The sequence below is a fragment of the Acinetobacter sp. BSP-28 genome, assembly GCF_044130285.1.
Classification (GTDB): domain Bacteria; phylum Pseudomonadota; class Gammaproteobacteria; order Pseudomonadales; family Moraxellaceae; genus Acinetobacter.
Genome location: NZ_JBIQOB010000002.1, coordinates 57,672 through 237,309 on the forward strand (window position 1 = coordinate 57,672; position 179,638 = coordinate 237,309).

General features: G+C 41.6%; 160 protein-coding genes, 10 tRNA genes, 1 other RNA gene and 2 pseudogenes (1 of these 173 running past the window's edge). 109 read left to right on the plus strand and 64 right to left on the minus strand.

Annotated elements, in window-relative coordinates; all coding sequences use genetic code 11:
- The 11 genes from nuoG to ACE01R_RS01685 form a co-directional block, all read left to right on the plus strand.
- Positions 1–1,844 carry the 3' portion of an NADH-quinone oxidoreductase subunit NuoG gene (gene nuoG / locus ACE01R_RS01635; RefSeq protein WP_395544503.1) on the plus strand. 835 nt of this gene lie to the left of the window's left edge, so 1,844 of the gene's 2,679 nt are visible here — the last part of the coding sequence; its start codon lies beyond the left edge, outside the window; its stop codon occupies positions 1,842–1,844.
- A 3-nt stretch (positions 1,845–1,847) separates the two neighbouring features.
- Positions 1,848–2,864 carry an NADH-quinone oxidoreductase subunit NuoH gene (nuoH, locus tag ACE01R_RS01640; RefSeq protein ID WP_395544504.1) on the plus strand — a complete coding sequence of 339 codons (1,017 nt, stop codon included), beginning with the start codon at positions 1,848–1,850 and terminating at the stop codon, positions 2,862–2,864.
- Positions 2,865–2,882: 18 nt separating this feature from the next.
- Positions 2,883–3,425: an NADH-quinone oxidoreductase subunit NuoI gene (gene nuoI, locus ACE01R_RS01645; RefSeq protein ID WP_086196032.1), complete on the plus strand. Its 543-nt coding sequence runs from the start codon at positions 2,883–2,885 to the stop codon at positions 3,423–3,425.
- Positions 3,425–3,943 (plus strand): NADH-quinone oxidoreductase subunit J, encoded by a 519-nt coding sequence (nuoJ, locus tag ACE01R_RS01650; RefSeq protein WP_171521992.1) that lies wholly within the window; start codon positions 3,425–3,427, stop codon positions 3,941–3,943. Before nuoI ends, nuoJ begins: the two co-directional genes overlap by 1 nt.
- Complete coding sequence (nuoK, locus tag ACE01R_RS01655; protein WP_004651041.1) at positions 3,943–4,251, plus strand: NADH-quinone oxidoreductase subunit NuoK; 309 nt, start codon at positions 3,943–3,945, stop codon at positions 4,249–4,251. The genes nuoJ and nuoK overlap by 1 nt, the downstream gene beginning before the upstream one ends.
- Positions 4,248–6,143 (plus strand): NADH-quinone oxidoreductase subunit L, encoded by a 1,896-nt coding sequence (gene nuoL, locus ACE01R_RS01660; protein WP_395544505.1) that lies wholly within the window; start codon positions 4,248–4,250, stop codon positions 6,141–6,143. The genes nuoK and nuoL overlap by 4 nt, the downstream gene beginning before the upstream one ends.
- A gap of 7 nt (positions 6,144–6,150) precedes the next feature.
- On the plus strand, positions 6,151–7,755 hold the full coding sequence (gene nuoM, locus ACE01R_RS01665; RefSeq protein WP_395545206.1) for an NADH-quinone oxidoreductase subunit M: 1,605 nt from the start codon (positions 6,151–6,153) through the stop codon (positions 7,753–7,755).
- A gap of 3 nt (positions 7,756–7,758) precedes the next feature.
- The gene (nuoN, locus tag ACE01R_RS01670; protein ID WP_395544509.1) at positions 7,759–9,252 is read left to right on the plus strand and encodes an NADH-quinone oxidoreductase subunit NuoN; all 1,494 of its coding nucleotides are present in this window, start codon (positions 7,759–7,761) and stop codon (positions 9,250–9,252) included.
- A gap of 122 nt (positions 9,253–9,374) precedes the next feature.
- Entirely contained in the window at positions 9,375–10,010 is a 636-nt protein-coding gene (gene upp / locus ACE01R_RS01675; RefSeq protein ID WP_092818846.1) for a uracil phosphoribosyltransferase, read from the plus strand.
- Positions 10,011–10,093: 83 nt separating this feature from the next.
- Positions 10,094–10,387 (plus strand): cold-shock protein, encoded by a 294-nt coding sequence (locus ACE01R_RS01680; RefSeq protein ID WP_395544510.1) that lies wholly within the window; start codon positions 10,094–10,096, stop codon positions 10,385–10,387.
- 123 nt (positions 10,388–10,510) lie between these two features.
- Entirely contained in the window at positions 10,511–11,245 is a 735-nt protein-coding gene (locus tag ACE01R_RS01685) for a cold shock domain-containing protein (protein ID WP_395544514.1), read from the plus strand.
- Between the two features lie 38 nt (positions 11,246–11,283).
- Here ACE01R_RS01685 and gigC read toward each other — a convergent pair whose 3' ends face one another.
- A complete protein-coding gene (gigC, locus tag ACE01R_RS01690) occupies positions 11,284–12,168 on the minus strand; it encodes a LysR family transcriptional regulator GigC (protein ID WP_395544527.1) in 885 nt (294 codons plus the stop codon).
- Between the two features lie 85 nt (positions 12,169–12,253).
- Between gigC and ACE01R_RS01695 the strand changes: the two genes are divergently transcribed.
- Positions 12,254–13,015 carry a ferredoxin--NADP reductase gene (locus tag ACE01R_RS01695; protein ID WP_395544540.1) on the plus strand — a complete coding sequence of 254 codons (762 nt, stop codon included), beginning with the start codon at positions 12,254–12,256 and terminating at the stop codon, positions 13,013–13,015.
- A 160-nt stretch (positions 13,016–13,175) separates the two neighbouring features.
- Here ACE01R_RS01695 and ACE01R_RS01700 read toward each other — a convergent pair whose 3' ends face one another.
- Positions 13,176–13,598: a hypothetical protein gene (locus ACE01R_RS01700; RefSeq protein WP_395544541.1), complete on the minus strand. Its 423-nt coding sequence runs from the start codon at positions 13,596–13,598 to the stop codon at positions 13,176–13,178.
- A 217-nt stretch (positions 13,599–13,815) separates the two neighbouring features.
- On the opposite strand from ACE01R_RS01700, the gene eat reads away from it, so the two are divergent.
- The 7 genes from eat (at position 13,816) to ACE01R_RS01735 (ending at position 20,785) form a co-directional block, all read left to right on the plus strand.
- A complete protein-coding gene (eat, locus tag ACE01R_RS01705) occupies positions 13,816–15,258 on the plus strand; it encodes an ethanolamine permease (RefSeq protein ID WP_395544543.1) in 1,443 nt (480 codons plus the stop codon).
- A gap of 27 nt (positions 15,259–15,285) precedes the next feature.
- Positions 15,286–16,671 (plus strand): ethanolamine ammonia-lyase subunit EutB, encoded by a 1,386-nt coding sequence (locus ACE01R_RS01710; protein ID WP_395544545.1) that lies wholly within the window; start codon positions 15,286–15,288, stop codon positions 16,669–16,671.
- 16 nt (positions 16,672–16,687) lie between these two features.
- On the plus strand, positions 16,688–17,506 hold the full coding sequence (eutC, locus tag ACE01R_RS01715) for an ethanolamine ammonia-lyase subunit EutC (RefSeq protein WP_395544546.1): 819 nt from the start codon (positions 16,688–16,690) through the stop codon (positions 17,504–17,506).
- 240 nt (positions 17,507–17,746) lie between these two features.
- Positions 17,747–18,094 (plus strand): hypothetical protein, encoded by a 348-nt coding sequence (locus ACE01R_RS01720; protein ID WP_395544547.1) that lies wholly within the window; start codon positions 17,747–17,749, stop codon positions 18,092–18,094.
- 220 nt (positions 18,095–18,314) lie between these two features.
- Positions 18,315–20,120, plus strand: a complete 1,806-nt coding sequence (locus ACE01R_RS01725; RefSeq protein WP_395544550.1) for a mechanosensitive ion channel — start codon at positions 18,315–18,317, stop codon at positions 20,118–20,120.
- 214 nt (positions 20,121–20,334) lie between these two features.
- Positions 20,335–20,493, plus strand: a complete 159-nt coding sequence (locus ACE01R_RS01730; protein WP_395545235.1) for a hypothetical protein — start codon at positions 20,335–20,337, stop codon at positions 20,491–20,493.
- 139 nt (positions 20,494–20,632) lie between these two features.
- Complete coding sequence (locus ACE01R_RS01735) at positions 20,633–20,785, plus strand: hypothetical protein (protein ID WP_165493294.1); 153 nt, start codon at positions 20,633–20,635, stop codon at positions 20,783–20,785.
- Between the two features lie 15 nt (positions 20,786–20,800).
- Here the strand turns inward: ACE01R_RS01735 and ACE01R_RS01740 are convergent, their stop codons facing one another.
- Complete coding sequence (locus ACE01R_RS01740) at positions 20,801–22,000, minus strand: NAD(P)/FAD-dependent oxidoreductase (protein WP_395544552.1); 1,200 nt, start codon at positions 21,998–22,000, stop codon at positions 20,801–20,803.
- 54 nt (positions 22,001–22,054) lie between these two features.
- A complete protein-coding gene (locus ACE01R_RS01745) occupies positions 22,055–22,936 on the minus strand; it encodes a 1-aminocyclopropane-1-carboxylate deaminase/D-cysteine desulfhydrase (RefSeq protein ID WP_395544554.1) in 882 nt (293 codons plus the stop codon).
- 271 nt (positions 22,937–23,207) lie between these two features.
- On the opposite strand from ACE01R_RS01745, the gene ACE01R_RS01750 reads away from it, so the two are divergent.
- From ACE01R_RS01750 to ACE01R_RS01770, 5 genes are all read left to right on the plus strand, one after another.
- The gene (locus ACE01R_RS01750) at positions 23,208–23,399 is read left to right on the plus strand and encodes an NF038215 family lipoprotein (RefSeq protein WP_395544557.1); all 192 of its coding nucleotides are present in this window, start codon (positions 23,208–23,210) and stop codon (positions 23,397–23,399) included.
- Between the two features lie 417 nt (positions 23,400–23,816).
- Positions 23,817–24,440, plus strand: a complete 624-nt coding sequence (locus ACE01R_RS01755) for a LysE family translocator (protein WP_395544579.1) — start codon at positions 23,817–23,819, stop codon at positions 24,438–24,440.
- A 170-nt stretch (positions 24,441–24,610) separates the two neighbouring features.
- The gene (locus ACE01R_RS01760; RefSeq protein WP_265733360.1) at positions 24,611–24,742 is read left to right on the plus strand and encodes a hypothetical protein; all 132 of its coding nucleotides are present in this window, start codon (positions 24,611–24,613) and stop codon (positions 24,740–24,742) included.
- A 117-nt stretch (positions 24,743–24,859) separates the two neighbouring features.
- Positions 24,860–25,306, plus strand: a complete 447-nt coding sequence (locus ACE01R_RS01765; protein ID WP_395545260.1) for an ABZJ_00895 family protein — start codon at positions 24,860–24,862, stop codon at positions 25,304–25,306.
- A gap of 72 nt (positions 25,307–25,378) precedes the next feature.
- Positions 25,379–26,287, plus strand: coding sequence for a TIGR01777 family oxidoreductase (locus ACE01R_RS01770; protein ID WP_395544583.1), 909 nt, complete (start codon positions 25,379–25,381; stop codon positions 26,285–26,287).
- On the opposite strand, the gene thiO is transcribed toward ACE01R_RS01770, so the two are convergent.
- Together thiO and hemB are read right to left on the minus strand one after the other, a co-directional pair.
- On the minus strand, positions 26,273–27,397 hold the full coding sequence (thiO, locus tag ACE01R_RS01775; RefSeq protein ID WP_395544584.1) for a glycine oxidase ThiO: 1,125 nt from the start codon (positions 27,395–27,397) through the stop codon (positions 26,273–26,275). The genes ACE01R_RS01770 and thiO overlap by 15 nt on opposite strands.
- An 18-nt stretch (positions 27,398–27,415) precedes the next feature.
- Positions 27,416–28,429, minus strand: coding sequence for a porphobilinogen synthase (hemB, locus tag ACE01R_RS01780; RefSeq protein ID WP_395544585.1), 1,014 nt, complete (start codon positions 28,427–28,429; stop codon positions 27,416–27,418).
- Positions 28,430–28,537: 108 nt separating this feature from the next.
- Here hemB and ACE01R_RS01785 point away from each other — a divergent pair, with 108 nt between their 5' ends.
- The 3 genes from ACE01R_RS01785 to ACE01R_RS01795 all read left to right on the plus strand — a co-directional run bounded on the left by ACE01R_RS01785 (position 28,538) and on the right by ACE01R_RS01795 (position 31,995).
- Entirely contained in the window at positions 28,538–29,035 is a 498-nt protein-coding gene (locus ACE01R_RS01785) for a thioesterase family protein (protein ID WP_395544586.1), read from the plus strand.
- 272 nt (positions 29,036–29,307) lie between these two features.
- Entirely contained in the window at positions 29,308–30,459 is a 1,152-nt protein-coding gene (locus ACE01R_RS01790; RefSeq protein ID WP_395544587.1) for an HlyD family efflux transporter periplasmic adaptor subunit, read from the plus strand.
- Between the two features lie 6 nt (positions 30,460–30,465).
- The gene (locus ACE01R_RS01795) at positions 30,466–31,995 is read left to right on the plus strand and encodes a DHA2 family efflux MFS transporter permease subunit (protein WP_395544588.1); all 1,530 of its coding nucleotides are present in this window, start codon (positions 30,466–30,468) and stop codon (positions 31,993–31,995) included.
- A gap of 55 nt (positions 31,996–32,050) precedes the next feature.
- Here ACE01R_RS01795 and glpK read toward each other — a convergent pair whose 3' ends face one another.
- Positions 32,051–33,535: a glycerol kinase GlpK gene (glpK, locus tag ACE01R_RS01800; RefSeq protein ID WP_395544589.1), complete on the minus strand. Its 1,485-nt coding sequence runs from the start codon at positions 33,533–33,535 to the stop codon at positions 32,051–32,053.
- Between the two features lie 130 nt (positions 33,536–33,665).
- Here glpK and ssrA point away from each other — a divergent pair.
- Positions 33,666–34,025, plus strand: a transfer-messenger RNA (tmRNA) gene (ssrA, locus tag ACE01R_RS01805).
- A 97-nt stretch (positions 34,026–34,122) separates the two neighbouring features.
- Here ssrA and ACE01R_RS01810 read toward each other — a convergent pair.
- Positions 34,123–34,844 (minus strand): annotated as a pseudogene (locus tag ACE01R_RS01810) (tyrosine-type recombinase/integrase); the annotation flags it as partial.
- Between the two features lie 192 nt (positions 34,845–35,036).
- On the opposite strand from ACE01R_RS01810, the gene ACE01R_RS01815 reads away from it, so the two are divergent.
- The gene (locus ACE01R_RS01815) at positions 35,037–35,519 is read left to right on the plus strand and encodes a VOC family protein (RefSeq protein ID WP_395545263.1); all 483 of its coding nucleotides are present in this window, start codon (positions 35,037–35,039) and stop codon (positions 35,517–35,519) included.
- Positions 35,520–35,998: 479 nt separating this feature from the next.
- Complete coding sequence (locus ACE01R_RS01820; RefSeq protein ID WP_395544590.1) at positions 35,999–36,445, plus strand: hypothetical protein; 447 nt, start codon at positions 35,999–36,001, stop codon at positions 36,443–36,445.
- Between the two features lie 352 nt (positions 36,446–36,797).
- On the opposite strand, the gene ACE01R_RS01825 is transcribed toward ACE01R_RS01820, so the two are convergent.
- On the minus strand, positions 36,798–37,085 hold the full coding sequence (locus ACE01R_RS01825) for a hypothetical protein (protein WP_395544591.1): 288 nt from the start codon (positions 37,083–37,085) through the stop codon (positions 36,798–36,800).
- A 371-nt stretch (positions 37,086–37,456) separates the two neighbouring features.
- Here ACE01R_RS01825 and apbC point away from each other — a divergent pair, with 371 nt between their 5' ends.
- Positions 37,457–38,734: an iron-sulfur cluster carrier protein ApbC gene (gene apbC, locus ACE01R_RS01830; RefSeq protein ID WP_395544592.1), complete on the plus strand. Its 1,278-nt coding sequence runs from the start codon at positions 37,457–37,459 to the stop codon at positions 38,732–38,734.
- Positions 38,735–38,928: 194 nt separating this feature from the next.
- Here apbC and ACE01R_RS01835 read toward each other — a convergent pair whose 3' ends face one another.
- A complete protein-coding gene (locus ACE01R_RS01835) occupies positions 38,929–39,468 on the minus strand; it encodes a DUF2062 domain-containing protein (RefSeq protein ID WP_395544593.1) in 540 nt (179 codons plus the stop codon).
- A 277-nt stretch (positions 39,469–39,745) separates the two neighbouring features.
- On the opposite strand from ACE01R_RS01835, the gene ACE01R_RS01840 reads away from it, so the two are divergent.
- The 6 genes from ACE01R_RS01840 (at position 39,746) to ACE01R_RS01865 (ending at position 47,810) form a co-directional block, all read left to right on the plus strand.
- The gene (locus ACE01R_RS01840) at positions 39,746–40,339 is read left to right on the plus strand and encodes a LysE family translocator (protein WP_395544594.1); all 594 of its coding nucleotides are present in this window, start codon (positions 39,746–39,748) and stop codon (positions 40,337–40,339) included.
- A 125-nt stretch (positions 40,340–40,464) separates the two neighbouring features.
- Positions 40,465–41,034: a dCTP deaminase gene (gene dcd, locus ACE01R_RS01845; RefSeq protein ID WP_395544595.1), complete on the plus strand. Its 570-nt coding sequence runs from the start codon at positions 40,465–40,467 to the stop codon at positions 41,032–41,034.
- 245 nt (positions 41,035–41,279) lie between these two features.
- Entirely contained in the window at positions 41,280–43,388 is a 2,109-nt protein-coding gene (locus tag ACE01R_RS01850) for a hypothetical protein (RefSeq protein WP_395544596.1), read from the plus strand.
- Positions 43,389–43,399: 11 nt separating this feature from the next.
- Complete coding sequence (locus ACE01R_RS01855) at positions 43,400–44,119, plus strand: hypothetical protein (protein ID WP_395544597.1); 720 nt, start codon at positions 43,400–43,402, stop codon at positions 44,117–44,119.
- Between the two features lie 28 nt (positions 44,120–44,147).
- Positions 44,148–46,478, plus strand: a complete 2,331-nt coding sequence (locus ACE01R_RS01860) for a DUF6160 family protein (RefSeq protein WP_395544598.1) — start codon at positions 44,148–44,150, stop codon at positions 46,476–46,478.
- Between the two features lie 39 nt (positions 46,479–46,517).
- Positions 46,518–47,810, plus strand: a complete 1,293-nt coding sequence (locus tag ACE01R_RS01865; RefSeq protein ID WP_395544599.1) for a hypothetical protein — start codon at positions 46,518–46,520, stop codon at positions 47,808–47,810.
- Between the two features lie 56 nt (positions 47,811–47,866).
- On the opposite strand, the gene ACE01R_RS01870 is transcribed toward ACE01R_RS01865, so the two are convergent.
- From ACE01R_RS01870 to ACE01R_RS01885, 4 genes are all read right to left on the minus strand, one after another.
- On the minus strand, positions 47,867–49,582 hold the full coding sequence (locus tag ACE01R_RS01870) for a proline--tRNA ligase (protein WP_395544600.1): 1,716 nt from the start codon (positions 49,580–49,582) through the stop codon (positions 47,867–47,869).
- Positions 49,583–49,678: 96 nt separating this feature from the next.
- Positions 49,679–52,783, minus strand: coding sequence for an efflux RND transporter permease subunit (locus tag ACE01R_RS01875; RefSeq protein ID WP_395544601.1), 3,105 nt, complete (start codon positions 52,781–52,783; stop codon positions 49,679–49,681).
- Between the two features lie 26 nt (positions 52,784–52,809).
- A complete protein-coding gene (locus tag ACE01R_RS01880; protein ID WP_395544602.1) occupies positions 52,810–53,934 on the minus strand; it encodes an efflux RND transporter periplasmic adaptor subunit in 1,125 nt (374 codons plus the stop codon).
- 61 nt (positions 53,935–53,995) lie between these two features.
- Positions 53,996–54,640 (minus strand): hypothetical protein, encoded by a 645-nt coding sequence (locus ACE01R_RS01885; protein WP_395544603.1) that lies wholly within the window; start codon positions 54,638–54,640, stop codon positions 53,996–53,998.
- Positions 54,641–54,920: 280 nt separating this feature from the next.
- Between ACE01R_RS01885 and pilG the strand changes: the two genes are divergently transcribed.
- The 6 genes from pilG (at position 54,921) to ACE01R_RS01915 (ending at position 63,477) form a co-directional block, all read left to right on the plus strand.
- Positions 54,921–55,304, plus strand: a complete 384-nt coding sequence (gene pilG, locus ACE01R_RS01890; protein WP_086195987.1) for a twitching motility response regulator PilG — start codon at positions 54,921–54,923, stop codon at positions 55,302–55,304.
- 23 nt (positions 55,305–55,327) lie between these two features.
- Entirely contained in the window at positions 55,328–55,696 is a 369-nt protein-coding gene (locus ACE01R_RS01895; RefSeq protein WP_174559780.1) for a response regulator, read from the plus strand.
- Between the two features lie 5 nt (positions 55,697–55,701).
- Positions 55,702–56,238 carry a chemotaxis protein CheW gene (locus ACE01R_RS01900; protein ID WP_395544604.1) on the plus strand — a complete coding sequence of 179 codons (537 nt, stop codon included), beginning with the start codon at positions 55,702–55,704 and terminating at the stop codon, positions 56,236–56,238.
- 45 nt (positions 56,239–56,283) lie between these two features.
- Positions 56,284–58,356: a methyl-accepting chemotaxis protein gene (locus tag ACE01R_RS01905; RefSeq protein ID WP_395544605.1), complete on the plus strand. Its 2,073-nt coding sequence runs from the start codon at positions 56,284–56,286 to the stop codon at positions 58,354–58,356.
- 173 nt (positions 58,357–58,529) lie between these two features.
- Entirely contained in the window at positions 58,530–63,014 is a 4,485-nt protein-coding gene (locus ACE01R_RS01910) for an Hpt domain-containing protein (protein ID WP_395544606.1), read from the plus strand.
- Between the two features lie 4 nt (positions 63,015–63,018).
- On the plus strand, positions 63,019–63,477 hold the full coding sequence (locus ACE01R_RS01915; protein WP_395544607.1) for a hypothetical protein: 459 nt from the start codon (positions 63,019–63,021) through the stop codon (positions 63,475–63,477).
- A 75-nt stretch (positions 63,478–63,552) separates the two neighbouring features.
- Here the strand turns inward: ACE01R_RS01915 and dapE are convergent, their stop codons facing one another.
- The 3 genes from dapE to ACE01R_RS01930 all read right to left on the minus strand — a co-directional run bounded on the left by dapE (position 63,553) and on the right by ACE01R_RS01930 (position 65,966).
- A complete protein-coding gene (gene dapE / locus ACE01R_RS01920; protein ID WP_395544608.1) occupies positions 63,553–64,689 on the minus strand; it encodes a succinyl-diaminopimelate desuccinylase in 1,137 nt (378 codons plus the stop codon).
- Positions 64,690–64,820: 131 nt separating this feature from the next.
- Positions 64,821–64,970, minus strand: coding sequence for an entericidin A/B family lipoprotein (locus ACE01R_RS01925; RefSeq protein WP_086199094.1), 150 nt, complete (start codon positions 64,968–64,970; stop codon positions 64,821–64,823).
- A 126-nt stretch (positions 64,971–65,096) separates the two neighbouring features.
- On the minus strand, positions 65,097–65,966 hold the full coding sequence (locus tag ACE01R_RS01930) for a DUF1853 family protein (protein ID WP_395544609.1): 870 nt from the start codon (positions 65,964–65,966) through the stop codon (positions 65,097–65,099).
- Between the two features lie 96 nt (positions 65,967–66,062).
- On the opposite strand from ACE01R_RS01930, the gene ACE01R_RS01935 reads away from it, so the two are divergent.
- From ACE01R_RS01935 to ACE01R_RS01985, 11 genes are all read left to right on the plus strand, one after another.
- Entirely contained in the window at positions 66,063–66,446 is a 384-nt protein-coding gene (locus ACE01R_RS01935; RefSeq protein ID WP_395544610.1) for a YbaN family protein, read from the plus strand.
- Positions 66,447–66,454: 8 nt separating this feature from the next.
- Entirely contained in the window at positions 66,455–66,991 is a 537-nt protein-coding gene (gene elsL / locus ACE01R_RS01940) for a cell wall-recycling L,D-carboxypeptidase ElsL (protein ID WP_395544611.1), read from the plus strand.
- Positions 66,992–67,281: 290 nt separating this feature from the next.
- Positions 67,282–67,357: transfer RNA gene (locus tag ACE01R_RS01945), tRNA-Val, on the plus strand.
- Positions 67,358–67,384: 27 nt separating this feature from the next.
- Positions 67,385–67,461: transfer RNA gene (locus ACE01R_RS01950), tRNA-Asp, on the plus strand.
- A 47-nt stretch (positions 67,462–67,508) separates the two neighbouring features.
- Positions 67,509–67,585 (plus strand) — tRNA-Asp (locus ACE01R_RS01955).
- A gap of 21 nt (positions 67,586–67,606) precedes the next feature.
- Positions 67,607–67,682: transfer RNA gene (locus ACE01R_RS01960), tRNA-Val, on the plus strand.
- A gap of 13 nt (positions 67,683–67,695) precedes the next feature.
- A tRNA-Asp gene (locus tag ACE01R_RS01965) sits at positions 67,696–67,772 on the plus strand.
- A gap of 31 nt (positions 67,773–67,803) precedes the next feature.
- Positions 67,804–67,879, plus strand: a tRNA-Val gene (locus ACE01R_RS01970).
- A gap of 58 nt (positions 67,880–67,937) precedes the next feature.
- Positions 67,938–68,014: transfer RNA gene (locus ACE01R_RS01975), tRNA-Asp, on the plus strand.
- A 119-nt stretch (positions 68,015–68,133) separates the two neighbouring features.
- Positions 68,134–68,209 (plus strand) — tRNA-Val (locus ACE01R_RS01980).
- A 74-nt stretch (positions 68,210–68,283) separates the two neighbouring features.
- On the plus strand, positions 68,284–68,745 hold the full coding sequence (locus ACE01R_RS01985; protein WP_395544612.1) for a DUF2750 domain-containing protein: 462 nt from the start codon (positions 68,284–68,286) through the stop codon (positions 68,743–68,745).
- A 2-nt stretch (positions 68,746–68,747) separates the two neighbouring features.
- Here the strand turns inward: ACE01R_RS01985 and ACE01R_RS01990 are convergent, their stop codons facing one another.
- The 4 genes from ACE01R_RS01990 to yccS form a co-directional block, all read right to left on the minus strand.
- Positions 68,748–69,530, minus strand: a complete 783-nt coding sequence (locus ACE01R_RS01990; RefSeq protein ID WP_395544613.1) for a YdcF family protein — start codon at positions 69,528–69,530, stop codon at positions 68,748–68,750.
- A 103-nt stretch (positions 69,531–69,633) separates the two neighbouring features.
- The gene (locus ACE01R_RS01995; RefSeq protein WP_395544614.1) at positions 69,634–72,294 is read right to left on the minus strand and encodes a PepSY domain-containing protein; all 2,661 of its coding nucleotides are present in this window, start codon (positions 72,292–72,294) and stop codon (positions 69,634–69,636) included.
- 166 nt (positions 72,295–72,460) lie between these two features.
- A complete protein-coding gene (locus ACE01R_RS02000; protein ID WP_395544615.1) occupies positions 72,461–73,021 on the minus strand; it encodes a hypothetical protein in 561 nt (186 codons plus the stop codon).
- 85 nt (positions 73,022–73,106) lie between these two features.
- On the minus strand, positions 73,107–75,281 hold the full coding sequence (gene yccS / locus ACE01R_RS02005) for a YccS family putative transporter (RefSeq protein ID WP_395544616.1): 2,175 nt from the start codon (positions 75,279–75,281) through the stop codon (positions 73,107–73,109).
- 136 nt (positions 75,282–75,417) lie between these two features.
- On the opposite strand from yccS, the gene ACE01R_RS02010 reads away from it, so the two are divergent.
- On the plus strand, positions 75,418–76,635 hold the full coding sequence (locus ACE01R_RS02010; RefSeq protein WP_395544617.1) for a multidrug effflux MFS transporter: 1,218 nt from the start codon (positions 75,418–75,420) through the stop codon (positions 76,633–76,635).
- A gap of 69 nt (positions 76,636–76,704) precedes the next feature.
- Here the strand turns inward: ACE01R_RS02010 and ACE01R_RS02015 are convergent, their stop codons facing one another.
- Complete coding sequence (locus tag ACE01R_RS02015) at positions 76,705–77,412, minus strand: nitroreductase (RefSeq protein ID WP_395544618.1); 708 nt, start codon at positions 77,410–77,412, stop codon at positions 76,705–76,707.
- Positions 77,413–77,809: 397 nt separating this feature from the next.
- Here ACE01R_RS02015 and ACE01R_RS02020 point away from each other — a divergent pair, with 397 nt between their 5' ends.
- The 9 genes from ACE01R_RS02020 (at position 77,810) to ACE01R_RS02060 (ending at position 85,924) form a co-directional block, all read left to right on the plus strand.
- A complete protein-coding gene (locus ACE01R_RS02020; RefSeq protein ID WP_395544619.1) occupies positions 77,810–79,093 on the plus strand; it encodes a DcaP family trimeric outer membrane transporter in 1,284 nt (427 codons plus the stop codon).
- 325 nt (positions 79,094–79,418) lie between these two features.
- Positions 79,419–80,411, plus strand: a complete 993-nt coding sequence (locus ACE01R_RS02025) for a patatin-like phospholipase family protein (protein WP_395544620.1) — start codon at positions 79,419–79,421, stop codon at positions 80,409–80,411.
- Positions 80,412–80,730: 319 nt separating this feature from the next.
- Positions 80,731–80,928 carry a hypothetical protein gene (locus tag ACE01R_RS02030; protein WP_395544621.1) on the plus strand — a complete coding sequence of 66 codons (198 nt, stop codon included), beginning with the start codon at positions 80,731–80,733 and terminating at the stop codon, positions 80,926–80,928.
- A gap of 367 nt (positions 80,929–81,295) precedes the next feature.
- Positions 81,296–81,817 carry an acyl-CoA thioesterase gene (locus ACE01R_RS02035; protein WP_395544622.1) on the plus strand — a complete coding sequence of 174 codons (522 nt, stop codon included), beginning with the start codon at positions 81,296–81,298 and terminating at the stop codon, positions 81,815–81,817.
- Between the two features lie 130 nt (positions 81,818–81,947).
- On the plus strand, positions 81,948–82,511 hold the full coding sequence (locus ACE01R_RS02040; protein WP_395544623.1) for a TetR/AcrR family transcriptional regulator: 564 nt from the start codon (positions 81,948–81,950) through the stop codon (positions 82,509–82,511).
- 26 nt (positions 82,512–82,537) lie between these two features.
- Complete coding sequence (locus tag ACE01R_RS02045) at positions 82,538–83,731, plus strand: MFS transporter (RefSeq protein ID WP_395544624.1); 1,194 nt, start codon at positions 82,538–82,540, stop codon at positions 83,729–83,731.
- A 13-nt stretch (positions 83,732–83,744) separates the two neighbouring features.
- Positions 83,745–84,638 carry a DNA-binding transcriptional regulator HcaR gene (gene hcaR / locus ACE01R_RS02050; RefSeq protein ID WP_395544625.1) on the plus strand — a complete coding sequence of 298 codons (894 nt, stop codon included), beginning with the start codon at positions 83,745–83,747 and terminating at the stop codon, positions 84,636–84,638.
- 227 nt (positions 84,639–84,865) lie between these two features.
- Entirely contained in the window at positions 84,866–85,480 is a 615-nt protein-coding gene (locus ACE01R_RS02055) for a glutathione S-transferase family protein (RefSeq protein ID WP_395545265.1), read from the plus strand.
- Between the two features lie 165 nt (positions 85,481–85,645).
- Positions 85,646–85,924, plus strand: coding sequence for a hypothetical protein (locus ACE01R_RS02060; RefSeq protein WP_395544626.1), 279 nt, complete (start codon positions 85,646–85,648; stop codon positions 85,922–85,924).
- Between the two features lie 286 nt (positions 85,925–86,210).
- Here the strand turns inward: ACE01R_RS02060 and ACE01R_RS02065 are convergent, their stop codons facing one another.
- Complete coding sequence (locus tag ACE01R_RS02065; protein WP_395544627.1) at positions 86,211–87,818, minus strand: bifunctional 3-(3-hydroxy-phenyl)propionate/3-hydroxycinnamic acid hydroxylase; 1,608 nt, start codon at positions 87,816–87,818, stop codon at positions 86,211–86,213.
- Between the two features lie 471 nt (positions 87,819–88,289).
- Between ACE01R_RS02065 and ACE01R_RS02070 the strand changes: the two genes are divergently transcribed.
- The 7 genes from ACE01R_RS02070 to pgaD all read left to right on the plus strand — a co-directional run bounded on the left by ACE01R_RS02070 (position 88,290) and on the right by pgaD (position 96,540).
- Positions 88,290–89,294 (plus strand): CobW family GTP-binding protein, encoded by a 1,005-nt coding sequence (locus tag ACE01R_RS02070; RefSeq protein ID WP_395544628.1) that lies wholly within the window; start codon positions 88,290–88,292, stop codon positions 89,292–89,294.
- A 63-nt stretch (positions 89,295–89,357) separates the two neighbouring features.
- The gene (locus ACE01R_RS02075) at positions 89,358–89,888 is read left to right on the plus strand and encodes a YaeQ family protein (protein WP_395544629.1); all 531 of its coding nucleotides are present in this window, start codon (positions 89,358–89,360) and stop codon (positions 89,886–89,888) included.
- Between the two features lie 336 nt (positions 89,889–90,224).
- Positions 90,225–90,563: an FKBP-type peptidyl-prolyl cis-trans isomerase gene (locus ACE01R_RS02080; protein ID WP_092818761.1), complete on the plus strand. Its 339-nt coding sequence runs from the start codon at positions 90,225–90,227 to the stop codon at positions 90,561–90,563.
- Positions 90,564–90,701: 138 nt separating this feature from the next.
- Positions 90,702–92,564 (plus strand): diguanylate cyclase domain-containing protein, encoded by a 1,863-nt coding sequence (locus ACE01R_RS02085; protein WP_395544630.1) that lies wholly within the window; start codon positions 90,702–90,704, stop codon positions 92,562–92,564.
- 334 nt (positions 92,565–92,898) lie between these two features.
- Positions 92,899–94,833, plus strand: a complete 1,935-nt coding sequence (gene pgaB, locus ACE01R_RS02090; RefSeq protein WP_395545269.1) for a poly-beta-1,6-N-acetyl-D-glucosamine N-deacetylase PgaB — start codon at positions 92,899–92,901, stop codon at positions 94,831–94,833.
- Between the two features lie 11 nt (positions 94,834–94,844).
- On the plus strand, positions 94,845–96,137 hold the full coding sequence (pgaC, locus tag ACE01R_RS02095; RefSeq protein ID WP_395544631.1) for a poly-beta-1,6-N-acetyl-D-glucosamine synthase: 1,293 nt from the start codon (positions 94,845–94,847) through the stop codon (positions 96,135–96,137).
- A complete protein-coding gene (pgaD, locus tag ACE01R_RS02100) occupies positions 96,127–96,540 on the plus strand; it encodes a poly-beta-1,6-N-acetyl-D-glucosamine biosynthesis protein PgaD (protein WP_395544632.1) in 414 nt (137 codons plus the stop codon). Before pgaC ends, pgaD begins: the two co-directional genes overlap by 11 nt.
- A gap of 78 nt (positions 96,541–96,618) precedes the next feature.
- On the opposite strand, the gene ACE01R_RS02105 is transcribed toward pgaD, so the two are convergent.
- On the minus strand, positions 96,619–97,569 hold the full coding sequence (locus ACE01R_RS02105; RefSeq protein WP_395544633.1) for a DMT family transporter: 951 nt from the start codon (positions 97,567–97,569) through the stop codon (positions 96,619–96,621).
- 340 nt (positions 97,570–97,909) lie between these two features.
- Here ACE01R_RS02105 and ACE01R_RS02110 point away from each other — a divergent pair, with 340 nt between their 5' ends.
- Positions 97,910–98,392: a hypothetical protein gene (locus tag ACE01R_RS02110; protein WP_395544634.1), complete on the plus strand. Its 483-nt coding sequence runs from the start codon at positions 97,910–97,912 to the stop codon at positions 98,390–98,392.
- Positions 98,393–98,451: 59 nt separating this feature from the next.
- Here the strand turns inward: ACE01R_RS02110 and ACE01R_RS02115 are convergent, their stop codons facing one another.
- From ACE01R_RS02115 to ACE01R_RS02125, 3 genes are read right to left on the minus strand one after another with little or no spacing between them, the layout of a single operon-like run.
- Entirely contained in the window at positions 98,452–99,009 is a 558-nt protein-coding gene (locus ACE01R_RS02115; protein ID WP_395544635.1) for a TetR/AcrR family transcriptional regulator, read from the minus strand.
- Positions 99,010–99,022: 13 nt separating this feature from the next.
- Positions 99,023–99,925 carry an alpha/beta fold hydrolase gene (locus tag ACE01R_RS02120; protein WP_395544636.1) on the minus strand — a complete coding sequence of 301 codons (903 nt, stop codon included), beginning with the start codon at positions 99,923–99,925 and terminating at the stop codon, positions 99,023–99,025.
- Between the two features lie 44 nt (positions 99,926–99,969).
- Complete coding sequence (locus ACE01R_RS02125) at positions 99,970–100,755, minus strand: crotonase/enoyl-CoA hydratase family protein (RefSeq protein ID WP_395544637.1); 786 nt, start codon at positions 100,753–100,755, stop codon at positions 99,970–99,972.
- A gap of 222 nt (positions 100,756–100,977) precedes the next feature.
- Here ACE01R_RS02125 and pnuC point away from each other — a divergent pair, with 222 nt between their 5' ends.
- The 3 genes from pnuC (at position 100,978) to ACE01R_RS02140 (ending at position 102,491) form a co-directional block, all read left to right on the plus strand.
- Positions 100,978–101,562, plus strand: a complete 585-nt coding sequence (pnuC, locus tag ACE01R_RS02130; protein ID WP_395544638.1) for a nicotinamide riboside transporter PnuC — start codon at positions 100,978–100,980, stop codon at positions 101,560–101,562.
- Between the two features lie 18 nt (positions 101,563–101,580).
- Positions 101,581–101,856 (plus strand): hypothetical protein, encoded by a 276-nt coding sequence (locus tag ACE01R_RS02135; protein WP_395544639.1) that lies wholly within the window; start codon positions 101,581–101,583, stop codon positions 101,854–101,856.
- Between the two features lie 137 nt (positions 101,857–101,993).
- Positions 101,994–102,491, plus strand: a complete 498-nt coding sequence (locus tag ACE01R_RS02140) for a DUF2505 family protein (RefSeq protein WP_395544640.1) — start codon at positions 101,994–101,996, stop codon at positions 102,489–102,491.
- A gap of 222 nt (positions 102,492–102,713) precedes the next feature.
- Here the strand turns inward: ACE01R_RS02140 and ACE01R_RS02145 are convergent, their stop codons facing one another.
- On the minus strand, positions 102,714–102,917 hold the full coding sequence (locus ACE01R_RS02145) for an amino acid transport protein (protein WP_395544641.1): 204 nt from the start codon (positions 102,915–102,917) through the stop codon (positions 102,714–102,716).
- A 218-nt stretch (positions 102,918–103,135) separates the two neighbouring features.
- Between ACE01R_RS02145 and def the strand changes: the two genes are divergently transcribed.
- The 3 genes from def to ACE01R_RS02160 all read left to right on the plus strand — a co-directional run bounded on the left by def (position 103,136) and on the right by ACE01R_RS02160 (position 105,484).
- Entirely contained in the window at positions 103,136–103,615 is a 480-nt protein-coding gene (def, locus tag ACE01R_RS02150) for a peptide deformylase (protein ID WP_395544642.1), read from the plus strand.
- Positions 103,616–103,818: 203 nt separating this feature from the next.
- Positions 103,819–104,910 (plus strand): GGDEF domain-containing protein, encoded by a 1,092-nt coding sequence (locus ACE01R_RS02155; RefSeq protein WP_395544643.1) that lies wholly within the window; start codon positions 103,819–103,821, stop codon positions 104,908–104,910.
- Between the two features lie 211 nt (positions 104,911–105,121).
- Positions 105,122–105,484, plus strand: coding sequence for an endonuclease domain-containing protein (locus ACE01R_RS02160; RefSeq protein ID WP_395544644.1), 363 nt, complete (start codon positions 105,122–105,124; stop codon positions 105,482–105,484).
- Positions 105,485–105,576: 92 nt separating this feature from the next.
- On the opposite strand, the gene ACE01R_RS02165 is transcribed toward ACE01R_RS02160, so the two are convergent.
- Both ACE01R_RS02165 and metH read right to left on the minus strand, forming a co-directional pair.
- Entirely contained in the window at positions 105,577–105,972 is a 396-nt protein-coding gene (locus ACE01R_RS02165) for a hypothetical protein (RefSeq protein ID WP_395544645.1), read from the minus strand.
- 479 nt (positions 105,973–106,451) lie between these two features.
- Positions 106,452–110,141 (minus strand): methionine synthase, encoded by a 3,690-nt coding sequence (gene metH / locus ACE01R_RS02170; RefSeq protein WP_395544646.1) that lies wholly within the window; start codon positions 110,139–110,141, stop codon positions 106,452–106,454.
- A 468-nt stretch (positions 110,142–110,609) separates the two neighbouring features.
- Between metH and ACE01R_RS02175 the strand changes: the two genes are divergently transcribed.
- Complete coding sequence (locus ACE01R_RS02175; RefSeq protein WP_395544647.1) at positions 110,610–112,229, plus strand: inorganic phosphate transporter; 1,620 nt, start codon at positions 110,610–110,612, stop codon at positions 112,227–112,229.
- A 176-nt stretch (positions 112,230–112,405) separates the two neighbouring features.
- Here ACE01R_RS02175 and ACE01R_RS02180 read toward each other — a convergent pair whose 3' ends face one another.
- Both ACE01R_RS02180 and ACE01R_RS02185 read right to left on the minus strand, forming a co-directional pair.
- On the minus strand, positions 112,406–113,956 hold the full coding sequence (locus tag ACE01R_RS02180) for a hypothetical protein (RefSeq protein WP_395544648.1): 1,551 nt from the start codon (positions 113,954–113,956) through the stop codon (positions 112,406–112,408).
- Between the two features lie 239 nt (positions 113,957–114,195).
- The gene (locus ACE01R_RS02185) at positions 114,196–114,813 is read right to left on the minus strand and encodes a rhomboid family intramembrane serine protease (protein ID WP_395544649.1); all 618 of its coding nucleotides are present in this window, start codon (positions 114,811–114,813) and stop codon (positions 114,196–114,198) included.
- Between the two features lie 158 nt (positions 114,814–114,971).
- Here ACE01R_RS02185 and nfuA point away from each other — a divergent pair, with 158 nt between their 5' ends.
- Positions 114,972–115,610 carry a Fe-S biogenesis protein NfuA gene (gene nfuA, locus ACE01R_RS02190; RefSeq protein WP_395544655.1) on the plus strand — a complete coding sequence of 213 codons (639 nt, stop codon included), beginning with the start codon at positions 114,972–114,974 and terminating at the stop codon, positions 115,608–115,610.
- 169 nt (positions 115,611–115,779) lie between these two features.
- Positions 115,780–117,834 (plus strand): TonB-dependent receptor domain-containing protein, encoded by a 2,055-nt coding sequence (locus ACE01R_RS02195; RefSeq protein WP_395544684.1) that lies wholly within the window; start codon positions 115,780–115,782, stop codon positions 117,832–117,834.
- 50 nt (positions 117,835–117,884) lie between these two features.
- On the opposite strand, the gene ACE01R_RS02200 is transcribed toward ACE01R_RS02195, so the two are convergent.
- Together ACE01R_RS02200 and ACE01R_RS02205 are read right to left on the minus strand one after the other, a co-directional pair.
- Positions 117,885–118,892: a hypothetical protein gene (locus tag ACE01R_RS02200; protein WP_395544687.1), complete on the minus strand. Its 1,008-nt coding sequence runs from the start codon at positions 118,890–118,892 to the stop codon at positions 117,885–117,887.
- A gap of 15 nt (positions 118,893–118,907) precedes the next feature.
- Entirely contained in the window at positions 118,908–119,861 is a 954-nt protein-coding gene (locus ACE01R_RS02205) for an alpha/beta fold hydrolase (RefSeq protein ID WP_395545296.1), read from the minus strand.
- A 384-nt stretch (positions 119,862–120,245) separates the two neighbouring features.
- On the opposite strand from ACE01R_RS02205, the gene ACE01R_RS02210 reads away from it, so the two are divergent.
- On the plus strand, positions 120,246–120,860 hold the full coding sequence (locus ACE01R_RS02210) for a carbonic anhydrase (RefSeq protein WP_395544689.1): 615 nt from the start codon (positions 120,246–120,248) through the stop codon (positions 120,858–120,860).
- 36 nt (positions 120,861–120,896) lie between these two features.
- Here the strand turns inward: ACE01R_RS02210 and ACE01R_RS02215 are convergent, their stop codons facing one another.
- Positions 120,897–121,481, minus strand: a complete 585-nt coding sequence (locus ACE01R_RS02215) for an arylesterase (RefSeq protein ID WP_395545316.1) — start codon at positions 121,479–121,481, stop codon at positions 120,897–120,899.
- 56 nt (positions 121,482–121,537) lie between these two features.
- Here ACE01R_RS02215 and ACE01R_RS02220 point away from each other — a divergent pair, with 56 nt between their 5' ends.
- Together ACE01R_RS02220 and ACE01R_RS02225 are read left to right on the plus strand one after the other, a co-directional pair.
- Entirely contained in the window at positions 121,538–122,266 is a 729-nt protein-coding gene (locus ACE01R_RS02220; RefSeq protein WP_395544691.1) for an ABC transporter ATP-binding protein, read from the plus strand.
- Between the two features lies 1 nt (position 122,267).
- A complete protein-coding gene (locus ACE01R_RS02225) occupies positions 122,268–124,748 on the plus strand; it encodes an ABC transporter permease (RefSeq protein WP_395544693.1) in 2,481 nt (826 codons plus the stop codon).
- Positions 124,749–125,084: 336 nt separating this feature from the next.
- Here the strand turns inward: ACE01R_RS02225 and ACE01R_RS02230 are convergent, their stop codons facing one another.
- Complete coding sequence (locus ACE01R_RS02230; protein ID WP_395544718.1) at positions 125,085–125,897, minus strand: rhomboid family intramembrane serine protease; 813 nt, start codon at positions 125,895–125,897, stop codon at positions 125,085–125,087.
- A 79-nt stretch (positions 125,898–125,976) separates the two neighbouring features.
- Between ACE01R_RS02230 and mtgA the strand changes: the two genes are divergently transcribed.
- A complete protein-coding gene (gene mtgA, locus ACE01R_RS02235; RefSeq protein WP_395544722.1) occupies positions 125,977–126,651 on the plus strand; it encodes a monofunctional biosynthetic peptidoglycan transglycosylase in 675 nt (224 codons plus the stop codon).
- Positions 126,652–126,768: 117 nt separating this feature from the next.
- Positions 126,769–128,850 (plus strand): polyphosphate kinase 1, encoded by a 2,082-nt coding sequence (gene ppk1 / locus ACE01R_RS02240; protein ID WP_395544748.1) that lies wholly within the window; start codon positions 126,769–126,771, stop codon positions 128,848–128,850.
- 89 nt (positions 128,851–128,939) lie between these two features.
- Here the strand turns inward: ppk1 and ACE01R_RS02245 are convergent, their stop codons facing one another.
- The 5 genes from ACE01R_RS02245 to rubA all read right to left on the minus strand — a co-directional run bounded on the left by ACE01R_RS02245 (position 128,940) and on the right by rubA (position 133,594).
- The gene (locus tag ACE01R_RS02245; RefSeq protein WP_395545318.1) at positions 128,940–129,542 is read right to left on the minus strand and encodes a response regulator; all 603 of its coding nucleotides are present in this window, start codon (positions 129,540–129,542) and stop codon (positions 128,940–128,942) included.
- 726 nt (positions 129,543–130,268) lie between these two features.
- Positions 130,269–131,174: a LysR family transcriptional regulator OxyR gene (gene oxyR / locus ACE01R_RS02250; protein WP_395544773.1), complete on the minus strand. Its 906-nt coding sequence runs from the start codon at positions 131,172–131,174 to the stop codon at positions 130,269–130,271.
- A 6-nt stretch (positions 131,175–131,180) separates the two neighbouring features.
- Entirely contained in the window at positions 131,181–132,125 is a 945-nt protein-coding gene (gene estB, locus ACE01R_RS02255; RefSeq protein ID WP_395544787.1) for an esterase EstB, read from the minus strand.
- A gap of 56 nt (positions 132,126–132,181) precedes the next feature.
- Entirely contained in the window at positions 132,182–133,360 is a 1,179-nt protein-coding gene (locus ACE01R_RS02260) for an NAD(P)/FAD-dependent oxidoreductase (RefSeq protein ID WP_395544801.1), read from the minus strand.
- Positions 133,361–133,429: 69 nt separating this feature from the next.
- A complete protein-coding gene (gene rubA, locus ACE01R_RS02265) occupies positions 133,430–133,594 on the minus strand; it encodes a rubredoxin RubA (protein WP_086195931.1) in 165 nt (54 codons plus the stop codon).
- Positions 133,595–134,119: 525 nt separating this feature from the next.
- Here rubA and ACE01R_RS02270 point away from each other — a divergent pair.
- Positions 134,120–134,662, plus strand: coding sequence for an adenine phosphoribosyltransferase (locus ACE01R_RS02270; RefSeq protein WP_395544813.1), 543 nt, complete (start codon positions 134,120–134,122; stop codon positions 134,660–134,662).
- A 42-nt stretch (positions 134,663–134,704) separates the two neighbouring features.
- Here ACE01R_RS02270 and ACE01R_RS02275 read toward each other — a convergent pair whose 3' ends face one another.
- A complete protein-coding gene (locus ACE01R_RS02275) occupies positions 134,705–135,211 on the minus strand; it encodes a YqiA/YcfP family alpha/beta fold hydrolase (protein ID WP_395544829.1) in 507 nt (168 codons plus the stop codon).
- A gap of 296 nt (positions 135,212–135,507) precedes the next feature.
- Here ACE01R_RS02275 and ACE01R_RS02280 point away from each other — a divergent pair, with 296 nt between their 5' ends.
- Positions 135,508–135,945 carry an SRPBCC domain-containing protein gene (locus ACE01R_RS02280; RefSeq protein ID WP_395544854.1) on the plus strand — a complete coding sequence of 146 codons (438 nt, stop codon included), beginning with the start codon at positions 135,508–135,510 and terminating at the stop codon, positions 135,943–135,945.
- Between the two features lie 126 nt (positions 135,946–136,071).
- The gene (lysS, locus tag ACE01R_RS02285; protein WP_395544856.1) at positions 136,072–137,601 is read left to right on the plus strand and encodes a lysine--tRNA ligase; all 1,530 of its coding nucleotides are present in this window, start codon (positions 136,072–136,074) and stop codon (positions 137,599–137,601) included.
- A 346-nt stretch (positions 137,602–137,947) separates the two neighbouring features.
- Here the strand turns inward: lysS and trpS are convergent, their stop codons facing one another.
- Entirely contained in the window at positions 137,948–138,961 is a 1,014-nt protein-coding gene (gene trpS / locus ACE01R_RS02290; protein ID WP_395544858.1) for a tryptophan--tRNA ligase, read from the minus strand.
- A gap of 196 nt (positions 138,962–139,157) precedes the next feature.
- On the opposite strand from trpS, the gene ACE01R_RS02295 reads away from it, so the two are divergent.
- Positions 139,158–140,084, plus strand: coding sequence for a DUF808 domain-containing protein (locus ACE01R_RS02295; protein ID WP_395544860.1), 927 nt, complete (start codon positions 139,158–139,160; stop codon positions 140,082–140,084).
- A gap of 52 nt (positions 140,085–140,136) precedes the next feature.
- On the plus strand, positions 140,137–141,042 hold the full coding sequence (locus ACE01R_RS02300; RefSeq protein WP_395544862.1) for a neutral zinc metallopeptidase: 906 nt from the start codon (positions 140,137–140,139) through the stop codon (positions 141,040–141,042).
- A 56-nt stretch (positions 141,043–141,098) separates the two neighbouring features.
- On the opposite strand, the gene ACE01R_RS02305 is transcribed toward ACE01R_RS02300, so the two are convergent.
- The gene (locus ACE01R_RS02305; protein ID WP_395544868.1) at positions 141,099–141,656 is read right to left on the minus strand and encodes a hypothetical protein; all 558 of its coding nucleotides are present in this window, start codon (positions 141,654–141,656) and stop codon (positions 141,099–141,101) included.
- 235 nt (positions 141,657–141,891) lie between these two features.
- Between ACE01R_RS02305 and ACE01R_RS02310 the strand changes: the two genes are divergently transcribed.
- Positions 141,892–143,391: a cation:proton antiporter gene (locus ACE01R_RS02310; RefSeq protein WP_395544872.1), complete on the plus strand. Its 1,500-nt coding sequence runs from the start codon at positions 141,892–141,894 to the stop codon at positions 143,389–143,391.
- A 73-nt stretch (positions 143,392–143,464) separates the two neighbouring features.
- On the plus strand, positions 143,465–143,800 hold the full coding sequence (locus ACE01R_RS02315) for an MGMT family protein (RefSeq protein WP_395544874.1): 336 nt from the start codon (positions 143,465–143,467) through the stop codon (positions 143,798–143,800).
- 68 nt (positions 143,801–143,868) lie between these two features.
- Here the strand turns inward: ACE01R_RS02315 and ACE01R_RS02320 are convergent, their stop codons facing one another.
- Positions 143,869–144,309, minus strand: a complete 441-nt coding sequence (locus tag ACE01R_RS02320; RefSeq protein WP_395544876.1) for a universal stress protein — start codon at positions 144,307–144,309, stop codon at positions 143,869–143,871.
- 322 nt (positions 144,310–144,631) lie between these two features.
- On the opposite strand from ACE01R_RS02320, the gene ACE01R_RS02325 reads away from it, so the two are divergent.
- Complete coding sequence (locus ACE01R_RS02325) at positions 144,632–146,041, plus strand: P-loop NTPase fold protein (protein ID WP_395544878.1); 1,410 nt, start codon at positions 144,632–144,634, stop codon at positions 146,039–146,041.
- Here the strand turns inward: ACE01R_RS02325 and ACE01R_RS02330 are convergent.
- Positions 146,024–146,641 carry a CatB-related O-acetyltransferase gene (locus ACE01R_RS02330; protein ID WP_395544880.1) on the minus strand — a complete coding sequence of 206 codons (618 nt, stop codon included), beginning with the start codon at positions 146,639–146,641 and terminating at the stop codon, positions 146,024–146,026. The genes ACE01R_RS02325 and ACE01R_RS02330 overlap by 18 nt on opposite strands.
- 111 nt (positions 146,642–146,752) lie before the next feature.
- Positions 146,753–147,148 (minus strand): RidA family protein, encoded by a 396-nt coding sequence (locus tag ACE01R_RS02335; protein WP_395544904.1) that lies wholly within the window; start codon positions 147,146–147,148, stop codon positions 146,753–146,755.
- Positions 147,149–147,284: 136 nt separating this feature from the next.
- On the opposite strand from ACE01R_RS02335, the gene ACE01R_RS02340 reads away from it, so the two are divergent.
- Positions 147,285–147,878 (plus strand): TetR/AcrR family transcriptional regulator, encoded by a 594-nt coding sequence (locus tag ACE01R_RS02340; RefSeq protein ID WP_395545320.1) that lies wholly within the window; start codon positions 147,285–147,287, stop codon positions 147,876–147,878.
- Here the strand turns inward: ACE01R_RS02340 and ACE01R_RS02345 are convergent.
- Positions 147,867–148,007, minus strand: a pseudogene (locus ACE01R_RS02345) (hypothetical protein); the annotation flags it as partial. The gene ACE01R_RS02340 and the pseudogene ACE01R_RS02345 sit on opposite strands and share 12 nt — an antisense overlap.
- A gap of 55 nt (positions 148,008–148,062) precedes the next feature.
- Here ACE01R_RS02345 and ACE01R_RS02350 point away from each other — a divergent pair.
- Positions 148,063–148,686, plus strand: a complete 624-nt coding sequence (locus ACE01R_RS02350) for an FMN-binding negative transcriptional regulator (protein WP_395544905.1) — start codon at positions 148,063–148,065, stop codon at positions 148,684–148,686.
- A 48-nt stretch (positions 148,687–148,734) separates the two neighbouring features.
- Here the strand turns inward: ACE01R_RS02350 and greA are convergent, their stop codons facing one another.
- The 3 genes from greA to carA all read right to left on the minus strand — a co-directional run bounded on the left by greA (position 148,735) and on the right by carA (position 153,696).
- On the minus strand, positions 148,735–149,214 hold the full coding sequence (gene greA / locus ACE01R_RS02355) for a transcription elongation factor GreA (protein ID WP_395544925.1): 480 nt from the start codon (positions 149,212–149,214) through the stop codon (positions 148,735–148,737).
- Between the two features lie 95 nt (positions 149,215–149,309).
- Positions 149,310–152,540 (minus strand): carbamoyl-phosphate synthase large subunit, encoded by a 3,231-nt coding sequence (gene carB, locus ACE01R_RS02360; RefSeq protein ID WP_395544944.1) that lies wholly within the window; start codon positions 152,538–152,540, stop codon positions 149,310–149,312.
- A gap of 13 nt (positions 152,541–152,553) precedes the next feature.
- Entirely contained in the window at positions 152,554–153,696 is a 1,143-nt protein-coding gene (gene carA / locus ACE01R_RS02365) for a glutamine-hydrolyzing carbamoyl-phosphate synthase small subunit (RefSeq protein ID WP_395544957.1), read from the minus strand.
- 311 nt (positions 153,697–154,007) lie between these two features.
- Here carA and ACE01R_RS02370 point away from each other — a divergent pair, with 311 nt between their 5' ends.
- A complete protein-coding gene (locus ACE01R_RS02370; protein ID WP_395544976.1) occupies positions 154,008–154,481 on the plus strand; it encodes a hypothetical protein in 474 nt (157 codons plus the stop codon).
- A 136-nt stretch (positions 154,482–154,617) separates the two neighbouring features.
- On the opposite strand, the gene ACE01R_RS02375 is transcribed toward ACE01R_RS02370, so the two are convergent.
- The gene (locus ACE01R_RS02375) at positions 154,618–155,157 is read right to left on the minus strand and encodes a DOMON-like domain-containing protein (RefSeq protein ID WP_395544978.1); all 540 of its coding nucleotides are present in this window, start codon (positions 155,155–155,157) and stop codon (positions 154,618–154,620) included.
- Positions 155,158–155,166: 9 nt separating this feature from the next.
- Positions 155,167–155,490 (minus strand): ribosome assembly RNA-binding protein YhbY, encoded by a 324-nt coding sequence (yhbY, locus tag ACE01R_RS02380; RefSeq protein WP_086199214.1) that lies wholly within the window; start codon positions 155,488–155,490, stop codon positions 155,167–155,169.
- A 195-nt stretch (positions 155,491–155,685) separates the two neighbouring features.
- Between yhbY and rlmE the strand changes: the two genes are divergently transcribed.
- From rlmE to folP, 3 genes are all read left to right on the plus strand, one after another.
- Entirely contained in the window at positions 155,686–156,336 is a 651-nt protein-coding gene (gene rlmE / locus ACE01R_RS02385) for a 23S rRNA (uridine(2552)-2'-O)-methyltransferase RlmE (RefSeq protein WP_086199213.1), read from the plus strand.
- Positions 156,337–156,468: 132 nt separating this feature from the next.
- A complete protein-coding gene (ftsH, locus tag ACE01R_RS02390) occupies positions 156,469–158,358 on the plus strand; it encodes an ATP-dependent zinc metalloprotease FtsH (protein WP_395544981.1) in 1,890 nt (629 codons plus the stop codon).
- A 459-nt stretch (positions 158,359–158,817) separates the two neighbouring features.
- Positions 158,818–159,675, plus strand: a complete 858-nt coding sequence (gene folP / locus ACE01R_RS02395) for a dihydropteroate synthase (RefSeq protein WP_395545322.1) — start codon at positions 158,818–158,820, stop codon at positions 159,673–159,675.
- A 49-nt stretch (positions 159,676–159,724) separates the two neighbouring features.
- Here folP and ACE01R_RS02400 read toward each other — a convergent pair whose 3' ends face one another.
- Positions 159,725–160,279 (minus strand): hypothetical protein, encoded by a 555-nt coding sequence (locus tag ACE01R_RS02400; protein ID WP_395544983.1) that lies wholly within the window; start codon positions 160,277–160,279, stop codon positions 159,725–159,727.
- Positions 160,280–160,718: 439 nt separating this feature from the next.
- On the opposite strand from ACE01R_RS02400, the gene ACE01R_RS02405 reads away from it, so the two are divergent.
- Positions 160,719–161,033 (plus strand): DUF5713 family protein, encoded by a 315-nt coding sequence (locus ACE01R_RS02405; RefSeq protein ID WP_395544985.1) that lies wholly within the window; start codon positions 160,719–160,721, stop codon positions 161,031–161,033.
- 28 nt (positions 161,034–161,061) lie between these two features.
- On the opposite strand, the gene ACE01R_RS02410 is transcribed toward ACE01R_RS02405, so the two are convergent.
- The 3 genes from ACE01R_RS02410 to ACE01R_RS02420 all read right to left on the minus strand — a co-directional run bounded on the left by ACE01R_RS02410 (position 161,062) and on the right by ACE01R_RS02420 (position 162,540).
- Positions 161,062–161,454 (minus strand): hypothetical protein, encoded by a 393-nt coding sequence (locus ACE01R_RS02410; protein WP_395544987.1) that lies wholly within the window; start codon positions 161,452–161,454, stop codon positions 161,062–161,064.
- 106 nt (positions 161,455–161,560) lie between these two features.
- A tRNA-Leu gene (locus tag ACE01R_RS02415) sits at positions 161,561–161,646 on the minus strand.
- Positions 161,647–161,808: 162 nt separating this feature from the next.
- The gene (locus ACE01R_RS02420; RefSeq protein ID WP_395544989.1) at positions 161,809–162,540 is read right to left on the minus strand and encodes a hypothetical protein; all 732 of its coding nucleotides are present in this window, start codon (positions 162,538–162,540) and stop codon (positions 161,809–161,811) included.
- Positions 162,541–162,900: 360 nt separating this feature from the next.
- On the opposite strand from ACE01R_RS02420, the gene ACE01R_RS02425 reads away from it, so the two are divergent.
- On the plus strand, positions 162,901–163,401 hold the full coding sequence (locus tag ACE01R_RS02425) for a hypothetical protein (protein WP_395545010.1): 501 nt from the start codon (positions 162,901–162,903) through the stop codon (positions 163,399–163,401).
- Positions 163,402–163,465: 64 nt separating this feature from the next.
- On the opposite strand, the gene ACE01R_RS02430 is transcribed toward ACE01R_RS02425, so the two are convergent.
- The 3 genes from ACE01R_RS02430 to ACE01R_RS02440 form a co-directional block, all read right to left on the minus strand.
- The gene (locus tag ACE01R_RS02430; protein WP_395545324.1) at positions 163,466–163,741 is read right to left on the minus strand and encodes a hypothetical protein; all 276 of its coding nucleotides are present in this window, start codon (positions 163,739–163,741) and stop codon (positions 163,466–163,468) included.
- A 56-nt stretch (positions 163,742–163,797) separates the two neighbouring features.
- Positions 163,798–165,126, minus strand: coding sequence for a hemolysin family protein (locus tag ACE01R_RS02435; protein WP_395545018.1), 1,329 nt, complete (start codon positions 165,124–165,126; stop codon positions 163,798–163,800).
- 127 nt (positions 165,127–165,253) lie between these two features.
- Positions 165,254–166,243 (minus strand): LysR family transcriptional regulator, encoded by a 990-nt coding sequence (locus tag ACE01R_RS02440; RefSeq protein ID WP_395545021.1) that lies wholly within the window; start codon positions 166,241–166,243, stop codon positions 165,254–165,256.
- Between the two features lie 645 nt (positions 166,244–166,888).
- Here ACE01R_RS02440 and ACE01R_RS02445 point away from each other — a divergent pair.
- On the plus strand, positions 166,889–168,493 hold the full coding sequence (locus ACE01R_RS02445; protein WP_395545059.1) for an isocitrate lyase: 1,605 nt from the start codon (positions 166,889–166,891) through the stop codon (positions 168,491–168,493).
- 128 nt (positions 168,494–168,621) lie between these two features.
- Here ACE01R_RS02445 and ACE01R_RS02450 read toward each other — a convergent pair whose 3' ends face one another.
- A complete protein-coding gene (locus ACE01R_RS02450; protein ID WP_395545362.1) occupies positions 168,622–168,996 on the minus strand; it encodes a diacylglycerol kinase in 375 nt (124 codons plus the stop codon).
- A 312-nt stretch (positions 168,997–169,308) separates the two neighbouring features.
- On the opposite strand from ACE01R_RS02450, the gene ACE01R_RS02455 reads away from it, so the two are divergent.
- Both ACE01R_RS02455 and ACE01R_RS02460 read left to right on the plus strand, forming a co-directional pair.
- Positions 169,309–172,404: a multidrug efflux RND transporter permease subunit gene (locus ACE01R_RS02455; RefSeq protein ID WP_395545085.1), complete on the plus strand. Its 3,096-nt coding sequence runs from the start codon at positions 169,309–169,311 to the stop codon at positions 172,402–172,404.
- Between the two features lie 292 nt (positions 172,405–172,696).
- Positions 172,697–173,281, plus strand: a complete 585-nt coding sequence (locus tag ACE01R_RS02460; RefSeq protein ID WP_395545100.1) for a DUF4112 domain-containing protein — start codon at positions 172,697–172,699, stop codon at positions 173,279–173,281.
- Between the two features lie 168 nt (positions 173,282–173,449).
- Here ACE01R_RS02460 and htpX read toward each other — a convergent pair whose 3' ends face one another.
- The gene (gene htpX / locus ACE01R_RS02465; protein WP_395545104.1) at positions 173,450–174,355 is read right to left on the minus strand and encodes a protease HtpX; all 906 of its coding nucleotides are present in this window, start codon (positions 174,353–174,355) and stop codon (positions 173,450–173,452) included.
- A gap of 135 nt (positions 174,356–174,490) precedes the next feature.
- A complete protein-coding gene (locus ACE01R_RS02470) occupies positions 174,491–175,357 on the minus strand; it encodes a lytic transglycosylase domain-containing protein (protein ID WP_395545117.1) in 867 nt (288 codons plus the stop codon).
- A 498-nt stretch (positions 175,358–175,855) separates the two neighbouring features.
- Here ACE01R_RS02470 and ttcA point away from each other — a divergent pair, with 498 nt between their 5' ends.
- Complete coding sequence (gene ttcA, locus ACE01R_RS02475) at positions 175,856–176,779, plus strand: tRNA 2-thiocytidine(32) synthetase TtcA (RefSeq protein ID WP_086199318.1); 924 nt, start codon at positions 175,856–175,858, stop codon at positions 176,777–176,779.
- 225 nt (positions 176,780–177,004) lie between these two features.
- Positions 177,005–177,388, plus strand: a complete 384-nt coding sequence (locus tag ACE01R_RS02480; RefSeq protein ID WP_086176171.1) for an SCP2 sterol-binding domain-containing protein — start codon at positions 177,005–177,007, stop codon at positions 177,386–177,388.
- Between the two features lie 74 nt (positions 177,389–177,462).
- Here the strand turns inward: ACE01R_RS02480 and ACE01R_RS02485 are convergent, their stop codons facing one another.
- A complete protein-coding gene (locus ACE01R_RS02485) occupies positions 177,463–178,572 on the minus strand; it encodes a transglycosylase SLT domain-containing protein (protein ID WP_395545188.1) in 1,110 nt (369 codons plus the stop codon).
- 363 nt (positions 178,573–178,935) lie between these two features.
- On the opposite strand from ACE01R_RS02485, the gene greB reads away from it, so the two are divergent.
- Both greB and ACE01R_RS02495 read left to right on the plus strand, forming a co-directional pair.
- Positions 178,936–179,430, plus strand: coding sequence for a transcription elongation factor GreB (greB, locus tag ACE01R_RS02490; RefSeq protein WP_395545195.1), 495 nt, complete (start codon positions 178,936–178,938; stop codon positions 179,428–179,430).
- Positions 179,431–179,520: 90 nt separating this feature from the next.
- Positions 179,521–179,610 (plus strand) — tRNA-Ser (locus ACE01R_RS02495).
- The last annotated feature ends 28 nt before the right edge of the window (positions 179,611–179,638 follow it).

A 179,638-nucleotide genomic window follows, 5' to 3' on the forward strand; every position in this document is an offset into this window, starting at 1 on the left:
CACGTCAGCCACAATTCCGTGATGGTGCGAATGTAACGACTGTTTCAGTTGATACAGCACTTGATACTGTGATTGAAAAAATCCAAGGCAAAAAAGTTCTCGGTATTGGTTCACCACGTGCATCGCTTGAAACCAACTTCGCGCTTCGTGAGCTTGTGGGTCAAGACAACTACTCAACCGGTATGGCACAAAAAGAGCAAAGCCTGGTTGAATTGGCTGCATCGATCATGCAAACCGAGGGTGTTTATAACCCGACCATGCGTGAAATCGAAAGCTATGATGCAGTGTTGATCTTAGGTGAAGACTTAACGCAAACTGCACCACGTATGGCATTGTCTGTTCGCCAGGCTGCGAAAAACAAAGCCAAAGAAATGGCGGCAGAACGCCGTACCCAAGAATGGTTGGCTGAACCGGTACAACGTATTGGTCAGGATGCAAAATCTCCAATCTTCATTCTTGCTGCGACTCAAACGCGTTTAGCGGACGTTGCTACAGGTGAAGTGGTTGCTTCTCCAAATGATATTGCTCGTTTAGGCTTTGCGGTTGCTGCGGCAGTTGCAGGTGAGGCGGTTACTGGTCTTGATGACGATGCAAAAGCATTTGCTCAAACCATTGCTGATACCTTAAAAGCGGCGAAAAAACCATTGATCATCTCTGGTACAAGCTTGCAAGACGCTGCCATCATGGAAGCTGCTGCACAAGTGGCACAGAACCTGGGTAATGCTGGCTTAACATTGACTGTTCCTGAAGTGAACTCGATGGGCTTGGCAATCTTCGGTGGTAACAGCCTTGAGCAAGCATTTGCGCAAGATTACGACACTGTAGTGATTGTGGAAAATGACCTTTACCGTCGTTTACCAGCTGCACAAGTCAATGCTGCACTTTCAGGCAAAGACGTGATTGTTTTGGATCACTCTGAAACTGAAACTGTGAAGAAAGCGGATATCGTGCTTTCTGCTGCAAGCTTCGCGGAAGGTGATGGTACTGTGGTATCGCAAGAAGGCCGTGCACAACGTTTCTACCAGGTGTATGACCCTAGCTACTACAAACCTGAACTTGCGATCAAAGAATCTTGGCGCTGGTTACATGCCATTGAAACTGGTGTGAAAGGCAAAGCGATTTCCTGGACCTTGCTTGATGATGTGATCGAATCGGTTGCGAAAAATGTTCCAGCACTTGAAGCAATTCAGGATGTTGCACCAGATGCGGGTTACCGTATCCATGGCTTGAAGATTGCACGTGAACCACGTCGTTATTCAGGTCGTACCTCTATGCGTGCACCATTGTCTGTTCATGAGCCTAAACAGCCAATCGATGTCGATTCTGCATTAACGTTCTCTATGGAAGGTTATGTGGGTAATGAAACCCCATCTTCACTGGTTCCATTTGCATGGTCTGCAGGCTGGAACTCTCCACAAGCCTGGAACAAATTCCAGGATAACGTGGGTGGCCACCTCAAAGGCGGTGATTCAGGTATTCGTTTATTTGATCGTTTGGCTAAACGTCCTGTACGTACTTTCGTTGCTCCGGCACCGGTACTTGCAAATGCTGAAAGCTTCCGTTTAGTGCCAATGCATCATATCTTCGCTTCTGGTGAATTTACTGTGAAAACTCCGGCCATGGAATCACGTATTCCTGCTGCCATGTTTGCAGTTGGTGAACAAGATGCTGCACGTCTAAACGTTCAAGATGGTCAAAAAATTACTGTGAAAGCAGGTGAGGCAACTATTAGCCTTCCAGTTCAAGTGATTGAATATTTACCTACGGGTTATATCGGTTATCCAATTGGTCTTGCACCAACGGTTTCACTTGCAGAGCCTGTATCCGTCGCGGTAGGAGTGTAATTCATGAATCAAGAAATTATACGTCAAACACCGCTATGGGCTGAGAACTGGCCAATCGCTTATTCTGTGATTCAAGCGATTGTGATCTTGCTTGTAGTGGTGCTTGTCGCTGCGTTGATGTCATTCATCGAACGTCGTTTACTTGCATTATGGCAAGACCGTTACGGTCCAAACCGTGTTGGTCCCGGGGGGATGTTCCAGATCGTTGCCGACATGCTGAAAATCATGTTCAAGGAAGACTGGACGCCTAAGTTTGCTGACAAATTGACTTTCCGTTTAGCACCTGCAGTTGCCATGGCAACTGCGGTACTTTCGTTCATGGTGATTCCTGTAAGTCCAACAATGGGCGTAGCAGACATGAGCATCGGCCTGTTGTTCTTTATGGCAATGGCTGGTATCGCGGTATATGCAGTGTTATTCGGTGGCTGGTCTTCAAATAACAAATATGCGTTATTGGGTGGTCTACGTTCTGCAGCTCAAACCATTTCTTATGAAGTGTTCCTGGGTATCTCGCTGATGGGTGTGGTGGCAATTGCCGGCTCATTCAACATGCGTGAAATTGTTGAAGCACAACGTGATGTATGGTTTGTGATTCCACAATTCTTAGGTTTCCTGATCTTTATCGTTGCAGGTGTTGCAGTAACTCACCGTCATCCATTTGACCAACCGGAAGCTGAGCAAGAATTGGCCGAAGGTTATCACGTCGAATACGGCGGTATGAAATGGGGTATGTTCTTCGTTGCGGAATACGTCAACGTGGTTCTTATTTCAGCATTGATCGTTACTTTATTCTTCGGTGGCTGGTTAGCGCCATTCAACTTAGAAATTCCATTTATTCCACCAGTATTCTGGTTCATTATCAAAACAGCATTCTTTGTGATGATGTTTGTCTTGGCTCGTGGTTCGTTAATGCGTCCACGTTACGATCAGGTGATGAACTTTGGTTGGAAAATTTGTTTGCCATTGGCGTTGGTCAACTTGTTGGTGACTGGTGCTGTGATTCTGATGAATCAGGCCTAGGACAGCAGGGAGTACAAAATGTATAAAATTCTAGCTGGATTCGGGTCAATCGTACGTTCATTGTGGATGGTATTCAGCCACGTGACACGTAAACGTGACACTATTCTTTATCCAGAAGTGCCAGCTGAACAAATTGTTCCGCCGCGTTTCCGTGGTCGTATTGTATTGACACGTGACCCAGATGGTGAAGAGCGCTGCGTGGCATGTAACCTGTGTGCGGTTGCCTGTCCGGTTGGCTGTATTTCTTTACAGAAAGCAGAAAAAGAAGATGGTCGCTGGTATCCGGAGTTTTTCCGTATCAACTTCTCGCGTTGTATTTTCTGCGGTATGTGTGAAGAAGCTTGTCCAACGACAGCGATTCAAATGACACCAGATTTCGAGTTAAGTGAATACGTTCGTCAAGACTTGGTCTACGAAAAAGAGAACCTGCTCATTTCAGGTCCTGGTAAATATCCTGACTATAACTTCTACCGTGTAACCGGTATGGCAGTGGCAGGTAAAGATAAAGGTCAGGCACAACGTGAAAGTGCACCAGTTGACGTACGGAGCTTATTACCATGATGTGGCCATTTTATTTGATGGCACTCGTGGCCATTGTTTCTACGGTTCGTGTGGTGACTAACGCGAATCCTGTGCATGCTTTATTAAGCCTGATCGTGTCCCTCCTTGCTGTGGCAGGAATGTTCATGATCGTTGGTGCGCCATTCGCTGGCGCACTAGAAATTATTGTTTATGCTGGCGCGATCATGGTGTTGTTCGTGTTTGTGGTGATGATGCTAAATCTTGGTCAACATACGGTTGAACAGGAACGTAAATGGCTGACTTCATCTGCATGGGCATATCCAGCATTGATGAGTTTCCTGATGGGTTTGGTGCTTGTCTGGATGCTTGGTTCGGATTACACAACAGCAGGTCCGGTGATGGGCACTAAAGTTGTGGGACCTAAAGCTGTAGGTACAGCGCTCTTTACTCACTACTTACTATTGGTAGAAGTTGCCGCAATGTTATTGCTTGCAGCCCTCGTTGCAGCATTCCACTTAGGTAAACGTGAACCAAGTGCAAAAGAGGAAAAAGAATAATGGGCAACATTCCTTTAGAACACGGTTTAATCGTTGCAACCATTCTTTTTGCACTGGGTTTTTACGGTGTAATGGTGCGACGCAACCTACTATTTATGTTGATGAGCCTTGAAATCATGATGAACGCAGCGGCGCTTGCGTTCGTTCTTGCAGGTAGTGCATGGTTACAGCCAGATGGACAAATCATGTTCATCCTGATCTTGACCCTTGCAGCTGCAGAGGCTTGTATTGGTCTTGCGATCGTCCTTCAGTTCTACCATCGCTTCCATCATTTGGATGTGGATGCTGCTAGTGAGATGCGCGGATGAGTTATTTATATTTAACAATTTTATTTCCGCTCATTGGTTTTGTCCTCTTGGCGGCGGGGCGCAATAAGCTTCCTGAAAATGTGGCAGCCATTATTGGTGTGGGTTCAGTCGGTTTATCTGCTTTATTTGCACTGATTGCTGGCATGGGCTTTGTAGACAATGGTTCAGTAGCTCAGGTTCAACATCTTTGGACCTGGTTCAATGTCGGTGGTTTTGCACCAGGCATGAGCTTGCACCTGGACGGTCTGTCATTACTTATGACTGGCATGATCACAGGTGTGGGCTTCCTGATCCACATCTTTGCATCATGGTACATGCGCGGTGAAGAAGACTTCGCACGTTTCTTCTCTTACTTCAACCTGTTCGTAGCAAGCATGCTGTTACTGGTATTGGGCGATAATCTGGCGTTATTGTTCTTAGGTTGGGAAGGCGTAGGTCTTTGCTCTTACTTGCTGATTGGTTATTACTATCAAAACCCGGAAAATGGTTTTGCAGCAATCAAGGCATTTACCGTAACTCGTATCGGTGACGTATTCTTGCTGATTGCATTGTTCCTGATTTTCCAACAATTCGGTACTTTGCATATTGGTACAATCGTTGCCAATGCACCTCAAGTATTAGCGGGTGACCATTCACTTGCGATCTGGACATCGTTAATGTTGTTCTTGGGTGCTGCCGGTAAATCTGCGCAAATTCCATTACAAACATGGTTGGCAGACGCAATGGCAGGTCCTACACCTGTTTCTGCGTTGATCCATGCTGCAACAATGGTAACTGCAGGTATTTACCTGTGCTGCCGTATGTTCTCCGTGTTTGAAATGACACCAGAAGTGATGATGTTCATCTCGATCACTGGTGCAGTAACACTGATTGTTGCTGGTTTTGCTGCCTTGGTTCAAACCGACATCAAACGTATCTTGGCTTACTCAACCATGAGTCAGCTTGGTTATATGTTTATGGCAGTAGGTGCTGAAGCATACCAGGCGGGTCTGTTCCACATGCTTTCACACGCATTCTTCAAGGCATTATTATTCTTGTCTTCTGGTGCAGTGATTCTAGCTTACCACCACGAACAAAACATTTTCAAAATGGGTGGTTTGTTCAAACATAACAAATTCCTGTTTGCCTGCTTTGCGATTGGTGGCGGTGCGTTGGCTGCCATTCCATTCTTGACCATCGGCTTCTTCTCTAAAGATGCCATCCTTGGTGCAGTTTGGGCACAAAGCCACATTGCAAATCTTCCTGTATATAACTGCTTATACTGGACAGGTGTTGCGGGTGCATTCTTAACCTCAATCTATACATTCCGTTTAATCTGGGTTGTATTTTTTGGTAAAGAAAACACGCCTTATCACGAAATCAAAGGTGCAACTTATTGGGCGCCATTGGGTATCTTGGCGGTACTTTCAACTGGCTTGGCTTACTTCTTGAAAGCACCAGTAGAAGCTGCATTAACCAAAGCCAATATTCCAGCTTTTGTTATTCCTGAAGCGCTTGAAGCAGGTGTACATGGTGCTGAATATACAGCTGTGGGTATTGCATTGGCTGGTCTTGTGGTAGGTATCGTATTATTTGCCTTTGCTTATAATGCAGTGAAAGGTTTTGCCCGTACTTCACTTGGTGCTGGTCTTGCCAATATCTGCCGTAATGCACTTGGTTTTGATGCGTTGTATAACATCGTATTTGTAAAACCATATTTGCTTATCGCGAAAATTTTAGGTCGTGATCCAATTGATGGTTTGTGGTTAGTGCTTCCTGCCATTGTTAAAGGTGGTCATAGCTTCACCAGCTCACGTCAAACAGGTTCATTGCGTGAATACGCATCAAGTATGTCACTCGGTGTAGTGGTATTGCTGATGATCCTGATCGTGATTCAGGTAGTGGGGAAATAAGATGGAAATCACAAACAACTGGATTTTACCCGCGCTGATCCTCGTACCGTTCATTGCAGGTTTTATTTGCTGGATCGTCGACAAGCTCGACGACAAACTACCGCGTTACATTGCGTTATTCGGTATGCTCATTACTTTGGGCTTAACTGTTGCGCTTTGGAATTCCGGTACTTATCACTATGAACTCGGCGCAAAAGTTCCAACTTGGTCTGCCGAATTCATGCTGCCTTGGATTTCAACCCTCGGCATTAACATTCACCTTGCGGTGGATGGTCTTTCACTGCTTATGGTCGGCTTGACTGCATTACTGGGTGTACTTGCAGTGGGCTGTTCATGGGGTGAGATTCAAAAGAACGTTGGTTTCTTCCACTTAAACCTTTTATGGTCTTTGGGTGGTGTGATCGGTGTATTCCTTGCGATTGACTTGTTCCTGTTCTTCTTCTTCTGGGAGATGATGCTGGTACCAATCTACTTCCTGATTGCCTTATGGGGTCATAAGGGAGCAGATGGTAAGTCACGTGTTTATGCTGCGACCAAGTTCTTCATCTATACTCAGGTAGCAGGTTTGATCATGCTCATCGGTATCCTAGGCCTTGTGGTTTACGGTTACATGATGACTGGCATGATCGGCTTCGATTACAATTACTTGTTAGGTGTAGCGAATACGCTTGATGCACAGTTGCCATCAGTGGCTTATGCCTTGATGATCTGTATGTTCATTGGTTTCGCTGTAAAACTTCCAGTGTTCCCATTGCACGGCTGGTTACCAGATGCCCATGCTCAAGCACCGACAGCTGGTTCTGTCGACTTGGCAGGTATCCTGATTAAGACTGCTGCATACGGACTACTTCGTTTTGTTATGCCATTCTTCCCGGCGGCTTCTGCACAGTTTGCAGATATCGCGATCATTTTCGGTTTAATCGGCGTGTTCTACGGTGCCTGGTGTGCTTTCCAGCAAACTGATATGAAACGTTTGTTGGCGTATACTTCAATTTCACACATGGGCTTTGTATTACTTGCACTTTACGCAGGTAATATCCTGACTTTCCAAGGCCTAATGATCATGATGCTGGCACATGGTTTGTCATCTGCTGCCTTGTTCATTATGTGTGGTCAAGTGTACGAGCGTGTTCATACGCGCGACTTGCGTTTAATGGGGGGGATGCGCGGTCAATTCCCGTACCTTGCTTTCTTCCTGATGTTCTTTGTTGCTGCACTTGTCGGTATTCCAGGTTTAGGTAACTTTATTGGTGAATTCCTGATTTTGATGGGTTCGTTCAACAAATTCCCAACCTTCACCATTGTGGCAGCGACCAGCTTGGTATTGGCAGGTCTTTATGGCTTGATCCTGATTCACAAAGCATTGTTTGGTACGCCAAATGAAGAGCAAAAACAAAATTATACAAGCCCATTGAAAGACTTGAATGCGCGTGAGATTGTTATTTTGTTAGTGTGTGCTTTTGGTCTACTATGGCTCGGTATCTACCCACAAAACTTCCTTGATATTTCAAATTCAAGCATGGCGTGGTTAGCAAACAGCTATATCCCAGTTCAAGAAGTTGTAGATGCGACTCAACAGGTCGTATCTCAACAAAATGTGGAGATCCAATAAGCCATGAACTTCACAATGTCATTTTCTGAGCTTATGCCATTAGCTCCTGTGATGATCGTGGCTTTAACTGCGATCGTAGTGATGCTTCTTATTGCAATTAAACGTAACCATAATTTAATTGCAACTGCCTCTGTAGTTGGTTTGAACCTTGCTGCAGCATATGTCCTGATTGCAATGTTCGGTGGTGCTTTTGCACCGTCGAACGTGATGGGCATGTTTATGCTTGACCCATTTACCTTGCTTTACCAATTGGTCATCCTGATTGCTGCACTGGCTTGCTGTACCTTGTCACATGCTTATATTGAAAGCTATCAAGATAACCGTGAAGAGCTGTATATCTTGATGCTGTGCTCGGTAGCGGGTGCAATGCTGATGGTTGCAAGCTCGCACTATGCATCTTTCTTCATTAGCCTTGAGTTGATGTCGATTCCTGTATACGGTCTTTTGGCTTATACGCACCAGCGTTCACAATCTTTAGAAGCGGGTATTAAATACCTGGTTCTTTCAGCAACTGCTTCTGCAATGTTGTTGATGGGTATGGCATATATTTATGCTTATACTGGTTCATTGTCTTTCTATGACAATGTTCAGGCGTTGATGCAAGCCATCAAACAGCCAATGGTGATTTTAGGCCTAGGCTTAATTATCTTTGCTGTTGCATTCAAATTGTCTCTTGCACCATTCCACAAATGGACACCAGACGTTTATGCAGGTGCGCCAGCACCAATCGCAACATTCCTTGCTACTGTGGCTAAAGTGGCAACCATTGGTTTGTTTGTACGTTATTTACTGGCTTCAGGTGCAATCCTGATAGATTCAATCGTAACCATCATCACGATTATTGCGGTGCTTTCTATCTTGGTAGGTAACTTCCTTGCAGTACGTCAAGTCAACTTGAAACGTATCCTGGGTTACTCTTCAATTGCACACTTTGGTTATTTGCTGATTGGTTTAATCAGCATGACTTATGCAAGCCTGGGTAACGTATCTGTTTATGTGATCACTTATGTGTTGACGACGATCGGTGCATTCGGTGCTGTCGCGTTGATGTCTAGTCCGTATAACAATGCAGATGAAGCACAAAGCTTGGCAGACTACCGTGGTTTGTTCTGGCGCCGTCCAGTATTGACTGCAACCTTGACTGTGATGATGTTATCTCTTGCGGGTATTCCATTGACTGCGGGCTTCATTGGTAAGTTCCTGGTAGTGATGGCTGCGGTAACAACTCAGCACTGGTTCCTTGCTGCAATGATCGTGGTTGGTTCAGGTATCGGTCTATACTATTACCTGCGTGTGATGGTGGTGATGTACATGACTCCGCCAGATACACCACGTATTGATGCCGACAAACATTGGGGTCAAAAAGTGGGTGGTATTATGGTGCTTGCTGCTGCATTGGCTGTATTGGTGATTGGTGTTTATCCTGATCCAATCATCAAATTGGCGCTTCAAGCAGAGATTTTATCTCCATTGCATTTCATGCTATCTCAACAGTAATCTAAAAAAACTATAAGTTTTTTCGAAAAAGCCTCCTTTCATAGGGGGCTTTTTGGTTTATAAGAGATATAAAAAACATTTATAATAGCTGAAATTTTATCTCATCTTTTAGGTGCTCTCCCGTGGCTATTCATGAAATCCGTCATCCGCTCATTCGACATAAACTTGGTTTGCTACGTCGTGCAGACATTAGTACAAAAAATTTCCGCGAACTAGCGCAAGAAGTGACCATGCTTCTGACTTATGAAGCCACCAAAGACTTACCAATGTGTGAGCATGAAATTGATGGCTGGAATGGCAAAGTTACTGTAGATCGCATTGCGGGTAAAAAAATTACCGTTGTGCCAATTCTACGTGCCGGTATTGGCATGTTAGATGGTTTCCTGAACCTGATTCCAAGCGCAAAAGTATCTGTACTGGGTCTTGAGCGTGATGAAGAAACTTTGCAAGCACGTACTTACTATAAAAAATTGGTACCCGATGTACAAAACCGTTTGGCGATGATTATCGACCCGATGCTGGCAACCGGTTCTTCATTGGTTGCAGCCATTGATGTATTGAAGGCGAGCGGCTGTAAAGATATCCGTGTCATGGTTTTGGTTGCAGCCCCTGAAGGCATTAAAAAAGTAGAAGAAAAACACCCAGACGTGACCATTTTCACGGCATCTATTGATGACGGTCTCAATGAAAATGGTTATATCGTTCCGGGTCTTGGTGATGCGGGTGATAAGATCTTTGGTTCAGTGCAAAAAGACTGATCCTTGAAGACAAATTAAAAGAGGCTTCAGGCCTCTTTTTTTATATACTGTAGACATGGCATTTTTGAGCATAGGGCAGCAGCATGAAAGATGAATTACATCAGGGTAAAATCAAAAAGTATGACCCTGAAAAAGGCTTTGGTTTTATTGGTTCGGCTGAAGGGGATATTTTCTTTCATATTTCAGATTTCCCTGCGGCAGAAGGCGAACCGAAACGTAATGAACGGGTAAAATTTGTAGCTGTTAAGAATGGTGACAAGTACAAGGCCGTTCGTATAGAACGTGTTGAAGATCATTCAGCAAAAGCGAAAAAATCAAAAGTATCTACGCATAATAAGTCGATTACATCTGCCTTGTTGTCAAATTTTAGAGGCTGATTACTCTGGTTTTTATTACAGCATGATGATGTTTAGAATTACTTTTGCAGATGATCGGAAAAGAGGCTTTTTAGCCTCTTTTTTATTATAATAAGAAAAAATATAAATGAAAAAGAGTGTTTTATGTTGATTCAGGGGAAAGTCAAAACCTATAACGCAGAGCGTGGTTTTGGATTTATTGCAGTAGAGGAAGGCGAAGTGAAAGATATTTTCTTTCACATTAAAGATGTTCCCAACAGCAGTATCGAACCTAAAGTAGGGGAGAACTTAAAATTTATCATTGTGGAGGATGACGGTAAGTTCAAAGCAGATCGTATTGTGCGACTGGACATACAGTCTGCTTCAGCGGATAGCATCGCTGCCCCTCCAGCAGGTGCAAAAAAGAAGACGGCTTCACCACGTTACAAGAAAGCTGGACATAAAAGTCAAATCTTGTCAGGCATTGCAGTGATCATTCTGGCAGTGCTTGTTGTGACAGGTTATAGCAAATATCAGGATTATCGCACTGCTGAGCAGCTGAAAGCGCAACAGCTAATCATGGAACAACAACGTATTGTGTCAGAGCAGCGAGAAGCCCTGGGTGATTTACCAGAAGAAGTTCTGTCGGAGCAGGGGCAGCGCAATCTAGCGGGTGAAACTTACAATACCAATAAACCGCGCTCGGAAAAAATTAGTGCCAGTATTGATCAGCAAAATGGGGTGAGATTAGCAACAACACAATTTAAATGTGATGAACGGCAACATTGCAGTCAAATGAGTTCAAGAGCAGAAGCCGTTTGGTATGTGCAAAATTGTCCCAATCATAAAATGGATGGTGATGGTGACGGCATACCCTGTGAAAATGATTCACGTTGGTAATAAAAAAGCGCCATTTAGGCGCTTTTTTAAATCGATTTTTATTTTTCACAGAATTTCATAAAGGCTTTTAAACCTGGCCCCTGATATTTTTGACGATGTACTAACATGAATAAAGGACGAGTCAGTTGCCAGAAAGGCGTCTCTAAAATAACCAGCTGACCTTTTTCACGTAAAGGTTCAATCGCGAGTTTAGAAATACAGGACATGCCTAAACCGCCAGCTACAATCTTCAGAATCGCTTCATTATGACCCAGGGTTAAACGGATATTGGCATCTGGCAGGTCTTTTAAAATGGCATTATCAAAAACTTCACGGGTACCAGAACCTTCTTCACGTAAAATCCACTCTACACCTACCGCTTCAAAGTCAGCAGGGGTTAATGGGCGCTCAAGTTGCGCAAGTGGATGCTCTGGTGAACAGCACACAGCGAGTTCATCATCACGCCAGTGTATACACTGCAACTGTGGAAGATGACAAGAACCTTCAATTAAGGCTAAATCCAGCTGGAACTGGTTCACTGCTTCAATCATCTGGCGGGTATTACCCACTTGCAACTGCAAATGCGCTTGAGGCTGAATTTGCAGGAAATCCGCCATCAGGTCCGGCATCAGGTAATCACTAATGGTTAAGGTTGCCCCCAAGCGCAGGTCAATACTTTGTAATTCACCTTTGGCTGCCTGTTCAAAAGCTTCGCAGCGACCTAAAATCTCCAAGGCTTGCGGGAGTAGAAATCGGCCTAAATCATTGAGTTGTAGACGTTTACCAAGGCGGTCAAACAGGGGAGCACCCAAGCCATCTTCCAAATCTGCTAAAGCCATACTTGCAGCACTTTGCGTGAGCTTAACGGCATCGCTGGCTTTGGTTACTGTGCCTTCTTGTGCGACTGCTACAAAAACAGCCAACTGGCGTAAGGTCATGCGCATGAATAGAGCCTTAACATTTAAAAAATATTAATAAATTATGTGGTCATGCTACCATGAGCACAGTCTTTCATGCCACGTTGAAATCATGTCAATTGAAAAATTTAGCTTAGAAAAAGTTTTATCTGTACACCGTTGGACCAATAACTTATTCAGTTTTACCATGACACGACCTGCGCATTTTAAATTTACCGCAGGACAGTTTGCACGTATTGGCCTAAAAGTAGGCGATGAACTGGTGGTTCGGGCTTATTCCGTGGTGTCATCACCCTTTGATGAAACCCTGGAATTCTTTTCAATTGTGGTGCCAGAGGGGGCATTCACATCTAATCTGCAACATTTACAAGTTGGTGATGAACTGTACCTGGAAAAAATCCCTTATGGTTTTTTAACCTTGGCGCGTTATCAACTACCGTTACCGCAGGATTTATGGTTATTGGGCACGGGTACAGGACTAGCGCCATTTTTATCCATGCTACAAGACTTCGAGACTTGGTCGAAATATAAAAAGATCAATCTGGTCTATAGTGTGCGTACTGAAGCAGAATTGGCTTATGTAGAGCGTATTCAGGAAATTGCTGAAACCTTTGGTGAAGGGCATACTGGCTTTAAATTTGTCCCGATTATCACCCGAGACCCCAATGCAGCATTACATGACCGTTTACCGGTATTGATTGAAAATGGTGAACTGGAAAAAGCGGTAGGCTTGCAATTGAATGTTGAAACTAGTCATGTGATGCTTTGTGGTAACCCGCAAATGGTGGAAGATACTAAAGAAGCATTAAAAGCGCGTGGTTTGAAGATGAACCGTCGTGGTGAAGGTAATATTGCGGTAGAAAATTATTGGTAAAATTCTTTAAGTTCCCTCTCCTTTAGGGAGAGGGCTAGGGTGAGGGGTATTTAATTTAAATAATTATATTTACCTCTCCCTGACCCTCTCCTAAAAGGAGAGGGAATACAAGGTACAAAAAATCCTCCATACAGGAGGATTTTTGATTTCAATCTTTTAATTAATGCACAAACATATCAATGAATTCACGAATTTCCTGAATAGCTGTTTCTACATCGCTGGTCAGCCAGGTCGGTTCAAACATTCCGGCATAATATTCCAGACGGTCTTGTGGAACCACCAGACGGATCGGACATTCTTCTTCCAGTAAGCGCCAAGGAATAATCGGCACCTCATTGTCTAAAAACGGTGCGATATTACGAATGTCGATCACCATGGCATTGATGCATTCCGGAAAAGGCATCACAGAAAACTCTTCGGTACGACGACGGAAATATTCCAGGTCACCCCATTTAAGTATGTAACTTGGTTTATTAAATTCAATAATACCAATGAGATGTTCATCACGTGTGTAATGCAGGCAACATTGATGAGTGACATCAGTATCCAAATCAAGTGTTACAGATTGCTGACGATACGCCATAAAGTTAAGCAGCACGAAAAACGAGGTGCGTAATTATAGCTTATTTTGAGGCTTTCAGCACCTTTAGCCAGACTCATCTTTATTTAGGATTAAATATAAAAATATGCTGTATGTGTTTTGCTGCACAGTCACTTAATCCGATTTTTTACCAAATTTTCAAAATTGGTATGGCTTATGCATAAATCTTGCTATTGCAAAAATAGAATAAGAGGTGCGTATGTCCGAAATTAAAACAGCAATAGAAAACGCCCCGATAGTGGGAAATGCGACAGAAGATTATTTTGCTCAACGTCAGTTAAAAAAAGGTGCAGTCGGTTGGCTGCTTTTGGTTGGTCTGGGTGTGGCTTATGTGATATCTGGTGATTTTGCCGGTTGGAATTTCGGGCTGGCACAGGGGGGCTGGGGCGGCATGTTTATTGCCACCATCATTGTGTCATTCATGTACCTGTGCATGTGTTTGGCCATGTCAGAAATGTCGACCATGTTACCCACAGCGGGTGGCGGTTATAGTTTTGCCCGGATTGCTTTTGGTCCCTTGGGCGGTTACTTGACCGGAACCGCGATTCTGATTGAGTATGCCATTGCTCCTGCTGCGATTGCAGTGTTTATTGGTGCCTATTGCGAATCTTTATTTGGCATGGGCGGCTGGATCATTTATCTGGTCTGTTATCTGGTGTTTATGGGCATGCATCTCAAAGGTGCAGGCGAAGCCTTAAAAATCATCTTTATGATTACCGCTGTAGCTGCTGTCGCCTTATTGGTCTTTATTTTCTCTATCGCTCCCCATTTCAACAGTGCAAACCTGTTTAATATTGCGGTAAATACAGAAGCTGCGGGTGCCAGTGCATTTCTGCCTTTGGGATATTTAGGCATTTGGGCCGCTGTCCCTTACGCCATCTGGTTCTTCCTGGCTGTAGAAGGTGTGCCTTTAGCTGCGGAAGAAGCCAAGGAACCACATAAGTCTTTGCCACGGGGCTTGATAGGCTCGATGATCATTCTGGCTGTTTTTGCTTTAAGTATCCTGATTTTGGGTGCAGGTGCAGCCGGTGCAGACAGTTTAAAAAATTCAGGTGCACCTTTGGTCGATGCTTTAAAAGCTGTCTATGGTGAAAATACCTGGCTGGCGGGGTTTGTCAATTTTGTCGGTTTGGCCGGTCTGGTGGCCAGTTTCTTCTCAATTATCTATGCTTATTCACGCCAGGTCTTTGCCTTATCACGTGCAGGCTATTTACCGAAAAAGCTTTCCTTAACAAATAACAACCATGCTCCTCATTTGGCGATCATTATCCCGGGTATTATTGGTTTTATACTGTCTTTAACTGGAGAGGGTGATCTGCTCATTTTAATGGCTGTTTTTGGTGCAACCATTTCTTATGTGCTAATGATGATGGCTTATATCAAACTGAAAATTTCAAAACCGGAAATGCCACGTCCTTATCAGGCTCCGGGCGGAATCATTACTGCATCGATTGCGCTGGTTCTTGCGGCCATTGCAGTGGTCGCCGGCTTTCTAGTGGATCCGAAAGTCTGGTTAATGGCAGCCGCCATTTATGTGGTTTTTATCGTGTATTTCCTGGTGTATAGCCGAAATCAACTGGTGGCAGGAACCCCTGAAGAAGAGTTTGCCAATATTGAAGCAGCCGAACAGGAACTGAAATAATTATTATAAATCAAGGAGCCATGCATCATGTTGTATCAAATCAATGTGGCCAATCATCATTATGTCTTTGCAGATTTGAAAACACTGATGGCCAAGGCAACACCAGAACGATCGGGTGATCAACTGGCAGGTATTGCGGCACACGATGCAACAGAGCGGGTTGCAGCACAGATGTGTCTGGCAGATGTACCGCTCAAGCAGTTTTTGAATGAAACACTGATTAATTACGAACTAGATGAAGTGACCCGTTTAATCATTGATGAACATGATGCTCAGGCTTTTTATCCCATTGCCCATTTTACCGTAGGAGACTTTCGTAACTGGCTACTCAGTGACGATGCCAGCATCGAAAAATTACAGGCTTTACAAGCTGGTCTGACACCTGAAATGGTGGCTGCGGTCAGCAAAATTATGCGCAATCAGGATTTAATTCTGGTGGCAAAAAAATGCAGAATTGTCACTCAATTTCGGAACACCATTGGCTTGGAAGGGCGGCTTTCGACCCGATTGCAACCGAACCATCCAACGGATGATTTACTCGGAATTTCTGCCAGTATTCTGGATGGTTTGATGTATGGCAATGGCGACGCCGTAATAGGCATCAATCCGGCCACGGACAATCTGCAAAATCTTTCAGAGTTACTGAAACTGCTGGATCATATTATTCATGAATATGAGATACCAACTCAGTCCTGTGTCCTGACCCATGTCAGTTCAGGTATAGAACTGGTGAATAAAAATATTCCAGTTGATTTAATGTTCCAGTCGATTGCCGGTTCAGAGGCTGCCAACAGCGCATTTGGGATTGATCTGGCTCTGTTGCAGGAGGGCTATGAAGCTGCTCTCAGCCTGAAAAGAGGTACAGTGGGTCAGAATGTCATGTATTTTGAAACCGGACAGGGCAGTACTTTATCCAGTAATGCCCATCATGGGGTCGATCAGCAAACGCTGGAAGCCCGTGCCTATGCAGTGGCTCGAAAATATCAGCCTTTTTTGGTTAATACGGTGGTCGGTTTTATCGGCCCCGAATATCTGTATAACGGCAAGCAGATTATCCGCGCAGGGCTTGAAGACCATTTTTGTGGCAAATTATTGGGTGTGCCGATGGGCTGTGACATCTGTTATACCAACCATGCCGATGCCGATCAGGATGATATGGATGTGCTGCTCACCTTACTGGCCAACGCCGGCATCAATTTCATCATGGGCATTCCCGGTTCTGATGATGTGATGCTGAATTATCAAACTACTTCTTTCCATGATGCCTTATATATCCGTCAGCTATTGGGCTTGCAACCAGCTCCCGAATTTGCGGCCTGGCTGGAACAGCAAGGTATTTTGAAACAGCAGGCATCACAGCTGCAATGGCCCAGTCAACTGCCTGAAAAGTTTTCCCGCTTAATCATGTCTTGAGCTGAAGGATGGAATCATGAAAATACCATACGATATTCAATTCAAAGCTGAACTGAAAACCAATGCCTGGGAGCAACTGAAACAGCTTACCGATGCCCGAATTGCCTTGGGACGCGTAGGTGGTAGTCAACCCACCAAACCTTCGCTGGAATTTCAATTGGCTCATGCACAGGCCAAAGATGCGGTTTTAAAAATGCTGGATGTTCAGTTACTCACCGAAAAACTGGCACAGCTAGACAGTGAAGTTTTACATATACACAGTTGTGCGGAAGACAAGGACTGCTATTTAAAGCGCCCGGATTTGGGCCGACAACTGTCGGAACACTCCAGAGCATTGTTACAGCAATATCAACAACAACATCCACATGGTTATGATGTGCTGATTGTGGCCGGTGATGGCTTATCGGCCCGTGCCATTGAAGATAATGCCCCCGCATTTATTGCACAATTACAGCAAGCCTGTATCAATGAAGGCTGGTCACTCGCACCGCTACTGATTGCGACAGGTAGCCGTGTAGCTTTGGGCGATGAAGCAGCGCAGATTCTGAAAGCCAAAATGCTGGTCATGCTGATTGGTGAGCGTCCGGGTTTAAGTTCACCTGACAGTATGGGGATTTATTACACCTGGAATGCTTATACAGGCTGTCACGATGCCATGCGTAACTGTATTTCGAATGTCCGTCCAGCCGGACTATCCAGCCAGATTGCCATTCAGCGTTTAACGGCACTGATGAGAAAGTCACGACAGTTGCAGCTGTCAGGTGTGCAACTGAAAGATGAACATGAAATGACGGTTGAATCTCAGGGAACCAGCCATCTGGAACGGCTTTTTTAATGTGATGAGGCTAGGATTTTGAAGATGAATGATCTGAATTTAACAAGGTGAATAGGATGAGCAAAAAAAGTGCAAGGGATGTATTCAGTTAAAAAAATCTTTCAATAACAAATTTTTCCTATACCTTGTTTTAAATAAAAAATTACATGTATTCACCATGTCACTATGCTTTTATACATAACCTCGCTCTCAGTATTGTTAAGATAAAAATACGGAACGAGATAAAAGAGGGGAAAAAGCATGACACATGATTTTAATAAACCGCCTCATGTTACTAGTGAAGAAGAAAGATCTCAGAAAAAACGTTTGCCAGTTTATATTTTAGTTCTTGTGGGTGTGTTCTTCATTGCGGTACTGGTTTACATGTTTGCATATAACAAACCGGAGTCACAAGATGCCCCTCCAGGACATCCTGATCCTACTGTTCAACCTGCAACACCAAATAATAGCGCAACTACCGGTACTGCAACAGCAACGGATGAAGCAATCGCTACAGATGCCGATACGGTAACAGAACCCGGTGAAAACAGTGCAATAGGTGAGGCTGCCGATAATGTCGGTACAGGTACGAGCAACAAAAATCAGTAATAATTTAGGCGTTATTTTAAAGCTCTAATCTGAAGGGATTAGAGCTTTTTTGCAATCTAATGTGCGCTTTTGTTGTATTTATGATGGTTCGTATTGAATAAAAAATAATCGAATTCTAATGTGTTATTAACTTCATACTTTTAGGTTTGGTTAACCCTACATAACCCAGTATTCATCTGTTATAGAAATTCAATAAGTAATAACAAGAGGACATGACAATATGAATGAGTATTTTTCTGGAGGCCCTAGAGGGGGTGAATTTGATGCAATGTATTATTGGAATCAGTTTCATCCTATTCTCGCTGCCATCGCTATTTTAATCATAGGTTGGATTGTTGCACTCATTATTGCTGCAGGAATTAAAAAAGTTTTACAAAAGCTTGGAACAAATCAAAGACTTTCCACTGCGACAGGACATCGCTCAAATATTGAAAGTATTGTTTCGCGTATCGTTTTCTGGATTGTGATGATCATTGCCGTTATAGGCGCATTGAATGTGCTTAATCTCACCAGTGTGAGCGGGCCATTTAGCAATATGATTCAGCAATTCCTGTTATTCATTCCTCAACTTCTAGCGGCTATTGCGGTTGGTTTTATTGGCTGGATTGTGGCGAATCTGGTCAAAATGGGCCTGCAAAAACTGCTGGATCGAACTCAGTTGGATGAAAAGCTAAGTGCTGACGTGGGTGTCAGTCCGATCAGTCAGAACATTAGCGACATTGTTTACTGGCTGATTTTGTTATTATTCTTGCCAATTGTACTGTCCATTTTGGGCTTAACCGGATTGCTTGTTCCAGTACAAAATATGGTGAATGAAGTTGTTTCATTCTTGCCAAATATCTTTATTGCTGCTGTGATTGTCTTTGTCGGTTATATCCTGGCAAAAATTGTACGCGGCATTGTCGAAGGTCTGGTGGGCAGTTTTAATCTGCAACAGCATGCACAAAAAATTGGAATGTTTAAAAATTCCAATCTGCCCCAGGTACTGGGCTCATTTGTCTTTGCGATCATTATTATTACCGCACTGATTATTGCTTTTGAAGCTTTAGGCATTGAAGCAATTTCACAACCTGCCACGGCTATGCTGTATGAAATCATGAATGCGATTCCGCATATTATCGCAGCTGCCCTGATTCTTATTCTGGCTTATGTGGTGTCGCGCTTTGTGGCTAAACTGGTCGTGGACATTGTCTCTGGAACGGGCGTGGATGAAATTCCGGCCAAAATGGATGCGCAACGCTTTTTAGGCAGTACCAAAGTATCTTCGATTATTGGTTACCTGATTGTGTTCTTTACCATGCTGTTTGCGGTATCTGAAGCAGCAAACCGGCTTGGCTTTGAGCAGATCAGTGCACTGATTTCGATGTTTATCCAATTTGGTGCCAATATCTTGCTTGGTGCAGTGATCCTGATGATTGGCTTCTGGCTTGCCAATCTGGTCGCCAAAGTGATTGGCCGAGGTGAATATGTCAGTTCACGCTGGCTTGCCAATCTGGTTCGTATATTGATTATGGGCTTGGTCATTGCCATGGGCTTGCGTGCAATGGGTATTGCTGACTCCATCGTCAATCTGGCCTTCGGTCTAACCTTGGGTGCTGTAGCAGTTGCTTTCGCATTGGCCTTTGGTTTAGGTGGCCGTGATCCGGCACAACGTGTATTGACTGACTTGATTGATAAATGCAAAAAAGAGGCAAAGCAGCCTAATCCACATCAGGAAAGTTCTGACCGAATCAGTTCAGAGCAGGATTCAAATTCAGTCTCCGCCCAGGCTGCGCGTGAATTTACTGAACATGAAAATGCTTTGACTCCTGATTTATCCAATCCAACTCCTGCCTCATTAACCACGGCACCACAAGAGGCACAAAAATCTGATCCAGATCAGAGTGTTCCGGATTCTATCCGCGTTGATCCTGCACACCCGCCAGTAAATAATCCTTTTGGATCCACTGGTGAGAAAGAGTCTGATGTCGATATCAATAGTGACAAAAGTCAAAATAATCCTGGCTCCAGCGAGGATAAAAAATAATCGCTAGAATCAGAAAAATCCACTACATGAGCACAAACGAAGCGCTGCTTTGTTTGTGCATAAGGGATGGGTATGTTTTTTGCTGCTCTATTGTTATGAAGCGGTCAGTAAAATGACTGAATTTTCTATTGCAAGCCTGAGATCCGTTAAAATATGCATTGTCAAAATTATGGACGGATCGTCAACAGACCCTAATCCTGAACAGGAGAGCAAAATGAGTAAAAGAGAACCGAATAAGTTTCTTGCACCAATTGTGATCGCTGGTATAACAGTTGGGTTTCTTATGAGTGCATATAAATTTATATTTGCCAAACTTAAAGTTGAACATCAACAGAAAAGCCCAGAATATCCAGAAAATTTAGATAAAAAATAATCAATAAATGCTCGATTGTTGGCATATATTATGCTAAATATAATTGTAATGTTTAAAGAATATAAAGACTTAGTTTTAATATTCTTGAAATATTCATAATTCTATACTAGGACGTATAAATAATTATTGAGGGGAAATTATGATGTTAGTTAAGAAACTTTTAGGTTTAGTCGGGCAAGCATTTCAACAAGACTGCCAACATACACAAGCAGTTGCAAAGATGGATCAAGCAATTGTGCGTATGCAGCAGAAGCAGAATATTGAAATTTTACGTACGGATTATTTAGAATAATTCAGTTGCAATGGATTAAACATATTGCGATGCGGCATGTGCAGAGGCCCATGCCCATTGAAAATTAAACCCGCCTAAATGACCAGACACATCCAGAACTTCACCTACAAAGTACAAGCCTTTCTGTTTCTTGCTTTCCATGGTCTTGGACGATACTTCCGTGGTATCTACACCGCCTAAGGTCACTTCCGCAGTCCGGTAGCCCTCAGTTCCTGATGGTTTCACTTCAAAATGATGCAGACGCTTGGCAATCTGTTCCAGTTTATCGTCACTCAAATTACCTATCGCCGTATCGGCAAGTTCTGCCCAAATTAGATTTTGCAGTTCCAGCACCACACTTTTTGGCAGATGCTCAGTTAACAAGGTACGTAGCAACACTTTAGGTTGGCTGGATTTTTTGGTTTTGAAGAAATCTAGCAGATCGAGGTAAGGCAGGAAGTTGATATGAAAACTTTGACCGACATTCCAGTAATTAGAAAGCTGTAATGAACTTGGACCACTTAACCCCCGATGGGTAAACAGCAAGGCTTCAGTAAAACTGTTTAAATCATTGGATAGGGTGGCATCGACGGCATTACCGCTTAAACGGGTGGTCACTTCCTTGAACTGGTCGGAAAAAGTAAAGGGCACCAAGCCTGCACGGGTTGCATGGACATGATGGCCAAACTGTTTGGCAATTTCATAACCAATGCCTGAGCCGCCGAGTGTAGGTACAGATAAACCGCCTGTTGCCACAACGACAGATTTAGCCTGGAAATAACCTAAAGTAGTCGCGACTTGAAAACCTTGCTCATCCACAGCTGTTACCGCTTTGACTTCACAACTGGTTTTAATGTCGACCAGGCCAGTTTTGTCACATTCGGCCAGCAGCATGGCCAAAATTTCTTTAGCGCCGTTTAAGGTAAATAACTGACCGTGCTTGCGTTCTTCGTATTCAATACCATGTTCACACACCAGTCCAATAAAGTCCCAGTTGGTATAACGAGTTAAGGCCGAGATCACGAAGTGGGGATTATGTGAAATGTAGTTTTCAGGCTCCACATAGAGGTTGGTAAAATTACATTTACCACCACCAGACATCAGGATTTTTTTACCCACCTTATTGGCTTTTTCCAGCACCAAAACTTTACGGCCGCGCTGTGCCGCCATATATGCCAACATCAGACCTGATGCACCTGCACCTAAAACAATGACATCATACTGATTTGTAGACATGAGCAACCCGTGGGAGATAAAAGCAGGGCATTATAGACAATTTTGCGCTCAATTTCAGGATAGATCTGCATCTGGATGCCGACCTTGCAGACCGCCTGTATGAATTACCAGAATGCGGCTGCCTGCCGGGAAATGGTTTTGGGCAACTAAATCCATCAGTCCGTACATCATCTTCGCAGTATAAACCTGCTCTAAAGGAATGTGGTGCTCGGCTTCAAAGCACTGCATAAACTGTAATAGCTCAGAACTGATCTTGGCATAACCGCCACAGCAATAGGCATCGGTGATTTGCCAGTTTTTCTTTGTCGTCGATTGTTCGATATTCGACTTTAAAAAATCGCCTTTTAAGGCCGAAAAACCCAGCACAGTTTGATGAGCAGCACTGGCTTCAATTAATCCTGTAATTGTTCCGCCTGTTCCAACGGCACAGCAGATCACATCATAATTCTGTCGGTCTTCAGCAGTTAAAATTTCCTTGCAGCCCTGAATGGCAAGAGAATTGGTTCCACCTTCGGGAATGATGTAATGCTCTGGATAGCTTTGTTGTAATTGTTCGAGAAATTCAGAACTGGTTTTTTCACGATATTGCTGGCGGGAGACAAAATGCAGTTGCATGCCAGATTGCTGCGCTGTGGCAAGGGTAGGATTGAGCGCTTTATCTTTGAGTTCTTCACCGCGAATAATGCCTACACTGGCAAAGCCAAACAGATGTGCTGCATAAGCGGTGGCAGCAATATGATTGGAGTAGGCACCGCCAAAAGTCAGGACTTTTTTAAAGCCTTGCTGCTCTGCTTCCAGAAAATTGTATTTCAGTTTAAAAAACTTGTTGCCGGAAATCTGGGGATGAATCTGATCCAAACGTTTCACGGTAACAGTAACTGGAGCATCAAGGCTAAGTTTTTGGTAAGTCACTGACTGTGCAATACGATCAAACATTTCATCATGCTCCATGAATATTCAATCGTATTGTACGAAAAATATGATGATCTATGGCGTGCAGTTTTATCAGGGAAATCTGAGTCAGACTTTAATAGAGGAAATTAGGTAAAACAATTCTCAAAATACTTTTGCCGTTTAGCTCATATTTTTATGGGCTTATTTGTAAATATATCTTAAATAATTGAATTAAAATAATAAAAAAAAGATCGAAAAATACACAATGATGCTAAGCTAGAAAATATAACAATGATGAAAAAGAGGATATGTGATGAAGAAGCTATCCGTAGGTTTATGCGCTTGCTTGTTATTATTGCTGACAGCTTGCGATGCAAAAGATGATTATAACAAGCCAAAAACCGAAGTCCGTACCATGATTATTGGCGGTGTGCCTGTGCATGATCAGGATTATCGGCTTTCACAACTTAACGTACGTGAAATCAAGCCTATGACTCAAGAGTAAACTGCGCTGAGGCTTACCCCAAATTTTAAACCAGCTTCAGCTGCCAGTTGCAGGCCTGAATCTGGAGATTTTTATACAGGAATAGCCTGCTGGTTTTATCTGTCTGTTATTCCAGTCTCACCCTGAAATGGTTGTAATTTAGCTAATTTCACTCGGACTTTCACGATCATTTCACAATGTGAACTCTCTATTACTTGCTGTAAATGTCGATTGCTATATAGCAATGTGGCGTAACTGATTTTATCTATAGATAAATAAATGAGGGATTAAATTTGTTCAACTAGTGATTCAGTAGGTGATGAAGTTGATTCCTAGTGAATTATTCGGTGGAATTGTGAAAAAGAGCTGAAATATAGGGAGATATTCAGCTTTTTAAAATGTAAAATTACCGCGGAATTAATTTCAGTAGGTGGACTTGTGGAATCATTTTGGATTTTGGGCTCAATTGCATTTGCCTTAATGTTAGGTGCAATGAGCCCTGGACCTACTTCGATTTATGTCGCTAAAAATTCAATTGCGATTTCACGTCGGCATGGTTTGTTTACTGCTTTAGGTACAGGTACGGGAGCTGCCATTTTTGGCTTGCTGGCTGTGCTTGGATTACAGGCATTTTTATTGGCGGTGCCATCTGCCTATTTGGCTTTAAAAATCTGTGGTGGTTTATATCTACTGTGGTTAGCTTTTAAAATTATTAAACATGCCAAAGAGCCGATTGAATCTGACTATAATTCACCAGCTCAGATGTCATTACGCCGTGCATTCACCACGGGCTTGATTACTCAGCTTTCCAATCCGAAAATTGCGATTGTACTGGCCAGTATTTTTACTGCCTTATTACCTAAAGAAATCCCGACCTATTATTATTTTGTATTACCGCTACTGTGTTTCTTTATTGATGCAGGCTGGTGCTCACTGGTGGCCGTTGCCTTGTCGGCAGAAAAGCCGCGCCGTGTTTATTTGAAATTTAAAGCAGGTTTTGACCGTGCTGCAGGCGGCATCATGACTTTACTGGGCTTGAAGTTAATCTTTGGGATGAAATAAATTATTGAATTGACGGTTCAATTTTAAATTGCTGCTGGTTTTGTATTTTATGATTGATCGATAGATTTAATTGAGGCCTAAGCTGGTATCTTGCAGATGGCCAGTATGGCTCAGATCGATCAGTAAGATTAAAATAGAGTTTAGAAAATAAAAGACCGACGATTCGAGTGATGATGAAATCGTCGGTCAAAAAATCTGTTGCAAGTTTTAGTTTGGGCTGCTGTTCCGCACTAAAACCTGAAACCAAGTTTATTGCTTTAGAAAAGTTCACCGAAAATATTGTGGATGCCGGTACAAATTAACGGTTTATGAACTTCATACTCTATATAACGCAGCGGTTTACAGATTGGTTGACAATAAAATGAAAAAAAACTCATTTTTTTTTATACTGATCATCTAAAAGTTGTTTATGCAGGTACATTGTGTCATTAACCCGATATTTTTTATGGTTTTTTATCTTTTGTTTTATTTTAACCTGTATCTGCGGTGTATTGGCTGCTTTACTGCCAACCGGCATGGGCGGAATTCTGACTATCGTACCTTATTTAACCGCCATGATTTTAGTGCTGTATAAATTTTTAAAACAACAACGACGTGCACCAACCGCTCAAGAACAAAAAAAAATTACCTTGGGGTTTACCCTGATTTTCTGGGGCTATAACCTGGCCTTTTTATTGCTCGGCATTGTCCTTTTTGCTAAGGGTGATCCCGAAGTTTGGCAGAATTTTCTTTTATATCTCAAGAATCCGCAATTTATGAGTATTGTGCTGATCATGTTCTTGCTCGTTGCCATTCCACTTTATCTTTTGACCTATTGGTTTTATGGCAAACAGGCCCAGCGCATGGCACAAAAAATGTTTGGCTAAACGACACTGATGTAGGCTTGAGTTTTAGACAGTCTTGATCTATAGATAAGAAAAAACAGGTGAGACGCTAAAATGCAAAAAGCATGTGTATTGATTACCGGCGGCAGTGGTTTTATCGGCTCGCATTTGCTGCCTTATTTGCTGGCACGTGATTATGCTGTGGTGGGGCTGACCCGTCAGAAAAATAAACGTTCCAATCATCCTGATCTCAGCTGGATTCAGCATTTAGATGACCTGAAAACCGATCGGATTGATTATGTAATCAATCTGGCGGGGGAAAGCATTGGGCAGGGGCGCTGGACGGCCAAAAGAAAGAAGTTATTGATTAACAGTCGGGTCGAAACCACCCATCAGCTCTATCGCTACTTAGAAAAAAGACAGATTTTTCCAAAACGGATTATCTCTGGCTCTGCGGTTGGCTATTACGGGATCGACTCGACTGAACAATGGTCAACCCCCTGTACTGAACAGTCTGCACCACAAGGCATTTTTATGTCGGAATTGTGCCAGTTATGGGAGCAGGCCGCCCTAAGTTTTACTCAGCAAAAAACCAGAATTATTCGTCTTGGTATTGTGTTTGGAAAAAATGGCGGGATTCTACCGCGTATGTTGCTGCCAATTAAGCTGAATCTGGCGGGACGAATTGGACACGGGCGGCAACCGGTAGTGTGGGTGCATGTGCAAGATGTGCTGCGTGCGATCGAATTTTTAATGCTTAATGAAACAGAAGCACAAATATTTAATGTGGTATCTCCTGAAAGAGGATCACAAGCGCAATTTGCCCAAACAGCTGCCCAGGTTTTAAAACGTAAACCTTTGTTCTCTTTACCGGCTTTTGTTTTGCGATGGATGCTCGGCGAACAGTCACAACTGGTGTTGAATGGTCAATATGTCATATCCAAAGCTCTGCATGAGGCCGGTTTTGAGTTTAGCCATCCGACCTTAAAAAGTGCTTTAGAAGAGATATTAGTGAGCCATTAAACCTGCTTCAGATTTGAGACGCACAGGGCTATAAGCTGCCGGGTTCACCAGAGGAGTTTGATCCAGCATCAGCTGTCTGAGCAATTGTGCAGATGCAGGCCCCATACATAAGCCGTTACGGAAATGTCCAAAGTTGGCCCACAAATTATCGATCTCCGGCATTTTCCCAATATAGGGTACACCGGTTGGCGAACCTGGTCTTAAGCCAGCCCATTGTTTTTCGATCGGAAACTCTGCCAGTTCGGGAACCATCTCGAAACAGGCCGCTAAAATTTTATCTTTGGTTGCTGCGGTTGGGGTGGTGTCAAAACCACAATCTGCCATGCTCGAACCACAGACCACATGACCATCCAGACGTGGAATTAAATACATCACATCATTCATGCACATGGTCGGTAACCAGTTTGCCGGGGTTTTAAACAGCACCATCTGTCCCTGAACCGGATGTACGGGTATTTCTACCTCCAGTTGTTCAGACCACTGCTGCGACCAGGCGCCGGTGGTGATCACAAACTGATCTGCATCATAAGTTTTGCCATTTTTAGCAGTTACAGACTGCACTTGGCCATTTACGATATTGAACTGCTCAATCGAGCAGTGTTCAATAAATTCGACTTGTGGATGTTGTTTTAAATAGGCAACCATAGATTGCAGTAAGCGCGGGTTTCTGACATTGGCAATATGGGGAAAATAAATGGCGTGTTGAAATTTGGCGTCAATAAAAGGATTCAGCTGTTCGATCTGTTCCTGTTGTAAATATTCACATTGCTGCATTGGTTCCTGAAACTGTTCAGCATAATTCAGCCCGCTTTCAAAATCAGCTTCATCAAAAATCAGCATACCGCTTTCATGAATTTCAAAGTCAATGCCTGACACAGGCTTTAACTTTTTGTTCCAGTCTAAATACAATGATTTGCCATATTGCGCCAGCTGATTCACGGCTTGCGGATAGCGCCATGGATACATCGGGGAGAGAATTCCGCCACCCGCCCAGGAGGCAGCTTTTCCTGCCTGCTGCTGATCGAAAATTATCACGGAACATCCCTGTTCCACCAGCTCTAGAGCAGACAGCAGACCGCTAATGCCTGCTCCAATAATGGCAATTTTCATCGCTTAGACCACAAATCCTTATTTCATGTCTTTCAGTTTAAGAGCCGCTTCTTCAGCAAAATAGGTCCAGATGCCATCAGCACCGGCACGGCGGCAACTCATCAGTGATTCAATGATCACGCTGTCAGATAACCAGCCATTTTGAATGGCACCGGCCAGCATCGCGTATTCACCACTGACCTGATACACGAAAGTCGGAACACCAAAAGTATCTTTGACTTCACGGACGATATCCAGATAAGGCATACCCGGTTTGACAATCACCATGTCTGCACCTTCCTGAATATCCAGTGCAATTTCGTGCAGGGCTTCGGCGCGGTTACCGATGTCCATCTGGTAATTGTACTTGTTGCCACCTTTTAGATTCGTAGATGAACCAACTGCATCACGAAAAGGACCGTAAAAACTGGACGCATATTTCGCTGAATAAGCCATGATGTTGGTATAGATATGGCCATTGGCTTCCAAAGCCTGACGAATCGCACCGATACGGCCATCCATCATGTCACTTGGAGCCACGACATCTGCACCGGCTTCGGCATGGCTGAGTGCCTGCTTGATCAGGCATTCAACGGTTTCATCATTCAGTACATAGCCTGTGTCATCAATGATGCCGTCCTGACCATGCGTGGTATACGGGTCTAAGGCACCATCTGTAATCAGCACCATTTCTGGCAATTCTTTTTTCAGTAAACGGACAGTACTCTGAACCAGGCCATCTTCACGCCAGGCGGCTTCAGCGGACAAACTTTTATCTTCTTGTGGAGTAACAGGGAAAAGCGCTAATTTAGAAACACCCAATTCCAGTAAACGTTCTGATTTTTTTAACAGTAGATCGGCAGACAGACGCTGAACATTCGGCATGCTTGGAATATCTTGGGTCTGGTTCTGTCCCGGAAGGATGAATACTGGGTAAATGAGATGATCGGTCGTCAGCTGAGTTTCTCGTACCATGGCACGTAATTTATCATTTTTACGAATTCGGCGCATGCGAGTGGCAGGGAATGCTGGACGATTGAACGTATAAGTCATAACAATCTCAATGATCAGTATTAAACTAGCCGCTATTGTAGACTCATAATCTGAGTTTAGGGCGACTGTATTTATTTTTTTATTTAATCAAGGTAATTCGAGCAGACTATGACGCAAGCAGAAAAACATTGGACGGGTAACATTCACTTAGGCTCGAAAGTTGATATTGATGTACTGCTGAACCAGTTATGCAAGGCTTTTAATAAATCTCCTTTTTTTCAGCACAATGGCATGAACATGCAGGTCGTGGATGGGCAGATTGAAGCCCATATCGAAATGCAGCCTTTTATGATTGGCAATGTGGCATTTCAGATTTTGCATGGCGGTGTTGCTGCGACTATTCTCGATAGTATTGGCGGTATTGTTGCTATGGGCGAGCTGTATAAAAAAGCCACGTCTGATGATTTGCCCGAGACCATTAAAAAAGTATCCCGTCTGGCTACAGTCGATATGCGGGTCGATTATCTTGCACCAGGTCGTGGCAAGTCCTTTACTGCACGTGCCGAAACCTTACGTTTAGGCCGTAAAGGCTGCACCATGCGTATGACCTTGGTGAATGATGAAGGCAAGGCGATTGCAACCGCCATTGCTTCTTATGCTTATTAAGTTTGGATTAAGCCAGCTAAGCTAAACAAAAGTCAGATAAATATTCGGCATTGAATGAAAATTCTGTGCCGAATTTGTTTATAAAACTGATGAGTTACATTTTTATTCTCATATCATGAATTTTTCACATTAAAATCGCGCCATAAAATTGAAAAATGACTTTCTCATCCATATCATCTCAAGACAACTATATGTTTCTATGTGTGTAGAGCAGACACTACAATGCATTGAGGATGGCTGGTGACCAAGTCTGTTGGATTTAGGACATATTGATGACAGATGCTCAAAACACCCTGCCAGAAACAAAACAAGATCAACCCATTTCAGAGACGACCTTAAAAGCGAAACGCAAAAAAGCATTGGGTTTTGTCGCACTGATTTTAATCATTGCAGCAATTCTGTATGCCATCTGGAAATTATTGCTGAGCCATTCTGTTGATACCGATAATGCCTATGTCGGTGCAGAGACGGCTTCCATCACCTCCATGGTGACTGGACAAGTTGAGCAGGTACTGGTGAGTGATACTCAAACAGTAAAAAAAGGCGATCTGCTGGTACGTGTTGATCAGCGTGATGCAGAAATTGCCCTGGCTGCAGCCAAAGCGGAACTGGTCAAGGCACAACGTCAATATAAACAGACGCAAGCCAATAGCAGCTCACTGAATTCACAAATTTTTGTTAGTGATGATGCCATTCACAGTGCCGAAGCCAAGGTTGCCCAAGCCAAAGCTGAAATGGATAAGGCACAGGATGACTTAAGTCGTCGTGAAAAACTCAGTGCTTCTGGCGCCATTTCTAAGGAAGAATTAAGTACTGCACAAAGTGCGCTGAATACCGCAAAAGCTGGATATGATTCTGCACAAGCCGGTCTGGCACAAGCCAGATCCACTCAAAAAGCGGCACAAAGCAACTTGGCGGCCAATGAAGCACTGATTCGTGGAGCCAATGAAAATAGCACGCCGGATGTATTGGTTGCACAAGCCAAATTAAAGCAGGCCTTGTTAGATTTGGAACGTACTGAAATCAACGCTCCTTTTGATGGCGTCGTGACACGCCGTAATATTCAGGTTGGTCAGCGTGTGGCGCCGGGCACTGTCCTGATGATGGTGGTGCCAACCTCACAACTGTATGTTGATGCCAACTTTAAAGAAAGCCAGCTGGAAAAAGTCCGTCCCGGTCAAAAAGCAGTTTTAACTTCTGACTTATATGGCGATTCAGTGGAGTATCACGGCATCGTACAAGGCTTCTCTGGCGGAACCGGTTCCGCCTTTGCACTTATTCCAGCACAAAATGCGACGGGTAACTGGATTAAGGTGGTTCAGCGCTTGCCGGTTCGCATCAAGCTTGATCCTAAAGAACTGTCTGAACATCCTTTACGGGTCGGCTTGTCCATGGAAGCGAAGATCGATTTGTCTTCGAAGTAGTCATTTATGAAGAACTACGCTCCTATACCGAACCTGACTGGCGGCCGCTTACTGCTGGCGGCATTTGTACTGGCCTTTGCCAACTTTATGGTCGTGCTGGACATGACCATTGCTAATGTTTCGGTTCCACATATTACCGGCAGTCTTGCGGTTTCTGCATCGCAAGGGACCTGGGTGATTACCTCCTATGCCGTTGCCGAAGCCATTTGTGTGCCTTTAACCGGTTGGCTGGCTGGACGCTTTGGCACGGTCCGGATTTTTGTCATCAGCCTGTTCGGCTTTACCCTGTTTTCTGTGTTATGCGGTTTATCCACCAGTCTGGAAATGCTGGTATTTTGCCGAATTGGACAAGGCCTGTTTGGCGGGCCGATTATGCCACTCAGCCAAACCTTGCTGATGCGTATTTTCCCACCGGAGAAACAGTCGCAGGCGATGGGCATGTGGGCCATGACCACGGTGGTGGGACCCATCTTGGGGCCGATTCTAGGGGGCACCATTAGTGATAACTGGTCTTGGCACTGGATTTTCTTTATCAATATTCCAGTCGGGATTGGTTGTGCACTCGCCGCCATGCGTTTGCTGAAACCTGCTGAAACGCAAACCAACAAACTCAAAATTGATATGGGCGGATTGATGCTGCTGATCTTATGGATTGGGGCATTACAGTTGATGCTGGATTTAGGCCATGAACATGACTGGTTTAATCATCCCTTTATTGTTATTTTGACCATTGTTGCCTTGGTTGGGCTAATCATCTTTACCATTTGGGAACTCACCGAACGCCATCCGGTAGTGAATATCCAGATCTTTAAATATCGTGGATTTACCATTTCCGTCTTGGCTTTGGCTTTTGGTTTTGGTGCTTTCTTTGGCAGTATTGTCATGATTCCACAATGGTTACAGATCAATCTGGGTTATACCGCCACTTGGGCCGGTTATCTGACCGCCACCATGGGGTTCGGCAGTTTGTTGATGTCACCGATTGTGGCCAAACTGGCGACCAAATATGATCAGCGGGCTTTGGCCAGTTTTGGTTTATGTCTGCTGGGTGGAGTGACCCTGATGCGGGCCTTCTGGACCACTGAAGCTGACTTTATGGCCTTGGCATTGCCGCAAATCTTGCAAGGTTTTGCCGTACCGTTTTTCTTTATTCCTTTGTCGAATATGGCGCTGGCTTCAGTATTGCCGCAAGAAATGGCTTCTGCTGCAGGTTTGATGAACTTCCTGAGAACCATGGCAGGGGCCATTGGCGCATCGATTGCCGTCACCATTTGGGATGATCATGGCAAAGTGGCACGCAGTGAGATGGCAGGTACTTTACATGTCGATGAAGTTCAAAATACTTTACTGCAAAGAGGAATGAGTCCGGAAAGCAGCTTGGGTTATATTTCCAGTCTGGTTGATAAAGAAGCGTCGACATTATCTGCTAACCACGTGTTTTTGATTTTGGCGATGGTGTTTATTTTTGCCGGACTCATCATCTGGTTATGTCCACGGCCGAAAGTCGGTGTTACCGGTGGTGGTCATGCACATTAATAAAAAACCGCTTTTCGAAGCGGTTTTGTATCATTTCTCACTACATTTGGAAATATTAGATATCTGATTTGGCGCGTTTTAAGGCAGTTTGCCATTTGTGCAGATGAAACTGACGTTGATCTTCATTCATGTTTGGCTCAAAAGCCCGCTCCAGTTGCCACGATGCAGAAATATCCGACATGCTGGAAAATACGCCGGATTTTAATCCGGCCATGGCTGCCGCACCCCAAGCGGTAGATTCCAGCATTTTAGGACGCAGGACGGGTACATTTAAGATATCCGCCTGAAACTGCATCAGCATGTCATTGCTACTCGCACCGCCATCGACGCGCAGTTCTTTTAAGGGATGGGTAATATCGGATTGCATGGCCATGAGGACATCGGATACCTGAAAGGCTATCGATTCCAAAGCTGCACGGGCAATATGGGCTTTGTTGGTTCCACGGGACATGCCGCAGAGCAGGGCACGGGCATCACTGTCCCAATGCGGAGCACCGAGTCCGGTAAAAGCAGGAACTAAAACCACGCCGTCGGTATCTTTTACCTGACAAGCCAGCTGTTCGACTTCACGACTGTTTTGAATAATTCCTAAACCATCACGTAGCCATTGCACAATGGCACCCGCCATAAATACACTGCCTTCCAATGCATAAGTGGTTTTTTCATGACATTGCCAAGCTAAGGTGCTCAAGAGCTTGTTGTGGCTAAATTGCACCTCATGACCCGTATTGAACAGCATGAAGCAACCCGTGCCATAGGTATTTTTTGCACTGCCCACTTCAAAGCAGGACTGGCCAAACAGGGCCGATTGCTGATCACCCAAAATTCCCATAATTGGGATATTTGCGCCCAATAAACCTGTAGCCGTGTCTGCCATATAGCTGTCTGAGCTGATGATCTTAGGTAAAACTGAATGGGGAATATGAAACAGCTCCAGCAGTTCTTCATCCCAGGCCTGAGTTTGCAGATTCATCAGCATGGTACGCGAGGCATTACTGGCCTCTATGACATGTTCTGCACCTTGAGTCAGATTCCACATGAGCCAGCTATCTACGGTGCCAAAAGCCACATGACCTTGTTTAGCCAGCTCACGCAGGCCTTCGATATTTTCCAGCAACCAGACCAGTTTTCCGGCACTGAAATAAGGGTCAATCAATAAACCGGTTTTCTGCTGGATTTTATTCTGTAAATTTTGTTGTAGGAGTTGGTTGCACCATTCAGTTGCACGGCGGTCTTGCCAGACAATTGCAGGGGCAAGCGGTTTACCATTTCGTTTATCCCAAACCACGGTGGTTTCACGCTGATTGGTTAGTCCAATGGCTTTGATATCTTTGGCCAGAATACGGGCCGAAGCAAGGGCCTGCTGCACAACTGCAATTTGCGTGGTCCAGATTTCCTGTGCATCCTGTTCTACCCAGCCTGAATGGGGTGTAGATATGTGTATTTCACGCTGAGCTGTTGCCTGAACTTTTCCCTGTTCATTAAAAATGATCGCACGGCTAGAGGTGGTTCCCTGATCGAGTGCAAGTAAATAGCTCATAATTTTTTCTTTTATATGACTTGAAAAATAAAATATTAGCGCAATTATTGAATTAATCGCATCTGTTTGTGTAAATGTTTAAAAAACGCACTGCGAATTTGAACATTTATGCTATGATTGTGATTACTTTGGGGGTGTTTCTGGCTTCGACGCTGGTGATGAAACTCATAGATGCATGTCGAGAGCGCATTTTCTCTCGTAAATCAAATTTGCATTTTAATAGTCGCAAACGACGAATCATACGCTCTAGCTGCCTAAGGGCAGCTTGTCCGCCTCTCCGAATACTTGTGGTTAGAGAGTCCGACTGAAGCGCACGCACACAAGTCCGTATGAAATCAAGCCTTGGGGTTTCGTACTAAATCAAAAGGATCGCGATTTGTACCCTGTTCGTCGGGTCACAAAGAGTTAAAAAAATAGACGATATCTAAGCATGTAGTATTCTCGAGCGTAGTGCTGGCGGACGCGGGTTCAACTCCCGCCACCTCCACCAAAATTCTTGTTATAAATCAGTCACTTATATAAGTGGCTTTTTTATTTGCCACAGATTTGCCACATTTTTATGCCAAGAGGTAGGAATATTGATGATCTTATGCTGTGCGTGCCACGCTTAATTTTGCAATTTCTTTCTTGTTCTGATCTCCATGCAGCCATTTTGTGTAGCGCTTGATCAGCATTAGTAAACTATGCCCAAGTTGGTTAGCGACTAACATTGGATTCACACCATCCATCAATAACATCGTTGCATATGTATGTCTTGCGTTATAGGCAGGTCTATGGCGGATTGAACATGCCTTCATAGCTTCAACTAGACGTATGCGAGGAGGTTTTTCGTTGAAAAAAGGTTCATTAGTTTCTGGACAAAGCATTACGTAATCAGATTCGTAGCTATGATCTTTCTTAAATTGAATAAGTGATTTTAAAGCTAAAAAAGATCTTTCATTTAAATAGACATCTCTAGAGGTATGTGTTTTGGTTACTTTTTCTCCAACCCACGAACCCGGCTTTTGTTTATGTTAAAAGTACGCTTACTCCAGTCAATATCACTTTCCCTTAGAGCAATCATCTCTGAGGGCCTAAAACCTGTCCAGAATGCAAGTTCGAAATACCAGCGATAAAATCTGTCTTTATCATTCAAGTTTTGATCAAGCCATGAAAGAAGTGTGTCCATTTCTTCTCGTGTAAATGGATCTAGAGTTTCCACTTGGACCTTACGGTTTTTGATTTTATTCATTGGATTCGCCGAAATAATATTGTACTTTACAGCAATTTCGAATACACCTCGTAAAGGGGTAGCACAGTTATTAAATGAATTGAATAGCCACTAGTTTGTAGACACCTTTTCATTACCAAGAAATGCGTTTAACTCAATAAAAATACAATTATGAAATAGGTCTATTCCATTTTTTAGTTAAATATAGAAAAGGCGTTAAATAACCTGATTAGACTGAGTTTGAGTTATGTCGAATAGCATAAGCCCTAGTTTCAATGAAGAGGTGAAATGATGGATATTGCAAAGAATATAATCTGCCTTTGGTACGATAATGACGCTGAGGGCGCTGCAAGATTTTATGCCGAAACCTTCCCAAATTCATCGATCGGTGCGATACATCGTGCACCAGGAGATTATCCATCTGGGCATGAGGACGACATTATCACAGTGGAGTTTAAAGTACTGGGTGTTGCATGCCTCGGACTGAATGGTGGGCCAGGATTTAAGCACAGCGAAGCGTTCTCATTTCAGGTGGCGACCGAAGACCAGGAAGAAACAGATCGCTACTGGAATGCTATTGTTGGAAATGGTGGTCAGGAGAGTGAGTGTGGTTGGTGTAAGGACAAGTGGGGGATCTCTTGGCAAATTACCCCGATCGCCCTAACCCAAGCATACACCAGTCCTGACCGTGCAGCCGCCAAACGTGCCTTCGATGCGATGATGACGATGAGAAAAATTGACATTTCTGCAATAGAAGCGGCATTTCGTGGTTGAGAGGCGTGTGCTCTAACAACTTATTCAGGTTGAATCAGCTTCAAAATGAAGCTGTTTCATATCTAGGATATAGGAAGCAGTCCAGGCTTTCTTTTAAGTACCTCTACCACAAAATCTTAAACAGTTTTCTATCTCCGTAAATTCTTGTGTCCTAGTGATTTTATTTGTTATGAAATCTATGTATTGCGGTACATCATGTTGATGGAATAACTCAATATGATTAAAAATAATCAGCGAAATAATAATTATATTGCATTCCATCTTTAGTTATTTTTGTTATAAGGCCAATGTGCCAGATAACTTGAGTTAGGGGTCACAAACATAACCTCCAATTTGGAGCACAGACCATGAATTTCCCTAAAATATTAATTATCACCGGATGGGTTGTCCTATCCGCACCGGCCATCTTCGCAGCGGAGACCAAAGGCGGTAAACCGGGCAGTAACCCGACAGCTGACCAGAAGGCTATCGCCAGCGCAATGAGCGCAGCACCGAAAAAAGTCAGCGCAGCAGCAACCATTGTGGCCATAGGCTCAGATGGCAAGATGCGTACTTTGCGCAAAGGTAGTAATGGTTTTACATGTATGCCTGACAATCCGACTACCCCCGGTCCAGATCCGATGTGCATGGATAAGGCAGCCCTGGAATGGGCGGAAGCCTGGATGGGCCACAAAAAACCAACTGCAGGTAAAATTGGCTTTATGTACATGTTGGCGGGTGGAACCGATGCCAGTAATACAGATCCCTATGCCCAAAAACCCACTACTGGTAACCACTGGATCAAGACAGGCCCCCATGTCATGATTGTCGGTGCTGAACCAGGCTTTTATGACATGTACCCGAAACATGCCCAGCCGGACACGGCTGTACCTTACGTGATGTGGCCTGGAACGCCCTACCAGCACTTGATGATCCCGGTTAAGTGAGTGCAGATAAGGCTGCACTAGGCGCTCATAATTTGATAGAAACAGGTACATCATCTAGAGATAACAGCGCATTCTTTAATTGCAGCGGTACGCCTTCGACGGCCGCTGCAACAAATCCCTGTCAGGATTTAAACAGGATACTTCATCATAAAAGGTTTAGATTTTTTTAATTTATAAACCTGCATAAATCGGTTTGTTTTGTAAAATTTACAAATCTGGATGCTTATTGGGTTAAAAACACAGAAAAAATTGCAGTCGTAAGACACAATCAAACCTAAAACTGTTCAGCTTTCAAGTGACATCAGAGCGAAACAATATCCATTTTAGCTATTTTTTAGTTAATAATTTTGAATCATTGCTTTGTAATTTTAGTTTGCATGTCCTGATTGGTATTCAGCCATTCAATTTTTTTTACCCGATCGTTCACAATGGTAATGGTGTAAAGCATATTTTCAACTTCATAAGTATAATCCATCGCCAGATAATGGTTTTTACCTTCTTTGAGCTCGCGACTGACCATGGAACTTGGAGACAAATGCATACGACTTTGCATGTCGGCATAAGAATCTCCCAAACTGAGGGACTGACCCGCTGGAGTGCGTATCGACGATGTTTCATTTGCTGCGTGAGTAAATGACATTGCTGACAAAAATATAATTGGAATTAGGCATTTAAATAACATGTTATCCCCCAAATAAAATGATAAACAGAATAATTTACCAATATAAAGAACAAAATAGCAGCATGTCTGTAGCAGAATTATTAACAGAAATAGTCAGATATCTGGCGGATCAATCTGAGTTAAGGCTGCTTTGTTGTTGTATGCACTTGCTATCTCAATCAGCTGAACAAGATATTGTAAAAATAAAAATACAAAACTGAATTCCACGCTATCGATTCATTTGAGTTTATCATTACATTCACCAAGCTATAAAGAACTATGCTTAACCTTCGCTGCATTTACAGCTAAACTATGCTATTCAGCTGTATGTCCGTACTTGGAGTAAACTTATGTCGTGGCTTTCTTCGCTTAAATCTGTCTTTTCACCCGCGCAAGAGGTGAAGGAGGAAGAAATCCAGAATGTGTTACAGGGCTATATCTTGCCTAATTCCAACCATGCCTTGAAGGACCGAATTACACAAGTCAATGTAGAAGGGCGAGTATTACAAATCACCATTCATACTTATCCTGAGGAAGCCGATCATCTTCAAAAAATTCATGATGATCTGGCTGATGCACTGGAAAAATGCGGCATCCAGGAACTGAATATGCATGTCATTCAGCAAAAGCATCAACATGGTGAAAGCTGTTCTAACCCTGAACATGGCAAACAGGGGCATAGCTGCGCAAGTAATGCACAGACTGCAACGGCATCTTCAGCTCAAAAACTTCCCCCTGTAGTCGATGCTGCCGGACAAACGGCTCCAGCTGAAAGCAAACAGGAAGAAGATCCTAATAATCCACCGATCCAGAAAGCAGCACCGCAGCAAAGAGATGTACCAAAGCATCCACGTATTCAAAATGTGATCCTGGTCTCGTCTGGTAAAGGTGGCGTGGGTAAGTCGACAACCACTGTTAACCTTGCCTTGGCTTTACAAAAGCTGGGCTTAAAAGTGGGTGTCTTGGATGCCGATATCTATGGGCCGAGTATTCCGACCATGCTAGGCAATGCCGGACGTACGCCTATGATTGAAGCAGAAAATTTTGTGCCGCTTGATGCTTATGGTATGGCTGTACTCTCGATTGGACATCTAACCGGAGATAACAATACCCCGGTTGCCTGGCGTGGACCCAAAGCGACTGGCGCTTTAATGCAATTATTTAACCAGACTTTATGGCCAGATCTGGATGTGTTAATGATTGATATGCCACCAGGAACAGGGGATATTCAATTAACCTTGGCGCAGCGTATTCCGGTAACCGGGGCAGTGATTGTCACCACCCCACAAAATGTGGCATTACTGGATGCAACGAAGGGTATCGAACTGTTTAATAAAGTTCAGATTCCTGTGATTGGCGTAATCGAAAACATGTCGACTCATATCTGCTCTAATTGTGGTTATGAGGAACAGATTTTTGGTACAGGGGGTGGCGATAAATTGGCTGAACAATACCACATTCCTTTACTTGGGCGTTTACCATTAAATGTGCAAATTCGCGAAAATGCAGATGCCGGTAAACCTTCTGTGCTAGTGGGAGATGATGCGGCTGAGAGTTATATGGCTATTGCGCAAAAAATTGCCGATCAATTGCCAAAAGCAGAAAAACCACACAATAGAATTTTTTAAATTTACTGCCTGATTAAAGCAACGTTTTCGAAAAGCCCAACCTTGTTTGGGCTTTTTATATCGTGGATTTAGTTTTTAGTTGTAATAAAAACAATGTGATGAAATAGCGAGAAATCAGCTGAGTTTCATTTTTATAGTTACAGTGAATTTGAAGAGACTAAATAGTGAAATATAATTAAAAGATGCCATGACTACTAAAAATCTCGGCGCCGTTTATGGTGCTGAATAATATTCCATCGCCAGAATAGTCGGGTAATCACGAACAATACAATTGCAAAGATGAAAGCTTCGAGTACCAGTCCAGATAATAAAATTTTCGCCAGACTCAAGTCGATATGTCCATGCCCAAAGTGGGTGATAGCGTGGCTGATCTGATGCAATACACCCAGCATCATATCCTGATCAATCATATTAACCTGAAATATTTTGCTGCCTAACCAGAACCCAAGATACAGGATCGGAACCAGGGTAAAAGGATTGGTCAACCAAGCCAGACATAAGCTCACAGGTAAATTGACTTCAAATAGCAATACCGTCAATACAATCAAGACACTGTGAAACGGTAAGGGTAACATACCCCAAAACGTGCCAATAAAAACAGCTTTTGAAATGGACTTTCTGTTCACATACCAAAGTAAAGGATTTAAGGTACGTTGACCAAAAATCTTCATTACTTTCATCCCTGCAACTTTTTGTGGTGAGGGAAGCCAGGACTGAAAGAACTGTTTTGCCATAAAAGTAGGCCGCTTAAATGATAGGGTATTGTGCCTGAATAGCTCACTCAGGGACAGATCAAGCTCGGTAAATGTAAATGATCAATCTTAAAAAAAGATTTATTGAAATTTTTTTTAACAAATGACTCCTGAGTAAAACTGCAGATATTAGTTTTAATTAATTGAAACTTAAATATTTTTTTTAAAAAATTCTAAGTTTTTAAAAGATGTAAAATTTCTGATTTGCTAAGTACAATAAACTGATTTACTCTTCGCGCACTCTATAGAGAGATCGCATATGATTTCATGGTTATTCATTGGTTTAGTCATTAGCATTCTATTGACGCCTGGCCCAACAAATACCTTACTTGCATCATCCGGTATTCAGATTGGTGTACGTAAATCATTACGATTAATTCCTGCCGAAGCGATTGGTTATTTAATTGCGATTACAGTTTGGGGCGTGATCATTGGCAGCGTTTCAACTCAATTTAAAATACTTCCTACAATCTTACAGCTCATCAGTGCAGTTTATATTATTTTTCTGGCGATTAAACTCTGGAAAACAGCAGAGATTGAAGCAAGTTATAATCTGCCGACCATTCGTGCCCGAGAGTTGTTTTGTGCAACTTTACTCAATCCTAAAGCCTTACTATTTGCTTCGGCTGTTTTTCCAAGTACGGCATGGCTCAGTGTGAATAATTATGCTGCGCATATTGCAATGTTTCTGGTTCTCATTGTCCCGATTGCCTTGTTCTGGACATTTATTGGATCAATTCTGGCATCAAATAAAGTGCGTTGGTTAAATCAATCCAATTTGCAAAAAACTGCTTCTATAGTCTTAATCAGTTTTTCAATTCCATTAAGTTATTCTGCTATTTTGAGTCTTTAAAATAGGATGAGGAAAATGTTCATTTTGTAAAAAATGACATCATCCCTTGATCATTATTTTCATTGTAGCCAATTTCAGTTAAAGTACAGCGCAATAATCGAATTAACTAGTTTTGGATTGAAATAATGGCAATTAAGTCTGATCGTTGGATTCGCGAAATGAGCGAAAAACACGGCATGATTGAACCGTATGCAGAAAACCAGGTACGTTATGATGAAACGGGTGAAAAACTCATTTCTTATGGGGTTTCAAGCTATGGTTATGATGTTCGTTGCGCACGTGAATTTAAAGTATTTACCAATGTCCATTCAGCAATTGTCGATCCAAAAAACTTTGATGAAAAAAGCTTTATTGATATTGAATCGGATGTTTGCATTATTCCACCCAATTCCTTTGCCTTGGCCCGTACTGTAGAGTATTTCCGTATTCCGCGTAACGTATTGACTGTATGTTTGGGTAAATCGACCTACGCACGTTGCGGTATTATTGTGAATGTGACTCCACTTGAGCCAGAGTGGGAAGGTCACGTGACGCTGGAATTTTCAAATACTACCAACTTGCCAGCACGTATTTATGCAGGTGAGGGCGTGGCGCAAATGTTGTTCTTTGAATCCGATGAAGTATGTGAAACTTCATATAAAGACCGTGGCGGTAAGTATCAAGGACAAACCGGTGTGACTTTGCCAAAAGCATAAATATTATAAATAATTGAATAAGCGGATCATTTTGGTCCGCTTATTTTTTGCTTCCTTCATTCATCGGAAACTGCGTTCATTCGACCAGTTTTTTTTGCAATTGCAATAATATTCAGCATAATAAAAAGTTGAACAGACTTGGTCAGAACATTGTCGTAATGACAAACAAATAAAAATTCGACATACCAAGCATAGGATGAATTAAAAATAATGATGCGGAGCATCTGATAAAAAGGACGGTCGTGATGACTCAAAGTTGGAATAATGCAAGATTTAAAAAATCTTGTTTGGCGAGTATGCTCGCAGCTTTACTTAGCCCATCAGTTTATGCGCTTGAATCTTTATCAGATGATCACCTTTCTGAAACTACAGGTGAAGGGGTGGCTTTGGCTCTTGAAAATTTTAAGATGGTCTTTCAAGGTCCAAACGAAATTTCACAAGCTTCAAGTTATGGTAAAGGGATTGCCGATCCGGGACAGTATGATACAGGTTTTATCCGAATTATTCCGACGGGTGAAAATTATGAGCTGCTTGGTCAGCGTGCTTACACAAAAATTTATAATCAAACGTATACGAATGCTTACTTAAGTGGAAAGGCTGCAAATTATAACGGTGTTTACGAAAATACTTATCAATCTGCTTATAATACTTATAGAACAAATAATTATACTGCCGTTAACACAACTGTAAAGAATAATTATACTGCTGAATATCGGGGGAATGTGGTACAGAATTATGTCGATTCTCCTTTGATGAAGCAATATTATCAACAACGTTATGATGATTATTATGATGGGAATTTGTGGCCTTTAAGTGTAAAAGATGATGGTACAACTGAACCGGGTTCTGCCGAATCGACATTATGGTTAAAAGACAAATCCCAACAATATGCTACAAAAAATACATTAGAAATGATTGAGTTGCTTTATGGTAATCGTTCAACTGAAAGTATACCTACAACTACCTATTCACAAAGTGTAACCAGGCAAAATATAATTGATAACACTCTTGTTAAGAATCTACTGGATGCTAAAACACAAGAAGTGCTTAATCAACAAGCCGCTGAATATGCGAAAAGCGTAGCCACTACAGCAAGTAATACAGCACTTGCAGAGGTTGAGGCTGAAGCAATTCGATTGGCAAAATTGGCAGCATCTCAAGCTACAGTAGGAAGTTTAAGAACCAAAGCAGATGTTTTTATTTATGGCTTAGCTCTTTCTAAAAGTGATGGCTCCTTAAGTACCCGATACAGTAATCAAGGTTTTAATTGGGGAACAGCATCAAATCCCTGGCTGATTCGTGCAGGGAATTCTGACACGATTCAGTTTCAAAAAGGCAATAAGGCCAATGTTGGGTATATCGCATTGGAGGCACCTTTAAAGCTAAAAGGGACGGATACCAGCGATACCTTTAAAGTGGGCTTTTGGAGTGATATTTTTTCACGCCAATTAAATTCAAGTAATACTGTGGATCCGTTAACTGGAGCACCAACCTCTGGCCTGGATAAAGATTATCGTTTGAGAACTCAATTTATCGCCAATGGATTGAATTTAAATGGATCACAAGTTCGGTTATTCCAAACATTACCATCGAGTACTAATGCCAATTACAATCAAACTTTAGGCATGGCTGCAATTTTACGTTTAAATACTCATGATGATCCATCCACGCTAAAAGCAACGGATGCTAATTTGGAGGCTCGTGGAATAAGAATGAGTACTGCCGCAAAAAAAGGCCCGGACAGTAATCCTGATTTATATGATGGTACCGCAGTTACCCCAGCTATTGATCGCTCATTAGCCCCTATATTTAATGATGTGGAAGGGATGTATTTATATAGTCCCAATATTAACTTGGTATTAGGGAATATGTATCAACCTTTTATTTTAGGTTCTGAAGGCAATAATATTATTTTAGAAATTACTCGTATTCCAAATGTGCCAGAAATATATTCACAAATTTATACTTATTATAGTGACACAGACTCAACAACTGTATTGAAAGATAAAAATAATCAGAATATTGCGATGGTCGATAAAGATGGAGTGACCTACACCACACTTTCTAATTATTTAAAAGGTTCAACCTGTAATGTTTATAGTTGCGGTACTGAAATTACTACGACAGCAAATAACATTACTACGACTTATCAAGGTCGAAATGCGACCCATAGTAGTATCAGTATTGGTACGGTAGAACGGTCAGCTACAGGTAATTTGTTAAACGCGAATAAAACCGCGGATGCAACCGGTGTTGTTTTTAAAAATATTAATGGCCAGGCGACAAATTTAGGCTCGGTTGCAATTGATGGTGTACTCATTCAACACCTAAAAATAAAAACAACAGGTTTATAGGAGAATAGACTATGTATCCACGTGTTAAAACTTCTATCCTGAACCTGGTTTGTTCAATTTCTATGTTGATGTTTATCCCTAGCGCAAGTGCGCAGTTAGTGGGGATGGATAATCATGAGATGACTGATGTATCCGGACAAGGTGGTGCAGATTTAAGTTGGACTTTATCGTTAAATCATCGTTATGCTAAAGATTTGTCTCTAAAAAATATTTCAGTTTTTGATGCAACAGGTAAGGCAACAGAGGCATTTTATACTTATAGTTGTACTGATAATGTATTTTGCCGTTTAGCGATTGCACCGAATAATCATAAAGATGCTGCGGGTAATAAGAAATGGTTGGTTTTTAAAGGTATTCAAGGAACCTTACAAATTGATCAGTTTTCATTAGATGGTTCGACCATTATTAACCGTGATGGTAATCCTCAAACTGCATTACAAATTTCTTTTTTTGATGATAAGCCACTTAAAATTCGAAATTTAGGTTTTAATACCTTGGCAGTCGAAACTGGCACAGCAGGTATTGAAGGTTATGCCAATGATATAATTTATAGTACATATACAGAAAAAAAATCTGATGGAACAACAGTTCCAGGCTTAGATGTACCCACGTTTGATAAAAATGCAGAAAAAGGCTTTATGGGCTTAAATACGCATGGCAATTTGCATATGTCAGGCAATTTAAAAATATTCAGTTTTAACTGTACAGGTGCTGGAACTGCACGCTGTTAATTGAATAAAGCCAAATAGGGATATAAGAATGAAAAAAATAACAAAATTAAAAATACTTACGGCGAGTATTTTAATTGCGCAACAAAGCTATGCATTTGAGCAACTTTCTGATGACTATCTTGGTTTAGTAACAGGGCAAGATGGTATTACCATTACGCATGAGATCTCCAAGGCAACTATTAATGCCGTTAACTGGGTTGATTCTTCATCGAAAGGCAATCCTAACGATTCATTGCAACGCCCTGATACCATGAAGCTTGGTCTGAAAGATGTGAACCTGTCAGGTGCTAATAATCAATCGATTATTTCTACACTTGACTTTGATGTTGGCACAACAGCTAGAGGTGCGGGGATTCGTATAGAAGCGAATATTTCTCCATTTGAATTAGCTGTTAAGAACGTCATGTTGCTGTGTACTGATGCAACTAAATGTCAGACTCCTGAACAAAGCTTAGGTTCTCTCGATATTAAAACTACTTCACCGCTGCGTTTGCTTCTTCAAACGCAAGCAGGATTATTCAATCGAGATGAAACGGCACACTTAAATTTTCAATTACAAAATGCCAGTATCAGTCATGGTCTAAACCTAAACGGGCAAAAGCTCACTTTGAAAGATTTTAACTTCAATTTTTCTGGTGACGGCTATATGTATCTGAGTTCTTATCAAGAAAGAACATCAAACAGTTACATGGATGAAGGGATTGTCCTGACCACAAAGAGTCGTGATGGTGCCACAGATCATATTGTGATGTTAGGACGGGTAGCTGACAATGATCCTGTTGCCAGTACAAATCCACCGTCTGGTAGTGATACCGTACATTCATCAAGAACCCAAGCGACCAATCCAGGGGTAAATATTGATTTGCGTTACGGTAGTAATTCTGCGCAACCTCGAAATTTGATTCGGATGGGAGCATCGGGCGCAGTAACCAATGCCACAATCTTCTTAAATGCCAATCAGAGTGGGATTACAGATTTTGGTCGTACCTCAACAGCGACATTAACAGGTTATGATGCGGTAGGGTTGGGCGGGTTGCATTTTGGTATTTCTGCCGATTTCACCCGCGAAGGCAATACGCTTTTAGGTACCAATCAAGCCCCAACTACCCTTGAAATTGGTCATACTGGTAATGGAAGTTATGCTATTGAATTTTCCAATTTATCGCCTTTAACTGTTCGTAATTCAAGTACTAAAACAGATTTAAATACCAAAAATGCCAACATTGATTTTGGTGACATTTATATCAATGCGATACAGGCAAAAAGTTTAGATTTTTTAATTAATGATAAAATTAAAAAGACATTAGGGGTGAGTAATTTAGTTCAGGTACAGGAATTATCGACTCTTGAAAAAGGTAATAATTTTGCACTGATCGCTATACGTGGCATGGATTTTCAATCGATTGCACGTAAAGCACGGTTTATTGCGGATAACTCTTTAGCTGAAATTACCAATGATACCAGTAGCTGGGGGATTGGTATCCCTATTTATAATTTAAATGCGAATGTCGCACTTGCAGGTACAGAATATACATCAAAAGTAGATGGTGCGACTAAAAAAGGGATTGCCTACAATGTTATGGCAACTACCGATGGTTATGGAATTGACAAAAAAACGGGTGCAGCGAGTACTACATCATTAATTTTAATCGATGGAAAAAATGGGCTGCACAATGAAGAGGTAAATTACTATGCGGGTTTACGTAATATTGATGCATTAGTCAAAGCTAAAGGCGTGATTGGTTACGAAGAGCAAGGAATCTATATTAGTGCCGATGATTTACTTGTTGCTGCAAGCGCAGAAATTGCGATTGGTCAATTACCAGGCTCGCTCTATAACTGTACCAGTGGCTCTGTGAAATGTGGCAGCATTGTTCCTGTTGATAATTTCGCACGTAAAGATGATGTACTGACCTCCATCGCCTTTAAACTGGATGGTAAAGGTGATTTGTTTATTATTCCCGGTATGAATGATAATGCAGAAAATAACTTTTTATCTTTCCGTGCTAATTTCGAATTTAATGCCTTATCAGCGGATGATAAATTGAACCCGAATCTTTTGGGGAGTTACTTTAGCTTGATTAACGAAGATGTTGATGCGAATAACACGGTTATGAAAACTTCAAGTATTAATTTCAATAAATTGCAAGGTGCCCTAGCACTTGAATCACGAGTCAAGATGCAAAAAGATACCGTTGTATTTGATAATAAAGTCGATATTAATCCAGCTAAATCTTTAAGTCAGGTATTCAGGACAGAGTTATCAATGTCTACCATGCCAAATCAAATGCAAAAAATGGCAGATATCGCTATTACGGGTGGCAGTATAAGAAGCAATTTAGGTATTACACCACGTTAACCTGCTTGAGAATAAATAAAAGAATAGGAATTAAATTTCATGAAAAAATTATTATTGGCAAGTTTGATTGTTTCATCTGTTGTAATACCAAGTTTAAGTCATTCAATGGTTGCTATGGATGATAATTCATTATCTGGTGTGAGTGGTCAAGCATTATTGTCTATGGAATATAATGGGGGGTATAACGTTATTGATGCTAAAGGACAAAATATAGACCAGACGAATGTAGGGTTTTATAAATTGGGCCTGGAAGCTGAAATGGAAATCAACGCCAATATTAAAAAGCTGCAATTAGGTTGTGGTGGAGTAAATGGTGTGGGTAAATGTGATATTGATATAGATAATATTTCTTTAAGCGGTTTGCAAGGGGCTAACTATACCTCTGATGATCGTGCTGCAAGCTCAGCCCTTATTACCAATCCATTTGTTGAGTTCGCTATTAAAAATCCAAAATCTGCTTCTACTCGTGAGGTCCTGGGCTTTCGTTTAAGTGCTGAAAAAATTGCTGGCTTGATGACGTTGGGAACAGAAAATAGCAGTACGCCTAATGGTATTAATTCCTTTAGTGGTTATATGAAAACCAAAGCCTCTTCTGGAGTAGCAACCACAGATCCAAGGGTCATGGATTACGCGGCAACTGGTCAGTATATTGAAGGTGCTGTACTAGGAACATTGATTGGTATCCCTTTAGAGTTACATTATAAGTCAAATGATTATGCATTTAACTTATCTTCAACAACTGCGCCTTTTACCATTCCATCTACGATTGTGTCTGGAACACGTATGACTGAGGCAGTCCTAAAAGGAACAGGAACGGTGAATAAAATCAGTTTTGCTGGACCTTTAGCTGCACAGATTTCAGCATTGGGTTTAAATTTAACACTTGATAAAGACATTACCGGCTCTTTAACCGGCTTACAGACAGATATTACAGTGAACCAAAATTTAGGCTTGATCCATTCTTTGTATTTGAATAACGCAAGTTCGTTATCGCTACAGACACAGCAAATATTATGGCCAGGTGCATCGGTTGCTGCAAATCGAGGGTGGTGGCTAGCAATTGAAGATGAAGTGGATTTAGGCAGTATTAGTCCAACAACCAATGTAAAAATTACCGACGAAGTGCTTAAACAAACGATCGCCGGGATTAATCATGATTTAACCTCTAAGCCACGTCCCTGTGGGGATTTACTTATCGGATGTGTTGCGACAGCAGCACTTGATGTTGGTGAAATTAAGAACCCCGCAATGATTAATTTCCCATTACAAAACTTAACCTTGCAAGGGCAGAACTTTAAGTCGAACTGCTTCGGTGGTCTGAAATTCTGTTAATCATATAATAAAAAAATCCCGCTACTTAAGCGGGATTTTTTTATTTTAAGGATGACTTACTTTGCAATTTTAGCCAGTAATTCTTCTTTAGTGATATTTACAGATTCAGCATCACGGCGACCTTTATATTCAAAAGTCCCTGCATCCAAACCTTTTTCACCAATGACAATACGGTGTGGAATACCTGTAATTTCAAGGTCGGAGAATTTAACCCCAGGGCGCTCGTCACGGTCATCCAAAATGACGTCATAACCCGCAGCTTGCAGTTCTTCATAAAGCGCTTCGGCAGCTTCTAAAGTACGTGGTGATTTATGCGCATTCATCGGTACAATCGCGACTTCAAATGGTGCAATTGCAGAAGGCCAGATAATCCCTTTGTCATCGAAGTTTTGTTCAATGGCAGAAGCAACCACGCGAGTTACACCAATACCGTAGCAACCCATGGTTACGACCATCGGTTTGCCGTCTTTACCAAGCACTTTGCAGCCTAAAGCTTCAGAGTATTTTTTACCCAGCTGGAAGATGTGACCCACTTCGATACCACGTTTAATTTGTAGTGTACCTTTACCATCTGGAGATGGATCACCTTCAACCACATTACGTAAGTCATAAACTTCAGTAAATGTTGCATCACGTTCCCAGTTCACACCTGTTGCATGTTTGTCGGCTTCATTAGCACCGGCAACAAAATCAGAAAGCACAGATGCCGCGCGGTCAACAATCACGGTAATGCCTTTTTCAACCAGACCTTGTGGACCAATGAAACCAGTGGTTAAGCCAAGCTCAGCAATTTGAGCTTCAGTTGCAAAAGTTAAAGGTGCAGCAATTAACGGATGCTTTTCAGCCTTAATTTCATTCAGTTCATGGTCGCCACGTAAGAATAAAGCAATTACTGGAATAGCTTTACCTTCTTCAGCGACACCTTGAACAAGCAAGGCTTTTACAGACTGCGCAGCATCGGTACCTAAGAAGGCAGATACATCAGCAATGGTTTTTTGAGCTGGTGTATCGACCAGTTTTAATTGCTGAGTTGCGGCGGTACGCTCACCGACAAGAATTGCTTCAGCCATTTCAACGTTGGCAGCATAATCAGATTCGGTTGAGAAGGCGATATCATCTTCGCCACTTGAGGCCAAAACGTGGAATTCATGTGAACCTGAACCACCAATTGAGCCAGTGTCTGCCTGTACTGGACGGAAGTCTAAGCCCAAGCGGCTAAAGATGCGGCAGTACGTGTCATACATCACGTCATAGGTTTCTTGTAAGGATGCTTGATCGACATGGAAAGAATAAGCATCTTTCATAATGAATTCACGTGAACGCATTACACCAAAACGTGGACGAACTTCATCACGGAATTTGGTTTGCACCTGATAGAAATTGATTGGCAGCTGTTTGTAGCTTTTCAATTCATTGCGTGCAAGATCGGTAATCACTTCTTCATGCGTTGGGCCAAGCACAAAATCGTTGTTATGACGGTCTTTAAAACGTAATAACTCTGGACCATATTGCACAAAGCGGCCAGATTCTTCCCAAAGGCTTGAAGGCTGGGTTACTGGCATGAATACTTCCAGCGCTCCTGCACGGTTCATTTCTTCACGGACAATCGCTTCAACTTTATTTAGCACGCGTACGCCCATCGGCAACCAAGTGTATAAACCCGAAGCCAATTTACGAATCATCCCCGCACGTAACATGAGCTGATGTGAAATTACTTCAGCATCATTTGGGGTTTCTCTTAACGTAGCAAATAAAAAGCGACTCGCGCGCATGGAAACTGTCCTAATAATTAAGCGTTAAAGCATAAGATTATACGATAAAAAATGAGGTGAACATTTCAGAATGTCACCTCATGTCAAGTGAGTTTATTATGCCATGATTTTGCCGATTTGGCGCATCATAAAATTCTTAAAGTCATCCAGATAAGTAAAGATGACCGGGACAACCACCAAAGTTAATAGTGTAGAGGTAATCACACCACCAATCACGGCATGTGCCATTGGGGCACTCTGTTCGCCGCCTTCACCCAGACCCAATGCTAGAGGAATCATCCCCATCACCATGGCACTGGTGGTCATTAAAATAGGACGTAGACGGGTTTTACCCGCTTCAATAATCGCCTCATAACGATCCACCCCACGATCCATGGCTTTTTTGATGAAGTCAATCAACAGGATGGCATTTTTGGTCACCAATCCCATCAGCATGATAATGCCAATAATGGAAAACAGGTTCATGGTGGAATTAAACAGGAATAACGCCAGAAACACCCCAATCAGCGAGAGGGGAAGGGAAGCCATAATCGCAGCAGGATGAATGAAGCTGTTAAATTGTGAACCCAGTACAATATAGATGAACACAATGGAAAGGGTAATGGCGGTTAAGGCATAACCTGCCGATTCTGCCATGTCTTTATTTGCGCCTTGCGTCGCAAAGCTATAACCGGGTGGTAAATCAAAGTTATCTTGAATCTTTTTAATATCTTGACCAATATCACCTGCAGGTCGCCCTGCCGTATTGGCTTCTACCAATACTTCACGAGCCAAATCACGACGGGTAATTTGTGAGGCACCCAACGTTTCATTAAACGATGCCACGCTTGCCAGCGGTATTAAAATAGGCTGGCCTGAAGCATCGGTTTTTTGTGAGTTAAGATAAAGATTTTGTATATCGCTTGGCAGTGTGCGTCTGTTTTCAGTCAGGCGAAGATTGACATCATAGATTTCGCCTTTTTCATCTTGCCAGGTGGTGACGTTATCGCCTGCAATCAAGGGGCGGACTACATTGGCAATTTGATTGACAGAAAGACCTAAATCACTGGCCAGAACACGATTGATATGCACAGCCAATGTTGGTTTAGGTTCCTTAAGCGAGCTTTCCAGATCGACGATACCTTCGACTTTGGAAATTTCTGCAAGAAAGCGATCGGAAATTTTTTGCAGTTCGTTCAGATCAGTTCCTTTAATGGAAATCAGGATCGGCTTTTGACCGCCGGAGACTGTTTCATCTGCCGAAGCGACCGAAGTAATGGTAATGCCCGCTACACTTTGCAAACGCTGGCGAAACTCGTTGTTCAGTTGGGTCAGGGTTTTAGCACGTTCCAGACGAGGGGTGACCTTGACCCGTATGCTGACATGGTTTTTGCCGCGATCCGTTACCCCGTTAATAATGCTGTAGGTATTACGTACTTCTGGATGCTGACGAAGAATATTCTCTACTTGCAACAATTTGGCTTGTGAATATTCGAGTGAGGCATCTACAGGTGTTTCAAATTTAATCCGAATTTCATTTTTATCTGGGACAGGAACAAATTCCGTACCAATCAGTTTAGACAGACCTAATGCGCCAAAAAGTGATGCTACGGCAACCATCAGGGTTAAAATACGGAAGCGAAGGGCCAGTTTTAACAGCTTTTCATAGTAATGGCTTAAATGATCAAGTTTGTTTGAGATCCAGTTAAAAAAGCGCTTGATTCTTCCAGGTCGTTTATTGGGATCATGTTTTTCAGCCCAGTGCGCAGAAAGCATGGGATCGAGGGTAAAGCTGACAAACATCGAAATCAGCACTGCAGCACTGACCGTGACTCCAAATTGATAGAAGAATTTGCCAATAATTCCTCCCATAAATGCAACCGGTAAAAAGACCGCAACAATGGTCAATGTGGTGGCTAAAACCGCAAGTCCAATTTCTTTGGTTCCATCGAGTGCTGCTGAAACCACATCTTTACCCATATCGGCATGACGGACAATATTTTCCCGCACCACAATCGCATCATCAATCAGTAGGCCAATACTGAGGGACAAAGCCAGCAAGGTCATCATGTTGATGGTGAAGCCAAAAGCCCAGATAAAGGTCAGGGTGCCCAATAGGGAAATCGGTAGGGTGAGTCCGGTAATTGCGGTAGAACGAAACGAACCTAAAAACAGCAAGACAATCAGAACAGCAAGAACTGCACCTTCAATAATAGTCCGTGCCACATCTTTAATACTGCCACGAATACCTCTGGAACTATCGACAGCAACTTTAGCAACCGTACCCTCAGGCAGCTGTTTCTCGATTTTTGCCAAGGCCTTATAGCTAGCATTGACCACATCAATCACATTGGAATCGGAGCTGCGTAAAATATCAATTGCAACCGCAGCTTTACCATTTAAATAAGCACTTGATTCGAAGTCAGCTTGACCGTCTTCAATATTTGCCACCTGTTTCAGGTAGATGGGTGCACCATTTTTATTGGCAATAATCAGATCACCAAACGATTGCGGATGGATCACTTTGGATTTGATTTCCACCACCAGTTCAGACGTCGGCTGTTTTAAGGTGCCTCCCGGAACTTCAATATTTTCACTTTTCAAGGTGTTGATCACCTTGTCTACACCAATGCCAAAGCTTTGCAGTTTTTGCGGATCGACTTCAATACGAATCTGGCGCTGTGCATCGCCTAGCAAATTGACTGTACCAACGCCCGGCACGGTTCGAAGTTGCGGCACGATGCGCTGACTTAAATAGGAGCTTAAATCGCGCAAAGGCATGCTATCCGATACAAATACAATCGACATTACGGCATTGGCGGTCGGGTCATAGCGTTCAACGATAGGGTCTTGAATTTCATCACGAAACTTGGCAGTAACAGGAGAGATCTTGTCGCGAATATCCTGTGCGGCAACTGCAGAAGACACATCCAGATTAAATTCGACAATAATGCTCGAAAGCCCTTCACTAGACTGGGAAATAATCTGTTTTAAGCCTGAAATGGTATTAATCTGGTCTTCCATTTTTTTGGTAATTTCAGATTCAATGGTTTCAGGGGAGGCACCCGGATATGAGGTATAGACTACAACAAAGGGGAAATCGACATCGGGAAATTCTTCTACGCCCATGCGTTGCCAAGATGCCAGCCCCAGTACCAGTAAACACAACATCATCATGATGGTGAAAACAGGATATTTAACGCTAATTCGGGTAAACCACATAAGAACAATCCTGTACTTATTTTTTATTATTTATTGATGATGACCGCTTGATGAATGTCCTGGTCATTAAATTTAATACGGCTAATTTGGTCGGCGTTTTGCAGTCCTTGCACGACAGCCAAATTATCCCGATAGCGCTGTTCCAGAATGACCAGATTGACCTTTTCAATTTTGTTCTGGCGGATCACCCAGACATAGGGTTTATCTTTGATATTCTGGATCACATCGAGCGGAATGAGCTGACCTGAAACTTGAGTCGAAGCAAGAATGTTGCCTTCCACGAAAGAACCAATACTCAGTGAGTTAATGGTTTCGTTCGGTCGGGCAAAGAATTCAATCTGGCGGCTGGCAGGATCGGCAATAGGGGAGATGCGTGTTAAAACAGCAGTCAGTTGAGCTGGATTACCTTGAATGGTGTATTCAATACGTTGTCCCACTTTTAAAGCGGCCTGCATGTCACTTGGCAATTTGGCCTGAATTTCTAGCTGACTCGGATCCACGATTTCAAACAGGGTCTGGCCAGCAGCAACGGTTTGACCGGCATCGACCTGGCGCTGTGTAATTACTCCGAAAATGGGGCTATAAATAGTCCCTTCACGCTCGGCTTTTTGGGCAATATTGACACTGGCCTGTTGCGCATGCACATTTTCCAGTTGCGCCTGATAGTCGACAGCAGCCTGTTCATATTCAACTTTGGAGATAAAACCTTGATCCAGTAAGCGTTGTTTGCGCTGCATCATATTTTTAGCCAGATTGGCCTGCGCTTGTGCTGCTGACAAATTGGCCTGAGCTTGCGCTAAACGTGCAGCATTATCTTGATTATTCAGGCGAACCAAGACCTGTCCCTTAGCGACCGACTGCCCGACCTGGACATAGACCTGGGTTGCAGTGGCAGTGACCTGAGCCTGTATGCTACTTTGATTGACTGCACGAAGCGTACCGGTAAAAGCACTTTTTGCGACAGAAGTGCCATTCTTCACTGAAACTAGATCTGTTTCAATTAACTCAATTTTTGTTGTTGTTTCTACAGGTTTTTCGATTTCATTTTTTTGGCAAGCTGTTAGAAGTAAAATTAAACACAGAACGCTGCCTGTTAAATATTGCTTATGGTCGCTTAATTTAGATTTTTTTTTATGCTGTCCAGATAGCATGTAAGTTCATCCTTTTTATTTATTGTGGCTCAAATTAAGCGCTTGAAAGAATAAACTTAATTTATTCAAGCGCTTTTAAGCGAGCGATAATATTGTCGTATTCTGCTTGAGTATTTCGATAGTTAATTTGTAATGATTGAATCATTGCTTTTTTTGCTTCAATATTCTTTTGATTATTCTCGATTGTATTTTTCAAGCTGGCTGGAATGCCTTCAGCTTTACGTAAATGTTCAATCTGTTGACGCTTAAAATAAATACGGTCAGTTTGTAATTGCTTTAACTGGTCTTGCTGAAAGGCGATTTGCTTTTTGATGCTGGTTAATATGTCATTACGTTTTGTGAGCGCAACTTGACTAGTACCATAAGCTTTTTTTAGTTTTATGTCTGCTGCCTGTTGCTTGGCTTGGGCTGCACGTTGCGGTGCCTTTTTAATATCGGCTTCACTATTGTAGGCGCGATTACGCCGGATGACCTGCATGTTCTGATCCAGGGCTTCGTAGCCATGGCGAATATGGTTGGGTGTGACATTGGTACTAATATTGGCTACACCTCTACTGTCATAGTAGCGATACCAGGTTGCTTTAGATGGCGGATTTTCAGCATATGTCATTGCCGATTGTAAAATGAGAAAAGAAAGAAAAATGAATCTTAAGTTCATTTTTTTTTGTGCAATGAAAGCGAGTTTGTATTTAAACTGACTTTGCATTGTAACCCCCAAATAAAAGTTGACTAAATTACTTATTTTAAAAGTAATAAATAGGCTATATTAGACTCAAAATGGGCAATAAAAAACATCTGTCTGTCAAAAAAAAATCATTGGTCGACAGAAAGTGTGAAACTGTTAGTGAAAATAAAAGAAAGTGAGTCTTTGTGCGGAAAATGTTCATTGAAAAGGCAAGTAAAGATATGTTAAAAATGTTTGTAACTTGTAATAAAACTTTTGATTAAAATTGTTTGTACATTCTAAAAATGGGAAGGATCATTAAATGGACGAAAAATTCCAAAATCTAAAAGTGATGGTGATTGATGATTCAAAAACCATTCGTCGTACAGCAGAAACATTACTACAACGTGAAGGTTGTGAAGTCGTGACCGCAGTAGATGGTTTTGAGGCTTTGGCAAAAATTGCTGAAGCAAATCCGGATATTGTTTTTGTAGATATCATGATGCCACGTTTAGACGGTTATCAAACTTGTGCACTTATCAAAAATTCGCAAAATTATCAAAATATTCCAGTCATTATGCTGTCAAGTAAAGATGGTTTATTTGATCAGGCAAAAGGTCGTGTTGTTGGTTCGGATGAGTATTTAACTAAACCCTTTAGTAAAGATGAATTGTTAAACGCAATCCGCAATCACGTAACAGCATAAGTTTATTTTTATTGGGGAAAAGCATGTCACGAATCCTTATTGTTGATGATTCACCTACAGAAACATTTCGTTTTAAAGAAATTTTAACCAAGCATGGCTTTGATGTAATTGAAGCGGCAAATGGGGCTGATGGTGTCACAATGGCACAAGCTGAACTGCCAGATCTAGTGCTCATGGATGTGGTAATGCCAGGGGTAAACGGTTTTCAAGCGACACGTCAAATTGCACGTGGATCTACGACTAAACACATTCCGATTGTGATTGTGAGTACCAAGGATCAAGCAACTGACCGCGTTTGGGGAAAACGTCAAGGGGCAAGTGATTATTTGACCAAGCCTGTAGACGAAAAACAATTAATTGATGTGATTAAACACCACCTCAATGCAGGATAAGCTCTATGGCAGCTAATGGATTTATCGAATTACTTCGGATTGCCAAGCGTGGTAATAAAAACTACGTTACAACTGAAAATGAAGTAAACCGATGGTCAGGCATTGCTTTTGAGATGATGGGGCAATATTTTGTTGCCCCTTTAGGTGAAGTATCTGAAGTGATATATCCACCAAAATATACACCGGTCCCAAATACCCAGTCATGGGTGGTGGGATTGGCAAATATTCGGGGGCGTTTACTTTCAGTAACTGATTTGGCGCATTATATTTCCGGGCATCGAAGTCAGTTTTCACCGACACAAAAAGTATTGTGTATTAGTCATAATGACCATTATGTCGGTTTGGTGGTAGATCAGGTTTTGGGGATTCAACACTTTAACAAGAAAAGTTTCTTTTCTAAACACGGTGAATTAGACAGCAATTTACAAGAATATTGTCAGGGATATTTTTATCAACATAATCAGCACTGGCATGTTTTCTTGTTTAGTCGTTTATTACAAAACCCAAAATACATGAATGCCTCTATAAAATTTATAAATTAATAGTCGCAAGCTAAAGAATGATAGCGCAACTCGGGGAGAAGCTGGATGGGCTTTAAACTTAAAAAGAAGAATACAAGTGAAAGTACCAGCCGTAAGGGTGGGAATGCTTTATTAACAAAGATTCAATCACAGACAGAGCAATTATCACGTGTATTTGGTGACAGTGAGAAGTCCAAACCCTTAATTTTGGGGGCAGCATTTTCTCTGGTCGTAGCACTATTCCTATTATTGTACTTATTCTATAGTGTGCCGCGTAACAACGAATTGACACGTAGTGTGGGTGATTTGCGTCTATTATCACAAACCATTTCACGTCAGGCGACAGATGCAACGGCTTCAGGAACCAAAGAGTCGATTGATAAATTAATTCAATCACAAAAAGAATTTACTGAAAACCTCGAAACGGTTAAAGATATTCATCCACAGACAGCTGCATTGGTTGAGGTGGAAAAGCAGTGGAAATCACTTTCAGAAGGGATTGATTTAATTTCGTCTCAACAAAAAATGATTAACAAGCTTTACGATACCAACATTGCAATTGGTGAATCGATTCCGGGAATTCAGGCAGAATACAACCTGATGGTTGACCAAATGGCACGTCAAAACATGCCGTCTAACCAGGTCGTTATTGCGAAAAACCAGGTATTCATTGCAGAACGTATTCTTCGTTCTATCAGTTCGGTACTTACAGGTAACGACAACTCGCGTGAATCTGCTGATGACTTCAGTGCCGATACTGAAACCTTCGGTTCTTACCTTAATGCACAGTTAAATGGTAGTGCAGAACTGGGTGTAGAACGTATTGATGATCCAGTATTACGTGAATCACTGGAAGGCATTAAGAGTGAATACGATGATGTACTAAAAACAGCTTCTGCAACGATTCTTTCAAACTCGGCGCAAATTGTAAAAGTACGTCAAGCTTCTGCTTCAATTTTTGCCCAGTCAGATGAATTGTTAGCCAACCTGAATAAGCTATCCAGCGGTTCAAGCCTAGCTATTGCACTTCCTGCATTGCTTTTAATTATGTGTTTGGTTGCTTTCTTGTTTGCAGTATTCAAATTACTTGGATTACGTGGCCAGTCAGATAAACAGCGTGTGGCAAGCTTGCAAGAAGAATATGACCGTAACCAAAACGCGATTTTACGTTTACTTGATGAAATTGCCGACTTGGCAGACGGTGACTTGCGTTCATATGCAACGGTATCGGAAGACTTTACTGGTGCGATTGCCGACTCCATTAACTTTGCGATTGACCAGTTACGTGACCTGGTATCGCGTATTACTGAAACGTCTCAAGAAGTTGCGCAATATACGGCGAACACGCAGGGCATTACCAACCAGCTAGCGGAAGCATCTGAACACCAGGCGCAAGAAATTGCCGGTGCATCTGCCGCGATTAACGAAATGGCAATGTCTATTGACCAGGTATCATCAAACGCAGAAGAATCAGCAGTCGTAGCGGAACGTTCAGTACAAATTGCTGAGAATGGTGCAGACGTTGTAAACCGTGCAATCGAAGGTATGGACACGATTCGTGAACAGATTCAGGAAACCTCGAAACGTATTAAACGTCTGGGTGAGTCTTCTCAGGAAATTGGTAACATCGTTGCCTTGATTAACGATATTGCCGACCAAACGAACATTCTGGCATTGAACGCTGCAATTCAGGCATCGATGGCAGGTGAAGCTGGTCGTGGTTTCGCCGTGGTAGCCGATGAGGTACAGCGTCTTGCAGAACGTTCAGCATCTGCAACCAAACAGATCGAAGGCTTGGTAAAAACGATTCAGACAGATACCAACGAAGCAGTAATTTCGATGGAACAAACTACTTCAGAAGTTGTACGTGGTGCGAACTTGTCTAAAGATGCCGGTGTGGCACTGGATGAAATTCAAAGCGTATCGAGCAACCTTGCAAAACTGATTGCCAGCATTTCTGATGCTGCAAAACTTCAGTCTGCTTCTGCCGGTCACATTGCAACCACGATGAACGTTGTACAGGAAATTACTTCGCAAACCACAACAGCAACCTTCGATACAGCGCGTTCGGTATCTGAGTTGGCAAATATGGCCGAATCATTACGTGAATCTGTAACTGACTTTAAATTACCTGACTAAGTTAATTCAAAAGCTTTGCAGTGATATCCTCTGCTTTCGGGCAGGGGATCTCCATAAAACACAGATAAAGCATCGACAAGATGAACTTAACTTCAAAGTTAGGTCTCGCGTGATGGTGACAATTAAGTTTGAGCAACCTTCTTGGTGGCAGATAAACGTAAGAAGCCTAAGCTATGAAAGAAATATTAAAAAATTTAGTTGAAACGACTACGCTTCCTGAAGATAGTTATCTTGATCAAGATGCAGAAATTCTAGAAATTTTTGTTGAAGAAATAGAAGAAATCTTCGTTGAATTAGGTACTTTATTTACCACTTGGTTAGAAAACCCTCATGACCAAGAAACTTTAACGACCATTCGCCGTCATTTCCATACTCTCAAAGGGTCTGGTCGTATGGTGGGGGCAAAGTCTGCAGGTGAATTGGCCTGGACGGTTGAAGATACTTTAAATCGCGTTATTTCCGGTACGGTAACTTTGGACAGCACGGTTCAGCGATTTGTCCAAACTGTATTTAATATTTATCAATATAAGTTATACCCAATTTTTAAAACTGTTCAAAATGCTGATATCGACTTAAGACCTCTTGTACTATTGGGGCAGCAAATACAGCAGCAGGTCAGTTTAGAGCCTGCACTAGAAGAACTGCTTGAACTTTCCAGCACACTAACCAGTGTAGATAGTCTCACAGGCTTAGAATTGCAGGATTCACAATTCAGTGAAGCAGAGTCTGAAACGGCAATTGAAACGACTGCTACAGAAGAGCCAGTTGCAGTAGAAGACAATAATGATATTGAAGAAACGGTTGCGATCTTTATTGAAGAAGCGGAAGAACATCTGCTCACGATTGATCAGTTCCTGAAAAATGAACAGGAACAGCATCAGGATTATAATGGCTTGATCCGTGCCTTGCATACCTTGCGTGGCAGCTCTTCTATGGCGCACATTGAGCAAATTTTTTCAGCCAGTACCAAAGTTGAAAACTTATTTAAAACACTTCTACAAGAAGAAATTGTTTCTACTTCCAGTCAGACGGCCTTACTGATTCAATATGCTGAGTTTGTCCGTGATTATTTACATACTTTAAGACAGGGTCAGACTCAGAAACTTGATGCCATATATGCCACTTTTAACGCGGCATGGGACGATTACGGTTTCAATTCGGCAGAAATAGATGAGGATGTAAATCCGCAAGGTCTGGTGTCCAAGCTGGTCGAATTGAATATCGATTTGCTCTTGGATGCAGAGTTCGAATTTGATAAACGTGCCAAAGTAGAATATCCGGAATATATTCAGGCCTTAAGCCAGCAGGCACAGCAATTATTGGATCATACTGATAATCGTGCTGCAATTGGTATTCATCAATTTACCAATGAATTGAAGTCTAGCTATGAAGCACTGGTATTAAAACCAGAATTGCTCAATATCGATTATGCCTATGAACTGTTTGGACAGGCGCATCAAGAATTCATTCATCTGTTCGATACCTTGGCCGCAGGTCAGCGCGTTATTTTAACCGATGATGTTCAGAAAGTATTGAATGATCTCGCAGCCTTTGTTCAGCAAGATATTCACCAGTTCGAAACTCAGGAACCGAGTACTACGATTCAAGCTGAAACAGTATCCGCTACTACTTCAGGCAGTCTAGATCTGGCTCAAATTTCACAAAAAATTCGTTCAGACCGTGCACAAATGCCTGCTGCTGATGCCAATCGTGATTTTGATGAAGAACTGCTGGGTATCTTCCTGGAAGAAGCAGAAGAATTGTTGGGCGGGATTGATCAGGACTTGAATACCTGGTCGAAAGATCCATCCAATACTGCAGCACTGAATAATTTAATGCGTTATTTGCATACCCTAAAAGGTGGTGCAAATATGATTCAGGCAACTCATATTGGTTTGATTTCTCATGAATTAGAAAGTATTTATGAGCGCGTGATCCGTCAGCAAATTGAGGTCAATCCGCAACTCATCAGTATTATTCGTTTAGTACAAGATGACGTATCCGATCGTATTCAAATCATTCGTGATGATCAGATTGATTATTCTGGTGCTGAAGCGATTGAAATTTTGCGTAATATTCAAGCGATCGCTCAAGGTAATGTTGCTGTAAGTATTCCAGCCGCGGAAGCAGCGCCTGAAACTCAAATTGAAGTTGTAACTGAAATTGAAGAAGTCGTAGCTGAAACTAAAGAAGTTGAAACCGAAGTAGAGGCCAAAACTGTTGCGGATGAATCCGTAGAACCTGTGGTAATTTCAGCAGCAGAAGTCGAGACAAGCATTGAAGTTGCCTTCACAAGCCCAGTTCATGTTGAAGATACTGACGATAGTATCCGTTCAATTGCAGAAGAAACATTCCTGGAAGAAGCAGAAGAGATTCTGGAGTCTACGGATAGCTTGTTGAAGCAATGGTTTGAGCAGCGTAGTGACCGTAGCTTGCTGCTTCAATTACAACGTGCAGCCCACAGTTTGAAAGGTGGCGCGCGCATGGTGGAAAATGAACCGGTAGCAGCGATTGCTTACCAGTTGGAAACCACCCTCGAACGCTTTGCGGTGCATCAGTTCAATTCCAACGTCTATGACCTGTTACTGCAAACCACTTTGGCATGGTTAAAGCAGGCCATTTTCGAGCATGATTACAGTAATTTTGATAGCGTTAAATTAAGTTTAGAGTCGATTCAATTTGTTGATGTAACTGCGCAGTTACCAAATCGCGTTACCCAGTCCGATACACTGTCTACGGCTAAAGTCTTTGAATTTGTTCAGGGTGATGGTACTGAACCACCAGCGATGATGGGTGAGTGGGATACAAGTAATCAACAGGACAACAGCAATGAAATGATCCGTATTTCTGCCGATCTGGTGGAAAAAATGATCGATTTGTCTGGTGAAAATGCGATTAACCGTTCGCGAATTGAAATGGACTTGGGGCAGTTTGGTAATACCCTGAACGAGATGGAATTGGCGATCAAGCGTTTGGCGGATCAGTTACGTCGAATGGAAGGTGAGCTCGAGTCACAAATTATTGCCAAACATGGTGATAATTCACGTTATGCCGATTTTGACCCCTTGGAGATGGACCAATATTCATCCTTGAACCAGTTGTCAAAATCCCTAGCGGAATCAGCATCCGACTTGGTCGACTTCAAAACGACCTTAGCAGAAAAGATTCGTGATACAGAAGGTTTACTATTACAACAATCACGTATTCAAGCCGAGATTCAAGAAAGCTTGATGCGTACCCGATTAGTACCATTTGACCGTTTATTGCCACGTTTACAACGAATCGTGCGTCAAACCTCATCGACTCTGAACCGTCCGGCAGAGCTGGTGGTTCAAAACACTGAAGGTGAATTGGACCGTAACATTCTAGAACGTCTGGTCACACCATTTGAGCACATGCTGCGTAACGCGATTGACCATGGTCTGGAAGACACTCAAGTACGACGTGAACTACAGAAGCCTGAAGTCGGGAAAATTGTCCTCAATATTAGCCGTCAAGGTACAGACGTACTGGTGTCGTTCAGTGATGATGGTAAAGGGATTGATGAAACAAAAATTAAAGAAAAAGCACTTAGCTTGGGTTTAATTAAAGCTGATCAATCCATTGATAAACAGGAAATCCTGCAATTTATTTTCCATCCAGGATTTAGTACAGCCAAAGAAGTGACCCAAATTTCCGGACGTGGTGTAGGTCTGGATGTGGTGCAAAGCGAAATTAAGGCACTGGGTGGTCATATTTCCATCGAGTCTGAGTTGGGTAAAGGCACGACCTTTACCATTCGCGTACCGACCACAGTAGCGGTGAGCGATGCCTTGATGGTGAAATCAGGTGATCAACAGTTTGCGATTTCACTGGCACAAATTGACCGTATTGTCCGAATTGCACCATCAGCGCTGGAACAGTATTTCAACAGTAAAGAAGACTTCTTTAAAATTGATAACACCAGCTATAAATTGCGTTATTTATCTGAATTTGTGTCCAATCAGCCTTTACCACGCTTAAATAATGTTGCGCATTCTTTACCTGTGCTGTTAATTAAGGGAAATAATGGGCAAACCATTGCCTTACTTGTCGATCAGTTGATTGGTTCACGTGCACAGATTGTGGTGAAACCAATTGGTCAGCAATTCTCAAGTGTCGGTGTGATTGCCGGAGCAACCATTTTAGGTGATGGTCAAGTTTGTCTGATTTTGGATGGTCAGAATATTGCCCGACAAATTCAGAACACCCAACGTCTTAAACATGTGTCTGATCAACGTGAGCACTCTCGTTACAGCAATGCTCGTCGCCTGATCATGATTGTCGATGACTCGGTGACTGTACGTAAGGTGACTTCACGTTTACTTGAGCGTCAAGGCTTTGATGTGGTGACAGCCAAAGATGGTCTTGATGCCATGGAGCAGCTGGAAAATGTCAAACCAGACTTGATGTTGCTGGATATTGAAATGCCGCGCATGGACGGTTTTGAAGTCACCAATCTGGTTCGTCACCATGACGTGCATCAACACTTGCCTATTATCATGATCACGTCGAGAACAGGCGAGAAGCATCGCGAACGTGCATTCAGCCTTGGCGTAACGCACTATATGGGTAAACCGTTCCAGGAAGCGGAATTGCTGCAAAATGTTGAAAGTTTGTTAGAAACCAGCCAGGGGTAATTGAATGAGCCAAAATAGTGTTTCAAACTCTGCTGTTGATCGCATTTCACAACAAGAGTTACATCACCTTATTACGGTATCTACCGGATTTATCGATACCTATATCATTGAGTGTCATGGTAAGGAAGCGATGATTCTTCCGCAAAACATTGTCTTGTCTGCACTGGATAACCCTACACAAGTGCCTTTTGTGGAATGGCATGAACTGAAACTGCCGGTATATGCGGTCAATGATCCTGATCGTAAAACGGGTGTAGCATTAGTCATTGAAGGGGATGACGTCAGTCAGCGTTTTGCCCTGATGTGTAATGAGATGCCTAAAACGATTCGTCTGCGTATTTCTGAAGTGGTAGATGAAGAGCGTACAGCAACAGACCCTGATGTATTCCAGTATGTACGGATGGGGGATCAGGTGTTTTATGTGCCTAATCTCGAACACATTCAGTCTTCTTTAGGATTGTAATGTTGAAGCATTTTAAAGCTGGGTAATAAAAAAGGAACTTAAAAAGTTCCTTTTTTATTTTATGTGGTTACTATTTTAGCGAGCTAATAAGCCTTCTAGAATTTGTTCGTAAATTTCAGCCAGAGGTTCTAAATCGGCAACATTTACATGTTCGTCAATTTGGTGGATGCTGGCATTCAATACACCCAGTTCAAGTACCTGTGCCCCTGTAGGCGCAATAAAGCGACCGTCTGAAGTACCGCCACTGGTAGAAAGTTCAGTTTCAATACCGGTCACATTACGAATGGCATTTTTAGCCGCATTAACCAATTCACCGACTGGTGTAAGGAAAGGTAAGCCAGACAGTGTCCATTCAATGTCATAGTCAACATTGTGGCGGTCCAGGATTTCTAAAGTACGTGCTTTCAATTGTTCAGCAGTCACTTCAGTTGAATAACGGAAGTTAAATAAAAGGTTCATGGTACCCGGAACCACGTTGGTTGCACCGGTACCGGCATTGATATTTGAAATCTGGAAAGATGTTGCTGGGAAATATTCATTGCCATTGTCCCATACCGTATCACACAGTTCAGCCAGGGCTTTAGATGCGGTATGAATTGGATTGATGGCAAGATGAGGATAAGCCACATGACCTTGCTTACCTTTCACGGTTAATTTGGCATTCAATGAACCACGACGACCGTTTTTAACGATATCACCCAACTGGTTGGTACTGGATGGTTCACCCACCAGGCACCAGGTCATTTTTTCATTACGTGCTTCCAATGCTTCAACTACTTTTACAGTACCGTTAATCGATGGGCCTTCTTCATCGGAAGTAATGAGAAATGCGATAGAACCTTTATGGTTTGGATGTTTCGCCACAAAACGTTCAGAAGCGACCACCATGGCTGCCAGTGCTGTTTTCATGTCGGCACTGCCGCGTCCATACAGTTTGCCATCACGAATTTCCGGTACGAAAGGATCCGAATTCCAGGCATCTAAATTTCCGGTAGGTACCACATCAGTATGACCTGCAAAACATAAAACAGGTGCTTCAGTCCCTTTACGTGCCCACAAATTATCCACATCTTCAAAACGCATCGGTTCAATATTGAAGCCAATTTTTTCCAGGCGTTCCGCCATGATATTTTGGCAGCTATGATCGATCGGTGTAACGGAAGGTTGACGTAACAGTTGCAGGCTTAAATCAAGGGTAGCGGAAGATGTCATGCGATTTTCATAAGTCGATAAATTTGTCTGTACTATAATAGGCGAATATGGCCTTGAATGTGAATGATTGCCATAAAATTGGCAGAAAAAAACCCTATCTTGAATAGGGTTCTGTGTACGCTGAAGACAAACTAGTTTTTGCGGATTTCCTCAGAAGTTTTTTCTGCAGTATTGGTTACGGCATCTCCAGCTTTAGATACATCTTTACCCACACCTTTAAACGTATTACAGCCAGTTAGAGCAAAAGCAATAATGAGGGAAGCGGCAAGAATTTTTTTCATCATCATCTCCAAGTAATTCATTATTTTGATGTGGATTTAGGTTAATTAATGCACAGCGTAAACAATATGGTTTTTTGATGGTAGAAAAGTAAGCATTTGTTATAAAAATAGACAATTCTCATAAAATTAGCGATGCATCTCTTGAGCAAGTAGCGGGGCATTGCGGTACATATAGAAATTGTTTTTATCTTTCTGTAGATATAAACCATTACTCCACCACTGTGCCGGATCACTACTGACATGCTGCTTTGGACAAATCCATTCTAGTCGTTGTAAACGGTAAAATTGGGCACTTTTCGCAGGAATATAACTTCCCCAATAGCCTAAACGTCGCTGTTTATTGACCCAGTTGGGAAGGGTACACACTGTGCTTCCAACAGGGAGATAAAGTTGCCCTTTGAGTACCGCATAACGCTGATCAATTTTGTGTTCCAGTGCATCCTCAAACTGAAACTGCTTTTGGCTAAAGTGATTTAACTTTCTAAGTAAAGTATCGCTGCGGTTTAAGCCATACCAATAGGGTAAAGAACAATCCCGTTCCGCCAGATAGTATTTTAAAGCCACTTCCCAGTGTTCAATCGCTTTGGTTTCAGTATTCAATAACAGAAAATCGAGTTCACCCAAGGTTCTGGGCCCTACTATTTTTTGAATGCTATGACCGAGTAATTGATAAGGGTGATAATCCTGGTCGAGCAGCCAAAACCAGACAAACATTTCAAAACGCAGACCCAAACGTGTGCTTTTAAGCTGCTGTAAAAAGATTTCTAATTCTTGCGGATGCCGATCTAAATAAAGCAGTCTGGAGTGATAATTTTGAAAATGGCGATGCCATACGGCATCATTGTGAAACTGAAAAGTATGCTGGAGCACCATTTCGGAAGGGATGTGTGCCAAAATGTTCGGACTGCATACGCAAAAGGCCAATTGCCGAACCAGTAAATTTTTAAATTGTAGCCAAGGTTCATCAAGATGAGACGCCTGATTTAAAGCAAACATAGCAACCCCTGGCGCTAAATTAAAAAGTGCAGAATGACAACGGATAATATGCAAAAACACTTTATACTACCGCAATTAGTTGTATAGGGCAGTGCTATGAAAATGTTGTTTTGGCGAAGTTTAGTGATGATTTTTGTCATCCTGGGCTTTATCGGGGCACTTTTACCGGGTATGCCAACAACAGTATTTCTGATTTTAGCCGCCTGGGCGGCCTCTAAAGGCTGGCCACAAATGGATGCCTGGCTGTTGAATCATCCTAAATATGGTACGACCTTAAGGGCATGGCGCAAAAATGGCACTGTACCACGCAAGGCAAAATGGTTCGCCAGTATCATGATGTTGATTAGTGGAATCATCATGTTATTTACGACTGCACCAGTGCTGGTGAAAATATTTACCGATTTGACCATGCTGACTGTGGCTATCTGGCTATGGTTACGCCCTGAACCTGTAATTGAACCGATCAAAGACGTCGAGTGATTTTTCTTATGGCATATTCTTTAGAACAGGCAGATATCTGGATTGATTTGGCCGAGCAAAGCTTGACCTTGCCCAAACACAACAAGTTTTATGTCATTTCTACAGGCAAGAACGGGATCGGCGAGCAGGAAAATTCAGGCAAGACGCCTCGAGGGTGGCATAAAGTGGCGCTTAAATTTGGTCATAGCGCTCCCCAAAATGCGGTTTTTAAAGCACGACAGCACACTGGTGAAGTTTACGATGAAGCATTGGCTACACAATTTCCTGAACGTGACTGGATCTTATCGCGCATCCTCTGGTTAAGCGGCCTGGAAGAAAATTTTAATCAGGGTGAGGGCTGTGACACCTTTCAGCGTTATATCTATATTCATGGCACACCCGATACAGAACCCATGGGTATTCCGATGTCACATGGCTGTATCCGGATGCGCAATGAAGATGTGATTGAGTTATTTGAACTGATTGCTGAGGATGCTTTGGTGTTCATTTCAGAACAGCGTTTAAATTCGGCGGACTATATAAAACAGGCAAGCACTGATAAATAAAGAAACGAAGTGGTTAAAAGCTTGAATTCCACATTTATACAGCGGATTAAAAAACAGCAGTATTTGCCAATAGTTCAAAAACTACGGAAAATTTTGCCTGAAAATGACCCGTTGATTTTTCAGATTTTTACAGGAAATAGTAAATAAGTTATCGAAATTGTTTGTTTTTATAGCGAATAACCTATTTTTTAATCACTCAAACGTAAAAAACCAAAAACAGGCAGAAAAGCGTTTGACAGTCTGTCAGGATTCTCTATAATGCACCTCATCAAACGATGAAGACGTTTAAAGGGCGCTTAGCTCAGTTGGTAGAGCGTCTGCCTTACAAGCAGAATGTCGGCGGTTCGATCCCGTCAGCGCCCACCAAGCTCTTTAACGTTAAGACACTTTAGTGCAGCGGTAGTTCAGTTGGTTAGAATACCGGCCTGTCACGCCGGGGGTCGCGGGTTCGAGTCCCGTCCGCTGCGCCACTTAAGTTCTTAATATTCGTTTGCCACAATAGCGACATTGTGTGAGTGCAGCGGTAGTTCAGTTGGTTAGAATACCGGCCTGTCACGCCGGGGGTCGCGGGTTCGAGTCCCGTCCGCTGCGCCATTTACATAATAGACCTTTTGAGGGCGCTTAGCTCAGTTGGTAGAGCGTCTGCCTTACAAGCAGAATGTCGGCGGTTCGATCCCGTCAGCGCCCACCAGATTTTTTGCGATGCAGCGGTAGTTCAGTTGGTTAGAATACCGGCCTGTCACGCCGGGGGTCGCGGGTTCGAGTCCCGTCCGCTGCGCCATCCTTAGAATCAAAAATGTAAGACCCTTTAAGGGCGCTTAGCTCAGTTGGTAGAGCGTCTGCCTTACAAGCAGAATGTCGGCGGTTCGATCCCGTCAGCGCCCACCATATCTTTTAAAGATTTTTTCTTTTTTAGATATAAGTACTTAGTAATGAGTATCGTGATGCAGCGGTAGTTCAGTTGGTTAGAATACCGGCCTGTCACGCCGGGGGTCGCGGGTTCGAGTCCCGTCCGCTGCGCCATTTTTAAGATTCCCTGATCTTGAAAATGTAAGTAAGATAAAACGCAATGTTTATCTTATTGTAAATGTAAGGATATGATCCTTGCTTCATAAAAATGGCAATGCTATTTTTATTCCTCAGGGCGCTTAGCTCAGTTGGTAGAGCGTCTGCCTTACAAGCAGAATGTCGGCGGTTCGATCCCGTCAGCGCCCACCATATATTCTCCTTGATCCAATTCTATTTTTCTCCTAAACTCTCTAGTTAATAATAATTTTAACTATTGAAAAATCATGAGAAATCCATATCAACGCAAGGCTGCGTCTAAAACCCAAAATAATACTTATAACGCGAAAGAGATCTATAAACAATTTGTTGAAGCGATTGTAGCTCAAGGTTATGTCCATGCTTTGTATGATGATGGATGGGCCTTATGTGCAACGCCTACCGGTCAGCGTGCATTCGCCATTTGGCAAAGCAAAGGCCTGGCAAAATTGCTATTGAAAGACAATTGGGCAAATTATCAGGTTGAGGATATTTCACTCAAAGATTTTGTTGAAAAAGTCATTCCTTTTTTACGTCAGGAAAATACCTGTGTGTCGATGGATTTAACTCCGGAAGGGCAAAATGTGCTGGTTGCACCAGAAAAATTATTATTGGATATAAAAAATTATTTGTATCAGATATACATGCAAAAACCTGAATTGTTTAAAGATGAAAAACTGCCTTTACCGCGTAGCATTCGTTTAAACTGATTTTAATATTCCTGAAATACCCAGCCACTGATAAAAGCAAAATATTCACGTAACCAGGAGTTATAACGAATATAAAGTGGGGTGGGTGCACTTGGAGTAAGTATCTGTTGATAACCTTGATGTTGGGCAATGGCTTTGGCACGTACAATATGAAAGTCGCTGGTGACAATGACAATAGGCTGCTGCAGAGAAATATGCTGCTGTGCCAGCAAAGGCTGTGCATTGCGCAGGTTTTCTTCAGTGCTGGTACTTTTAGCTTCTAACAGAATACGTGATGGATCAATATGATGCTGTTGTTGCAGATATTCAGACATTACGGCTGCTTCAGTAATTTGTTCTTTAAATCCTAAGCCCCCAGTCATGACCAACAGTGTTTCAGGATACTGTTTGGCATAAGCGGCACCGACATCTAATCGCTGTTTTAAGGTGGGAGAGGGACGACCCTGTTCGATTCCACTGCCCAGTATAATGACTGCAGAGGCGGGCTGAACTGTATTGGACTGCTGAATGCTATATAGCAGATAACTGAAAAATATCACTAATGTGCTGAGCCAAAGAAAAAATCCCGCCCATGCACAGCACCATAAGGTCTGTCTTAATTGCGTGCGCTGAATAAAGCTTTGAATCCTGTTAAAACATAGCGCATACAGCATCAGTCCTATACCGATGATCAACGGAAGAATAATGCCGAGATGAATTTTATCCAGTGACAATAACCATAAGCTATCGAGAGTCAATAGACTGCCGATGATAAAACTCAGGCGACGTTTGATACTGCTGGACATAGAATGACTCTGGGCGAATGTTGTTGCTAGTTTAAACAAATTGGATACTTTAAGTATAAAAAAACCGGGTTCTGAGACCCGGTTTTTTTATTGACTTCAATGATTAGTAGACATCACGACGATAACGACCATCTTGACGTAGCTGGTCAACTGTAGCTTCACCCAGAATGTCGGTTAAGGCTTGATCCACATCGCTGGCCATACCATTAATGCTACCGCACACATAAATCACTGCACCCTTGTCAATCCATGCTTTGAGCTCTTGGGCTTGTTCACGCAGTTTATGATGCACATAGACTTTGTCTGCCTGATCACGTGAGAAAGCCAAATCCAGGCGTTGTAGCATGTCGGTCGTTTGCCAGGCTTCAATGGTGCTCTGATAGAAGAAGTCATGTTCGCATTGACGTTCACCAAAGATCAACCAGTTTTGCGTATAGTCCTGACGGGTACGTGCATGTAACAGACTCATCAATCCGGCAATACCGGTACCGTTACCAATACAGATCACGGGACGATTATCATCAATCAGGTGGAAAGCTTCATTGTTACGGATACGCAGTGCAATTTCACTATTCAATGCCGCATGTTGGGTCAGCCAGCCTGAACCTAGACCTAGTTGACCTTGGGCATCGGACTGTTGGCGTACCACTAAACGCAGAACTTGCTGTGAAGGAATGCTGGCAATCGAATATTCACGTGAAGGCAGTGTAGGAAGTTGCTCCAGTAAATGATCCATATTGGCAAAAGGTTCAACTTCAACAGTTAAATCTTTATCCCATAAGGCTTGTTCAATACTGATCTGTAATGAATCGACCTGAGTATTCGGCTGAATTTGATGCTTTTGCATAAAGCTCGCAATACGTTCAGCACTATTGCCTGGTTGAATCTCGGCAATATCGCCGGCCTGCCAAGTCACTTCATGATCCGGCTTTAACTCGATATTAAATGCTGGCGCCCCTACGCTGTTCGGGTTAAGCAGATCACGTTGGGTTAAGGTCCAGCGATCGAAGGTTTTTTTGATATTCATGGCTTGCAATTCAAGCTGGGTTACTTTTGCTAAAGCCGTATTCCATGCCTGAATCTGCTCTTGATTGGCATTATCCACTTCAATGATATTAAACAGCTGCTGTGCACCATTCTGTTTTAACCAGTCATCAATTGCATGGCCAAAATGACAGAAAGTGTCAGCATATTCGCGCGAACCTAAGGCCAATACTGCATAGTGCAGATGGCTTAAATCAGCTTTTTTGCGCAGTATTTTTTTGGCAAAACCCGATGCTAAATCAGGTGCTTCACCGGTACCATAGGTACTGGCCACAAATAGCACCTGTTCGGTATTTTTTAAATCCTCCAGGCTTAATTGTTGCATGGCTTTTACGCTGACAGGTTGCTGTGCCTGTTGCAGGCTGGTTGCAGTACGCCAAGCCAGCTGTTCTGCCATACCGGTTTGTGATGCATAGACAATCAGCCAGGGTTTTGCATTGGCATCAATATTGACCTCCGTTAAGCTACTACGTGCAGCTTGAGTCAGTTTCTTCTGTTTACGACGTTTCAGATACAGCATCCAGCCAGTGACAAAGAACAATGGCATGCTCAAAGCAGCCAGCATTGCCAGGAATTGATACACCGGACCAAAGAAGCTACCACGGTGCACCGGCAGCATGCTGCTCATGATTTTTTCATTTAACTTTTGATCTTCATACAAATCCATTTTTTTAATGGTTGAAGTTTTATAGTCAAATGTGGCTTTGTTACGTGCACGTTCGTGTTGCGGAATAGCATCGACAAAGCTAATTTCAAGTTCACCATTGGCCTTTTTCGGTACATTCAGTGTAATGCTTGAATAATCACGACCCACTTGTGCATTAAAGCCGTTCCAGCTTTGGCTGAGAGCCAGATTGATCTGTTCCGGATTTAAGCCGTTTTTCTCGGGTTTTTCACCACGCTGATGTTCAGCAGTTTGTCCGTGATCATTCGCAGGTCCAGCTTTTTCAGGGTTAGCTGTAGCTGCATTACGCATTGCTTCGCCTGAACCCTCACGATTGGCACGGCCTTCACCACCTTTAGCTTGATCTTCTGCTTTGTTTTTCGGTTGTTCAACACCCATGACCGTATATAAGCCGCTACGCCACCAGCCATAAGACCAGGTTAAGCCTGTACACGCTATAATCAGGAAGAAAATAACCACCCAGGTACCTACAACGGCATGTAAGTCCCAAAGGAAATTACGGCCTTTCAGTTGGGGCTTGATCATGAACCACTGTTTAAAAGAATGCTTTTTTGGCCAGCGCAGATATAGACCACTGAGTACAAAAAAGATCAGCATGAGGGTAGAAGCCCCGGTGATCTGTTTGCCGACAGGTCCGATGGTTAAATTTCGGTGTAACTGTTCGATAAACTTAAAGAATTTCTGGCCCTTGATTTCAGGTAAAACTTCGGCAGTGTAAGGATTAATCATCATGTTATAACCCTTACGTGCACCTTCTTTGACAATATTAATGCTCGAAGATGCTGTCGGGTCTTTGGCCACGGTGATGCTGTTAATTTTCATCTCTGGATCAGTTTTTTGAAAATGCTGATACAGTTCGGCAGGGGTTAATTTGTCTCGGTTTTCCACCTGGACGGTATAACTATCCGGACTGAGCCATTTTTGAATGGGTTGTTCATATGAGTAAATGGCACCAGTAATCCCCATAATCGAGAGGATTAACCCGGCAGTAATACCAAGAAACCAGTGAATCTGGAAAAATATTTTTTTTAACATGACCGAATTGAATACTGAAAATGGACAGAATTAGGCGGATTATAACTGATCTTTTTGTACAAAGTATGTATTTTTGAGATTAATATTCATTCTCATCTTTATTTCTATTTATTAAAAAACCCCCAGTTCTGGAGGTTTTTTATTTAAATTTTTTCTAGCACATGGCTTAAATTTGTTTTGCTTCGCCCACAGCTTCTGTTAAGTGCTTACGAATGGTCTTGAAAGAAAAGTTCTTGGAATCCATACGTTTTGGAAGAATATAAGCGCCTTGCTGACCTTTTACCTTGAAGTTAATCAACATAAAGTCAGGGGTGTTATACCATTCATACACATCTTTCCAACCAATAGCACCTACACCTTCTTGTGCGCCCATCTGTTGACGCATAATAAGGCCGTGTGGTTGAACACCTAAACGAATGCCTTTAATTTCCTGTACCGGAAACTCATTCATCTTGCGTTTCACATACCATTCCAGGCCGAATTTACGAATGAGTAAGTATGCAACCACACAGACCAAAGCTACCCAACAGAAAATGGTGGAATAGTTCTTCAGCAAGATGATGCCGACAATAGAAAGCAGGGCAACAGCTGCCATGATGATCCATGCTTTAGTGCCGATTTTATTGGTGCTACGCCAGATGGCAAGTTGAGCTTGACGTTGTTCAGCCTCAGAAATTTCATAGTTCACAGGCTGTAGGGTATAAGCGTATAAATTTTTCGCGGTCATAATGAAAATAACAAATTTAGAACTGTAAAAAGTTTAGCATTATTTATACCAATTCAGTGAGTATATTGTTCCAAAATCATCCTATTTATAACGAGGCTAATTCGGTGGCCTTTTCATCACGGTCATGGCTTAGACTTTGCTTTAAACGACTGAGTTGATTCAGAATACTTAACATCAACGATAATTGCTGCAAAACAATCAGAGATTTTTGATCATCTTCATTATTTTGGCTTAAACGCTGGCGTATGGTATTCAACATATTCTGTGCCGTCAGGTCGGGTACTTCGTCTTTTAACAATGCACCTTCAATGTCATCCATCGCTTGATCTAGAAGCTGAAGTACTTCCTGATCTGCAATTTTTTCACGATGTGCGCCCAATGCAGCAATATAACTGAGCAGGGTGTGGTTCAGGCACAAAAACTCAAAAGCCAGGCTTTTTTGCGTCGGATCAAAATCAGGCTCTGTCGCTAAAGTGGAAATCAGTGAAGCTACATTTGCATCGTTATTATGCGCAGCACGACGCACCACACGATATTTTAAACCGTTATTACGTCCATTTTTGTACTGTTCAATGACTTCGGCTAAATATTCACATTGAGCGGTAAGTGAACGTCGGATCGTGCGGGGTAAACGGCGGAATTTCCAGTCCGGGAAGATAAAGCTTACTCCAAACCAGGCCAAAGCACAGCCAATTAGGGTATCAATCATACGGGGCAGGGCTGCGGCAAAACCCATACCATCAAGGTTAAAATTAATTAATGCCAAAATAGTGATAAAGGCGGTGGCCTGGGCATATTGCTTACTGCGTAATTCGAAGAACAGCACACCACTTAAAATCAGCAGTAATAATTGACCTTCGATAGAAGGAATAAAATACAAAACGGCATAACCGAGAATAATACCGACCAAGGTGCCGACAATCCGTAAACGCAGGCGGCGTTTGGTGGCGTTAAAGTTGGGCTGGCTGACGAAAAGAGCGGTTAATAAAATCCAGTAGCCATATTCAATATTGGTCACTTGAACAAAAATATAGCCAATAAGCAAAACGATGGAGACACGAATTGCGTGTCTAAACAGCACCGACTCAGGGGTTAAATGCTGCTTGATCCGGATCACAATATCATCCCAGCCTTTTAGGTCATCGTCTTTCAGCTGGTTTTCAATATGTTTGCTTCTATCGAACTTGATATGCCGCTCTGTTTCTACATTACGAAGCTGGGCATCAATCGACTTTAAATTTTGATATAGGGAAAATAAGGCATTGACCCAAACCTGATCGTATTGCTGCTCGGCACGGAGTTTTTCCAACGATATTTTTAAGTTGGCAAAAGCATGTTTAAAGCGTTTGTTATGCTGATAGGTTTCACGGTTTAAAATGCTCTGGCTTAAATCTTTGCAGGCTTTGGCCTGAATGGAAAGAATGCGTTGAAAGCGAAATAAAATATCACTATGTTCAAAAATCTTGACCAGTTTCTGATAATCAATATGCGCTGAGTCTGCACGTTCATGAATATCCTGGGCCACAAAATAATATTGCAGGCTGCGGCGAGTGTCTTTTTGTCCACGGTCACCTTTTAAACGGGTTAAAAGGGCAGTTTTCATTTCATTGAAAATACCGACCAGCTTGCCATTTTCCAGCGACAGCTCAATCATGCTTTGTTGATAACTGTCTGGAGTCATATCGACATCAAACAAGTTCGATTTGGCAAACAGAAAGTCCCCCAGTGATGAATAACATTGAGACAGTTTGTCCTGAACCTGACGAACCGGAAATAACAGAAAACTGATGGTGGACAGCAGGCCATACCACATCGCACCGGCAACCAGCAGTCCAGCCTGCATATACCATTGATCAAAGAGAGAAACGCCCAGCATCGAATAGACCGAGATCACCAGACAGCCATAGGAAATGGTCGCATAACGCCGTCCTAATGAGCCGAGCAGAATCCAGCCAATGCAGGACACAATCAGCCCCAAGGCAAATAAAAAAGGATGAGGAAATAAAAAATAAATCGAGATAGCGGTAATAAAGAAGCCGATGTAGGTATAAATCAGGTTCATGATCCGCACTGAAAAACGGTCATCAATATCACTTAAACCGGCAGCAACCACACCTAAGGTCAAGGGAATGGTAAAAAGCTGTTGTCCCATGAAATAGGGCACAAAGGCAGTTCCTGCAAATGCAATAATCATGCGCAGGTTATACATGAAGGTGGTGTTATAAGTCGCTTGTTTAAGACGCGTAAGCCAAGATTTCAAGTTATGTCCTAATCACTAAAGGATTTATGCATCAGGGAGTGAAATTATGTGAAATTTCATTCTCAATCCTTAGAAATAATACTATGTACAGTGTAAGCTTGTCTTTAAAGCCTGCATTTAAAAATTGAATATAGATATGTCTGTACAGCAATCTACACAGCAATATTCCACGGCATGGATCATGTTGCTGGCATTATTGACCTCACTTGGTCCACTTTCTATTGATATGTACCTGCCAGCCTTGCCACAAATGGCTCAGGATTTTAGCGTCAGCACGCAAATGGTGGCCAATACCTTACCGGCTTATTTTTTAGGCTTAGCATTGGGGCAATTAATCTATGGACCCTTGAGTGACCGGATTGGGCGTAAAGCTCCACTCTATTTTGGTTTAACCCTTTATATTGTTGCAAGCCTGCTCTGTATTTTTGCCAGCAATGAATGGAGTTTAATTGTTGCGCGGATTTTACAGGCGGTTGGGGGCTGCGTAGGGGTTGTGATTGCCCGGGCTGCAATTCGTGACCGTCTGGATATGCAGGCTTCTGCTCAGGCCTTTGCCAGTATGATGATTGTGATGGGGATTGCGCCAATTATCGCACCAAGTTTAGGGGCAATGGTATTGACATTCTTTAGCTGGCAGGCGGTATTTGTCTTTTTAACCTTGATTGGGCTGATCTGCGTGGTCTGTGTACACTTTTTCTTTAAAGAAAGTTTGCCGCAGGAACGTCGCTTAAAGCTGAATGTCGCCCAGATTATCCGGCTGTACGGCAGTATTTTCAAAGACCCTAGTTTTAAATGGCCAATGCTGGCCGGCTGTTTTTCTGGTGGCATTTTGTTCTGTTATATCAGTTCATCCGCTTCGGTATTGATGGATGATTATGGATTAACTCAACAGCAATTTGCTTATGCCTTTGGTCTGAATGCTTTTGGTATCATGTTGTTATCCACCCTGAATAAAAAGCTTGGCCATCAATTTTCGGTCCTGAGTCGTCTGAAAATAGGCAGCATCATTCAGTTGCTTGGAGCCTGCATTTTATTCATTGCAGGTTTAACTGATCATAGCCCATTATGGCTGGTATTGATTGGCATGTTCTGGGCAGTTTCGGGCATTGGTTTTACCGGTCCCAATGCGATGGCCTTGGCTATGTCGGAGCAAGGCAGCCAAGCCGGTACAGCCAGTGCTGTTATGGGAAGTATGCAGTTTGCCTGTGGTTTGCTCGGTGGCATCATCTTGAATTTTCTAATTTGGAATTCACTGCTCAATATGGGAATTCTAATGTTGATCTTCGTGGGGGTTACTTTGCTTGCAATCATGCAACTTAGCAGACAATTCCAGAATAAAAGTATAAATACCTAAATATCAGCATATAAAAAGAGACCTTTAATCTTATGACTGGTTAAGGTCTCTTTTTTAATTGAATCCCGCTTATTCATCCATAAACACGGCAAATTCTTCAACAGCAATACGCGGCGTAATAAAGCGATTGACGATATGCTCAGGATCAGCATAACCAAGCGCGACTGTACAAACCAGTTCTTCATCTTCCGGGGCATTCAGCACATCCAGTACAATGGAGTGAAAATGGTTCCAGGCCGCCTGGGGGCAAGTATCCAGTCCACGGGCTTTGGCTGCAATCATCACGTTTTGAATCATCATGGCAATATCCATTTTTGAGCCAATGCCCATGGCTTTGTTCACGGTGAAATATAGGGCAACAGGTGCATCAAAGAGTTGAAAATTGCGCAGTTGCTGCTGCGCCATTTTTTCCTTTTCACCTTTCTGAATATTTAATAAACCATATAAACCCCAGCCATTTTCACGGCGACGGTCAATAAAAGGGGAAATCCATTTTTCTGGATAATAGGCGAAGGCTTCCTGATACTGCTCTGCAAGTTCAGGCTTGGCATAAATTTCAAGTTGTGCCTTACACACCCGCTCGACCATTTCATCACACTTTTTTCCAGTCACTACATAGACTTTCCAGGGCTGGGTATTGGTGCCTGAAGGCGCCCGACTTGCCACTGTTAAAATGTCTTTAATGATTTGTGGTTCAATCGCCTGATGCAAAAAAGCACGGACTGAATGGCGAGAAGTAATTGCATCATCCACATGCTGAACGAGGTGTAAATTCATGAAAATTCCTTTTGAAATGAGTTTTTTAGCGCCACGGTGTTATATACATTAGTCGAATGTCTGGTTGTTTAGCTTTAGGTAGGATTTTCCTAAGCCTAAGAATATTCACATTATTTTTTTATGATATCTAAAAATAAGATCATTTTTCAATCAGTGTTCGGGAAAACTGATTTTAATAAAAGCTAAAAATTGCTAGATTTGCCGTGATATGTAAGTTTTTACATGTTGTAATTTTATAATATTTTTTAAGTTTTTTTACTGTACTCATAAGCTGAAAATGCAATGATTTTTTAAGCTTGTTAATTTTTGAAGGGTATTTTTTTCATAGATTTATTGGGTTTTTAAAAATCACTGGATGCATGGAATGCGAATATTTAACAAATCGGAGATTTTAAGAATGAGTCAATTACGTAACGGTAAATTTATCGCTAAAGGTTTAGCACTAGCAGTTACAGCGGTAATGGCAAGCACTACATATGCGGGCACAGCTGAACAAAAACAGATTCAGGACTTACGTAAAGAAGTAGAAGCATTAAAATCTTTAATTCAACAACAACAGCAAGTTCAACAACAGCAACAAACTCAAATTGAACAAGTCAAAGCACAGCCAGTACAGCTTGCAGCAGCACCTGCAGCGAAGTCTGAATCAGTATTAACCGGCTTTAAATCTAAAGCAGGTGCAAGTGTAAACTTATACGGTTTTGTCCGTGGTGATGCCAACTACATTATTGAGGGTGCAGATAACGACTTCAATAATACTCATACTAGTACGGGTACTACACAAGATAAATTACGTGCGACAGCAAAAACGACTCGTTTAGGCTTAGATTTTAATACACCCGTAGGTGATGCAAAAGTCGGCGGTAAGGTAGAGGTTGACTTTGCCAGTGCAACTGAAAACTTGCGTATCCGTCATGCTTATTTGACTTATAACGACTGGTTATTTGGTCAAACGACTTCTAATTTCTTGTCAAGTCATGCGCCAGAAATGATTGACTTTAATACAAATATTGGTGGCGGTACAGCACGTGTTCCTCAAGTACGTTATGGTCTTAAACTTGCACCGCAAACTCAACTTTTCGTTTCAGCTGAAGAAGGGGACAGTGCAGGCTCAACAGCAGACATCAAATATCGTTTACCTAATTTAACGGCAAAATTAGTACAAGGTTTTGCCGATGGTAAAGGTTCCTTGTCCGCACGTGCTTTGGTTGAAAATTATAAATCAACCACAGCAGATGATGACAAAACAGGCTGGGGTGTAGCTGCAGGGGTAAATTATCAAGTTGCCGATCCATTAAAAGTGTCTGCTGATGTTTCGCATGTGGTGGGTAACAGTAACTACCTCTATGGTAGCAATAGCGCTTATTCTGTAGATTCGGTGAATAACAGTGTTGAGCAGAATGAGTTTAATGCGGTTCAAGTCGGCGCAACCTATAAGATTTTACCTAACTTACGTTCAACATTGGCTTATGGCGCATTGTTTGCTGATGATGGTACTGACTACGCACGATTGAATCCGACAACAAATGAAAAAGTGCAACAAGCGTGGATTAACTTTATCTATTCACCGGCTGCACCGATTGACCTAGGTATTGAATATATCAATGGTAAGCGTGACACATTTGCTGGTGAGTCATATAAAGATAACCGTGTCGGTTTGATGGCAAAATATAATTTCTAATGTTTAAGTTTTAGAAATTTAAAAAAGAGGCGACTGGTTCGCCTCTTTTTTATTTGAAAATGTATTTTTAATCTCCAATTAATATTTAGCAATCTGATGAATAGGCGAGTCATTAGTATTGATCTTATATGCAAAAGCTGGCTATAAAAAATAGGTCAAAAGATGGGATAATATAAATATGAGAGGGCAAATATATATGAAACATGGTCTTTTAAAGACTAATATTTTGTGAGGATCACTTTACGAAATACTACAGTTTTACAAATAGATCATTTTTAAACTATATGCCTTTTTGCGAACAGCTTTATTTATTTTTAGGTGGTTCATGAGCAACATTAAATTTAGTTTTATTGTTTTGGCAGTATTGGGGTTGGGGGGATGTCAAACGGTTTCTCAGCCTAAGCTTACTGTGGGTTCGACAGGACTATCTGAGCCACCGGCTGTAGATGCTCAAGTTCGGGCAGATCGAGTTAATTTTAAAAAACTCAAACAGCAGGAAAACCGTCCTATAGTTGCCTTGGTATTGGGCAGTGGCGGCGCTCGAGGCTATGCCCATATCGGGGTCATTCAGGTATTGGAGCAGCAAGGTATACGCCCTGATTTGATTGTAGGAACCAGTGCGGGCAGTATTGTGGGTTCCATTTATGCCAGTGGTAAAACCGCAGAAGAGCTACGCCATATTGCTTTAAACATGAAAGCCAATGATGTTCGGGATGTAAAACTGGATATGAAAGGTTTTTTTGATGGCCAAAAAGTTGAAAATTATGTCAATCAGCAAGTCAATAATACCTCGTTGGAAGCATTAAAAATACCGATGTACGTGGTAGCGACCGAGTTAAAGGAAGGCAAAAAAGTCGTCTTTAATTATGGCAATACAGGACAGGCGGTACGTGCTTCCGTGTCTATTCCAAGCATGTTTATTCCGACCAAAATTGGGGCAGATGAATATGTGGATGGCGGCCTGGTTAGCCCGGTTCCGGTAGGTGTGGCACGTGATTTGGGTGCGGATATTGTGATTGCCGTTGATATTCTGGCACAACCGATGCATACCGAAACCAGCAATGTGTGGGGAATGTTCAATCAAAATATTAATATTATGCAGAACCGTTTAGCTGAAGAAGAGCTGAAACATGCAGATATCGTAATTCAGCCAGATTTAAGGGAAAAAGGGCATATATTTGATGTAAAAGGTCGTGAAATGACCATGCAAGCAGGGATAGATGCAACAGAAAATCAATTAAATGTAATTACAGCTTTATTGAAACAGAAGCGTTATCCATTCGGTCATACCATTCAGCAATTAAGCGCACAGGATTAGACCGTTCAATAGGACGCAATAATGACATCAAATCCAGGCCGATTTCAGATTCATCATTGCGTTGCTGTTAGGTTTTAGTCTGTTTTAATTCTGGTTTGGGTGGATAATTAATCAAAACCCATAGGTTTATACTATAAAGATAAACTAATCAATTGATATTGCTCAATAAAATAAACTAAGTGATTTAAGCTTTCATGCAATATAATTTTTATATTAATATGTTTTTGTTCAATGATTTAAGTTTACCGGTAAATAAAAATTCTCTAAACTGAGTTTCATTGAAATGGCAATAAAAACATATTTCTGTAAGGATGGTTAAATGCATAGCAGCAGTATGAAAATAGAAAAATTTACCATAGGCCAGAAAGTTAAAATGGCGAGTATGGGCAATCTGGTATTTACCGTAATTGCGGAAAACACCGATGGTACTTATAGTGTTGAGACCCAGCTGGACCAGCAGAATGTGTTGAGTTATGGCAATATTTCAAAAGAAATGCTGCGTAATGTAACCGCTTGAGCTTATTTAAATGCGACTGTTTGATCTGTCTGATGTGACAGGTTAAACAAGAGTATTTGTGCCTAAATGGATTTAATTTTTGTTTTATCCTAACCTATTCAAGTAATGACCGCAGTATATGTTTTAAAATGCAGAGCCATATTTTTGTAATCTAATTTTTAGAACAAATATTCTATTAAAATCAGGCTATAAGAAAAATGCTTATGTGTCAGTGAGTTGGTGAAATTGATATATATTTTTTTGAATGATGGCAGAATCACTATAAATAATAATGATGGTTTTATTGCCAATTTCGACATTTTATTGCATAGAAAAACGATATAATCCTTCCTTATACTATTGTCTGTAAAAGAGTCTAGAGAACGCGATGTCCCCATTAGATCAAATTGCTCCAGCATTAGATGACCAGTCTGAATTAACCATGACAGTTTTAATGACTCCTGATATGGCAAATTTTTCAGGTAATGTTCATGGCGGAACAATTTTAAAATTACTGGATCAGGTCGCATACGCATGTGCTAGCCGTTATTCAGGCAGTTATGTGGTGACTTTGTCGGTTGATAAAGTAAATTTTAAAGAACCGATTCATGTTGGTGAACTGGTTACTTTTCTTGCCAGTGTCAACCATGTCGGTCGTACCTCAATGGAAATCGGGATTCGCGTAGAAGCACAGAACATCCAAAAGCGTACGGTGCGTCATACCAATAGTTGCTACTTTACTATGGTGGCAGTGGATGAAAATGGTAAGCCGAAACAGATTCCTCCATTAAAGCTGGATAATGACTGGAAACGTTGCCGTTTTGAGGCTGCTGAGCATCGTAAGGTGGCACGCTTGCAAGAAAGCCATCACCCATCATGCAGTATTTATAAAAAAACCTCACAATGCTAATAAGTATTGAATGAAAAGAACCGCTTTGAAGCGGTTCTTTTTTTGATTTTAAAGGGAAGATCAGCTCTATACAGCAAGCAGAAATTAGCCTAATATAAAACGATACGTATCGTTTCGTTTTGGTGGGGCAATGTCTGAGTTAGAGAAAACTTCCCGTCGCAAGCAATGTATTTTGAAGGCGGTGATCGCAGCGCTGGAAGAATATGATTACAGTCATTTAACGGTAGAAGATATTGCAGCCCGGGCAGGCGTGGGAAAGTCGACCATTTACCGCTGGTGGAAGCATAAATCGGATCTGGTCTTTGATGCCTTTAAAGAGCAAACTGCTTCGGTCTTTGATCTGGACTTTCAGCAGAGTCTGGAATTTAATCTGAACCAGCAGCTTTTAAAATTGTCCCTTGCACTCAATCATCCAGTCGGACGCGCCTTACTGGTGGTTCTGGCAGAGTATCGTGAAGCTGCCGGTGAATTCTTTAGACAGTATTTATTACCGCGTCGTGAACAGACACGCAAGCTGATTCAAATTGCGATAGAGCGTAATGAAATTATTGCCGATTATCCCTTTGAACTGATGCTGGATACGCTTTACGGACCGATTCATTATCAGATTATTTTCTTTAATTGCATGCCTGATGAAACTTACATAAGCAATCTTGTAAGTCTGGTGATGCAACCTGTTCTGGTTCAAAAGTAACAATAGCTACCGCTAAGTTGGTCATTATGTCTGCGACAAACACTGAGCGCCTGTGGAATCGCTCGTTTATATTGTGCCTCTGCAATAACCTGTTTTTATTTACCTATTATTACGCTTTATTAACCGTCTTGCCGATTTACATCATGAAGGATTTAGGTGGAACGGTTAAAGAAGCAGGTTTGGCACTGACCTTATTTCTGTTGTCTTCAATTGCAGTTCGTCCATTTTCCGGACTGATTGTGGAAAAATTAGGGAAAAAAATCTCCTTTCGCAGTTCAGAATTGCTGTTTGTGCTTTTTGCTTTTAGCTATTTATTTGCCGACAGCATGTGGGCCTTATTACTGATTCGATTTATTCACGGCATCTGGTTTAGTGTATTAACCACCGTGACCGTACCGATCGCCAATGATTTTATTCCCGATCATCGTAAAGGCGAGGGTATGGGCTATTTTGTCATGTCGACCAACCTTGCCGTAGTATTTGGGCCTTTAATTGCCTTAACTGTGCTGCAGTTTACTGATTTTAAGATGTTATTTGCGCTGTTAACTGCGGTGATCGGTCTGGGCTTTATTTTTTGTTTAATCATTCCGGTACAACAACATCAAAGAGTGATTGCGGCAGCACAGAGAAATGAGAAAAAACCTTTGGGCTGGCATGACATTATTGAAACACGTGCTATCCCCATTGGTTTTGTCGCCTTGCTGACGTCCTTTGCCTATTCCAGCATTATGAGTTTCATTACCGCTTATAGTGAATCTAAAGATCTGCTTGCGTATACCAGCCTGTTTTTTATTGTCTTCGCTGTTTCCATGATTGTGGTGCGGCCATGGGTAGGCAAAATTTATGATCGCAAGGGCGCCAGTGCAGTCATTTATCCTTCATTTATTTTCTTTGCCATCGGTCTAGTGGTGGTCAGTTTGATCTCCAATCAATGGCTGCTCTGGTTATCTGCTATATTTATTGGTATTGGCTATGGCTCACTGTTTCCTTGTTTTCAAACCATTGCCATTCAGTCTGTAGCCAAACAGCGTATGGGACATGCCATTTCCACATTCTTTACCCTGTTTGATTTGGGCATGGCAACCGGTTCAGTGATTTTAGGATTGATGATTGCCTATTATGGTTATCAATTGAGTTATTTATTCTGTGCTGTGATTACTGTGCTGACCCTATTTGTATATAAGTACACAGTTTCAGCATCATTGAAGCAACCGAAATAAAGAGGTACGGTACGTGGAATTACGTCATTTACGCTATTTTGTTGCAGTTGCACAAGAGCTGAATTTTACCAAGGCTGCGCAGCGTATGTGTACGGTGCAACCTTCTTTGAGCCAGCAAATTAAAGACCTGGAACAGGAAGTTGGGGTTCAGTTACTGGTTCGATCTAACCGTAAAGTTGAACTGACTGAAGCAGGGAAATCCTTTTTAAAAGAAGCGTTGCTGAGTTTAGAGCATGCAGAAAAGGCTATTGATGATGCACGGAAAATTGCCAACCTGAACAAAGACCAGCTGAATATTGGCTTTGTACCTGTAGCAGAAATGAAAATTTTTCCCTATATCATGCCGAATATACGGGCCCATTTTCCCGACATCAAAATCAACTTTCATAGTCTGACTGATGCCAACCAGCTGAAAGCCTTAAAAAAAGGCGATATTGATATTGCCTTTACCCGCTATGTCGATGAATCGGACGAGCTGGAACATGTGCAAATTTTTAGTGAACCTCTGGCCTTAATTGTGCCTAAGGATTCACCGATTGCCGAGCAGCGTCATATTAGTATCAAAAGTTTTAATCATCAGGACTTTGTCATTAGTGATGAAGATGCTTCACCGCAGTTGCACAAGATTATTACCGATTTTTTTAAGCAATCGAAACTGGATGTCAACATCGTACAGCATTCGACCAATATTCTGTTAAATGTCAATTTAGTCGGGATGGGGGTGGGCTGGAGTCTGGTACCTACTTATGTGATCCCGCTATTGGGCGATAAAATTATCGTGAAAAATACCATTGAACCTTTACCGATGATTGACCTATATGCCAGTTATCGTAAAGGGCAAAAAAATGAGCTGATTGAACTCATTTTAAAAATCTTGAAAGAACAGTTCTATATGGGTTTCTTTTAAAAAATGTCCGATATCACACGATGCTTTTAAAGAGATGAAAGCATCGTTACCGGGGGAATCTGTCACATAATCATCATCCACAGGCCAGCAAAGTGCTCTATGCTAGACTTCTTTCATAACGACTGACACCCCCCTCCTTATTTTTCTCCCATCTGGAGAAATAAAATGCATTTATGAAAGAAGTTCATTTAAAAAACTAAAATAACAACAGAGGTCGAATGAAAATGATGCAGCTGTATAACAATACCCAGTCCCGTGGCATGACCGTGATGCTTTTAGTAAAAGAGTTGGGTATAGAAGACCAGATTGAACAGATAAACGTGCCCTATGAAAACATGCATCAGGCTGAATATTTAAATATTAATCCCATGGGGAAAGTACCTTGCCTGATCGATCAAGGGATCATGATTTCCGAAGTCGCGGCCATATTTACCTATCTGGCCGATAAATATATAGAAAAAGGTTGGGCGCCCGCCCTGGATGACCCCAAGCGCGGTGCCTATCTGAAATGGATGTTCTTTGCTCATGGTCCTTTGACTGAGTTTATGGATTTAAAAGGGCTTAACGTGCCGGACGAGCAAATTGAACAAAGAAAACGGAGCCTGACTTTTGGTCATGAAGAGAGCGTATTGGCATTTCTAAAAAAGGGTATGCAAGAAGCAAATCCGTATTTGCTGGGTGATAAAATTTCAGCAGCAGATTTATTTCTGGGTTATTGGGTGATTTTTGCCATCTATCTGAAAATATTGCCGTATCTGGATGAGTTTAAGCCGTTTATTCAGCTTCTGGCCCAGCGTGATTCGATGAAAGGTGTACCATGGTTGCAGAAAATCAATGATTAATATTATTTTGTTTTTTCATTTAGGCAAAATCAACAACCACTTGAATACTTAGTCTCATCTAACTAGAGCAGGGAAGAATGGATATTATGATCCGGTGAATAATGTTCGAGTTATCGTAGATTCCAAAACAGGTCGAGTCGTAATAACTATGAAAGGAAATCTATAGTGGAAGAAAATATAGAGCTTGTTGAATCATTACACAAAAGTATTTCAGTTATTCTTTTAAAAGAATGGGATCCTATTGGTGTGCAGGATATTTCAGAAGCATTTGATGAATATGATGGCTATGTTGCGCCATTGTATAAAATGTTGATAGATAAAAAATCATTACAAGATATATTCGAGTATTTAGTTTGGGCTGAGTCAGAGCATATGGGTTTAAGCACTGTTGATAGACAGCACACTCATCTTGTTGCTCAAAGATTGAGAGACCTCAGTAATTAATTTGATTCTTTGACTAATTTTGTTTAGTTCCGCCGTTGTACTCTGGAACACTAAACTGGTTAATTTTAATTATTAGAAACCTAACCAATTATTCATGAATGGGTAATTGGTTTTTTTCTTTGTCCAAGAAAAGGAAAAATGGGTGAGCAGTTATGTACACTTCTGGATGCACATTTGGATAGGAATATGCAATTTATATCATTAAAAAATTTAGATAAAAAAAGACCACGCTTTCACGTGGTCAGGCCTCTGAATAGGATTCAGTGAATGTATTTTTATATCGGTATTATTTTACATGCAGCTTTTTAAACAGCTGCTGGCTGACGTGATCCAGCGTTTGTGGAATCGCCAGAGCTGCCACAAAGCGGTCAGGACGTAAAATAACAACCGAGTCAGATGTTTTACCAAACCATGTACGGATATCGGTGCCGATATCGCCAATGGTAATCACGCCGTCAAATTGCTTACGGTTTTCATTGCCAAACTGAACTTCGGGAATGACCTGAATAAATTTGATGCCTAATTTTTTCCAGACTTGCATAGTGGCATCCGAGAGACCCCATTGAGGATCTACACCCCAGGCAATAATGGCAAAGTCGTTACCAATCACGTCATCCAGTAAAACTTTTTCACCAGACTCAAGTTTCACGTGCGGCTGGATAAACATCTTGCCGATAGGAGATTCTTTTTTACCATCTGCCAGCAATGCACCATCGTTATATTTCGGCATTGGTTTGAAACGCATTTCAAGCAAATATTGTTTAATCGGCTTGATGTAATTCAATGCGTAGGCAATACCGTCACGAACGAAACCTTGCCATTTTTTCGGTGGCGCGAGCACGTGACCTGCCATTACTGAAAGATCAATCATGGCTTTGGCATGGTCTTTACGTTCAATCTGGTAAGAATCCAGTAAATCTGCAGTTGCTTTACCTTGTACCACTAGCGCAACTTTCCAAGCCAGGTTAAAGGCATCACGCATACCGCTATTATATCCCTGACCTTGCCATACCGGCATAATGTGTGCAGCATCACCGGCAAGCAAAATACGGTCGACACGGAATTTATCGGCAATACGTGCATTGTGGGTGTAGACACGTTGACGGATCACTTCGATATTTTCGGCATTCGGCAATACTTTAGACAGCAATTTGGCGATGTTTTCCGGTTTGCTTAACTCTTCCTGAGTTTCACCCGGCATTACCATGAATTCGAAACGACGGATACCATGCGGAAGTGCAGCAGACACATAAGGACGCACCGGGTCACAGCACAAGTAAATGTGTGGTGTTGCCAAAGGATCATTTTCAATGTCGATCACGATCCATTGATTCGGTGCAGTTTTACCATCAAAACCAATATTTAAAGTACGGCGTACAATTGAGTTACCGCCATCACATGCAATTAAATATTTTGCTTGAACAGTTTCTTCTTTCTGATTTTTATCTTGAATCTTAAGTGTTACACCGTTGGCATCCTGGCTGAATTCACTCAATTGACGTGAAAACAGTACTTGAGTGTTTTCATACTGGTTCAAACCTTGCAGTAAGACATTATCGACCTGAGGCTGAATAAAGGCATTGCGGCGTGAGAAACCGAATTCACGAGTCAATGGCTGAATGTCGGCAAAGCAACGGCCTTTTGGTGTTAAAAAGCGCATAGCGTGGTTAGGTGTAGTATGTGGCAAAACTTGATCAACCAAGCCCAATGATTGAATGGTACGTAATGATTCATCATCAATACCAATAGCACGCGGGTAATCAATCAAACTGTCAAGCTGTTCGATTACAGTGACCTGAATGCCTTGTTTACTTAAATAGTTCGCAATTGTTAAACCAACAGGACCTGCGCCCAAGATAGCTACTTCAGTCGTGAAATTCGTTTTGTTGCTCATAGCGAATGTCCATTCAATCAATCCTCATTTAAGTGTATTAACGGTGAAATTGAGGGTCTAAACAAGCTATGCCATAGTAGGTATATTGAATTAAAACAAAACAGTGGAAAAGGTTTTAAATTTATAAATTATTGATAATTAATAGTTATCTGTATTATCGATTATATGGTTTTTGAGGTTAATGATCATTTTTTTCTATCATTAAAATATGGTAGTTTAACTATAAAAAAGCTGAATTATTCACATAATTCAGCTTTTTGTACTCAATCATTCATGAGCAAGAATCAGGTGAAGTGAATGATGTAGATTGAGGCTTTAAAACGATCAAACAATAAAAATTGAATGATTTAAAATAAAGAGGATGCTTTACTATGCGGTACGGAAAAAATGAAAGTGAGCATCATAATGAGCTTTATTGGTGAGTTGTGCTTACTGATGAACTGATTATATCTACCTGAAAGCGAGTAAGATTTGAAACTGATTTCTCCCACTCAAGCGGTACCGACCCATATTATTTCTGGATTTTTAGGGGCGGGAAAAACCACTTTGCTTAAACATTTGCTCAGTCAGAAGCCGGAAAATGAAGTCTGGGCGGTGTTGATGAACGAGTTTGGACAAATTGGGGTTGATCAGCAGATGTTACCGCAAACCCAAGGCTATGAAGTGAAAGAGTTGTTAGGGGGCTGTCTGTGCTGCAGTAGCCAGTTACCGATGCAGATTGCCTTATCCCGTTTATTATCAGAAAGCAAACCGGATCGGTTATTTATCGAGCCTACAGGTCTGGGGCATCCTGCACAATTGCTGGAACAGCTGACCGAACCGCACTGGCAGCCAAGTATTGCCATGCGGGCACTGGTCACCGTGGTGGATGGTTCGCGGTTGCATGATAACGATTGGAGCAAACAGAACCTGTATGCAGACCAGTTAAAAGCGGCACAAATCATTGTGGTGTCCCATGCTGACACTATGGATTTTGCAGATGAACAGGCTTTACAGGTTTTAAAGAAGGAATATCAAGCCTATCAGCAGACTTGGCTCATGAGCGGGCAAGAGGAAATCTCGCTTGAACAAATTGACCAGCCTTATGTGGGAACTGAACGTAAAATTCAGCCCTTATTGAGAATCCAAAAAACATTTGCTGTGGGGCAAGCGCTACCGGAAATTAAACAGTTGCCTTATCACTATGTTGAAACTGCGCAAGGCTATAGTGTAGCGGGGTGGAAATTACCCAAACGCTGGCAATTCGACTTCTATGCCTTGCTGGATTTGCTCTGTGAACAGCAAGATTGGCTGCGGATTAAAGCGATTTTTAATACCAATCAGGGCTGGAAAACTTTCAATTTTAATCCCGAACAATTTAACTATCAGTCTTCAGAAGAAAGCATCGATAACCGTATTGAAATTATTGTACAGAAGCAGCGTGATTGGCGGTTATTTGAACAGCAACTATTTCAGTGCCAGATTAATTCGGATTAAAAAACATTTCAGCAAAATACGTCCAAATCTTATATGCTAAGCGCCAAATTTGAGGACTCTTTTATGGCGCTTAAAGCAACAATTTATAAGGCAGATTTGAACATTGCCAATATGGATGAACATCAATACGGTGATTATCAACTCACCATGGCTTTGCATCCATCTGAAACCATTGAACGTTTGATGGTACGTATTTTGGCTTATGCGCGTTTCGCGAGTGAGTCTTTGGAATTTACCAAAGATCTGTTTGAAACGGATGAGCCAGCACTTTGGGAAAAAGATTTAACCGGCCAGTTGGTTAAGTGGATTGAAGTCGGCAGTCCGGATGAAGACAAAGTGAAAAAAGCCAGCGCCCGTTGCAAGCAGGTGGCTGTGGTTACTTATGGCTCAGCTGTAGATGAATGGTACAAACGCAACAGCAAATTAAAAACCTTAAGCAATGTCGAAGTGTGGAAACTATCTACTACTACCACAGAGGCATTGCCACAATTATGCGAGCGTACCATGCAATTGCAGTTAAACGTGATGGATGGTGAATGGACCTTGATTGGTGATCATGCCCAAGTTGTGGTGGAGTGGGAACAATTACAATAAATATATACAGGTTGCAGGTCTAGGCTTGCATCCTGATAAAAAAATTACGTAGACCTGAAAACAATTAAAATGAATAAGAGGATTTATTTAAGACCTATAAGATGAAGGTGGTTCGCAGTGTGCAACATAAAACCGAGCACAGATTTAACGGACGCTGGATTTTAATTGGATCGGCTGAAAACCATAAAAAATTGACGGCTTATTTATTGAATAATTCAAATATTCAGGAGCTCAGCTTTTAAATACAGCTAAAAACGGATGCCTTTAAATTCTAAAGCATCCGGATAAATCCGGTTATACTATTGAAAATTTGGTGTTCAGTTTAGGTAAATGACCATGATTAATGAATTGGAAATTATTGATTTAAAAGTAGGTGAAGGTAAAGAAGCAGTTAAAGGTGCGTTGATTACCACCCATTACACAGGCTGGCTGGAAGATGGAACCAAGTTCGATTCTTCGATTGACCGTGGTAACTACTTTGAGACTGTAATTGGTACTGGTCGTGTGATTAAAGGCTGGGATCAGGGCATTATGGGCATGAAAGTCGGTGGTAAACGTAAATTACTGGTACCTGCACATCTGGCTTATGGTGAACGCAAAATGGGTAAAATTATTCCGGCTAATTCAAACCTTATTTTTGAAATTGAGCTGTTTGACGTAAAAACACGTGATTAATGCGTATTAATTGCTGATTAAAAAACATGCTGCAAGAGACAAGGATGAATCTTGCAGATATGTGAAAAATAATTTGAGTTTTATTTTTTTATCGCTACATTAATAAATAGCTAAGCGTATTTAAGGATGATTCGCTTTTTGTATAAAATTCAGAAACAGATCCATTTTTTCAAATTTTTTCTCGCCATATGTCTATGCATAGGTCTGGGACAAAAACAGGTTTGGGCATTATATGAAGCCGCGCCTGAATCCTATTATTTACATCAAAAAATCTTGAATGATGTTGCGTTTACCGAGGATAGTTCTAGCCCGTTAAAAGGAACATGGCAGTATTACCCTCAGCAGTTTATTACTCACCCCAGTTCTGTTTTAAAATCTGACACAGTGAGTTTGCCGGCCTCATTTAAGGACATCACCGGAACCAATCAAACCTACGGTACATTTGTTGGTCATTTTAAAATACCCAAGCAATTTGTGGGGCGCCGTATTGCGATTTTTATTCCGAATCAATATGGTGCTTACCGACTGTATTTAAATGGTGATTTTGTCCTTCGGATGGGGAAAGTAGGAAAAGATGAAAGCAGCCATCAAACAGAAAATACCCCTAAAATTGCTTTTTTTGTAGTAGAAAAAGAATATTTCACTATTGCTATCCAAGCGTCCAATTTTAATCATTTGCATGGCGGGCTGGAAAATCCGATGCGAATCGGGGTAGGGACCACCATTAGTCGCCAGTTCCAGCAGTTGATGATGAGTATTGGTTTGGTCTGTGGTGCTGTACTGGGTGTAGGTATCTTTACCCTCATGTTTTCAGTATTTCAAAGGGCGATTGGCCGAGGCAGTATCCATGTATTTGTGTTCGGTATTTTTATCTTATTCTTGGCTTTACATAATTTATTTTCAGCACCTTATGCCTATACCACCTTTACCAATATTAGCTGGTTATGGGGAGTGCGCCTAGAATATCTGTTTACATATTTGGCAGTTACCTTTTTTATCAGTTATATGTTTTTACTCAATCGGCGCTATTTACATCCGGTTGTTTATGGTCTGGCAATGCTTATATTGAGCATTGATATGGTTGTAACCTTGTTTACTGTACCTGAATTTTTTCAGCGTTTTGCCTTTTATAGTTCCCTTATTAGCCCGATTTTGATTCTAAATTTTGGCTATGGTTTTTATCTGACCGTGAAATCGCAAGAGCACTATTCAACCATTAATTTATGGGCCGTGATTTTATTATGCGTTACTTTCTTGCATGACTTCTTGTTAAGTCTTAACTTGATTGATTCCTTTAACCTCTCATTTATTTCAACCAGTTTTTATGCCTTGCTGATTATGTTTCAGCAGTCAAAAAATTATGCCCACCATACTCATCATATTCAGCAATTGAACGATAATTTATTTGAGTTGAACCGATCTCTGGATCAGAAAGTACAGGAACGTACCTCTCAGTTACATCAGCTGAATAAACAGTTGGAACGACAAATTCAAATTGATGCATTAACCGGGGCTTTTAATCGGCGTGCTTTAAATGCCGAGATCCAGCGTTTATTTAGCCTGACCAAGAATCAAACAAATAACACCCTGGCATTTGCCATGTTAGATGTCGATTATTTTAAAAATTACAATGATTATTATGGACACTTGAAGGGTGACGTGATTTTGCAAAAATTGGTGCAAGTCATTCAGCGTGCCTTACCACCTTCCGCTTATGTGGCGCGTTATGGGGGCGAAGAGTTTGCCATTCTGCTGCATAACGTGCCAAGTGAAGTGGTTTTAAACGTATTACAGCAGGTTTTAAATGCCGTGAGACAATGCCAGTTTGAACATTTAAACCGGCCTGATCAGAAGCAATATGTGACCTTAAGCATGGGCGTGGCCTGGATGGATCGAAATCATCCGTATAGCGATATTCATGAACTGATGAAAGCTGCCGATGTTCAGCTTTATGCTGCCAAGGGTGCCGGAAGGGATCAATATCAACCCTCTAAGACTTAGCTGCACTTTTGTTGCTATTTATCCTTTTTTTAGCTCCTTTGAGCAAAATAAAAGCAGCTATGCTAGTTGAAACGTGGTCATTTTGTTAACAGCGCCTATATTTTTAAATGCTTAATTTTCAAAAACTATTATTTTTTTAAGCTTCGTTTCAGCTTGATTGGATAAAAATGCAGGTTCAAAGATCTGAATGCCGTAAATCATGAAAAGGATAGTTTTCTATTAATCAATGATGCTGCGTGTTCAGAGAATAAAATGTTTTTTGAGCACCTCTTCAATGACAACTCGCTTACTTTCAACCTTGCTTTCTGCTTCTCTTTCCGCCGTTTTATGTCAGATGCCTCATTTAGCCTGGAGTAAAACGCTGCCAGTCAGCAATCCAACCCTCACCGTGATTGGTTACCATGAAATTACCGATCGTCAATCGGCCCTGATTCCTGACTATTCGGTAACGACGCAGCAGTTTCAGCAACATATCAGTTGGCTTAAAAATAATGGATTTCATTTTATTAATGTTGATCAGCTGATTAAAGCGCATGCAGGGAAATACCGCTTACCGAGCAAACCGGTTTTATTAACCGTTGATGATGGCTATGCTTCATTTTATAAAAATGCCTATCCGATTACTAAAGCCAATAAAATTCCAGTGGTGCTGGCAGTCGTGGGTTCATGGCTAGAGCCTAAAGCAGGGCAAAGTATTGACTTTTCAGGTGAGAAAATTCAGCGCAATCAAATGTTGTCTTGGTCTGAACTGAAAGAGATGCAGGACAGCGGTCTGGTCGAAATTGCCAGTCATAGCTATAACCTGCATCGTGGCATCTTGGGCAATCCGCAGGGCAATATGGAACCGGCGGCAGTGACACGGTTATACGATCCTAAATCTGCAAGCTATGAAACCGATCAACATTATCAGCAACGGATTACGGGTGATTTAAAACAGAATAACCAGTTATTAAGTGCCCATGGTTTGAAGTCACCACGCGTAATGGTATGGCCTTATGGTCATTACACTATGCAGACCGTGAACATTGCTCAACAGTTAGGTATGCCTGTTGCGATTAGTCTGGATGATGGTGCAGATTCAGCACAGAGTTCTTTGGGGCAGCTCAACCGTATTCTGATTGAAGGCAATATGACCACGCAGGATTTGGCCCAGGAAATTCAAAACCGTCAGCAACATTTAGGCGACAACAACCGTCCACAAAAGATCATGCATATCGATCTGGATTACATTTACGACAAGGATCCAATCCAGCAGGAACGCAATCTGGATCATCTACTTGACCGGATTGTGGCGATGAAAGTGAATACCGTGTATTTACAAGCCTTTTCCGATCCTGATGCCAACGGTTCAGCAGATATGGTGTATTTCCCGAACCATTATTTACCGATGCGTGCCGACCTGTTTAACCGCGTGGCCTGGCAAATTCAGACCCGTACCCAAGTCAGTCGGGTCTATGCCTGGATGCCATTACTGGCCTGGGAATTACCAAAAGATAACCCGGTGTCCAAAGATATAGTAGTGACCCAGCAAGCCGATGAGTCCAACCATCTGAATATGGGCTACCACCGTTTAAGTCCTTTTTCTGCCGATGCGCGTAAAACGATTGCCGGTATTTATCAAGACCTGGCCAAGACAGTGCCATTTAATGGCATTTTATTTCACGATGACACCACGTTGTCTGATTATGAAGATGCCAGCCCTGAGGCCTTAAAAGCTTATGCTGCGATAGGTTTACCCACCGATCTGGCCAAAATCCGTAATAACGATGCCGAGCTGGAAAAGTGGACAGCATTTAAAACCAAATACATCGATGACTTTGCCATGCAACTGGCGCAGGAAGTCCGTCAGTATCATCCATTCTTGCTGACTGCACGCAACTTATATGCACAAGTTGCCCTGAAACCTTATGCAGAAAACTGGTATTCACAGTCTTTGGAACAGTCGATCAACCGTTATGACTTCACTGCGATCATGGCGATGCCATATATGGAGCAGGCGACTGACAGTGATGCTTTTTATCGGGACATCGTTAATCGCGTGAAGCAATATCCTAATGGCATGAAGAAGACGGTCTTTGAATTACAGTCGGTGAACTGGCGAACCAATCAACGGGTTCCTTCAGATGAAATGGCCAAAACCATTGAGTCTTTATATACCCAAGGGGTGATACATGAAGCCTATTATCCGGATGACCCGATTCAGGATTATCCAGATACTCACGTATTGCGCAAAGCCTTTGATTTGAAATCCAGCAAACTTATTCCTTAAAGGAATTTTATATGTCAACGCTGCAGCATTTTTGGCATTCTGCATTGCACTTTGTCTTTTATTATCCATTATTTATGTCGTATTTATGGATGATCGGTGCACTGATTTTCTATTGGAAAGAGCGACGGGATCCTCCCTATCAACAGCCTGAGGCATTGCCTTATTATCCTAAGGTGGCCGTGCTGGTGCCTTGCTTTAATGAGGGAGATAATGCTGAAGAAACACTGAGTCATGCACTGGCGCTGGATTATCCTCACTTTGAAGTCATCGCGATTAATGATGGCAGTTCGGATAACACCGCAGCCGTGCTCAACCATCTGGCGGATCAGCATGAAAAACTGCGTGTGGTGCATTTGGCGCATAATCAGGGCAAAGCCATGGCCTTACAGGCGGGAAGCTTGCTGACCGATGCTGAATATTTGCTCGGCATTGATGGTGATGCCTTGCTTGATCCGCATGCTGCGACCTGGATGTTACGGCATTTTCTGCAAGATGCAACCGTGGCTGCGGTCACCGGTAATCCGCGAATTCGTACCCGTTCGACCTTAATTGGGCGTATTCAGGTGGGAGAATTTTCTTCGATTGTCGGCATGATTAAACGGGCACAACGTAGCTTTGGTCGGCTGTTTACCGTTTCTGGCGTGATTACCGCTTTTCGTAAAAGTGCGGTGCATGAGGTCGGCTACTGGTCACTCGACATGCTGACGGAAGATATTGATATTACCTGGAAGTTGCAACGTGCGGGCTGGAATATTCACTTTGAACCGAATGCGCTGGTGTGGATTTTAATGCCGGAAACATTCAAGGGCTTATGGAAACAGCGATTGCGCTGGGCCATGGGCGGTGCACAGGTGCTGATCAAAAATATCGATGTGCTGTTTCAACCGAAACTGAATTTTTTATGGCCATTGCTGTGTGAATTGATCCTGACACTGGTCTGGTCTTATCTCATGCTGTTTATGGCCATTCTCTGGTTAATGCATTTTGTTGTTCCACTGGGCATATCGGGCATCAGTTCGCCATTTTTACCGTATGGTACCGGCATGCTCTTGGGCGTGACCTGTCTGTTGCAGTTTGCCCTGAGTAAATGGATGGACAGCCGTTATGAACATTCTCTGGGCAAAAATTACTTCTGGATGATCTGGTATCCATTCGTTTTCTGGCTGATTACCCTGACGGCCAGTATTGTGGCATTCCCTAAAGTATTGTTACGTGGCGCTGGCCAGCGTGCACGCTGGGTCAGTCCCGACCGGGGCATGCGTAATTCAACGTCTAATAATGAGCAAGTGATCCATGAAAAATAATCCTTTAATTATTGATTTACGTCATTGCTTGCCTTGGCATAAACGTTATGCATCAAATACTTCTACAGCCATGATGTGGGTGGTATGGTTGCTATTATGGCGACCGTTACTGATTGTGTTGGGAATTGTCAGCCTGCAAAAGCAGCACCTGTTCCATCAGCTTTTTTCTGCCTTTGGCTTGGGCATTGAACATGGGGTGAGTGCATTATTGGCTTGTGCTGTGGCCTTGCTGTTATGGTCGAATTTTGTGCCTGCTAAAATAGTACAGACAAGCTCTGCCAAAAATATTTCCGATTATGGACAGCATTTTGGTTTGGCTGTTGAAAATATTGAACAGGGACGGCAGCAAAAGGTCAGTGTGGTTCATTATGACGAACACGGCAAAATTATTCACATTGAATAAAAGCTTTTTACCTGAGTCCAGAATTTAGAAAATCCCGGGTCGGCATCCAGCCCGGGATTTTCTGTTTTATTTTATCGGCTATTTGCCAGGTACGCGCAAAGCATAGCAGGCTAAACCAGTACATAGTAATAGCAGCCCAAGGTAAAAATGAGAACTTAGCATTTCGTGATTTAGCCAGGTGCCCCACAGCGTGGCCAGTACCGGGCTAATGATGTTCATTAGCATTAGTGTGGTGGGTTTGACTTTATTGAGCAGTTGATAATAAAAAATCATTGCCAGTACAGATGAAAATATTGCGCTATAGACGAGCGCTATACTGCTGTACAAAGAAAGCAGCTGATCGGGCATCTCTGACCAGAAAAAGGGTAATAAACCACAATAACCCAGCCATGACACAATTGTAGCACCGGTCATCTGACTGATCGGATGGATATTTGCAGCAACCGCGCGCACCGCAAATGCAGAAAGCACATATAAAAGCATGGCGATAATTTCCAAACCGATGCCAAATATATCGAAGAGAAAATTTTGCGAATTTAAACCCAGTGCGAAATACAGTCCCAGCATACCCATCAGCAAGCCTAGCCATTGATAGGCGTTAAATTTTTCACTGCGAAAAATATAAATGGTCAGTAATCCTGAGACGAAGGGAGCACTACCATAGATGATTGAAATCACCGTGGAAGGGACCTTGGATGCCCCCATATAGCAAAAGGTCATGGATGCAAACAGGCCGAGTGCACCTGCGGCATAACTGAGTAAAGCTTGCGGGTGTAATGGCAGTCTGACTCTGAAATAGGCCTGACACGCCAGGGCAATTGGAATGGCCAGGCTGAATCGGATAAATAAGCCCCACGCCCAATGAATTTCATGTACTGTCCAGACGGCTGCAAGTGGAGTGAGTGACCAGATCAGCACCACAGTAGCAAATTGACCGGCTGTAGCGAAGCGTGAGTTTGGGCTAAAAGGAGCTACAACCGGCTGGGACAGTGGAGAGGGGAATCCATTTTTATTAATAGGATGATTCATCAGCTTTTTCCTTGTTTTTAGGCAATAAAAAAGGCCGCTACTGAGGCGACCTTGGGGTATTGGGGTGAGTGATTTATTTTAAATCATCATCAGGGTACAGATTCCAAGGCACCTCATGCAAAAATGCTACACGTCGTAAACTGGCCTTGTTGACCTGAAGGTCCAAAGCGAGGCAAGTGACAAGCGTATGTTGAGCATATGAAGAAATAGGGAACATGAAAAAATTCCATGGAATCTGCATTTTTTATAACACAATATTTTAAAAGTTGTGTAATTTTTGTTCAAATTGTTTATATAATATAAAAATAATAATTATTTATTCATTCATGAGAGTGACGCTATGGTGAAAATACTCTTGGGGTTATGTATTGGCATTGGACTACTGGTCCTTTGGAAAATATTTTTAAAAATTCAGATCAATCAACATTCACAGCAATTCAGAATCAAGCAGCTCGCCGATTTAATCAAACCTGATGCGACCTCGGCACAGCCCGCGTCCAAACCGGAAGTCAGGGTAGATGAAGTAGAGGAATATGAACAACAGCTGTTTGATGATGTTTGCCAGATGTTTTTTGAACGCCATTTGACTGAACGTAATTTAAGTCAAGCCATTGTGGTTCAAGAAGGCATCTTAAAAAAATTGCCCGCCAAAGCCCAAACCCGGATTCGTAAGCTGGACTTAGGTGAGTGGTCAATTTACTGGACCTTCTATGACCAGTCTTTAGAATATTATGTCGGACGTTATGGGGTGTTTTATACTCATATTGACCGTTTTGGTTGTGAGCATAAGTGTGAATTCAAGGAACAGCATAGTCGTGCCTGACTGAAGCGGCTGCCCTTAAATTGAGTTTGCTTTAGTTTAAATTCAAGCATTAGATGCTTTTATATCAGCTGTTTTAAAATGCGTTGCTTGACCTGATCCAGATAAAACAGGTCATCATTGAGGCGATACATTAAAATTGCCCCTTCATAATCGGCCAGACTTTGTTTTGCCAAAATTTGTGCCTCATGTTCTGCAAGCTGCATTTTAAATAATTGATAAAACGCCATTTGCCAATCCTGAAAGATCAGGCGGATTTTTTCTACAATCTGCTCAGACTGATAGCGTGTTTCAATTGAAATAATCCCGATTAAACAGCCTTTGACTTTATCACTAAAAAACTGGATGGCACGTTCATGCATTTGCTCGAACTGTTGGCTGATGGAAATTTCATCTTGCTGGTTCAGCTTAAACAAATGGCTATTTAAATACTGTCTGGTCAGTTCCAGAACATCCATCAATAACGCTTCTTTACTGGGGTAGTAATAGTAAAAAGAGGCTTTGCTCAGTCCACAGGCTTGAGCCAAAATCTCCATACTGGTTGCGGCATAGCCATGACGTTTAAATTGCAGGGCACAAGTCTTTAAAATTTGTTCCCGGCTCAGTTTCTGTGGGCGCATCTGTATTTAGTCTCTATCCGTTTTGCTGGGCAAGGTGTTGATCGAAAGTACGGTCTATTTCATCCCAGATTTTTTCTGCACCCTGACGAAAATAACCCATATGGCCAATGTGTTTTAGGTCATAATCGCCTGCAGAAATATTGATAAATTGCATAGGTGCTTGTCGGTAGTGCTGCATAAAGGCATAGCGTGAATTCGGCAAAGCCCAGTCATCATCCAGTGCAGAAACGGCATAAATAGGTGTTTTGACTTGTGCATATTTCTCGATTAAAAGCTGCTGCTCGGGGTCGGCAAAGAAGTAGGTCGGATTTTTACACCATTTGCGCCACTGTTTATAAACATCAATCGGTAAATCTGCACCCATTTTCAGTTTGCTCCAGGGCAAATAACCTTTGAACGCAACCATCGGCGGGAACACAATGTTCCAGATCACCTGAACTTTGACTTTTTCTTTAAAAGGCATATAACCATGCCAGCCGGCACCAGTACCAAAGCAATACATGGCAATGACCTTATCATGATTTGGCGTTAATCCCAGCGCTTGCCCGCCATAGGAATGACCGACCATAAAAATAGGCAGCTGATCCTGTGCCAGATAGTCAATTGCCCCAGCTAGGTCTAATGCTCCCCAATCCAGATAAGACATCTTAAAACCTTTTAGGCTGGCAGGAGCCGATTGTCCCACACCACGGTAATCAAAAGTCAGCACTTGATAACCAAACTGGGTCATATATTCGGCAAAGCGGCGATAAAACTCCTGCGGAACCCCGGTTGCGCTGGACAGCACAATATTGGCTTTGGTGTCATGTTCTGGTGTGTAGAGGGTTCCCTTTAATGAATAATCATCTATAGCCGGAAAGGAATGTGAGCTGACACTAAAATGGCTGTTTTGTAATTTCTGCTTGTAATGTGGCATGGCAAACTCGTGTTGTTATTGGATTTAGACTGTTAGCTGTTTAATTAGCGGCCTTTAAATTCAGGCGCGCGACGTTGCAGCATTGCCATGACACCTTCTTGCACATCCTGAGTTTTGAGCAAAGGAGTCAGATGTTGCTGTAAATGGGCAAAAGCAGTTTCAGCCCCATGCTCCGCGGCCTCTTTGGCGGAAGCCAGTGTGGCTTGTACAGCCAGCGGGGCAGCCTGGGCAATATGTTCAGCCAGTTCGATGGCACGTTGCAGTGGCGGTTCAGTGCTGATTTCAGTAATCAGGTTTAAATCCAGTGCGGTTGCTGCATCAAAATGATCCCCGGTCAGTAAATAGCGCATGGCTTTAGACCAGCCTGCGGCCTGTACAAAACGGACGGTAGCACCACCAAAGGGTAAAATGCCACGCTGCACTTCCATTTGCGCGAACTGGCAATTATCCTGCGCAATAACTATATCGGCATTCAGCATCAACTCAATGCCTGCGGTATAACAAATCCCTTGTACGGCCACAATCACCGGTTTCTTGCGTGCTCTTGAAGTCGTGCCCCAGGGATTAATTTGCTCAGGATCAAAATCAAATACACCTGTTTCCAGTTTGGGTTGTAATTCGACCAGATCCAGCCCGGCAGTAAAATGATCGCCATGGGCAAAAATGACCGCGCAACGCAATTCCGGGTGATCTTCATATTCAGTTAAGGCCAGTGACAGGTCATGAATCATATGGCTATCAAAGGCATTTCTTTTTGCAGCACGGTCGAGACCAATCAGGAACAGAGACCCACGGATTTCCCGGCTGACTTTTCCTTGTTGTTGTGACATTTTTATTCTTCCATATTGATCATTTAATAAGTTTTTAAACGATTGTTAGAAAACTGTCAAACCTGTGCAGTCACATTTTCAATTGCTGTGGTAATGAGAAAATCAGAAGGTAAAAGCGCTGTGGTGATTGGTGAGCAATGGGACAAAATAGGGATAATTTAACTTGCGTTCAGGGCTTTTTTTTTCATAATAGCAACACTCTTTAGCTGTTTGATTATTGCCATGTCACCTTTAGAAATTGTTGCGGTTATTATTAGTCTTATCGGGGTGACACTCACCATTAAACGCAATATGTGGTGCTGGTGGTTTAACTTTGCAGCCTTTGTACTGTATGCCTATCTTTTTTATCAATTTAAGCTCTATGGCGAAACCATATTACAGTTCTTTTTCATAGGCGTGAACTTTTACGGTTTCTATCACTGGCTGAAGGGCAAGCAGCAAGATCATGAAATTCGGATTGAGCCGATCGCAAAAAAAGCGGTCATTTTCCAGATGCTACTGGCCGCGATTGGTGGGTTGATTTTTGGTTTAACGCTAAAACATTTTACCGATGCCGCCGTACCAATGCTGGATTCACAACTGGCTGCATTCAGTCTGTTGGCTACCTATTGGACCAGCCGTAAACATATTGCCACCTGGGTATTGTGGGTTTTTGTCGATATTATTTATGTCGGTATGTTTATTTATAAGGACCTATTCTTAACTGCCGGTTTGTATGCTGCTTTTGTGGGTTTGGCTGCGTTTGGCTGGTGGCAGTGGGAACAGGTGAAAAAGAAACAGGCTTTGACTCAGTTCAAGGGTGTCTAAACGCTGAAGGAGTGAGGAATGCTGATCGACTTTGCTCAATACCAGTTGCACAGGTTTGATGAACTGGCAGGCCGAATTCAAGCCGAGCCAGAAAAATATATCAACTTCGATTCCGTTTCTGACTTTTATAAAGCGGCCTGGTTGCAGGATTTTCCCAAAGGCACGATTTGGACCGCGACAGGTCTGGATGATGGCGCTGAACAGTTTGATATCATCATTGAATATCGAGGTCATTTTCTCCGTATTTCCTGTGGTGAAAAAACGACTATTTACTGTGGCATCTATGCAGAATAGTGCGGTATAGATGGTCAATGACAGCATCTGGTAAATTCAATTAAATAAACAGCTATACAAAATAGGCTAGATCAGTGATGATCAAATGGTTTAGAATTGTTAAAAATAACCACTAGAAAAATAAAGGATTATAAAATATGGCACATCGTTTTACTGTGAATTCTACAATTCAGGGTGTTTCAATCGATCAGTTCAAACGACTTGTAGCAAATACTGCCTTACATGAAGCAGTGTGCAGACGTATACCAGGTGAAAAACTGGAAATTATTGAGTCTAAAATGAGTGGTGATATTTACACTTTACGTCGTGCTTATAATCTGGATATCAATATTCCGGATATGGCGAAAAAATTCTTTAAAGATGCATTTCGAGTCAAGCGTACCGATATCACGGATTTGGCAGCTTTAACTTCAAGCATAAAATTGGGTGCAAATGTGCCTTTAGAAGCAGACTGTGAACGTCTGGTGACGGGTGATGAGCAGCAAATTCACATTAGTCTGAATTGGCATGTCAAGATTAAAATTCCCTTGATTGCGGGTATGTTGGAAAGACATGCCGAAACTGAAATTCGTAAATTTAGTCAGCTGGAAATCCAGATTGTTGAAGATGAGTTAAAGAAAAATTTACTAGCTTAATCAATAAAAAGCCCTTCAACTGAAGGGCTTTTTTGTACTTAATCTTTAACCAGATAACTCAATAAAATCACTTTTCTTGTTCTCACGCAGTCTGCCAATCAGCTTGTAATAATACGAATCAAGCCTTTGCATGATGATCGCTGTTTTTATATATTAAACGCATCGGTATGCTCAAAACCCAAGGCATTTTCATTTTATAAATAAACATGATTTATCGCTCAATTAAAGCCGGATAAAGTAAGGCGCGATAGAGAGCAGGATACCGATTGTGGTTAATATGCCAGTATTTTCTATAAAATAAGGGAAAACCATCAGGACTAAGCCACAGATCCACGGCACAATAACCTTTTGCTTTTTTCCATACAAAAAATAGCCTAAGCCTATAGAACTAAAAACCACCCCGAGAAGAAGCTGAGCTGTATTCATATTTTTTATTCATCAAGAGATTCGGCGAATGATAAATAAGCCAAATTAAAATGGGCTTAAAACATTTGCTGTTTCAGACTGCCTGAATTGTTCATAAATGTGCTATAGACATATTAAAACTGAATATATCAGAGCGCTTTTTAGGACTAATATTTATACAGGATATTGAATTAAAAACAGATGAAGCTGAGAGTTATCCTCCAGGGAGGAATGAATTTATGAGCACCATTTTAGCTGTTGCCCAGCGTGGCGAAAGCATTTTGACTTTAAAGGCGGCAGAAGTGGCAAGGACTGAGCTGAATAGCCCATGGTTAAAGGAACTTGCAGCAGCCATGTATGCCACCATGCTGGAACGAAACGGGGTAGGTATTGCTGCACCTCAGGTCTATGTGTCAAAACGGGTGATTATCGTGGCATCACGGCCGAATCTTCGTTATCCCGATGCACCTGAAATGGATGCACTGGTGATGGTCAATCCTGAAATTTTGGAAAAATCTGAACTGACTATTTTAGGTGAAGAAGGCTGTTTAAGTGTACCGAATGAGCGTGGGCAAGTTGCGCGTGCTGAAACTATTAAACTGCGATATTTCACTTTGGACGGTGTAGGGGTAGAAATGACTTTGAGCGGTTTTCCCGCCCGAATTGTGCAGCATGAAGTGGACCATCTGGATGGGGTGCTGTTTATCGACAGGACATAAGCATAAATTGTTTAATTTTTGTACTATTGGTATAATTTGGGGGGTAATAAAAAAATTTATAAATTATAAAGATACTCCTAACGAACATGAACTTTTTTAAAAAAATACCTAGGCTGATTTTGCATTATTGGGGCAGGTTCAAGTTTCATTTATTTGAATCTGATCATTTAATTATTAACTGGTCCAATTTCGATAAGGGCATATTGCTCTGCTTTTTTGGAGCATTTTGCCAAGTCAGTGCGATTAAATGGTATCTGTTTAGTTGTTATTCAGAAGACAATCGGGTCTGGATTAATCATGACTTTTTTTTCGTCCGTATTACCACTGTAGTCACCACCTTAATCATTTTTATCGGCATGATTGTGCTCAGCCACAGATATAAGCACAATGCAAAATTCCGTATTTTTATTGCTTATTTTTCACCGATGTTTTTTGGTGCCGTGATGATTTATGCAGGCTATACCGTGGGAATGTATAGCCCTGCAACCATAGCCGGGTTCGTCAATATTGTGCTGATTGGCCTGGTCTATTATTCACGCAAAATAATTTATAGCGTCGCCATTTTTGCTTCTATTTTTACCATTGTTATCAGCTATTTAACTTTTAATGGGCTAATCCGTTATGCCCCTGTGTTTAGTGACACCCTGACCCATAGTGAGTTTTATCACAATCCGTTCTGGATCAAAAGTATGGCTGAGGTTTATCTTCCCATTTTGCTCACTTCGATTTTGTTTTTTGAAATTTTGCTTTCGCAGTGGCGCCGGCGTGAAATGAAGATTAAGAAAATGAGTCAGACCGATGCGCTGACCAATGTATTTAATCGTCGTTATATTGGTGAACAGCTCAGTACTTTGGAAAGCAAGAAAAAAGCAACCTATGCCGTGGTGTTGCTGGATTTGGACTACTTCAAAAAAATTAATGATGATTATGGTCATGAAGTAGGAGATGCTGTTCTACAGCGTGTGGCGACAATTTTATGTACCACAACAAGGATACAGGATGTGGTAGGGCGTTTTGGTGGTGAGGAGTTTATCTTGATTTTAAAGGATCAAAATTTGCAGCAGGCAATCGAGATTGCTGAACGCTGTCGCAAAATTATTGAACAGGAAGAATTTGAACTGGAAACAGGGGAAGTTTTAAAAACCAGTGCAAGTTTTGGAGTCGCACTTGCACAGGAAAATGCCAAAAAAGAACACACCATTCGTATGGCAGACCGGGCCTTATATCTGGCTAAAAAGAAGGGGCGCAATCAGGTACGGAATTATTTAGAGTTAAACTTAAAGCCTGCTGTTTAAGCTTGTATTGCTCGGGATTCCTGATCATAAGCTGCAAAGAGCTGCGCAAATTTCCGACCTATACTTTTAGTAGTTTCTCATTTGATTCTTTTTGTGATTAAAAGAATTACGTGACAGTTCCTCCCTGAACAAATTTTAAAGCACTGCTATAAAACGAAGTGCAAGAAAGGGGCGGAGGAGGGATTAAAAATATAAAAATAGAAGAATAAAAATGAAACCCTACAATAAAAACTTAAAACAAGCCTCTCGTGACTTGCGCAACAATATGACTGAAGCTGAGAAATTATTTTGGTCAAAACTGCGTGGCAAGCAAATTTTAGGTTTGCAGTTTTATCGACAAAAGCCAATTTTGAATTACATCGTAGATTTTTACTGCCCAGCAGCCAATTTGGTGATTGAGTGTGATGGCAGTCAGCACTATACAGAAGAAGGATTAGAAGCAGATCAAATTCGGGATGAAACTTTAGCTCAGCTGGGATTAAGAGTATTGAGATTTGATAATGGGCAGATGATCAACCATTTAGATAGTATAATTGAAAGGATTTATCAATTTATTCAGGAAGAATCCCCCTAAATCCCCCTTTGATAAAGGGGGACTTTTCGTGAATCTTATGATGGTCTTGGATTAATGTTGTTCCTCCCTTTTTAAAGGGAGGTTAGGAGGGATTAACATTTAGAAAATGCCTTCAAAAAATTAGTAGGGTGTTGATGAAATCGGATGTGATTTAGTGATTTTAAATTTCGTCGCTTTTCTTTAAATGCTGGAACAATATAACCCCATTCCGCATTCCTAGAAAAATAAACGACATAATCAATATCAGCATCTTCCCATTTATTTTCGACAAGAATATTGTCATTGGCAGAATCTAAGCTCTTAACCTGAATTCGATAAAGAGTACGTCCATCGAGAATTTGGATATCAGTTTTAGCGTAGACATCTAAGCTAGGCATACTTGCATCCCAGCCATCACTTAATAGCCAAGAAAGCAAAAGAAATTCATAAGAATGATTTTTGTATTGAGATAAAGTTTGTTCTTTTAGCGCAGTTTGACGAACAGGCATAAAAACTCCTTAAAGTTTTAAATGCCGCAACTCGTTCTAGTCTCTACGATATCGCAATACAAGAAAATTTTTGTATTGGTGCGGGGCGCATTGGCAGTAAATTAGATTCCAGCGCAAGACAATGCTCTAACGATGGTTAGTACTCAATTACTATTTATTCAGTAATCATGAATTACAAGGGTACTAGCCCTAATAAGACCAATGGATGTAGGCTACTTATATTAAGTAATTCAAGGCGGTATAGCCCGTAATAATATTTAAATTAACGATGTTTAAAAAATTTGTCAATTAAATCCCTCCCAACCTCCCTTTAAAAAGGGAGGAGCTGTCACGTGATTTATATAATCACATAACATCCCCCTCTTTGAAAAAGAGGGGTTAGGGGAGATTTAAAAACAAAAAATCCCCTCACTTGAGGGGATTTTTTAATTCGATAAAAATGGATTTTCCCCCTTTTATTAAAGGGGGGTTAGGGGGGATTAAACCACCGAATCATCCAAATTAGGCGCTAACCAACGTTTCGCTTCATCCAGTGTCCAGCCTTTACGCTTCGCATAATCCTCAAGCTGATCGCCTGCGATTTTACCCACGTTAAAGTACTGCGACTCAGGGTTTGCATAGTAGAAACCACTCACAGATGAAGGTGGCCACATTGCAAAACTTGAAGTTAAGAATGTACCAATTTTGTCCGTTGAACCTAACCAGTCAAACAATGGCGCTTTTTCAGAGTGCTCAGGACAAGCAGGGTAACCCGGTGCAGGGCGGATACCGACATACTTCTCTTTAATCAACTCTTCATTCGACAACTGTTCAGATGCCTGGTTGCCCCAGAACTCTTTACGGATGCGTTCATGCAAGTGCTCGGCAAAGGCTTCGGCAAAACGGTCACCCAAAGATTGCGCAAGAATCGCAGAGTAGTCATCACCTTTGGCTTTGAATTCATTTGCCATTTCTTCTGCACCGAAGATCGACACAGTGAAACCGCCCAAGTAATCCTCTGCAACGCCTTTAGGCGCAACAAAGTCTGCCAATGACAAGTTTGGTTTGCCAGTGACTTTGTCAGACTGCTGACGAATATGCTGGAACGTATGCGTTACCGATTGACCATCTTCGCTATACACTTCAACCGAATCTGCACCTGAACGGTTGGCAGGGTAGATACCAAACACGGCACGCGCATCAAAGCGTTTGTTGTCGATGATGTCTTTCAACATCTCTTGTGCTTGATTGTACAAATCAGTTGCTGCTTCACCCACCACTTCATCTTTCAGAATCGCAGGGAATTTACCTGCCAAGCTCCAGGAAATGAAGAATGGTGTCCAGTCGAAGTACTCAACCAAAGTTTCCAAAGGATAATTGGTCAGTGTTTGCGTACCAATAAAGTTTGGCTTCGCAGGCTTATTCGCTGCAAAGTCAATTTTTAAGCCATTTTCAATCGATTCTGCATAAGTCAGCTTCGCTGCTTTAGGCTGTTTGTTGGCAATACGCTCACGCACTTTTTCATATTCAGCGCGAGTGTCTTCAACAAATTTTGGCTTCATTTCTTTAGACAGTAAAGTTGTAGCCACACCTACAGCACGAGACGCATCGGCAACGTAAATGACCGCGTCATTTGAATATTGCGGGTCAATTTTCACTGCAGTATGCGCTTTAGACGTCGTTGCACCGCCAATCATCAACGGTACATTGAAGCCTTTACGCTGCATTTCTTTGGCAACGAACACCATTTCATCCAGTGACGGTGTAATCAGACCAGAAAGACCGATAATGTCGACTTTCTCATCAATCGCCGTTTGCAGAATCTTCTCGCAAGGCACCATCACGCCAAGGTCGATGATGTCATAACCGTTACAGCCCAGCACAACGCCGACAATGTTCTTACCGATATCGTGCACGTCACCTTTAACGGTTGCCATCAACACTTTACCTTTAGACTCACCGCCAGATTTTTCCGCTTCAATGTACGGGTTCAACCAAGCCACAGCTTGCTTCATGACACGTGCAGATTTCACCACTTGCGGCAGGAACATTTTACCCGAACCGAACAGGTCACCAACCACGTTCATACCGTCCATCAGTGGACCTTCAATCACATCGAGCGGACGCTTGGCTTTTAAGCGTGCTTCTTCGGTATCTTCATCAATAAATGTAGTGATACCTTTGACTAGGGCATGCTCAAGACGTTTTTCCACAGGAAGCTCACGCCATTCCAAGTTTTCTACTTGTTTTTGCGCAGCGCCTTGACCACGGAATTTTTCAGCAACTTCTAATAGTTTTTCAGTTGCATCATGCTGGCTCTCACCTTGGTTTTGGTTCAAGATCACATCTTCAACCGCAGCTTTTAGCTCAGGGTCAATATCATCGTAAATCGCCATTTGACCTGCGTTGACGATACCCATGGTCATGCCTTGCTTGATGGCATGGTATAGGAATACCGAGTGAATCGCTTCACGAACAGGTTCGTTGCCACGGAATGAGAACGATACGTTTGATACACCGCCTGAAATCATCGCATGCGGCAAGTTTTGCTTAATCCAACCTGTTGCTTCAATGAAATCCACAGCATAGTTGTTGTGTTCTTCAATACCGGTTGCCACCGCAAACACGTTCGGGTCAAAGATGATGTCTTCAGCAGGGAAGCCCACTTCATTGACTAAGACATCATAAGAACGCTTACAGATTTCACGTTTGCGTTCTGCAGTATCCGCCTGACCTTTCTCATCAAAAGCCATGACAATGATTGCAGCACCGTACTGACGGCATAAACGCGCTTTATGTACAAACTCGTCATAACCTTCTTTCAGAGAAATCGAGTTAACAACCGGTTTACCCTGTACGCATTTCAAGCCTGCTTCAATGATTTCCCATTTTGAAGAGTCAATCATGATTGGCACACGTGAAATTTCAGGCTCAGATGCCACAAGATTCAGGAAGTGCACCATTGCACCTTGTGAATCGAGCATGCCTTCATCCATGTTGATGTCGATGACCTGTGCACCGGCTTCAACTTGCTGCTGTGCAACTTCAAGTGCTTCAGCAAAGTTTTCTTCACGGATAAGACGTAAGAATTTTTTAGAACCGGTTACGTTGGTACGTTCACCGACGTTCACAAAGAGTGATTCTTCAGTAATGTTGAACGGTTCAAGACCACTTAAACGACAAGCTGGTTTAGTTTCAGGCACTTGACGCGGTTTGATGTCTTTTACTGCATTGTAAATCGCACGGATGTGATCTGGCGTTGTACCACAGCAGCCGCCGGTAATGTTAATCAAACCGCTTTCTGCAAATTCTTTAATAAATGCAGCCGTTTCTTCAGGGGTTTCATCATAACCACCGAAGGCATTTGGCAAGCCTGCGTTTGGATGGGCAGAAACAAAAGTATCGGCAACATCAGAGATGGTTTTGACGTGTGGACGCATCGCATCTGCGCCCAGCGCACAGTTAAAACCAATCGACAATAAATCACCATGACGAACAGAGTTCCAGAACGCTTCTGCAGTTTGACCTGTCAATGTACGGCCTGAAGCATCGGTAATCGTGCCTGAAATCATCAATGGCAATTCATAGCCAATTTGGTTGAACACTTCTTTGACTGCAAAGATTGCCGCTTTACAGTTCAGTGTATCGAATACGGTTTCAATGAGTAGAATGTCCGCACCGCCTTCAATCAGGGCATGCGCAGCTTCAATATAGTTTTCTTTCAGCGCATCAAATGTGATGTTACGGAACGCTGGGTCATTTACGTTGGGTGAAATCGAACAGGTACGTGACGTTGGCCCAAGCACACCGGCAACAAAGCGCGGTTTGTCTGGTGTTGAATATTTCAAACATGCTTCTTTAGCAATACGTGCTGCTTCACGGTTAATCTCAGGGACAAGATCTTCCATGTGGTAATCCGACATAGAAACACGTGTACCGTTGAAACTGTTAGTTTCAATAATGTCGGCACCAGCTTCAAGGTAGGCTTCGTGAATACCTTGAATGATGTGAGGTTGGGTCAACACCAAAAGGTCATTGTTGCCTTTCAGGTCAGATGCCCAGTCAGCAAAACGCTCACCACGGTAGTCGGCTTCTTCGAGTTTATGACGCTGAATCATGGTGCCCATAGCACCATCAATAATCAGAATCCGTTGAGCGAGCAGCTCTTTTAGGGTGGCAAGCGTGGACATAAATAACCCCAATCCGATGGAATATAAAATCGGCAAATATATTAACAGAATTCAATCCAGTTTTATTGATATTCGCAGGCAAGGGGTATGCACTATGTATTAGGTTGTTGAATAAATAGACATATTTATTGACAGGTGTGTTTAATATAAATGCTTGGAATGCTTCACGAATTTGTCATATTAATCAGGCATGATGGAAAATAGGTGATACGCAGGAGCAAATGTGACAATAAATATGAATTTATATCAGATAAGCTGAAACATTGATTTTCAAAATAAATAATAGTGGATTATGTATGTTAACTAATTGATTTATTTTATTAAAATTAAATAATTCGGTGGGTTTTGGTGAGTGCATAATAGTAAATAAAGTATGAAAAACTGCTTTATATGACACCGTTTTGTCATATAATTGTCACAATTAAATTGAACAATAAGGGGATTTTATTATCCCTTTGAACCGTCTGCATGAATTCTAATATTCCTCCCGTCCAAGATCAGGTGCCATCAGCACCAGCGAAATCGACGAATGTGCATGTTGCTACGCCGAAATTTTTTATGCCGGTGTTTCTCACGGTTATTATTTCAACTTTAGTGTATATCGGTTTTCAACTTTCAACCGATTTGGCGCATGTTCCAGCATTAAGTTTATATTCCGTTATTCTTTTAGCGACTGCTTTATTAATTGCTTTAGGCTTTGAATTTGTTAATGGTTTTCATGACACGGCCAATGCAGTCGCAACTGTTATTTATACCAATGCCTTATCTGCACCTGTTGCAGTAATGTGGGCAGGCTTCTGTAACTTCCTTGGGGTGATGGTGGCAAGTGGTGCCGTCGCTTACGGCATTATTGCTTTATTGCCTGTAGAGCTGATTATGAATGTCGGTTCTGGAGCAGGCTTTGCCATGGTTTTTGCCATGCTGATCGCTGCGATTCTCTGGAATTTAGGTACCTGGTTTTTAGGTATTCCGGCATCGAGCTCACATACCCTAATCGGTTCGATTTTAGGTGTGGGTATTATGAATTACCTGCTTCATTCAGGCGCTGGCGCAAGCGGCGTAGATATGGAGCAAGTGATGAAAGTAGGTAAAGCACTGCTGTTTTCTCCGCTGATTGGTTTTGCTTTTGCTGCAGTCCTGTTTTTACTGGTGAAAAAAATTTTCCGTAAACAGTTGGAGCTCTTTCATCCGCCTGAAGGTAATAAGCCGCCACCGCCTTTGATTCGTGCGATTTTGATTTTCACTTGTACCGGTGTGAGTTTCGCGCATGGTTCAAATGACGGTCAAAAGGGCATGGGCTTGATTATGCTGATTTTGATTGGTTGTGTACCTTTGGCTTATTCTTTAAATAAGAATTTAGACAGTGCACATATTCAGTCTTTTGAGCAATTGTCTCAGCAAACGGCTACTGCTATTTATCCGCAGCATGAAAATATTACGGATGATCAGGCACGTGCTGTCATTACCAAATATATTCAAACCAAAGAAGTGAATCCTGAAGTGGTTCCTGCTTTAGCGAGCTTGACAGATCATTTAGGTGAACGTGTTGCCAAATATGGTGATATTCACACTATTCCAGAGGCTGAAGTTTCTGCGATCCGCAATGATATGTATCTCAGTACTACTGCGTTTAAGCGTTTAGATAAAGCTGAGCAGCTTCCTGAAATGTCAAAAGATCAAAGCAAGTTAGTTAAAGAATATCGTAAAAACCTGGATTCATTCCTGCAATACATTCCAACCTGGGTGAAAGTGGCTGTTGCCCTGGCATTAGGTCTGGGTACGATGGTTGGCTGGAAACGTATTGTGGTAACTGTAGGTGAGCGTATTGGTAAAAACCATATGACTTATGGTCAAGGCATGTCAGCTGAACTTGTTGCTATGACAACGATTGCTGCTGCTGATGGTTTGGGTATGCCTGTATCGACAACACACGTTTTGAACAGTGCAGTTGCAGGTACCATGGTAGCCAATAAATCAGGTTTGAATTTACAAATGGTGCGTACGATTTTATCGGCATGGGTCTTCACTTTACCAGCGACTATTTGTTTATCTGGTGGTTTGTACTGGTTATTCTTACAGTTCGTTTAAGACTTCTGTTAGAAACAAAAAACGCTGCAATTGCAGCGTTTTTTTATGTCTTTTAGTGCTTTGTTATGAAAAGAAAATCAAACTGCATATATCCTTCATTTGTCTTTGTTTGACCTTCACTTGCACCTTGGTTTAAAGTCATACTTCCCATCTAAAGAAGAGGGGAAGCCTTGTGATTATTTCTTTATCTTGCGTAGCACCTTCTTAATCGGCAATTTTTCGTTGGCAAAGCCATACAGTGCGGCAAAAGGCAGAGCAGTGCGGGCCAAATAAGGCACACGCCACAATCCGCCATGGTTGGCGCCTTTCATCATCAGTTCCAGCGGATGATCCAGATGAGTTTCCGGGTTGGCAACCGATTCAGGATGGCGCAGGTCATAAATCCACAAAGCAGCCATAAGCGCATTGGTAGTTTCAGGGTGAAAGGATTCAACATCAAACAGGCTGGCACCATTGAAGGCCGCTTTCAATAACGGATTTTTGGTCACTGAATGGGTCGTGGTAGACGGTGCAATATTGATACTGACCCGTTGTCCATAATGACGCGCCAGTGTTGCACGCCACTGCTGGATACGCTTGGCCAAAGCATAGTTTGGGCCTTGCTCGACCACCAGACAGTCCGCAATGCCATATTCCTGACCATTGTCGGAAGGAATGAGCATATGTAGATTCTGCTGGAAAAAGCGCTTGGCGGTAATAGCTGAAATACCTTTACTCATAAGCTGACGCACTTTGGAGCGACAGTGGAACTTGTCATAAGATGCTTCTACCACTTCCTTCGGAATGGCATAGACATCGGTTGGCGTGCACATAAACATTAAGCTGGTATCGGCCTTTTGCTCACTGACATATTCGATAATGCTATCCATGGCCATGGCAACACGGACATGCTTTTCACCATCAAGATAGGCAATCGCAGCCAGGTCAAGCTGATGCTCACTTTGGCTTAACCAGTGGGCAATTTCAGGGGTTTGGGTGAGTAAATCTGCGCCTAATTTTTCTTTCAGCACAGTGCTGGAAGTATCTTCTGCCAATTTTTCTGTACAAGGAGCATAAAGTGTAGCGTTACCTTGCTGAATGGTGTTTAAGATTCTGTCCCACACCCGGGTATTGGGTAAATCAACAGCAATAATATTGGCTTTCCAGCGTGCCAGCCAGGTCAGTGGACCCGCTTCAGAGCCTGCACCAAATAGCACCATGGTACGGTCAGAAAGATCAAACCATTCCGGATGTGCCTGTGCGCTACGTAAGGCATCGGCATGACTGCTTTCGATAATGCCTGCATCTTGCCAGATCTGGATTTGATCCAGTAAAGCCTGACCTTGTAACTTTTGGCCTTTATAAGGTACATACCATTCTGGTGCAGTATCATTTTCACCTTTGAGCTGAATGGTATACAAAGTGGCAGTATCGACATCTTTCATAATGTCTTTAAGTAAATAGCGCTGACCATCACGATAAAAGTCAAAGCTATGATGAGCTTTATGCAAGCCTTGCTTGGCAATGGTAATAGAATTGTTGATGGTGCGAATACCCTGTTCTACCAAGGCTTTGAAGTAGATGGGATAGTGTTTGCGCCAATTTTTTTCAGCAAGTGCATTCATGGATGACTTGTTGTCAACGATAGACAGGGCTTCAGCAATAATTTCCTTGCCTGTTTGGGTGGTACTGGCTTTTTTGCTGTGGGGATTGATCGGGAATTGAAGACCATTTAATGAAGTGGACATGCAAAAGATCTCTTTTTTTTGCGCATTAATATACAGATGTCTACATTATCTATGCCAAATTGATTTGAGGGGTAGCATTTAATGACAAAATTATGTAAATCTTTATTGAAAATAAGCAGCAAAAAAGGAGCTTTTCAGCTCCTTAACATATAAATATTTTAGAGTTCTTTATTTGGCAAACCCTATAAATTTTTTAAAATCTAAATACCAAGTTATTCCGCTCCGAAACATACGTTTAATTAAAAAGGAAACTGCATCAATTTATTCAAAAAGTGGCCAATAAGCCGTGGTTCAATAATGATGGTCATGATTACTCCATAAGCTGCGCCCCATAAATGCGCACTATGGTTAATATTGGAGTTGCCACGTTTACCTGACCAGACGCTATAAGCGACATAAAGTACAGCAAAAATAATCGCCGGTACAGGAATAAAAAATACAAAGATCAATTTCCACGGTTCAAATAAAATATAGGCAAACAGCACCGCTGATACTGCACCAGAAGCGCCTAAACTGGCCCAGCGATGATCATTTTTATGTTTTAAATAACTTGGAATAATCGCTGCAATCAACCCGCCCAAATAAAACAGCACAAAGCCTAAATCGTACATATATTGCCGATAAAAACTTTCAATGACGCTGCCAAAAAAGAACAGGGTAATCATGTTAAATAACAGGTGAGCCCCATCCGCATGCACAAAACCATGAGTAATAAAACGATCATATTGTCCACGCTGCATCGCTGGTGGCCAGAAAATGAGTCGGCTCATGACATTCTGGTTTGAAAACGCAATCAGCGAGATAATCAAGGTAATAATAATCAGCGTAACGGTATGGTTAAAAGGTAAATCCAACATAAAAGCAAGTTCTACATTTCAAAATCTATTGTTCATAATGCCATTAAATGGCGGCTTAAGTTGAACTTTCACAATAAATCCGACAATTTTAGTTGAATTTATTAAATTACCCCGCATCTTCAGTTAAAATGGATACTTCAGCTTGAGGAAATATTGTGATGTCGACTGAGAACACCAGCACTGCAGTTGCAGAAGAGATTCCAAACTTATTGATTACTCCGACTGCTCAAGAGTATTTAAAGGATTTGTTAGAAAAGCAAAACACACCAGGCATTGGGGTGCGTGTGTTTGTGGAAAATCCTGGTACACCACGTGCTGAATGTTGTATGGCATACAGTGCACCTGACGAAGTTGTCCCAACTGACTATAAACAGGACTACCCAGATTTCCCTGCATTTATTGATACACCGTCTATTCCGTATCTGTTGGATGCCGTGATTGACTACAATAAAGACCGCTTTGGTGGTCAGTTGACATTCCGTGCACCAAATTCAAAAGTGCCACGCGTAGGTCCAGATGCATCAGTAGAAGAGCGTATTACCTATGTACTTCAATCTGAAATTAATCCGGGACTTGCAGGACATGGTGGTAACTGTGCGCTGGTTGAAGTGGTTGAAGATGAAGAACACGGTTTAACTGCGGTACTGAAATTTGGTGGCGGTTGCCAGGGCTGTTCATCTATTGACCTGACCTTGAAACAGGGTGTTGAAACTACCTTGAAACAGCATGTGCCTGAATTGGTACGTGTAGTGGATCAAACTGACCACAGCAACACCGAAGGTGCTTATTTTAAATAAGCCTGAATAATGTAAAAAATAACCTCCATTTAGGAGGTTATTTTTTATCTTTCGTTAAAATAATAATGAGAATAATTATCATAATTAATTGCATTAAGTTTGAATTTTGTTACACTGTGCAACGAAAATTGCATTATTTATCCATTATTTCGCCTCTTGGGGAACTTGAATGACCAAGCGTATTGTTCGATCTGTACTCTCACTTTCAATTTTATCTGTTATTGCTTCAGTTACATTTGCAGCTGATCAAAGCACATCTTCTGTTTCTGAGCCGGTCAAGTTAGAAACAATAGTCGTTACAGCGGCAGGTTATGAACAGGATGTAAGCAAAGCTCCTGCATCAATGACTGTGATTACCAAGGAAGAACTAGAAGCGCGACAATACAATGATATTACTGATGTCCTCAGAAATACGCCGGGGGTGGTGATTTCTGGAGCAGGTTCTGCACAAACGGTCAGTATTCGTGGTATGGGTTCAAGTTACACATTATTTTTGGTTAATGGTAAACGTCAATATTCTAAAGATGTGAATCCGAATGGAGATGACAGCGGATTTGAAAAAAATATCTTGCCGCCGGTTGCATCGATTGAACGTATTGAAGTGATTCGTGGACCTGCATCTACTTTATATGGAAGTGATGCTATGGGTGGAGTAATCAATATTATTACCAAAAAAGTCAGTGATGAATGGTCGGGAACAGCTGAACTAGGAACGGTTTTACAGGATTCGAATAATTCTGGAGATATCCAAAATGGTTCGATATATCTAGCCGGCCCTTTAATTGAAAATAAACTGGGTATGCAGCTTGGAGTGAATAAGCAAAAGCGTGAAGAAGACAGCTATGTAGGCGGCTTCCGGGGTACGGAAGTTGAAAGTCTAAATTCCAGACTGACTTATTTAATCAATGATAATCATGATTTAGAGTTTGACGCGAATTTCACAAAGCAGGAATCTGAATCAACAGCTGGAAAAACAATCCTAAGTACAGGTACAGATTCATACGGTCGAAATTATCGTCAAGTATTTGGTTTAACTCATAATGGCCGATATAATGATGTACTGAATAGCAGTTCTTATCTTCAATATGAAAAATCAAAAAATCCGGATCGTAAAAATACGACTTCAGGTTTAAGCGGAATTGAACTTGAAACCTGGCTGGCCAATACCCAATGGAATTGGCAGTTAAGTAATCATAATTTAATTACAGGCCTATATTTTAAAAACGAATCATTGGTTGATAGCGCAACTAATCAAAATCTAGAGATGCCTGTAACTGAATTAGAGCGCTGGGGATTTGCAGTTTTTGCTGAAGATACCTGGTCAATTACCGATACTTTTAACTTAACTACAGGTTTGCGTTACGATCACGATGAAAATTATGATGGCAATTTTTCACCTCGTTTATATGGGGTGTACAACCCGACAGGTGCTTGGACATTTAAGGGAGGGGTATCTACTGGCTACAAACAACCCGACTTGCGACAATCATCAAGTGATGTACATTCTGTAACCGGTAAAGGCAGTGCCTTTATAATGGGGAATGACGATTTAACACCGGAAAAATCTTTAAGTTATGAACTTGGCACCGTATGGCAGGGTAATAAGTCTAAAGCATCTTTAACCGCATTCTATACTGAATATAAAGATAAAATCACTGAAGTTCGTGATTGTTCTTCTCCAAATGGCAGCAATAGCAACTCGGCAACATGGGCATGCGTAGACCCATTTGGTCGTATTGAGGCTGCAACGGGTAATGTCCGCTTATGGAACTTTATCAGTTCACGCATTAATGTAGATGAAGCGACCATGCAAGGTGTGGAGGCTTCATTTGAAACTGAGCTTGCTGAGGGTGTGAATCTCAATACCAATTACACCTATACAGAAACCGAGCAAAAATCAGGGGATTTAAAAGGCCAGCCTTTAAATCAAATGCCAAAGCATATGTTTAATGCAACCGTAGATTATGATATCAACGATGCTTTGGATGTCTGGACACGCTTGCATTATCGTAGTGAAACGTCTTCTTATTTGGGCCGTGCCTCAATGTCTGATCCGACACCTGCATATCAATTTCTGGATGTGGGTTTTAACTACCAGTTTACCCCAAGCTTAAAAGGAAAATTTGGCGTTTATAATATTCTGGATGAAAAAGCAGAAGATGCAGATGGCGAACAGGTTTTAGATGGTCGTCATTATGGCATTAGTTTTGTCGCTAATTTCTAATGAATTAAATAAAAAAAGCCGCATCATGCGGCTTTTTTTATAACTGGAAATTAAGCATCCAGATTTAAAATTTTCTGTGCTGTTTCCGCATAATAAAATTTCTCTAAATATACTCTGGCACGTTCACGTAGATATGCAGATGAAACCAGTTTTTGCACGACAGGGGCTAACAACTGCTGTAATTCGTGTTGAATCAAGGCTTCATCAATATTGAGGTCACGCAGTAATAGGTCGAAAGGGCGTTCCTGGTTACGGATGTACCAGGCATACACGCCATCATGGACTTGCTGTTTTAAATAATCCGTTTGACGAATATGATCCCAGATTTCATGACCCATACTGACCGTATTAGACAGATCCTGAACTTCAATATAATTTTTCAGTACCGTTAAAGGCATATCCTTAATTTTATGCCAAAGGTTGGCCTGAAAATGATAGAGCTTTTCGTCGTCAAAATGCTGATTGAGAACATGCTCGCTCATCTGGCTGAGTTTTAAGATATTCTTCTGTAAATAATGCGCGATAGTTTCATCCAGATTTGAATCGGTGACGGTTTCCAAAACCGATTTGCCCATTTTCATAAAACGTGACACGCCAGGAACCCGTTTTGCCATCACGGAATTATCCACATAGTCTTGAATCGAGTGTTGAATCAGCTGGGTAATCATGGCGGAAAAGGCAGGATTATTGACCACGGTTTTAATTAAACGCTGACGGTGAGCACTTTTGCTTGCTACATATTGGGCAATCTTGTCGATGGTTAAAACCGGAATGACATCTGCGATTTTAGTGCTCTCATTGAGGGGATGAACCAAAGCAAAACGTAGATGCTCGCTAATCTGTTCAATTAAAAAGCTACTTGCTGGAGTGGCTAAAATCTGTTTTTGCAGCAGCGCATTAATTTGTTCAAAAGACCAGATCTGTTGTAGTGGTTGTTTTCTAAACCATTGATAAAAATTTAGAAATTCAGTTTCAATAGTGGCAGTATGTGAAAACTCTTGTTCTAAAAAGTCAAGATGAGCTTCAATCAACTGCTCAATCACCGGATGTTTTTGCATACTGTCTCGAAAAATTTAATTTAATGGAATGAGTTTATCCGCAAGCGGGTTTTTCATCTTCTGGGTTTTGGCAAGAAAAGGTAAATAATATGCTGCTACTTCTTGCTCTGCTTCCAGAATTGGCATATGTCCAACATTATTAAGGATGACAGGAGCCTCAGCGCGTTTCAATAACGATTTTAATTCATTTGCCACTTCAACATTAATAATTTTGTCCTGTTTGCCCCAAAGAATCAGGGTTGGTGCTTCTACCGTTCGGGTAAGACGGGCAAAGGATTCTGGCGTATAAATTCGATTTAGTGCCACCAGCTGATCAATCAGTTTGTCATTCTTTGCTGCTTGAGTAATCAGGTAATTCTCTTGTGCAGATTTTAAGGCATTGGGCAAGCTAGGTGGATTTTGCATGACCCGATGCATCACCTGTTCCAGATCGCCAGGTTTAGACACAATCAACTTTTTAAGGGTGACGGGGTCTTTGGAATAACGGGTAGTGGCCTTGGTATAAATACCTGCGCTATTGAGCAGAAATAAGCTTTGCGTATCAAATGGATATTGTGAGGCATAGACTGTGGCAATCGATCCCCCAAAAGAATGTCCTGCCACATTCAATTTGTCTTCTACATCGATGGCTTCGACAAAACGGCGCAAGCTTTCTGTCACATTGGGCACCGAAGCATCAAAATTTTCCGGCGTTCTGGTTTCACCATTATTGGGTAAGTCGGGAATGATCACATGATAGTAAGGCGTTAAAAAATGAGCCACTCGATTCCAGTTGTCGCGATTTCCAGCTAAACCATGAATAAGCAGAATGGTCGGCTTTTGCCGTGAACCCCCTTCATTGTATGCCCAGCTAATTTCACCCACTTGAATGGTTTTTGCCTTTAAACCTGCTTCATTGCGTTCCTGAATCAGATAGTTTTGCAAATTTATTTTTTCTGTATTCGGTTTATTGTTTTGAGCCATAGTCATACCTGTAAAACAACAGGCTGTAACAAGACAGAGGTTGCGTACAAATCGGGAAAAACTTGAACCAGGCTGTGTCATTGATGATCATCCTTGAAGATTCATGACGATAATATTTATAGGCCAAGAATAAAAATTATCTAATTTCAGACAGCATCTAATTTTTTTTAAATGTCTGTAGTTTATTGTAAGTATTATTAAAGAAATGTCACTGAATGGTTTTTTGAACCCGGTAACTTGAAGGTTTTAAAATGTGAACTGAGTCGTTTTTTAGGTGCAATAAAAATATTTTGTAACGTAGTTATAAACTGCACAGCTATGCTTTTTTGCAAGTGACTTTCGATTTTGATGGCATTAAAATATTCCAACTTAAAACATTGGAAGACCAGCATGCTAACAGCAGAAGAAGCTTTAGATCGTTTAAAAAAAGGGAACCAGCGTTTTGTAAACGGTGAAACAACTCATTTGAAGCTTTTGACTCACCAACAGCGCGCAGAAATGGCCGAAAGCCAAGACCCATTTGCGATTGTTTTAGGTTGTTCAGATTCCCGCGTACCGGCTGAAATGGTATTTGATCAGGGTCTGGGGGATTTATTTGTCATTCGTGTCGCGGGTAATATTGTTGCGCCATCTCAAGTGGGAAGTGTCGAATTTGCAGCAGAAAGCTTTCATTGCCCTGTAGTGATCGTATTGGGTCATACGCATTGTGGTGCCATTCATTCCACGATTGAAGCCTTAACCAATCCAGCGACTCCGCCATCAGCCAACTTGATGTCGATTGTTAACCGGGTGCGTCCTTCAGTTGAAATTTTAATGCAGACCGAACTTAAAGATGATTTGGAAAAACTGTCTAAACATGCCGTACGTTCCAACGTTTTTGCATCCGTGAATCAGTTGCGTCACGGTTCTGCGGTATTAGAAAATCTAATTGCCCAAGGCAAATTAAAAGTAGTGGGGGCAGAGTACTCGCTTGAAACTGGTGAAGTCACTTTCTTTGACTTCTAAGCTGGAAGATATTATCTGTTTCTAAAAAAAGGCGCTTTATAAAGCGCCTTTTATATAGGGATAAGCATTGTTCAACAATATGCTTTGGGCAGAAGCATTGGGATGAACCAGATCGGCCTGCATCAGGCTTTTTTTGCCCGCAACGCCTTCTAAAAAGAACGGCAGCAATTTTACATTGTGTTGCTGACTGACAATTTTATAATTTTTTTCAAAGGCTTTACTATAAGCTGTGCCGTAATTGGGTGGGATTTTCATTCCAAAAACAATCACTTTTGCTTTTGCCTTTTGACTGTGCTGCACCAAGGTCGCCAGGTTTTTTTGAATCAATAGCGGCGGCTGACCGCGTAAACCATCATTTCCGCCCAATTCAATCACCACAATATGTGGTTTATAGGTTTGCAGTAATTTGGGTAAACGTGCCACAGCACCACTGGTAGTTTCCCCACTGACACTGGCATTGACCACTTTATGCTGTTTCGGATACTGTTGGTCTAGACGTTTCTGTAATAATGCTACCCAGCCTTGCTGTGCCTGTATGCCATAACCCGCACTAATACTGTCACCCACAATCATAATGGTTTTAGCAGATGCCATGACTGGAGTAAGACCCAGACTGAGCATGGCCAAGCAAGGCAATACAAGAGTTTTAAGATTGCGATTTTGCATATAGGGATTTTATGACCCAAGTTAATAGCGACCATTCCATCATGCCACAAGTGATAATTTCTGCACAGCAGCTGACGCAAAAGATAAAATTTGCGCAAAAAGAGCTCAGCATTTTTGAAAATTTAAGCTTTGATATTTATCGTGGTGAACAGGTAGCGATTACCGGACGTTCAGGCTCGGGCAAATCGACCTTGCTGGGTATTCTGGCGACACTGGATCAAGCCAGCTCAGGGAAATTGCAGGTATGTGGGCAATCGATTACCGAATTGAATGAAGAGCAGCGTGCACTGGTGCGCTTAAAAAATATCGGTTTTGTGTTTCAGTCCTTTCAGTTGTTACCGCACTTAACGGCTGTTGAAAATGTCATGTTACCGCTACGCTTACAGCCGGGCTTTAACTTTACTGCAGCTGAAAAAAAGGCCTTGGTCTTGCTGAAGAAAGTCGGCTTGGAACGTCAGGCCATGCAAACCCCCAAAGTCCTGTCTGGTGGTGAACAGCAACGGGTGGCCATTGCCCGGGCCTTAATTAGTGATCCGCAAATTATTTTTGCCGATGAGCCTACCGGTAATCTGGATGCTCAAACTGCCAAGGAAATTGAGCAACTGTTATTTCAGCTGAATCGTGAATTTGATACCACGCTGGTGCTGGTTACCCATGATTCAACATTGGCCCAGCAATGCCAACGGCATTTTGAATTACGTGATGGTCATTTTATAGAACATGCTCAGAAGGAGGGCTGAAATGAATTCATTATTTCGGCCTTTACTGACCCAAAGCTTTAAAAGCAGCGGTGTTTATCTGCTGATTATTGCCCTGACCCTGGCGATTAGTGCCACTACTGCGCTGAAATTTAGCAATGAACAGATTCAAAATGCCGTAGCCTTACAGGCCGCAGAAATGCTGGCTGGGGATCTGGTGCTGACAGATAATCAGCCGCTGGAACAAAAGTGGCACAATCAGGCCAGGCAATTACAACTGCAACAATCCCAAGTCACCACCTTCGGTTCTATGGCCCATACCAATGACCAGTTTGTGATGGTGAATGTAAAAGCAGTCGATCAGGCATTTCCCTTACGCGGGGAGCTTCGGGTTTTGCCACAAGCCAAAACCATCCAGTCTGGTGAGGTCTGGATGAGTCCACGGGCTATGGATTTATTGCATGTTAAATTGGGTGATCGAATCAATATTGCCGATGCGCAATTTAAGATCACGGCAAAAATTGAACATGATTCCAATCAGGAACTGGGCTTTTCCGGTTTTTCACCGACGGTGATTATTTCCCGCAATGACGTGGCGAAAACCAATGCCATTCAGGTTGGTAGCCGTGCCGAGTATCGTTTATTAATGGCGGGAGATCCACAGCAGACCAAGCAGTTTGAACAAAATTTTAAGCAACAGCAGCAAGGCATGCTGCCGAAAAAAGTGCAAGATACGCAAATACAGGATGAGCAAAATAGTCTCAGGTTAAGAAATGCCAGCGAAGGTAATACCCGTTTAATGAAGCCGATAGCCAATCTGGATACCTTTCTGCAACTGAGTAATATCTTGACCATTTTGCTGTGCGGGATTGCGATTGCCTTAACCAGCCAGCGCTATGTGCAACAAAATCAGGACCATATTGCGTTGATGCGTTGTATTGGTGCCACGCGAGGGCAGATTCTCAATGCCTATCTCACTTTGCTAGCTGTGGTATTGGTGGTTGCCATGCTGATTGGCAGTCTGGTGGGTGTCGCTTTGGGTTATGGTTTGCTGCAACTGATGCTGCAACTGATTCCAAATTTGCAGATTGGATTTTCTGCTGGGGAGATGCTGCTGGGACCATTACCGGTTGCCATGTTGACCAGTGCCGTGGTGCTATTAGGATTTATTGTGCCTAGTTTATGGCAATTATTGAACACTCCGCCAATTCGTGTCATTCGCCAGCAGGAAAAATCTGTGCAGTCGATGCTGTGGATGTTAGTGATGGGCACAGCCAGCCTGGCGCTATTCAGTATCGTGCTGACTGAAAATATCGTGCTGACCGCCTGGGTGATCGGAGCGATTGTGCTGCTGTGTACGGTCCTCTATTTATTGATCTGGGGCTGTTTAAAATTCATCAAAAGCCTGAAAGGGGCTATTTCGGCTTATGTGCGTGTGCCTTATCAAACGGCTTTTCAAATTACTGCTTTGGCACTCGGCCTGAGCCTAATGACTGTGTTGACCGTATTAAGAACAGACTTGCTGGAACGCTGGCAACAGCAATTGCCGGAAGGCACACCGAATCAGTTTGTTTATGGCCTGCCGCCGTTTGATATGCCAGCCTTCAAAGCTCAGATTAAGCAACATGGATGGCCAAGTACGCCTTTATATCCCAATATTCGTGGCCGACTGGTGGCGAAGAATGATCAGCCTTTTGCAGCAGATCTGGTCAAAAGCAATAATTCATTACGCCGTGAACTCAATTTAACCCAGACCACAGAATATCCGGCAGACAATATCATTATGCAGGGCACAGCAGCGTTGAAACGTCCCGGTGAGGTGTCGGTTGAGGCTAAAACCGCAGCAGAACTGGGCATCAAAATTGGCGATCGGTTGACCTTTAGTTTGCCTGAGGGTCAGATTCAGGCCCAAGTGGTGAACTTGCGCAGTGTGGAATGGGAAAGCTTTAGTCCGAATTTTTTCTTTATTTTTGCACCCAAAACTATGGATGAAAATGCGGGCAGCTATCTAGGCAGTTTCTATGTGCCGGAACAGGATAAAAACCAGATGGTTAGGGTGATCCAACAATTCTCTAACACCGTTTTTATTGATGTCAGTCTGATTCTGGATGAAGTCAAACGTCTGGTGAGTGTGCTGGTGCAAATTATTACCATACTTGCATTATTGGTCAGTATTTCGGGCATTCTGGTTTTAATTGCCTGTTTAAACTTATTGATGGATGAACGTAAACGTGAAGTGGCTTTGCTGCGCTCATTTGGCAGTTCCAAGCAAAAGCTTAAACAGATGATGACCTTAGAGATTGGCTTTATGGGATTCATGGCAGGGATCGTATCCTGCCTGTTTGCGGAAGTGATCAGTGCAATTGCCAGTTATAAAATGAATCTGATCATTCAGGCACATTGGGAAATCTGGCTGATTTTACCCATACTCATGACGATACTATGTGCTCTGATTGGGCGTTATCGCTTAAGTTATCTCTGTGACATTCCGCCACTGCAAAGCTTGCGAGAGATGAATCAATAGCTGATTCATCTTTAACAGCAATAGGTAAGGATATAAAAAAGGAGATTAGATATTTTTCATGAATTATTTTTTAAGATTATAAGTTGTTTGTACTGCCAAAATAATAAATTTTAGTAGGCATTTGATTCATGAGTGTGGCATGGATGCCACACGTTTCTCATCACGACAGGGAGGTCGTGTATGAGAAACAAAAGGTTTTTGTCTACTTTTGACCTTTCAAAAGTAGAGAGATTGCCTACACGAAAACATAAAAATTCAAACAACCAAATGAGGCTGTGCTGATTTAAAAAACTAATATCAAATGTTTCGATTTATGAGAGAAGTTTATTAAAAATTCTAAAAATGCAGTTGTGCCCGCATAGCAGCCAATATTTGCTGCCAAACCGGTTCCAGAATCTGAACCTGTTGCATGCAGTAAGCATACAGCAGATAACAGCTGATCATGCCCACAGCTAGCCCCACCACGAAAGCCAAATTCGGTTTATGTATTCTTTGTCCGATATACCAAATCGACGTGAGCACAGCACCCATCAACATGCCGCCAATATGTGCGGCATTGTTAATTCCGGCTATGGTAAAACCAATCAACAAATTGATGCCCATAATCATCAGCAAGGTTTTTTTATCTAAAATAAAACGCTGCTTAGGTAACATGGGCAATAAGGATAAAACAGTCAATGCACTACCAATGCCCATCACGGCACCCGACGCACCGGCACTGACAGTGGGAAGAAGTGTAGGGTCATTGGTTTGCAAGAGTTCAAAGGTATTTTGAATATCAATGAAACCGCTGAGTAAACTGCCCATCAGACCGGCAAGAATATACAGACCCAAATAATAGAAACGACCTAAAAGTTGTTCGGCCACACTGCCAAAAATATACAGTGCCCACATGTTCAGCATTAAATGAATTAAGCCAAAATGAAAAAACATGCTGCTAAACAGGCGAGTGGGTTCCTCTAAAAAGGTTAAAGGTGCATAATCAGCTCCCCAATGAATCGCATCGACCAGACTTGGAGCAGTAATATTGACTCCACTCAGGACTTGCCAAAGAAATAAACCGACATTGATGGCAATAAAAACTGCCGTCAGCCACCAAAGGTGAACCTCGAGTTTAGTTCGAATGGGAGGGGGAGAAAGTTTGGTCATGCTATTCTTTTATAATCTTTGCTATATTCAGCTTCAAGCTTAGCACGAAAAAAACAGATTTTTGGAGTAACTCACTGACATGAAAGCTTTTATTGTTCGTAGTTTGTTAATACTTGTCAGTCTGGTGCTTCTAGTTCAACTCTGGATTTTTTCAAGTTTGCTGTGGTGGCGAACCCATCCGGTGGATACCACCATGATGATGCGTCTGGATTACTGGTCCGAACCTTCAAAACCCATTAAACATGAATGGCGTGATTATGATCAGATCAGTGATTATATGAAACATGCCGTGGTTGCCGCGGAAGATGGAAAGTTTTTGCAGCATAAAGGTTTCGACTGGGAAGGCATGCAATTCGCTCTGGAACGCAACAAAGACAAGGGGAAAGTGGTTGCAGGCGGTTCAACCATTTCGCAGCAATTGGCCAAGAACCTGTTTTTATACAATAAGCGTTCCTTCCTGCGTAAAGGGCAAGAAGCAGTTGCGACCTGGATGATGGAGCGGATGTGGTCAAAAGAACGCATTCTGGAAGTCTATCTAAACTCGGTAGAATTTGGCGACAATATCTATGGAATAGAAGCGGCCACCCAGCATTATTTTGGCAAAAGTGCGCGTAGTCTCAGTCGTGAACAGGCGGCATTTTTAGCAGCCATTTTACCTAACCCTAAATATTATCAAGATCATCAACATGATAGAAAGCTGCAATATCGCAAGCGGATGATTCAAAAATATATGCGTTATAGCCATATTCCCTAATTTAGGATTTATTTTCAAAAAGCCCAGTGATTTGGGCTTTTTTTTTATGAAATTGTCATAAATTTGAAGCATACTTATGAAGATACGGACTACTTTCGAATAATCATAGGTTAGGGTATGAATACGGCTGCTAATACGACTCCGGCGCAAATAGAATATGCATATAATGATCGCTACATTAATCGTGAGCTTTCTATTCTCGACTTCCATCTGCGCGTATTGGAACAAGCGGTCGATCCTTTACATCCTTTGCTCGACCGGATGAATTTTCTGCTGATTTTCTCTCGTAATCTGGATGAATTTTTTGAAATCCGTGTTGCAGGAATGATGGAGCAACTGGATTTAGGCAATGAAAGCCATAGCCCGGACGGTTTAACCCCTAAACAGGTGCTGGATATCATTTCCAAAACCACTCATGAGGCAATTGATCGCCAATACCGTATTTTAAATGAACAAATTCTGCCTAAATTGCGTGAAGAAGATATCTGTTTCTTGCGTCGCGGCGAATTAACCCCGGCACAGTCGGCTTGGATCAAAAAATATTTTCAGGAACAGGTGGCTCCGGTATTGACTCCAATCAGTCTGGATCCGGCACATCCTTTCCCGCGTCTGGTCAATAAAAGCCTCAACTTTATTGTGACCTTGGAAGGCAAAGATGCTTTTGGCCGTCAGATTGATCTGGCTGTAGTGCCTGCACCGCGTTCATTGCCGCGTGTGGTACGCTTACCGGATGAACTCACTGGCGGGAAAGAGCATCATGTCATGTTATCTGCCATTATTCATGAACATGTTTCAGACCTGTTCCCGGGCATGACCGCAACCGGCTGTTACCAATTCCGTGTCACCCGAAATGCCGATCTGGCTTTAAACGAAGATGTTGAAGACTTGGCCAAAGCCTTAAAAGGCGAATTGAACTCGCGTCGTTTTGGTCGTGCGGTACGTCTGGAAGTGACTCATAATTGCCCGAAACATATTTATGACTATTTGCTGGATGAGTTTGATCTGGAAGAAGAGCAACTGTATAAGGTGGATGGTCCGGTAAACCTGGCACGTTTATTGTCCAATTTTAAGCGTCCACATTTACGCTATGATTCGCATACGCCTGTTATTCCGAAAGTGCTGAAAAAATCTGAAAATATTTTTTCTGCCATGCAGAAGCAGGACATTTTATTACACCATCCCTTTGAATCTTTTGCGCCAGTGATTAATTTGCTGCGTGAAGCAGCACGTGATCCGCAAGTTTTAGCCATCAAGCAAACGCTATACCGAAGTGGTCCGGATTCTGAAATTGTTCAGGTCTTGGCAGAAGCGGCACGGAATGGCAAGGAAGTGACGGCAGTAATTGAACTCCGTGCCCGTTTTGATGAAGAATCCAATATTGAAGTGGCCAATGTGCTGCAAGAAGCAGGTGCCGTGGTGGTTTATGGCATTGTCGGTTATAAAACCCATGCCAAAATGATTCTGGTGGTGCGCCGTGAAAACAACAAGCTGGTGCGTTATGTACATTTAGGCACCGGTAACTACCATGCCGGTAATGCCCGCATTTATACCGACTATGGTTTATTGACCACGGATAAAGAGCTTTGTGAAGATGTGCATCGTATTTTCCAGGAACTGACGGGTATGGGGAAAATGGCAAAACTGAAAAAGTTATTGCATGCACCTTTTACTCTGCATACGCAACTGGTTAATTTTATTGATGATGAAATTGCTAATGCCAAAGCCGGCAAGCCTGCGCAAATTATTGTCAAGGTGAATGCCTTAACGGAAATGCAACTGATCAATAAATTATACGAAGCCTCGCAAGCCGGCGTGCAAATTGATCTTATTATTCGTTCGATCTGCTGCTTACGTCCCGGTTTGCCTGACCTGTCTGAAAATATTCGGGTACGTTCCATCGTTGGACGTTTCCTTGAGCATACCCGTGTCTATTACTTCTTGAACGGAGGAGATAGCCGGATTTACTGTTCAAGTGCAGACTGGATGGATCGCAACTTGTTTAATCGTGTGGAAGCATGTTTCCCGATTGAAGATGCAGCATTGAAAAAACGTATTTACCAGCAAGGCTTACTGAATTATTTGAAGGATAATCAGCAAGCATGGTTACTGCAAAGTGATGGCACCTGGTTACGTGCCCAAGTTGCTGAAGGTCAAGAAGCACATAATGCACAGCGTATATTATTAGAGATGATTAAATAATTTAAAATCAGTATCAGTCATATTAAATAAAGGAGTCTGCGGGCTCCTTTATTGTTTTTTTTCTTATAAATCATCATACATTTAAAAAATTAATGTTCTAGGCTGGCAATTTTTCTATAGGTATTTTTAATATTGCCTTCAATTTTATACAGTGGAATATGTGTTTGATCTGCCACTTGCTGTGAATTTAAACCGGACGATACCAAATTTAAAATTTCAAATTCAATCGTTGTTAAGCTGAGCGCGGAGTTTTCTTCAAGTCCGGATGATTTATTTTTAATACATTCAATTTGATGAGACAAAATATATTGGGCTAAATCGTGATGGATGGGGGCACCGCCACGGAGAATACTTTTAATATTGTTTTGCATTTCTGCTTCAGTATGATGATGAAAAAGATATCCTTGTGCACCCGACTGAATGGCATCAAAGAGTAATGCTGTTTGCTGCTGGGTGAGTATTGCAATCACATAGCTATCTGGATGGATTTTTTTGAGCTGTCTTATAAAGCTCAGCTTGGCTATGGAGTCTACTTCCACATCAATAAAAATCAGGTTAGGCAAATGCTGTTGCAACCATGATTCAGCTTCGGCAAGATTTTGAGTGCTCATCATTAATTCTGTAGGATAGCCCAATCTCATTAGAATCATTTCTAATTGCTGATTAAGAAGGGGTTGATCCTCTATCATCATGATAGGAACGGGTAATATTAGTTCACCCACAAGATTGTACTCACAGTAGTTTTATATTGTATTTTGGTACTTTGCTATAAAACCAAAGAAACCTCTATCCCTGAAACTAGTGAATTTATAAAATTAAAGTAAATTTAAGTACCTGTACAATAAAGAATATTTACATAAAAATTATTTTATTATGGCTTGTTTGGGGTGAGTTGCTTTTTTTGTTCAAAGCCTATTCATTCTGATAAATGATGAAAAATACCTAATTATAGGGATATGAAAAGTGATATTTACTCTATAGCATAGTCGTGCTTTTTGTTCGTGTTGACTCAAGAATACGATTTCAACTCCAAGGGCTATAATATTTCTATTACACTCCAAGTAATAGAAATATTTTACCTTTCATGGCTTATCTGGGTGGATAAGCCATTTTTTTCACTTTTATTTTTATAATCAGTCATAAAATACTTATTATCAGGGATATAAAGTAGTTGAATGGTTGTCTAAAATAAGCCGACTTCTAGCGGTTTTTGCACTTTAGAAGTGAGCAATTTTCTGAAGACAGGTTTCTCAGTTCATCCAGGTACGAGAGTTTTTCCCTTTGCTTCAATCAGGTTTATCCGAGTGGTAAACCTTTTTTTATGCAAAAAATAAAGTATTAGCTTGCACTATGAGAGTGCTGACTTTAATCAGAGCATAAAAAAAGGAGCAGCAGCTCCTTTTAATAGACTGAATCTTTTAATGAAGATCCAGGGTGATTTTTTGCAAAATTTGCAACAGTACATCAAACTCGCTTTGCAGTGGTGTACTTTTACGTGTTACCAGAGCGAGAGTACGACTTGGCGCTGCCTCTATAGGTTTAACCACTAAATCTGAATTGGCTTTAATCATATGAGTATGAAGCGCGATTTCAGGAAGCAGGGTAAAGCCCAAGTCTGAAGAAACCATTTCTATCAGTGTCGGCAATGAACTTGCTTTTAAGCGATGATCATTTTTACGCTCGCCAATTGGGCAGGCACTTAGGACATGGTTGCGTAAACAGTGACCTTCTTCAAGTAATACCAAGCGGGATAAATCCAGATCATCCAAACTGCGGGCATTCTGGGCATTCTGGTCAGCTTTGTGGTAAACAAGATGCAGGTTTTCTTTTGCAATTTCGGCAACTTTTAAGCCACGGGTGTCAAAAGGTAATGCCAACACAATCATGTCCAGATTGCCGTGTTCCAGTTTTTCGACAATTTTTTCACTTTGTGCTTCGTGCAAGTGCAGCTGAATTTTAGGAAGCTGCTTATGCACTTCATCGAGAAGTTGCGACAAAATAAAAGGTGCAATTGTGGGGATAATCCCTAAATGTAAATCACCTGTTAAGGGTTCGCTCATTTCACGACTTAAACGCATCAAGTCTTGTGCATCTGCCAATAGAACACGGGCTCGGGCAACAACCTGTTCGCCAAGCGGAGTCAAACGCACATTTTGGCGATCGCGTTCAACAAGTACTCCACCTAACAAGCGCTCCAACTCCATGATCCCGCCTGACAAAGTCGACTGGGTCACAAATGAACGGCGCGCAGCTTCAGTAAAATGCAGCGTTTCAGACAGTGTAACGAGGTATGACAGCTGTCTTAAAGAGGGTAATGCAGCCATAGTGTCCTAATGTTTTGATTTAAAGTGATCAGCAAATAATCCGCTAAGATATGGAATAAAATGCGGTGGGATATCATGCCCCATTCCCTCAATTAATTCAAACTTCGCATCAGTAATTGCCTTTGCAACTGCTTTGCCATGACTCGGTGGCAGTAAACGATCACGAGAGCCATGTACCACGAGGGTAGGTTGCTGAATTTGCTTACCCAATTGTAGCAAAGAACCTGTACATAATATTGCTAAAAACTGTTGAAGTACACCCGCTGGGTAATAACTTCGTTGATATAATTTGCGTGCAGTCTGAATAATTTCCAGTTGATTGATATATCCTGGAGAACCAATAATGTTAAACACCTTCACGCTATGGTTGACAATTCCTTCTTCGTCAGTCGATTCTGGTCTGCCAATCAGGCTAAACAGCTGCTTAGGAAAGGGTGGGGGTAACAAAGGCTGATTGTTACTGGTAAACATTAAGCCTAAATTATTGACTTTTTGTGGATGTTGGGCTGCCAGAATTTGCGCAATCATGCCGCCCATGGATGCGCCAATCACCGAGACTTTTTCCAATCCCAAACGATCGATCAGTAACGCTGCATCTTCCGCCATGTCATATAAGTCATAGGGCGCGCCCTGATTTTGTAAGCCTAAGGCAAAACGTCCCATCAATTTCAAGGTGTTGAGACGGGGACCGGAATGACGGATTTTGGAAGACAGACCAATATCGCGGTTATCAAAACGAATCACACGATAACCCTGATCAATCAGTGATTTACAGAAAAAATCAGGCCAAAACAACATTTGCGCACCCAGACCCATAATCAGCATGATGGCAGGATGTTCCGGATTTCCACCCATTTCTACATGAAGTTCGACGCCATTGCCTAAATTGACTCTGGTTTCATGCATAAAAGATGTATAGGGAGAGCCCGTAAAATTGAGTGCGCTATTCATTGTTGTTTTCCTAAAAAAGGACATTTTGCTGAAAAAATGTCCTTGGTATTAAAACCCTAAACCACAGCAGGAATCAAGTCTGGTACCAGTTTAGTCAAACTCAAACGTTGTTTGGCAGCACTTGGTCCCAACAAGACAAAACCGCGTAATGTATTTTCACTATCGAGGGCTTTGGCAATCATGCCATCTTCGAGTTCTTCTGTTTCCCAGTTTACATCAACATCTACAGGTGCAGGAAGTACTGTCAGTGGTGCAGCAGGTGTTTTTACTGCAACTGGCATTGCCGGGTAATGCACGTGGGTTTTTTCACCGTTCAATGTTTTTGCCAAAGCACGTGCCTGTTGCATGATTGGCATGACATACGGCAATAACAAACCATTCACTTCTGCACAGTCGCCAATGGCATAGATATCGGCCTGGTTGGTTTCCAGGTGGCTATTGGTCAAAATACCGCGACTACAATGAATATCAGCGGCTTTGGCCAATTCCAGATTCGGGTGTAAACCAATCGCAGAAAGTACAATGTCGGCAACTACAGACTGACCATTGGCTAGAGTGATTTGATAATCGCCTTTTTCAACTTTTATTACTTTTTCAACCGTGGTGCCCAGAACGAAGTGAATACCGGTATCTTCAAGTTTTTCCTGGAAAGACGTTGCAACATGAGCGGGTAATAATCGTCCTAAAGGTTGAGGAGCCAAGTCAATCACAGTCACCTGATGTTCTGTGTTTTGCAGGTCATTGGCAAATTCACAGCCAATCAGACCGGCACCTAAAATCACTACACGTTTATCGTGGTGTTGATCCAGGTTTTTACGGAATGTTTTGTAATCTTCTAAATTATTGACGACGTGAATATCATCACTGCCATCGCCTGCAATGGCTACACGAACCGGATGAGCACCCACCGCAAGCACCAGCTTTGTATAAGGCTGAGTCGTTTGTTGTCCATCTTTTTCTAGAATCAGCTGATGTTGGGCTGCTTGAATTTCTTTTACCCAGGTAGATGCTTCAATACGCATATTCAGTTGGGTCGCCATTTTAGACGCATCACCCAAGGCAATTTGCTCAGGTGCTTTTTTTCCAGCTAAAGCATTAGACAGCGTTGGTTTAGCATAGTTTACCGCATCATCTGCACAGATCATGACCAGCTCATGCTCGGGATTAAGCTTGCGAAATTCACGTGCTGCGGTATAACCGGCCATACCCGAACCAATGATGACGATAGGATGCATATTATTCTCCAGACTGTTTTCTATAAGACGTAAAAAAAGACCATTCACTATGGTCTTTGCTATCAATAATCAGACTTCTACCATTTCAAAATCAACTTTTGATACGCCACAGTCCGGGCAGGTCCAGTCATCTGGGATATCTTCCCATTTTGTACCGGCAACAATACCATCTTGTGGCCAACCTTCAGCTTCGTCATAAATCCATCCACAAACGATGCATTGATATTTCTTCATTTGACTCTCCAAAACACTGACTTTTCAAAAATGTGCAGTCAGTAAAATTCCATATACCGTGTGACTCTATTGATATGACTTTCAATGTACATATTCAAGCAAATTTTTACGCAGTTCTATCATCAATGTAAAGCGAATATCGGAGTTTAAGGGCAGAAATTGAAACCAGAATTGCTTAGCAGGACAAAACTTGTCTTTAAAACATGGAAATAGGTAAAAGTTGATCAATATAAATTAGCCATCCCGTTCAAAATATTGTGAAAAACAAGGTTTTGGGCCACAGCTGGTTCAAAGTGGGTGATTGGTCTTTTTAGACTAAGGTCGTGCAGAAAAAAAACAGCGGATTTGTTAATGTAAGATTAGATAAATCTATAGCTATTATTTATTTAAAAAATGAACATAATAAAATCAATAGTTTATGAGTTTTTAATGGTTTTTGTCTTGCTTTAAAAGTGATCGCTGACTGGTCATAGATCTTATAACGCGCTAAAATTCACATATTCCTTTTTTAAATACTTTTCTCCCATGAACAATCTGTCTACAACTTTGTGGTCTAACATTCGTACTGTCCAAGATTTCCCTAAACCAGGTATCTGTTTTTTTGACCTGACTCCTTTATTTATGGAAAATATCGAGTTATTAACCGAGGCTTTAATTGCCAGTATTCCTGAGGAAAAATTGGCAGAAGTCGAGAGTTTTGTCGCGGTTGAAGCACGTGGTTTCGTGTTGGCAAGTTTGTTGGCACAACGTTTGGGTAAAGGTTTATTGCTGGTTCGTAAAGCAGGAAAATTACCACCACCGGTTGTTGGTGTAGGTTATAGCCTGGAATACGGTATGGACCGTTTGGAAATGTCGGCTGAAGTTCAAGCGCAAAAAATTATTATTGTCGATGACGTGTTAGCCACTGGCGGTACGCTGAAAGCAGTAAAACAGCTGGTTGATAAATGTAATCACCAAGTATTGGGTGCAAGTATTTTTCTGGATCTACCAGATTTGCATAATGACCTGGGGTTGGATATTTGGTCTGTGTTGGATGACAAATCACAGCCAGAACAAAATGTTGCTTAATTAAGTACAGATGAAAAAAGCCTTGGCATGACCAGGGCTTTTTTATTTTTTCAGAAAATGGGTCTGCATATGCTGAAGCAGGTCATTGATATTTTCTGGACTGGCTAAACGGTGATGACCTCCTTCGACCGCCTGAACCTGCATATATGGTTCGAGTTGCTGTTGTACAGCATACATATCCAGCTCTTCATCGCCTAATTCCAGATAGGCAATTTGCGCAATATCGTGTTCCAGATCATCTTCACTGATCGGTGGATAGTCAGTACGAAAATCTGGGCTTAAGCTGGGATTGGCGATAATCGCTGGAATTTTACACAGGGCTGACATTTTCAGTGCCCAGTAAGCGCCTAAGCTATGGCCAATCAGGATTTCCGGTTTAATTTTGGCAATAATTTCCTGATAAAAACTCGCGACGGTTTGAAAATTCAGGTTGCGATAATCCACATCGATACAATATTTATGATTGGCATCAATTGCATGGAATCTGGTCGATTCACGCGAAGAATCGAGTCCATGTAAAAACAGGATTTTTAAAGGGCATGTCGTCATTTTTTTAGTTCATACTTTCTTTATTCACAAAGATAGAAACAGTCGAATAGATTACTTTTCAACTATTTTTCTTGATTTCATTGTAAGTCACTTGGCTGAACAAAGAAGTTAGCTTTTGGTCTAAGATGTATTTGAGATGCAGGAAATAAAGAAAATTACAAAATAAATTTTTGATTAAAAATAAAGCACTATTAGCACAAAATGTTCAAATCGGTATGCAATAACAAAATCTGGCTATGATGTAAAAAATGATTTCGCTACTTTGATAAAGAGCAGATCGCAGAGTTGGCCACGCTATGGAAAAATTAAGCTATGAAGTTTTAATTGAAGCCACGCCTCAAAAGGTATGGCAGGTGTTATGGGGGCCGGATAGCTATAGCCAATGGACCTATTATTTTTCGCCCAATTCCAGCATCCATTCTGATTGGCAAGTCAATGGTAAAACGCTGTTTCTGGATGCTGACAGGAATGGCATGCTATCTACAATTGAGCGCTTGGAAGAGTTTAAAGTGGTGATCTTTAAACATTTGGGGATGGTCTGGAAGGGTGTTGAGGATTTAGATAGTGAAGAAGTTAAAAAATGGCACGGAGCTTTAGAGAAATATTTTCTAGAACAACTGAATGGCAAAACCAGACTCTGGGTGGAAGTAGATATTTTGAAAGAATATCGAGAAATGATGGAAAATGGGTTTAAAAAGGGCTTTGAGATTGTTAAGCAGCTCGCTGAAGCTTAGCCAGATAAAGTAAAGAATGCTGTTTTTAGCAAATCCTTGCATTTGTATGGCAATTAGACATTCGAAATTTGCACTAAATCTGCTATGCTATGCACCTTCCGTTTTTTATACATATTTGAGGCAGAGATGACGCAACATAACGCTCAATCGACTTCTGAACAACACATTTCCGAAAACGATTTAATTGCACAGCGTCATGCCAAGTTAAAGCAGATTCAAGACCAAGCAAAAGAAACTGGTGTTAGCCCATGGCCAAACGCGTTTAAGCGTGAGCACTATGCACAGGATTTACAAGACCAATTCGCTGAAAAATCTAAAGAAGAAATTGAAGCTGGTGAAAAAGTTTATGTAAAAGTTGCTGGTCGTGTGATGTTGAACCGTGGGTCATTCATCGTGATTCAGGACATGACTGGCCGTATTCAGCTTTATGTTGCACGTAAAGAACTTGCACCTGAAGTACTGGAAACCATCAAAAGTTTAGATCTTGGTGACATCATTGCCGTTGAAGGTTATATCGGCCGTTCAGGTAAAGGTGACCTGTATGTACACATCGAGCAATTTGAACTTTTAACCAAGTCACTGCGCCCACTTCCAGACAAATTCCATGGCCTGACTGATACCGAAGTTAAATACCGTAAACGTTACCTGGATTTAATCGTAAACGAAGAAACACGTAAAACGTTTGAAATTCGTGCCAAAGTGGTTTCAGGAATTCGTAACTACTTAAGCAATGAACGCTTCATGGAAGTGGAAACGCCTATGATGCATGTGATTCCAGGTGGTGCTTCTGCGCGTCCATTTGAAACACATCATAATGCCTTGGACATGCCATTGTTCTTGCGTATTGCACCTGAGCTTTACTTAAAACGTTTGGTGGTTGGTGGTTTTGAACGTGTATTCGAAATTAACCGTAACTTCCGTAACGAAGGCGTTTCAACACGTCATAACCCGGAATTCACCATGATTGAATTCTATCAAGCTTATGCAGACTATAAAGACTTGATGGAACTCACTGAGAAAATGCTTGAGAAATTGGCGCTAGACATCTTGGGTACGACTGACGTTCCTTATGGTGAAGAAGTGTACAGCTTCAAGGGTCCATTCAAGAAAATTTCCATGTCAGATGCGATTCTTGAACATAACCCGCAATTCACGCTTGAAAATGTAAATGACCGTGAATTCCTGGCGAAATTCATTCAGGAAGAATTGAAAGAACAAGTGAAACCTGGTTTTGGCTTGGGTAAACTTCAAACCATCGTATTTGAAGAAACCGTTGAAACAAAGCTTCGTCAACCGACATTCATTACCGAATATCCAGCGGAAACTTCTCCATTGGCGCGCCGTAACGATGAAAATCCGCACATTACTGACCGTTTTGAATTCTTCATTGGCGGTCGTGAGCTGGCGAATGGTTTCTCGGAATTGAATGACCCGATTGACCAGGCAGAGCGTTTCCAGGCACAGGTTGCTGAAAAAGATGCCGGTGATGATGAAGCGATGCACTTCGATGCAGACTTCATTGAAGCCCTGGAATACGGTCTTCCTCCTACAGCAGGTGAGGGTATTGGTATTGACCGTTTGGTTATGATCTTTGCCAATGCACCAAGTATCCGTGACGTGATTTTGTTCCCTCATATGCGTCATAAACATGCATAAGTGGTGAACCTCAAAAAACCCGCTTCGTGCGGGTTTTTTATTGCCTGAAACTCATTATTGCTAAAAAATAGGCAAAAAAATACGCAATGATTGGGGTGATCATTGCGTAGAACAACGAATCTGTTTGCACAGTTCGGTTAAGGAGAATGTTAGAACTAGGGGTAGCTCTAAGCATTTAAGACATCTTAAAATGAATGCTGAGTCATTTCATGATGCTTTGAGTTAAGTTGTGTTAAATCAGGTTAATAACCATGGGTTAGTGTGATTAATTGCTCATTATTTTATTGTAAAACATACAGCATAAAAAAGCCCCGCTGTAGAAGTAGGGCTTTTTATTTATAAGGATTTAGAAATGGAACATACCCAAACCTGATTTGATTTCGTCTAAGGTTTGTTGGGTAATATCACGGCATTTATCCGTACCGGTTTTCAGAATGTCCATGATGTAGTCTGGATCTTTCTGTAATTCCATACGACGTTCACGAATAGGACCGATCAGTTCTTTTAAAATGCCTTCCAGACGTTTTTTCACCGTACCATCGCCTAAACCGCCACGACGATAATGTGCTTTTAACTCTTCCAGCTCTTCTTTATTGGTATCGAATGCATCGAGGTAAGTAAATACCACGTTGCCTTCAACCTGGCCCGGATCTTCAATGCGAAGGTGATTTGGATCGGTATACATCGCATTCACGGCTTTTTTGATGTCTTTGTCAGAAGCATCTAGCACAATGGTATTGCCCAAAGATTTAGACATTTTTGCCTTGCCATCAAAGCCAGGTAAACGACCGACATTTGAAAGCAGTGCCTTACATTCAGGCAAAATCTCATGACCAATCTGACGGTTTAAACGACGCACGATTTCGTTGGTCTGTTCGATCATTGGAATCTGGTCTTCACCTACCGGAACGACAGTCGCTTTAAAAGCGGTAATGTCAGCTGCTTGTGCCACAGGGTAGCAGAGGAAGCCGGCCGGAATGTCACGCTCAAAGCCACGCATCTGAATTTCAGATTTAATGGTCGGGTTGCGTTCCAGACGAGCCACAGTGACGAAGTTGAGATACAACATGGTCAGTTCATTCAGTGCCGGCAAGCAGGACTGAACACAGATCGTCGTTTTGGTTGGATCAATACCCACGGCCAAATAATCAGTCGCAACCTCAATAATATTACGGCGTACTTTTTCAAAGTTATCGGCGTTATCGGTTAAAGCTTGAGCATCAGCAAGTAGAAGATGTTGATGGTGAGAATCCTGTAAACCTACGCGTGAACGTAAAGAACCCACAAAATGACCTAAATGAAGTTGTCCGGTTGGGCGGTCGCCAGTCAAAATAACTGGACGATTGTCTTGATTACTCATTATCTCTCTATTCCAAAGTAGTTAGCACTACACGTATATGCTGATGAATGGCCTTATTGTACGGCATAATGTTTTTGAATGTCAGGCACTATAAAAACAGATCATTGAAAAAATAAGAACAATTTAATGATGTTGATACAGTTTTTTTTAATATTTATCTTTAAAATACAAGATAGAAACTTTAAGGAAAACAAGAATGGCGAGTAGCTTATTAATATTATTAGATGATATTGCGACTGTTTTAGACGACGTTGCTGTCATGAGTAAAATGGCGGCAAAAAAAACCGCAGGGGTATTGGGAGATGATTTGGCACTCAATGCCCAGCAAGTCAGTGGTGTTCGCTCTGAGCGTGAACTTCCTGTAGTTTGGGGCGTTGCCAAAGGTTCTTTTGTTAATAAGCTAATTCTTGTTCCTCTAGCCTTGCTGATTAGTGTGGTCGCGCCGTGGTTGATTAATCCTTTGTTGATGATTGGTGGCCTGTTTTTATGTTATGAAGGTGTAGAAAAGGTACTGCACAGTTTGCAGCATAAAAAAGCCAAGACCGAAGAGGCTGCTGAGGCGGAATTAACCGCCATTGAAACTGATTTGGTCAAGTTCGAGAAAGAAAAAATCAAAGGTGCGATTCGTACCGATTTTATTTTGTCGGCTGAAATTGTAGTCATTTCATTGGGTACAGTGGCGACTGCTGCTTTTGGTACTAAAGTCATGGTGCTTTCAGCGATTGCAGTGGCAATGACGATCGGAGTGTATGGTTTTGTTGCCATGATTGTGAAAATTGATGATCTGGGTTTGTATTTAACCGAGCAGGCATCAAGTTTTAAGCAAAGTATTGGACGTGGTTTGTTGGCTTTTGCACCAAAGCTTATGAAAACCCTGACTATTGTCGGAACCATTGCGATGTTCCTGGTGGGGGGCGGGATTATTACCCATACCATTCCGTGGTTTCATCATTTAACTGAAAATTCTGTTGATCAAGTGCAGCACATTCCAGCCATTGGAAATATTATCGGTGCACTTACGCCAACTTTAATCAATCTTGGCATTGGTTTTGTTGCGGGTTTACTGGTTTTGCTGGTGATTGGTGCCATTCAAAAGTTTTGGCCAAAATCAAAACAGGCATAATCACAAAAGCCCACTAAAATAAATCTGAAAGCCAACTATAAGGAATATCACTATGCGCTGGAAAGGACGTCGTGTGAGTACCAATGTAGAAGACCGTCGTGGTGGTGCGGGAGCTAAAGCAGGCGGTATCAGTATTTTAGGACTTGTGGTGGCTTTTGTGGCGTGGAAGTTTTTTGGGGTTGACCCACAGCAAGCCTATCAGGCCACCAAGCAGGTGACATCACAATCACAGCCGGCTGAAACCAAAGGCCTGGAGAATCCAACCCCGGAACAGCAGGAAGCGATGGATTTTGTTGGAACAGTTTTGGCCGACACAGAAGATACCTGGTCTCAGGTGTTCCAACAGCAATTGAATGCGCAGTATGTGGCACCTAAACTGGTGATGTTTAATGGTGTGGTGAATTCAGGCTGCGGTACAGCACAATCTGCGATGGGACCTTTTTATTGTCCTTCTGATCAAAAAGTGTACATCGATACGGCTTTCTTTAAAGATATGCGTGAGCAAATGGGCATTTCTGGAGAACAAAATTCTACCGAATTGTCCCGTCAAGATCAGGCTGGTGATTTCGCCCAAGCCTATGTGGTGGCTCATGAAGTGGGGCATCATTTGCAAACTTTGCTCGGCATATCGGCGCAAGTGCAAAAAGCCAGAGCTCAATCGGGTGAAGTGCAAGGCAACCAACTCTCTGTACGTCAGGAATTACAGGCGGACTGTTTTGCCGGGATCTGGGCGCATCATAACCAGCAACGCACCCAGTTCCTGGAGCAAGGAGACATTGAAGAAGCCATGGATGCAGCGCATAAAATTGGCGATGATTATTTACAGAAACGTGCAACCGGGCAGGTGGTGCCAGACAGTTTTACCCATGGTAGTAGCCAGCAGCGCATGAAATGGTTTCAAACCGGGTTGAAATCGGGAAATATTAATGATTGTGATACTTTCAATCAGGCCATTTAAATAGAGGTGAAGAATCAAAAAAAGAGGATTTAATATCCTCTTTTTTATTTTGTTTATTAACGATGAATAAATTTCTTAAAGTTACGAATAATCCGGATTGATACATATAGTGCGGCCAATGCAAACAGGGCCATGCTAAACAGGTGGTATTTTAAATCTGAAATATCAGCCTGATAAAATTGCTGGATTTGCTGCTTGGAATAAGACCATTGCTGCTGCTTCTGGGTCCGGCTATTTTTATAACTGATTTGCTGGATATAAAATTGCTGTCCAATTTTTAATAGTTCTAATTGCTGGATTTGTCGGGTATGGGACTGGTTATATTCATCTGTACAGATATCTTGCAGATAATGTTGGCAGTTTAATTTGGCAATATAACCATTTTGTGCAATTACAATATAAATGGCTTGATCCGGTCGTTGATTATTCGAGACCAGAACCAGTTGTTTGCCAGCTGTGGACTTTAATGAAATCTGCTTGGCTTGCTGGAAAGCTTGATCTGCTTGCAGAATTTCTTTGCTTTTTGAAAAAATACTCAAAAATAAAGCTAAGGTAATAAGAAAAATGATCCCTGCAAAAAAAAGCCGAAATATGGTTTTAACTGTTTGATGCATGCTTAAATTCAACTTAATCTAGAGAAATAAAAGAAACGAAGGGATAGTAAATAGACGGATCTTTGGCTATGTTAAATCATTGCTAAAAATATGTAAAAAAACTTAACTATTTTGTAGGTCAAAGAAAAAATCGTTAAACTGATTCGATGAATAAATAGTATTGAATTAAATATTTACTTGGAAACGGTTGGATGTATTCGCTTTATTCCAATGAATTACACAAATTGGAACCTTAATGGGAAATTTCTTTTTTCTTCAGGTCTTTGCAGTCATTTTTGCGCTTTCAATTGCAACGACTATTTTTAACAAGCGTATTTTGGGTTTCCCTCAGGCGATTGGTGTACCCATCGTTTCGGCAATTTTTGTCTTTATTTTACAATGGGGCACGAGCTTACTGAGTGGTAATCAATTTATCACCATTAATATTCATAATATTGAAGAAGCAGTTCGTCATATTGATTTCTATGACTTTTTAATCAATGGTGTGATCTGTTTTATCCTGACCTCTTCCGCTTTAAAATTTAAAGTGTCCGATTTAAAAAGTCATTGGAAGCCGATCAGTATCTTGGCCAGTATTGCGCTGGTACTGTGTGCGGTGTTTTTTGGTGTTACTTTATATGGGTATCAATTCCTGATTGGCAAGCATGTCGATTTACTGGTGCTGTTACTGTTAGGCGCTGCACTGGGTGCAACTGACCCGATTGGAATTAAAGGTGTACTCAGTTCAGTACGTGCACCGCATCACCTGATGGTCAAACTTGAAGGCGAGTCACTGTTTAATGATGCCATGTGTATTGCCGTATTCATGACGTTATTGAATGTGCTGCAAGGTGAACACTTTACCATTATTGGAACTTTAGAAACTTTACTCTATGAGATTGTGGTGGCGATCATCATTGGTTGGGGTTTTGGTCTGGGTATTTTAAGATTACTTCGTGGTAAACACGAAATGGAATCTTTGATTCTCACCACGGCATTGCTGGCATGTGGTTCATATTTGGTGGCCTTATTTGCCCATGCTTCTGCACCAATTGCCTGTGTGATTGGCGGTTTGGTGGTAGGGAACAAGTGGAAAGAAATTTTACAGGAACGTGAAATTCGTGAAGTAAACCATTTTTGGCATACCGTTGAAGGCATTATCAATTCCTTCTTGTTCACCTTAATTGGTCTGGAACTTTTTATTCTGGATTTAAGCGTCAGCTTGATTCTGGGCGGTATTGTCGCGTTCTTTATTCTGCATGCTTCACGCTTTGCCGCAAACTATCTGTCATTTGCCTTTTTCCCTAGTTTTCGAAATAAAAGCTATAACGGCAGTCTGGCGATTCTTTCCTGGGGTGGAGTCCGCGGTGGGATCTCGCTTGCATTAATTCTTGCAGTAGCGAATATTCCTGAACTGACCGAATATAGCAGTATTCTGATTGGTTATACTTTTATCTCGGTATTACTTTCAGGCTTAGTCTGTGGACTGGGTTTGCCTGCGGTCATGAATGCCTTCTATTACAACCCGAATGAAGAAACCACCGGTTTTAAAGGTTGGTATCAACGCATGTGCCATAAAATGAACAGGAAAGGCTTTCAGTATATTGTCGGTGAGGATGCCAATGGCAATGAAACCATTACAGTGTATAACCCGGATGCCTTAATCGATGAAAAAGCCGAAGATGGTGTTGCGGTGATGCATAACCCAGAGAAGGTACAGGTAGTGAAACGTTTGGAAAGTCCAGATAATTTCTAGTCCTAATAAAAGAAGCTCTTAACGGGCTTTTTTTATACTCCAAAGTTTAAATGGGATGATTTAAGGATAGTCTATGCCACAACATTCAAGTCGTTCTAGTGATGAGTTAGCGCGTCAAATTTTGCAGGTGATTGCTTTAATTCCTTATGGCAAAGTGGCTTCGTACGGGCAAATCGCAAAGATGGCAGGCTTGCCCAGACACGCACGTTTAGTCGGTTATGTATTAAAGCATCTGGATGCAGAGGTGGACATTCCCTGGCATCGGGTGATTAATTCTCAAGGAAAAATTAGCCTAAGCAAATTGGATGATCAGGGTGAAAATATCCAGCGCCTAAAGTTACTGGCAGAAGGGGTAATGGTGATTGGAGATAAAATTGATTTAAAACAGTATCAGTGGATGGATAGTTGATAAAAGATGTGCAGTGCAAGAATAAAATTTTCCCACCTTTAGCTAAAGATGGGAAAGTACATAGCATATTATTGACGGACAATCAGTACCGGAATATTTGATTCGCTGAGTAGACTTTGTGCAACACTGCCTAGGAACAATTTTTTCAGACCTGTACGGCCATGTGAACCAATAACAATTAAATCGGCATGAGTTTCTTTCGCTGCATTGACAATTTCACGATGAATCACTTGCCCTTCAATAAGTTTAGTTTCAACTTCAAGACCTTGTTCATGGAATTTTGCTTTTGCTGCAGCTAGCGAGTCTACAATTGCAGTACGAGCACGTTCAATCAAGTCATTGGTTTGATTGGCAGAAATATATTCTGCTGCAATATAGGGATCCAGTGCTAACACTTGAACTACGGTGACTTTACTGCCAAATGCTTTAGCAAATTCGATTGCTTTTTCCACTGCTGCATAAGCTGTTTCTGAACCGTCAACGGGTACTAAAATATTTTGATAAGCCATGTGTATTTCTCCTTATAATCCTTACTAGAAACAGATGCTTTAACCCTATGAATTTCTGTTCATGGAACCGTTTGAAATTTGATACTAGCTGTTTTTTAAATAAAACAAAACCTAGTAATTTCATATGGATAATTGGATCCGCTGAATTTTTTTGTAATTTAATCTACCATGGATTGAGGAAAAAATTAGAGGGTTTAAAACTAAAGTATGATGAAATTGTAAGCAAATTTTTAATTTGAAAATCTATGTAAAAATATAGGCAAATTCTCTAGGAAAATTGTCATATCATAAGTGTAGTAACTTATTAATAATGAATTAAAAAATGCATGAAACAAATCAATTGAATTGGCAACGTGATAATTTTGAAAATATTGAAACGGCATGGGAGGGTGATCTTTGGGATCGTCAACGTTTAGGTATTCAACTCACAAATTATGTTGATCGTTTGCAATGTGGTGCTGTGTTGGCTTTGGATGCGCGTTGGGGAGAGGGTAAAACATGGTTTGTTCGTCATTGGGCTAAACATTTAGATCATACAAATCATAATGTGATTTATCTGGACGCTTTTGCAAATGACTATCTGGATGATCCTTTTTTAGTGATTTCTTCTGAGATTACAGGTTGCTTATCTAAGGATGATGATTTTGATCAAATTCATATAAATACTTTTAAAGAAAAAGCTGCTGCAGCGTATCAAGCTCTTTTGCCAAGTTTACCGAAAGTATTACTTACACTCGGTTTAAATCTAATTAGTGGAGGGGTGTTAGGTGCTTTCGCAAAACAAGTTTCTGAAACGGGTAAGGAAGTTATCGAATCTGCTACAGATGAACTGGGTGATAAAATTAAAGAAAGCATTGAAGCAAAGATTGAGAATCATGAAGCCGATAAAAATACTTTATTGGCATTTAAACAAGAGCTTGCTCAGTTGGCAGAAGAATTAGATAAGCCTTTAGTTTTCATTATTGATGAACTTGACCGATGTCGACCTGATTTTGCGATTCGTTTGATTGAGCGCATTAAACACTTTTTTGATATTTCAAAGATTGTGTTCGTATTGGTAATGAATAAACCACAGCTATTACAGTCTGTTAAAAATTATTATGGTTATGATTCAGATTTAAATGGGGATTATTTCGAAAAATTTATTGATTACACAATTGAATTTCCAAAGATAGGTGAAGATCAATTGTATGAGGGAGTGATCAAGGAACAATTGTATCGTATTGGAGAAATAACGTCTAAAGATAATCAGAGTGAATTATTTTTCTGGATTTTAAGTTTCCAAGCTGTAAAAAAATATAATTCAAGAGAATTAGTAAAAAAGATTAACCAGTATGCACTTTTAAGGACAGATAATATAAAACTTAATCTAATCTTAAGTGCTTTAATATTTGATGAAAATTTTGAGATTTCAGTAGGTCACTTAAATAAGATAATTAACCATCTTTTTAATTATTTTAAAGGTGTTGATAATACAAATATGACAAAAGCTTATTTTGTTGAGCAAAAAATTTTCCAGAAGTTAAATGTAAAACAATCAGTGATTTGTGAAACTTATGAAAATATTTCTAGAATAGAGACGGGTTTTACGACGCAAGGGCAACAGAGCCAAAAAAAACGAGCTTTACAACATCTATTAATTCATTATTGCATTGGTAAGTTAGATGATATTAAAGATTTTAAACCTATTTGGAAGCAATATATTAAAACTGGGTTATTTGAAAAATATTGACAATTTTTCAATATTATCCGTCTGCAATTGGTCCCGCATTTTTAAAAACTGCTTTTCATCTAGGTCATAGAGCTTAAGGGAAAGCAGTTTTTCTATATCATGTTCAGGAAAACGGTATTTAATAATTTTGGCAGGCACGCCACCCACAACAGCATAAGGTGGCACGTCTTTGGTGACGACAGCACCTGTTGCCACCACAGCTCCTTCACCTAACTTTACACCTTGCATAATCATGGCACGAGAGCCAATCCAGCAACCATCACCAATAATGGTATCACCAGCAGGCACAAAACTGCGTGTATCGAACGGAAAGGCAGAAATCCAGTCGGTACGATGCAATTGATTGCCACCCATCATGATCACGCACTCTGCGCCAAAACAGACAAAATTGCCGATATAAAGCTGATCAATCGGCTTCTCTGCTGTCGCCGGCTTATCGTGCAAATAGCGCACTACACAGCGCTCAAAACCTTGATCCCAATACGCTGAGTAGTAAGAGTAATTGCCCTTAATGTGGATATTCGGATTCTTCACCGTTTTTGAGATGAACTCGAACTCACACCAATGGTTTACAGGGGAATTAATCAATTTTTCAGGCATGAGTGGGCTATAACAACAAGGAATGCGCCATTATACCGAATTGCTGTCAAGCTGAATCAATAATCTTAATTCAGCGAATGAAGCAAATCCTAAAGCACGTGCTGATATGATCTAAACACTTCTAGGAATACGTGCAATGACTTTAATCTCAAAATCAAAACCTGCCAGCCAAGTCACGCCCACAGCGGTCCAGTTAGGGTAAGGCTTTTGTGTAAATACCTGATTTTTAACTTTCATGATGCTTTCAAATTGCCGTTCAGGATCGGTATGAAAGGTGGTGACATCAACAATATCGTCAAAGGTACAACCAGCAGCTGCCAATGTCGCAGCTAAGTTTTCAAAAGCCCGTTGCACTTGCTTTTCGAAATCAGGCTCGGGGCTGCCATCCTCACGGCTACCGATCTGACCCGATACAAACAGCAGATCTTCCGATTTGATCGCAGCAGAATAACCATGCTGTTCATATAGAGCATGGCGGTCTTGGGGAAATATTGTAGTTCTAGTCATGTCTATTCTCATTCAATATCTAATTTATAAGTGGGTGAAAGCAGGTTGACTTTAACATACGCCACGTATGTAAACATAATTGACATACGTGGCGTATGTCAATTAAAATTTTTGCGATGAGAAGGTGATGAAATCAATGTCTGTTCGTGAACAAAAGATGGCGGAAACCCGCAAAAAACTGATTGAAGTCGCACGCCGTGCATTTGCGGAATATGGCTATGCAGAGACTTCAATGGATAAACTCACGGCAGAAGCAGGGCTGACTCGTGGTGCGTTGTATCATCATTTTGGTGATAAGCGTGGCTTATTTGCTGCGGTGGTCGATCAAATTGATTCGGAAATGGCTTCATCTGCCCAGCAGCATCTCGATCAGCCTGACGATCTGTGGGAAGGATTAATACTGGAAGGACGGACCTATATTCAAAATGCCTTAAACCCTGAATTTCAACGTATTGTGCTGCGCGATGGACCTGCAGTACTGGGTGATCCTGCACATTGGCCAAGTCAAAACAAATGCTTGCAGTCCACGCGTGAGTGCGTAGAGCAGTTATTGGCTGTAGGTCGATTAAAAGCTGTAGATCCTGAAGCAGCAGCGGTATTTTTAAATGGTGCAGCCATGAATGCGGCACTCTGGGTCGCCTCTAGCCAGCATCCTGAGCAGGTACTCCCTGAGGCTTTACATGCATTTAATTTATTTGCATCGGGGTTTCTAAAAGATCCAGTGCAATGATCCTTTGTAATAGCTGTAATTCTGTTCAATACCAATATTCGGATTCTTTGCTGTTTTAGAGATGAACTCGAATTCACCTCAATGATTTACAGCTGGATTAATAAGCGTATATTTTAAAAAATCTTTTATAGTGAATGGGGCTAGATAATTAATATTAATTTCATTCAGAAAAGGGAGGGGAATAATGTTGGCAGAGGATGTATTTAAAGAAGTTCGTGCGGATGAAATTTCAAGAATTATGCAGGAATTTCCTTTGGCTTGTATTGTGACCAATATCCCAGAGGGTTTGTATGCCACTCATGTTCCTTTAATGTTGAACGGTGAAAATATCTTATTTGGACATGTTGCGATAGCCAATGAGTTATATACAAAAGTTGCTAAAGATCAGGAAGTATTGTGTATTTTTAAAGGAAATGATGCTTATATCTCTGCCAATTATTATCCAAGTAAATTTGATAATCATAAAAAAGTGCCGACATGGAATTATCAGGTCGTACACGTGCATGGAAAAATTAAATTTTTAACTGATCAAAAAAATAAATTAGCGGCTTTGGGACGTTTAACCAGACAGAATGAAGAAAGAACAAATGGTGCGAATGCTTGGAAAATGTCAGATGCACCCAAGGATTATCTTATGATGATGCTTGATCAGTTGGTGGTATTTGAAATTCATATATCCAGAATAGTGGCAAAATCAAAACTGAGTCAGAACAGAGAAAAGCGCGATTTTGATGGGGTGATCAAAGCCTTGCAAATGAGAGGAGAGGATGGAGTCGCCAACAGTATGTTAGGTTTAAACAGACAGTAAAACTAAAAAGCCCCTCAAAAGAGGGGCTTTATTATCGAATACAATCTATTAAGAGATATATTCAACTTTTACGATTTCGTATTCAACTTCACCGTTTGGTGTGTTGATTTTTACTTCATCGCCTTCGTTTTTACCCAAAAGACCACGTGCAATCGGTGAGTTCACAGAGATTTTGTTAATTTTAAAATCTGCTTCATCATCACCTACAATGCGGTAGGTTTTTTGTTCTTCAGTGTCCAGGTTCTCAATAGTCACTGTCACACCAAAAACCACACGGCCGTTTTGCTCAAGAGTTTTTACATCAATTACTTGAGCTGCGCCCAGTTTACCTTCGATGTCCTGAATACGACCTTCACAGAAGCCTTGTTGTTCACGCGCTGCGTGATACTCTGCATTTTCTTTTAAGTCCCCATGTTCACGCGCTTCAGCAATCGCTGCAGTAATACGTGGACGATCAATACTTTTTAATTGATGTAATTCTTTCTCTAAGGCAATTTTGCCTTCAGGAGTCATAGGATAACGTTGCATTGTTGTCCCTCTCAGTTAAATTAAAAAAAATACAGCTGGTTTATAAATAAAAAAAGCCCGCCACCGAGAGGTGGCGGGACTTCTCGGTAACTTAATTAACCTTTGGTAAGGTCTTGCAAGCGGTAAACATCCATCGGCAATTTAATTGCTAAAGCTTGACATACAGCATCTGCGCCATTCAAAGTTGTTGTGTGATACACCTTACCTTGAAGAGCAGAGCGGCGGATCGAGAATGAATCCTGTTGAGCTTGTTTGCCTTCAGTTGTATTGATAATGAGGTGAATCTCGCCATTTTTCAAGCGGTCAACAATATTTGGACGGCCTTCAGTTACTTTATTCACACGTTCACATTCAATACCTGCTGCTTTAATCACGTCATACGTGCCGCCAGTCGCAAGAATTTTGAAGCCGAAACCAGCCAGCTGCTTCGCAATACCAACAGCACGAGGCTTGTCAGAATCACGTACAGAGATGAATGCATGCTTAACTTCACCTTCGGTTGGAAGGCCAGGTAAGCGTTCATTCGCGCCTAGTACAGCTTTGTAGAATGCTTCGCCGAATGTTTTACCAACACCCATGACTTCGCCTGTAGATTTCATTTCAGGGCCAAGAATCGGGTCAACACCAGGGAATTTGTTAAATGGGAACACCGCTTCTTTAACAGAGAAGTGTTCAGGAATAATCTCTGAAGTGAATCCTTGAGATTCTAGAGATTGACCCGCCATACAACGTGCAGCAACTTTCGCCAAAGATTCACCGATACACTTAGAAACGAACGGTACAGTACGTGATGCACGTGGGTTCACTTCTAGGATGTATACGTCAGTACCTTTAACTGCAAACTGTACGTTCATCAAACCGATTACGCCAAGCTCTTTTGCCATCGCAACTGTTTGACGACGCATTTCGTCCTGTACTTCTTTAGATAAAGAATAAGGAGGAATAGAACATGCTGAGTCACCTGAGTGAATACCCGCTTGTTCGATATGCTGCATGATACCGCCGATCACAACGTCTTTACCGTCAGATACGCAGTCCACATCAACTTCGATTGCATCATCAAGGAAGTGGTCAAGCAGTACAGGTGCTTCGTTAGATGCCTGAACCGCATCACGCAAGTAGCGTTTCAATTCGTCGTCGTTATAAACGATTTCCATCGCACGGCCACCAAGTACGTAAGATGGACGTACCACAAGTGGATAGCCAACTTTCGCAGCTTCAGCCATACCTTCTTCAGCAGATTTTACAATGCTGTTGTTTGGTTGACGAAGTTGTAGACGTTGAATCATTTGCTGGAAACGTTCACGGTCTTCTGCACGGTCAATTGCGTCAGGTGATGTACCGATAATTGGAGCACCAGCTTCTTCTAAAGCACGTGCCAATTTAAGCGGAGTTTGACCACCGTACTGAACGATAATACCTTTAGGCTTCTCGATACGTACGATTTCAAGCACATCTTCCAAAGTAATTGGTTCGAAGTACAAACGATCTGATGTGTCATAGTCAGTTGAAACAGTTTCAGGGTTACAGTTCACCATGATTGTTTCGTAACCATCTTCACGCATAGCTAGGGCAGCGTGTACACAGCAGTAATCGAATTCGATACCTTGACCAATACGGTTAGGACCACCACCGATGACCATGATCTTGTCTTTGTCAGACGGGTTCGCTTCACATTCTTCATCGTAAGTTGAGTACATGTAAGCTGTATCAGATTCGAATTCTGCAGCACATGTATCCACACGTTTGTAAACTGGAGTTACACCCAAGTTCCAACGGTGTTTACGGAATTGTTTTTGTGAAATGCCCATCAAGTCCGCAATGCGAAGGTCAGATAAACCTTTACGTTTGAACGAACGGATGTTGTCAGCATTCAAATCACCAAAACCTAAAGTTTTGATCTGGTTTTCAGTTTTGATGATGTCTTCGATTTGAATCAAGAACCAACGGTCAATTTTGGTTGCTTCAAATACTTCATCCAGTGTGAAACCGTGACGGAATGCATCGCCAACGTACCAAATACGCTCAGGACCTGGAACTTTAAGTTCAACCAGAATCTTCTCTTTCGCGCCTTCAGTGCCAACAGCGATTTTTTCATCAAAACCACATGCGCCCACTTCAAGACCACGAAGCGCTTTTTGTACAGACTCTTGGAAGTTACGGCCAATTGCCATCACTTCACCTACAGATTTCATCTGTGTAGTCAAAGTTGCGTCAGCTTGCGGGAATTTCTCGAAGTTAAAACGAGGAATCTTGGTAACAACGTAGTCAATTGCAGGTTCGAATGACGCAGGTGTTGTACCGCCAGTGATGTCGTTTTTCAATTCATCAAGGGTGTAACCTACAGCCAATTTCGCAGCAATTTTCGCAATTGGGAAACCAGTTGCTTTAGAAGCCAATGCAGATGAACGAGAAACACGCGGGTTCATCTCGATCACAACCATACGGCCGTCTTTCGGGTTGATACCGAACTGAACGTTTGAACCGCCAGTTTCTACACCAATTTCACGAAGTACAGCTAAAGATGCGTTACGAAGTAACTGGAATTCTTTGTCTGTCAATGTTTGCGCAGGAGCAACAGTAATTGAGTCACCTGTGTGCACACCCATCGGGTCAAAGTTTTCAATGGTACATACAATGATACAGTTGTCGTTTTTGTCACGAACAACTTCCATTTCGTACTCTTTCCAACCAATGAGTGATTCATCAATCAATAATTGTTTAGTTGGAGAAAGGTCGAAACCGCGTTCACAGATTTCAATGAATTCCTCGCGGTTGTAAGCGATACCGCCGCCTGAACCACCCATGGTGAATGATGGACGGATAATTACAGGGAAGCCGAAACGTGCTTGAATTTCAAGTGCGTGTTCCATGCTTTCTGCAACGTCAGCGCGTGGGCATTCCAAACCGATTTTGCGCATTGCGATATCGAAAAGTTTACGGTCTTCCGCTTTTTCAATCGCTTCTTTGGTCGCGCCAATCAATTCAACGTTGTATTTTTCTAAAATACCGTTGGCATCTAGTGCAAGAGCACAGTTCAATGCTGTTTGACCACCCATTGTCGGAAGAACTGCGTCTGGGCGTTCTTTCTCAATGATTGCAGCTACAGTTTGCCAAGTGATTGGCTCGATGTAAGTTGCGTCTGCCATTGCAGGGTCAGTCATAATGGTTGCTGGGTTAGAGTTTACCAAAATAACACGGTAGCCTTCTTCACGAAGGGCTTTACATGCTTGAGCACCTGAGTAGTCAAACTCACATGCCTGACCGATTACAATCGGACCAGCACCAATAATTAAGATGCTTTTAATGTCTGTACGTTTAGCCATGATGCTTCCTTAATTACTTCTTAGATGCTTCGATAAGTTCGATGAAATGATCGAACAGTGGTGCGCAGTCATGTGGACCAGGGCTTGCTTCAGGGTGACCCTGGAAGCTGAACGCAGGTTTGTCTGTACGATGCATACCTTGCAAGGTTTGGTCGAACAGCGATTTATGCGTTGCTTTCAAGTTAGCCGGTAGCGTATCTGTATCTACTGCGAAGCCATGGTTTTGAGAAGTAATCATCACTGTACCATCTTCAAGATTTTGTACAGGATGGTTGGCACCGTGGTGACCGTGAGGCATTTTCACAGTTTTTGCACCTGATGCAAGGGCAAGAATTTGGTGACCCAAGCAAATACCAAATACAGGTATGTTGCGAGCGTCTTCTACAATTGTTTTTACAGCTTCAATTGCATAGTCACATGCTGCTGGATCGCCAGGGCCGTTTGAAAGGAACACGCCATCTGGATTCAAAGCAAGGACTTTTTCAGCAGGAGTTTCAGCAGGTACAACAGTCAATTTACAACCGCGGTCTGCAAGCATACGTAAGATGTTGGTTTTGACACCGTAATCGTATGCAACAACATGGAATTTAAGTTCAGGTTGGGAGAAGCCTTTGCCTAGAGTCCAAGAGCCTTCGGTCCATTCGAAACCTTCAGGGTCGCAGCATACTTTCGCAAGGTCTAAACCGTTTAAACCGCCAAAAGCGCGAGCTTTAGCTAAAGCTTCTTCTTCTGTAGCGTTTTCACCAGCAAGGATACAACCGTTTTGTGCACCTTTAGATCGCAGAATACGCGTGAGTTTACGTGTATCGATGTCTGCGATAGCTACAACATTATGTTGTTTAAGATAATCACCAAGTGATTGCTCAGCACGGAAGTTGCTATGCAATAAAGGCAGGTCACGAATGATCAATCCGTTAGCCCATACTTTATGAATTCGACCTGACTCAGCGTCTTCATCATTACAACCTGTGTTACCGATATGTGGGTAAGTTAGGGTGACAAGTTGTTGTGCATAACTAGGGTCAGTCAAAATTTCTTGATAGCCAGTCATGGCAGTGTTGAAAACGACTTCACCAGTCGTACTACCCGATGCGCCAATTGAAGTACCTTTAAAAATAGTACCATCGGCAAGGGCTAAAATTGCTGGGGTGCTCAAACCAAAGCTCCTGAAATTTAGGCTGTAAAAAAGCGAGTAGACGAAAAAAAAGGAAGGCTATTGTAAAACCTATCCTCCCTATGTCTGCTCGCTTGAACTTAACACGGCATTATACGCAGAAAGCCCTTTAAAGTCCATTCTATTTACCAGGAATATGTAAGATAAATCCCTTGTGTTTTGATAAAAAGTCTGTTTGTGCATCTGTGTATATAAAATGTAAGCAAATTAGAATTGTCTAACAAATCAAAACTTAAATTTTATCAAAACCGAATACGCTAGGGCTCTCATGTAATAACTATAGGAAAAAGATCATGACCGTAGAGCAAAAGCCAACAAAACCAAAAACCACTTTAAAAGAGGTGGTCGCAGAAGGTGCAGACAAGTTGGAGCAGGCCACTAAAGAAGCGCAGCACAAAGTGACAGAAGCCGTGACAGAGTCAACTGAAAATGTAAAAGTTGAAGCAAAGGAGGTACAGGCAAATGTTCAAGAGCAAATTCAAAGTCTAAAAGAAGACCTTTTTCAGCGTATCGAGACCATTAAAAAGCAACTCAATTTTTCACAAAAAGATTTAACTGAATTGAAAGATTTCATCAAATCTGAATTTAATGCTGTGATTGAAGATTTATCGAAACTTGGCAAAGAGTTAAAAGAGGATGTCAGCCAAATTTCAGTAAAACATAAAGATCATCTGGCTGAAACTTTAAAACGCTCTAAAGAACATACTTTAGATGTGTGGAAAAAGGTGTCAGTTAAGTCGGATGATGAACCTACTTTAAAAAGCTGATATATAGCTAGAGAAGTCTACTTATATACTGGCGAGGAAGGGCGCTATGTTGGTTTTCCTCGGGTACACATCGAAGACATAAAAAAGTGAGGTATTTTGCCTCACTTTTTTATTGTTTGAATATTGCTGCTATGCCTTAGAACTGATGTAGCCAGTCACGTTTGTTGTGAAAGTCTGCATTTGGACTGCTGTGTTGCATTGCGTAATATTGCTCACCTTGCGAGGTTTTAAGTACAGCAGTCAAGCCCAAGAACAAATCCGACCATTGTAATTTGTGCTTTAACATAAACTCGGTTAAGTCCAGGCTCACATTTAAACCATAATGTGTGCGTTTGAGCTGGTTGAGTTCAATATCATGGGCGGCTTGAGGTGGCATATCTTCTGGATAGCGATATTCCTCAAACTGATACACCTGCCACGCCTGGGAAGGAGAGAGGTTGATTTCACGATAGAAATCTTCTCCCTGTACACCAATAAAAATTTCAAAACAGGTATGTTCCCATAAGAAATCTTGACGAGAGTGATCTTGAACCATTTCAGGCCATTGCATGAGCTGATTGGGGTCACGTAACCAGTAGCCTACATTTAAGGTGTATGGGCTTTGTTGTTCAATCGCAGCAACAAGGGAGATCGATTGGAAGCGACGATCAAAGGCGCTAAGTTCGTAACTTGCCATGAAATCTGCTTAGTTAGATAAATGAGCGTGACGAACCAAGTTAGATAATTTGGCATTCTGTTTTGCTGCTTTTTTATAAATTAGCGCAATTTTACCAATTTTTTGAACAACTTCAGCGCCAGTTTGAGCGGAAAGGTCTTCAATTAAAGATGCACGTTCTTCACGATCTTCCGCTACGATTTTCACTTTAATCAATTCGTGATCGTTTAAAGCACGGTTTAATTCTTCGACTACAGCTTCAGTCAAACCTTTATCGCCCAGCATAACCACCGGGTTTAATGCATGTCCGATTTGACGTAAACGTTTACGTTCCTGAATAGATAAAGCCGCCATAAAGATAACCTAATTTTAAAAACGGCTTAGTATAACAAATGCCAAGTTTAAACGCTTTATATTCTGTTGAAATAATCGATTTCAATTATTGAAAAAAACCTTTCAAAGATCGGATTTAGATACAGATGTATACTGCAAGGCCTATGTTTTTCACGTACAATCATATATTAGAAGTTTTTTATTATTTAGAGAGTTATGGCGACCCGCATTACCAACCAGAAGTTGTCAAAAAGTAGTCGAGAGTGGATGCGCGAGCATTTGGATGATCCTTTTGTGAAAAAAGCACAGAAGGAAGGTTATCGTGCGCGTGCTGCTTATAAGCTTCTTGAAATTCAAGAAAAATACAAAATTATTAAACCGGGCATGACGGTGGTCGATCTGGGTGCTGCACCAGGAAGTTGGTCTCAGATTGCAGGTAAATTAGTCGGGGACAAAGGCTTATTGATTGCCTCCGATATTTTACCAATGGACGCATTACCAGATGTGACCTTCCTGCAAGGCGACTTCCGTGAGGAAGAAGTTTTTGAAAAATTGTTAAATATTTTAAACGGACGGACTGTAGACGTTGTAATTTCGGATATGGCCCCCAATACATCAGGTAATAAGGCTGTAGATCAACCTCGTCAAATTTACTTGTGTGAACTGGCTTTAGATTTTGCCAACAAGGTTTTAGGGCCTAAAGGTCAATTTGTAGTCAAGGTTTTCCAGGGAACCGGATTTGACGAATTCCGTAAACAGGTAGTAGATAGCTTTGATGTATTGAAGACAGCAAAACCTGCTGCTTCACGTGCCCGATCTAAAGAAGTATTTTTAATTGGGCAAGGTCGTAAGAAAGCTTCTAGATAAAGTTTACTTGCCAAGACGTTAAAAATTGTGCATTTTGTACATTTTTAAAATATTGCAAAGCTGATCTTCAGCTTAAATTAAGGTCACCCATTTTTGGGCATGATCAAATTAGATTGATATGGGAATAAAGCTTTGAGCGATCTCTTCAAGAATGCCGTATTGTGGCTGGTTATACTGGGTGTGCTGATTCTGATTTTCAGTAACATCAGTGACCGCAATCAACCGACAGCAATGAATTATTCAGAGTTTGTTTCAGCGGTGAATGCTGGTCAAATTAAGCAAGTCACCATTGATGGCGAAAGAATTCGTGGTGAAAAAACAAACGGTTCAGAGTTTGAAAGTATTCGTCCTGCGGTTCAAGACCCAGAACTTATGCCAAACCTCATCAAACATAATGTTGTTGTAGAAGGGACTGCACCACAACGTCAAGGTTTGTTGATGCAACTTCTTATCGCTAGCTTCCCTGTACTTTTGATCATTTTGTTATTCATGTTCTTTATGCGCAACATGGGTGGTGGAGCAGGTGGTAAAAGTGGTCCAATGAGTTTTGGTAAGTCAAAAGCCAAAATGCTTTCTGAAGACCAGATTAAAGTCACCTTTAGCGATGTTGCTGGCTGCGATGAAGCTAAACAAGAAGTTGTTGAAATTGTAGATTTCTTGAAAGATCCATCTAAATTTAAACGTCTGGGCGCAAGTATTCCTAAAGGCGTGTTGATGGTTGGTCCTCCTGGTACCGGTAAAACCTTGCTTGCGAAAGCGATTGCGGGTGAAGCAAAAGTTCCATTCTTCAGTATTTCAGGTTCTGACTTTGTTGAAATGTTCGTGGGTGTCGGTGCATCACGTGTGCGTGACATGTTTGAACAGGCGAAGCGCCATGCGCCTTGTATCATCTTTATTGATGAGATTGATGCGGTAGGTCGTCACCGTGGTTCAGGTACCGGTGGTGGTCATGATGAACGTGAACAGACACTCAACCAAATGCTGGTAGAAATGGATGGTTTTGAAGGCAATGAGGGTATTATCGTCATCGCTGCTACTAACCGTGCAGATGTACTGGATAAAGCCTTGCTTCGTCCAGGCCGTTTTGACCGTCAAGTGATGGTTGGTTTGCCAGACATTAAAGGTCGTGAACAGATTCTTAATGTACATTTGAAAAAATTGCCTTCGCACACTGGTGTGGACGTAAAAGTGCTTGCTCGTGGTACACCGGGTTTCTCTGGCGCACAATTGGCAAACCTTGTAAACGAAGCGGCATTATTCGCTGCACGTCGTAACAAGAACACAGTCGATATGCATGACTTTGAAGATGCAAAAGACAAAATCTACATGGGTCCTGAGCGTAAATCGATGGTGATTCGTGAAGAAGAACGTCGTGCTACTGCTTACCATGAAGCCGGTCATGCCATTGTGGCTGAAATTTTGCCAGGTACTGACCCTGTACATAAAGTGACCATTATGCCGCGTGGTTGGGCATTGGGTGTGACCTGGCAGTTGCCGGAACAAGATGCAATTAGTCATTACAAAGACAAGATGCTGAATGAAATTTCGATTTTGTTTGGTGGTCGTATTGCCGAAGAAGTGTTTATCAATCAGATGTCGACCGGTGCTTCAAATGACTTTGAACGTGCGACCAAAATGGCGCGTGCAATGGTGACCAAGTACGGTATGTCTGACAAGATGGGCGTAATGGTTTATGAAGATGAAAACCAAAACGGCTTCTTTGGAAACGTAGGTAGCCGTACCATTTCTGAAGCAACCCAACAACAAGTGGATGCTGAAGTTCGCCGTATTTTGGATGAACAATATAAAGTTGCTCGCAATATCGTGGAAAATAATAAAGATATCGCGCATGCAATGGTGAAAGCGTTGATGGAATGGGAAACCATTGATCGTGACCAAATCCGTGACATCATGGAAGGTCGTGAACCACAGCCACCTAAAGTTTATGTTGCTGAAAATCCTGTGATTGATGTAACACCAACAGACGGTCCTGCAACACCTCCACCATTACCAGCAGGCTAAGTTGAATGGTTAGAAAAAAAGAGTCTCAAATGAGGCTCTTTTTTTATGCATGAATATGGGCTGCTGACATTTCATAAATGGATTGCGTTGTAGGCTAAAATTGAGCAATGAGATGTATACATCGTAAAAATGAAATGCAAAGAATGGTGGTACCATTTTTAAATTTCATGACGCAGTTTGAGATAATTTTAGCCACAACCTGAGCAAGAACAAAGCACAGCTTTGTTTGCAGCGCAAGGCGCAGCTGGGGACTAGCGTATTTTTTGATGCTACGTCGTTGTGAACTACTCATTTAGAATGACTAAATTTCGTATTTCACGCCTAGTATCCTCTAAAAAATACGCATAGTCGCAAACATGGACGAAGTGTCAACAGACCCTATTGCGATCGGTGAAAAGATTTCAGGCTGTAAAACTGCAGAGTTGTTAGAATAGCGGAATTGCTTGAAGGAGAAACATGATGCAATTGATGCCATTACCCAATCGAATGCTGCAATGTGGCCAAATGAAGTTGGACTTGTCTCAGCCCCATGTGATGGGAATTCTGAATGTCACTCCAGACTCTTTTAGTGATGGTGGAAAGCATAATGCCAAAGATCAGGCCATAGCCTATGCCTTGCAGATGATGGCAGATGGTGCAAGCGTAATTGATGTCGGAGGCGAATCTACCCGTCCCGGTGCTGCTGTAGTGGAAGTGGAGGAGGAAATACGCCGTGTAGTGCCTGTAGTTGAAGAATTAGCTAAGCATGATGTCATTATTTCAATTGATACATCGCAACCTGAAGTGATTAAAGCAGCAGTGCAAGCAGGGGCGCATATCTGGAATGATGTGCGTGCATTAACCCGTCCTAATGCTTTGGCAACAGCAGCTGAACTGAATATTCCAGTCATTATTATGCATATGCGTGGTGAGCCAACCACAATGAATAATTTAGACCAATATGATGATGTAACGACAGATGTGATTAAAGAGCTACAGCAGAGAGTAGATGATGCGATTCAAGCTGGGGTAAAACCTGAAAATATTGTGATTGATCCTGGTTTTGGTTTTGCTAAAAATGCCCAGCAAAATTTAAAATTGTTAAATGAATTTTATAAATTAAATGATATGGGTTATCCGATTTTATCGGCACTTTCTCGGAAGCGTTTTATTGGTGAAGCGCTGGGTGGAGCAGATGCTGGGCAGCGTACAGTTGGCTCTGTGGCGGCACATCTTATAAGTATCCAGCAGGGTGCATGCATGGTGCGAGCACATGATGTCAAAGCGATGAGTGATGCCATTAAAGTATGGCAGACTATGAATAATCTGGGTGTATAAACAAGTAAAAGCTCGATAATCTATCGAGCTTTTTGGTTTTAAGCTGCCATTATTTTCCTTTATATTCAAGTGAAGAATGATGTACAACTATTCGTAATTTACCTGCATTATCTTTTACAAATTTCCAGCTTTTATCTACAGTCGTCACTTCATTATTCTTATTGGTGAAGTGAACTTTACCTAAAGTGCTTGCACTGTCGCCCGTTATATTGATCGCCGCATTATCGACTTCGCATTTTTGCCATCCACTCAGAGCGAAGCCTTTATCATTGGGGAAATTGGGATCTCCACCTACAAAATATGACAAAGCAGCTTCTTTTGTGGTTCTAAATGTTTGTGGATTTATGGTTAAGGTGGGTTTAAATAAAACAGGGCCATTCTGATAAAAATATGCATCATCAATCACCTTGCTTGCAAGATCACTTGCTGCTTGTTTCCCGTATTTATCATATGTTGCGCTGATATCAAGTAATGATTTACACCAAGCTTGCTGTGCCGCTATTACTTCTTGTTCGGAAATAATATTTTTTTGCGTCTCGTTAGTTGGTGCTGTAGAGCATGCTGCGAATGTTATTGCAAGAAATGTAACTAAAATGATTTTCATAACATTTCCCTATAGAAATTAGGTTTTTATTTTATAAAGTAAGTTTTATTTGAAGCATAGTAATGCTATCGAATGAATCGAAAACTCTACCAAACCGCTACATTAATAAAATTTAAAATAAATGAGTGGGTTGGTTCATTATGTTGGGATAATTAGAGACTTTATTATTCCGAGAATTTTTTAGTAGGCTATACATACAGCAAGTAAGCGTCAGTATGAAAATAATCCATTTTGAATTTTGAAGATGTAAAGGGTGCATGCACAGATGTTTAAAAGATGAGTGATGCTATTACTGTGAGATGGATAGAATCATGCCTAATGTCAAAGTTCAAATGCGTTAAATGAATGGGGAGTCCCTTATATTTATAGTTGAGTTTGGTAATTTTGTTGCTTTGTGTTATACAGGCTCGCTTTAATGCATGTCTTTTTTGAGTGTTGTATGTTTGAAGATTTACTTCTCCCGATGTTTGATGATGAATATTATCCCGATATTCTTGTGGCTGAAGTTAAGCAGGCCATTAAACAGTTTGCAAAGAAAGTTGCAAAGCCTGATTTATCTGAAGTAGAAATTTATCATTTTGCTGCTGAAACCGTGATTTTGATTAATAAGATGAAACCACAGTTTGAAGATCTTGACTCGTCATTGGATGACACAGCAGCCGATTATATTGCTGAAGCCATGATGATGGTGGTGCAAGATAACGGTTATATGGATATTGAAATGGAAGAGTTGGTATCAAATAGAGAGTGGTAAGTTACTCTCTATTTGTTAGTTTTTAAATTTAAAGCTTGGCTGGACTAGACAATAGATCGCTTAGATGGCAACTTGCCTGAATATGAATTTCAGCTATCTCATCCACGATTAAGTAAAATTTCTCATTTTCAGTATAAGCCCTGGCTTTTAAATTGAGCCAAAAGTACGGGTCTTGTCGCAGCAAGTTTCTAATCTGCTTTTCATCTTCTGGATGATTAAAATGCAGGGGATAGGGATACTTTGCTAAGGTACAGTGATTTAAAACAAGTTGTCCCTGATCTTCGCGAATGGTGCCAGAAAATAAATCATAAACCTTGGGGACTTGCGGTTTTTCTATTGCTTCTACTGCATGAGTCAGGTTTGTACTCATCCATATCAACAGGCTGGCATACAGAGGGAAATACGTTTTAAATCGCTTCATTTTTATTCTTTCTTGTTTATTAGTTTACTATTGTTGAGTTATTCGGGCATAAAAAAACCAGCTTATCGCTGGGTCTTTTATTGCACCATTTTAAAAAGTATTAAAATGGTGCCCGAGGCCAGACTCGAACTGGCACGCTTTGTGGGCGGGGGATTTTAAATCCCCTGTGTCTACCGATTTCACCACTCGGGCATGTGCGCAATAATAGTGGACGGAATATAACTTGGCAAGTAGCTTTGCGTGTATTTGCTTTCTTTTCAATCAATTCATGTGTTTATCGCTGTAAAATAGCGCTTTGTCCGTTTTTTGTCGTGACAAACCTATTGTAAAACTGAGCGAGGCTGATTTTTTAAGCTACATCAAGCTATCCAGATAGGTTTCGACATCTACATGCTTATGTGTTTTACACAGTTCATTTTCATAACGAATCAGCTGTATGTGCAGATCGATAAACTGTTTTTCTTGTTGTCGCAGCGTGTGCAGTGCAGCTGATTTCTTGCTAACAAATAGGCTTTTGAACTGAATTTTTAACACTTGCTTATAGGCCCAAAAGCAGATGCGGCGGGTTTCTTGCAGATAAAAATATTGCTCGTTTTGAGTGCCTTCACGGAACATATTTTCTTTGTAAAAACGAACAAAGCCAAAACTTAAAGCAAAGAAAAATAGAATCACTTGTAAAACTGTACTTTCAATATAGGCGATATTTAGGGTTTGTAGCACAATCAATACGGCCAGTTTAACCGGAGTATGGCGAAGTTGTTGATATAAAGAAGTGGAGCTATGCTTAACTTGTTTGATGACCAACGGGGTATACAGCATAAACAACAACATAATGGCTAAAACGGCAATTCCATGTGCACGAAAAGCATTAAATTGTGGAAACTGGATGGCAATAAAATGGCTCAAACTCATCGAAAGCGAGATAAAAATCATCGCGGCAAGAACCCAGGGAATCAACTCTTTCAGTTCATCTAAAATTCCCTTGGTTTTGATCATACTGTAAAACAAATAATTTCTTTTAAACGCTGTCGGGTACTGTTCCCGCAGTTGTTTTAAAAAAAGTGCAGTTTGTTTATTACTGATCATAAGAATTAAAGACACATAAAAAGTAGAGCTAATATAAAGGATTTGACAGTATTTAACAGGGAAAATCTGAAATTAACGGATTGCTTTATTGCAAGACTCATCGCTATTGGGTTGTTTGGATTGAACTAAATTTTCAAAGGGGTGAACAATATTAAATTTTGTCATTATTTATTGCACCTCAAGGTATGACTTTTTAGTGTATCTATCACTGATACTAGATATTGTGCTCACTAGACTCAGTCTTAGGGATAGTTTTAAATCGCAAACTCAGTAATCGAATCGGGCGCTTAATTTTATTCCTGTATTCAATGAGGAATTATGCGAAAATAGCCCTTTCTTATTTTTGTCCAAGGACAGTTCATGACTGATCAATCTCCTGAATCTTTAAGCGATATCGAAATTTTAGACGTTTTACAGTCCATGAAAAGCGATGTGCTAAATACTGAAGCGAAAGAGATTATCCGTAATGGCGGTAAAGCTGGTCGTCAGGAAGCACATAAAGACGCGTTGGTTGCTTTGAATGCCAGTTTTGAAAGCAAGTTCGTTGAAGCCGTGACTTTGGCACTCCATTTAAATCAGGCACAAAGCAAAAAAATTCGTTATAAAAAAGACCGTATTCGTATTTTAAAAGCACATGGCATTGATTATTTAGCCATTGATGGTGCCGAAACAGCACAGGTCTTATCGCAAATTGCACAGGCAATTACCCGCGAAGATGCGATTGTAACCCATGACTTGCATAATATTTTCCCATTCTGGAAAGAAGGCTGGCCAATGGTACAGTTCGACAATGCTTATAAAATTCTGGAAGACGACATTAATATTCACTATCAAGCTGTTTTAGATGCCTTGATTAAATAATCAAAGCATTCGTAAAAAAAGCACCTTGTGGTGCTTTTTTTGTACATGAATAAGCAGAAAAAATTTATGTATAAAGCCAGGCCAGCAATATGCTGATGGGCCAAATAAAAAGTCGCCACCAGCTGATCAAGGGATACCAGAAAAACTCACCGATCCGCATGGTTGAATCATAATTTTTTCTTGAGCGTTCATAACTATAGGGCGTGATCCAGCACGCTAAAATTAGCAATAGAATTGCTAAAATCAGAATCACAGACTGGGTTTGCCGGGCGAAAAAATAATAAATCATATAAAGGCCTGAATAGAAACTCAGGCAGGCGAGCAGGGCAGTCACTGAAATATTCATGGTTTTTATCTATCTAATTTTTATTTTAAGTTAAGGTGAAAAGAATCAGATTAATCTGATTCTCCTGCATTTTCATCGGTTTCCGCTTGTTTTAAAAGACGCGTAACCAAGAGTTGGTCAATTTTAAAATGGTCAACATCCACCACTTCAAATTTATAGTTGCCATAGATCACGGTATCGGCAGGGCGTGGAATCTTGCGTAGACGGTACATCATGAAACCGGCAAGGGTCTCATAATTTTCTTCATCCGGCATTTCATCAATTTCAAGGGCGTGTTTCAGGTCCTCAATTGGCGTGCTGCCATCAATCAGCCAGGAATTGTTGTCACGCTTAATGATTTGCTGGTCTGCTTCGATTGGAGTTACCCAGTCGCCCATGACGGTAATCATAATGTCAGACAAGGTAATGACACCGACCACCAAGGCATACTCATTAATTACAACTGCGAATTTTTCTTTGGTCGAGCGGAAGCGATCCAGTAATTCGGATAAAGTTAAAGTATCGGGGATGGTTAATACATTGCGAATGGTACTTTCATTTAACTGCAGTAAAGACTGGTTATTCAAAATACGCACCAGAATATCTTTAGCATCGACATAACCAATCACATCATCAATGTTTTCACTACATACCAGAAACTTGGAATACGGATATTCAGCCAGTTTTTGACGGATACTGGATTCGGATTCTTTAAGGGTAAAGAACACGACATTTTCACGTGTCGTCATACTCGAAGGCACGTTACGTTCTTCAAGTTCAAACACGTTTTCAATAAAGTGGTGTTCCTGTTTCTGTAATACGCCTGCCTGCGCACCTGCATCCATGACAGCAGAAATATCATCAAAGGTAATATTGTCTTCGCGTGTGGTGTTAACTTTAAATAGGCGAAATAACAGATTGGCTATGGCATTGATAAACCAGGCCAGTGGACGACATACGCTAATAAAAACTTGAATCGGGTTAATGACTGATACTGCAATTTTTTCTGGTGCAATCATGGCCAGACGTTTTGGCATCAAGTCGGCAAACAGAATGAATAATGAAGTGACTAAAGTAAAAGATAAGGCAAAACCGATCGTTTCAGCCCATGCACCGGTATAGAAACGTGCAACCAGTTCAAGGAAATAAGGACGGAAAGCCCCTTCACCTAAAATACCGCCAAGAATGGCCACAGCATTTAAACCAATTTGTGATGCTGCAAAAAAGTCTGCTGAATTTTCCTGCAAATCTAATACTTGTTGAGCACGTTCATCACCGGATTCGGCCAGTATTTTTAATTTAACTTTACGTGCACCCGCAAGGGCAATTTCGGTTAGCGATAAGAATCCCGCACCAGCAATGAGGATGATGATGATGACAATATTTTGAAAGAGGCTCACAAATCCACCTGTGGATCATCATTATTATGAATATTTTTAACACAAAAGAACGTCAGGTAGTAATGAAATGACTACCTGACTAAATACAGTATAAGCTTAAAAAAGAAGAATTTAAGAAAAATTGTTTTTAATAATGAGAAAATTGAGAATTATTCATTAAAAATTCACGATTTTCTTCTTCAATCATCTGACGTGCCACATATAGAATGAGCTGACGCAACCAGCGATGTGCAGGATGATGATGTAATAACGGACACCATGCCATCTTCAATTCAAACTCGGGAATATAGAAGGGCGGATCTTTCATCAACAAGTTCTGGTTTTTAGCCTGCAAACGTGCAATACGTGTAGGAAGCGTTGCCACCAGATCTACATTGGCCGCCAATAGCCCTGGCATTTGATAATGACGGGTAAAGACCGAAATCTTACGTTTTTGCCCGATACGCTCTAAAGCCTGATCAATCCAACCCAAACCGGCCTGTTTTTCAGGATTGACACCAAAACCTACCCCCATGCCTGTTTTAGAAACCCAAATATGTTGGGCATCTAAATAACTTTTAAGGTTTAAATTCCCTGCGGCAGGGTGCTTATTGTTAAGTAAGCAAGAAAAGCTGTCACGCCAAACCAGGACCTGGTGGAAACTTTGTGGAATTTCATTGAAGCGGTTAATCGCAAGATCAACTTTACCTTGTTCCATATCACGGTAAGACACGTCACTTGGGGTCAAGAAGTCGAGTACGACATTCGGAGCTTCGGAGCGTAATGCCTTAACCAGGCGTGGTACTAAAGTCGCTTCTGCATAATCCGAAGTCATAATGCGGAAAACGCGATTGGAAGTATAAGGACGGAACTCGGTACGCGGTTCCAAAATCATCGACAAATCAGAAAGTGCATCGCGAATACGGGGTTGTAATTCCAAAGCACGTTCTGTTGGGGTCATTCCTTCAGAAGAACGAATGAGCAGCGGATCATTAAATAAGTTGCGTAAACGACGCAAAATGTTACTCATTGCAGGTTGGGTGACACCCAATTGTTCTGCAGCACGCGTTACATTTTTTTCGCGAAGCAGTACATCAAGATATATTAATAGGTTGAGGTCGACCCGCTCCAGATTCATACAAGAAATACCGAAAATAAACTCATGAAATTATTTCGATTATGCCATAAGCAACAAGGCTTGTGTAGGAATATTGATGAAAAAAGAAACGTGTTAAAGGGGTGATTTTATATAGATAAAATGAATCAATCGGCTGCTATGAGCAAGCATGATTGCTGTAAAGTGAAAATAAATCAAAGATAATCGGTCGGTTTTTTAATATGAGACAAAAGCATCCATTTAATGCGCTATACTAGTAAAAATAGCACAAATAAAATACAGGTGTATTTTGAAAATACGTGATAAAAGTGCACAAAAATAGCCTTAAAAAAGGTGGATCAAGCTTTTTTATTAGCAGGCACGACTTAAGTCTAATGAAGAAAAATACAGCATAATGAATAATTTGTAAGCAAGATCTGATTTTAAAATATTTAAATAAAGTAAATTAAAACAATGGTTTAAAATTTTGAAACATAAATATAATACGACTTTGATCTACATATTTTTTAAATAAATACTGAGAATTAACAGAGGATATTGGATTAATTTTTTAACTCAATCTAATCTGTGTTCATCTTAACGAAGCGCTCTAAATCTAAACAAATAATATGAGTAAGATTTTAGCCTTCGCTTGATGAAATCCTAATATTATTACAGGAAAATATCATGACTACATACCAAACAGCGATTGATGCAATCCGCGAATTAAAAGCGAAATTCGGCAACACTTGGGCAGACATCAGTCCTGAAGATGCTGCACGTATGCAAATGCAAAACCGTTTCAAAACTGGTTTAGACATTGCTAAATATACAGCTGCGATTATGCGTCGTGATATGGCAGCTTATGATGCCGATTCTAGCAAATACACTCAATCACTAGGCTGCTGGCACGGTTTCATCGCACAGCAAAAAATGATTGCGAACAAAAAATACTTCGGTACTACTGAACGTCGCTACATCTACCTTTCTGGTTGGATGGTTGCTGCTCTTCGTTCAGAATTCGGTCCACTTCCAGACCAATCAATGCACGAAAAAACTTCTGTTCCAGCGCTAATCGAAGAAATCTACACTTTCTTACGCCAAGCAGATGCTAAAGAATTAAACGACTTGTTCCGTGCGCTTAAAAAAGCAAACGAAGCTGGTGATACTGCTAAAGCTGCTGAAATCACTGCTCAAATCGACGGTTTCCAAACTCACGTTGTGCCAATTATTGCGGACATCGATGCTGGTTTCGGTAACGAAGAAGCGACTTACTTACTTGCTAAGAAAATGATCGAAGCTGGTGCTTGTGCACTACAAATCGAAAACCAAGTATCTGACGCTAAACAATGTGGTCACCAAGCTGGTAAAGTAACAGTTCCACACGAAGACTTCATCGCGAAAATCCACGCTCTTCGCTATGCATTCTTAGAAATGGGTCTTGATGACGGTATCATCGTTGCACGTACTGACTCTGAAGGCGCTGACTTGACTCAAAAAATCCCAGTGGTTAAAGAGCCAGGCGACATCGCTTCTCAATACATCAGCTACTTAGATACAACTGAAATCGACATTTCAGAAGCTCAAGAAGATGAAATCCTGATCAAACGTGATGGTAAACTTCACCGTCCTAAACGTTTAGCGTCTGGCTTGTACCAGTTCCGTGAAGGCACTCAAATCGACCGCGTTGTACTTGACTGTGTAACTAGCCTTCAAAACGGTGCTGACCTTCTTTGGATCGAAACTGCGACTCCAAACGTTGAAGAAATTGCTCACATGGTTAACCGTGTTAAAGAGACAGTTCCAAATGCGAAACTTGTTTATAACAACTCGCCTTCTTTCAACTGGACTTTAAACTTCCGTCAACAAGCTTACGACCGTTGGGTTGCTGAAGGTAAAGACGTTTCTGCTTACGACCGTGCTAAGTTAATGAGCGCTGAGTACGATGCTACTGAATTAGCAGCTGATGCTGACGAAAAAGTACGTACATTCCAAGCAGATGCTTCTCGTGAAGCTGGCGTGTTCCATCACTTGATCACACTTCCAACTTACCACACAGCTGCTCTTTCTACTCACGAGCTTGCTCAAGGTTACTTCGGCGACCAAGGTATGCTTGCTTATGTAGCTGGCGTTCAACGTAAAGAAATCCGCGGTACGATTTCTTGTGTTAAACACCAAGCAATGGCTGGTTCTGACATCGGTGATGATCACAAAGAAATCTTCTCTGGTGACAACGCTCTTAAAGCGCACGACGATGCTAAAAACACTATGAACCAATTCGCTGCTCACTAAGCACTGAACTGATTCGAAAAACCCGGCGAAAGCCGGGTTTTTTATTTCTAAAAAAGTCATGTCATGATTTTTTTAGAAATAAAAAGCAGGCACTTGGCCTGCTTTTACTTGTAACTGCATCCATAAATTTAAGGCCATAAGATAATCAGCCAGGTAAAGAAAATAATGGCGAGGGCTACAAACTGTGCGGCACTCCCCATGTCTTTGGCATTTTTGGATAAGGGGTGTTTATCTAATGAAACTCGGTCTACCACGGCTTCTATTGCTGAATTAAATAATTCCACAATTAAGGCAAATAAACAGACTACAACCATAATGGCATGTTCGGCTCGACTGACATCTAAGAAGCAGCTTATTGGAATGAGTACCATATTAATCAGAACAATTTGCCGAAAAGCAGCTTCATTTTGAAATGCGGCTTTAAATCCATCTATTGAATATTGCGTGGCATTCAATACACGTTTAACACCTGTTTTGCCTTTAAATGGGGAATAAGAGTTCATTGCACTCAAACATTGAATAATTTGAGCAATCATATTCGGTTTTGCTTAATTAAAAATTAATTCAATCAATTCATTTAAAAGATTGAAAAAACGTCAAAAACTATGGGTCAGAAGAAAAATTTACAAGCAGTAATCATTGAATAAAAAATTACCTTCATATTTTCTCCTTATTTAAGGAAAAGTCTGATTTTTCTGTTAAATGTGATTGGCTTTTATACTTCTATCATTGATTATCAATCTCAAATAAATCATTTTAACTATTCAATGATTGTATTGAATTTTTATACCTCACCATTTAAGTGACCAGGACATATGCTGTCTAGATTTTTTATTCATCGACCGATTTTTGCAGGTGTTTTAGCCATTATCTTGATGGCTTTTGGTGTTTTTGCGACGCTGAATTTACCGGTAGAGCGCTTTCCTGATATTGCACCGCCACGCATTAGTGTAAGTGCCAGCTATAATGGTGCTTCAGCAGAAACGGTGGAAGAAAGTGTCACCCAGGTTCTGGAACAGCAAATTAAAGGCATTGATCATCTGCTTTATTTTAGTTCCAGCAGCGATTCCTCCGGGCGCAGCCGCATTAACATCAGTTTTGAAAATGGCACTGATCCGGATACGGCGCAAGTTCAGGTACAAAATGCGATTAATGGCGTACTGAACCGTTTACCGGATGAAGTACAGCGTCAGGGGGTGAATGTATTCAAGTCACTGGGGGATACCCACATGGTCATTGGCCTGTATGATGCCTCGGGTAAAAGTGACAGCATTGCCTTGTCCGACTATATGCAGACCCATCTGGAAGAAGATCTGGCGCGTATAGACGGGATTGGTGAGGTGGATGTCTTTGGCTCGCAATATGCCATGCGTATCTGGTTAAACCCGTTAAAATTAAAACAATATAATTTAATGCCGAGTGATATCCGCGCAGCTGTTGAAGCACAAAATACCCAGGTCGCAGCCGGGGCGGTGGGTGATTTACCGACAGTAGAAGATCAGTATTTAAATGCCAAGGTCACTTCAGGCTCACGTTTAAAAACAGTGCCTGAATTTGAAAATATCATTGTCAAATCTGCACGTGATGGCAGTTTTATCTATCTAAAAGATGTCGCCCGAATTGAACTGGGGGCAGAAAATTATCAATCAATGAATACCATCAATGGTTTTCCTTCTGCCGGAATGGGTATTTCGCTGTCTTCCGGTGCCAATGCTTTGGCGACTTCAGCGCTAATTCAGGCTGAAGTAGATCAGATTTCGAAGCAGCTCCCTGAAGGCTATAAGCTGGTTTATCCGCGTGATAATACGCCATTTGTGAAAGAATCCATTAAAGAAGTGGTGAAAACCCTGGTGGAAGCGGTATTGCTGGTGATTGTAGTGATGTTTCTGTTCCTGCAAAACTGGCGTGCGACACTGATTCCTGCAGTTACCGTACCTGTGGTTCTGCTGGGTACCATGGCGGTCTTGTATGTACTCGGGTTGAGTATTAATACCTTGACCCTGTTTGCCCTGGTTTTGGCAATCGGGCTGCTGGTAGACGATGCCATTGTGGTGGTGGAAAATATTGAGCGGCTGATGCATGAGAAAAACTTGACCGCTCAGCAGGCCTCACTTGAATCCATGCAAGAAATTAGTGGAGCATTGGTGGGTATCACGCTGGTATTGACGGCCGTATTTATTCCGATGGCATTTTTTGGCGGTTCAACAGGTGTGATTTACCGCCAGTTTTCCATTACCTTAGTTGCAGCTATGGCTTTATCTCTGGCTGTTGCCCTTATTTTAACTCCAGCTTTATGTGCTCTGGTTTTAAAGCCGAATCCACAGCCTGCCCGATGGGCAGGCTGGTTCAATCAAAAGTTGGATGGCTTAAAACGGCGCTATCTTCAATTATCGACTTTGACCCTGCAGCATAAAGCTATTTGTTTGTTACTGTTTGCTGCACTGATCTGTGTTTTTGCCTTGTTCTATCGGGCCTTGCCAACCAGTTTTATTCCCAGTGAAGATCAGGGCATTTTAAATGTGCAGTTTAAACTGGCAGATGGCGCACCGATGTCGAAAAGTACCGAAATTGGTGAGCAGATTAGACAGTATTTTCTGAAAAATGAAAAAGATAATGTAAATCTGGTGATGGTGCGTTATGGCCGTAATATGGCGGGAACGGGACAAAATTTAGGGCAGGGTTTTATTGCCTTAAAGCCTTGGGATGAACGCTCCGGAAAAGAAAATTCTGCACAAGCCATTCGGGAACGTGCCTTAAAGCATTTTAAAAACAATCCGAATGCACAGATTAATGTCACGATGCCCGCTTCGGTCAGTGGTTTAGGCCAAACCGATGGACTGGATTTCTGGATTCGAGATATCAATGGTCAAGGTCGTGCCTATCTGGATAGTCAGTTCAAGCAGCTACAGCAACAGGCAAAACAATACCGCACTTTTGAAAATCTGGACAAACGTTCTAATCCCGATAAAGCAGGGCTGAAGGTGGATATTGACCAAAAACTGGCGATGGCCAATGGACTGTCACAAACCGCCATTAATAGTACCTTATCGAGTGCATGGGGCGGCAGCTATATCAATGATTTCATCGATCGCGGCCGGATTAAAAGGGTGATAATGCAAGGCGATGCCGAATTTCGTTCTAAACCTGAAGATTTACAATACTGGTATGTGCGCAATGACTTGAACCAGATGGTGTCCTTTAGCAATTTTGCAAATGTCAGCTGGAGTGGCGGACCTGACGTGGTAAACCGTTATATGGGCTATACCGCCTTGCAAATGGAAGCGGATACTACAAAGGATGTCAGTTCGGGTGTGGCAATGCGTGATGTTGAACAGTTGGTTGCACAGCACCCGGGTATCGATGTGGCGTGGAGCGGTTTGTCCTATGAGGAAAAACAGTCCAGTAATCAGGCTTTATTACTGTATGCATTATCCATTGGCTTTATTTTCCTGTGTCTCGCTGCGCTTTATGAAAGCTGGTCTATCCCTACGGCGGTATTAAGTGCCATTCCTTTAGGGATTGGCGGTAATATCCTGTTCAGCTATTTTGTTGGTTTTCCAAACGATATTTATTTCCAGATTGCTTTACTCACCACGATTGGCTTGTCCTGTAAAAATGCCATTTTAATTGTCGAGTTTGCCTCACTTGCAGAGCAGCAAGGTCGCAGTGTTGTTGAAGCTGCGCTGGAAGGGGCAAGCCTGCGTTTACGCCCGATTCTGATGACTTCACTGGCTTTTGGTGCAGGGGTAATTCCACTGGTATTTGCCTTTGGTGCAGGGGCTGCCAGCCGTCAGGAAATTGGGGTGAGTGTGTTAGGTGGGGTAATTTTTGCCACCGTTTTGGTGCTGATTTTTATTCCCTTTATGTATGTGCTGATTCGTACGCTGTTGAAAGCCAAACCCCACGCATAATTTATGACAATAGCAACCATGCAGTATAGCGTCGGTAAAAGTGAGTATTGAATCATGCCAGTCAGTTTAAAAATTGACTGGCATTTTTTATGGTGAATGCTTTATGTAATTGGATACTTGGAAACGTTATTTGAACAGCTCAGGTCTTAGGGTAAAGGTCTCAGCCAAGCGAGGCAGTGGGGGATTGTTCTTGCAGCCCGTTATCACCTCATTAATCATATCGATACACAGCATGCAGACAAGATATGATGTAATCTCAATTATTTAGATCATTATTTTTTGGAATGTGGCAATGCCAGAGCAACAAAAAAAACTGAGCCAACAAGAAGTCGTGCGTTTGGAGCGCGATTTAGCCAAGTTCGCCAATATGATGGATTCGGTGGTGCGTATTCCATTCACCAAACAGGGGGTGGGGGCGGATGCTGCCTTAAGCACCATTCCTGTTGCTGGAGATGTTGCCGGTTTTGTATTGACCTGTTATGCCATTTATAAAGCCAAGCAAATTGGTGTACCACAAAGTAAGCTGACTCCGGTGGTGAAACTGGCCATGATGGATGCGGTGGTCGGTTTTATTCCAGTCGCTGGTACGGTGTTTGATATCTTTATACGTCCAAGCCGTAAAGCTTTAGCGATTGTGCATGATCATATCCGTGAGGAATACCAGATTCGCAGTGAGTCACATGTCACCCATCCCTTTCTGCATGAACGTCTGGAGCGCAAGCAGCGGTCTTCTGCATTTTGGCGTAATCCCATAGTGGCCTGGATCTGGCTACATCTTCCTGATTTGCTTGGTGTTGTTTTTATCATTTTACTGGTGATTGCCATGTGGTTCGGATTCAGCTGGTTATGGCAATGGTGGCAAACATGGAATGTTTAAAGCTGTGCAAGATCAATCCATCGATGATATTGCTGTCAATATAGCGCTCATAAGTGGCGTGTATCATTGATTTCAATGACCGTCTATTAGCGGATCTAGCCACAAAAAAGCCTCCATGATGGAGGCTTTTTATATCCCGTTTATCTAAACAGATTCAGTCTAAACAGATTATGGGCAATTTAACTGTTGTAATGCAGCCACACGTTGTTCAATACTAGGGTGGGTCTGGAACAAAGCAGCCAAGCTGAAACCTTGTTCTTTGCCTTCTGCAATAGAGAATGCTTTCATTTCTTTCGGCATTTGATCTGGCAATTCTGATTCTGCCTGTAAACGCAGTAAGGCAGAAATCATCGCCTGTTTACCGGCTAAACGTGCACCCGCTTCATCGGCACGGTATTCACGGTGACGAGAGAACCACATTACAATCGCGGAAGCGAGAATACCAAAGACAATATCCAGTACGATGGTAATGGCAAAATAAGCCAGTCCAGGTGCTTCGCCATCTTCGCGACCAAATACATTACGGTCAATAAAGTCACCAACCACACGTGCAAAGAACATGACAAAGGCGTTGACTACACCTTGAATCAAGGCAAGCGTGACCATATCACCATTGGCAACGTGACCAATTTCATGGGCAAGCACCGCACGAAGTTCATCTTTATTCATGCGTTCGAGCAAGCCTGTTGAAACGGCAACCAATGCATCGTTTTTATTCCAGCCTGTAGCGAAAGCATTGGACTGGTAAGATGGGAAAATGCCCACTTCTGGCATGTTAATGCCGGCACGTTGCGATAATTGTGCAATTTCTTGTAATAACCATGCTTCTGCTTGGTTACGAGGCGCATTCGGGTCAATTAACTCTGTCCCAGTTGATTTTTTTGCCATCCATTTCGACATAAATAACGAAATGAGAGATCCAACCATACCAAAGACAAAACAGATCACTAGTAGGTTGCCTAGATTTAAGCCACCCGCGCCATGGTAACTACCGACACCGAAGAGTGACAAAATAATGCCAGCTACTACCAGTACCGCGAGGTTGGTTAGCAAGAACAAACCAATCCGCATCATTGAGAAAATCCTCTTATAATAAAAAAATAATCTGATTTATAAATCAAAAATCATCTTGGTAAATATGAGGTGTAAGTGTTAAAAATTCAAGAAAAAATTAATAAAACTCTATAATGATACAGTTTCTAAAACAATTTAATTGTCAGCAATTGAAATTTTTGCTGAAGCCGTCGCATGGGCCGTGGCATAGGAGCCGGGGGCATCAGTGAAGCTGCCATCGGATGCCATAATAATTTGGCGCGGCGAACTATAATGAGGTGCTGAATGTGATGAGGCCGATTCATAATTGTTGGATTGAGCGACAATTTTTCCAGCATCAGAACTATGCTTTGTTGAACTCGAGCTGTTACCCAAGCCATTGGAATATAAGTTGCTGAAACGGCTGCTTACCCGTCTGACATAATCTTGTGTTTCCTTAAACGGAGGAATACCGCCATATTTGGCGACATTGCCTTCGCCGGCATTATAGCTAGCTAGAACCAGTGAGGTATTGCCGTTAAAACGTTTCATCAGCCAAGCGAGGTATTTTGCTCCGCCCATAATGTTTTGTTGTGGATCAAAAGCATTTGACACATTAAAGCGTCGTGCTGTCGCAGGCATCAGCTGCATGAGTCCCTGTGCACCAACAGGCGAGCGTGCATTGACATTAAAACCTGATTCGGTATGCATCACGGCTTTAATCAAGCCTTCAGATATCCCGTGCTGAGAAGCAGCCTGTTTAATAATATGGTCAAAAGCATTTTTGTTGCGGCTATAGCTTGGCAGTACAGAAGCTTCAGATGAGCCCCAGTTACTATAACTATGGATATTGCTGTCTGGGTAATACGTCTTTTTCTCGACTTTGAGATGGTTATAACGATTTTTCTTATTGGTGAGCAAGGTCGTACCATTCGAGTCTTTTAACTGATAAATGGTTTGGCCGGCATAACTGGTCGTTGCAACAGACTGAACTGCCACAAACCCCAAAAAATAAAGTCCAATTTTTACAAAGTTATTTTTCATTTTTATAAATAGAAAACATCTGTTCCAAACAGTACAAGTGGAGTTTAACAAAAAAAAACAAGATGGAAAGTATTACTACATTAATTTCACCAATTGTTTGTAAAAATCAAGAGCTGTTTGTTGAGATAGTAATCAAAAAAAATTTTAATTTTTTTTAATCAGGATAACTTGACACATCTAAGCCATTGATTTTAAATAATAACAAAATTGATCAAAAAATGATCAATTTAAATAGAAGCCTTAAATAACAGGTCGGACACCTTGTCAAGTGTTTTAAAATCCACAAAGTTATCCACAGGTTTTGTGGACAACTGTGGAAAAGTACAAATGGCAAGCATTGTGGCTAAAATTTGAACTCATAAGGTCAAAATAAACTTGGGAGTTTTAAATGAAAAAGGTAGTAAAAAGCAATTTGCAGAAATTACATTCTTTTGGTGCTTGTTCAGTCTGAATCGGATAAAATTGCGCGGTATTTTTATTTATGGGTAAATCTCGTCTATGTACTCGCCAGTTGAGTCCGAACAAGGATTTAATTTCAAACCAGAACTGCCAACTAGTTCGGCATATTACCGTTTGTTGAAAAAGCTTCGCCGTCAAGTCGGTCATGCCATTCGTGATTTTAAAATGATCGAAGATGGCGACAAGGTAATGGTCTGTATTTCTGGGGGTAAAGACAGTTATACCTTGCTGGATATTCTGTTGCAGTTCAAACGAATTGCGCCAATCAATTTTGATGTGGTTGCGGTAAACCTTGACCAAAAGCAGCCGGGTTTCCCTGAAGATGTCTTGCCACGTTATTTAGAGGAAAATAACATTCCTTATTATATTCTGGAAAAAGACACTTACAGCATTACCAAAAAATTGACTCCTGAAGGTAAAACCTACTGTGCAGTGTGTTCACGTTTACGTCGTGGTTCATTGTATGGCTTTGCGCAAGAAATTGGCGCGACCAAAGTGGCGTTAGGTCATCATCGTGATGACATTATGGCAACTTTCTTCTTGAACCTGTTCCATGGCGGCAGCTTAAAGGCCATGCCACCGAAACTGTTGTCATCTGACAAGAAAAATATCCTGATTCGTCCGCTGGCTTATGTGGAAGAAAAAGACATTATCAAATATGCTGAAATGCGTCAGTTCCCGATTATTCCGTGTAACTTGTGTGGTTCACAGGAAAATTTACAGCGTGCCATGATTAACAATATGTTGCGTGAATGGGATGCACAATATCCCAAACGTTTACACAGTATTTTTGGCGCCATGCAGAATGTATCGCCTTCACAACTGGCCGACCGTGAATTGTTTGACTTTGAAGCTTTGGATGCACAACGTGAAATTGATTTCACTGGCAGCTGTTCAACTGAAGAAGAAGAAGGGCAAAGCAAACGGATCAATATGGTTAATTTAGGTTTTGTTGCGGACTAAGCGCATTTTTAGACACCAATTTTAGGATTGGTGTCTAATTTATATGGCTTTATATATCTGATTTATTTAATAAATGTATTAAAAACTTAAAAATTGAACGCATCGTACAAAAAACGTTAAGCAGAAAACAATTTTACATGCTATAACAAGCTTCAAGCAAAATAGCTTCACAAAGATGTTGTCTGGATAGGCGACACAAATGCACAAATAAATTGAGGAAAGATCATGCCTGCCTTTTTAACTGATGATTGGTTTTCAACTGTAGAAACATTAACTGCGCAAGCTGGTGATTTAAACTTGCCACCTGCACTTGCAAATTTAGCCATCAACCTGGTGGTGTCTGATGCTCAAGGCAATACAGAATTGTCTCTTGATGGTGGTGCAATCAAAAAAGGTCTATCTTCAAATGCGAAAACCACGTTGAACATGGATGGGGAAACTCTGCGTAAAGTGTTCCTGGAATTTGATATGGCTGCTGCAATGCAAGCATTCATGACCGGTAAAATCAAGGTTCAAGGCGATATGTCACAATTGATGGCTTTACAAACAGCCAAGCCTAGCCAAGAACAAAAAGATTTATTCAAGAAAGTACTTGAGCAAACCGCTTAAGAACTAGCGCTTAAGTCATTTTAAGCGCAAAAAAAGCTTACCCTTGGGTAAGCTTTTTTTGTGGCTGGAAGATATTAAATATTCACTAGCTGTGAAGTCTTAATATGTTCTAAATAGGCACGAATACGGGTTACATATTGCACCGCTTGACGGTAACGACCATTGCTGGCTTTGTTACGATCTAAATAACTATACAGATTCACCCAGTTATTCGGGTTTTTACCCTGAGCACGAATACGGTTTTGAATCTGATCGACTGCACCAGGACCCATATTATAAGCAACGAGGGCATACCAGTTACGGTCAGGAAACGGCACATCTGAATATCGACTTAACATCTGGTCGTAATATTTCGCACCACCTTCAATACTTTGAGCTGGGTCCGTTCGGTTACTGACCCCCATGGCTTTTGCCGTACTGTTGGTCAGCATCATTAATCCACGAACACCGGTAGGGGAAACAGAGTTCGGTTTTAAATACGATTCCTGATAACCAATAGCAGCCAATAAATGCCAATCTAAATCATATTTTGCTGCAGTATTTTTAAAGCTAGCTTTATAAATCGGCATACGTTGATTTAAATCACGCTGAATACTATCCCATGAATGTTCTTGCACCACATTCTGATTGTAGAAGGATGCCAATTGGCGAATAGCACCAGATTGTTTACCCTGACAGACAAAACCACTTGCAGTTTGAGTCAGTGGATCATTTGCATGTTTAAATACCCAGTTGAGGTTGGTATTTAAGCCATTTTGTTGCAAGCTGGCAATATCGCCACAGGTTGCTGAAAAGGAAGTCAGGCGCTTTTGTTCAATTTCACCGACATTTGCAGTGGTCATGGCAAAGTTGGCTTTACCTTGCGAGACCCATTTCAGTGCTGTGGCATTATCGGGTACGGTTTTAAACACCAGTTTGACGTTTAAGCTGTTGGCATAGTTACGCGCCAGGTCATAGCCAAAACCATGCTGGTGCGAACCATCTTTAAAAACGGTAGTCGGGTTTTCTACCGAAACGACGGTGAGCTGTTTGCCATGAAGCACAGAATCATACTGGAATGACTTACTTGCATTGAGACTATGAAACGGAATCAGTAGTGTACTGAATGCAAGGATTTTTAAGGAGAAAGAAGATTTTAATGGTTTAAGGCAAAGCCTCGCCCCAGAAGTTGAACTACTGTGCATGTTGTCTCCGCTACAAGTAATTTATGCCCTAAAAAGCAAAGGCGCACAGCCTCAGACTTTTTCAAGTTTGATAAATTCAATAAGGGTTGGGCAGTCATGACGTCATTCAAAATGACATAGGATTAAAGGGAGAATCATGTAGAATTTCTACATAGATTAAAAATTAAACGATTTAAAAACATGTGCGCATAATAAAGGCGAAAAAAATACTTGTCAAATTTTGTACGAAAATTTTTAAAAATATGTAACATAACAGACTAATTTTATTAAAGAATTAATTTTATAAACTTTAGTTATGTGTAAATAGCGGATAAAATAGCTCATTCTTGTAAGCAAAATGTAAGCATAACTTCAAAAAACATCATGAAATCTAACTTAATTACACGTGCCGGACACGACAAACTAGTCGCAGAATTACAACAATTGTGGCACGAAGAACGACCAGAAATTACCAGGAAAGTGAACTGGGCAGCCAGTCTCGGCGATAGATCGGAAAACGCTGATTACCAATATAATAAACAATTGTTACGCAAAATAGACCGCCGTGTCCGCTATTTGGGCAAGCGTTTAGAAGAGCTGCGGATCATAGATTTTTCTCCAGAACAGGAAGGCAAAGTTTATTTTGGCGCTTGGGTGGATATCGAAAATGAGGATGGGGAACAAAAAACCTTGCGTATAGTCGGTGTGGATGAAATTTATGATCATCATCCACAGCATATTTCCATTGATTCACCCATGGCGCGCGCGTTACTGGGCAAGCAGATCGATGATGAAGTTGAGGTACTGACACCATCAGGTAAAAAACTGTGGTATGTGAATGAAATTCGTTATGAAAAGCCTGAAAATTCAGCAGATTAACAGATTTTGTTTTTATTTTAAGCGATTGACAAGAAAAACATGGAAAAGTATTTGCCAAGATAGAATTTTATTTATATCATAGCCGCCATTGGAAGCGTGGCAGAGCGGTTTAATGCACCGGTCTTGAAAACCGACGAGGGTGCGAGTCCTCCGTGAGTTCGAATCTCACCGCTTCCGCCAAATTCAAAAGCCCCTGTGAAAACAGGGG

Coding starts and splice junctions, on each gene's coding strand:
- nuoH (WP_395544504.1), top strand. CDS start 1,848: ATGAATCAAGAAATTATACGTCAAACACCGCTATGGGCTGAGAACTGG.
- nuoI (WP_086196032.1), top strand. CDS start 2,883: ATGTATAAAATTCTAGCTGGATTCGGGTCAATCGTACGTTCATTGTGG.
- nuoJ (WP_171521992.1), top strand. CDS start 3,425: ATGTGGCCATTTTATTTGATGGCACTCGTGGCCATTGTTTCTACGGTT.
- nuoK (WP_004651041.1), top strand. CDS start 3,943: ATGGGCAACATTCCTTTAGAACACGGTTTAATCGTTGCAACCATTCTT.
- nuoL (WP_395544505.1), top strand. CDS start 4,248: ATGAGTTATTTATATTTAACAATTTTATTTCCGCTCATTGGTTTTGTC.
- nuoN (WP_395544509.1), top strand. CDS start 7,759: ATGAACTTCACAATGTCATTTTCTGAGCTTATGCCATTAGCTCCTGTG.
- ACE01R_RS01680 (WP_395544510.1), top strand. CDS start 10,094: ATGAAAGATGAATTACATCAGGGTAAAATCAAAAAGTATGACCCTGAA.
- ACE01R_RS01685 (WP_395544514.1), top strand. CDS start 10,511: ATGTTGATTCAGGGGAAAGTCAAAACCTATAACGCAGAGCGTGGTTTT.
- gigC (WP_395544527.1), bottom strand. CDS start 12,168: ATGCGCATGACCTTACGCCAGTTGGCTGTTTTTGTAGCAGTCGCACAA.
- ACE01R_RS01695 (WP_395544540.1), top strand. CDS start 12,254: ATGTCAATTGAAAAATTTAGCTTAGAAAAAGTTTTATCTGTACACCGT.
- ACE01R_RS01700 (WP_395544541.1), bottom strand. CDS start 13,598: ATGGCGTATCGTCAGCAATCTGTAACACTTGATTTGGATACTGATGTC.
- eat (WP_395544543.1), top strand. CDS start 13,816: ATGTCCGAAATTAAAACAGCAATAGAAAACGCCCCGATAGTGGGAAAT.
- ACE01R_RS01710 (WP_395544545.1), top strand. CDS start 15,286: ATGTTGTATCAAATCAATGTGGCCAATCATCATTATGTCTTTGCAGAT.
- eutC (WP_395544546.1), top strand. CDS start 16,688: ATGAAAATACCATACGATATTCAATTCAAAGCTGAACTGAAAACCAAT.
- ACE01R_RS01720 (WP_395544547.1), top strand. CDS start 17,747: ATGACACATGATTTTAATAAACCGCCTCATGTTACTAGTGAAGAAGAA.
- ACE01R_RS01725 (WP_395544550.1), top strand. CDS start 18,315: ATGAATGAGTATTTTTCTGGAGGCCCTAGAGGGGGTGAATTTGATGCA.
- ACE01R_RS01730 (WP_395545235.1), top strand. CDS start 20,335: ATGAGTAAAAGAGAACCGAATAAGTTTCTTGCACCAATTGTGATCGCT.
- ACE01R_RS01735 (WP_165493294.1), top strand. CDS start 20,633: ATGATGTTAGTTAAGAAACTTTTAGGTTTAGTCGGGCAAGCATTTCAA.
- ACE01R_RS01740 (WP_395544552.1), bottom strand. CDS start 22,000: ATGTCTACAAATCAGTATGATGTCATTGTTTTAGGTGCAGGTGCATCA.
- ACE01R_RS01745 (WP_395544554.1), bottom strand. CDS start 22,936: ATGTTTGATCGTATTGCACAGTCAGTGACTTACCAAAAACTTAGCCTT.
- ACE01R_RS01750 (WP_395544557.1), top strand. CDS start 23,208: ATGAAGAAGCTATCCGTAGGTTTATGCGCTTGCTTGTTATTATTGCTG.
- ACE01R_RS01760 (WP_265733360.1), top strand. CDS start 24,611: ATGATGAAATCGTCGGTCAAAAAATCTGTTGCAAGTTTTAGTTTGGGC.
- ACE01R_RS01770 (WP_395544583.1), top strand. CDS start 25,379: ATGCAAAAAGCATGTGTATTGATTACCGGCGGCAGTGGTTTTATCGGC.
- thiO (WP_395544584.1), bottom strand. CDS start 27,397: ATGAAAATTGCCATTATTGGAGCAGGCATTAGCGGTCTGCTGTCTGCT.
- hemB (WP_395544585.1), bottom strand. CDS start 28,429: ATGACTTATACGTTCAATCGTCCAGCATTCCCTGCCACTCGCATGCGC.
- ACE01R_RS01785 (WP_395544586.1), top strand. CDS start 28,538: ATGACGCAAGCAGAAAAACATTGGACGGGTAACATTCACTTAGGCTCG.
- ACE01R_RS01790 (WP_395544587.1), top strand. CDS start 29,308: ATGACAGATGCTCAAAACACCCTGCCAGAAACAAAACAAGATCAACCC.
- ACE01R_RS01795 (WP_395544588.1), top strand. CDS start 30,466: ATGAAGAACTACGCTCCTATACCGAACCTGACTGGCGGCCGCTTACTG.
- glpK (WP_395544589.1), bottom strand. CDS start 33,535: ATGAGCTATTTACTTGCACTCGATCAGGGAACCACCTCTAGCCGTGCG.
- ACE01R_RS01815 (WP_395545263.1), top strand. CDS start 35,037: ATGGATATTGCAAAGAATATAATCTGCCTTTGGTACGATAATGACGCT.
- ACE01R_RS01820 (WP_395544590.1), top strand. CDS start 35,999: ATGAGCGCAGCACCGAAAAAAGTCAGCGCAGCAGCAACCATTGTGGCC.
- ACE01R_RS01825 (WP_395544591.1), bottom strand. CDS start 37,085: ATGTCATTTACTCACGCAGCAAATGAAACATCGTCGATACGCACTCCA.
- apbC (WP_395544592.1), top strand. CDS start 37,457: ATGTCGTGGCTTTCTTCGCTTAAATCTGTCTTTTCACCCGCGCAAGAG.
- ACE01R_RS01835 (WP_395544593.1), bottom strand. CDS start 39,468: ATGGCAAAACAGTTCTTTCAGTCCTGGCTTCCCTCACCACAAAAAGTT.
- ACE01R_RS01840 (WP_395544594.1), top strand. CDS start 39,746: ATGATTTCATGGTTATTCATTGGTTTAGTCATTAGCATTCTATTGACG.
- dcd (WP_395544595.1), top strand. CDS start 40,465: ATGGCAATTAAGTCTGATCGTTGGATTCGCGAAATGAGCGAAAAACAC.
- ACE01R_RS01850 (WP_395544596.1), top strand. CDS start 41,280: ATGACTCAAAGTTGGAATAATGCAAGATTTAAAAAATCTTGTTTGGCG.
- ACE01R_RS01855 (WP_395544597.1), top strand. CDS start 43,400: ATGTATCCACGTGTTAAAACTTCTATCCTGAACCTGGTTTGTTCAATT.
- ACE01R_RS01860 (WP_395544598.1), top strand. CDS start 44,148: ATGAAAAAAATAACAAAATTAAAAATACTTACGGCGAGTATTTTAATT.
- ACE01R_RS01865 (WP_395544599.1), top strand. CDS start 46,518: ATGAAAAAATTATTATTGGCAAGTTTGATTGTTTCATCTGTTGTAATA.
- ACE01R_RS01870 (WP_395544600.1), bottom strand. CDS start 49,582: ATGCGCGCGAGTCGCTTTTTATTTGCTACGTTAAGAGAAACCCCAAAT.
- ACE01R_RS01875 (WP_395544601.1), bottom strand. CDS start 52,783: ATGTGGTTTACCCGAATTAGCGTTAAATATCCTGTTTTCACCATCATG.
- ACE01R_RS01880 (WP_395544602.1), bottom strand. CDS start 53,934: ATGCTATCTGGACAGCATAAAAAAAAATCTAAATTAAGCGACCATAAG.
- ACE01R_RS01885 (WP_395544603.1), bottom strand. CDS start 54,640: ATGCAAAGTCAGTTTAAATACAAACTCGCTTTCATTGCACAAAAAAAA.
- pilG (WP_086195987.1), top strand. CDS start 54,921: ATGGACGAAAAATTCCAAAATCTAAAAGTGATGGTGATTGATGATTCA.
- ACE01R_RS01895 (WP_174559780.1), top strand. CDS start 55,328: ATGTCACGAATCCTTATTGTTGATGATTCACCTACAGAAACATTTCGT.
- ACE01R_RS01900 (WP_395544604.1), top strand. CDS start 55,702: ATGGCAGCTAATGGATTTATCGAATTACTTCGGATTGCCAAGCGTGGT.
- ACE01R_RS01905 (WP_395544605.1), top strand. CDS start 56,284: ATGGGCTTTAAACTTAAAAAGAAGAATACAAGTGAAAGTACCAGCCGT.
- ACE01R_RS01910 (WP_395544606.1), top strand. CDS start 58,530: ATGAAAGAAATATTAAAAAATTTAGTTGAAACGACTACGCTTCCTGAA.
- ACE01R_RS01915 (WP_395544607.1), top strand. CDS start 63,019: ATGAGCCAAAATAGTGTTTCAAACTCTGCTGTTGATCGCATTTCACAA.
- dapE (WP_395544608.1), bottom strand. CDS start 64,689: ATGACATCTTCCGCTACCCTTGATTTAAGCCTGCAACTGTTACGTCAA.
- ACE01R_RS01925 (WP_086199094.1), bottom strand. CDS start 64,970: ATGAAAAAAATTCTTGCCGCTTCCCTCATTATTGCTTTTGCTCTAACT.
- ACE01R_RS01930 (WP_395544609.1), bottom strand. CDS start 65,966: ATGTTTGCTTTAAATCAGGCGTCTCATCTTGATGAACCTTGGCTACAA.
- ACE01R_RS01935 (WP_395544610.1), top strand. CDS start 66,063: ATGAAAATGTTGTTTTGGCGAAGTTTAGTGATGATTTTTGTCATCCTG.
- elsL (WP_395544611.1), top strand. CDS start 66,455: ATGGCATATTCTTTAGAACAGGCAGATATCTGGATTGATTTGGCCGAG.
- ACE01R_RS01985 (WP_395544612.1), top strand. CDS start 68,284: ATGAGAAATCCATATCAACGCAAGGCTGCGTCTAAAACCCAAAATAAT.
- ACE01R_RS01990 (WP_395544613.1), bottom strand. CDS start 69,530: ATGTCCAGCAGTATCAAACGTCGCCTGAGTTTTATCATCGGCAGTCTA.
- ACE01R_RS01995 (WP_395544614.1), bottom strand. CDS start 72,294: ATGTTAAAAAAAATATTTTTCCAGATTCACTGGTTTCTTGGTATTACT.
- ACE01R_RS02000 (WP_395544615.1), bottom strand. CDS start 73,021: ATGACCGCGAAAAATTTATACGCTTATACCCTACAGCCTGTGAACTAT.
- ACE01R_RS02010 (WP_395544617.1), top strand. CDS start 75,418: ATGTCTGTACAGCAATCTACACAGCAATATTCCACGGCATGGATCATG.
- ACE01R_RS02015 (WP_395544618.1), bottom strand. CDS start 77,412: ATGAATTTACACCTCGTTCAGCATGTGGATGATGCAATTACTTCTCGC.
- ACE01R_RS02020 (WP_395544619.1), top strand. CDS start 77,810: ATGAGTCAATTACGTAACGGTAAATTTATCGCTAAAGGTTTAGCACTA.
- ACE01R_RS02025 (WP_395544620.1), top strand. CDS start 79,419: ATGAGCAACATTAAATTTAGTTTTATTGTTTTGGCAGTATTGGGGTTG.
- ACE01R_RS02030 (WP_395544621.1), top strand. CDS start 80,731: ATGCATAGCAGCAGTATGAAAATAGAAAAATTTACCATAGGCCAGAAA.
- ACE01R_RS02035 (WP_395544622.1), top strand. CDS start 81,296: ATGTCCCCATTAGATCAAATTGCTCCAGCATTAGATGACCAGTCTGAA.
- ACE01R_RS02040 (WP_395544623.1), top strand. CDS start 81,948: ATGTCTGAGTTAGAGAAAACTTCCCGTCGCAAGCAATGTATTTTGAAG.
- ACE01R_RS02045 (WP_395544624.1), top strand. CDS start 82,538: ATGTCTGCGACAAACACTGAGCGCCTGTGGAATCGCTCGTTTATATTG.
- ACE01R_RS02055 (WP_395545265.1), top strand. CDS start 84,866: ATGCAGCTGTATAACAATACCCAGTCCCGTGGCATGACCGTGATGCTT.
- ACE01R_RS02065 (WP_395544627.1), bottom strand. CDS start 87,818: ATGAGCAACAAAACGAATTTCACGACTGAAGTAGCTATCTTGGGCGCA.
- ACE01R_RS02075 (WP_395544629.1), top strand. CDS start 89,358: ATGGCGCTTAAAGCAACAATTTATAAGGCAGATTTGAACATTGCCAAT.
- ACE01R_RS02080 (WP_092818761.1), top strand. CDS start 90,225: ATGATTAATGAATTGGAAATTATTGATTTAAAAGTAGGTGAAGGTAAA.
- pgaB (WP_395545269.1), top strand. CDS start 92,899: ATGCCTCATTTAGCCTGGAGTAAAACGCTGCCAGTCAGCAATCCAACC.
- pgaC (WP_395544631.1), top strand. CDS start 94,845: ATGTCAACGCTGCAGCATTTTTGGCATTCTGCATTGCACTTTGTCTTT.
- pgaD (WP_395544632.1), top strand. CDS start 96,127: ATGAAAAATAATCCTTTAATTATTGATTTACGTCATTGCTTGCCTTGG.
- ACE01R_RS02105 (WP_395544633.1), bottom strand. CDS start 97,569: ATGAATCATCCTATTAATAAAAATGGATTCCCCTCTCCACTGTCCCAG.
- ACE01R_RS02110 (WP_395544634.1), top strand. CDS start 97,910: ATGGTGAAAATACTCTTGGGGTTATGTATTGGCATTGGACTACTGGTC.
- ACE01R_RS02115 (WP_395544635.1), bottom strand. CDS start 99,009: ATGCGCCCACAGAAACTGAGCCGGGAACAAATTTTAAAGACTTGTGCC.
- ACE01R_RS02120 (WP_395544636.1), bottom strand. CDS start 99,925: ATGCCACATTACAAGCAGAAATTACAAAACAGCCATTTTAGTGTCAGC.
- ACE01R_RS02125 (WP_395544637.1), bottom strand. CDS start 100,755: ATGTCACAACAACAAGGAAAAGTCAGCCGGGAAATCCGTGGGTCTCTG.
- pnuC (WP_395544638.1), top strand. CDS start 100,978: ATGTCACCTTTAGAAATTGTTGCGGTTATTATTAGTCTTATCGGGGTG.
- ACE01R_RS02135 (WP_395544639.1), top strand. CDS start 101,581: ATGCTGATCGACTTTGCTCAATACCAGTTGCACAGGTTTGATGAACTG.
- ACE01R_RS02140 (WP_395544640.1), top strand. CDS start 101,994: ATGGCACATCGTTTTACTGTGAATTCTACAATTCAGGGTGTTTCAATC.
- ACE01R_RS02145 (WP_395544641.1), bottom strand. CDS start 102,917: ATGAATACAGCTCAGCTTCTTCTCGGGGTGGTTTTTAGTTCTATAGGC.
- def (WP_395544642.1), top strand. CDS start 103,136: ATGAGCACCATTTTAGCTGTTGCCCAGCGTGGCGAAAGCATTTTGACT.
- ACE01R_RS02160 (WP_395544644.1), top strand. CDS start 105,122: ATGAAACCCTACAATAAAAACTTAAAACAAGCCTCTCGTGACTTGCGC.
- ACE01R_RS02165 (WP_395544645.1), bottom strand. CDS start 105,972: ATGCCTGTTCGTCAAACTGCGCTAAAAGAACAAACTTTATCTCAATAC.
- metH (WP_395544646.1), bottom strand. CDS start 110,141: ATGTCCACGCTTGCCACCCTAAAAGAGCTGCTCGCTCAACGGATTCTG.
- ACE01R_RS02175 (WP_395544647.1), top strand. CDS start 110,610: ATGAATTCTAATATTCCTCCCGTCCAAGATCAGGTGCCATCAGCACCA.
- ACE01R_RS02180 (WP_395544648.1), bottom strand. CDS start 113,956: ATGTCCACTTCATTAAATGGTCTTCAATTCCCGATCAATCCCCACAGC.
- ACE01R_RS02185 (WP_395544649.1), bottom strand. CDS start 114,813: ATGTTGGATTTACCTTTTAACCATACCGTTACGCTGATTATTATTACC.
- nfuA (WP_395544655.1), top strand. CDS start 114,972: ATGTCGACTGAGAACACCAGCACTGCAGTTGCAGAAGAGATTCCAAAC.
- ACE01R_RS02195 (WP_395544684.1), top strand. CDS start 115,780: ATGACCAAGCGTATTGTTCGATCTGTACTCTCACTTTCAATTTTATCT.
- ACE01R_RS02200 (WP_395544687.1), bottom strand. CDS start 118,892: ATGCAAAAACATCCGGTGATTGAGCAGTTGATTGAAGCTCATCTTGAC.
- ACE01R_RS02205 (WP_395545296.1), bottom strand. CDS start 119,861: ATGACTATGGCTCAAAACAATAAACCGAATACAGAAAAAATAAATTTG.
- ACE01R_RS02210 (WP_395544689.1), top strand. CDS start 120,246: ATGCTAACAGCAGAAGAAGCTTTAGATCGTTTAAAAAAAGGGAACCAG.
- ACE01R_RS02215 (WP_395545316.1), bottom strand. CDS start 121,481: ATGCTCAGTCTGGGTCTTACTCCAGTCATGGCATCTGCTAAAACCATT.
- ACE01R_RS02220 (WP_395544691.1), top strand. CDS start 121,538: ATGACCCAAGTTAATAGCGACCATTCCATCATGCCACAAGTGATAATT.
- ACE01R_RS02225 (WP_395544693.1), top strand. CDS start 122,268: ATGAATTCATTATTTCGGCCTTTACTGACCCAAAGCTTTAAAAGCAGC.
- ACE01R_RS02230 (WP_395544718.1), bottom strand. CDS start 125,897: ATGACCAAACTTTCTCCCCCTCCCATTCGAACTAAACTCGAGGTTCAC.
- mtgA (WP_395544722.1), top strand. CDS start 125,977: ATGAAAGCTTTTATTGTTCGTAGTTTGTTAATACTTGTCAGTCTGGTG.
- ppk1 (WP_395544748.1), top strand. CDS start 126,769: ATGAATACGGCTGCTAATACGACTCCGGCGCAAATAGAATATGCATAT.
- ACE01R_RS02245 (WP_395545318.1), bottom strand. CDS start 129,542: ATGATGATAGAGGATCAACCCCTTCTTAATCAGCAATTAGAAATGATT.
- oxyR (WP_395544773.1), bottom strand. CDS start 131,174: ATGGCTGCATTACCCTCTTTAAGACAGCTGTCATACCTCGTTACACTG.
- estB (WP_395544787.1), bottom strand. CDS start 132,125: ATGAATAGCGCACTCAATTTTACGGGCTCTCCCTATACATCTTTTATG.
- ACE01R_RS02260 (WP_395544801.1), bottom strand. CDS start 133,360: ATGCATCCTATCGTCATCATTGGTTCGGGTATGGCCGGTTATACCGCA.
- rubA (WP_086195931.1), bottom strand. CDS start 133,594: ATGAAGAAATATCAATGCATCGTTTGTGGATGGATTTATGACGAAGCT.
- ACE01R_RS02270 (WP_395544813.1), top strand. CDS start 134,120: ATGAACAATCTGTCTACAACTTTGTGGTCTAACATTCGTACTGTCCAA.
- ACE01R_RS02275 (WP_395544829.1), bottom strand. CDS start 135,211: ATGACGACATGCCCTTTAAAAATCCTGTTTTTACATGGACTCGATTCT.
- ACE01R_RS02280 (WP_395544854.1), top strand. CDS start 135,508: ATGGAAAAATTAAGCTATGAAGTTTTAATTGAAGCCACGCCTCAAAAG.
- lysS (WP_395544856.1), top strand. CDS start 136,072: ATGACGCAACATAACGCTCAATCGACTTCTGAACAACACATTTCCGAA.
- trpS (WP_395544858.1), bottom strand. CDS start 138,961: ATGAGTAATCAAGACAATCGTCCAGTTATTTTGACTGGCGACCGCCCA.
- ACE01R_RS02295 (WP_395544860.1), top strand. CDS start 139,158: ATGGCGAGTAGCTTATTAATATTATTAGATGATATTGCGACTGTTTTA.
- ACE01R_RS02300 (WP_395544862.1), top strand. CDS start 140,137: ATGCGCTGGAAAGGACGTCGTGTGAGTACCAATGTAGAAGACCGTCGT.
- ACE01R_RS02305 (WP_395544868.1), bottom strand. CDS start 141,656: ATGCATCAAACAGTTAAAACCATATTTCGGCTTTTTTTTGCAGGGATC.
- ACE01R_RS02310 (WP_395544872.1), top strand. CDS start 141,892: ATGGGAAATTTCTTTTTTCTTCAGGTCTTTGCAGTCATTTTTGCGCTT.
- ACE01R_RS02315 (WP_395544874.1), top strand. CDS start 143,465: ATGCCACAACATTCAAGTCGTTCTAGTGATGAGTTAGCGCGTCAAATT.
- ACE01R_RS02320 (WP_395544876.1), bottom strand. CDS start 144,309: ATGGCTTATCAAAATATTTTAGTACCCGTTGACGGTTCAGAAACAGCT.
- ACE01R_RS02325 (WP_395544878.1), top strand. CDS start 144,632: ATGCATGAAACAAATCAATTGAATTGGCAACGTGATAATTTTGAAAAT.
- ACE01R_RS02330 (WP_395544880.1), bottom strand. CDS start 146,641: ATGCCTGAAAAATTGATTAATTCCCCTGTAAACCATTGGTGTGAGTTC.
- ACE01R_RS02335 (WP_395544904.1), bottom strand. CDS start 147,148: ATGACTAGAACTACAATATTTCCCCAAGACCGCCATGCTCTATATGAA.
- ACE01R_RS02340 (WP_395545320.1), top strand. CDS start 147,285: ATGTCTGTTCGTGAACAAAAGATGGCGGAAACCCGCAAAAAACTGATT.
- ACE01R_RS02350 (WP_395544905.1), top strand. CDS start 148,063: ATGTTGGCAGAGGATGTATTTAAAGAAGTTCGTGCGGATGAAATTTCA.
- greA (WP_395544925.1), bottom strand. CDS start 149,214: ATGCAACGTTATCCTATGACTCCTGAAGGCAAAATTGCCTTAGAGAAA.
- carB (WP_395544944.1), bottom strand. CDS start 152,540: ATGGCTAAACGTACAGACATTAAAAGCATCTTAATTATTGGTGCTGGT.
- ACE01R_RS02370 (WP_395544976.1), top strand. CDS start 154,008: ATGACCGTAGAGCAAAAGCCAACAAAACCAAAAACCACTTTAAAAGAG.
- ACE01R_RS02375 (WP_395544978.1), bottom strand. CDS start 155,157: ATGGCAAGTTACGAACTTAGCGCCTTTGATCGTCGCTTCCAATCGATC.
- yhbY (WP_086199214.1), bottom strand. CDS start 155,490: ATGGCGGCTTTATCTATTCAGGAACGTAAACGTTTACGTCAAATCGGA.
- rlmE (WP_086199213.1), top strand. CDS start 155,686: ATGGCGACCCGCATTACCAACCAGAAGTTGTCAAAAAGTAGTCGAGAG.
- folP (WP_395545322.1), top strand. CDS start 158,818: ATGCAATTGATGCCATTACCCAATCGAATGCTGCAATGTGGCCAAATG.
- ACE01R_RS02400 (WP_395544983.1), bottom strand. CDS start 160,279: ATGAAAATCATTTTAGTTACATTTCTTGCAATAACATTCGCAGCATGC.
- ACE01R_RS02405 (WP_395544985.1), top strand. CDS start 160,719: ATGTTTGAAGATTTACTTCTCCCGATGTTTGATGATGAATATTATCCC.
- ACE01R_RS02410 (WP_395544987.1), bottom strand. CDS start 161,454: ATGAAGCGATTTAAAACGTATTTCCCTCTGTATGCCAGCCTGTTGATA.
- ACE01R_RS02420 (WP_395544989.1), bottom strand. CDS start 162,540: ATGATCAGTAATAAACAAACTGCACTTTTTTTAAAACAACTGCGGGAA.
- ACE01R_RS02425 (WP_395545010.1), top strand. CDS start 162,901: ATGACTGATCAATCTCCTGAATCTTTAAGCGATATCGAAATTTTAGAC.
- ACE01R_RS02440 (WP_395545021.1), bottom strand. CDS start 166,243: ATGAATCTGGAGCGGGTCGACCTCAACCTATTAATATATCTTGATGTA.
- ACE01R_RS02445 (WP_395545059.1), top strand. CDS start 166,889: ATGACTACATACCAAACAGCGATTGATGCAATCCGCGAATTAAAAGCG.
- ACE01R_RS02450 (WP_395545362.1), bottom strand. CDS start 168,996: ATGAACTCTTATTCCCCATTTAAAGGCAAAACAGGTGTTAAACGTGTA.
- ACE01R_RS02455 (WP_395545085.1), top strand. CDS start 169,309: ATGCTGTCTAGATTTTTTATTCATCGACCGATTTTTGCAGGTGTTTTA.
- ACE01R_RS02460 (WP_395545100.1), top strand. CDS start 172,697: ATGCCAGAGCAACAAAAAAAACTGAGCCAACAAGAAGTCGTGCGTTTG.
- htpX (WP_395545104.1), bottom strand. CDS start 174,355: ATGATGCGGATTGGTTTGTTCTTGCTAACCAACCTCGCGGTACTGGTA.
- ACE01R_RS02470 (WP_395545117.1), bottom strand. CDS start 175,357: ATGAAAAATAACTTTGTAAAAATTGGACTTTATTTTTTGGGGTTTGTG.
- ttcA (WP_086199318.1), top strand. CDS start 175,856: ATGTACTCGCCAGTTGAGTCCGAACAAGGATTTAATTTCAAACCAGAA.
- ACE01R_RS02480 (WP_086176171.1), top strand. CDS start 177,005: ATGCCTGCCTTTTTAACTGATGATTGGTTTTCAACTGTAGAAACATTA.
- ACE01R_RS02485 (WP_395545188.1), bottom strand. CDS start 178,572: ATGCACAGTAGTTCAACTTCTGGGGCGAGGCTTTGCCTTAAACCATTA.
- greB (WP_395545195.1), top strand. CDS start 178,936: ATGAAATCTAACTTAATTACACGTGCCGGACACGACAAACTAGTCGCA.